This window comes from Oceanobacillus sp. FSL K6-2867 (assembly GCF_037963145.1).
Classification (GTDB): domain Bacteria; phylum Bacillota; class Bacilli; order Bacillales; family Amphibacillaceae; genus Oceanobacillus.
Genome location: NZ_CP150144.1, coordinates 1,672,473 through 1,903,158, shown reverse-complemented (window position 1 = coordinate 1,903,158; position 230,686 = coordinate 1,672,473). Strand labels below are relative to the sequence as shown.

Genomic DNA, 230,686 nt, shown 5'->3' with positions numbered 1-230,686 from the left:
CTTTGATGAAAAACTCGCGCAATATTCTTATCTTGTCGGATGCCAACGAACGGGAGAAGCCATTGTTATAGACCCTGCAAGATATGTGGAACCATATTTTCTTGTTGCAGAGAAAGAAGGGCTCCATATTGTTGCTGCAGCGGAAACGCATATTCACGCTGACTTTGTCTCTGGAGCAAGAGAACTTGCTCTACGCCACGATGTGAAGCTGTATCTATCTGATGAAGGAGATAATGATTGGAAATACGAATATGTAGACGATGTCCAACATGAAAAGGTAAAAGACGGCACATCCTTCTCAATTGGGAATATTGGCTTTGAGGTATTACATACACCTGGCCATACACCGGAAAGCATATCGTTCCTTTTAACCGATAGAGGTGGAGGATCGGAAAAACCGATGGGAATCTTCACTGGAGACTTTGTTTTCGTCGGGGATGTTGGCCGACCTGATCTATTAGAAAAGGCCGCAAATGTTGCCGGAAGTTCCAAAGTAGGAGCGGAGCAAATGTTTGAATCCTTGAAGCGGTTTAAGAATCTGCCCGATTTCCTGCAGGTTTGGCCGGGACATGGAGCAGGAAGTGCTTGCGGTAAATCATTAGGCGCTGTTCCGATGACAACCGTAGGATATGAGAAAATGACTAATTGGGCTTTACAACACACGGATAAAGAGGAATTTGTGAAAGAATTAACGGATGAACAGCCAGAGCCACCGAAATACTTCGCGATGATGAAAAAAGTGAATAAGGAAGGTCCAGAACTCACGAATGACGAACCTGTTCCGGAAATTGACACTATCGAAACGCTAGAACAAACGATTAATAACAGCCAATCTGTTCTTGTCGATACGAGACCTGCACAGGAGTTCGGGGAACGCCATCTCCCTGGTTCAATTAACATTCCGTTTAATAAATCGTTTCCGAACTGGGCTGGTTGGTTAGTAGAATATGACCAGGATATCTATGTATTGTGCGATCAGAATCAGGTGCAAGATGTCAAAATCGCCCTGCAATCGATTGGACTTGACCAATTGAAAGGATTCGCAAAAGTAGACATTCTTGATGAAGCACGAAATACGGAAAGCTATGAACTAATAGATGTCCCAGAATTAAATCAGCGACTGGATGAGGGATCCGTTTATTTAATTGATGTTCGAAATCAAAGTGAATGGAATCAGGGCCACATTCGCGGAGCAAACCATATGATGCTGGGTAAATTAAAAGATCGATTAGACGAAATTCCTTCTGACAAAGATATTGTTTTACAATGCCAGTCAGGCCAACGTTCGGCAATTGCTACAAGTTTGCTTCAAGGAAATGGCTTTAAGAATGTCATCAATTTAAAAGGTGGATTTGGAGCATGGCTGAACGAGGGAATGCCAGTTGAAAAATAATTATGGGCTAACTGCGAACGATTGTTTCTTTTAGAATTTAATTCTATATATTTATAAGTCCAAAGGGTGTGACCTAGAGAATTCGAACAAAGTTGTACCATTTTATACCTTTTTGCTTCATTTTAAGAACATAAGGTGAAAGAAATAATGAAGCTCTGGTTATCCATACCAGGGCTTCATTTAGCCTCGCCTTTTGTTTTTAGCAGAGTATATGAATATACCTTTGCAGGATTCACTATCCAGGTTATTTTGCTACAGTCCATTTAATAAGTTTGCACAAAAATTCCGTCGTCTTCTAACCACTCAGCTATAAAAACACTTTTATAATCTGCCACATTTTTGGATAAGAGCTGTGACTTTAACCAGTCTTCATCAAACCCGAGATCATTAACTTCATCCCATAATACTTTACCATCGCGAATGAGCGTAACAGGAACATAAACAGATTTAACGGGTAGATTGAAATCCTCCACTGTTGTTTTCTGGTATGGCGTTTTCTTTAAAATGCTAATTGATCCGTTTGCCTCTAAGTAACAAAAGGCAACTTCCCGAATAGAAAATGTTTCGCTTTGCCGAAGTAAACTTTGCAGCTGGTTGATATTCATTCGGTTCTTTTTCAGTGCCTCTTTGTCGACGATACCGTTTTTTATCAGAGCGGCAGGCTTTCCCTCAAAAAGGCCACGGAAAAACAAAAGCTTCTGACCCAAAAATTCAACAATAAATAGTAAAAAGCCCCATAAGCACATGGAATATAAAATATAAAAAGCTCCAATTTTATCTTCGTATAGAGCGTTTCCAAGTAATTCTCCCAAAATGATAGAGGCAATAAAAGTAAATGGTGATATTTGATTAATGATTTTTCTCCCAACAACTTTAACAATGATAAACAGCAAGAAAAATCCGAGAATAAGTTCGAATGTTAGCTTCGTAATCATTAAAATTCTCCATTCTAATCCTATGCTAGTAAATCAGTTTATTTTTGCCACTTAGCATAAAATTATTACATATGCTTTTAAGAGCCGTCTGTGGTAACAAGTTGGAACACCATTTGATACCATTTAACAAATAAAGTATAGGAAATGAAGCTAGAATTAAAAAAATTCTTGACAATCTATTAAAGTTAGCATAAATTTGATAATGATAATCATTATCAATAATATAAGGGGGTATAACAAATGAATACATATCGAAAAACTTTACTTACTGCATTACTATTTTTAATAGTCTTTATGATCGCTTTAGTTGGCTGTTCACAAAAATCAGATACAGCACCTGCACCGTCTGATGATAACGAAGCATCAGATTCCGCAGCTGCAGAATCTGAATATCCAATTGTAATCGAGCATGCTTTTGGCGAAACGGAAATACCAAGCAAGCCTGAACGTGTAGTTACCGTTCAATGGGGCAATCATGATGTTGCACTTGCTTTAGGTGTTGTACCTGTAGGCTTCTCAGCAGCAAATTTCGGTGTTCAGGATGATAGTGGTCTTTTGCCATGGACAGCTGAAAAGCTTGATGAGCTTGGTGCAGAAGATCCAAATGTCTTTCAGGATACAGACGGTCTTGACTTTGAGGCTATTTCAGATGCAGAACCAGACGTTATTTTGGCAGCATACTCTGGTATAACACAGGAGGATTATGACCTTCTAAGTCAAATTGCTCCAGTCGTAGCATTTCCAACCGCAGCATGGGCAACTACATGGCGCGAGCAAGTTAGTTTAAATGCAGCTGGTATGGGCATGAAGGAAGAAGGGGAACAGCTTATTAAGGATATTGAAGACATGGTAAACGAGAAATTGACGGAATACCCTCAGATTGAAGGCAAGAAGGTTGTGTGGGTCAACTTCTCGGCTGACGATATGTCTAAATTGCATATTTACACACCGATAGATTCCCGCGTCTCTTTCCTGCATGAGCTTGGGATGGTTTATCCTGATAGTATCACGGAGCAAATTTCGGACCCAAACAGCTACTCGCTGAATTTAAGTGCTGAGAATGCTGCGGATCTATACGATGCTGACCTAATTATTGGGTATGGTAACGATGAATTACTAGAAGCCCTTCAAGCAGATCCATTGCTTGGAAAAATCCCTGCGATCGAGAGAGGTTCTGTTGCATTTATTGAAAGTGATACACCTTTAGTGGCTGCTGGAACTCCGAATCCACTTTCGATTACGTATACGATTGATGAATACCTGGAATTAATAGGAGGAGCTATTGACAAGATAGATGAAAAATAGTTCGGCAGTTTCAAAGATGCATGAAGTCAATCCACATATACCGAAAAATTTTATGGTAGTTTTAGTAATTGGTTTTGTCTTGCTCGGCATGAGTGTATTCCTCTCCTTATCATTAGGCTCTCGAATGGTAGGATTACAGGAGGTGATGGATGGTTTATTCCATCAAGATATAGAATCTTACGAAGCAAATGTTGTTCGTAAAAGGATATCACGTACGGCTTTCAGTTTGTTTTGTGGAGCGGCACTGGGAGTTTCAGGAGCACTTATGCAAGCGGTCACTCGTAACCCGATTGCCGATCCAAGTATATTGGGAGTGAACACGGGAGCATCCTTATTTGTAGTTTGTGGTATGGCGTTTTTGAACATCAGCAGTGCACATCAATATATTTGGCTAGCATTAGCTGGAGCTGCAATTACTTCGGTTTTCGTATTCGGAATAGGTTCTCTTGGGCGTAGTGGTGCCACGCCCATCAAACTTGTTCTTGCGGGGGCTGCCACAACTGCAGCCCTTTCTTCATTGGTTGTCGCAATCATGATTCCACGTTCTCATGTCATGGACCAGTTTAGATTTTGGCAGGTTGGAAGTGTTGGTTCTGCAACTTGGGATGGTATTGCTACCTTCATTCCTTTTTTGCTAATCGGAATAGTGATAGCTGTTCTATCTGCACCAGCACTAAACGCATTGGCATTAGGGGACGCTATTGCAATAGGACTAGGTGTCCGAATTGGAATATTAAGGCTTATTGCAGCTCTTGGGGCTGTTCTTTTATGTGGTGCAGCGACAGCGTTGGCGGGTCCAATAGGCTTTGTCGGTCTTTTATCGACTCATGTTATGCGTCTTGTACTTGGTCCTGATCTGCGTTTTGTTATTCCGATGTCAGCAATTTCAGGTGCAGTCATATTGACGATTTCTGATGTCAGCGGCAGGATAATTGGAAGTCCTGGCGAGCTTGAAGTCGGCGTAGTTACAGCATTTATTGGTGCTCCACTACTAATTATATTAGCGATGAGATTGAAAGTGAGTTCGTTATGAGAAATGAATCTATTGCGTTTATTATGGCGGGGAGGCGTCAAAGACACCGCCGTTGGATATTGGTTACCAGCTTTCTTTTTGTCCTTGCATGCATTCTTTGCGGTGCGATGCTGCTATTAGGAAATACGATTCATCCAGTGAAAGATATAATCCGCGCCCTTTTGGGGGAACAGATTCAAGGTGTCTCATTTGCAGTTAATACGATACGTCTGCCGAGAATGCTGGCAGGAGTTTTTGCCGGGTTTGCCTTTGGTATTGCGGGAGACATTTTCCAGACGATGCTGCGTAATCCACTTGCAAATCCGAATGTAATCGGTATTACCACAGGATCCAGTGCAGCGGCTGTTTTTTGTATTGTCATTTTGCATGCAAGTGGTGCTGTCGTTTCAATTGCTTCCGTGATTGCTGGTCTTGCTACCGTAACATTCATCTATATTTTATCCAGAGGAAGGTCCTTTTCAATCGGACGATTAATTCTTATAGGGATAGGTGTACAGGCAATGCTTAATGCGCTGATATCCTATCTTTTGCTAGTTGGTGCAGAGCAAGATATACCAGCGGCGCTCAGATGGCTCAGTGGTAGTCTCAATGGCTCTCAAATGCATGAACTGCCACCACTTATCCTATCGGTTTTTATCTTTGCGCCTATCGTTATCATGTTAGCGAAGCAGCTTCGTATATTAGAACTCGGAGAACAGTCGGCAACTTCTCTTGGGGTAAATACCGACAGGACAAGAATGTTGCTTATTTTGAGTTCCGTCTGTATGATTTCCCTTGCGACTTCTACTACTGGACCAATAGCCTTTGTATCTTTCCTTTCAGGTCCAATCGCAAAGAGGCTGGTCGGGGGTGGGTTCTCAAATGTAATTCCAGCAGGCCTTGTTGGTATTAATTTGGTTTTGGCAGCAGATCTAATCGGGCAATTTGCTTTTGTAGTCAGATATCCTGTAGGCATCATAACGGGAATAATCGGAGCACCGTATTTGATTTACTTGCTAATCCGAATGAATCGAAAGGGGGAATTATAATGAAACAGACACATCTTTTCGAAGCTGAGCAACTAGTAGCAGGCTATGATAATAAAACGGTTATCCAAGAGATAAGCCTTACGATTCCCAGTAATAAAATAAGCGTTATTATTGGAGCGAATGCTTCTGGAAAATCGACACTTCTTAAAACATTAGCACAACTTATAAAACCGACATCTGGCAAAATTAATCTGGACGGAAAATCGCTTGCTAAAATTCCGTCAAAGCAATTGGCACGGGTTTTAGGGCTGCTGCCACAATCCCCCATTGTCCCAGAGGGAATCTCTGTCGCGGATTTAGTAGGAAGAGGAAGATTCCCGCATCAATCCATGCTTAGCGGATGGACAAAGAAAGATTATGAGGCAGTTGCTGAAGCAATGAGAATTATGGATATTACAAAGCTTGCAAATCATAATATTGACGAGCTATCAGGTGGACAAAGACAGCGTGTCTGGATTGCAATGGCTTTAGCACAACAGACAGATATTCTATTTCTCGATGAACCGACAACCTTTTTAGATATTACATATCAAATTGAAATTCTTGATATGCTTACAGATCTTAATCAAAAAATGGGAACAACGATAGTAATGGTTTTACATGATATAAACTTGTCTGCCCGTTATGCGGACAATATATTTGCTATTCATAATGGAAAACTTGTTGCTGAAGGGGAGCCATCAAAGGTTATTACAAGCCCTTTAGTGAAGGATGTTTTTGGTCTTGATTGTATTGTGGTAGAGGATCCGATTTCAGGATCTCCTTCTGTGGTGCCGATAGGACGACATCATGTTAACAATACCTATACGCCCTAAAAGACATTAAAAGCAGTGGATATAGTATCCACTGCTTTATCCACTTACCTTGGTTCTGATTCAACAACTTGCCCGTCATCGTATACATCATAGAAACCTACAGTTCCAGTGCCGCCATCATCTATTAGTGATTTACTAGCGACCTTCAGTGAGTAAAAAGTACTGCCATCTTCTGCTTGGTGAAGAACGCCATCACTGCTAAAGATCAGATCATCGTTATTCAACTCTTCTTCAGCCCGGTCAATTGCACCTTCTACCGTAAACATATCATTACTATCCTCAGCTAACAGTGCTGCCCAAGTTTCTTTACCAACAATACCATCTATCATCAAACTATGTTTTTTTTGAAACTGTATAACTTGCTCTTTCATCTGTGGTCCAAATATTCCATCTATGCTGGTCTCCAGTCCAAAGTGATTTAGCTTCTCTTGAACGAACTGGACTTCTAATCCTGCGCTATTTTTCATGAGGGTGGGCTGATGTTCGGGAGCTACTTCCAACAAAGGCTGAAGTTCCTCTGAAACTTCAGATCCGGACTTCTCTGTGATTTCAACAGATTCTCCACTAGAGGCCTCTGCTGCTTGAAACTGAAATGGTGCTAAAACTATACCGAGAGCAATTGCCGGAACTATCGTCAACCATCTCTTCTTCATAAATAAAATCCCTCCTCAGTTTTTTTGGTACAGTTGACTAGTTCCACAATGATAGATTTTTTAAACGTTTTTCCGCAGGGATTTGGAAACTCACTAGATCTGCTTTTCTATGAAAGTAAAGGAACTCGCGTTATCCCTTAAAAAAGGTATGGCATATAGGTTATACTTAAAAGCAATCAGATAAATATAAGCTAAACATAAAGGACGGTTACTAATGGCGAAGATTTTAATTATAGAAGATGATCCGAAAATCGCATCCCTTCTGCAAAATCACCTTAAAAAGTATGGATATGACGCGGTTATAACGGAGCAGTTTGATGCGGTCACCGAAGTGTTTAAACAGGTGCAGCCAAATCTTGTTTTATTAGATATTAATTTACCGAGCTTTGATGGGTTCTATTGGTGTCGCCAAATTAGACAGCTTTCAACTTGTCCAATTTTATTTATTTCAGCACGCTCTGGGGAAATGGATCAGGTAATGGCATTAGAAAATGGCGGCGATGATTTTATTACGAAGCCATTTGCATATGAAGTGGTCACAGCAAAAATTCGCAGCAGTCTGCGCCGGGCTTATGGAGCGTATGCTCCCAAGGTAAAGGAACGAGTAGTTGAATTGAATGGTTTGACGCTTTATGTGGAACGAATGGAACTAAGCAAGGATAAGGGACTTGCTTCGCTTACAAAGAAAGAGGCAGTGCTGCTTGAGGAGTTAATGAAGCGTTCGCCGCGTGTGGTGGCTAGAGAAGTGCTATTGGAAAAGTTGTGGGATGATCAATCTTTTGTCGATGAAAATACGCTTAATGTTAATGTAACGAGAGTCCGTAAAAAGCTGCAGGATTTGAACATAGAAGATGCTATTGAAACAATTCGAGGTGCAGGCTATCGACTCGTGCCAAATTGGGAGACTTCATAATGGTAAGGTTATTTTTCCGTGACCAGTTCCCTCTAATTCTAATCAACATTATTCAGCTTCTGCTCGTTTTGTTTGTTGTTTGGATGGGTGGTTTCCAGCACTTGTCTTTATTGATCTATGCCTTATTTCTTGGAATTTTTCTTTTGACCATTTATTTAGTTTTCCGTTATATAACCCATCGCAGATTTTACTATCGGTTAACAAGGCAAATTAGCAGTCTGGATGAGGTTTTTGAATCATTGGATGCTGCTCCTGTTTCAGCAGCCCTTAGTGATTTGCTTAAAGCGCAGCATCGGCTCTATGTAAATGCTATACAGCAACAAGAGAAAAAGCGAAAAGAACATTTAACCTTTATTAATCAGTGGGTCCACCAAATGAAGACTCCATTGTCTGTCATGGAATTAATTATTCAAGATCGTGATGACGAGCAAATGATGAGTATTCGAGAGGAAATGGATAAATTAGAAAAGGGACTTGAGATGGTTTTATATGCAGCAAGATTGGACGCTTTTGAACAAGATTTCCATGTACAGCCTGTTTCATTGAAAGCCGCAGTAGACGGAGCAATCCGAGATAATAAACGTCTTTTTATTAAGAATCAGGTTTATCCAGACATACAAGTTACTTCGTCAATGATTGAATCCGACGAAAAATGGCTGGAGTTTGTCTTTAATCAGGTTATCACCAATGGTATTAAGTACTCCAGTGGAATAGGGAAGAGGATATCGATATACGATCAAGAAACGGAAAGCGGAAGAGATTTAGTGATTCAAGACACGGGCGTTGGAATTCCGAAAACTGATTTAAAGCGCGTATTCGACCCATTTTTCACAGGTGAAAATGGCCGTGTTTACCGGGAGTCTACAGGTATGGGGCTGTATCTAGTAAAGGAAGTTTGTGAAAAGCTAGGGCATGAGGTTCACATAGAATCTGTGCAGGGAGAAGGCACACTGGTCAGGATAAGATTCTTTCCTTAAATCTGCAAACAAAACCTTACATGATTGTAAGGAAAATGAAAGTTAGAGCGATGTTTAAATTCCCCATTTTCTTTTACACTGTATATAAGAGGAAAGGGGTTTTTGGATTGGATATATTAAAGATTAAAAACTTAAGCAAGGTATATGACGGAAAAGTAGCCCATAAGGCATTAGCAGATATAGATTTAACAATTGAAGAAGGAGAATTCGTAGGAATCATGGGTCCTTCTGGAAGCGGGAAATCAACCTTGCTCAATCTGGTAGCGACCATTGATCAGCCAACCTCCGGGAGCATTATGGTGAACGGCAAAGACCCGTTACGAATGAAGCATAATGAGCTGGCGATATTTCGGCGCCGGGAGTTAGGCTTCATCTTTCAGGATTTCAACTTGCTGCCTACATTAACGGTAGAAGAGAATATTGTTCTCCCGCTTACGCTTGAGGGTGTTCGCGTGAAAGAAATGGAGGAAAAAGTAGCAACTGTAGCAGAAAAGCTTGGGATTACGCCAATCTTGAAAAATCGGATTTACGAAATATCAGGTGGACAGGCGCAGCGAACTGCCATTGCCAGAGCAATTATTCACCGTCCTAAGATGGTTTTAGCGGATGAACCGACAGGTAATTTGGATTCAAAATCTTCGCGGGCGGCAATGGATATAATGGAGAAAATCAACAAGCAGGATAAGACAACGATGATGATGGTAACACATGACCCAGTAGCAGCAAGCTATACAGAGCGAGTTGTTTTTATTAAAGACGGAAAGCTGTTTAACGAAATTCATCGCGGGGATAATCGCCAAGCTTTCTTCCAAAAAATTATTGACGTGTTATCACTGTTGGGAGGGGATGCAAGTGACCTTTCGTCAATTCGCGTTTAATAATGTTTTACGAAATAAGCGTATCTATGCAGCATACTTCCTAAGTAGTCTTTTTTCGGTACTCGTCTTTTTTGTGTATGCAATCTTTGCTTTCCATCCAGGATTATCAGCGGTACACCCAGCTGTATCCAAGGGTCTGCACTTTGCCGAAGGGATTATTTACGTTTTTTCCTTTATCTTTGTCCTTGTATCGATGAGTGCCTTTTTACACTCACGAAAAAAAGAGTTCGGTCTCATGGTGATGCTTGGCATGACAAATCAGCAATTACGCCGAATGGTCTTTTTAGAGAATATACTAATTGGTTTTTTAGCAACGGCTTCTGGAGTAGTTGTAGGGCTCGTATTTGCTAAACTGTTTTTAATGACAGCAGAAACAGTCTTGGATTTAAAGGAAATGCTGGATTTTTATATCCCGTGGCAAGCTGTTGTTTTAACATGCGGTGCTTTCTTGTTCTTATTTATTATCATTTCCTTCTTTACAGTCGTGATTTTGAAAGGAAATAAATTAATCGACTTGATTAAAGGAAGCTCAGCACCTAAGAAAGAGCCTAAAGCTTCTGCTGCCCTTTCGATAGTGGCATTCCTTTTATTAGCAGCTGGCTATGCAGTTGCATTGGCAGTAAGCGGAGCGATGGTTGTTGCTGCAATGGTACCTGTTACGATTATTGTTATTATCGGTACGTATTTTCTTTTTACACAGTTAAGTGTATTTGTGATTCATCAGTTAAAGAAACGCAAATTCCTGTTTTGGAAAAAGACAAATCTTGTCCTGTTTTCTGATCTGGCTTACCGAATGAAGGATAATGCTCGTGCCTTTTTCTTTGTAGCGATTGTTTCGACCGTTGCTTTTACTGCAATTGGCAGCCTTGTAGGTTTTCGCTATATGTCCACGACTTCACTGGTGGAGAACACTCCATTTGCAATGGATTATGTATCTAATTATGGAAATGACGATGAAGAAGAGCATATTCAGCTGATTGAATCAAGCTTAGCCGATTTTCCTTACACAGAAGCGGCTGTTCATATCAAAAAGGTTTCTATACCTAGCTTGGCTAGTAAGTATGCGCCGCTTACAGGTATTATTTCGGAGTCTGAATATAATGAGCTGGCTAAAGCAGCTGGGCAACAGGACCAACAGCTTGAACTTACAGATAATCAGACAGTCTACCTTTACTATCAAAATTCTACCACTGAAGCAACAGAACATGTGGAGAATATGGATTTGGAAATTGACGGTAAAGAGCTGAAACAGATCTCAAACCAGGGTTCAAATCTGATTCGAACGTATGATGATTACCTTGTAGTAGATGATCAATTCTATAATGATATAGAAGCAACCGAGTCAGAGAGTTACTATGGATTTCAGGTGAAAGATTGGAAGGCGACCGGAGAGGTTGGTGAGCAGCTTCTTAAGGACATGGATGTAGCTGAAACAAGAGGATATGGGGAGGATTTTCGCATTGCTAGTCTTGGCAACGATTGGATGGTGCTAAATCAGTCATTAGGTGCCACGTTATTCATTGGATTATTTATCGGTGCAGTATTTTTTGTTGCTGCGGGAAGCTTTTTATATTTCCGTTTGTATGCTGATTTAGAAAACGAGAAACAGAAATTTACTGCGATTAGTAAAATAGGGCTTACAGATAAAGAACTATCCAAGATATTAACGACTCAATTAGCATTGTTATTCTTTGTTCCAATTACCGTTGCAGTCATACATGGAGCAGTAGCTTTAACCGCACTGCAAAATATGTTTGACTTCAGTTTGTTTAAGAGTTCGGCTCTCGTTTTAGGAAGCTTTGGAGTAATTCAAATTGTTTATTTCCTGGTTATCAGATATAACTATATCCGAAAAATAAAAAGTTATTTATAAAGTGAAATTTCATTCAGTGGGGGTTTCCCTTCCCCCACTGAATGTTAGTTGACCAGAATCAGGTATTTACGGGCTGTTTACCCCGCCTTTACATGTTTTTGGTTCCCTTATGCATAGAGGTTGGGGGATTACAGCCCGTTAATGCGTGATAAAAAGGAACATGAGGGAAGTACCTATCTTCTCTGCGTGTTCCTTTTTTTAGTAGTTAAATAGATGAAAGATAACACGGCAAAGGTTTGTTTTTAACAGGACAAACGAGATGAAATGGACTTTTTACATACAATGGATAAAATAACACAAAAAAACTTTGCAAAACTCCATGTACAAATAACGGAAATTTGCTATTATTTTAATTGAGGATGATTCTCATTATCATTTCTTGTTTGAAAAAGTATACAGAGGGATTGCTTAATCAAAATGTAAATCTTCGGATCGGCTGCATTCCGTACTCTAATCGAATTCACGTTGTGTTTCCCTGTATCTGAAGAAAGGAGTTGGTCATATGGCAAATATGGAGCAAATAAAAGAATTGTATACAGCAGCTCCATTATCCTTTGTTGATATTATTACGCAAAAGGTTACATATACAAATTCAGTCCGAACAATTTTTACGAATGAAAAACTAAGTGGGTTGGTATTTCCTTTAAGGGGAACGGCACAATTTTCGATTGATGGGTTAACTTATGAGCTTGAACAAGGCTCCATTTTACATGTAGGTCCCAATATGGAGATGAAGCGTACGGTAGCAAATGATGAGATTTTTGAATATGCAGTGATTCACTTTGAACTCTCTAATGAATCAGCGAATCGATTTCCAATTTTTATGGAGCATTTTATGATCCGGATTGGCGATAGTATAAAGTTAAACAATCGGGTTCATCAGCTTATGCAAAATTTCCTGATACCCGGTGGGTTGGCATTTTTACAATCGAAGCGATTATTTTTAACGATTTTGGCAGAGATGATTGTGGCAAGTGAGAAGAGAGATTTAGATAAAGCGGAAAATATGGATGTCATCATTCAGTATATGCATCAATTTTTTCCGAAAGGGATTACCATATTACATGTTGCAAAGCATTTTCAGATAGACCGCAGGAGACTATCGTCTTTATTTGAGAGACAAATGGGAGTTAGCCCAAATATGTATTTAACCGACTTGCGGATTCAGAAGGCGAAGTTATTGCTTCGTACATCTAATCTATCAATTGCGCATATTGCCGAAAGTATTGGTTACAGAGACCATTTTTATTTTAGCAGGGTTTTTAAAAAGGAAACTGGATTATCCCCGACTTTCTACCGGAGGCATTTGGGATAACGATTCACTACAAAATGAATAAAAAGGGAGCGTTACGATATGAAGCTAAAAACACGGTTATGTATTCTACTATTTATTAGTCTGCTTGCATTAGGCGGATGCAATACAGGGGACGCGTCGAAGGAATCGGAAGCATCCGTGAATGGGGGAGAAACGAGTGAATCGGACGTAAGGGAGATTACCTATTTAGGAGAAACGTATACGGTTCCGAACGAAGTGGAGCGCATTGTAATTACTGGAGCAATGGAAGCGATGGAGGATGCTACGGCATTGGATGTTGAGCCTGTAGGGGCTATTACGCTTGGCGGAGAGTTCCCAGAGGTATTTAAGGAATCGATGGGGCAAGCAGAATCAATTGGGGAGAAGCAAGAGCCTAATTTTGAGAAAATATTACAGTTGAAACCTGATGTTATTTTAGGAACAACTAAATTTCCGGAAGAGGTTGTAAGTAAGCTGGAACAAATTGCTCCAACCATTTTAGTTTCCCATATTTCAACTGATTGGGAGGATAATCTGCTGTTAATGGGAGCGTTAAGCGGAAAAGAGAAGGAAGCTGAAACATTACTGAGTGATTACGATCAACTTGTTGATACAGCAAAGGCAGATCTATCAGGGGATTTTGAGGATAAAACTGTTGTTGCAATTCGCGTTCGGGCGGGCAAAATGTTTATTTATCCAGAAAACGTCTTCTTCAATCCGATTTTGTATAGTGAGCTAGAATTAAATGCTCCAGAAGCAGTAAAGAACGCTAAAGCACAAGAGGAAATATCGATCGAACAGCTTGCGGAAATGAATCCTGACCATATTTTCATGCAAGTGCAGCAGACAGGGACACAGGAGAATGAACAAGTCTTTGAGCAATTAAAACAAAATTCGATTATCCAAAATATCGACGCATTTAAAGAGGATCAAGTCTATGTAAACATCGTTGATTCCTTGTTAGAAGGGGGATCTGCATACAGTAAAAGTGAATTTGTGAAAGCATTGCAGAGTAATTGAGATTACAGGAGGAAATAGGGGTAACGTGCATGACTAGTATCCAAAAAAAAACGACTCTATTACTGATTAGCATACCAATTGGTCTCGTGGTTACAATATTGTGTTCGGTTATGTATGGTGCGAACACCTATAACATATCGACTGTTTTTGAGGCTGTCTTCCATGCTGATCTTTCTAATATGGATCATCTGATTATTCGCACGTCCCGTATTCCGCGTGTTATTGGGGCTCTGTTAGTCGGACTATTTATAGCCATTTCAGGTGCATTAATGCAGGGGATGACGAGGAATTATCTCGCATCCCCTGGTATTATGGGAGTTTCAGATGGATCCGTTTTTGTTATTACGCTGAGCATGATATTTTTGCCGAACACATCACCATTGACATTAATTATTTTTTCGTTTATTGGGTCTGTTCTAGGTCTATTATTTGTGTTTGGAGTTGCTCGTTTAATACCCAATGGATTGTCTCCCATTTCTTTGGCCATCATTGGGACGATTCTTGGTATGTTCCTAAATGGCGTTTCCCAGGCGCTTGCTACATATTTTCAGGTATCACAGAATATTAGTTTTTGGTATAACACAAGGCTGCATCAAATTGACCCGCTTGTTATTAAATGGTCAATTCCTATTGCAATCATCGGGATCCTTCTAGCATTGGTGGTTAGTAAAGCAATTACAGCAATCTCTTTAGGGGATGAAGTCGCCCAAGGACTGGGAATTAAACTGATGAAGATGAAATTACTAACGATATTAAGCGTAGCAATTCTTACTGGTATTTCGGTAGCGATGGTTGGGAAAATTACATTTATTGGGCTGGTTATCCCGCATATCGCCCGCTTTATTGTAGGAGAAGATTACAAACGGATTATTTTTTTTGCTGGCATACTAGGGGCGTTTTTCTTAGCTTGGGCAGATATTATCAGCAGGGCAATCAATCCGCCATTCGAAACTCCAATTGGCGTCGTAACAGCCTTAGTAGGTGTTCCGTTCTTCCTTTATTTAATTCGAGTAAAGGGAGGAAAACAACATGCATAAACGTAGGGAAAATCGCCGTTTTATTCGGATATTTTTGCTGGGAATCGTGTTCACCATTTTCATCATGTATATGAGTTTAGCAACTGGCATATTTGATCTAACGCATTTGGAGATCATTCAGACTCTCCTGGGACTTGATGCTCTCTGGGAAAACCATCTTGTTATTTATCAATTTAGACTGCCCCGTATTGTGATTGGTGCATTTGTCGGATGTGCTTTAGGAATGGTAGGTTCTGTTTTACAAGGTGTAACAAAAAATTACTTAGCAGATCCAGGCATTTTAGGAATACAAGCTGCAGTTGGGTTTTCTGTTGTTTGTTATATGCTTATCGTCCAAAGTAATGTAACTGGGATGAGCGAGCTGTCTATCATTAGTATGTCCCTGTTTGGTTGGATTGGAGGTATACTGGCGGCCATCTTTCTCTTTTTGTTTTCAAGGAAGCAAGGAGAAATTGACCCGAGACGGTTGATTTTAGTCGGGATCGCACTGAATGCTGGATTTGGAGCACTTACTCTTTTTGTATCCTTAAAAATGAACCCACAAGATTTTGAAATGGCTGCGGTTTGGCTATCCGGAAGTATTTACAGTGCTTCTTGGGAACAAATTTATTCGATGATTCCGTGGTTTATCCTGGTAGTTCCGCTCTTTTTGTGGAAGGCTCGTACGTTGAATCTTTTACAGCTTAATGAAGTGACTATCATTGGATTAGGAATACGGGCAAACCGAATCCGGTTCTTGCTTCTTTTGGGAGCGGTAGGATTAATCAGCTCCTCTGTTATTGTCTCTGGGAGTATTGGTTTTGTTGGGCTGATTGCTCCGCATATAGCAAGACGCTTGGTAGGAATCCAATATCCATACATATTGCCAATTAGTGGTCTGACTGGCATGCTGTTGGTTGTGGTGGGAGACTGGATTGGACGAACTATCTTTGCACCCGCTGAATTGGCTGTAGGGATAGTCATTTCTATAATTGGTGTTCCATATTTCATTTACTTATTAATGCGTTCCGCACGTACCGCGTAACATTTTGATAAAAGGGGGGATACACTATGAATCATGATCTGATAGAGACATTTCGACATCCGATATCTGATATACCTTATCAAGTAAGCATATCGATTCCAACTGATTGTGCTCCTAAAGAAGGTTTCCCGGTTTTATATGTTTTGGATGGAAATGCATATGGAACGTTATGTAGAGAGATTGTAAAGATACAGTCCAGGCGCGCTGAGAAGACGAGAGTATCTCCGATGATTATCGTTAGTATAGGATACGCTGTAAATGATATTTTCCCTTCTTTAAGAGTGTATGATTTTACACCTGCATCAGCTGCTGCGTCCCTCCCGCCCAAGCCAGATGGCGCATCATGGCCAAAGCATGGTGGGGCAAAAGTATTTCTCAATTTTTTAGAGACGATTGTTCAGCCATTTGTATATCAGTCAGCTCCTGTTAATCCAAATAATCAAATACTGTTTGGCCATTCATTAGGTGGGTTATTTGTTTTAAATACGTTGTTTGAACATCCCAATTTATTTCGGAACTATATTTGCTTTAGTCCATCCATTTGGTGGAATGGCAAGGAGATTTTAAATAGGGAACAAGAGGATTTTCTCATGCATGATCGAAATCTGTTTATGGCTGCAGAAAGAACGGAGAAAATGGATATGCACGAGAATGCCTTCCACCTTTTTCGAAGGCTGCAAGTAAATAATCCGAAATCTGTCGCCTTCCGATCTCCAATGGGGGAAAACCATATGTCAATTGTTCCTAGTGTTTTAAGTGATGCGCTTCGTTACTTATTTAGCCGTTAGCAAAAGTGATAAACGTTGCTGGCTGTCTATAGGAAACCATAATATTTGATCACGCAGGATAATGCTGGGGAGTATTTTTAATTATACATACTATCTTCCCAGACGAGGAACCATAGAAATATGGAGGTGTTTATCTGTGAGCAAAAAGGAAAAGAATAAACAACGTGAAGTCGTAAGTGATAAACATGCAGTAAGAGAAAAGCTATCGACTGAATTTGACCATGAATTTGCTAATGAACCATTAACAGCGGAAGAGAGACATAATAATAAAAAGACGAAGAAAAGACAATAGTAAAATCGACACTTCTCCGGAATTCTCCTGGGAAGTGTCGTTTCTTAAATGAATTATTTACAGAAAATAGGACAGCTTTTTCTTGAATAATAAACCGGTTACATATATTATTAATATGTGAGCTGTTAATAGTTTGTCTATCAAACAAACTATTAGTGTTCTGAGTGTTATTATTATGATTGCAATTTTCCAATCTGCAATCGTCTCCGTGTATGGTTACATCAAACTTGTAAGCTTTGGTGGATTGCTATTATATAACGAATCCATGAATGCCTAAGTAGTTTAGTTTCGACGGCACAGATGGTATAATATATAAATGATAAGAATATATTCGTGTTTCGGACATCCAGTGTGTATAGAGGACCTCGGTTTAATATCTAGTTTCAATAATATAAAGGGTATAACAGCTGACTGAGACTGGGTGTTAAGAAAAGTTTGGAGCATATTGTGTAATGTTTTTAAAATAAGGTATAAAGGATGGTATTAAGATGTCACAACAACAAATTGGTGTTATCGGTTTAGCGGTAATGGGGAAAAATTTAGCATTAAATATTGAAAGCAGAGGAAACTCTGTAGCAGTATTCAACCGTTCTTATGAAAAGACAGAGGACTTCCTGGCTAATGAAGCGCAAGGAAAGAATTTTGTTGGTGCGAAAACCATTGAAGAGTTTGTGAATTCTTTAGAAAAGCCTCGTAAAATTCTATTGATGGTTAAAGCAGGAGCTGCAACAGATGCAACCATTGAATCTTTACAACCTTACTTAGAAAAAGGCGATATCCTGATCGATGGCGGAAACACCTTGTTTGAGGATACGATGCGCCGCAATAAAATGCTTGATGAAACAGGCATTCACTTTATCGGAACAGGAGTTTCCGGCGGAGAAGAAGGAGCACTTAACGGACCTTCCATGATGCCTGGTGGACAGAAGGAAGCTTATGAGCTTGTTGCACCTATCTTTGAAGCGATTTCTGCAAAAGTGGATGGCGATCCATGTGTCACATACATTGGACCAAATGGTGCTGGGCACTTCGTGAAAATGGTACATAATGGAATTGAATACGGTGATATGCAATTAATCGCAGAGGCGTATGATATTTTAAAAAATGTACTCGGCATGGATGCTGGGGAGCTGCATGAGGTATTTACAGAGTGGAACAAGGGTGAGCTTGACAGTTACCTAATTGAGATTACTGCAGATATCTTTACGAAAACAGATGACGAAACAGGAAAGCCTCTAGTAGATGTCATCATGGATAAAGCGGGACAAAAAGGAACTGGAAAATGGACAAGTAAAAATGCGTTGGATCTAGGTGTTCCACTACCACTTATTACGGAATCTGTATTTGCACGATTCATTTCTTCCTTGAAGGATGAGCGTGTAAAAGCTAGTGGTGAACTATCTGGTCCAAGCGTACAAAAACACGAAGGTAATCGCAAAGAGCTAATCGAAGCGGTTCGTAAAGCACTATATATGAGTAAGATTGTTTCCTATGCACAAGGATTTGCACAAATGCGTGCAGCATCTGAAGAGAATGGCTGGGATCTTCAATATGGTGATATTGCGATGATCTGGCGTGGAGGCTGTATTATCCGTGCAAACTTCCTGCAAAAGATTAAAGATGCATACGATCGTGAACCGCAACTAGCTAACTTGATGCTAGACCCATATTTTAAAGAAGTTGTGGAGAACTATCAATCTGCCTTACGTGAAGTTGTTGCTTTAGCAGTACAAAACGGAATTGCTGTACCAACATTCTCTAGTGCGGTTGCTTACTATGATAGCTATCGCACAGCAGACCTGCCAGCAAACTTAATTCAAGCACAGCGTGACTACTTTGGTGCCCATACGTATGAGCGCAAAGATAAAGAAGGTACATTCCATACAAACTGGTTTTAATAAAGCTGTGCATCTTCCGAACACCTTGAAATGAATAAGAAATTATTTAGTCCTTCATACTTAATATGAAGGACTTTTAGTGTGTATAAGAACTTTATCCTATCCTAAAATAACGATATTCTGATTGGAATCGACCAAGAGAGAGGCTATCCGGCGTAAAAAGGAAGTATACTGATGGAAATCGACCGAGAGAGGGGCTATCACGGTGTAAAAGGTAGTATTCTGATTGAAATTAATCGCACATCAAATGCTGAGGATAAAATAGCGTGTGAAAACCCTGAAAGATTTCCACACGCTACTTATATACGTATCCATCTGCTGACAATGAACTTCAACTAGATTAATCGCCGCTCTTAAAGGTTACTTCTTGTACTTCAAGGAAATTTTGAATGCCAAGTGCACATGCACCTAGGACAATTGCATTTCTGCCTAAGTCAGACAGTACAATTTGGCGATAAACACTTACAGAAGATTGGAGATTTTTTTCAATTTCATCAATGGCATTCGGGAATAAATACAATAGCTCACTGTTAAGCACTATAGTTTCTGGGTTATAGGAATTAATCATGTTATTAAGTCCGATGGAAACATAGCTGATAAATGTTTTCATCTCCTCACATGTAGTAGGATCCTTTTCTGCGATTAACTGTTTTAGATCCTTGTGGGTTAAGTTTGGACGGTCAAGCTTTTCAGCGAGACTTGAAAACACGGCCGGTTCTGCTGCATAAAGCTCCCAACAGCCATGATTGCCACATTTGCAGGCCTTTCCAAAAGGAGAAATAATCATATGTCCAATTTCTCCTGCATAACCATCATTTCCTTTAACAAGGTTGCCATTGTTCATGATTCCAGCACCGATACCAGAACTAAGGACAATGGCTAATAAATTATTGCTGTGATGATGCTTGTACACTCTTTCAGCATAAACGGAGAGATTCGCAGTATTTTCAATTGAAATATTGACATCTAATTCACTTTCTATATCTGATTTTAAATTTTTATTTCGCCATTGATATCTCGGAACAAAAAGAATAGATTGATCATTGTTTACGGTGCCATGAACTCCTATTATAGTCTGGACCAATCCATAATGACAGTTGGCATATTTTTGCTTGTATTTTTTAATCTGTTTGATTAAAATGTTTACTATTTCTTCGTAGTTTTCTGTGCCAAGTTTTACTGTATTTGTTTCGATTTCCTTCCCTTGAAGGTCGGATATTCGGTATTGGATTTCCATATAGTCAAGGTCAATTCCAAGTACATAACCAGCGTCCCCGTTAATGGAAAGCATAATTGGCCTTCTCCCAACAGCATTATGTTCCTGCTGTGTTTCACACACAAGCTTTTCATCCAGTAAATCAACAACCTGAACAGAAATTGTTGCTTTATTCAGCCCAGTAATCTTGGAAAGCTCTGCCCTGGATACGAAACCGTGTTCAATTATTTTTTGCAAAATGATGCTTCTGTTTATTTTTTTGATGTAAGCTCCATCGCCTGTAACCATGGTGTTTTCCCCCTTTGTCATAACGAAATGAGAATTATGTATAAAAACATGTTATTATTTGTTTAGTAAACAAATAATAACATTCTGCAAAGAAATAGATATCTGCCCTACTATTATCTTTGTGTGAAAAGGCTTTCAAAAATCTTGTGAGCCGTTAATAAATCAATTATAACAAAAAAAGGAGATTTTGGAATGAAAATTCTATATTTTGATTGTTTTTCTGGCGTAAGTGGAGATATGACGATTTCATCATTAGTTGATGCAGGTGGTGATCCGATTCATTTAGAGAGAGAATTGAAAAAGCTAGGCATGGAAGATGAATATCAGTTAAAATGGAATAAGATCGTTAAAAACGGTATCAAAAGCATGAAGTTTGATGTCGTACTTTTAAATGAAGCTGAACAGCATCACCACCATGAACATGCACATGCACATAATGAAGCTGAACAGCATCACCACCATGAACATGCACATAATGAAGCTGAACAGCATCACCACCATGAACATGCACATAATGAAGCTGAACAGCATCACCACCATGAACACACACATAACGAAGATGGACACCACCATCATCATAATCACGCACATGATCATGATCACCATCATGCGCATCACCATCGTTCCTATAAAGATATTGTAAAACTGATTAAAGGAGCGGAGTTTCCAGAACCAGTAGAGGAAACGGCATTAAAGATTTTCAAAAAAATAGGTGAAGCAGAAGGACGGATTCATGGGATGCCACTAGAAGATGTCCATTTCCATGAAGTGGGTGCAGTAGATTCCATCATAGATATTGTTGGCACAGCTATTCTACTCCAGCAGATGGAAATTGATTCGGTGATAGCAGCTCCAGTTCCGGTTGGAAGTGGGAAAATACGTATTGATCATGGCGTATATCCAGTACCAGCACCAGCTACGTTAGAGATTTTACGTGGTATACCAATCGCTGCCAGCGAGCTGAAAGCAGAACTGACAACACCAACGGGAGCGGCGATAATTGCGGTTTTAGCAGAGGAATTTGGCAATATGCCGACAATCAAAGTGGATGCAATTGGATATGGAGCGGGAACCAAGACCTTCCCAGATCATCCGAATGTATTGCGAACCATTATTGGTGAGAGGTATTAATATAAGAAATGGGGGATAATGATGAAAATTGCATTGATTGCTCATGACAAAAAGAAAACAGATATGGTTCAGTTTACACAAGCCTATAAACATAGTCTTGAAAAACATGAGCTTTATGCAACTGGTACGACAGGATTAAGAATCGCCGAGAGCACAGGACTAGAGGTTCACCGATTTCAGTCAGGACCACTTGGTGGAGACCAGCAAATCGGTGCAATGATTGCGGAGAATAAAATGGATATGGTTATTTTCTTTCGCGATCCACTTACTGCTCAACCACATGAGCCAGATGTTTCAGCACTAATGCGTCTCTGTGATGTATACGCTGTTCCGCTAGCAACCAATATGGGAAGTGCTGAAGTATTCATTCATGGTCTAGAGCGGGGAGATTTACAATGGCGTGAGATTATTGCTGCCAAACGGAGTGATTAATAGCTAAATGAAGGTTTCTATCAGTTAATCAGTTGACTGTCAAAAACCTTCATGTTATGCTTTTTATATAATTTGTTTGGTAAACAAATTAATTGAAGTGCATTTTGAAAGGGATTACAAAATTGGTTTTTGCAGTAAGTAATGCAAAAAATGCAGAGGAGAGACCCAGTCAAATGGTCTGCCAATGCTAAGCTTTCAAACAGCATCCCGAAAAAGGGTTATCCTTTACTTGCTAGGGAAATATAATATGTAATTATTTGTTATAGATAATTTTATAATGAAATGGAGTGAATCGTTTTATGGGCATTTTACAGGAGCTGCTACAGGATATTCCTGTACCGAAATTGGCAAAAGTAAAGCAAACGTTTGACCGTACAAAAGAAGAAGATGTTGTTGGAACATTACAGGCACAGTTAGAAAAGGTTAAGGACACAGTTAAACCGGGCATGGAGATCGCTATTGCAGTTGGTAGCCGCGGGGTGGATCGACTTGTTGATTTAACTGCAGTAACAGTTAAGTTTCTGCAAGATTTGGGAGCAAAACCTTTTATTGTTCCATCCATGGGTAGTCATGGAGGTGCGACAGCGGAAGGGCAAAAGGCAGTACTAGAGCATTTAGGCGTTACAGAAGAAGCGGTAAATGCAGAAATTCGTTCTTCCATGGAAGTAGTAAAAATTGGTGAGCTTCCGAACGGCTTACCGGTGTACATTGATAAACTTGCATCACAAGCCGATGGCATCGTAGTCGTTAATCGCGTTAAGCCACATACAGCATTTCGTGGGCCAGTAGAAAGCGGCATCATGAAAATGATCAGTATTGGTCTTGGGAAACAAAAAGGTGCTGAAGCATGTCACCAGTTGGGCTTTAAGCATATGGCTGAGCATGTTCCTGCAATGGCTAGAATGACGATGGAAAAAATGCCAATCGTATTCGCTGTAGCAACCGTTGAAAATCCCTTCGATAAAGTTGCAAAAGTAGAGGTGCTTCGTCCAGAGAACATTGAAGCAAGAGAAACAGAGCTGCAAAAGCTTTCCAAACAGCTGCTGCCGAAGCTTTTCTTTGATGAAATCGATGTGCTCATTATTGATGAGATTGGTAAAAACATAAGTGGGGACGGAATGGACCCAAATATTACTGGCAGATATCCGACGCCATATGCTCATGGTGGCCCAGATGTATCCAAAATGGTCGTTCTAGATGTAACACCACAATCAGAAGGAAACGCTAATGGGGTAGGTACAGCAGATTTTACAACCGAGCGACTAGTAAACAAGATGGATAAGCATGGAACATATGCAAATGGATTAACTTCTACAGTTGTTGGACCAACACATATTTCAACAACATTGCCAAATGATAAAATGGCAATTCAGTCTGCTATTAAAACATGTAATATTCTTGATTTTACAAAGGTGAAATTAGTTAGAATCAAAAATACGTTAGAAATAAGTGAAATCGAAGTATCTGAAGCATTCCTTGAACATGTGAAGGAGCATAAGAATTTGGAACAGATTTCAGATTTGTACAAATTTGGTTTTGATAAAGAAGGCAACTTATTTTAATACATTATTTATTAGGGGGAATTATAGAGTGAGTAATTTATTTGACTTAACAGGGAAAATCGCAGTTGCAATCGGTGGAAACAGTACGTTAGGTGCTTCCATGGCAAAAGGACTTGCTGCGCACGGGGCAACGGTAGCAATTGTTGGTCGTAATTTAGAAAAAGCTGAAGCAGTTGTAAAAGATATTGAGGCAGATGGTGGATCGGCAAAAGCCTTTCAAGCAGATGTCAGTGATTTGGAATCCGTAGAGAAAGCTGCAAAAGATATTGAAACATGGTCTGGTGGCTGGGATATCGTTTTAAACGCACCTGGTAAAAACAGCTCTACCCCATTCCTTGAACTTGAAACAGATGAGTGGGATGATATTATGGATGTTAACTTACGAGGACTTGTGTTTTCCACACAAATTTTTGCAAAGCGTATGATTGAGCAGCAACGTAAAGGTAGCATTATTAATATTTCATCTGTATCATCGACAACACCGTTGTCTCGTGTATTTACGTATTCAGCATCAAAGGCTGGGGTAAACAGTGTCACACAATATTTAGCGAAGGAATTTGCACCACATGGGATTCGTGTAAATGCAATTATTCCAGGTTTCTTCCCTGCAGAACAAAATCGTAAAATTTTGGATGAGGCTCGAATTGAATCAATTATGAATCATACACCAATGGAGCGATTCGGTGAACCAGAAGAACTGCAAGGTGCAGCAATTTACCTTGCATCCGATAAAGCATCAGGCTTTGTAACTGGATCTCTACTCCGTGTTGACGGTGGTTACGGAAGCATGACAATCTAAAGAGATAGGGGCTCCTTAATATTAGGAGTCTTTCTTCACTACGTCTGTAAAGGATGAGATAGCTTTGAAAAGAAAATTAGTAATTGGACTGGATATTGGGACGACAAGCGCAAAAGCTGTCGTCTTTGATATGAAGGGGAAATTAATTGCAGAAGCAGAAGAAATGATTGAAACGTATTACCCGCAAGCAGATTGGGCAGAACAGAATCCGAAAGAAGTAGAAGCTGCTTGTTTAGCGGCGATGAAGCAGGTTGTAAAAAGAGCGAATGCTGATCAGGATGAGTTGCTCGCAACGGGAATTTCTTGTGCAATGCATTCGCTTATTTGCATAAACGAGCATCTTGAACCATTATCCAACATGCTTATTTGGTCGGATGGTAGAAGCAGCAAACAAGCAGAAACGCTTATGCAGTCCGAACAAGGAAAAGAAATCTACGCTCGGACTGGAACACCGATTCATCCAATGACACCATTGATGAAACTGTTATGGATGCGTGAAAATAACTACGAGCCTTATGAAAAGGCAGCATACTTCATGACAATGAAGGAATATTTATTGCAAAAATGGTTTGGTACAAGCGCCATCGATTATGCAATGGCATCTTCTACTGGTTTAATGAATGTAAAGGATTTAGATTGGGATAGCACTGCTTTAGCTGCAGCTGGCATTAAACGTGAACAGCTTTCAGCAATTGTAGCCCCAACAGAAACCTTCACAACAATTGATGCACAAATTGCAGCTGAAATCGGAATCGCGCCAGACCATCCATTTGTGATTGGAGCGGCTGATGGACAATTGGCTAATCTTGGAAGTGGCGCAACTGCACCAGGTGAAGTAAATATTTCAGTTGGTACGAGTGGTGCGATTCGACAGTTTGTACAAGGTGCGCCAGTAAATGAAGTAATGGAAACATTTACGTATGCTTTTTCAGAGGAGCGTTCGATTATTGGCGGGCCAACGAATAATGGTGGAATTGCGCTGCAATGGTTTAAGGATATCATTGAATTTAAGGGAACACATGATCAGTTGCTTGAAGGTGCAAAAGATATAGAACCAGGAGCAGAGGGGATTATTTTCCTCCCTTATGTAAATGGAGAGCGTGCCCCACTTTGGAACCAAAAGGCAAAAGGAAACTTCTTCGGGCTGTGCATGGGGCATAAAAAGGAACATATGACACGTGCTGTATTAGAAGGAATTGCTTTCAATATTTATCAAATCAGTCAATCATTAGAGAAGATGGCAGGCGAATCGAAAAAAATCAGTGTGAATGGTGGACTATCCAAATCCGAGCTTTGGGTACAAATTCTTGCTGATATTTTCGGCAGTGACATCCATATTTCCGATACACATCATAACGCTGCATGGGGAGCTGCATGGACAGCTTTAGTAGCTATTGGTGAAGCAGCAAGCTTTGATGATATTAAAGAGAATATGCCTGCAGAGAAAGTAATCCATACAAACAAAGATAATCATGAGATTTACTTAAAAATCTTTGAAAAATATGAGAAAATGGTTAGTGACTTAATGGTGTATTTTACTTAAATGTTTTTCGTTAACTACGATGCTTTAATGTCGTATTGGAAAGAAGCTCCGAACTAATGATTATTTGCTTAATCGGAGCAATAGTTGCCGTCCGGGATCGCTTCGGGCGGATGCTTTCCGTGGGCACGGCTTCAGCCTCTCCGGAAGAAGATCGCTTCCGGTGAGTCTTCAGACACGTGCTGTTCCCACAGGACAAGGAATGCTTCGTCAGCATTTACATCGTATTTTCGAGGAGGCACCGCCCTTCACTCACCCGGACTGTTTAGAGCACCGATCTTGTTAGGTATATTCTACTAATAGTAGACAGTGAGCCAGTTCTAGCGGAGGAAACACACGAAGACTTCTGCGGGATACGTGGCCAGAGTGAGACTCTGAAGAACGGAGTTCGAAGAGCGTCGGGTCACCCGCGAAAAGCGAAGTGTGTTTCCGAAGCGGGGATACGCACAATCTCTCAATGCACATTAATTAGAAGTTTATATAAAGTGTGTTAAATATATAAATTTACCTAGTTAAGGGGCAGTCTCCAGCTTCTATAAGAAAATGTTTAAATAAGTCCTAGCAATAAGCAGGATTAGTAAGGCGAGGAAACGTGATGGATGAAATTTTAAAACAACTACAAGATGGAACAATCAGTATCGAACAAGCTAAGGAACAACTTTCTCCATACGAAAACCTGGGTTTTGCTAAGGTTGATCATCATCGTCCGAAGAGGCAGGGTTTTCCGGAAGTAATTTATGGAGAAGGAAAGACTGTAGAACAGATTACAGCAATTATTCACGCCATCAAAGCAAAGGGTAATAATGTACTTGTTACGAGAGTGGCAAAGGAAAAAGCGGGTGCAATTTTAGAGGTGCATCCAGAACTTCATTATGATGAAACTGCAGCGTTAATTTATTGGAAACGTGAAGTATCACCTGCCAACCGAGACCAAGGATACATTGCTGTTGTCTGTGCAGGGACATCCGACTTAAGGGTGGCAGAAGAGGCTGCAATAACAGCTGAAGTGATGGGAAGCAATGTCAGACGTATTTATGATGTAGGAGTTGCGGGAATCCATCGCCTGCTAGATAATTTAGAAGCGATTCAGCAAGCAACTGTAACCATTGTAGTAGCTGGGATGGAGGGCGCGCTTCCAAGTGTTGTCGGAGGTCTTGTTTCTAATCCATTAATTGCTGTTCCAACGAGCATTGGTTATGGAGCTAATTTCCATGGGCTCTCTGCATTGCTTTCCATGTTAAATAGCTGTTCATCCGGCGTAAGTGTTGTCAATATTGATAATGGTTTTGGTGGTGCATATAATGCAGTGCTGATTGATCGTTTAGCGAATAAAGCTTAAGGCAAAGAAGGTGTATTGATATGAATTCCTATCGGCCTCCAAATAAAGAGCATATTGATAATCATATGATGAAAATGGAAGTTAATTTAGATGATATTTCAGGTGAATGGCTAGGATATGTGATGGATATGCTCTTTAATGCTGGTGCAAATGATGTGTTTTACACACCCATTTACATGAAAAAAAATCGACCAGGCGTATTATTGCAACTGCTTTGCCGCGAAGAGGCAATTGAAGAGATGAAGGAAATATTACTGCGGGAAACAACAACACTTGGTATTCGTTATTACCCATTAACCGTCCATCGAATGGAACGTGTCTTTACGAAAGTAGATACACAGTGGGGAACTGTTACGGTAAAACAAGGAATTCGGAATGGCGAAGTATTTCAAAGCTCCCCAGAATACGAAGAGTGCAGACAGATTGCAGAAGACCATTCTATTCCACTAAAGCGAGTTTATGAGGAAGTTTGGAGTCAACTGCAAACAAGGGATTGATAAATTATTATAATACATATCCCGTTTTTAAGCTTGAGACCTTAAAGAGGCTGTAATAAAGCACTTTAGGGTCTTTTTTAATAAGAGTTTTTTGTTAAATAATATTGCTGATTTTCTAAAAAACAGGCAAGGTAAATTACAGTTTTTTTCGAAAATAGACGCTAAAAAAACACTTGTCTTTATAAACGCTTACAATTACAATGGGTATTGTTATTAATTTGTTTAGTATGCAAATTAAATATTCACACTAACGCAACTATAGATAATTTTTTGACTGTATAATATCTTTTAGAGGTGAAACAATGAAAGCGATTAGAATTCCAGAAGCACATACTATTGAGATTTTGAATATTCCAGTACCAGAGCTTGAAAAGGAAAACGAAGTGAAAGTAAAAATAAAGCGAGTAGGAATTTGTGGCTCGGATATGCACATTTACCATGGCACTAACCCACTTGCAACATACCCAAGAATTGTTGGACATGAAGTGACAGGGGAAATTGTTGAGGTTGGTTCTGTAGTTTCCAAAGTATTGGTTGGGGATCATGTTGTTATCGAGCCAATTACCTATTGTGGCGAATGCTATGCATGTAAAAGCGGAAGACCAAATGTATGTAAAGAAGTCTCTGTATTCGGTGTCCATGAAGATGGGGGCATGAGGGAATTTGTTGTTCTGGAAGATAGACAGGTTCATAAAGTAGATTCTAAGATTGACTGGGATGAGGCAGTAATGGCAGAGCCTTATACAATCGGTGCGCAAGCTACTTGGAGAGGAAATGTCGAGGAAGGACAAACTGTATTTATTCAAGGAGCTGGTCCTATCGGCATTACGGTTTTAAAATTAGCTAAGCTCCGTGGTGCGACTGTTATCATTTCTGATTTTACCAATGAACGTCTAGCATTTGCGAAAGAAAATGGAGCAGATTATACGATTAACCCATCTGAGGTAGATGTAAGCGATCAAATAAATGAAATTACAAACGGCGAAGGTGCAAATGTGGTGATTGATGCAGTTGGTGTCCCGCAAACATTCGAATTAGCTGTTGAAGTAGCATCCCCTGCAGGCAATGTCGTTACATTAGGGTTCAATGCAACTCCATCCTCAATTGCAATGATGCACATTACGAAAAAGGAACTGACAATCTCTGGTTCAAGGCTGCAGACAAATCAGTTTGCGAAAGTTGTTGAGCTGATTAATTCGAAAAAATTAACGCATAATGGCCTTGTGACCCATCGTTTCCATGTCGATCAAGTAAAAGAGGCATTTGCATTTGTGGAGAAAAACCCGGATAAAGTAAGAAAAGCAGTTATTGAATTTGAATGATAAAAAATAAAGGCTTTAGCGATTAGCAGCTAAAGCCCTTTAAAGCCCATAATGAAAACGGGTTCATTACACATCTATGTGAGACATAAGGGGAGAGAAAGTTATGCCATTATTAATTGTTGGACTGGGTATTGTTGTATTGCTCATCTTAATTATGAAGTTTAATTTGAATACGTTTATTTCATTAGTTGTTGTGTCATTCTTAATCGCATTGGCACTAGGTATGCCAGTCGACCAAATCGTTAAAACGATTGAAGCCGGAATGGGAGGTACACTGGGTGGTATTGCATTAGTATTTGGCCTTGGAGCAATTCTTGGAAAATTGATTGCAGATGCAGGCGGTGCCCAGCGTATCGCAATGACGTTAATTGATAAATTTGGAGAGAAGCGAATTCAATGGGCTGTTGTAGCAGCTGGATTCATTCTTGGTATTGCATTATTTTTCGAAGTTGGTCTAGTATTATTAATTCCAATTGTTTATCAGATTTCTAAACAAATTAATAAATCATTCCTTTGGTTAGGCTTGCCAATGACGACAGCTCTATCTGTTACACATGCGTTCTTGCCGCCACATCCGGGCCCAACGGTTATTGCCCAAGAATATGGTGCAAACGTAGGGATGGTATTGGTTTATGGATTTATCATTGCTATTCCGACTGTTATTATCGCAGGTCCGCTATTTACAAAAATCGCAAGGAAATACGCGCCATCAGCATTTGAGAAAACGCCTACAGGCAGTATGGCTTCAATTGGTGATGCCAAACAATTTAAATTAGAAGATACACCAAGCTTTGCGATTAGTGCGTTTACAGCATTATTCCCAGTTATTCTGATGGCGATCTCAACAATCGTATCGTTATTAAGAGACTCAGAAACAGATAATGCTTTCTTTGATTTTGTTGCAATGATAGGTTCGCCTAGTACAGTTATGCTTATTTCCGTTTTGCTTGCTGTATACACAATGGGTGTAGCAAGAAAGATTCCAATGAAAGACTTGATGAAGTCTGCCGAGAACTCAGTTGCGGCTATTGGTATGATGTTATTAATCCTTGGTGCCGGAGGCTCTCTAAAGCAAGTATTAATTGATGGCGGTGTAGGTGATTATGTTGCACAAATCTTTGAAGGAAGTACAATCTCACCATTAATTCTAGCTTGGCTGATTGCTGCCTTAATCAGGCTTGCACAAGGTTCTGCTACTGTTGCTGCATTGACAACGGCAGGTCTTGTTCTGCCGATGATGGTGGGTACAGATGTAAACGTAGAGCTAATGGTGCTCGCAACTGGTGCTGGCAGTATTATTGCCTCTCACGTAAACGATACTGGATTCTGGATTGTGAAGGAATCCTTTGGTTTAACGATGAAAGAAACATTTGCAACATGGACAGTGCTTGAGACATTAATCTCTGTCTGTGGTTTGGTATTCGTGTTAGCGTTGAGTATGTTTGTTTAAGGGATTTTGGAAAAGGCTTTGGGATTATTGAATCCCGGAGTCTTTTTCTGGATTAGCACAGTAAGTTAGAAACATAAAGATTATAAGTTTACAATTAAAAAGCAAAATGGTTTAATAAGTTCCTAATCGATTCGGTATATTAAATAACTTTAGAAATTTTATACTTTATACTTTATACTTGAAAGATAAAGCGTTTACATATACTATTATAATATAGGTGTATTTGTTTGTTTATTAAACAAATATAAAGCGGGGATAGATAGAAAACCATAGTATATTATTGAACGAATACGTAAATGATGAGAGGTTGATTTGAAATGAAAACGTTTATAACAGACGATTTTTTGCTTTATAATGAGACAGCGCGTGAGCTTTTCCATAATACCGCAAAGCATTTACCGATTATTGACTACCATAATCACCTAAACCAACATGAAATCCTGCAGAATAAAAATTATTCCAATTTAGCTCAAGTGTGGTTAGGCGGTGACCATTATAAGTGGCGTGGTATGCGTGCAAATGGGATTGCTGAAGATTATATTACTGGGAATAAAAGTGACTATGAGAAATTCCTTGCCTGGTCAAAAACTGTGCCAAATACATTGGGGAACCCTTTATACCATTGGACACATTTAGAGTTGCTTCGCTATTTTGACATTGATGAGCTGCTTAATGAAGAGTCTGCACCAGCAATTTGGGAAGAAGCGAATGCAAAGCTCCAGACGCCAGAGTTAGCAACCAGAGCTTTACTAACAAACAAAAACGTTGAGTTTGTTGGAACAACAGATGATCCAACAGATGATTTAGAGGCACATAAGGCGCTGGCTAAAGAGGATATCTCTGTTACAGTATCACCTTCTTTCCGTCCGGATAAAGGATTGGGTATTGAAAATGATGACTTTTTATCTTGGGTGGAAAAGCTAGAAAAAGCAACAAATATGTCGATCGATAACTATGTTGCTTTCTTAGATGCTTTATCAAATCGTGTCGATTACTTCGACGAGCAAGGCTGCCGTAGTTCGGATCATGGAATCAATGTTATCTTTTATGAAAAGGCTACAAAAGATGAAGTGGCAGCAATTTTTGCAAAACGTTTAAATGGAGAAGCACTATCTACCAAAGAAGTAGAACAGTTTAAGACTTATACATTAGTCGTGCTTGGCGAGCTGTATGCTGATAAAAGCTGGGTCATGCAGCTGCATATTAACCCATTGCGTAATAACAGTACGAGAATGTTTAAACTAATAGGTCCAGATAGCGGGTTTGATTCAATCGGTGACAACCTTCTTGCTGATAAACTATCTAATTTGCTGGATGCGATGGATGTTCAGAATAAGCTTCCAAAGACAGTATTATATAGCTTAAATTCGCGTGATAATAATATTCTTGCGGCAATGGCGGGAAACTTCCAGACCGATGAAATTCCTGGGAAGGTTCAATTTGGAACTGCATGGTGGTTTAATGACACAATCGATGGCATGGAAGATCAAATGAAGACACTAGCGAATATAGGACTTATCAGTAACTTTGTAGGAATGTTAACAGATTCTAGAAGCTTTTTATCTTTCCCTAGACATGAATATTTCCGCAGAATCTTATGTAATTTATTAGGATCTTGGGTCGAAAAAGGTAAAGCTCCGAAAGATATGGCTTTGCTTGAAACGTATGTTAGAAATATTTGCTATGAAAATGCAAAACGATTTTTTAATATAGGATGAAATCTTGATCTGAAAACCTATAAAATTAAATCCTTTGCGATGGAAGTATTTATCTACACTTCTATCGGAAAGGATTTTTGGTAGATAAGAAAGCATAAAAATTTTCTATCTAAATAAGTGTAACTAAGGCATTCGCCCTAAAGGCTTGGTGAATGTCAAGATTTCTAATTGTCTGAGGGAATAAACAAAAGCTCGAATGGCATAAAGCACACTCGAGCTTAAATAGAACGTTAAATAACTCCTATTTCCAGATTTCTAGTAATTCAGCGGCAAAGGCAGAAAGCTTTTCATAACCTTCTTCAGTGATAAAGACTTTATCAAATTGTTGATTCAATTTTTTATTGAACTTTTCTAGATGCTGAACAACCTTTGCAGCATTACCTTGATTCTCGAATTTTACTATCGGATTTAATTGAGCTTGCAGTGAACGAGCGGCACCATGATTAGCGAAAGCTCCTGATTCTTCCAAACGATTAATTTCTTCGATCAAAAGCGAAGCACTTACGTAGGATAAGCCAAATCCTAGGGCATAATCGTCACCGTCGGCATTGGTGTAGGCATAGTCAAATGCTTCCGCATAGCCAGGTACATCGGATGCATTGTTTTCAACTGCTTCCATATCTGCAGGTACTGTAAATGGTAATTTACCTGTCGGATTAAAATTCCCTCGTATGACGTCTACAATAGCATCTGGTGTTGTATTGAAAGTTGCAAGTACTGCATCAGCCCCCGGTTCGATTTCGTTAATTAGCCAAGGGTTTGTCATATTTATACCTAATATAGTTGTCTCGATTTCCTCTTGAAGCTCGAGAATACGTTCAGAGTCAATTCCTGTATCAGAATCTTTAATGAGTTCAATAGATGGCGGATCGTTTTCCGTGTCATCTTCTCTCCAGCTTAAGGCGGGCATTACAGCAATATACGCGTGTGTTGCCTCTTCAACAGATTCAACAATTTCAATGGATGGATCTGCTAGCGCAATCGAGTCTGCTAATCCCTTGCTCGATTCAATTGCAGCTTCTTCGTCCTCTTCAAAAACTTCTACATAAAGCTTGATGTCTTTTGCTTCCTTGTCCGTAATTGGCAGTACGGTTCCTGTTTCTTCATTTCCATTACGCAAAAGCACAATCGATTTACGGTGTGCTTCATCTGCTAATGCTTGTGATTCAGGGTCATCAGCGATTTGCTGAGCTAGTTCTGGATTGACATATGGATTCTCAAATAACCCAAGCTGATACATCTCCGAAAGCAAGAAAGAAATGGAATGGTCAATACTTGCTTCTTCTACTAGGCCAGTATCAATTGCTTCGAGTAATGGTTCGACATCTGTACCACCAGAGAAGATATTTGTTCCAGCATCAATCGCTTTTGCATAACGCTCTGGCTCTGTAAGATGTTCGACACCCCAAGGGCGATCACCATCTTTGATAATTCCTGTATCAGAGTTTACATATCCTGTAAATCCAAGTTCATTACGGAGCAATCCTTGAAGTAATCCTTTATTGTAAGCAAAAGCAACCTCTTCAAATTGCTCTTCCTCTGAATGCCAGAGATGCTCTGGTAATTGAACAGCACTTCCATCATTTACTGGTTTCGCATAATACGGCATGATTGAAGTTGTACCTGCTTCTATCGCAGCAACGAATGAAGGTAAATGATACGTATACAAGCTGCCTTCTGTTGGGTATACGTTGGTATTTCCCCATTCATGATGAGGGTCTGTCCCATTTAAGCGCGGGCCGCCACCAGCGAAGTGCTTAATTGTTAGGGAAACACTATTTTCATCTAATTCCTTACCTTGAAAACCTTCCACAATGGAAGTAATCATGTCAGATACAAACTCAGGGTCTTCGCCAAATGTACCATCTGTTCTTGTCCAGCGTGGTTCTGTCAGAACATCTGCCATATAGCCATAGATTTTATGCATTCCAGCCGCACGCCATTCCTTTGCAGCAATTTCAGCGAACTGTCGAGCGATTTCAGGATCCTGTGTTGCAGCAAGACCAAGCTCTCCAGGCCAAGTGGATAATTGCCCACCTGCTTCTGCATGACCATACGTCTGATTCGGATTCACATGGTTACGAGGATTGGAAGTCATCACTACTGGGATTCCCAAACGGGAAGCCTCACCAAGTTCTTGAAATTCATTGTTTCGAGCAGCCAAATCTCTTGGCTCTGGGTCATCACGTACGATAAAATAACGCAAATGATTATCTTGCAGATCGATGCGACTCGAATTGTCATTAAATGTCGAAATTAACATTAATCCAGCCTTTTCTTCAACCGTCATTTTCGACAATAAATCATCTACACGTTCCTCAACGGGTAATCTCCAGTCTTCATAAGAATCCAATTCTCCGTTTGCATTCAAATCCCTAAATTCTTTGCCATCCACTTCAATAGTTTCTTTAACTCTTGTCTCAACTACGGGGGTTTCTTGTTCAGCGTGCCCAATAGTAGGATATTGGCTCATAGGAAAAGAAATAAATACAATAATTAACATGAAAACAATACTTCTTGAATAAGCTGATTTGAACTTCAATTGATCTTCCTCCCTTAAACTTATTAGTAAGTAACTTGCTAGAATATACTCTTTGTCCTGCTAGTGGACTGGAAAATCCTCTCTCAGTAATCTTTACACCTTCCTTTAAAGTAAATTAAACAACGCTTCAATCTACGTGAACACCTCCCGAAATAGTAATAAAAACATGTTACGTTACTCTTTTTGATTAGGCACTTTCATTATAATGCTGCCAACCAGAATATATATTTGGTTGGTAAACAAATTAAGTAACGTACATACATATTAATTGTAAGCGCTTTAATAAGCAATGTATTTTCTTTATATTCTAAAAAATAAATAAAATTATTCACTACTTAAGAACTAAATATGATCTATTTGATTTTATATCACTTGATAAATACCTAGAAAAATAGAAAGAGTAAAGACTTTTTAATTTTATTGATGAGTCTTATTTATGAATAATCTTGAAATTGCTTGCGCTTACATATATGATATATTTGTTTGATGTATAAACAAATATAATGTTGCTCAATTGAATTTGGAGAGTAACAGTGGGGAGGGCAAAATGAAGCATTATTCAGTATTTAGCCATTTATATATCTTTTATTCCAGTGTCTTTATCATACATATCGTTAATGTGTTTATTGAAAGTGATACCCTTAATTACATCATCGGAATATTAGCTTTATTCATGTTAGTAATATCATTTATAGGTGCATCTAATCTGTTTAGAATACTTGGGATAGCATTTATTTTAATTGGAGGTACGGTATTTACAGCATCAGAGCAATCACTAATCGAGATCCCTGGCTTGCTTACATCGAATATGTCACTTTTAACTCTTTTAGCAATGCTGCCATGGATGAATAGTGTTGTAAGAAGTGGCCGGTTTGATCGCAGCTTGAATAATCTGCTAAATGTAAATGTTGCTGATTTGGGTAAGCTTTACCCGCGTGGATCGATTACAACCCTTACATTAGCAGCTTTCTTAAATCTATCAGCCGCCAGTATTTCTCAAGATGTGCTGCAAGATAACTTACGCACCTTATCTAAAAAGGTAAGAAATTCATTTATTAGTACAGCAACTCTTAGAGGCTATACGTTAGCACTATTATGGAGTCCATTAGAGATTTTATTGGCTGTATCAATCTTCACCACGGGTGCTGACTATGTTTCATTATTGCCTTGGCTTCTGTTGATTGCAGGTATTACATTTCTGCTTGATTCACTGTGGGGGCGTTATCATTATAAAAAATATACTTATGAAAGTCCTGAATCTTCAGCTGTTAGCATGAAGGAGATTGCGAAAAAAATTATTCATTTAATGTTTGCGCTTGTTGTGTTTTTAACGCTTGTGATTACGTTAGGAAATCTATTTGATATTGATTTCATTTTTACAGTAACAATTCTTATTTTCCCTTTTGCGTTTGTTTGGGCTCAGCTAATGAGGCGAGGGCGAAGTTTTTGGGTAATTGGCTGGAAAACATGGAAGCAGAAAACAAATACGATGCAAAATTTTGTTGTTTTATTCATTACATTGGCCTTCTTCGCAAATAGTATTAGCGGTACATTATTTTTAGAATTTATCCAGCAGCCGGTATTGGCTATCATCGAATATCCATTTTTTATTTTTGTTGTAATTCAGCTCATATTTATTTTTATGAGTATGTTCGGTGTCCATCCAATAGCGACGATTGGAATATTAAGTGGTGTAATCGCTACTTTGCTTGAAACAATGAATCCAATTAGTCTTGCAATTGTTTTAACAACAAGTGCAGTTTCTACATTAACAGTTGGCTCTTATGGATTAGTAGTTCAGTTAACATCGATGAACGTTGGGCAGAATCCATACCGAATTACTTTGAATAATATGCCCTATGCACTTATGTTTGGTGGCATAGGGTCCATAGTTGCTTACCTGCTTTTGTAGGAAATGATGCAGATAGTATAGGAATAACTTACTATCTGCTTTTTGATTCTTAATAATTACAAAAACAGAATTGCGCCCTGAAATATCTCACTATTTTGTGTATAAAAAACCTTGAAAATAAAAACGCTTTCATTTATAATGAGGATATGAATTAGTTTGTTTGACTAACAAATAATATTTTAGGGGGATATTAAATGGGAAGGAAAGCGGTAACATTTATCTCGATGTTGATTTTTGTAGCTATGTTGTTAGCGGCATGTGGGGGATCGTCTGAAGAAGATGGTACTGGAGATGCTAATGGAAGTACGGAAACAAAAACATTACGTTTAGCCGAAAATCATCCAGATGATTATCCGACTGCTATCGGAGATAAGGAGTTTGCTAGACTGGTTAAGGAAAAGACAGAGGGACGTTATGAAATTGAAGTATACTCAGGTGGGCAACTAGGTGAGGAGTCAGAAGTACTAGAGCAAGCACAATTAGGTACAATCGACTTAGCGAGAGTTAATGCAATCCCATTAACACAGTTCTCACAAGATATTGGGGTATTATCGATGCCTTACTTATTTGAGGATGAGGAAGCAAAGTGGGAAAAATTGAATGGTGAAGTGGGACAAGATCTTTTAGCGACATTAGATGGATCAAACTTAGTTGGACTAGCGTTCTATGATTCCGGGGAAAGAAGCTTTTATAATTCCGAACGTCCGATAGAAAAACCAGAGGATATGGCAGGGTTGAAAATTCGAGTGCAGAATTCTGAACTGGCAATTGACATCGTAGAAACATTAGGTGCTTCCGCAACACCAATGGAATATGGAGAAGTTTATTCAGCGTTGCAGACAGGTGTAATTGATGGAGCAGAGAATAACTTCCCAAGCTATTACACTTCCAATCATTATAATGTATCAAAATACTTTACCGTGAATGGTTATCAAGGAAATCCAGAAGTATTACTAGCTTCAGAAAGTTTATGGAATGAGTTAAGCGATGAGGATAAAGAAGCGTTTAGGGAAGCTGCTTTGGAATCGGTTGCAGTACAGCGTGAGGCATGGGCGGAACTGACGGAGGAAGCTAGAGAAGCTGTAGTTGAGGCTGGAAGTGAACTGATTGAGGTAGAGGATGTATCCGAGTGGAGAGATGCAGTTCAGCCTGTATACGATAAATATGGTGACCAATTCGGCGAATGGATTGATAGACTAACAGAATAAAGCATAAATCTATAGGGGAAGCGGGGGTTATCCTCATTCCCCTATTTTCATAAGGAGGATTATGATGAAGGTATTAAGACTAATTAAGCTTATTCTGGATCGGCTGCTATTGGTAGTTTCACTTGTGCTTCTTGCAGTCATGATTGTCATCATTATATACCAGGTTTTTTCACGTCAGATACTTAGTTCAACACCTTCCTGGTCAGAAGAATTATCACGAGTTTTATTTGTATGGGTAAGCTTTTTAGGCATAGCTTATGGGTTTAAAGAAAAGCTTCATATTGCGTTAGGTCTTGTTGTCAATATGATGCCCAGCAAAGTTCAGGATGTTTTTGATTACTTTGCTAAAGTGCTCGTTATATTTTTGGGTGTTATTATGATGTACTATGGGTGGAATTTTACAACATTGATGGGAAATAATATCATGCCCGGAACGGGGCTGCCTAGTAGTATGTTGTATCTGTCTATCCCAATAGCTGGATTTTATGTCACACTGTACGGCATATTGTTATTATTCAAGAAAGGAATGCATCAAGAGTTTGATGATGCAAATGAGGGGTGAGACGATGGAGATACTTATTTTATTTGGCAGTTTTTTCTTGATGTTAATTTGTAGGGTCCCTATCGCTCTCACATTGATTATTTCATCCTTGTTCACCGGTATTTATATGGGTATTGACCCAGCAGCTCTTGTACAGCGAATGGTTGGTGGATTGGATTCATTTGCACTACTGGCAATACCTTTTTTCATTTTAGCTGGGGAAATTATGAATGAAGGTGGAATTTCGAGAAGGTTAATTAATCTTGCTAATGTTATTATCGGGAGGATTAGAGGCGGACTAGCTATGGTAAACGTATTGGCAAGTACCTTCTTTGGCGGAATTTCAGGTTCAGCACTTGCTGATACTTCCTCACTCGGTTCAGTATTAATTCCGATGATGAAAAAACAAAAGTATGATACCGATTATTCCGTTGCAGTAACGATTTCAAGCTCCACACAGGGAGTAATGATCCCTCCAAGTCATAACATGATCATCTACTCAACTGCTGCGGGTGGTGTATCTGTCGGTGCGCTTTTTGTTGGAGGTCTTGGACCAGGGTTAATTCTTGGTCTTGCTATTATGATTTTAACTTACATGCTTGCTGTGAAACGAAATTATCCTAAAGGGGAGCCTATAAAGCGCGAAGAAATTCCGAAAATCGTTCGTGATGGATTATTAGGTTTATTTACAGTTGTAATTATTATGGGCGGGATTTTAAGTGGTTTCTTTACAGCTACTGAATCAGCAGCAATTGGTGCGCTTTATGCATTTATCATTACATTCTTTGTATATAGGGAGATACCTATTTCTAGAATGGGATTAATTTTGGAAAGAACGTTTCGAACATTAGCGATGGTTCTGTTTTTGATAGGCGCTTCGTCTGCTTTTGGCTGGTTGCTAGCTTTATTGAAAGTACCTGCATTAGTTTCAGATGCGCTATTAACTTTCTCACCTAATGATGCCATAACAATACTGGTTATCCTGATTATTTTACTTTTGTTAGGAATGGTTATGGATATGGCACCACTTATTTTAATTGCAACGCCAATCCTTCTTCCTGTTGCAACAAGCGTAGGAATGGATCCGGTCCATTTTGGAGTTGTATTAATTCTTGCATTAGGGATTGGACTTGTTACACCTCCGGTAGGTTCAGTGCTTTTCGTGGGGTCTGCGATTGGCCGAATATCGATAGAGAAGTCAGCAAAGGCGATGTTACCTTTCTATAGTGTAATGATTATCGTACTCTTATTAGTAGCATATATACCGGAAATCGCATTATTTTTACCAAATCTGTTTGGACAGTAAAATCAAATAAAAACACTGCAAACCATGCAGCATAAAGGTTTGCAGTGTTTTTATTTTTATAAATTCTATATAATAAACATTAAATTACTTGTTTTTTCTGCAATGAAAGTTAAAGATTACTAGATTTTGACACAATCTCCAGTGCAACATCATATAAAGGGGGACGCATAAATGAATCCAATAAAAAAATTATCTGCAGCTGATTATAACGAGATTTTTGAGTTATCCCAGTTTGCTTTTCAATATAAATTATCAGAGGCAGATTTATTAAAAAAGAAGGAAGAAGCAGAGCGACACATTATTTGGGGATGGATGGAGGAAGGCCGGATCGCTGCAAAGCTCCATTTGATACCGTTGTCTGTATATATTAACGGTAAGCATTTTGAAATGGGTGGTGTCAGCGCTGTGGCAACATGGCCAGAATACCGAAGGAATGGAATGGTAAAGCAGCTGCTTGCCCACGCTATAAAACATATGAAGAAAAATGGTCAAATGCTGTCGTATTTACATCCATTTTCAGTTCCGTTTTATCGGAAATTTGGCTGGGAAGTTGTGTTTAATGAAAAACACTACACAATTCCAATGGAAGCATTAAAACGTAAATGGGACGCAGCTGGCTATGTCCGGAGAACGACGGTGGATATCGAGCTTTTTCACTCTATTTATACTGATTTTGCCAAGCAATTGAATGGATCGCTAGTTCGTGACGAGAAGTGGTGGAAGCAGCGCGTTTTAGCGAAAGATATGATGATGTCGGTTTGCTATGATGATAATAATCGACCAGAAGGCTATATATTCTACAATGTAAAGGATCGGATTTTCGAAGTGAAAGAGCTTGTGTATCGTTCGTTAAATGGTTGGAAACTGCTTTTAAATTTTATTGCTAATCATGATTCCATGGCAAAAGAGGTCAAGATGACGGTACCCGAAAATGATATGCTTCCATTATTAATTGGTGAGCCACGCTTTAAGCAAGCAGTTGAACCATACTTTATGGGTCGTATTGTTGATGTACCGAACTTTTTGAAAAGCTACCCTTTTAATGAGGATTTACCCGATGCTACCTTGCTTCTGCATGTAAAGGATCATTTCTTGCCGGAAAACAGCGGGAGCTATGATATAAATGTGGAAAAAGGCAGTATCCGGATTTTTCGGTCAGATTCAGATACATATAAAACCGAAGGAATTCACTGTGATGTCCAGCAATTAACCTCGATTCTTCTAGGCTATAGACGGTCGCATGAGCTAGCGAAGATCGGACTAATTCAAGCAGATACGAATACGCTGGACATATTGGAAAAGCTTATCCCAGTAAATCAAACATTTCTTGCAGATTATTTTTAAGACAGTTTTTATTATGCATTAAGGAATCTAAAAATGGAATTCACCGGCCAAATCCGGTTTCACTTTATCGTAATGATGTTCTTTCCGGAAATGCCATGCCTCAGATTGCGGCTGTTCCGGAAAATGATTCGAACCTATCTGAGAGCTGTTATAACAACTTAATCCAAAAAATTTACCCTCTCGCCACGTTTCGACAAATTGCCACAATCCCTTCCAGGGACTAATTTCCTGTTGTGAGTCAGAAAAGACAAAATTCATAGAATTTCTTCAAATTGTACGTTAAAATAAAGTCACTACGGCAAGAGGAAAAGGAATGGGGTTTATGACATATCGTGTTCATTTATTTAGGCTCCTTTTTTCGATGGAGGATGATTTATTTCGCATTAAAAAAGCAGAACGCATACAGCAACTGTGGAAGGTGAGTGTTGTCCTCGTTCTTGCAGCGATTGCTGTCTATCTTTGGATGGCATATCTTGGATTAGGAACAGAACGTATTTCAGGTGTCGCAGTAACACTAAGTGATTTGACGTATGAAACTAGTAAGCTGTGGTTTCTGCTAGGGAGAGGGCTCTATGCCATTTTATTTGCAGCATTTATCTTATTTTTTCCAGGCTTCTTGTTTTATCTGCTTACAGGAATCCCATATCAAAAGCTAGTTATTATGCAGCAGATTGTCCTAGTTGTTATGCTGATGGAACGACTGCTCTGGATCCCACTTGTTATTGTTGCTGGGTTGAACTGGCAGGTTTCACCATTATCCTTAGGTATCATCGCCTCATACATAACGGAAGTGCCTTGGGTGATTTACTTTTTTGGGGCAATTACATTATTTCAGCTATGGATTATTTGGTTTCAAGTAAAATATCTCTCTGTATTTTCAGAAATGAAGAAATTCGTTATTGCGATTAATGTTATTTTATTGCATTTTCTGGGCTGGTGTCTTACAGCGCTTACTGCTTTTGGTGATGTTTACATATTAAGTAGGTGGTTTGGATGATGCGAAAAAGAATAGCCCCCATACTAATGGCTGTGTTTATTGTGGTGAATTTTTTGCTGGTGTTCTTAGATGATGAGGGAAAGGTGGAACGTATATCTTATATTAATGAATGGACGAAAAGCTTTGAAAAAGATATGAGGGAGAAGCTTTATAAACCTGGTGTGCTTCGTGCTGCAGGGAAAGAGCATGTATATTTCGACAATCAGCTTGGAAGCTTTCAGCAATTTCTTGTTGAAGAAGGAGAACAGGTAAATGAGGGAGATGCATTATATACATATCTTGTTCATGATTATTACGAAATGGAAGCTGATTTGATGAATCAAGCAGATCAGATTCAAGAAGAGATTTCGGCAATTGAACAGGCGATTTCGCAAATGGAAATGTATCAGATTCCGTCGGATGAAGTCGGTTCACCAAAAGCTGTCACCATTACAGAGGAGTTAATTGAATTAGAGTACCCTCAAACGTCAATGGAAGCCGATTTGTTGAGGGAGCAGTTTTTAGTCGAAAAAGAACTGGAATTGTCACAAAAAAGTGCACAGCTTCAGACGATTAATAATCAATTAGTCGAGCTGCGGACAACTGGAGATACTATTACTGTACAAAGCCCTTATGAAGGAGCAATTAGTCAGCTGGACGTAAATCTGGATGATCCAGTAATTACGATTCAAAATAAAGATGTGCTTGCAATTGGCGAATTGACAGAGCAAGAGCGTGCCAATATGGAGGAAGGGCGTATTGCTGAAGTAGCTGTTCATGAAATGGGAGTTCGCTTAGGTGGAGTCGTCGAGGAAGTTAGTAACACACCAAAGGAAATTGACATTGAAAAGGAGAGCATTTACCCTTTCCAAATTGTCCTTGAAAGAGAAGATGGTGCAGAGGGATTGCTTCCAGGCTATCATGTTGATATAGCCATAACGATGGAAGAATCGCTTGGTGCAACAGTGCTCTTTGAGAAGGCGATATTCACGGATGCTGTTTGGAAAATGACACAGGAAGGAAAAATTGCTAAAGAAAACATTGAAAAAGGCTTGCATGTGGATGAGGTTGTAGAGGTTTCTGCTGGAGTGGAGCAAGGAGAATTCGTTGCTGTTGGGCCATCGCCCTTTTTCCAGCATGGCGCTCACTTTATTACTCCATTAAGGACAAAGCAATTAACGGGTGAATCATTTTCGGATGCAAATTGGCTGGAGTATTTTGTAACAGGTTTATTGTCGAGGTAATTCTATAGGAAGCTTAATTAGGAATGAGGATAATTTATGAAGCTTCAACATCCTTTAATGAAGATAGGTGAACAATTAAATAAGAGTAACATTGAATGGGCGGTTGGTGGGTCACTATTGTTGCAACACTACCAGCTAATTGATTCGCCAAATGATATTGATATATTGGTTGCTGAAAAAGATACCGATCTGATCAGGCATACAATGAGTCAGGTTGGGAGAGAGCAAGCAGCTACTAGAAAAGACCCGTTTCGCACAACTTATTTTTATCAGTATGAGGTAGATGAAGCTGGAGTCGATGTAATGGGTAACTTCGCTATTGAACATAATCAAGGGACCTACAAGTTATTCTTTGATGCGAATCATATTGTTGATAGGAAGAATATTCAAGGCGTTTTTATCCCCTTATCAGCACTGGAGGATTGGTTTGTTTTATATCAGTTAATCCCGAATAAGCAAGAAAAAGCAGCGCGAATCGAACAATATTTTTATACGAATGGGATTACACAGCCCAATCTACTGTATAGAGCATTGGAACAGCCATTGCCTTTTATGGTGCGGGCAAGTATTAAACATATTCTAAGTCAGTAAAAGAAGGCTTGGAGATGATGCTCCAAGCCAGGTTCATTTTAAATATTTGCCGCTTTATGAATTTCTGTATTCTCTCTCGTGGCCTTTTGGTGATACATTACACTAAGGATAGCACCAACCATGAGAATAATAGCTGTTAAAAAGAACCAGATCATTAATACGATAATCCCCCCGAGGCTTCCATATGTGGCAGAGTAGTTCCCGAAATTACCTACATAGATGGAAAAGCCAAACGAGATAATCTGCCATAAAATACTTGCTGCTAACGCGCCAGGGAGTATATGCTTAAATGGAATTTTTTTATTGGGTGCAAATCGATAGAGGCACATGAGCAACACGGTAATAATAATAAGACTAATTGCATAACGTAACACTTGCAAGAGCCATGTCATTTCAGCGTTTATGCCAAGCAATGATATACCGAAGTCTAATAGAACATCACCAAAGACAGGTAGCAGAATAGCAGTAACAACCGCAAGAATCATGCTAAGTGTTAATCCAAATGCAATAAGACGGACAATAATAAATGATCTAGTTTCTTCGACATCGTATGCTTCGTTCGACGCTTTGATAAATGCGTTAATCCCATTTGATGCAGACCAAAGCGCACCAATGATACCGACGGTTAAAAGGCCGCCGCGCGGTGTTTCTACGAGACTGACGATATTTTCTTCCAAGACAGAAACCAGTTCGCCAGGCACAATTGAGCTAAAAAAGTCCATCGCATCATCAGGACTGATTTGAAAATAGGGAATAATAGCGAATCCTACGATTAATAGCGGAAAAATAGCTAAAAGAAAATAGTATGCTAAGGATGCGGCAAGTAACGTAACATTGTGTTGGTTGAATTTTTTCATAAATGCTTGTGAAAATTGTTTAACAGCAGCCATTCTGAGTCCTCCAATTCGTTAGTTACTGTTTCTATACCCATGATTTGCTCTTATCAATCTTTTGGATGCGCGCGTAAACGTTTTATTTATTAAAGCGCGTGGTATAATATAGTAGTGTTAAATAAGGAGGGACCATTACATATGGAAATCTTTTACGTCAGTATTTTGTTCGTTTCGATTGCCTTTGCAATTGTTGCCATTTATCTATCCTTTGTATTAAAACGTGTTGCAAATATGGTAAAAACACTTGGGACATCGCTTGAAGAGCTTGAACGGGAATTAGAATACATGACCCCGCATCTTAATCAAACATTAAATGAGTCAAGTAAACTGGTTGATGACATTCGAGAAAAAGTTAATGCTACAGATAGTGTCTTTGACTCGGCTGAAAATGTTGGGAAGTCAGTCATATCATTAAATGAAGTCTATGATGAAACAAGCAAGCAGCTTTCAGAGCAAAAATTAGAACAAAAAATGAAGCCATTTGTCGCGGGAATGACATGGAGCGAGGTCGCTATACAGTTATTTTCAAAATGGCAATCAGGAACAAAAGAAAAAAATGAATTGATCGTACAGCAGACGGACATTGTTCCGGTAAATACAGGAAAAGAGGGATCAAGATGACGTTAGTGGGAATTGGTGTACTGCTTATTGGAGTGGCGTTTCTTGTCTTAGCGTTCTTCATTGGACATGCTTTGAATAACCTTGCAGGTGTCCTGGGTGGAATAGATAAGACTGTAAAAGAGCTGCCAAAGCAATTAGATGATGTTTTTAAAGAAACAGGCAATATGATTAATGAAAGTAATCAAACGTTAGTTGATGTGAATGATAAGCTCAAGCATTTGAGCCCGCTGTTTTACGTAATCGGAGATGTCGGTAATGTGACACGTAAATTCTCTTCCTCACTAGTAGATGTAACTGACTCAATTAAAACGAAAACAGAAGGCGGTAAGGAAGTTGCAGAAGGCAATAAGCTTGGGGGCGTCTATGGCACCTTTGCCTTAGGATATTACTGGCTTAAAAAGCGTCAGGAACTGAAAAAAGCAAAAGGGTGAATAATTATGAGAGAAGGCAAAAGGAACTTCGTCATGCTTGCAAGCACTGTTGCAGGAGTTTCTCTTGGCTGGCTGGCGGTCGATTACTTATCGAAAAGGCAGCAGCAAGGAGTAAATAAATCGGTTTTCGAGCGCGTGAAAAATTTGGAAAAGAAACTCTATGCGGATGGGGCAATGCGAGCAAATGATATCAAGCGCATTAAGCAGGATGTAAAAGATGCGGTTGTTGAAAAATCCCTCTAGAAGAAGTAGAAAGAGACGAGTCGTTAAAAAATGACTCGTCTCTTATTTATTTTCAAGTTCTGACAAGCAGGACTTTCACATGGCAGATAAGAAAGTATAAAGTTTCTTATGCTGCATAAGAGCAACTAAGGCATTCGCCAAGTTTTCTAATGTTACTTCCTTGTTTTTCGAAAAAGAAAAAACCCAAGCGTTAATGCTCCGTATAATCCTTCAAGGTTTTTTCGTGTTGAAAAATCATTGGCATGCTGTGTATTTTGCTTCATATCTTCAACTGCATCCACCATTTTTGATGACAGCTGGTTAGCTGCATGTCCAGCATCTCCAACGATTTGGAAAATCGGGCTTAAATGTTTAACCTGGCTATTTACCTGATGTAATGTATCGATACCCGTTCCAATTGCTTCCGTTGTTTGGGAAGTTACGTCATCCACTGTTTTTGGGAGCTTATCTGTTGTTTTCTGTATGCTATTTAAAACACTTGCCAGCTTGTTCAGTGGTTTAATAAGGAAAACAACCAATCCAATAAATGCAACTCCAATAATGATTAAACCAATACCAATCCAAATCATACCATTTATTCCCTCCTATTCATTTGTCTATTTGTAATTAATAGCCTTTTTCAGTTTTCAGTAAACATTTCCTCATCTTTAGGATACCACAAATCGGTAGTCATAAACCCGTAACTTGTCCCATAAATTTAAGAATAGAATAGTTAAAATACGTGTTCATAAGGGTCGGGGAAATTTTGATCGGACTTTTGAACAATCTTTAGAGGAGCGGGTAAGATGGGGCGTAGGACGAAGATAATGTATTGGGTGCTTGGTGTATTTGTTTTAGTGTTTTTAATTCAATTTCCAATTACCCAAAATGATTTTGAAGCGAGTGGTCCATGGTCGCCGCCACTTTCCGGAAAAACAATTGTGATTGATCCGGGACATGGTGGACCGGATGGTGGAGCAGTTGGGTCAGACAAAACAGAGGAAAAGGATGTTGCGCTAGCTGTATCAAAAATGCTGCAAAGCTACCTGCAGCAAAATGGTGCAATCGTTTATTTGACGAGAGAAGAGGATACAGACCTTGCTGATGAGAGTACAAAAGGGTTGGCGAGAAGAAAAGCAGAGGATATCCGCAACCGTCTGGATTTTATCCATGAAAAAAAACCGGATTTCTTTTTAACGGTACATTTAAATGCAGTACCTTCCAGCCGTTGGAGAGGAGCGCAAACCTTCTATTACCCAGAATTCGATGAAAATGGGCACTTAGCAAAAATGATTCAAGAGGAGATTATTCGCAACCTGGATAATACAAATCGTTCACCATTAGTAATTAATGGGATCTATTTACTAAAGCATGCAAAGGTGCCGGGTGCACTTGTCGAAATTGGCTTTTTGTCGAACCCTGAGGAACAGGCATTACTGACACAGGAGGATTATCAGCGGAAAATGGCGGTGAGCATCTATGAAGGTGTTCTCAGATATTTGACAGAGGAAATAGAGGAGGAATAGTGAAACCGCCACCATAGTGCAAATCACTTAGATTTGACATGAAATATGTTATACTAAAACTACGTGTTCAAAAGTAGGTTAAAAAGGACCGGGAGTCGGCTAATTTTGCAGCGTTCTTTTGCGGGTATCGACACTAACACGTCCATTGCATTAAAGTTCAAGTCGGCGAAATTTTGGGCGGTGGAACGTATGCATTTAATACATGAGCAGACGTTCTTGCACGTAGGAAAAGGCGAACTGGCGAACTTCAACTTCCAAGGGATATGGTGACTTCGTCGTTCGACACAAGACACGGCGTTTAGTCAAAGGTCTTGCTCCCGGTGTGTCATTTTTACCGGACTTTTTGAACAAGCTATAGCAGATGCAGTACTTCATTTGTTAGTACATAAGATAAAGGGTGGTGGCTTACGATGTTAACGCAAGAAGAAGTGAAAGAACTGTTAAGTCCTGTTCAGGATCCTTTTTTACATAGAACACTGGAAGAAACCGGTGGGATTATCAGTGTAACGATTAAGGAGGACAAGAAGCATGTCAGCGTTAAAATTGGTATTTCAAAAACAAATACCGCTGAACAAATGCAATTGCAGCAGGAAATCGTTGGCATATTAAAAAGAAATGGTGCAAACACCGTCGGACTGCGATTTGAACAGTTGCCTGATGAAGTCATTCAAAAATATCAGCCTGCAGCAGAACAAGCGAAAGAGGCTTCACTTATGGGTGGAAACACCAATACGAAGTTTATCGCAATTGCCAGTGGTAAAGGTGGCGTAGGGAAGTCTACCGTAACCGTTAACCTTGCAGTTGCCCTCAGAAGACTTGGCAAAAAGGTCGGTATTATTGATGCTGATATTTATGGCTTTAGTGTGCCTGACATGATGGGTGTGGAAGAACGGCCTGTTGTTCGCGGCAAAAAGATTCTTCCAGTAGAACGTTTTGGGGTTAAAGTAATCTCAATGGGCTTTTTTGTAGAGGACAACTCTCCGATCATTTGGCGCGGTCCAATGCTTGGTAAAATGATTAATAGCTTCTTTTCAGAAGTGGAATGGGGCGATTTGGACTATCTGCTCCTTGATTTACCACCAGGAACAGGAGATATTGCAATGGACGTCCATGAGCTTCTGCCAACCTGTAAAGAGATTATCGTAACCACGCCGCATCCGACAGCGGCATTTGTAGCAGCAAGAGCAGGGCAAATGGCTCTGAAGACGGATCATGAAATTCTAGGCGTTGTCGAAAACATGGCCTATTTTGAAAGCAAGAAAACGGGTGAAATTGAATATGTATTTGGTGAAGGCGGCGGTAAAAAGCTCGCTGAAGTACTAAAAACAAAGGTATTGGGACAGTTGCCAATTCAACAGCCATATGAGGAAGAGGATATATTTGCTCCTTCCGTGTATCAAGAAGATCATCCGAATGGAAAACAGTTCCATAAAATTGCAGCTAAGGTGATTGCCAAGCTTGAAGATGAATAAAAGAGGGGGGCCCCCCTCTTTGTTGTTTTCCAGAATATAAAAGGTGGTAAGCGTAGGGTGTTTCTAGCTTCCCCCGCCACCGCCTCCACTTCCTCCACTGCCACCTTCCTCTTCTCCACCGGTGCTTTGGCCGCCACCTTGCTGTTGAGAACCTTGGCCACCCTGTTTTTTAGCCTGTTCTTCAGCAGCTTTTAACAAAATTTCCTGCATTTTTGCTTGGAATAATGGAGTTTCGAGCGTTTGTGTGATTGATTCCTCTAAGTGCTCTTTAAACTGCTGACTTTTTAAGAGACTGAGTATCTGATTGGTAACTTCAGGATTTTGTAATAAGTCCAGCATTTGTTTCTGGTAAGCTGCATCATTCATTAAGTCTTTCATTAATTTCTGCTGTTCTTCTGACATGGACTTAGCATAGCCTTCGACAAAACTTGGGTCCTCAAATAGTGTCGACCACATCTCTTTCCCCTTATCGGATACAAGGGTCTCATTAATTGATTTCTTCACCACATCAGATTGAATGACAAGCTCTTGCTTTAGCTTCTCATCGGACATTATTTCTGCTAACGCCTTTTTTCCATCTTCTGTTTGTAATATATCAACAACCATTTTCTTTGTTGCCTCATAGTCACCCTCTTTATGGGATCCACCTTCACCATTGCATGCAACAAGTAGCATGAAGGATATTGCAAGGAGTGTTAAACATACTTTGCGTAACATGTGATATTGTACCTCCTTCCTATATCCTTAATATGAGTGACAAATTTATAAAATATTCACTTGGAGTGGGAAAAATAAAGCGCTTCATGTTAGAATATGTCATAAAGGATGTACTATCAAAGTCGCGATTAGAAGCTGTGCTTCTTTATGAGAAAAGTTGTTCATTGCCGCAGATTGTAGGGGGATTTTATATTGAATAGTCGTAACTTGGTAAATTTTTTATGGAAAACGTTTATCATCGGGGGAATTGCAGGTCTTGTTGTTAGCTTCTTTGTAAAGCCTCAAGATTATGCAACATATTTAAAACCATTTGATTTTTTCGAAGTGGTTGGACTTATTTTGTTTTTTGGCGGACTGGGCCTGACTTTCAGTGTTGTTAGTATGACTGGTTTTTTCGCCTATTTATTTATCCATCGAATGGGATTGAATATGTTTCGTTCCTTTTGGCCAACTGTCCAAGTGCTCGTCATTGCATTTGTTCTATTTGATTTAGTATATTTTCCGTATCAAGCAGCTGATGGGGAGGTAGCTGTTTATTGGTATATGTTAGGTGCTGCAGCCTTGCTGGCATTTGGCTGGATTGTTTCCAAACGTAAAGCGAAAGAAACAAATCCAAAAGCGTTTGTACCAGCGCTATTTTTCATGGTTGTTATTACAACAGTTGAATGGGTTCCCGGATTACAAGTACAAGGCAGTGATTATGCTTGGTTAATGATCGGCCCTTTGCTGGCATGTAATACATATCAATTGCTTACCTTACATCGCATAACAAGAAAAGCAGGTGATAAGCAAACAAAAGGAAAAAAGACGAACAAGCTAACAGGAGAAGCAAAAGCTAGTAAAGCATAGGTATGAAGGAAACCTCTGATGGAAATTTAGTCAGAGGTTTTTTTAGAACTTATTTTATTCAACGGGATTTGTTTCAGCGTGTGCTTGGTTGATTAACTCTGAAATTGTTACGGGCTGGAACCCTTTGTTTTTTAATCCAGGTAAAATCGTCTTTAGAGCCTCTGCTGTCTGCTTAGCTGCATCGGAAGCGTGGAATAAGATAATATCACCATTGCTAGTGTCTTTCATTACCTGATCAACAATTACAGAAGTTCCAGGATTTTCCCAATCATTCGGATTAATATTCCAATGAATCACATCGAAATCCAGACTTTCCGCAAGCTCGATAACTTCTTCATTGAAATGTCCACTTGGTGTTCGCAAAAGGTTAACATCCTCATATCCAAGCTTTTTGAAAATATCACGAGCATACAGTAGATCCTTCCTTACTTGTTCAATATCTTGATCCAGATAGCTTTTATATCGATATCCCATCATTCCTAACTCATGGTCACCTTCTGAAATCTGCTCCAGTATTTTCGGATGACGTTCAGCCCATTCCCCGCTGACAAAAAATGTTGCTTGTACATTTTCATCTTTGAGCTGTTCCAAGATATCCAACGCTCTTTCTTCACCCCAGCTAATATTAAAGGTTAATGCAATAGCTGGTTCATCCGTGTTTCCCTTTGAAAGTGCAGTTGGTTTCTCATTCGAAAAAACAGAAATAACAGCATCCCTTTGTGTCCATATAAGTAAAGATGTAAAGAGGGCAAGTGCAATAATAATAACCCAGCCTTTTCGTCGTCTTAAGCCAATAACGTAAAAATGATTCATAACTTCTCCTCCCGTTTCTCCATTACTATTACTATTTATGTTTATGAGCATGAAGGAGAAATATGAACAAGCCTATCCGATTTATAATGAAGTCGATATAATGAAGAATTTAGCAAAAACAGGGATGAAAATAGTGGAAATCGGGGAATAGTAAGATTAGGCTAATACTGTGTGCACTTGGTGTGAGTTCGGGAAATACTATCCTGCTATATGGGAAGATAACCGAACAACCGACAAAATTCACTCCATGAAACGAATGATTGTGATGTACCTTTTCTGAATTTTTTCTGACCGGGTATATAGAGGACTGAAATAAATAGTGCATTTAAAGATGATACAGCTTTTAGAAACTGTTAAAAGTAACGGATAGGGCTGTCTAGATAGTAGATAAGGTTATGAGGTGAATGAAATGTTAGGCTTATTGATTAATGAAATGGAACAAAAAGAAATTGAATATCTATTAAAAAGAGAGCTTGAAGAGTTACTTTTAGATCTGGGTGACAGTAGAATTGATCATATGGTTAAGCGAGCAATGAGGGAAAGATACCGCAGCCTTTTTCAATTACTTCGTCGTGTAGCCAGTGACCAGGAATGTATGAAATATATGCCGAAGCGACAAGAGAATCAGTAAGTAGGAGAACTCCTCATCATGAAGTATAAGGAACATGTGAGGAGTTTTTATTATTGTGATGAAATGAATTTAGCTTAAGGGTCTAGATATAGATAGAAGATATAGATTAATCATAATTATTATTTTTTAAATTTTCCTATTGCCCAATTGTTTTTATTATGCTATATTAAATTCTGTTGTCGCTTGATAAAACATTTTCTGCGAAACGAAAAAAGTTTTTGTAAAAACGTGTTGACAACAAATTGATACCATGTTATATTATATTTCGTCGCAAAAAACGACATTATAATAAATTGATCTTTGAAAACTGAACAAAACAACCAGTATGTCAAGAAAAAGGAAACTCGTTTTTCTTTTTAAAACAAGTAGAAGTCAGCTTCTACAACAGCTAAGTATTACAAACTTTTTTGGAGAGTTTGATCTTGGCTCAGGACGAACGCTGGCGGCGTGCCTAATACATGCAAGTCGAGCGCAGGAAGCAAACTGACCCTCATCTGAGGTGATGTTTGTGGAATGAGCGGCGGACGGGTGAGTAACACGTGGGCAACCTGCCTGTAAGATCGGGATAACTCGCGGAAACGTGAGCTAATACCGGATAATACTTTTCATCTCATGGTGAGAAGATAAAAGACGGTTTCGGCTGTCACTTACAGATGGGCCCGCGGCGCATTAGCTAGTTGGTGGGGTAACGGCTCACCAAGGCGACGATGCGTAGCCGACCTGAGAGGGTGATCGGCCACACTGGGACTGAGACACGGCCCAGACTCCTACGGGAGGCAGCAGTAGGGAATCTTCCGCAATGGACGAAAGTCTGACGGAGCAACGCCGCGTGAGTGATGAAGGTTTTCGGATCGTAAAACTCTGTTGTTAGGGAAGAACAAGTTGGGTAGTAACTGACCCAGCCTTGACGGTACCTAACCAGAAAGCCACGGCTAACTACGTGCCAGCAGCCGCGGTAATACGTAGGTGGCAAGCGTTGTCCGGAATTATTGGGCGTAAAGCGCTCGCAGGCGGTCTTTTAAGTCTGATGTGAAAGCCCACGGCTTAACCGTGGAGGGTCATTGGAAACTGGAGGACTTGAGTACAGAAGAGGAGAGTGGAATTCCACGTGTAGCGGTGAAATGCGTAGAGATGTGGAGGAACACCAGTGGCGAAGGCGACTCTCTGGTCTGTAACTGACGCTGAGGAGCGAAAGCGTGGGTAGCGAACAGGATTAGATACCCTGGTAGTCCACGCCGTAAACGATGAGTGCTAGGTGTTAGGGGGTTTCCGCCCCTTAGTGCTGAAGTTAACGCATTAAGCACTCCGCCTGGGGAGTACGGCCGCAAGGCTGAAACTCAAAAGAATTGACGGGGGCCCGCACAAGCGGTGGAGCATGTGGTTTAATTCGAAGCAACGCGAAGAACCTTACCAGGTCTTGACATCCTCTGACAACTCTAGAGATAGAGCTTTCCCTTCGGGGACAGAGTGACAGGTGGTGCATGGTTGTCGTCAGCTCGTGTCGTGAGATGTTGGGTTAAGTCCCGCAACGAGCGCAACCCTTGATCTTAGTTGCCAGCATTTAGTTGGGCACTCTAAGGTGACTGCCGGTGACAAACCGGAGGAAGGTGGGGATGACGTCAAATCATCATGCCCCTTATGACCTGGGCTACACACGTGCTACAATGGATGGAACAAAGGGAAGCGAACCCGCGAGGTCAAGCCAATCCCATAAAACCATTCTCAGTTCGGATTGTAGGCTGCAACTCGCCTACATGAAGCCGGAATCGCTAGTAATCGCGGATCAGCATGCCGCGGTGAATACGTTCCCGGGCCTTGTACACACCGCCCGTCACACCACGAGAGTTGGTAACACCCGAAGTCGGTGAGGTAACCTTTTGGAGCCAGCCGCCGAAGGTGGGACTAATGATTGGGGTGAAGTCGTAACAAGGTAGCCGTATCGGAAGGTGCGGCTGGATCACCTCCTTTCTAAGGATTATTACGGAACCCTACGGGTTAAGGAAGGCCGATTAAGATCGCCACGTCCTGTGGCAATATCGGCATGACCTACATCCTGTAGGCCCGACATACTGTGTTGTTTGGTTCAGTTTTGAGAGATCAATTTCTTTCACTTATACTTAAAATAGATGGGCCTGTAGCTCAGCTGGTTAGAGCGCACGCCTGATAAGCGTGAGGTCGGTGGTTCGAGTCCACTCAGGCCCACCATCTATTAAAATATTTTATATTACGGGGCCTTAGCTCAGCTGGGAGAGCGCCTGCCTTGCACGCAGGAGGTCAGCGGTTCGATCCCGCTAGGCTCCATTTTTGTACCTTGAAAACTAAATAAGAGTAACAACGACATCAATATTTTTAATGTAAAGCAAGGCTAATAATTAGTACGCTTATTTACTGTAACTTAGTTAAGTGAATAAGGGCGCACGGTGGATGCCTTGGCACTAGGAGCCGATGAAGGACGGGACTAACACCGATATGCCTCGGGGAGTTGTAAGTAAACTTTGATCCGGGGATTTCCGAATGGGGGAACCCACTGTTCGTAATGGAACAGTACATGCATCTGAATACATAGGGTGCATGAGGTAGACCCGGGGAACTGAAACATCTCAGTACCCGGAGGAAGAGAAAGAAAAATCGATTTCCTGAGTAGCGGCGAGCGAAACGGAAAGAGCCCAAACCAGAAAGCTTGCTTTCTGGGGTTGTAGGACATTCCATTGGAGTTACCAAGGAATTCTTTAAACGAATCGACCTGGAACGGTCAGCCAAAGAAGGTAAGAGCCCTGTAATTGAAAAGGAATTCTCTCCGGAGTGTATCCTGAGTACGGCGGAACACGTGAAATTCCGTCGGAATCCGGGAGGACCATCTCCCAAGGCTAAATACTCCCTAGTGACCGATAGTGAACCAGTACCGTGAGGGAAAGGTGAAAAGCACCCCGGGAGGGGAGTGAAATAGAACCTGAAACCGTGTGCCTACAAGTAGTCGAAGCCCGTTAATGGGTAACGGCGTACCTTTTGTAGAATGGACCGGCGAGTTACGATCGTATGCAAGGTTAAGTGGAAGACACGGAGCCGCAGCGAAAGCGAGTCTGAATAGGGCGAATGAGTATGCGGTCGTAGACCCGAAACCGTGTGATCTACCCATGTCCAGGGTGAAGGTCAGGTAACACTGACTGGAGGCCCGAACCCACGTATGTTGAAAAATGCGGGGATGAGGTGTGGGTAGGGGTGAAATGCCAATCGAACACGGAGATAGCTGGTTCTCTCCGAAATAGCTTTAGGGCTAGCCTCAAGAAATAGAGTACTGGAGGTAGAGCACTGATTGGACTAGGGGCCCTCACCGGGTTACCGAATTCAGTCAAACTCCGAATGCCAGTTACTTTTACTTGGGAGTCAGACTATGGGTGATAAGGTTCATAGTCGAAAGGGAAACAGCCCAGACCGCCAGCTAAGGTCCCAAAGTATACGTTAAGTGGAAAAGGATGTGGAGTTGCCCAGACAACCAGGATGTTGGCTTAGAAGCAGCCATCATTTAAAGAGTGCGTAATAGCTCACTGGTCGAGTGACTCTGCGCCGAAAATGTACCGGGGCTAAACGTATCACCGAAGCTGCGGATTGTTCTTACGAACAATGGTAGGAGAGCGTTCTAAGTGCTGTGAAGTCAGACCGTGAGGACTGGTGGAGCGCTTAGAAGTGAGAATGCCGGTATGAGTAGCGAAAAAAGAGTGAGAATCTCTTTCACCGAATGCCTAAGGTTTCCTGAGGAAGGCTCGTCCTCTCAGGGTTAGTCGGGACCTAAGCCGAGGCCGAAAGGCGTAGGCGATGGACAACAGGTAGATATTCCTGTACCACCTCATGATTGTTTGAGCGATGGGGGGACGCAGAAGGATAAGGAATGCGCACTGATGGATAGGTGCGCCCAAGCAGTGAGAAAGTCAGATAGGCAAATCCGTCTGGCAATTTCAAGCTGTGATGGGGAGGGAAACTCTAGTACCGAAGTTCCTGATTTCACACTGCCAAGAAAAGCCTCTAGTTAGATCATAGGTGCCCGTACCGCAAACCGACACAGGTAGGCGAGGAGAGAATCCTAAGGTGAGCGGGAGAACTCTCGTTAAGGAACTCGGCAAAATGACCCCGTAACTTCGGGAGAAGGGGTGCTCCTTTATGGAGGAGCCGCAGTGAATAGGCCCAAGCGACTGTTTAGCAAAAACACAGGTCTCTGCGAAGCCGAAAGGCGAAGTATAGGGGCTGACACCTGCCCGGTGCTGGAAGGTTAAGGGGAAGGGTTAGGGCTTTTAGCCCGAAGCTTTGAACCGAAGCCCCAGTAAACGGCGGCCGTAACTATAACGGTCCTAAGGTAGCGAAATTCCTTGTCGGGTAAGTTCCGACCCGCACGAAAGGTGCAACGACTTGGGCACTGTCTCAACGAGAGACCCGGTGAAATTATACTATGCGTGAAGATGCGCATTACCCGCGACAGGACGGAAAGACCCCGTGGAGCTTTACTGTAGCCTGATATTGAATGTCTGTGCAGCTTGTACAGGATAGGTGGGAGCCTTGGACTCGTGAGCGCTAGCTTACGGTGAGGCATCCGTGGGATACCACCCTGGCTGTATGGACATTCTAACCCAGGACCGTGATCCGGTTCGGAGACAGTGTCAGGCGGGCAGTTTGACTGGGGCGGTCGCCTCCCAAAAGGTAACGGAGGCGCCCAAAGGTTCCCTCAGAATGGTTGGAAATCATTCGAAGAGTGTAAAGGCAGAAGGGAGCTTGACTGCGAGACCTACAAGTCGAGCAGGGACGAAAGTCGGGCTTAGTGATCCGGTGGTTCCGCATGGAAGGGCCATCGCTCAACGGATAAAAGCTACCCCGGGGATAACAGGCTTATCTCCCCCAAGAGTTCACATCGACGGGGAGGTTTGGCACCTCGATGTCGGCTCATCGCATCCTGGGGCTGTAGTCGGTCCCAAGGGTTGGGCTGTTCGCCCATTAAAGCGGTACGCGAGCTGGGTTCAGAACGTCGTGAGACAGTTCGGTCCCTATCCGTCGTGGGCGTTGGAAGTTTGAGAGGAGCTGTCCTTAGTACGAGAGGACCGGGATGGACACACCGCTGGTGTACCAGTTGTTCCGCCAGGAGCATTGCTGGGTAGCTACGTGTGGAAAGGATAAGTGCTGAAAGCATCTAAGCATGAAGCCCCCCTCAAGATGAGACTTCCCATCACTTCGAGTGAGTAAGATCCCTCAGAGACGATGAGGTTGATAGGTTCGGTGTGGAAGCGTGGCGACACGTGGAGCTTACGGATACTAATCGATCGAGGACTTAACTAACTTCTTTATTTGATGTCTGGTTTACTCTTATTTAGTTTTTAAGGTATAAATAATGTTATACCTTATTATGAAGTTGTCTGGTAGCAATAGCGAGGAGGCCACACCTGTTCCCATACCGAACACAGAAGTTAAGCTCTTCAGCGCCGATGGTAGTTGGGACTTTGTCCCTGCAAGAGTAGGACGCCGCCAGGCTGCTTTTTTCATATCCTGAATTTTTTACATAAGACTATTCCACAGTAGCTCAGTGGTAGAGCAATCGGCTGTTAACCGATCGGTCGTAGGTTCGAATCCTACCTGTGGAGCCAATTGCTTCCATAGCTCAGCAGGTAGAGCACTTCCATGGTAAGGAAGGGGTCGCAGGTTCAAATCCTGTTGGAAGCTTATTGATCAAAATAAGATAGCACTATTCCTAAATGATTAGGAATAGTGCTTTTTTTCTTGGAAAAATTTAAATAGTATCCGTTTATTTTAAAACACAAGGGGAAGAGAACGAGTAAAGGAGGAGAATTATGAGCAAAGAAAAGGGTAATGAAAAGCATCAACAGCTTGATCAGTTCCGGGTAAAAGATGAAGGTGAAGCACTGACAACCAATCAAGGGTTGAAAATGTCGGAAGATGAGTTTTCATTGAAAGCAGGAGAGCGAGGACCTACATTATTAGAGGATTTTCATTTTCGTGAAAAAATGACTCACTTTGACCACGAACGGATTCCTGAACGTGTCGTTCACGCAAGAGGGTTTGCAGCACATGGTGAATTTGAAGTCTATGAATCACTAGCTCCTTATACAAAGGCTAAATTCTTAAATGATCCCGGAAAGAAAACTCCAGTATTTGTTCGTTTTTCTACAGTCGCAGGTTCTCGCGGATCTGGAGATTTAGCACGTGATGTACGCGGGTTTGCGACAAAATTCTATACGGAAGAAGGAAATTATGATTTGGTAGGAAATAATATGCCTGTTTTCTTTATTCAGGATGGTATTAAATTTCCAGACTTTATCCATGCAGTTAAACCAGAACCTCATAACGAAATCCCACAGGCCCAGTCAGCCCACGATACATTTTGGGACTTTGTGGCGAATAATCAGGAAACTGCACATATGGTTATGTGGCATATGTCGGATCGTGCTATTCCAAGAAGCTTCCGGATGATGGAAGGGTTTGGCGTACATACTTATCGCTTAGTCAATGAAAAAGGACAAGCCTTCTTTGTTAAATTCCACTGGAAACCAGTGCTTGGTGTACATTCTGTTGTGTGGGATGAAGCTCAAAAGCTAAGCGGCAAGGATCCAGATTTTCATCGCCGTGATTTATATGAAGCAATTGAAAATGGCGATTATCCTGTCTTTGAGCTTGGCGTGCAAATAATTAATGAAGAAGATGAATTTAAATTCGATTTTGATATACTGGATGCTACGAAGCTTTGGCCAGAAGAGGAGGTACCCGTCCAAATTGTCGGCAAAATGACGCTGAATCAAAATGTGGATAATTACTTTGCTGAAACGGAGCAAGTCGCTTTTCATCCTGGCCATGTAGTTCCTGGAATCGACTTTAGTAATGATCCGCTTTTACAGACGCGCCTTTTCTCTTATACGGATACACAGCTGATTCGTCTTGGAGGGCCGAATTTCCATGAACTTCCGATTAATAGGTCGGTTCCCGAGGTCCACAACAACCAGCGTGATGGCTATGGGCGCCAAACAATCAATACAAGTTATGTGAGCTACCATAAAAATTCTCTTGCCCAAAATACACCACAACCGGTTAGTGAGGGTGAGGGAGGATACAGCCATTACCAGGAAAAGGTCGAAGGCCGTAAAGTCCGTGCACGCAGTGAAAACTTTAAAGATCATTTTTCTCAAGCCATTTTATTTTGGAATAGCATGAGCGATGTCGAAAAACAGCATATTATTAATGCATTCAGTTTTGAACTTGGAAAATGTAAGGAAGTATCTGTACGTAAGCAAGTTATAGAAATGTTCTCGAATGTCAGTCATGAGCTGGTAACCGCAATTGCAGAAAATCTTGGCTTGCCAGTTCCGGCGAAGAAGGAAATAACGTATACAAAGTCTTCACCAGCCCTAAGCCAAGAGAACACTGTGAAGAAGACAGATACACGGAAGGTAGCTGTCATTGCAGCGGACGATTATCCTGAGGATTTATCTGCAATGTTGGATAAATTAAAGGAAGCTGGCATAAACGCCGAGGTTGTAAGTGATCATCAGGGTACTATCCAAGGTAGTGACAATACAGAACTTCCAGTTGACCATACATTGATGACCGCTGACTCTGTTTTATTCGATGCTGTCCTGATTACAAACCAAAATGGCAAAACACCATTATTCAGTTTTGAAGCACCTTACTTTATCAAGGAAGCTCTTCTGCATTATAAACCAATCGGTGCCATAAAAGATGGAGCAGCTATCCTGGAGGATTTGGAAATTTCCGGTCAGAGTGGTATTGTCATTGATAACAGTCAGCAATTTATAGAAGCAATACGTATGGCTAGATTCTGGGATCGAGACGGCAAAAATTAAAAATAAAATATGAATTGATAGTAATGCCCCATATACGATTCTACATATCATGTATGGGGCATTTTATCTTTTTCTTCGAGAATTTCTGCCATCTCTATAAATACTCCTCTGGAAAATCCGACTACAATATGATCTAATTAGCGAAATAAAATTGATAATATAAAAATGTAGTTCTTAAGTACCAATAAAGTTAACTAATGGTATAATTGGATTAGATATTATCAAATGGAGAATTAATGTGGAAATACATAGATTATCCAATTGGGTATCAGATATGATTACGGAACAAATAAATTAGCAATCTAAAAAGAGCTTTACTTTAAATTAGTAAATATCTAAGAAGTAGAGTTCCTTTCATGATGAAATTCAATAAGGGTATGGATATTAAATTTGAACTATGCGAAGCACCGAAACTATTACCGGGTCATATCTCAACGAGCAGCATCAGCAAAATACAAGAAAGAAGGAATTTATAGTGGGGGCAAAGGAAAAGAAAAAAAGATCGATAGGATTTAATTGGGTGCGCCAAAACATATCAACAAAAGTAGCTGCAGCACTTTTTATAGCGATATTTATCGTATTTTCTGCAACGGGGTTTTTAATACACATGTATACAAAGACATTATTAGTTGAAAATGTTGAAACTGATTTATCGACTAAAAGTGATGCAATCGCTTCGCAGGTGGATAGCATGTTCAAGGAAAAAACAACGATTGTGCGACAAATGGTTACAAATCAGGAGATTGGCAGATACTTGAATACAACTGATTCCAGAGACGAAGCTTTAGAAAATGATTATTATGAAGGAGTATTGCAGTCGCTTAATGAAGTTGTTGAGATAGATGATTCGATTGCAATGGCATGGGTTGCCAGCAATAAATCTAATTTTTTAATCGGCAGTAATGATGTTTTATCTGATTCTAGCTTTGATATAGCAAGCAGACCTTGGTATGAAGCTGCTATAGCAGAGGATGATGTTTATTTCACGGAACCGTACATGGATGAGGTCTTTGGAAAAATGATCTTAAGTGCAATGAAGCCAATTAAGGAAAATGGCGATACAGTCGGTATTGTTGCAATTGATATATTTATGGATCAGTTACCAGAGTTTATGCAATCTTATAAAATGGGTGAGAGCGGATATTCCTTCTTAATATCCAGCGACGGAACGGTATTATATCATCCGGATGAAACATTAATCCTTGAAGAACAGCTGCAATCTATGTCTGGTGAATTAGGGAATATAGGCAATAAAATGATCGCAGGCGAGACAGGTCTTCAATTAGCCCAAATAGATGATAGTTTAGAATATATTGGGTATTCACCAGTACATACAACAGGCTGGTCTATTGGTACAGCCTTACCAGAAGAAGAAGCTTTAAGCGAACTTGAGACGTTTACATTGATGATGATCTTGTTTTTTAGCATTGCCTGTTTAATTCTTGTTGTAGTAGTAATTGTTCTCTTAAAACATATGTTAAAAGATATACCTCAAATTACTAAGGTTATGAAGAATTTAGAATTAGGTGATTTAAGGAAAACAGAACTGCAAGCTAAGTCAGATGATGAAATAGGTCAATTGGTAAGCTCTACAAATAAGACGAATGAAACACTGCGAGAACTTGTAATGAAAATAAAAAATGTATCTGAAACGGTCAGCAGTAAAAGTGAGGAATTAACGCAGTCTGCAAATGATGTGAAGACTGGATCTGAACAAGTGGCAACTACAATGCAAGAGCTAGCGTCTGGTTCAGAGTCACAAGCAAATACAACAAGTGACCTTTCTTTCTTGATGGCAACTTTCAGAACAGATACGGATCAAGCATATACAAACAGCAATCAGGTGTATGAATCTTCTAATCAGATATTAAATCATACCAATGAAGGCAGAAACTTAATGGAAAAATCAACGGAACAAATGGAAACGATTGATAGCATTATTTATGATTCTGTTCAGAAAGTAGAAAACTTAGATTCACAATCTCAGAAAATCTCAGATCTAGTTTCTGTTATTAAAGATATCGCTGATCAGACGAATTTATTAGCTCTGAATGCCGCAATTGAGGCTGCCCGTGCTGGAGAAAGCGGAAAAGGCTTTGCAGTTGTTGCGGATGAGGTCAGAAAGCTTGCCGAACAAGTTGGATCATCCGTAACGGGGATTACAGATATCGTCGAAAATATTCAGAGGGAAACAAGTCAGGTTACGAACTCTTTACGTGATGGATATAAAGAAGTTCAACAAGGAACAAGCCAAATAAAGGTAACGAGACATACATTCCAAACGATAAGTACATCCGTTAAGCAAATGGTCAATGATATTAAAACGATTTCTGATAAGTTATCTGCTATCTCTGATACGAGTGAAAACATGAATACTTCTATCCAGGAAATTGCAGCAATATCTGAAGAATCTGCGGCAGGTGTTGAGCAAACCTCGGCATCTTCGCAACAGATTAGCAGTTCAATGGAAGAAGTTGCACTAAGTTCAGACGAACTCGCTAAATTAGCCGAGGAATTGAATGAATTGATACAGCATTTTAGGAGCTAAAGAGATTATAAGATGAGCCCAAATAAATGGCTTTACATGAAAAAACAACACTATTTTCCTTTAAGAATAGCGTTGTTTTTTCATGCTCCGTGGTATGGCGTAGTCATACTATTCCCATCCCAGCAGTAGTTGGAAGTGGTTTATCGGATTAGATAAAGAAGAGGCTGTGCAAGTAATGTGTAACGATAACTTCTGCAGGGATTGGATATATTTCATGGACTGCTGGTGCTGTCATTGCGGCTCTTGCATTGAATAGTACAATTGATACTTTAATAACAGGTAATAGTGGAGCCCAATTCCCATTAGAAATACGACAGTTTGTTTATTTAGCTGAAGAGCCTACTATGACCTATGGTGGCTATGCAATCATTGAAGTTTACAACGCAGATACAGGCGATTATGTACGGTCAGAAAGAGTAGATATTGCTAAGAATGATATATAATAAAAAAGGTAGACAAGATACAGTTCTTGGAGGATGGGTTCATTTGTTTCTTTGATTAAGAAGATACAATTGTAATGTTGTAAGTTTTTGTTCTTCCTCTCTCCTGTATGTTTGTTTACCAGTTTCGCATAGTTATAGCGGTGCATAAATGTTGAGATTACCATAATCCACTGGAAGTCGTTTGTCATTAAAAAATTGCTATCAACTTGTTGAAGAAGTTAATAGCAATTTTTTATATACGATCCTATCGATGACGTTGCTAGCTTTGATTAGCCAATCCATCCCAATAAAAGTCTACAATCTGATTTACTAAATCATCCAGCGATGTGAATGAATTTTTAAATGCACTATTCATATTGTTTCCGGTTGTCACCATGGATACAAATAGAAGAGCACCTAAGCGTGGATTGCTCCCGGGAATTTCTCCCTTGTCCATTGCTTTTTTTAATGCATGTTCCAACTCGTCATACATTTTTTGCTCCGCTTCCTGCATCAATTGCAGCTGCTCCTCTGATAAAGAAGTCTTTGCTTCCTTCATAAATGAATTAATATCAATATCCACTGTCGCTTGTAAATGGCCTTTGGCAAACTGAAATAACTGCTTTTTCAATGGCTCATCGGTTGAAAGAATTGCTACAATTCGCTCTTGAATGCGAGTCATTAATTGAACCATCGCATCCGTGAAAAGGTCTGCCTTTGTTTTGTAATAGTAATAAACTGTTGCTTTTGTGACATCACATTGTTGGGCAACATCGTCCATGGATACTAATGGATAACCTTTTTCTAAAAACATAGCGGTTGCGATATGTAAGATCGTATCCTTCGTTGATGTTCCATCCTGTTCTTTACGAGGTCTACCTAATGTTCGATGTTTGCGTTGCATCATGAATCCCACTCCAAATTCTTTAAACTACTGTCCTTATTATACCATAATTTAAATAAGACTTGATTAATTAACCGACTAGTATATATAATTACAAGGTACATGATTTTAAATGCACCAGAAAGGATGAGATTCGTGAAAGGTCTTTTGAAAAATTGGGGCGGTATTGTTGCAAATACCAAAACTCGTTGGGCGACCTTGTTTATTTGGGTCTTATTGATTGGGATATTTTCATATATTTGGCCGCAAGTCAACGATCGGGAAACCTCAGATACACAATTATTGCCAGAAGATACGATGTCTGTTGAGGCTGGTAAAATTACAAATGAAGAATTTTCTAATGATGCTGGAACGCCATTGCTTTTAGTTTGGCATCGTAATGGAGGACTAAGTGATTCCGATTATGAGATGATTCAATCTCTTTATCAGGATCTAAATGATGAACCGGTTAACCATCAAACATTTATCCCGCCGTTTCAGGATGCTCCTGTTGAAGCAATAAAAGGAAGTGCCTCTGAAGACGGGGAAGCATTGACAACCCCGGTCTTTTTTGATGAAGCTGCAGCAACAAAGGAATTACAAACAGCTCTCGATCAACTGGGAGTTAAAATAAAGGATATATTCGGCAGTGAAGTGCTGGAAAATGAATTAGGAGATTCTGGACTGCACGCGCGTTTCTCCGGACCTGTCGGAATTCAGACTGATACAGTCTCCTTATTCAGCAATGCAGACTTTACTTTGTTAATTGCAACAGTATTGATTGTATTTATCTTACTTATTTTATTGTATCGTTCACCAATTTTGGCACTTGTTCCGCTCGTTGCAGTCGGGATTGCCTATGGAATCATAAGTCCACTGCTTGGCTTTTTTGCGGATAAAGGCTGGATAGTTGTTGACGGGCAAGCAATATCGATTATGACGGTTCTCTTATTCGGGGCTGGAACAGATTATTGTTTATTTATCATTTCACGTTATCGAGACGAATTGCGACACGAACGGGATAAACATATTGCATTAAAACGTGCAATCAGCGGTACAGGCGGTGCCATTATGATGAGCTCCCTGACAACTGTTTTAGGCCTGCTGTCACTTGGATTGGCATATTACGAATCCTATGATCGTTTTGCGGTACCTTTTAGCTTATCAATATTTATTATGGGAATCGCAGCATTGACTGTACTTCCTGCAATTTTGGCCTTGCTCGGACGTTTTGCTTTTATTCCATTTATCCCACGTCCTGAAGAAATGATTCAGGAGATAGAAGAGAAAAAGGGCAAAAAACTGCGTCGGCCAAAGCCAAGTCATCGGTTTGGGAAAAAGATTGGAAAAGTAGTTACAGAAAAGCCATGGACGATTATTCTTGTCAGTGTCATTATTCTCGGCGGACTGGCTGTTTTTGTACCAAAAATGCAATATACGTATGCTTTATTAGATTCTTTCCCGGAGGATATGCCATCACGGGAAGGATTTACATTAATTGCAGACCATTACCCTCCAGGCGAAATTGCCCCTGTTAGTGTGATCGTCGATACAAATGGAGCGGATGTTTCATTGCATGAGGAATTGGCAGACCATCCTTATGTTGAAATAGTTGATGAACCTGTGGAAGGATCGGAAAATAAGGATATGCAAGAATGGCAAGTGACACTTGCGATTGACCCATACTCCACGGATGCAGTAGAAAGCATTCCAGAGCTTCAGACTATCGCAGTGAATGCACTAAGCGATGCTGGTGTATCCAATGCAGATGACTTGGTATGGCTGGGAGGGGAAACTGCGACATTATACGATACAGACCAGATAACCAATCGGGATCAAGGGTTAATTATACCTGCTCTTCTGCTTATTATTGCAGTATTGCTTGTGATTTTTCTAAGGTCTATTGTGGCAATGGTCTACCTATTATCAACTGTTATTATTTCGTATTTGTCTGCGCTCGGTTTAGGCTGGATTGTCCTCCATCATATTTTTGGAGTCACAGAAATTCAAGGATTAATTCCGCTCTATGTGTTCGTCTTTTCGGTTGCTTTGGGTATAGACTACAACATATTCCTTGTTTCTAGTCTATGGAGCAATCGAAAAGAAATGCCGTTGAAGCAAGCTATTTCCAAAAGTGTTGCAGAAACAGGCAGTGTAATCAGTTCAGCTGGACTAATTTTAGCTGGTACGTTTTCCGTATTAGCTGTAATGCCTTTGCAGGTTCTTGTACATTTCGGTACGATTACTGCAATCGGAATATTGCTTGATACGTTTATCGTCAGACCACTGCTTGTTCCTGCTATTACCACCGTCCTTGGGCGTTTTGCTTTCTGGCCTGGTAAGCTATGGAAGCTTCGGGATGATGAGAGTTTAAAAGATCGTGTGAATGACTGATAACGACAGAGCTTGGCTGCTGGCAGAGATGTCAGCAGCTTTTTATAAGTATCAAATCATACAAGCTAATTAATTTGTGGTAAATAACCTGGAGTGGTATGATATTATATGCTTAAATTCGCAGTTAACAAATAGGAATTATAATATTAAGCAGGGGGTTATCTTAAGAGAAAAATTGAAATGTGTTTTATATTGGGGAGTAACGGAATAAATTATGATTGGGGACAACTAGAAGTGTAGATTATAATCAATCTAATAAAATATAATCACTAGGAGTGGTTCAATTGAAAAAAGCATTACTATTTATTTTACTTATTTCAGGTTTATTGGTTATAACTGCTTGTGCTGGTGACGGAGCAGATGAAACAGAGAATACAGAGGAACAAAAGGATCTGACAGTTGGATTAGCTTCTGAACCAGTATCGCTGGATCCGCATGCTGCAAATGATGATAACTCCTTATATGTGATGAATGCCATCTATGATACGCTGGTTGAACAAAATACAAACTTGGAGATTCAACCAGCCTTAGCTGAAAGTCTTGAACAAATTGAAGGTACTGTCTGGGAAGCAAAGCTTAGAAAAGATGTTAATTTCCATGATGAAAGCGCATTTAACGCGGAAGTGGTAAAAGCGAACCTGGATCGCGTTCTCGATCCCGACATGGGCTCACCTCTCGCCTTTTTATTCGATATGATAGATTCGGTCGACGTAATTGACGAATATACGGTTCATATCCATACAAAATATCCTTTTTCAGCATTGCCATCTCATTTGGCACATCCAGGCGGTCATATGATCAGTCTTGAAGCGATTGAAAAAGATAATGAAGCAATCGCCAATGGGGCAGAACCGTTTGCAGCAGTTAATGAGAACCCAATTGGTACTGGATATTTCAAATATGATGAGCGAACAAGCGGTGAACAAATTAAAGTTGTAAAGAATGAAGACTATTGGGGAGAGCAAGCCGGTGTAGATTCAGTAACCTTTAAATTTGTGCCAGAAGATTTAACACGGATTGCAGAGCTGCAAACGGGTGATTCGGATATCATTTATCCTGTAAATACAAGCAATATTGATGAAGTGGATACGAATGAAGGTACACACGTTAAACAATCAGACAGTGCAAGTATGTCCTATCTTGGGTTTAATATAGAAAAAGAGCCATTTTCAGATCCTAGAGTAAGACAGGCAATTGCAAAAGCAATTAATAAAGAAGAAATTACCGAAGGGGTGCTAAATGGCGTTGCCTTACCAGCAAAAGGGCCACTTGCCCCGACCGTGTTTGGGTATGATGAAGAGGTAGATCCGATTGATTATAATGTTGCTGAAGCAAAGGAACTATTAAAGGAAGCGGGCTATGAGGATGGTTTCAATGCTACAATGATGACCTATGATACAAATACATCAGATATTGCGCAGGTTATTCAAGCAGAGCTAAAGAAAATAGGTGTCGATATTGATATTGAAATGACTGAAGTAGGAACTTATTTAGAAGTGACAGGTAATGGTGGTGTCGATATGTTTATCGGAAGCTGGGGAACTGTAACCTTGGATGCGGATTACGGGTTATACCCAATGTTCCATTCAGCTAATGCCGGGAATCCAGGAAACAGGTCTTTCTATGCAAATGATGAGGTAGATGCATTACTGGAAGAAGCAAGACAAGAAGGAGAGGAAGGGGCAAGACTGCAACTATATAGCGAGGCACAGCAAATTATTGTGGATGAAGCTCCGATCGTGCCGCTTTACCATTCTGTATTGCTAGCTGGTTTGAGGGATGAAGTGAATGGGTTTTATCAGTTTCCAAGCAGTTTCCCATTTTTGCGTGATGTATCGGTAGAGTGACCGGATTTATACAAGGATAAAGAAGTCTTCATCCCTAAAGGTGAATAATTAAATCCTAATGAAGCTTATAAAAAATCATCCGAACCAGTTCGAATTCTAACTGGAGAATTAGTTCGGATGATTTTTTATTTTACTGCGTAACCAGCATACTTTTAAATGCTAGTTGGTGAAAATCTGATCTAATTAAGTACCATGACATCAGTAGCTGAAGGCAATTGGTGGGAAAAACCTAAGGTTTGAGGTCCTATAACAAAGTAACTCGAAGAAGAGTGCGAGCAATTTAACAGGTAACGTTTCTCCTTTCATGATTTACGTTATGCTACGTAAATTGTCAGAAAGGAGAGTAGTTTAATAGTATAAAAACTTAAAAAAGTGGATAACTATATTATTCTTGTATATCTTGAAGTATTTCTTCTAATTTTTGGAGTGTAAATTGAATCATTCTCCCATATATATTTAAAATATTTTGCCCGTAATTATCTCCGGGGACTGCCCATTTTCCGTTTAATGCAATCCAGCTTTGAGCAGATCCTCTAGTCATCATGTTAAAGCGAGGGTCAACTAGTGGATATTTATCTGGTAATGGATCAGTGGATGCATATGCAAATAAATGCTGGATATGAGCGAGCACACCTTCTCTTGGTGTATCGAAACTTGCACCAGGATTATCTGGCCCAGTAGCTCCTAATCCACAAAAGTTGTTTTGTTCAGACTGTACAACACCAGTAAATCGCAAAAAGTCTGTTTCATGCATTGCCTGGGCAAAGGCGATATCTCCTCTAATTCCATAGTAGTTTCCAAAGGTTAAATAATAGATTCCTAGCTCAATAGCATGTGGATGGATATCTTTAACACACTGATCCATTAGTTCTGATGTTAGAAAAATCTGTCCTAATATAGAATAACCAGAAGTATCTTCTTCGTTTTCAGTAATAATGAAGGCATCTTCAATTCCTGCATTTTTGACCTCGTTCAATCGACTCTCCGCATTTTTTTGGTTCGAAAAAGCACCAGCTTGAACACGGTACCATTGCTCACCAGAAACTGTAATGGTTGTAACAAATGACTCGATACAATGTGAATCCAAGTAAGCTACTCTTTTATCTGCGTTTTCTCTTGATTGGAAGGAACCAGCTATTACTTTATAAATGGCTTCAGAATCATTTTCCTTTCTCTGAAGATCAAACGCTTTCGCTAAGCCGTTCACATGACCTAGTGCAACATTTTCGCGCCATGAAGATTGTTTCATTAAATTTGCGTCATGTGTGTTATCAATAAATCCATTTTCTGTTAAGAGTGCTGGCATTGATGTTTCACGTAAAACATGGAAATTTGCTTTTTTCTTTCCGCGATTTGTTAGACTGTTTATTTTAGTTATCTCTGTATGCAAACTAGCTCGGTATGCAGCAGTCTGTGAAGAATCGGATAAACTACTGTGAATATAGTCTTCATATCCATTAGCAGAGCCGTTAGAGGCATTGCAATGAATAGACAAGTAATAATCAGCTCCCCAAGAATTTGCTTCATTTGTTCGCTGTTCTAGACTCTTACTGCTATCATTTGTACGGCTCATTTGTACTTCAACATCTTCATAATCAGCTAGTAAAATGTTACGAATTCGAAGAGCAATATCTAAAACAATATCTTTTTCATTTATTCCATTGCCCCTTGCTCCTGTATCTGATCCACCATGGCCTGGGTCTACATATAATTTCATACAACTACCCTCTCTTTCATAAAGTTTAATTCATTACTATAGTATGAAAAGTAACAAATTGGAATTGGATAAATTGTTCATTATGCATGAAATTGTGCAGAATGCTGACGCTTAAAGTAATATACTGATAGCAAACGGTGCTAATGTTTATTAATTTATTGGTGGTTATTGCTTCCTTTGTAAATGAAGTGACATTAATCCCCACTGCTGTGTTTAACTGCATTTTCAGGGAGACATTTGTCGAAAGGATAGTTACAACTTTCTGCTGAATACGAGTCATTATCTTAACCAACGCACCTGTAAAAAGGTCTGCTTTTTTAACATTAGCGAAATAAATGGATTTTATCTAGCAGCTTCCTTTACTTAGTAATGTGACAATCGAATGATAGAGAGTTGAGTAAATGTTATTTTAAAATAATATTGACTTTTCCGTTATTAAGGTGTAATTTTAATACAATTGAATAGTTGAACTTCTTATCAAGAGAGGTGGAGGGACATGGCCCTTTGATACCTCGGCAGCGGGCTCAATTTATGAGTACTGTGCCAATTCCATCAGACACTGGTCTGAAAGATAAGAAGAGGTGCCCTGAATTTATCTACCCTCTTCTTATGGAAGGGGGTTTTTGTTTTGGCTTTGTAATTGAATATTGGTGGTTTGTAATAAGGTGATTTAAATATTAAGGGAGTGACTGATTGTGACAGAATATGGTGTATGGACAATTATACTGGCATTAGGATATACATTTGCACTAATTACTGCAGGACAAATTGCTAAAAGGCGTGTGACAAAGAAAGATAGTTATTTTGTTGGAAATCGGAATTTTAATAAATGGATTGTTGCGTTTTGTATAACTGGGTTATTTTCAGGATCCACATTCATTTCTATTCTGGAATTATCCTATTTAACAGGTATTTCCGCAATCTGGTATGGAGTAGCGGAAATGGTTCAAATATTTATTATTGCTTTGTTGATTATACGTTCTTTCCGGAAAAAGATGCTTGTAACAGTTTCTGGCCTGATAGGAGATACATATGGAAGAACGGCAAAAGGCTTATCGGGAGCCATAACAGCATTCGCATTTCCAATGTGGTCTGTTGCCACTGCAATCGCATTTGCTTCAGCATTTCATGTGTTTACAGGTATTTCATTAAGCTTATCCGTTGCGTTTACTGCTATTTTACTTTTTATCTATCTGCAAGCTGGGGGCATGTGGTCCATTGCTTTTACACAAACGATGAACATGTTTGCATTCGGATTAATGATCGTGATTGGACTTATTGCTTTTTTCATCAATCCAGGATTTTCAGGTTTAGCTGCATTGAACATGGACCGTCCAGAAATGTTTAACTTTGGAAGTGTCGGTCTGCAAGTGATTGTCGTTTGGTTTGGTACTTTTCTAGTAAACGTCATTCTGGCTCAGGCTGCTTTCCAAATGGCATTGTCCTCCCGCTCGCCAGAAGAGGGTCAAAAAGGACTTGTCATGGCAGGATTCATGGCGATTCCATTTATAGTCGGTGGAGTTATCTTCGGAATATCTGCTGCTACCGTTGTGCCGAATGCATCCACTGGACTTATTGCGATTCCGCAGTATCTGATGGAAGTATTGCCTGCTCCATTGGTAGGTTTGTTTTTCCTTGGTGTATGGGGCTGTGCACTTGGGTGGGGTGGTCCATGTCAGTTCTCAGGTGCGACAAGTCTTGGGCGTGATGTAGGAAGTGCGATTAAACCAAATGCAACAGGAGATCAGCTTATTAAATATACGAAAATCTCGCTGCTGCTTTTAACTGGTCTGATGATTGCTTTTGGCTTATTGCGAACAGAGCAATCCGCATGGTGGAATGTATTTGCTTGGACGATACGAAACAGTGCAACGTTTGCACCAGTAGTAGCTGCGCTATTCTGGCCTGTAGTAACAAAGCGAGCTGTTGTCGCTTCATTGTTCACAGGGTTTTCTAGTGGTCTGTTATGGTATTACCTGGGCGGCTGGCATCCACAGGAATTTTATTTAAACATACACCCAGTTTGGATTGGAAGCTCGATTAATATCCTGACAATTACGTTGGTAACACTGGCTAATAGAAGAACGAATCTAACATTGCGAAAAACAGATCGCTTTGGTTACGTGGGGTTAACTGGAGGAGTTATTTTTACACTGGTGAATATTTTATATTTTGAACAGGCGTATAATAATGGATTGTTTGGGCTGTTTATGTTTGTAGCTGTATTGAGTTATTTCATAGCGGCTATACGGTTTGTGAGATTAGAGGAGCGAGGAGCAGTAGTTTTAGAGGAGCAGGAATACGTTGCTTCCAACAGTTAAGAAACTAACATGATAAAATTTCTAAATAGATAGAAAGTTTATCGTTCAGTAAATAGGGGTATAGACGATTTATCGCAATGAAAAGTAATAAGTAAAAGTGTTAGTTGGGAATGGAGGTAGAATAAGTATGGATTTAATTATCACTGCTTTCGTTGCCTTGATTGGTGTCTTTGTATTAACCATTAGGGCGTTTACAGCAGTATATAAAAATAGATTAAAGGATTCTAATTAGGAACTTTGGATTCGTTATGATAGGCAGCATTATGTTTTGCTGTCATCTATTTGACAAAGTTATTTGTTCTTGAATGAAAGCTTCTTGCAAAACTATGACATACTTACACAAGGTTGTAAGAAACCTATAAAATAGCAGAAAAGGAAACGTGGTAGTGGAACAGACGTTTTCCCTTAATCATAACAAAAATGCATAAGGGCTTCCTTCCTTGGAGGGAGAGCCTTTTTGTGTTTGAAGGGATATCCTTTTGAAAAGAAAAGCTCCAAAAACCACCGAATCTTATATCACAGACGTCAAAGGATTCCAAGCCTATTTGTTGGAACGGTCGAGCGATCAAACACTTCTCAAACAATCCTATCTCGTTTTTCGTTTGTACGTATAGAATCATCTTTTCAAGGAGAACTATACTGTATTAATGATTAACCAAAAAGTTAAAAGTCTGAACGGATTGTTATGTTTTAAATACAATTTATGTAAAACGAAATAATAAAGTCATCTAATATTCCGTGTACTCATTTTTCAATGGAAGCAATTTTTGAAGGGTTTCCACATCTTCCAAATATAAAATAGGGAGGGGGAAAAGCGTGATTTGAACGGAACACACCGTATCCGCAATATAGAGGACTCCTGATTCATGTTAATCTTCATTCACAGAATTAGATATAGAAGAATTAGGAACGACCTGAGTATATCAACCTTTAATAGGGAGAGTGAGTATCAATTTACCGCGTTCAATCTCTATACCAGTGATTACCCTCCCGTCCCCCTTGACGCACCACCCGCCAACTTGTTATCATTTCTCTATTGTTCAAAAACAAATAGCTACATCTTGTATAAGTCCAGGAATATGGCTTGGACGTTTCTACCAGCTACCATAAATAGCTTGTCTACAAGGGATGGGAATGTATATTTCTATACCTTTTACTGTTACTTTGGCATGCTGGAAAGAAGCCAAGGTTTTTTTATACAAAGGTAGCAAATGGGAGATACTACACATCATGAAAAACTTTTTTGGTTTTACAGAAAGAAATACATCATATAAACAGGAAGTTTTCGCCGGTCTGACAACGTTTCTTTCCGTATCTTATATTTTAGTCGTAAATCCGCTTATTCTGAGTCAGGCAGGGATGGATCGGGGAGCTGTATTTACAGCTACTGCGCTTACTGCAATTATTGGTACATTACTTATTGGGTTACTTGCGAATTATCCGATTGCGATCGCGCCTAGTATGGGGCTGAATTCATTCTTTACTTTTTCAGTTGTTATCGGAATGGGGATTGAATGGCAAGTAGCTTTGACTGGCGTTTTTATTGCAGGAATTATTTTTATGATTTTAAGCTTGATGAAAATCAGAGAAAAGATCATTAATGCGATACCGGTTGATTTAAAACATGCGATTGCTGCTGGGATTGGATTTTTTATTGCGTTTATCGGCTTTAAAAATGCAGGAATTATTGTTGCTAATCCAGATACGTTTGTTGCGATTGGTGACTTAACATTACCTGGAACAGCATTAGCTATCGTTGGTCTTCTTATTACCATTATAATGCTCGTTCGTGGTGTGAATGGGGCAATTTTTTATGGAATGGCGATTACCACGATGATCGGAATGCTTGTTGGGTTAATTAAAATTCCCTCCTCGATTATTGGTACGATTCCGAGTCTTGAACCAACATTTGGTGCTGTGTTTATGAATTTAGATGCTATTTTTACACCGGATGTATTGGCAGTTATTTTTACCTTTTTATTTGTTGCCTTTTTTGATACAGCTGGAGCTTTGATTGCACTTACGAGTCAAGCTGGCATCATGAAGAATAATGAGATTCCGAAAATAGGAAGGGCGCTGCTTGCTGATTCTTCAGCCGGGGCAATCGGGGCGGTGCTAGGAACCTCTACTCCTGCAACAAGTGTAGAATCCTCTTCAGGTATTGCGGTTGGTGGGAGAACTGGCTTTACATCGGTTATCATTGCACTATGCTTTGCGATTGCATTATTCTTTTCGCCAATTCTAGCTGTCATAACGACAGAGGTTACTGCTCCTGCCTTAATTATTGTTGGGGCATTAATGGCGATGGATATTCGAAATATTAACTGGAGTAAAATTGAAATTGTTATTCCAGCATTTTTGACGATTATTATGATGCCACTAACTTCCAGTGTGGCGATGGGACTTGCCTTTGGATTTATTCTTTATCCATTATCGCTCCTTGCGCAAAAGCGTAATAAAGAAATACATCCGATTATGTACGTGCTTTGCTTGCTATTTATTTTATATTTTATTTTTATTGCATAGCGAATTAAAAAATAACCCTTAGGGTTCAGTCACCCTGAGGGTTTAATGTATTTAGTGTACATACCGTTTCTGTTTCAAGAGCACCTGCCAAATTCCTCTCATCTCACCAATCGCGATTGCTGCCATAATCAGCAAAACACCAAACCATCTGGAAGGTGCAACATATTCTGCTAATCCAAGGTATGCAACAACTACTGATACAGGAAGCTCGATTGCACCAAGGATGGTGGCTAAGCTTGCTGGCAGATGTGGAGTTGACATGGCAAACAGGAGTGGTGTTAAAATCAGTCCACATAGAGCAAGCGCTCCTGCATAGATCCAGATGCTTCCACTGCTTAAAACATTGGCATTTAATGTCAGGTGTGGTGGAAATAGTATAAAGATTAATAGTGCCGCACCTGTCACCATAATTGGTGACCGAATTGTTGCTGGAACATCAATTGCTACACGTCCACTAACGATAATAAAAGCGGAATACGTGAATGCAGAGCCGATTCCGAGCAGGAAGCCTATAAGTGTTATCTCGTTTAACCCACCGTTAAATACATCTGCTGCAAATAATACACCAACTAATGTTAGTGCAACAGTGAGCAATGTTTTGCCACTTGGTTTCCGGCGGTAAATAATCCATTCAAATAATACTCCAACCCATACGAATTGGAATAATAGAACAACGGCTAGTGATGCTGGCAGATATTGCATAGAGCCATAGTAAAGGACACTTGTTAAGCCGGTGAAGCTTCCAGCGACCATAAGGGAGAGTATCGTTTTGAAGGAAAGCTTTTTAAGTGCATGTGGATGGTGTCTGATGGCAAACAATCCAATAATCCAAAAAACGACCAATGCAATGGTTGCTTGTATGACATTAATTTCACTGAGGCTCCAGCCTGCGGCAAACCCTAATTTGATAAATAGCGGGTTCAGCCCAAAGAAAAAAGCCCCTAAAGAGAAAATAATAATCGCATGATGTCTCTTCATATAATTTTCCCTCCGTACTATTAAAAATATTAAAATATGAATTCTATTTAAAGAAGACCATCTTATCTATTATAGCATATTTGCTGAGTTTATTGGACACTGACTAGTTGTTAAGGATGAAGTAAAACTTTACTTAAAATTAATCGGATTTTTTCTGGATTTGAGGTTATTTTCATTACCAAAAGTAAAAAACGAGGATAAGGCATCATAGCCTTATCCTCGTTTAGGGAATCATTACAAATTTATGGTGTACCTTAATTAAACCTCTCGAACCACTGTACCAGCAACCTCGTCATGGGGCAGTACAGAACCATTTTCACCTTCAAAGACTTTGCGGTCCTTCATGTATTTAAATGTGCTTAATGTATCTCGGTAAGCCATTCGTTTAATGATTTGGCCGCATGTTAGCTCAGATCCATCCTTATTTTCAAGGGCGAGTCCCATTGTTTTATATCCAAGTGTTTGACCGCATGTTTTTAACTGTGCATATTCCAAAGACCACATGACAAGGGACGGTGTAACGAGTGCATGGAAAGCTTCATTTTTAATTTTCTTTTTTAAAAGATATTCGACACCGACTGACGCGACGCCTGAAATAACACTGTCGATAAAAACTGCTTTTGTACGCTTTTTCGTAATTGCTTCCACAGAAATTCCCCCTGAAAATTTAGTTGTTTCTATTATGTACGAGTACTGCAGCAAAAGGTTTCGCTTCATCTAAAGAAATTTGTTGCTTAATAGGTTTTTTTATCATGTGATCAATGTGGATCTGAGTCTTTAAAATAACCATCATTCCTCACAATAAGCCTCATACAATTGAATCGCTCTATTTCAGCAAGTGTTTTTAAAATGAGATCTATGCTGAATCTCTAAAATTAAAAAGACGCTTTGAATCATGGACTGATAGCAAAGCGCCTTATTACATTTAATTAAGAAGGTATAAAAGTTATACAATTTTATTTTTAGAAAGAAGAGTAATTTTACCCCCCAATAATATGGAATCCAGAATCCACATGGAGAACTTCTCCAGTTACACCACGTGAAAGATCACTAATAAAGAACAAGGTTGCGTCACCGACTTGGTCTTGGTCTACATTGCGGCGAAGAGGTGCTTTTTCTACAATTACATTTGCTTTTTCGTTAAAGCCGGATACACCTTTAGCTGATAATGTACGAATTGGACCAGCAGAGATAGCATTAACGCGGATATCATATTTACCTACATCCTCTGCCAGGTAACGTACACTTGCCTCTAAGGAAGCTTTCGCAACACCCATTACATTGTAGTTTGGAATAACGCGTTCAGAACCTAGGTATGATTGGGTTACAATGCTTCCGCCCTCGGTCATTAATTCTTTTGCTGCTTTTGTGACTGCAACAAGTGAGTAAGCACTAATTTCTTGTGCTAACAAGAATCCATCACGGGAAGTATCAGCATATTCACCTTTTAACTCTTCACGTTTTGCGAATGCAACGGAGTGAATAAGTCCGTGAATAACGCCCACTTTTTCTTTGATTTCTTGAAATGCTTCCTGAATACTTTCGTCACTTGAAACATCACAGGAAACGATAAGTTTTGCTTCGATATTATTCTCTTCTAATAGTTTAACTAATTTTTGGTGTGAGCGTTCCTGTCTATTCGTAAAAATCAGGTTTGCTCCAGCGTTATGAAGTGATTTCGTAATTCCCCAAGCAATACTTCTTTCGTTGGCAACGCCCATTATAACAACGTTTTTTCCTTGTAGTAGACTTGACATAATAAACCTCCATCAAAATATCTTTTTTCTATTATAACCTATTAGGACCTGGTAATGAAACAAAAATAAAAATCCATACAATATGTTCCAAATGTACGATAATCAGTTTGCAATATTTAAACTCTTGGTCGTTGACCCTTGATAAATCAGGTTTTAGGCTGTTTATATTAAAAAATGTAAAAAAAAAATCAAATTTACCCTTTACAAACATTCTAATCCTGGTTATAATAAAATTCGTCAGTTTGCGACAGGGTAAGTTACGAGATGTCGTAAAAACTGCATGGATATGAAAGAATGGCCCGTTGGTCAAGCGGTTAAGACACCGCCCTTTCACGGCGGTAACACGGGTTCGAATCCCGTACGGGTCACCAATATGGAGGATTAGCTCAGCTGGGAGAGCACCTGCCTTACAAGCAGGGGGTCGCAGGTTCGAGCCCTGCATCCTCCACCATTTGCCGGCCTAGCTCAATTGGTAGAGCAACTGACTTGTAATCAGTAGGTTGGGGGTTCAAGTCCTCTGGCCGGCACCATTTCTTGTATAAGTTTTAAAAAATGGTTCATAATATGGAGGGGTAGCGAAGTGGCTAAACGCGGCGGACTGTAAATCCGCTCCCTCAGGGTTCGGCAGTTCGAATCTGCCCCCCTCCACCATTTGTATTGTTGGGCTGTAGCCAAGCGGTAAGGCATCGGGTTTTGATCCCGTGTACCCTAGGTTCGAATCCTAGTAGCCCAGCCATTTTTTTCTTTTGGGATTGTTCAAATAGTCTGGTAAAAATGACATGTTGAATTTCTTGGTCCTTTTCATTATTCTTTTGAACTTACATCTTAGGGTTATTTATAGATTAGCTCTAACGAACAAATTTTAGTTTTCCACATGAGCCATTAGCTCAGTCGGTAGAGCATTTGACTTTTAATCAAAGGGTCGAAGGTTCGAATCCTTCATGGCTCATCAATTTAACATTGTCCGTTATTGGATTATATACAGCAGAGATAAAATAAACAAGGTCGTTGTGATAAATGCATACTACCTTGTTTATTTGCATTTTATGTGAATTTTTAACATAATAGATACAGTGATTTTATTTTTGGGGCGTAGCATTTTTTGGCAGCAGAAGCAGGTAGCTTCTAATGAAAAAAACTACGATATCGTGTTATAATTTATTCAATGAAAAATGTAACGAATGAAGTATTGTTTTTTTATATAATCAATATTAAAGGATGATCCAGGATGAAATCTTCCAGAATCCCCGGTTTCTATAATATGTCTGTTGAACAACGACGAGAGCTTTTAAAAGATAATTACCATTTTTCTCCTGAGGAATGGAATGATCTATATATGAAAGAACCTCTATCTACAGAAACTGCAGATAAGATGATAGAGAACGTGATTGGAACATTTCAACTTCCGTTAGGGTTGGGGTTGAATTTTCTTATAAATGGGAAAGAATATATAGTACCAATGGCTGTTGAAGAAGCTTCTATTATTGCATCTGCCAGCCATATCGCTAAAATTGTCAGAAGTGCCGGTGGATTCCAAACGGAAGCAACGGAACGCGTAATGATTGGTCAAATACAAGTGGTCGGATGCTCCGATTTTCAAGCTGCAAAGCAAGCATTGCTTCAGGCAAAGGAAACGCTAATCCAGGCAGCGAATGCAGCATATCCGAGCATTGTTGCGCGTGGTGGCGGAGCTGAGGATATAGATGTGCGCATTCTGAATGAAACAGCAGATTCTGTCTATAGTCAGATGCTTATTATGCATATGTATATCAATACGTGTGATGCAATGGGAGCGAATATCATCAATACGATGGTCGAATCAATTGCACCAATTGTCGAAGAACTAACGAATGGAAAAGTCTATTTACGAATTTTGTCAAATTATGCCGATGAGTGCTTAGCAAGAGCGCGATGTGTTATCCCTCCTTCATTACTTGCTACTGGCGAATTTTCTGGGGAGGAAGTACGCGATGGGGTAATCCACGCGTTTGAATTTGCAGCATCTGATCCATATCGTGCTGTTACGCATAATAAAGGTATTATGAATGGAATTGACCCAGTTGTTATTGCGACTGGGAATGATTGGAGAGCCGTAGAAGCTGGCGCTCATGCATACGCTGCAAGGGATGGCAGCTACGGCTCCATGACAACCTGGTCAAAGGATGAAGCGGGTAATTTGGTTGGAGAAATTGAATTACCAATGGCTATTGGAACGGTCGGTGGAGCAACGCGAGTGCATCCATTAGCAAAGCTTTCATTATCTATGATGCATATTGAATCAGCCAAAGAGCTCGCTCAAGTAATTGTAGCAGTTGGTTTGGCGCAAAATCTCGGAGCTTTGAAGGCATTAGCTACAGATGGTATCCAAAAGGGCCATATGGCTTTACACTCTCGCTCTGTTGCAATTGCAGCAGGAGCTACTGGGGAGATGATTGATATCATTGCAGAACAACTAGTTGAACAAAAACAAATCCGTGTCGGAAAAGCTAAAGAATTGGTGGAACAGTATACAAAATGAGTGCAGAAAAAGTAACAACTTCAGAAAAAACAGCTATTGGTATAGCTCATAGTAAGCTAATTTTGATTGGAGAGCATGCGGTTGTGCACGGACAGCCCGCAATTGCGATTCCATTTCCTTTAATTGGTGTTGAAACAGTAATTGAACGTGTACCAGGGGCGGTTAAAATGGATAGTTCTTTTTATCACGGTCCATTACATTTAGCTCCGGAATCCTTACAAGGAATCGTACAGTGTGTGGATGCGACGTTAGAGTACTTAGAGATTCCTTGCAAAGACCTGCTGATTCGCATTAACTCCTCTATTCCACCCGGAAAAGGATTAGGGTCAAGTGCATCTGTTGCAATATCTGTGATTCGGTCTCTATTTGACTTTGCTGATAGAGAATGTACAGACGGCGAGCTATTAGAGCTTGCAAATGTAGCAGAAACCTATGCACATGGAGCTCCAAGTGGTCTGGATACGCTTACGATTACATCTCGTTCTCCAGTATGGTATAAGAAGGAAAATCCAATTGATTACATTGACCTTGGAGAGGATTTCCATTTTATTGTCGCGGACTCAGGAAGAGTTGGTGATACACGTACATCTGTAGAGTCTGTTGCGAGGCTGCTCAAGTCAGCACCGAAGCGAATTCAGCGAAAAATGGATCGAATTGGTGAATTAACCCATCAAGCAAAGCATGCACTGGAACGGGCTGGTAAACATTTCCTTGGGCAATTATTAAATGAAGCGCAAAAGGAATTGGAAGCACTTGGTGTGAGTGATGCTGGGTTGAACAGATTAATTTATTTTGCTCGAAAAGAAGGAGCTTTAGGTGCGAAATTAACAGGTGGAGGCAATGGTGGCTGTATTATCGCACTTGCCCAAAATGAAGTACATTCGAAATTGCTTGCAGAGAAGCTGAGAAAGTACGGCGCATCAGCAGTATGGCCGTTCGTATTGAAAAAGCAAAAGTAAAAAGAATAGAGAGACAAGGGAGATAAAACGATGAAAGCTACAGCAAAAGCACATACAAATATTGCTTTAATCAAATACTGGGGAAAGCGTGATGAAAGGCTGATTTTACCTACAAACAGCAGTCTTTCCCTCACATTGGATGGCTTTTCAACAACTACTACTGTAGCTTTTCAGGAGGATTTATCCGAAGATCAATTCATGCTCGATAATCAGCCGGTAGAGGGTGAGGCATTCCTTCGTGTGACGAAATTTCTTGATTTGATTCGTCAGCTTGCAGGAAAAGAACAGTTATATGCTGTGGTGAATTCTATTAATGATGTTCCAACTGCTGCTGGATTTGCCTCATCTGCCTCTGGCTTTGCAGCACTGGCGGCAGCGGGTGCTAAAGCTATTGGTTTAGACTTGGATGATCAAGTATTGTCCCGTCTCACGCGTCAAGGATCTGGATCTGCTTGTCGCTCCATTTATGGCGGCTTTGCAGAATGGGAAATGGGTGAACGAGCAGATGGTTCAGATTCGTTTGCTGTTCCAATTGCACCGGACAAGCATTGGGATGTTCGTGTTGCTGCCGTTGTCCTTTCATCGACCATGAAAAAGGTGTCGAGTCGTGCTGGAATGAAACGAACAGTAGAAACATCTCCGTTTTATGCAGGATGGCTGGACAGTATTCCAAATGATTTAAAACAGATAAAGGAAGCAATTTCAGAGAAGGATTTTGAGAAAGTAGGAAGCATTGCAGAAGCAAATTGTCTAAAGATGCATGCAACTACGCTAGCTGCAAATCCTCCTTTCACCTACTGGCATGATACAACAATGCGTGTAATGCAAATGGTAGGAGATATGCGGGCAGATGGGATTCCAGCATATTTTACAATTGATGCCGGTCCAAATGTTAAAGTCCTTTACTTGCCAGAGGATGAAGCACGTGTTAAACAAAGACTTTCTGAAATATCCGGTGTATCGGATGTAATTTTAAGTAAACCAGGGCAGGGAATAAGCTATCTATAGGGGTTGAACGTCTTGGATAATACATCAATGACTTTAAAAGTACCAGGGAAACTAATGATTGCTGGGGAATTTGCTGTTCTTGAGCCATATCAAAAACTAGCGGTTACAGCTGTGGACCGTTTTGTTTATGCTGCGATTGAACAAAGTGAAAGAAATATGCTGACATTGCAAGATTTCAAGCTCGAGAATCTGGACTGGTCCTATGAAGCTGGGGAAGTCAGGATCCATTCAAATGACGAAAGAACGCAGTTTGTATGTGATGCGATGACGGTTGTTTATACATATTTAATGGAAAAAAACGTACAGCCTGAGAATTTCCACCTAGCGATTCGCAGTGAATTGGATGACAGTTCTGGCATTAAATATGGTTTAGGATCAAGCGCGGCAGTTGTAACATCTGTAATCGCGGCTATTCTTAATAAATTCCTAGAAAAACCGCCTGCATCAGAGCTGGTTTTTAGACTTGCGGCTATTTCCCACGTAAAAACGCAGGGTAATGGTTCAGGCGCAGATGTGGCTGCTTCATCCTATGGCGGTATGCTTCAGTATGCGTCGTTTCAAGCTGAATGGCTGTTAGATGCATACCATAATTGCAAATCAATAACAGATTTAGTTGAAAGAAATTGGACATATTATGAGTTAAAGTCGATACAAATGCCGAAGAATGTCTATTTTTGTGTAGGCTGGACTGGTAAGCCTGCATCGACCTCGAAGCTTGTCGACCAAATTTTACAATTAAAGTCTGATAACCCAGAAGCATTCCATCGATTCTTAGATGCAAGTAAATTGGCAGTTGACCAATTTTTCCAAGGAATGGAAAATGCCGATGTGGAGCTTCTGCTAAAAGGTGTAAAACAGAATAGAAAAGCGTTAGCTGCTGTTGGCAAAGCAGCTGATACACCGATTGAAACACCTTTGCTCGGGACACTATGTGATTTAGCAGAATCATTAGGAGGAGCGGGTAAGCCTTCAGGAGCTGGCGGCGGTGATTGTGGCATTGCTTTTATGCCATCGAAACAACAAGCCGATGAACTGATGAAAGCTTGGAAGGATGCTGGTATTAAGGCCTTAAACCTTCAACCATATCCATATGGTGCTGCTGTTACGAAAGAATAATAGAATAGATAGGGCAACTCTATTTTATGCCCAAAATAAAAAAGACATTCATTTCCTGCTCTGGTGAGCATTTTGATGTCTTTTTTTACCCTATATGATGTTTTTTATCTAGTATTGCTTTTGGTACGTATTAATTAATTGGTCTAGCTTAACACTTGATGCGATAACAGCCTCAGAAGTCAGGTCATGTGTTGTAGAAAGTGAAATCATTTCTTCACGGCATTCTTCAATTTTTTCAATTAAATGATCTTTATTCACAATTCTGCCCTCCTATCTAGTATACTATAATAGAAAATTACCCAAATTAATGCAATAGTAAACGTCTGTGAACATTTTGTGTCTTTTTTCAAATCTGGTTTTCAAGGGACAAATTATAGATATGCTTGATGTTTTCTAAGTCTTGAGCAGCATGAATTAATAGGCATATATAGGCCGAAACATTTTGTCACTTTTTTGTTAAAGAAAGTTTGAAACCTTTTTGCTACATACTCGTATAACAAGTACCGCATAGTAAGCGGAGGTAACCTGATGGATCAATTTATAATAGAAAAAATAAAACAAGTTAAAAAAGGGGATCAATCGGCATTTGCTGATGTCGTATCCTTTTACCAAGATAAAATATACCAGCATTGTTTTCGGATGCTTGGTAATGCACATGAAGCAGAGGATATGGCGCAGGAAGCTTTTATTCGTGCATATGTTAACATCCATTCGTTTGATGATCGCAGAAAGTTTTCTACGTGGTTGTATCGGATTGCTACGAATTTGACGATCGACCGGATCCGTAAGCGAAAGCCAGATTATTATCTGGATGCTGAGATCAAAGGGACGGAAGGGTTGGATATGTATTCCCAGCTGGCCAGTAAGGAGCGGCTGCCTGGTGAAGAAGTTGAAAGCTTGGAACTGCAACGCTATATTCATCACGAAATTTCCCAGCTTCCACCGAAATACCGCAGTATTATTATGCTGCGTTATTTGGAAGAGTTTTCCCTTCAAGAAATAAGCGACATCTTAGATATACCTTTAGGAACGGTGAAAACCCGAATTCATCGTGGGAGAGAAGCTCTAAGAAAAAGGCTTCGTCATGTGTAAAGGAGTGTGAAACACTTGGAATGTAATAAAGAATCGGTTGAATTGATGCATAAATATTTGGATGGTGACCTTTACAAGGAGGAAGAAGCTCAGCTGAGAACACATCTGGAAACTTGTGAAGCTTGCCAACATCATTTCCATGAACTAAAGCGTACGATTACATTGATTAAGAGTGCGGAGCATTTCACAGCACCAAACGATTTTACGCAGAAAGTTATGGATAGACTTCCGACTGAGAAAAAACGTGTTACCTATATGCGATGGTTTAAAATGCATCCAGTGCTCACTGCAGCAGCAATATTTTTTGTGCTAATGATGACTGGAATGTTTGCATCTTGGAATGAGGATGGTCAATTAGTCGTTTCCAAACAGGAAGAGCTAGTCATTCAAGGAGATACAGTTATTGTGCCTGAGGGTGTAACTGTTCCAGGAGATGTACTCGTTAAAAATGGGAAATTACTCATAAAGGGTACGATTGATGGGGATGTAACCTTAGTAAACGGAAAACTTATTGCCGATGAGAATGATTCGCTGTATGGGGAAGGACTTATGGCTTCAGCCGGAGGGGTCAATGGTGAATTAGAAACAGTTGATCAAATGTTTGAATGGATGTGGTATAAAATGAGAAGCTTTTTTAAAGGTATTTTTGCTTTTTAACCATATTGAAATGCATCCAGATAAGATGTGAAATCTTATCTGGCTTTTTGCATTGCTAAAGTAATATGATTTAGAGATATTGTGTTATAATAGATACCGTTCCTATCTTTTGAAAACCAAGCTACATATAAGCGTGCTTGTTTAAAAGTAATAAAGTGAGACTTCATTTAGTGGCGGCTTTTCTGTCCCGCGAATGCTGCTTGAACATAATAAGGAATTTACGGACTGTTTTATCCCACACCTTCACTTGTTTTTGGTTCCCTCATGCTTGAATGTGGGGACATTACAGACCGTTAATGCGTGATAAATTATTATTGCAAAGAGGATGTGTGCACATGCTTGATGGGGGATTCGATTTAATAGACCTGCTAAGAATAGGCGTAGATATAACTCTCGTCTGGTATGTATTATATAAATTAATGATGCTGATTAGAGGTACCAAAGCAATTCAGCTTTTAAAGGGAATTGCTGTAGTACTTGTGGTCTGGCTATTAAGTATATTACTGAATTTACAAACCATGCAATGGCTGACAAATCAGGCCATTTCCTGGGGGTTAATTGTAATCATCATACTATTCCAGCCTGAGCTGCGGAGAGCGCTTGAGCAGCTTGGAAGGGGTAATCTATTTGCTCGGAGTGTAAAGTCGGAAGAAGAAAAGATGCAACAGGAAATTGATGCAATTGTACAGTCGTGCAGCTATATGGCAAAACGACGAATCGGCGCATTAATTTCGATTGAACGCGAAACAGGTATTGGTGAATACGCTGAAACAGGGATTGCAATTAACGGGAAATTATCGCATCAGCTGCTGACAAATATTTTCACTCCGAATACACCACTGCATGATGGTGCAGTTATCGTAAAAGAGGGGGAGATCACCGCAGCAGCTTGTTACCTGCCATTATCGGAAAGTCCATTTATCTCAAAGGAGCTAGGGACGAGGCATCGTGCTGCAATGGGTATCAGCGAGGTTACCGATGCGCTGACAATTGTTGTTTCAGAGGAAACAGGTGCGGTTTCCTGTACAAAAAATGGGGAGCTTCATCGGGATCTTAATCAGGACAATCTCCGTGATATGCTTCAAGCCCATTTATCCCTAAATCAAAAGACCTCTGAGAAAAAGTCGTGGAAACGAAGGGGGAACAAGAATGGATAATTGGTTTAAGAGTAAATGGTTTGTCCGACTTGCTTCTTTAGCTTTCGCGGTATTCCTGTATATATTTGTGAATGTTACAGTTAATTCATCGCATTCCGACCCAACCTTCTCAGGCAGATCTGAACAAACGCAAAAACTTGATGATGTGCCGGTCGAAATAAAAATTGACGAAGAAAACTATGTGGTTAGTGGTGTGCCGGAATTTGTTACGGTTAGCTTACAGGGGAATCCTGGAAACTTGACCCCTCTTGTTTTTCAACGTAATTTTGATGTGTTTGTTGACCTGCAAGGATTAGAAGAAGGCGAACATGTAGTGGAACTGGAGCATAATATCTCCAGGGATCTTACTGTATTTATTGAACCGAAAACGATTACGGTTACAATTGAAGAAAGGGCAAGCGAGCAGTTTTCTGTTGTTGCTGATTTTATTAATGAAGATAAAATGGCCCCAGGATATGAATTGACTGACTATACACTTGAGCCTGCTGAGGTTACGATCACAAGTTCAAGGTCCATTATCGATCAAATTGGTATTGTGAAGGCATATGTCAATTTAGAAGGTCTGGATGGTTCAATTAATAATCGTGAGCTGCCTGTAAATGTTTATGATACGCAGGGTAATGAGCTAACAGTCCGGGTAGAACCGGAAAATATTCAAATATCAGCCGAGGTAGATAATCCAAGTAAATCGGTACCTGTATCCGTTGAAACGACAGGAAAAATGCCTGAGGGCTATGCATTAAATTCGATTTCTGCTAATGTAGATGAGGTGGAGATATTTTCCACTAGTGAAGTTCTAGAAGGAATTTCTGAGCTTTCAACAGAAGCAATTGATTTATCCGAAATCACCGAATCTGGTACAATAGATGCGCAACTTTCATTGCCAGACGGTGTAAATGTTCCGGATATGGAAACAATTGAGGTAACCGTCGATGTAGAGCAGTCCCGTGTTTTTGAAGGTTTAGCAATCGAAGAAGAAGGATTACAAGATGGACAAACAGTTACCTATATTGAGCCTGAAGCCGCTGAAATGGATGTTACGGTTACAGGTGATGAGGCGGATATAAAAGAATTAACAGCTGAAGATATCCGTATATTCATTGATTTAAGTGATCTGGAGCCAGGAGAGCATCAAGTTCCAATTGAAATCGAAGGACCAGACCTTGATAATATAACAATTACTGGAGAATCAGAAGAAATTACAGTAGAGATTAGCGAAGAGCAACCTGAGTGATTAATTCATTTAAAAGCAGACAGCTGAATTGGATGTAAGTTAAAGGAGAGGTAACGAATGGGAAAATATTTTGGAACGGATGGTGTGAGAGGCGTAGCCAATAAGGACCTGACACCAGAACTAGCATACAAGCTAGGACGCTATGGTGGTTACGTGTTGACAAATGGAATGGAAAGACCTCGTGTCGTGATAGGCCGCGACACAAGAATTTCAGGCCATATGCTGGAAGGGGCCTTATTAGCTGGACTTTTATCTATCGGTGCAGAAGTAATGCGACTTGGAGTAATCTCGACACCAGGTGTTGCTTATTTAACAAAAGCTACAAGTGCACAGGCTGGTGTTATGATTTCAGCATCGCATAACCCAGTTGAGGATAACGGGATTAAGTTCTTTGGACCAGATGGCTTTAAATTGACAGATGAACAGGAAGCAGAAATTGAAAAGCTAATGGATACAGAAGATACCCTGCCTCGTCCAACAGGTGCCAGTGTAGGAATTGTTACCGATTATTTTGAGGGCGGACAAAAGTATCTATCCTATTTGAAGGATACGATTGATAATGATTTTGAAGGACTTCAAATTGCAATTGACTGTGCACACGGTGCGACATCTAGTTTGGCTACACACCTGTTCGCTGATTTGGAAGCAGATATCTTTTCAATGGGGTCAAGCCCCGATGGACTTAATATAAATGACGGCGTAGGATCTACACATCCAGAAAAGCTGCAAGCATTTGTAACGGAAAAAGGCGCAGATATTGGTCTTGCATTTGATGGAGATGGTGATCGCCTCATCGCAGTTGATGAAAAAGGAAACATCGTTGACGGCGACCAAATTATGTTCATTTGTGCGAGATATATGAATGAAAAGGGACTGCTCAAGAAAAATACAGTTGTATCAACTGTAATGAGTAACCTTGGGTTCTACAAGGCAATTGAGGAGAACGGCATACGCAGTGATAAGACTGCAGTTGGCGATCGTTACGTTATGGAAGAAATGCGCAATGGCGGTTATAATCTTGGTGGAGAACAATCCGGTCATATTATCTTCCTTGATTTCATCACAACAGGAGATGGCATGCTATCCGCATTGCAGCTTGTAAATGTGATGAAGGAAACGGGTAAAACGCTATCTGAACTAGCAAGTGATATGAAAGTTTTCCCGCAAGTGTTAAAAAATGTAAAAGTAACTGATAAAAACGAAGCATTAAGCAATCCAGTTATTTTAGATGAAATTAAAGCGGTGGAAACGAAGCTTGCAGGACAAGGACGTGTCCTTGTAAGACCATCTGGAACAGAACCACTTGTCCGTGTCATGGTCGAAGCTCCAACTGCTGACGAATGTGAAAAGTATGCTGACCAGGTTGTAAAGGTAATTGATGACTTGCTCGGGTTAAAAGAATAATTATTAAGAACTGCTTTCTTGTGAGGGCAGTTTTTTTGTGCGTATATGTGTAAATGCTGAAGTTTGCTCCAAATTTGCTGAAGTTCAAAAGTAACGAGCAAACCTGCATAAGAAGGAGCCCTCCACTAAGTAAAGCTTAAATGTATCACCAAACTGATTATGTTATGGTAAAGTTAGTACAAATTAGGAGGTCCGGGAAAGATGATTACGATTTTGATTGTTGATGATGATCCGCATATTCGTGAGTTGCTTCGTTTTTATTTGCAAAAGGATGGTTATAAGACGATAGAGGCTGTCGATGGACAAGATGCATTACAGCAATTAGAAGAAAGCAATGTGCATTTAGCTATTGTTGATATTATGATGCCGAATCTGGATGGCTATCAGCTGTGTGAAGAGGTACGTCATGATTATGATATTCCTGTGCTCATGCTTACGGCAAAGGATGGGATTTCAGATAAAGAAAAGGCTTATATGGCTGGGACGGATGATTATATTGTAAAGCCATTTGAGCCAAAAGAAGTACTGTTCCGGGTTAAAGCGTTACTAAGACGGTTCCAAATTACCAATGAAGAGGTAATTCGAATTGGGAAGACAACCGTAATTAATCGGAAAAGCTATGAAGTGCAGTTAAATGATAAAACAATGATTTTACCTTTAAAGGAATTCGAACTGTTTGCACAATTAGCGAGTTATCCAAATCGAATATTTTCCCGGGAGCAATTAATTCAGCTGATTTGGGGAAATGATTATGAAGGAAATGACCGAACGGTTGATGTACATATTAAGCGGCTTCGTGAGCGTTTCTCAACTGTGGAAGCTGATTTTTCAATTCAAACAGTTCGGGGATTAGGATATAAACTAGAAGTTAATTAGAGAGTTGGAGGAGCAACGATGCGAACGCTCTACGTAAGGATTATTGTAATGACAATGGTAATTATGATTGCAAGTGCCCTGATCGCATTTGCTGTAACAAATATTTACTATCAGCATTTTTTAAAGCCGGATAATGATGAAAAAGTTACTCATATTGCCAAAAATATTGTAGAACTATTTGAGGAAAATCCAAATCAGTCGATTTCGGACTATTTAACAGCAATGACAGATTTAGGCTACACGTTTTACCTCGTTAGGGACACAGGTATTGCAGAAACCTTTGGTAATCCTTTTTCATCAGAAGAGATGGACCAAAGAGATATCGAGAAAGTATTACGGGGAGAAATCTATCATGGAATTGCAAATTATCCATGGAAGCCCTTTGTAACAGGATTCTTTGACAATGAGGTGAAAAATACAATAGGTGTTCCGGTACAGATAAGTGGGAAAACCCATGCATTATTTGTCAGACCTAATTCCATTCAGCAATTTGGGGAAATGCGGATATTTTTAGCTGTCTTACTTGTTTTAGCATTGCTGTTCAGCTTTCTATTAGTATTAGCAAGCACTCGTTTTATTGTAAAACCAATTAAAACATTGACTGAAGCAACGAGAAAGATTGCTGCTGGAAATTATCATCTAAAGCTTGACGTTAATCGCAAGGATGAGATAGGAAGACTGGCGAGTGATTTTTCAACGATGAGCAGTAGCTTAGCCAAAACAGAAGAAAAGCGTCAAGAGTTTGTATCGAATGTTTCACATGAAATTCAATCGCCGCTCACATCAATTCAAGGATTTTCACAGGCCTTGCAAGAAGAGGATATGTCTGAGGCAGAGCAGCAGCGTTATTTGGCTATTATTGAAAATGAAAGCAAGCGATTATCTGCATTGAGTAAACAGCTTCTTACCTTATCTAATTTAGATAGTGAAGTGAACATCAATGATTTTATTCAGTTTGATATTTCTGAGCAGCTGAGGGAAGTAGTTTTTATGATGGAGTGGCAATGGCGGGAAAAACAAATTGCGATCGAAATAGATACCCATCCAACTACAGTTATAGGTGATCCAAAGCTCTTGCAGCAGGTTTGGGTAAATTTAATTGCCAATGCGATTCGTTATACGGAGCCAAGTGGAAAACTATCGATTCACACAGCAACGGTCAAATCATATGCGCAAATAACGGTAAAGGATACAGGCATTGGTATTAGCGAGACCGATTTACCACAGCTTTTCGAACGCTTTTATAAAGCTGACAAAGCGAGAACAAGAACGGAGGACAGTACTGGATTAGGTCTTTCGATTGTAAAGAAAATTATTGAATTGCATGGTGGAACAATTATGGCAGAAAGTGAGCTTGGAAAAGGTTCTGCATTTATCGTATCGCTTCCTCAGAAGTAATCATTTGTTCATCCTCTGTTCATATTCCTTATGTATGCTTGAAATATGAAATAAATAGAGGAGTGAACAGGATGTTTCTAACTATACGGGAATTAGCTCATGGAAAAATTCGATATGCCTTAATCGGTTTAATTATTATATTAATTGCTAGTCTGATTTTTATTATTTCCGGATTAGCAAAAGGGCTATCTGCAGATAATGCATCGGCTATTCAAAACCTGGAGGTAGATTATATTGTAATGGATGCCGGTGCTGAGCTTGAGATGACAAAGTCGTTTATTTCTAGTAAAAATTTAGATGAAATCGCACAAATTGAAGGTGTTGAACAAGCGAATTCGCTTTCGATTCGGATGATGAATGCTTCTGTTAATGGGACTGATCAGAATGAGGATGTAGCTTTATTTGTGACAGAATCAGATGGCATGCTCTTGCCGCCTGTCCGTGAAGGAAACTCCATTCAGCAACAAGATGAAGTAATTGTGGATGCATCCTTACAGCGGGAAGGTATTAAAATCGGTGATAGGCTAGTATTTGGGGAAGAAAGTGAGTTGGCGGTTGCAGGGTTTACAAATAGCCAGCGCTATAGTCATACACCGGTTGTCTTTGCAGATGGTGGAGAAAATGAAACGATCAATGCCATTACGATTCGTATTGATGAAGCCCGTGCCGGGGAAATCAGAAATGCCATAGGTAACTCATTTGATATGGTGACGAGCGAGGAAGCTCTAAAAGGAATACCGAGCTACTCACAGGAACAAGCCTCCTTAAATATGATGATTGTCTTTCTGTTTGTGATTACGGCATTTGTTCTAGCTGCGTTTTTCTATGTCATTACATTGCAGAAGCGGGATCAATTCGGGGTTCTGAAAGCATTAGGTGCCAAAACGTTGTATCTTTTACAAAATTTAGTAGGGCAAGTTGTACTCATTTCTGTCTTATGTATCGGTATTGCTAGTGGACTAACGCTCGGGATAGCTGCGATTTTACCAGAGGGAATGCCATTTTTATTAACAGCGGAAGGAATGATGCAGACTTCTATTCTTATATTGTTCGTTTCGATTATTGGCGCATTTCTCTCGCTCATCCAAATCGTTAAAATTGATCCAATTGAGGCAATAGAGGGGGCAGGGAAATGACAATCGTAATGGATAATGTATCAAAGGTATATCAGGATGGTCCGAAACCGTTTAAAGCATTGGATTCAATCTCTTTGGAGGTAAAGGAAGGAGAATTTCTTGCAATCATTGGCCCATCTGGCTCTGGTAAAAGTACGATGTTATCCATAGCGGGTGCGCTTTTATCTCCAAGCAGTGGAACTGTTCTGCTTGATGGAGAAAATTTAGCAGACTTATCATCGAAACAAATCACTGCTCGAAGATTAGAGAAAATAGGGTTTGTCTTTCAAGCAGCAAATTTAATACCTTATTTAAAGGTGAAAGATCAATTAAATGTTATTAATAAGCTAGCCAAACAGAAAAACAAAGCAAATGAAGCTGCGCTGTTGAGACATTTTGGTTTAGCCCATCGAGCCGCCAATTACCCAAATGAGCTTTCAGGAGGAGAAAGACAACGGGTAGCCATAGCAAGGGCGCTCACCAATAATCCTAAGCTTATTCTTGCAGATGAGCCAACCGCAAGCCTAGATTCAAAGCGGGGGAGGGACGTTGTGGAAACTCTGGCAAATGAAATCAAATCACGAAGAAAGTCGGGAATTATGGTGACCCATGATGAAAGAGTACTCGATTTATGTGACCGGGTCGTTACGATTCGAGATGGTCGGTTAGAAGAATAGGTTGGAAAAGGAAATGAGCTTGGTGGTTGACCCAGGCTCATTTTTTTCATCTTGTACCAATTCATCCTCAAATCTGAATCGATATTCAACTATTGTTTCTTAGCGATTATTGAATTTGGTACAATAAAACTTAACTACAAACGTTTACGGTAAAGCAATAAATCGTTTATAATAAAAATATCCATTATTTTATGTGTTTTCAGAATAAAATGAGCCAAAATTGAGGAGGAGAAGGATGATTCAATTTCCTAAACCGAAAGTGGAGCAGTTTTTTCGTACGTCCAATATTTATGATTTTACTGTAAGCAGTGATGAGAAGCGGCTTATTTTTAGTTCTAATTTAAATGGAAAAGTTAATTTATGGGCGATTGATTTGCCAAATACATCTCCTTATTTATTTGCACATCATGAGGAATCGACCAATTTTATCAAATTTGATCCAGAAAATCGTTACGTGTTAGCTGGCTATGATAGGGATGGGGATGAGAATTATCAGATCTATGCTATTCCAAGTGAGGGTGGACTTCCACAACCTTTAATAACTGGCGACATAAACGAGAAGTATTTCTACTGTCATTTGAGTGAGGATGGCGAACGAGTCTATTATATGACTTCTGAAGGGAATCCATCATTTTTAAATGCACGTGTACGTAATCTGAAGGATAATTCTGATACATTGCTGAATGCAGGAGAGGTTTCGCCAACATATTTAGCTGCAGTTTCGAACGATGAGGATGCTTTCGTTTATACGCGTATGTTTGCTAATACATATGTAACTGCATTTTTGAAGAAAGGCAATGAAACGCATTATTTAACGCCTGATCAAGAGAAAGTACATGTTGTTTTCAGTCCTGTTTTTACGGATGACCAGACTGTTTATTTCGTGACCAATTATGATAGTGAGTATAATTACCTTGCTAAATTTGATTTAAAAACCAAAACATTTTCCCCTGTCTTTTCCATCGAAAAGGAAAGCATCGCTATAAAATGGGATAAAGAAAATAAAGTGTTTTATTTCCTGACAGAAAAGGGAGTAGAGGATCTGTTTTACCGATTTAACCCTGATACGGAACAGCTTGAGAAATTAGCTTTGCCAGTCGATATAATTGAAAAAGTGCATGTGGCTAAATCGGGCAATCTTTATGTTTTAGGGAGAAGCGCAACACTTCCATTCAATATTTTTACCTCAAAGGACGGAAAGGATTGGAAGCAGCTGACAGATAATCGAGTGCTCGGAATTAACAGAGATGACATGATAGAGCCAGAGGTAATATCGTATAAATCCTTTGATGGGATGGAAATTGAATCACTGCTTTTTAAAGCAAAACCAGAAAACGATAATGGTTACACGATTTTTTGGCCGCATGGCGGCCCACAAGCATCCGAACGCAAGATGTTCCGTGCGATGTTTCAAAGCTTTTTAAACCGCGGCTATACAATCTTTGCGCCGAACTTCCGTGGAAGCACAGGTTATGGTTCTTCTTTTGTTAAATTGGTGGAGCAGGATTGGGGAGAAGGACCACGGTTGGATAATGTTGCAGGGATTGAGTGGCTGTTTGAAAATGGTATTGCAGACCGGGAAAAACTGTTTCTTGTAGGTGGAAGTTATGGTGGATATATGGCGCTGCTACTGCATGGACGCCATCCGGAATATTTCAAAGCAGTCATCGATATTTTTGGACCATCGGATTTGTTTACGTTTGTAAAATCTGTTCCACCACACTGGAAACCAATTATGGATCGCTGGCTTGGTGACCCAGAACGTGATAAAGAGCGTTTTATTAAAGATTCACCTGTTACCTATCTCGATGCGATGACAAAGCCAATGCTTGTTATCCAAGGGGCAAAGGATCCGCGTGTTGTGAAAGAAGAATCGGATCAAATCGTTGCCAAACTAGAAGCAAAAGGACGTGAAGTCGAATACCTCGTGCTTGAGGATGAAGGTCATGGCTTCTCGAAAAAAGAAAATGAAATTAAAGTATATAGCCTTATGCTGGAATTTATGGAGAAGCATCAAGGGTAAAACGACATGCTATTTACTTCTCTTGTTAACCTATGTGCTTTGGTTAGCAAGAGAAGTTTTTATTTGTCCATTTATAATAAACAAACGTTAGCTTCTGGCTATTTATTTCAAACATTGCTTCGTCGGACCCTATATAAGCAAATCCACTTTTCTCTAAAATCACTCTAGATGCCACATTATTGGTTGTTGTTTTGGCGTGAATCTGTTGGATATTCTGATTGTCCGCGACGTTTTCTAATAATAATTGCAATGCTTTTTTAGCAACACCTTTGCCAGTATAGTTTTTGCCCACACGGTAACCTAGATGAGTTTCTTTTTGAGCCGCGTCAATATCGACTAGATTAATCCTGCCAAGAATCACATGATACTGATCTTTTATTAGGTAAAAATGCGAATTGCCCCGTGTTTGTTCTTCCAGTAATGCTTTATGATTACTTTTAAAAACCTCTGGCTTATAATAGTCGTCACCTCTAGAGGGTACTGTTTTCTCAAAGTAATCTCTGTTATCCAGTTCAAATCTGAATAAAGCGTCAGCGTCCGTAGCTTTTAATTTTTCAATTAATATTTCCATCCACAAATCTCCTGTTTTTCATTATGTTTTTATTATAACGAATAATGAGGTTAATTCTCTAATTTAAAAATTGCATGGATTATGTATTGCTTTTCGAACAAAATAAAGCAGTAAGGAACTTTATTACACCCACCAACATAAGCTAATCAATAACTCCTTCTTAAAATTTGGAGGGGAAGTATTGACCAAAGTTAATAGTTTCAGTTAAAATGAAGAGTGTTCTTTTGGATTTTATCCAAGCAGAACAAATCACTCAACTATAGAAAGGAGCATAGAGGTTACAGAAGGAATAAAAAGCGCCAGGACTATTTTTCGGGACGATGAAGAAAAATAGTTGACGAGGTTGGAGGTTATCGAAGTTTCGGCGGGTGCCTCCCGGTTGCACATCTCAATCGTATCGCTTTATCTCTAAAACAATGAGGCGACTTATTGGACAAAAGGGTAAAGCAAGGTGTCCACTATAAAATACACGAGAGAGGGGTAGAAAGACGCCCCTTGTACAGCAAATAAACAGGTTCGTTTTGTCTGCCCCTTATTTTAGGAGGACAACATTATGTGCGGAATTGTAGGATATATCGGACAAAATGATACGAAAGAAGTTTTATTAAACGGACTGGAAAAGCTGGAATACAGAGGATATGACTCTGCTGGTATTGCTATCCTGAATGAAGAAGGAATTAACCTGACCAAGGTAAAAGGCCGTATTGCGGCACTGCGTGAACGTGTGGATAGCTCTATTGAAGCAACAATGGGAATTGGCCACACAAGATGGGCAACACATGGTGTGCCAAGCATCACGAACGCACACCCACATCAAAGTGGGTCAGGCAGATTTACCCTTGTTCATAATGGAGTTATTGAAAACTACAATGATCTGAAAAAAGAATACCTTCAAGATGTTAGTTTTGTAAGTGATACGGATACAGAAGTAGTTGTACAATTGATTGATAAGCTTTATCAAAAACATCAGGATACGGTTGAGGCATTTCGTGAAGCGATGCGTTTATTAAAAGGTTCTTATGCGATTGGTCTAATCGACGTAGAGGATCACGAGACACTGTATGTTTCCAAAAACAAAAGTCCGCTTTTAGTTGGTTTAGGAGATGGATTTAATCTTGTTGCAAGCGACGCTATGGCAACATTAAAGGAAACAGACCAATACCTTGAAATTTTTGATAAAGAAATTGTACTTGTAAATCGCAACTTTGTTGAAGTGCAAACACTGGAAGGTTCTGTTGTGGAACGCAAAGCCTACACTGCTGAAATTGATGCAAGTGATACAGAGAAGGGCACGTATGCCCATTACATGTTGAAGGAAATCGATGAGCAGCCAATTGTGATGCGTAACATCATCAAGAACTATCAAAATGAAAACAATGAACTGAAGCTTGATGCAGATATCCGCAGTGCAATGAAAGCGGCCGACCGCATTTATATTATTGCGGCGGGCACAAGCTACCATGCAGGCTTAGTTGGAAAAGAACTCATTGAGAAGCTAGCAAACATTCCAGTGGAAGTTCATGTTGCAAGTGAATTTTCATATAATACACCATTGTTATCCGAGAAACCACTATTTGTATTTATCTCACAAAGTGGTGAAACAGCTGATAGCCGTGCCGTTTTAGTTAAAATAAAAGAAATGGGCCACCCGGCATTAACCATTACAAATGTGCCAGGATCCACCCTTTCTCGTGAAGCGGACCATACATTGCATTTATATGCAGGTCCCGAAATTGCTGTAGCGTCAACAAAAGCCTACACTGCTCAAATTGCAGTACTTGCTATTTTGGCAGTTGATACAGCAAATGTAAAAGGAATCAAGTTGGACTTCGACCCATTACAAGAGCTTGCTATTGTTGCAACAGCAATGGAAACTCTAACAGGTCAGAAGGAAGAAATTGAACAATTAGCAAGAGATTACTTTGAAACAACTCGTAATGCCTTCTTTATTGGCAGAAGTGGTGACTACAATGTTTCATTAGAAGCTGCGTTGAAGCTGAAAGAAATCTCCTATATCCAAGCAGAAGGATTTGCTGGTGGAGAGTTGAAACATGGAACGATCGCCCTTATCGAAGAGGGAACTCCGGTAATCGCACTTGCTACACAAGAAAATGTGAATTACTCGATTCGCAGTAATGTGCAGGAAGTAGTTGCCCGTGGTGCAAACGCAATGATCATCAGCATGAAAGGCTTAGAAGAAGACGAAGATAGCTTTGTGCTGCCACATGTGAATGAGCTCTTAACACCGCTTGTCAGTGTAATTCCAATGCAATTATTAGCTTATTACGCTGCTCTTCATCGCGGCTGTGATGTTGATAAGCCGAGGAATTTAGCTAAGAGTGTGACGGTGGAGTAAGATGGCACTTGTCTTTCTATAACTCTTGTAGTTATCAAAATACCCTTAATAAACGCACGAAGAAATACCTCTTTGGATATAATTATCCAAAGAGGTATTTCTTATCCGAGAAAATAGGAACATCTATAAATCAACGAGATAATTTTTATGCAAGCATTCCCTGGAAAAATTCAGTTTTGCTAGCCACGGCGGGGTTATCAAGTTGAGGTGCTGAAGCATTTGGACGGGTATCTTCATCTCGTTGCATCTACTGGATCGGGAAAAACAGTGCTTGGACTGGAAATTATGCTCTATCCAAATAAACCGACATTAATTGTTGCACCGACCTTAGCAATCCGGAACCAATGGGTAAGTGGTGGCTTTGAAATAAAGATCGATTTATAATAATGTTTGATAAAAAATCCCGCTCAACATAAAAAGTGCTCCAACGTTAGTAACGGATGGAGCACTATAAATTAGTTAATTATGTCTGCATTTGCTTCTTCATTTGAGCGCATATTTCCTTTATAGATAAAATAAAGCGCAATAATCATAAATAGTAATGCAAACCAACGCTTCATATCGAGAGGGATGACCAAGCTATTAAACCAACCAAAGTGATCGATTACTATTCCAATAACTAGTTGCCCGATGATAACCGTAATACTAGTTGCAATAATACCAATTTTGGGGACTGCAAAAACGTTAAAAAGTAAGAATAGCACTCCTAAAAATACCGCACTTAATTGCCAAATAGGTACTTCAAAAATAGCGAATAAATTTCCTTGTCCAAAGAAAAGAATAACTATAGCTAAAAACATAGTACCAGTTATAAAAGTTAAAAATGTAGTTTCAATTGTTCCTGCCTTTCGGCTAAATGTACCATTGACAGCTGATTGTGCGCTCAATGCGATACCACCAAGTAAAGTGAATAGAATCATTATTATACCCATTATTTAAACCTCCTAATTAACTAATATAAGCGCTACGATCATTGATATAACAGCAAATATCTTTTCTTTATTAATTCTCGTTTTTTTACTTCCGAGCCAACCATAATGCTCAATAACCATACTCATTATTAATTGACCAATAATGACAGCAACCATAGTTATACCAACACCAACAAATGGAACACTAATTACTATTGCTGTTAAATACACAACTCCTAAAGCACCTCCAAGTAGTGTCCACTTCGGTGCTTTAGCCACATGTGAAATTTTGCCTTTACCAAAAAATAGCCATAGTAAACCCAGGATAATTGCACCCACAAAAAAATTATAAAAACTGGTTTCGAGCTGGCCAATTGTTTTACCTAGTTCGCCATAAATAGCACCTTCAAAACTAAGGGCTACTCCTGCTAATAAAGCAAATAAATATGCAATATAACGTATCATTTAATTACTCCTAACATCTTATATTTATATATCTAGAATTATCGATATAAAAAAAGAAAAAATAACGAAAATCATGCTAATTAGATTTCCGTCATAAAATATTCACCGATCTGACGAATGGCTTCTTCATCTCTTCTATAATAAGTCCACTTACCATAACGAACAGATTCGAGCAATCCGGCTTTCTGCATCAAATTTAAGTAGTGAGACACCGTAGATTGAGAAGTTTTAGCTTTTTCTTGTATGTCTCCAACGCATACTCCACCTTTATAACTAACTTCCTTTGGCAGGTGAGCGCCTTGTTTAGGAAAGTGCTTCTCCGGTTCTTTTAACCACTGTAAGATGTTAAGCCGAGTTTCATTAGATAATGCTTTAAATACATCGATAGGTTCCATAAGTTTCATTATATCTATTTATCTCGATATGTCAAACCTTGAAAGCGGCGAAAAATTGTTAAGTATTAAAAAGCTCCAAAAAGTTTTTTGCTGGGGTAGACAAGTAACGGTGTTTCATCCAAATTATCACTATTCTTGTTACAAGTGACTCTTCTTTGATTTCTCTAAAATTAAGTTTCACATCTGATATTAATGAACACGCATCTCTTGGTAGGATAGCTATTCCCATTCCCATATTTGCCCAGTTTAACATGGATCTTGTATCATCTATTCCGCATATAACCCTAGGTTCAAAACCAGCCTTCCAACAAGCTTCTTCAATATTATTTGCAAATCTGTTGTAGACAAGCAAAGGTTTACCTTCAAATTCCTTTAAATTATCTATGCAGCCTTCGTCACCTTTCCAGAATAAGTCTGATGCACCAGCCATCATGGGTTCATACGGTAGGTCAATACATTCGAAGGTATCCAGATTAAATGGTGTGCGAACAATCCCAATTTCAATAATTCCATCTTTGACCCATTCAATAATTTCAAATGCACTGCTTTCTTTAATTCGAAAATCAACACCAGGATAATTCTCATGAAATCTTTGTATTTTTATTGGTAGCATTGTTTCTCCTACTGAAGATATTGTACCTATGGAGAGCGTGCCTAGTTGTCCCGCTTTTATATCTTTTAATTCCTTTTCAGTCCTCTCAAAAAGTTCTATGATCTGTCTAGCCCTATTTTGAAGAAGTTTTCCAGCATCCGTAATCTGTATTTTACGTGTATTCCTTTCAATCAGCACGAGTCCTAATTCTTCCTCTAACAGTTTAAGCTGATGGCTAAGGGGTGGTTGAGCAATATGGAGTCTTTTTGCTGCTTTTGTAATATTGCCCTCTTCAGCAATTGCCAAAAAATATGTCAGTTGTCTTATATCCATAACGAACTCCCTAATTGATTTATATTTTTACAATATAAATATAATACGAAATATGTATTTTTTGTATATATTTTATCCTGTTACAATTATATTTGAAATATGAAATATGAAATATGAAATATATCAATAACGCTCTATTCGTTAATAGTTAATGAGGTCTGAATATTAACCACATTGCGAATGATAATATTGATGAAAGGTTGGTTATAGTTTTGAAAACTATTCGTATAAATCAGGCATTTCAAATGCCTTGCACATAATCAACGCACTAAAACACTTTTTGAACCTCTCATGACTGAGTCACGAGATTCTTGAGAATAGAGCATACTTGATTCATAGTGGCATGCACCATCATCAGCGGTTTCTCTTATTTACCAAGCTAACCCCGGAGTACCTACGGTTTTTTTCAGCTATAGCGATGTTAAAGCATGCAATCTTAACCCTTCAGCGAGAATGTTCTTACTAGCATTGATATCACGGTCATGATGAGCATGACAAACAGGGCATGTCCATTCTCGAATATGGAGGGCTTTCTTACCATCTTTGTGCTCGCACTCGGAACAAATCTGACTGGAGGGAAACCATCGGTCGACTTTGATGATGTCGCGACCATACCAGTCAGCTTTGTATTGTAACTTTGCTACAAAGCTAGACCATGATACATCCGATATGCTTTTGGATAATTTATGATTACGCAACATCCCTTTTGTGTTTAAGTCTTCGATACAGATGATATCGTGGTTTTTGGCAATCGTTGTACTCAACTTATTCAGGAAGTCATTACGTTGGTTCGCCACTTTTTCGTGCAATCGAGCAACTCTCTTTTTTTGCTTTTGATAGTTTTTCGCCTCTGACAGATGGATCCCATTTTTTTTGGCAACTAACGCACGCCTTGATAACTTTCGTTGTTCACGCTTCAGCTTCTTTTCCATTTTGGAAGTAAATCGATTATTATCCATTTTTTGTCCATCCGAAAGAATCGCAAAATCCGTAATGCCTAAATCAATACCAATTGCTGCATCTGTTTTATCAAGCTTGTCGATTTCTTCTTCACAAAGAATCGATACGAAAAATTTACCACTTGGACTTTTGCGAATCGTAGCGTTAAGGAAACGACCTTTCAGCTCTTTACTTTTAGCAAACTTAACGAGACCTAATTTGGGTAATTTTAAGTAGTTTTCTTTTATTTAATGTTATGGTTTGTTTCTTTGGTGGTGTAGCTTTGAACAGGGTGCGTTTTACTTTTGAACTGGGGATGATTGTTTTGCTTTTTAAAAAACCGTGAAAAAGAGTCCGCAAGATTTTCCAAAGAGGATTGAAGGGCAATACTATCGACTTCTTTCAGCCAACACGTTGCTTCTTCTTTTTTCATTTGAGGAAGTAAAGCGGAACAGGAGTGATAGGACAGTCCTTTACCTGTTTCAGCATAAGCAGTATTCCAAAGGTGAAGAAAGTGATTGTAGACAAACCTGGAACAGCCGATGGTTTTGACAATTAAAATGGCTTGTTCTTTCGTTGGATAGATACGAAACTTGTAAGCTTTGTGTCGTAGCACGATATTCACCTCACTTTATAGAAGACACTTGTACACTATCTTAACACACATGTATTGGTGAAAATACAGATACAAAAGTAATTAACAATTATTTAATTTTATTCCGTGCCGGTTGATTACCATAGCTGAAGCCATGCCTCAACCGATGCCGATTCATCTGCATGACTAAAGTCGCGAGTATTCCCGGCTGATTTATAAAAAGAATACCTAAAGAAATGTTGGTGATCATCCTTGCAAGTTGTCATTGATCTTATTTTACCTGTATTTGCCGTTATTGCTATTGGTTTTATAGCTGGCAAAACAAAGATTGTTTCTGCCAATGGAGCGAAAACATTAAACGATTATGTCTTATACATCACCTTGCCAGCCCTTTTATTTCATGCGGTAGCAACAGCACCTCTTTCACACCTCACAAACTGGGATTTTTTGTTCGCCAATTTGTTTGGCATCATTGGAGCCTTTTTAATCACCGTTTTTGTCGTTCGCTTCGTGTTTAAGAAACGGTCTGCCGCATTATCTCTTTATGGTATGAATGCTTCCTATGGAACATCGGGGTTTATGGGCATACCATTATTAATCGTGGCCTTTGGTCAAGAAGCAGCCTTGCCCTCCGCCATAGCAACAGTTATTCATAACATTCCTGTTATAGCAGTCGTGATTCTTACTTTTGAATGGAGTCGGGCAAAGAGACAAACTGATGATCAAGGGACATGGGATTTTTTAAAAAGCGTGTTCAAGCCTGTTCTTCTTCATCCTATTATGATATCAGTCATTTTAGGTCTCGTATTTGCGTTAGCAAGGATCCCGCTACCCAATTCATTAAATATTTTTACGGGATTTTTGGCAGATGCAACAGGACCAACAGCTCTATTTGCGATTGGATTAGCATTAGTCAATCAAAAAGAGGCTTTACAGTGGTCCAGTATCATGAATAAAGAAATTCATTTTCTCATTGTCATCAAGACTGTACTTCAACCGTTGTTAACTATTATTTTGGTTTTATTTGTTTTCGATTTGGATCCGTTATGGGCGATTACAGCCATTCTTATGTCAGCTTTACCGATTGGTCCTGTTACGTTTGTTTTAGCCCAAAAATACGAATCTATAACGAAGGAAACGATGATAGGAATTGTTTTGTCTTTACTTATTTCAGTGATTACAATCTCCCTTCTATTTGTCTTTTTAATTGATTATTATTCCATACCAACTCCTTGATCATGGAATGAGATTAATGGGTCCCATTCGTTAAGCACTTCTATGGGACTCTAATTGTTGTTTATGTTGACATTGATAATTGATGATAAAAAATAACAGGTTGAAACTCTTATTAAAGCTCTGCGACTGAATTGATGAAACCATATGCAATTCCTGTAGGTTATGATAACGCTAGAAAAAAGAAAGAGGGGTAGATGGTAATGAACGTATTTGAAAATGTAATTGATAGAAGAAATACGCGTTCCGTTAAGTGGGACACGATGGAGTCCATTTTTGGAGTTGATGACGCATCTGATATTTTGCCGATGTGGATTGCTGATATGGATTTTGCTGCTCCAAAAGTCGTTATTGATGCCATGCAAAAATGTCTCAATCACGGAGTTTTCGGATACTCTTATTTTAACGAAACTTGTAAAGATGCTATCCGTCTCTGGCTTGAAAATCGTCATGCATGGCAAACGCAAAACGATTGGATGTTAGTTCACCATGGGGTTGTTCCAGCGATTGCTTCAGTAATTGAAGCGTTTACAGCAAAAGGAGATGGCATTCTAGTCACAGCACCCGTCTATCCGCCTTTTTCCCAAGTTCCTATTAGAATGCAACGAACACTAGTTGAATGCGTCATGAAAGAAAAAGATGGTAATTATTCAATCGATTTTGTAGAATTTGAGAAAGCTTTGCAACAAAATGTGAAATTGTTTGTTTTATGTAACCCACATAATCCAGGAGGAATTGTTTGGACAGAAAAAGAATTAAAAAAAATAATTGAACTTTGTACAAAATATGACGTTCTTATCTTATCAGATGAAATCCATGCAGACCTTGTCTTTCCTGGAAATAAACATATTGCGCTCGCCACAATCGCGGAGGAAGAAGCGAAGCGTATCATTACCTGTATTGCCCCGACAAAAACATTCAATCTTGCGGGCCTCCAAGTGGCTATCATCATTTCCCCTGATGCAAAAGTTAGGGAAAAACTCGAACAAAATTTATTGGCGCATGGACAGATGGGGGTTAACCGACTTAGCCCATTTGCTGCTTCAGCGTTAAAAGCTGCATACGAAGAGGGAGGACCTTGGCTTCAAGAACTGCTTGGAATCATAACCTCGAATATGGATTATGTTATCGAAGAGTTAACAGAAAAAGTCCCCGGAATAAAAATAAACAAACCGCAAGCCACTTATTTGCTTTGGATTGACTATCGAAATACTGGACTTTCTGAAGAGGAAATAATGAGTAAATTATTGGGTAAAGGAAAACTTGCGTTGGAACCGGGCACCAAATATGGTGAGGCTGGTAATGGATTTCTTCGCATGAATATAGCATGTGCGCCTTCACGCTTGAAAGATGGAGTCCGGCGTTTTATCACGGCACTATCATAAGTAAATTGTGATGTAGGCATCTTATTTTAAGGGCTGTGGCAGGAACAGTAGTATTGAGCAGTGCTTTAAATAAACAAAGTAAACCGTAAAATTATCTTCCGCAAAAGAGCACCATTGTAAAACAACTGCCAATTCAAGCAATACACAGCTTATATAATCCAATTCGATCTAATGCCGGCTAGATCCATTATCAGGGTCTAGCTCTCTTTTATTAAATATCCCTTCCATCATCCTTTCACCAAACCATTTTTTAATACACCAGCAATATTTTAACTGCAGAATACGAAATAGGTTTCGAAGTAAATTATAGATAATGGTTTCCTCTATTATCTATCAGACATACATATTAAGGTCTTTCACAATAATGACAGTTAAATAATAATGCAATCGGGCGATTAAATAATACCATAACAATCTAAAGTGTGATTAAATAAGGAAATAGAAAAATTGTTTGGAAAGAGGAAAGTAAATGAATACAAATACAAACACAAAGCAGAAAAGAACCATAATATTTAAAAAGGTATTACGTGCATTAGCAGTTGCTATAGGAGCTTTTATAACAGCATATGGTCTAGAATCGGTTCTGATCCCAAACAACGTTTCAGATGGTGGTGTGACGGGTTTGAGTATAGTTGGTTCACAATTATTCGGATTACCCCTTGGAGTTCTAATTGCGATATTGAATATCCCGTTCGTATTTTTGGGCTATAAGCAAATCGGTAAAAGCTTTGCAATTTACTCTGTTATTGGTATTGCTACACTTGCATTTGGGACAAGCATTATGCACCATATACCAATTATAGTTCAAGGAGATACATTGTTAGTGACCGTTGTCGGTGGTATTATCATTGGCTTTGGTATGGGATTAGCATTACGAAATGGCGGCGCATTAGATGGTATTGATATGTTAGCGGTATTGCTATCCCGAAAATTGCCATTTGGAACAAGTGACCTTATTCTATTTTTAAATATGTTTGTTTTTATAGTGGTATCAACTGTTTTTGGGTTACAAGGGGCTTTCTTGTCAGGAATAGCTTATTTTATTGCTTCTAAAGTGATTCATATAGTTGAGGAAGGTTTAAGTGGTTCTAAAACCTATAAAATTATCACTAGTCAGCCGGATTTAATGGTGGAAACCATACGTGACCGTTTAGGTCGCAGTGCAACCTATAATCTGGTTGAAGGCGGTTATACAAATGAAAAATTTAAAGAAATTACGTGTATTATTAACCGTTTAGAGGATAGTAAAATGAAAGAGATTATTAACGAGATCGACAAACATGCTTTTATAGCTGTGTATGATGTAGCAGAAGTTAAAGGCGGCAGTTTCAAGAAAAAAGACATTCATTAATAAAGGTTTTTGTTTTCAAAAACAATACAAATACAGGCTGGATCCTTTACTGGATTCAGTTTTTTTATGTATTCAATAAGCGTTCATCTCTTGATTGAAAAGGTTGCTATTTATTGTGGAATCAAAGGTGTATGATCTGACTTTTGAGATGGTACATCGGGGCAATAGCTAACTTTACAGGAAAGCCTAACTCTTCCCAATTAAATTATAGCATATAAAAAAAGGTAATTATAGACTGTTTCTTCTTATATACTACTGCTAAAATCAATAGAACAATACTGGTTAGGAGTGATGTGGAATGAGCTCTTTGGTTATCAGTTTTCAAGACATGGGGAAAACAGAGCATTTGCTTGTAGGCGGTAAAGGATTAAATTTAGGTGAATTATCAAAAATCCAAGGAATACAAGTTCCAGAAGGTTTTTGTATTACAACGGCAGGATACCAAATGGCCATTGAACAAAATGAAATGTTTCAAGCATTGTTGGATCAACTAACGGTGTTAAACGTAGAGGAACGTCATCAAATTAGTAAAATCAGCAGCAAGATTCGACAAGTTATTATGGACGTAGATATTCCTGCCGATGTAGTAAGCGCAGTTGCTGATTCTCTTTCCGAGTTTGGTGAGAACCACGCTTATGCAGTGCGTTCTAGCGCAACAGCTGAAGACTTGCCTCATGCCTCCTTTGCTGGACAACAAGATACCTATCTAAATATTAAAGGGATAGATGCGATTTTACAGCATATTAGTAAGTGCTGGGCTTCGCTGTTTACGGATCGGGCAGTGATATACCGAATGAAAAATGGATTTGACCATAGTAAAGTTTCTTTATCCGTTATTATCCAAAGGATGATTTTCCCTCGGGCTTCTGGGATTTTGTTTACTGCTGATCCGATTACCTCGAATCGAAAGCTATTATCAATCGATGCTAGTTTTGGGCTTGGAGAAGCGTTAGTCTCTGGGCTAGTATCTCCTGATAATTATAAGGTACAGGAAGAAAAAATCGTCGAAAAGATGATAGGGACTAAGAACATGGCTATCTATGGCCGGGAGGATGGAGGAACTGAGACACAGCAGATTGACCTGGATCAGCAGAAGTCACAAACACTAACAGACCAGCAAATTTTACAATTAGCACATATAGGAAGAAAGATTGAAGCTCATTTTGGAAGCCCGCAAGACATCGAGTGGTGTTTAGCAGAGGATACATTTTATATTGTCCAGAGTCGGCCAATCACAACTTTGTATCCCATCCCTGAAGCAGGTGAGACCCAAGGAAACCGCGTTTATGTATCTGTTGGTCATCAACAAATGATGACAGACCCTATGAAACCATTGGGATTGTCTCTTTTCCTGTTAACAACACCTGCACCCATGCGTAAAGCTGGTGGAAGGCTGTTTGTTGATGTAACACCTATGTTGGCTTCACCTGCAAGCAGAAAAATGATAATAGATAACTTAGGAAAATCTGACCCGCTCATAAAAGACGCGCTCATGAAAATAGTAGATCGAGAAGATTTTATAAAAACGTCCCCAGATACTGAAAAAAGTCTGAGTCCTGACAAACCTCAAGATCTCTCTGATGCCCAGGCACAAATTGGAAACGATCCAACAATCGTTACGGAATTGATTAAAAAAAACCAGTTATCGCTAGAAGAGCTGAAGCAAAACATCCAAACAAAATCAGGTGCGGATTTATTTGATTTTATTCTGGAAGATATCCAGGAGCTGAGAAGGGTTTTATTTGAAGGTATGAGTGTGATTATAGCTGCGCTGGATGCCACAACATGGATTAATGAGAAAATGAACGAGTGGTTAGGAGAAACAAACGCAGGGGACACACTTTCTCAATCCGTACCAAACAATATTACTTCAGAAATGGGTCTCGCATTATTGGATGTCGCAGATGCGATTCGTCCTTATCCAGAAGTGATTAATTATTTAAGACATGCAAAAACAGAAAACTTTTTAGATGAACTGATTAACCTTGAAGGCGGACAAATTGCCCAAGATGCAATAACAGCTTATCTTAACAAATATGGCATGAGATGTGCCGGAGAAATTGATATAACGAGAAGTCGATGGAGCGAAAAACCAACTACACTTATTCCTATGATTTTAGGGAATATCAAAAACTTTAAGCCGAATGCTAGTCAGCAGAAATTTGAGCAGGGGCGAAAAGAGGCTTTAGAAAAAGAACAAGCTTTATTAGAACAATTGGAGCAACTGCCGAACGGAGAACAAAAAGCTAAAGAGACGAAACGAAATATCGACCTAATTCGGAATTTCAGCGGGTTTAGGGAATACCCTAAATACGGTATGGTGAATCGCTATTTCATTTACAAGCAGGCATTATGGAAAGAAGCGGAACAACTCGTACAAGCGGGGGTTATTTAAGGAAAAGAAGATATATCCTATCTTACTTTTGAAGAACTTGAAGAAGTAGTCCGCACAAATAAACTGGATTACCAAATCATTGACAAACGAAAAGAAGCGCACAAATTATTTGAAAAATTAACCCCGCCACGTGTTATTACTTCTGATGGTGAAATCATTACTGGTGAATACAAACGAGAAAATCTCCCAGCTGGAGCTATTGTCGGCCTGCCAGTTTCCTCAGGAGTTATCGAGGGGCGAGCACGTGTCATTTTAAACATGGAAGATGCTGATTTAGAAGAAGGAGATATATTGGTTACATCCTTTACGGACCCTAGCTGGACACCGTTATTTGTATCCATTAAAGGCCTGGTCACTGAAGTAGGTGGGCTGATGACCCACGGTGCGGTTGTCGCACGTGAATATGGCTTGCCAGCAGTCGTGGGAGTAGAAAATGCTACAAAAATAATAAAAGATGGGCAGCGAATTCTTGTTAATGGAACGGAAGGGTATATTCAAGTATTGTAATTTCTGTATGTGCCTTAATTATCCACAAAGTGGGTACCTATGACTTGTTAGCAGAGCAGATGTGCAAAGGGTATTTCATGTGATTTATCCTAAATCAATACAAATTCAGGCTGGATCCTTTAGCGGGTTCAGTCTTTTTTATCAACCCTAGCACTGATATCAGGAAAACAGGATTTTGTTTGTTCTTCTTTGGTATGGCAAATTTAAAAGGGCAAAGTATAGCGTTGTTAAGTTATGTTGATCCTTTTGTAGCTATTTTAATCTCCGGAATCATCTTACACGAGCAATTTACACTGTTACAAATTATAGATGGAGTACTTTTATTAGGTTCCACCTTTGTTAGTGAAATGCGGTTCTGCAGAATCTAAGGGACATAAATAAAAGTCATAATGCTTGTGAAATACAGTTCTGTATAGAAAGACTCCGTTTTGATTAGTCTTTTTCAAAACGGAGTCTTTTCATTTAAACATTGTAAGGAAAAGGGGGGAGATGCTTTGATCAAACATTACGAAATAATTGTTAGCCATTATATAATGAATGCTTTATTCCTCTATAGGATTTTCAGGTCCATTCAGCTCTAATTGATAAAAGGCCAAGTCAATCCATTTATTGAATTTAAAACCTGCTTTTTCAATTGTACCTGAATAAACAAAGCCAAAATTTTTGTGCATAGCAATGCTTTTTTCATTTGCTGCATCAATACCAGCAACCAATGTCATATATTCTCTTTCTTTAGCAATAGCAATTAACTCTATCATCAAGGAAGTCCCAATCCCTTTTTTTCGGTATTCCCTATTTACATAAACGGAATGTTCAATTGTATATTTATAAGCCGCCCATGCTCTAAAAGGACCAAATGTTGCAAAACCAGCGACTTTATTATCTTGTTCGCACACTAAGATTGGGTAACCATCCTCCATCTTTTGTTCGTACCATTGTTTTCTGCTTTCAAGCGTTTGGGGTTTATAGGCATATACAGCAGTAGAATGAAGAATGGCATCATTATAGATATGTAAAATGTCCATTAAATCTTTTTCAGTTGCTTCCCTAATCATGTTGTTCTTCCTCTCGTAATAAATGTTTACTTATCTTTTTATTTTAGAACGCTTTGCCCTAAACGTAAAATCCTTACAATTATAAACCTTTATTTCGTAAACTGGAAAATGCATGTGGAAGATTTCTCTAAAATATTTAAATTCAATAGTGCATAGAGAGCTTGCCATTAAGTCTACTAAGTATTCCTAAACCGAGGAATTCTCCTGAATTTCCCCGACGTTTCTTTATTAACAAATAATCATAAGTATTGTTCCAGGTAATAGATAATAATGTAAAAAGCCTGTAAACAAACTGAAGAACGCTAAATATTATCTGATATGACAGAAGGTTCGATTTTCTGTTAAAATAAAGATAGCTATTAAACTATTAAGATAATTGTTTGAATATAAGAGATAGCGAAAATAAAAGAAGGACTGTTTATAAATGGGAAATAAATTTGCTAAGAGAGCTCATTTTGTTAAATCTTCGGAGACACGGGAAATTTTGAAAATAACAGAAAGACCGGAAGTAATCTCCTTTGCTGGAGGGCTTCCGGCCCCAGAATTGTTTCCATTAGATGCTCTAAAGGATGCGTGTAATGCTGTTTTGAACGAAGAAGGAGCGGCTTCACTTCAATATAGTACGACGGAGGGGTATGTTCCATTAAGAGAAGCTATTAATCGAAGAATGAAAGCTGTTGGAATTAACGCTCCTGTTGACAATATCCTTATCACCTCGGGATCCCAGCAAGCAATCGACCTTACTGGAAGGCTATTTATCGATGAGGGAGACACGATTATTTGTGAAAGTCCAACCTATCTTGCGGCAATTAATACATTTAAGTCATACAATGCCAGCTTTGTTGAAGTAGCGATGGATGAGAATGGAATGATTATGGAAGAGCTAGAGAAGCAGCTGCAAGAGCATCCTGACACAAAATTCATCTATACAATTCCAGACTTTCAAAACCCTACAGGGCGCACATTAACACTCGAAAGACGAAAAAAAATGATTGAGCTTGCTAATCAATATGATGTACTGATTGTAGAAGATAATCCTTATGGAGCTATAAGATTTGCTGGAGAGGAACTTCCCCCAGTGAAACATTTTGATACGGAGGGCAGAGTAATTTATTTGAGTACTTTCTCCAAAATTTTTACTCCCGGCCTTCGACTTGGATGGATTTGTGCTGACCAAGCTTTTATTGAGAAGTATGTTGCTTTTAAGCAAACAGCTGACTTACATACGGACAGCTTTGCACAAAGAATTACAGCCAAATATATGGAACTTTATGATATGGAAGAGCACATTAATAGAATTAAAGCTGTTTATAAAGAAAGATGCGCAGCAATGTTAGCTTGCATTGAGGAATTTTTTCCGAAGAATTTGTCTTACAGTAAGCCAGAAGGTGGATTATTCATTTGGGTTGAACTTCCAGAGGGCGTTGATTCTACGCATATATTTGCAGAGTGCTTGAAAAACAATGTTGCCTGTGTTCCTGGAACGCCATTTTTCCCGAATGGTACACAAACAAATACATTTCGTTTGAATTTCTCCAATATGTCGATAGAGAAGATTATGGAAGGTATGAAGCGTATTGGTGAAGTGTTATACCGTGAGTTAGAAAAAGAAACAGCTCTTTTATAATTTATATACGTGCAACTAAGGTTGTCACCAAAAGGCTTGGTAAACCTTAGCTGCACGTATAAACATCTAGCACTATTTGTATAATTTACGTAGTTCATGACGGGCTTCTTCCGAAAGGGATCCGCCGATATCCATTAATTCAACAATGTCTTTAAAGGCTCTTTCGGGAATCGCTAAATCGGCCAGCTCTTCTTTAGAAAAACCTAAGTTAATCTCATCCTCCCGGCCATCTTTTAACTTCATAACAAAATCAGGTTCGGTAACAAAAGGTGTAGACATACCAACCATATCAGAAAATTGGAAGGCTTCTAGTGCCTTTTCTGGTGAGTTGATGCCACCAGTGGCCATAACTGGAACACGACCATTGATATGTTCGTACACAACTTGATTCATAAATTCATCTTTAAATTTACCTTGGCGAATCGTTTGTTTATAAATGTTCCTGCCCCAGCTTGCAGTAGCTAAATATTGGATGTTTGCTACTTCCATGATTCGATCCATGAAATAAAGAAAGTCTTCTACACTGTAGCCAATTTCATTACCGCGCGTTTCTTCTGGTGTGCCCCTAAACCCGAGAATAAAGTCAGCTGGTGCTTCTTCAGCAATCACTTTCTGAACAGCCTTCATCACTTCGATACCAAAACGTGAACGATTTTCAATGTTTTGGACACCGTATTCATCATCACGCTGGTTAGAATAAGTGGAAAAGAACGTTTGAATTAGTAAACGCTGAGCACTTGAAATTTCAACTCCATCAAAACCGGCTTTAATCGCACGACGTGTTGCATCAGCATATTGGGTAATAACATGCTCGATTTTGCGTTTGGACATTGGTAAGACGGTATGTTCAACGGGACTCTTCAACTTCATTTTACTTGGACCATAAACAACACCGAAATCTTTAAGTGATATTTTGGAAAAACGACCGGCATGCGTTAATTGAATAATTGCTTTAGAGCCGTCCTTTTTCATCGTTTGAGCAAGTTGTTTGAGTCCTTCGATGCTACGATCATCATCGATACTGAAGCCATATTCAAACAATTGTCCATATTCTTCAATATAAGCAGCACCTGTAATTTGTAGGGGGGCGGAACAAGCACGTCGTTCTGCATATGCCAAATCTTCCTTGGTAACATAACCCTCAATAGTTGAAGAATTCGTGATCATCGGGGATAGGACAAAGCGATTATCTAATTCCATACCATTTGGTAGAATGATTGTCTTAAATAAAGGACTGTATTGTTTTGTTGTCTTCATTTGTATACTATCCAATTCCCTTCATTTGGCTATGTTTGCTAATAATTTAAAGCTATCACCAACGCCAGGTAGTGTCAAATTAATACAGTTTTTCTATCTGTATCAATAGTTTTGTTCATAAAATAATTTGCCGTCCACTCATTTTTTACAGCATAAAGCCACTCTGTTTGAGGTCTCGTTAATACATGATATACTTAAGTATATTATGAAAAAAAATATATAAGAAAGAAGGAATACGAATGAAAAAACGAGGGAATTTTTTATTTATAGAAAGAAATGATGACGTGTACACGTTAAGTATGACACCAGAATTGCAAGATGATATTGGTACAGTTGGATTTGTAGAATATATGAATGGAGATACACTTAATGTGGATGATACCATTTTAAACATAGAAGCTTCAAAAACTGTTATTGATGTGGCTTCTCCATTAGCAGGCAAAATCGTCGTGCGCAATGAAGCTGCAATAAGTGAACCAACCCTTCTGAACTCAGCCAAAACGGAAGAAAATTGGGTAGTAAAATTAACAGATGTGGATGAAGAAGCATTTAACCAACTAGAAGAAGCTTAATGAATAATAGTTTGGGAGTTATTCATATATTTTGTTCAGAATAATAGGTCTATTAGTTGTAAGTATATTTCGCAAGGAGTAGGTTATGGATCAAGAAGCTAGATTGGATTATTTAATTGATTATTTATGGAGTGAGAACCCGCAAGCTAATGAACAAATGGTGCAATATAAAAGGGATACTGTAGAAGAAAAAATAGCGTTGTTTCGAGGGCTCTGTAATATTCGACAGCCTGAACCAATCTCGGAACAATTCGTTAAAGTTCAAGATGCTTTCTTAACACAATGGAATAACGAACGACACATAACCTCATTGCACGATTTAGATGCTGTTCAGCAGCAGCTTTATTTATGGCAAGGTGATATTGCGAGTCTAAAAGTTGACGCAATCGTTAATGCGGCTAATAGTGAGTTTTTGGGCTGCATGCAAGCAAACCATGGTTGTATTGACAATATTATTCATACCCGTGCAGGGGTGCAATTGCGCTTGGATTGTGATGAACTCATAAAAGCACAAGGTCGCAAAGAGCCAATCGGGAAGGCGAAAATTACGAAGGCTTACAATTTACCATCAGATTATATTATTCATACTGTTGGACCATTTATCGACCAGCGTGGAGTCTCGCCGTTAAGAGAGCAATTACTGGCCATGTCTTATAATTCTTGTTTAGCATTAGCGGATGAGCATCAATTAGACAGCCTTGCTTTCTGCTGTATCTCTACAGGTGAATTTAATTTTCCTAATCAACATGCAGCTGAAATTGCGATTCAAACAGTGAAAGAATATATAAGAAATACCGGATCAAAGCTTCATATCATCTTTAATGTATTTAAAGATGAGGACTTACAAATCTATCAGTCATTATTAGTGAGGAAAGAATAGGGGATGGCTATGCAACAACTTTCATATTGGCAAACATTAACAGAGGGGGCATCATTGTCACAAGCTGATTTATTAAACCAACTAATAGATGAGGCTGAGGCAATTGTCATTGGAATTGGTGCAGGAATGTCTGCAGCGGCTGGCTTTACATATGTAGGTAAACGGTTTACGGACGCTTTTCCCGATTTTATTGCGAAGTATCGTTTTTTGGACATGTTACAAGCAAGTTTATTTGATTTCGAAGATGAACAAGAATACTGGGCTTTTCAAAGCCGTTTCAGCTTGTTGAATTTCTTTGATCAACCAGTAGGACAAGCATATGTCGACTTGCGACTTAAAATGGCAGGGAAAAATTATCATGTTATTACGACGAATGCCGATAATGCGTTTTATGCGGCTGAGTTCGATATGGATAAAGTGTTTCGCATTCAAGGGGAATACGGATTGTGGCAATGTTCGGAGCACTGTCATCAACAGACGTATCATGATGAAGCGCTAATTCGCAAAATGGTCCGGGAACAATCGGATATGAAGATACCTGCAAATTTAGTTCCGCTTTGTCCGAAATGTGGAGCCGGTTTGGAGGTTAATAAACGTAATGAAGAAAAGGGAATGGTTGAAGATGGTCATTTTCATGAACAGAAAGAACGTTATGAACAATTTCTGAAAGAAAATCAAGATAAGAAAATTTTATTTTTGGAAATTGGTGTGGGACATACAACCCCACAATTTATTAAACATCCTTTCCAACAAATGACGGAAGGGAATGAGAAGGCGTTGTTTGTGACGATGAATCAAAAAGATTATTTCATACCACATGCAATTCGTCCACAAACAGTACGAATTGATGAGGATATTGCTGAAGTATTACATACAATTAGCAAGTGAACAAAGGAGGCGAGCAAATGTATTTAATTGAATCGAAGCGCCATGGAGAATGGATATATGATCCAGGAATGGCAATGGCTTTACAAGAATATGTGAAAGACCATATTTTCTTAGATGATGATGTATTGTTTCCATACATGATGCAGCCGGCTGTTCAGATTGGAAAATTCCAGAATGCATACGAGGAAGTCAATCAGCCTTATATGGATGAGCATGATATTAAAATTGTTCGCCGGGAAACTGGTGGCGGTGCGATTTACCTCGATGATCGAAATATGAGTTTTTGCTTCTTATTTGATGGCAGTACGGACATTCATGGAAACTATGCACGTCTGTATGAACCGGTCATCAAAGCACTTGAGAAATTAGGCGTTGATCAGTTAGAACAAAAAGGTCGTAATGATTTGGTTTTAGATGGCAAGAAAGTCTCTGGTGCGGCGATGACCTTACAGAATGGTCGGATATACGCTGGGTATTCGTTGCTATTAGATCCCAATTATGAAGCAATGGTGTCCGTATTGAATCCAAACCAGAAGAAAATTAAATCACATGGGATTCAGTCCGTCCGCAGTCGAGTAGGGTCAATCCGTCCTCATCTAGCACCAGAATACCAAGAAATGACGGTCTGGGAGTTTACCGATTATATGATTTGCCAATTACTTGAAATTAATGATGTTAGTGAAGCGAAGCGCTATGAATTAACACGTGAAGATTGGGCAGGTGTCGATAAAATTGCCGCTGAGAAATACAATAATTGGGACTGGAACTATGGTCGCTTCCAGCAGTTCGAATATCGTTTAACAGAACGTTTTCCAATTGGAACGATTAGTGTTGGCTTAACGATTGAGCATGCTAAAATTACTGCCATTCAGATTTCGGGTGACTTTTTTGGAACAAAAAATATAAAAGATGTGGAAGAAGTATTAGTAGGGGTACGGTTAAGGAAAGAGGACTTATTAAACGCGTTAAAATCGGTCGAATTGGCTAATTATTTTGGGAATCTGACGAAAGAAGAACTTGTTAGCTTTATCTTAAGTGAAAAAGCATAAGTACCTTGAGACATAGAAAGAAGGGTAAGATTGATTAAATTAGGGATTTTAGATTACGCTCAAATTGATGAAGGAAGCAATGCCCAAAAAGCTTTGCAGAATACAATTGAGCTAGCTCAATTAGCAGAATTATTAGGCTATGAACGGTTTTGGATGGCAGAACATCACAACGTTCCTGCTTTTGCTAGTAGCTCACCAGAACTAATCATGATGCGTTTAGCAGATGCGACTGAACGGATTCGTATCGGTTCGGGCGGTGTGATGATACCACATTATAGTCCTTATAAAGTAGCTGAAAATTTTCGAGTTCTCGAAGCGTTTCATCCTGGTCGAATTGATTTGGGAATAGGCAATACGATAGGAACGCCCATTGTGAACCGGACGTTAAACGAGAATAAAAAGAGTAAAATCAATTACGAGCAGAGTATTGTTGATTTAACCAAGTATTTGAGCGATCAAGTGGATGAAAACCATCGTTTCTCTGGTATAATTGCTAACCCTGTTATTTCAACCGTTCCCGAGATGTGGGTGCTGTCAACTAGTATCAGAAATGCTAAAATGGCCGCTAAATTAGGGATTGGTTATACGTTTGGATTATTTCCGCTTGCAGGCATTGATAAATTAGCTATTGGTATCCAGGCAGCGGAGTTGTATCGTAATGAATTTAAGCCTTCATCTATCATGCGAGAGCCTAGAGTGTCGATCGCCCCGTTTATAGTCGTTGCTGAAACGAATGAGCAAGCGGAAGAATACGCAAAAGCCCTAGATTTGTGGTTGCTCGGCACAGATAATTTTGCCCATTTGTCAGAATTTCCATCGGTTGAAACAGCTCATAAATATGCATACACGGAAGATGAAAAGAAAATCATTCAAGCGAATCGAATCCGGATGGTAGTAGGAGATATTGGAAGTGTGACAGATCAATTAAATGCGTTGATTAGTCAATTTAAGGCTGATGAAGTCCTGTTAGTGCCACTTATGCCAGGGTTGGAAGTACGTAAAAAGGCAATTGAGCTATTGGCAGGAGCGTTTAATTAGTTTGGTATGCTAGGTAAGATAGTATCTTTTGTAGCTGTTGAGTAATATAAGTTTTTTGCATTTTTCGATTACATAATCGTATATTCCAGAACAAAATCGGTAGAGGACATGAAAATGAAGAGAATTTATCTGATATTCAGTATGAATGGATATTCGAATACCGAATATCATTGGATGGACTTGGATAATATTATCCAACTCGAACGATTTTTGACTGCTATTCAATCCGTTATACTAAATAAAAAATATAACATCTGACTGGATCCAGAAGTGATTCAGTCTTTTTCTATTTAGTTAACTTAAGCCGGAATCAGCATGTTAAAAGGAAGTTTATGGTTGATTCAAAGTAATCTTGGCTAAACTCTTTTTTAAAGGTGAACTTGACATGAAACTAAAAGGTGTCGTATTATAAAAGTAAATAGGACACCCTTTAGTGTCATAATAAGGTGTAAGATCAGGGGATGGTGATATTGAGCGAAAAGGGAACGGAAAGAGATGTTTATGGTGCTATTTCCGACCAAACCCGAAGGAAGCTTCTTCGTTTATTAGCGAATGCGGCAGAATTACCGCTTTATGAGTTAACTTTCCATTTCGAAATGGGTCGCACAGCAATTTCAAAGCATTTGGCAATTCTAAAAGAGGCTGGACTTGTGACCAGCAGAAAAGTTGGCAGAGAAACGAGGTATCGGCTGAATGCAGCTCCTCTGAAGGAAATTCACGACTGGGTATCTTTCTATGAAGATTTCTGGAAAGAAAGAATGTTCAAATTAAATCTTTTATTGGAGGAACAAAAAATGAAAGCAGATGTATCATTAGATTTTCAATATACAAGTTCAATTGAAGAAGTGTGGAAGGCATTAACGGATTCGGAAATGCTTGCTAAATGGATATGGGAAAATGACTTTAAGCCAATAGTTGGCCATAAGTTTCAATTTCGGGCAGAGCCAAATAAATGGTGGAACGGAATTGTAGATTGTGAAGTGCTTGAAGTGAAAGAGCCCCATAAATTATCTTATACGTGGGCAAGCCAAGGCGAGAATACTACTGTTACATGGACATTGAAAGAAGGTTCAGATGGGACCACAAACTTGCATTTCGAGCAAGTTGGATTCAGTGAAGAAACAAAAGCTACCAAAGGAGCTATCGAGGGGGCAATATACAGCTGGACGAAAATGGGTGAGCAGCTTGGTAATGTGCTGGAACAATAAGCGATATTGCCTTTCCTCCCGTAATTAATAGGCACAATAGCTCCAGACCATTAATGATTATTAATTGTACAACTGCTAATTCGTTTTAGCTGTATTGGATAGCTATTCTAAATAGGGAGATAAGAAAATGAGTTTTTTCAAAGATATGCTAGCGGTGTTTAAGAAAAGAGAAATATTACTTTTAGAGAGCTATAAAGAAATGGAAGGTGTGTATACCTTCCTATTTGAGAAGCCAGGTGATTTAATCTGGGAAGCAGGGCAGCATGGTCTGTTTACCATCACGCATAAAAAAATAAAAAATGCTACAAGGCCATTCAGTGTGGCGTCTGCACCCGCAGAAAATGTTATTCGACTAACAATGAAAATTAATGATAATCCGAGTGATTTCAAGCAGGCGATGTTAGAACTTAAACAAGGAATGAAAATTAGCATGAGTGGACCTGTAGGGCCATTTAATTTGAATGATAACAGCCCTTCACTCTTTATTGCAGGCGGTATCGGCATTACCCCGTTTCGATCGATCCTGAAACAAATTGAAGCGAACGGAAATGCAAGTGATAACCCAGTACAACTGCTTTATTTAGATAGCGATAAAGCATACATTTTTAAAAATGAACTTGATAAAATTGCTGACCATTATTCCATACAGATAACTTACCTAGATTCAAAGAATGACTTATATCAGGGGATAGATATGTTTGCTCAGCAATATAAAAATGATGGAAAATACTATATTGCGGGTCCAAAATCCATGGTGGAGTATATTTCAAGTCATTTAAGAAATAAGGATGTTCCCAAAAGCAATATTAAAAAGGATGCGTTTTTTGGGTATTAGTTACAAAGAGTACGAGCATGTACTTAATAGCATCCATGCAAAAATCGAATCAGAAAAGGTTTAACAAAAATCCTGTTTGTGCAGGGTTTTTGTTTTTTTATCAATCATTTTTTAGCTGTTTCACTACATTGTTAACATGGGCTGATTATTATACAAGAATTCTTTTATAAATTTTGCTTCTATTTGCGGGAATATTAAGTATAATGTATGTAGAAAAGCTGACTGAACTGAATCGGATGCTTTTAATTAGCGATAAGAATGGGGGAAAGTCTAATGTCTAGTGAGCAGAGGAGTTTATTGGATGAGGAAAGAGAAGAAGATACAAAGGTAAAGTTTGAAAGAAAAGAAGGGGAACCGACCGGAGCCTTTAAAGGAGCTTCCTGGGCAGCTTTAATGATTGGCGTTGCAGCATATCTGATTGGCTTGTTTAACGCAGCGATGGAATTGAATGAAAAAGGCTATTATTTTGCAGTATTAATATTCGGGCTTTATTCTGCCGTGTCTTTACAAAAGGCGGTACGTGATAAAGAAGAAGGAATACCAGTTACACCTATTTATTTTGGTATTAGTTGGGTTGCACTTATTATATCGATTTTATTAATTGGTGTTGGTTTATACAATGCAGGAAGTATTGTTTTAAGCGAAAAAGGATTTTATGGCATGGCGTTTGTGCTTAGTATATTTGCTGCAGTAACCGTTCAAAAAAATATTCGAGATACACAGAGAGCTAGGGAAAGAGAATAAGTTTTCTTATTTTTGCAATATGCTATGAAGATGCCAGATACGGAATATCCTGGTTAGAAACTTAACTAAAATTTAACGTCGCTTTGAAAGAATCCATTTTTGTTATGGGTTCTTTTTGTTCATTAAATATGTTAAATTTAGCTGTTAATGGTAAGGGGAATACAGGGCTTGGATTTTAACGATACTAAAAAGTAATATGAGCGCAAGGCGATGATATAACGCAGAGCCCGCTTTCCCTGTAAAAGTAAGAAACAGGCCCTTGATTTATTATAGATGAAAGTAGGTTATTTTAAATGACAACGGAAAAGGAAAAGATGATAGCTGCAGAAATGTATAATCCTGCTGATTCAGAATTAGTACAGGATCGCATGGAAGCAAGACGTAAAGTTAGAATGTATAATCAAACGTTAGAAACCGAAGAAGAAAAACGGACAAACATATTAAAGGAATTACTCGGTTCCACTGGAGAAAAAATATATATGGAGCCAAATATTCGATTTGACTATGGTTATAATACACACGTAGGTAACAATTTTTACGCAAACTTTGACTGTACGTTTTTAGATATCTGTGAAGTGCGCTTTGGTGATAATTGCTTGCTCGGACCTAGAGTACAGATCTATACAGCGACACATCCGCTTCACCCAACGGCACGAAACTCTGGAATAGAAAGCGGAAAGCCGATTACGATTGGCAATAATGTATGGATTGGAGGAAGTGCAATCGTAAATCCAGGCGTAACGGTAGGAGATAATGTGGTGATTGCTTCAGGTGCAGTGGTGACGAAAGACATACCTGCTAATGTAGTAGTTGGTGGAAATCCTGCTAGAATCATTAAACAAATCGAAGTATAAGGTCTCTTTTGCTTAACTAATCATGACCTTTTAAACGATCGGTGCAATTCCATTTACAAGGAATTGTGCCCTTATTAATTTACTTTACTTTACCACAGTATAGAGGATTTTTTAATAATGAATTAGTACTAAGTAATAGGAACAAGTGTTAATATATTGGTGGGCACTATTACAAGGAGGGTAAGCCGTGAAAACTCAAGTAACAGATCTATTCGGAATTCAATACCCAATTATTCAAGGTGGACTGGCTTATTTAGGTTATGCGGAACTAGCTGCTGCTGTTTCAAATGCCGGAGGACTAGGGCAAATTACTGCAGCAACTTTACGTACACCTGGAAATCTTCGAAATGAAATTCATAAAATACGCAAGCTTACGAACAAGCCTTTTGGTGTAAACTTTGCTATTGCAAAGTACAACGGAGAATACGAGGAATTATTAGAAGTGGCAATAGAGGAAAAGGTACCGGTGATCTCCATAACTGGTGGTAATCCAAAACCCGTGTTAGAACGGCTCAAAGGTGAAGGTATTAAAACACTCGTTCTTGTTTCGGGAGTTAGACATGCGCGAAAAGCAGAACAGCTTGGAGCAGATGCCCTTATCGCAGTTGGTCAGGAAGGTGGAGGTCATGTAGGACGTGATGATATTGGTACAATGGTGCTGATTCCTCGTATTGTAGATCATGTGTCCATTCCTGTCTTAGCAGCAGGGGGGATAGGTGATGGCAGAGGTTTATTAGCAGCCTTTACTCTAGGTGCAGAAGGTATTGTAATGGGAACTCGTTTTATTGCTACCAAAGAATGCGTACACGCACATAACGAATATAAAAATGCGCTTGTGCAAGCGCAGGAATCTGATACGATCATTATTAAAAAATCGCTAGGTGCCCCGGGACGAGTTCTTCGATCAGATTTTGCTTTAGAAATTATCGAGCACGAACATCAAGGAGCAGCGTACGAGGACTTAAAGGACATGATTAGCGGTAAAACAAATTGCAGATACATTTATGAAGGGTACGAAAAAGAAGGATTCGGCTGGGCTGGACAGGTAGTTGGTCTTATCAACAATGTGCCGACAGTACAGGAGCTGTTTGATGAGATGGTTTTAACAGCGGAAAATAAATTGAGTCGTATTGGTAATATGATTGGGGAGCGAACTCGGAGTTACTAAAAGGTTTTTTGTTAGCTGTTTTAATAAATGATAGATTTCTCCTATTCCTCCAAATATTAGTTTAATATATACTGGGGCCAGTAAATGTAGAAAATGGGAGGAGGAAGAGATGATATGAAAAAGATCTTTAGTATTTTTATATCCAGTCTAATGCTACTAATGGCAATACCTTCAAATTCTGTGTTTGCATGTTCTTCTTATATTGATTGTGGAGATGACAAGGATCATGAACAAGAAAGAGTTGTACTCGGTTCGTACACTTTGACGGAGAAACAAACAAGAGAACTTGCAAATAATATGAAAGCATTATCCGGAGCTAGTGCGACAATAACAAATGCTGCTGCATCATATGCAGCTGAGACAATATTAAAAAAGTATGGCTATAGTTTTGGTCCTTACGGTACAGTTGCAGCATTAGCAGCATCTTTGTCAGGAATCGCTGTGGCAGATAGCACAGTTATATATGCTGGTGAGAACGGTCATAAAGTTAAAGTAACTATGACAGATAATAAAAATTATCATACTTCGTATTCAACTAAAACAAAATATGAACTTGTAAAATAACTTAAAAAGCTCCCTAATCTATGATAGTTAGGGAGCTTTTAAAACTCTTAATTATTTCTGACCATTTTATAAATGCTTCTAATTATTGGTATAGCCATTATTAAGGGAAAAAGAATGTTAAACCATAGAGGCGGCTCAAATAATATAACATTGTAAATAATTATAAGAGCTGCAATCCAAATAATAATATTAGTTATTAAATTGTATTTTTCAGATTTAAACATTGAGATCACTCCCTTTTTCTCCATTTTCTCACTCATTAAGAGGCATTGTTTTTTTCTAGGGATTGTTGAACAGCTGGTTTTGAGTCAAATTATACCAGATGTACTAAGAAATTAGAAAAAGAAACACATAATGTTATTTTTCACAAGTAACTGGAGACCAAAAACTCCTTTTTTCTATCGTTACTGTGCCTTCATTATCAAAGTTGTTAAAGCATTTCTCTATAATAAGTTTATTTGTTTTCGTGATTCCTCTTAACCTGATTCATCATGACACCGCCAGCAGTTAGAATAATGATGCTTATCATTAAGGCGATAAGTATATCACGTTTGCTTTTGTTCATTTATGGCATCTCCTTTGATAGTATTAATCAATTCGCTTTTAAATGTGGATCTCTCCAAAACATTGTCATCAAAAGGCCAAGTATAATTACAACTGCACTAAAGTAAAATGGATAATTTATATCGATATCAAACATCATCCCGCCTAGTACCGGTCCAAATACATTGGCCAGCGAAGTGAAGAAGGAGTTCATTCCGCCAACAAACCCTTGATCATTACCAGCAATCCGTGAGAGGTACGTCGTTACAGCCGGACGAATGAGATCAAATCCGATGAATACCGTAAATGTCACTGCCATGATTGCCCAATAGGTGTTTACGAGTGTCATTGCAAATACAATAATCGTTGAAAACAGTAAAGACCAGCGAACAATATTAATTTCTCCCATAAATCTTGTTAATGGATCAAATAATAGAACCTGGAAGATTGCACCGATAATCGCTCCACCTGTAATGGCAATTGCAATATCTGACGGGCTGAATGCAAATTTATGATCGACATATAAGCTGAATAAAGAATCAAATGCAGCCAAACCAAAGGATGCTATGAAAATGACGATAAAGGCAATAAAGAACATTGGTTTCAGCATCTTCTTCAAGCTGTTTTTCCCCGCTGCTGGTGATTCATCCAGCGTGTCTTCTGTTTTAGAACTCGGTTCATGCAATGTGAAGATCGATAAAATCGCGACCACAAAAGCAAATGCAGCAGCTGAAAAAAATGGAATCCGTGTACCAATTTCTGCTAAAAAACCGCCGATGCCAGGTCCGATAATAAACCCGGTATTAATCGCAGCAGACATATATCCAAGCGCTTTTGGACGCTTTTCTATTGTGGTAACGTCTGCTATAAATGCCGTTACAGCAGGCATAATAAAAGCACCACTGACCCCGCCTAAAATACGTGATATAAACAAAACTTCTATCGTTTTTCCCAGCCCGAATAACAATTCGGAAAAGCTAAAAATAAATAAACCAATCACAATCATAATTTTCCGGCCGAATTTATCAGCGGCCTTTCCGGCGAATGGGGAAAAAATTAATTGTGTAAAGGCAAATGCTGCTGTTAAATAGCCAACAACTGTACCACTAATATTTAGTTCATTCATGATTGTTGGCAGTACAGGTATAACTAAACTGATTCCTAAGAATACAAAAAATATGTTCATAAGTAGTATAGCTAATGTCATTTCTTTTCTTTTCTTCATTTTATGTCTCCTACATTCTTTTCCTAAGTAATATTAGAATTCTACTCTTTTTCCACCTTACATGCAATCCTTATTTTTTGGTCATTTGATTTGTGTGAAACCCCCTGCATTTAATAAAAAAGTGTCTGCAATTTGAGTCCATTTTCATCTGATTTTATTTGTTGAATATGTATCCAATAAAATTTAATCAAATTAGTAAGAGGATAATTTAAAAAGGAAGTTTAATTAATTTGGCTGTATTGAAAATTGCCTCCGGTGAATAAAAGTAAATAATTTAGCTGAAACGCCTGACAGAAGCTCACGTGTTTTTAAGTTATACCATCATTCAAAGTAAATAAATCGGCAGTTATCATATTTTTAGTAAATGGTAACAACAAAAAACATCGATAATCATAATTTATTTATTGTAAAACGATAAATAAAATGCTAAAATCAAATAGAAAAATAAAGTGAGGTGTATTTTATGAAACATGGTTCAACACTCTTTTTAAAGGCAGCGGTATTTCTTATTGGAACCCCGGTACTGGCCTTATCTATATTCGGAGTGTATTGGTTAGTTAACAATCCAGCAAATCCAGAATATGACCATATACTGTATCCCATTATAATCGGTATGTACGTATCAGTAATCCCGTTTTTCGTAGCGTTATTTCAGGCTTTTAAACTTTTAAGCTATATCGACAAGAACCAAGCCTTCTCTGAATTGTCTGTTATGGCTTTAAAAAAAATCAAATGGTGTGCGGTTACAATTACTGGTTTGTATGTGATCATTATCCCATTTGTTTATAACGTAGCAGAATTAGATGACGCACCGGGTCTTATTATTATCGGAATGGTCCCTATTTTTGCATCCATGGTGATCGCAGTCTTTGCTGCAGTTCTCCAAAGACTTTTAGAAGAAGCAATTCATATAAAATCAGAAAATGATTTAACAGTCTGAGGTGATAATATGGCGATTATAATTAATATTGATGTGATGTTAGCAAAGCGAAAAATGAGTGTTACAGAGTTATCAAAACGAGTTGGCATTACAATGGCAAATCTTTCTATATTGAAGAATGAAAAGGCAAAAGCAATTCGGATTTCAACATTAGATGCCATTTGTAAGGCATTAGAATGTCAGCCAGGGGATATATTAGAGTATCGAGCAGATGAGGATAGCCTTCATTAAGCAACCTTTTTACAAATCTACTAGCCAATAAAAAAGCAAGACTGCCCTCGTTTATAAGGGCAGTCTGGTTTTCAATTATACCGTAGCAGGAACAGTTATTTCATCCACGGAGATACCAAGTGCTGTGGCTACTCCTTCCCCATATGCTGGGTCTGCTTGATAGCAATTATGGATATGTTTTAATTGAATTTCCTTGGTTGTTCCTTGCATAGCTCTTGCTGTATTTTCAAATAGTCTTTGTTGCTCGTCTTTCGTCATTAATCGGAATAGGTTACCAGGTTGTTCGTAGTAATTATCATCATCTTCGCGGAAGTTATGATAATCAGTGTTACCGAATATATCTAATGCTGGTTCTTGGTGTTCTTTGCTATCTTCCCATTCGCCATAGCTGTTCGGACTATATGTGACTGGATTTCCGTGAGGGATGACTCTCATAGCCCCATCACGGTGATATGGGTTGAAATTCTTCGCGTTTTTCGGATAGTTAACTGGAATCTGCCAGTGGTTTACACCTAATCGATAGCGTTGTGCATCTCCATATGAGAATAAGCGGCCTTGTAACATTCTATCTGGAGAGAAACCAATACCAGGAACAATATTAGTTGGAGCGAATGCAGCCTGCTCAACTTCTTCAAAATAATTCTCCGGGTTACGATTTAATTCAACCTCTCCAACTTCAATTAGTGGGAAGTCCTCTTTATACCAAACTTTAGTTATATCAAATGGATTATCCTTCATATTTCTTGCATATTCTTCTGTCATAACTTGGATATATAAAGTCCATTTTGGATGATCGCCACGTTCAATAGCTTCATATAAATCTCGTTGATGGCTTTCGCGGTCACGGCCAACTAATGCTTCAGATTCTTGATCTGTCAGGTTTTTAATTCCTTGTTGTGTTTTAAAGTGGAATTTCACCCAGAATCGTTCATTCTCGGCATTGAAAAAGCTATACGTATGACTTCCAAACATATGCATATTACGGTAGCTTGCTGGAATACCACGATCACTCATTGTAATTGTTACTTGATGCAGTGCTTCTGGTAAGCTTGTCCAAAAGTCCCAATTGGCTTGTGGGTTATGCATATTTGTTTTTGGATCACGTTTTACGACATGGTTTAAATCTGGGAATCGTTTCGGGTCTCTCATAAAGAACACTGGAGTGTTGTTTCCAACAAGATCCCAGTTACCTTCCTCTGTATAGAACTTCATAGATGTTCCCCGAATATCACGTTCTGCATCAGCAGCTCCGCGTTCACCAGCGACGGTTGAGAAGCGGACGAACATATCGGTCTTTTTACCAACCTCTGAGAAAATGTTTGCTTTCGTATATTTTGTAATATCATTTGTAACGGTAAATTTACCGTAAGCACCAGAACCTTTCGCATGCATACGGCGCTCTGGGATAACTTCACGGTCAAAGTGAGCTAGTTTCTCCAGGAACCAGTAATCTTCCATTAATAATGGACCACGTGGGCCAGCTGTTTTAGAATCTGAATCATTTGGCACGGGATTACCAAATGCAGTTGTCATTCTTTTCTTGTTCTCATTTATATTCTCCAATATAGCAACCTCCAAAATGTAATAGTTTTTAGTTTGTATTAATTATAAATTGCTTCTATAGATGCTATTTTATATAAATAATTTTAATAAGTCAAGAACGAATGATCTTATTTTAAAACATTATATTATCAATTAAATTTTATAATTGATAATTATAAAATTTAATGAATTTAGGGAATTTTGTGTGGTATCGTTTTTATTAACGAATGAAGAAACACTTAGTTTAGATGGTACAAATTTATAATTTAAATCTGTTGATAGAATTTCGGTAATTCATATTGACTCTGTGGTGCACCCTAAGGTTTATAATTTAAGGAGAGCGGGTGGGGCAGGATGTATAAGATTAGTGATTTTTCGGAGATGACCGTATTAAGTAAAGAAACATTACGCTACTATGCAGAAATCAGACTGCTTGAACCAGCTTATATTGATCCAAATAACAACTATCGTTATTACGATGATGGAAGTTATTTCCTGGCAATCCTCCTTGTTAAGTTGCGGAGACTTGGCTTTACCATACAGGAAATGAACACTGTCATGGAGGATGAGTCTTTTGCAGATTTAGAAGGATTGTTAATACAAAAAAGAAATAAAATACAGATGGAAATAGAGGATCTTCTACTACGAATGGAAGGGATTGATGCTTTTCTTGAATCTGGGAAGGAGCACAAAGCATGATCCAATGGAAGGAAGAAATCGTTATTGATACAAACATTGAAAATGTATGGAGTCTATTTTTAGATAAAAATATCAAACAAATTATGCCAAAAGTTGAGGGACATACGTTGATTGAAAAAAGGAAGGAGAAGTTGGGGCAACGCATGAGCAATCATATCGTGAAGGAAAAAGGTTAGAAACTTATATTGTAGAAACATTAGCTTATGAAGACTTAGAAGATAAAAAGTACAAGCAAATACGTTTTGTTTTAGGAAAAGCTTTTGAGATTAATCTATCTTTTAAATTACTTAAAATTAGTGATACACAAACGAAATTTATTTATGAGGGCAGTAATAAAGGAGTTAATTTTGTAGGAAGAGCAATGCTGAAGCTGGGAAGTGAGAAAAGCAACAATAAAGTTGTAGAGGAATTTATGCAAAGGGTAAGAGAAGAAGCAATGACAATGAACAATGAATGAATAACTTTAGTGTTATGAAATATAGATTGTGAGATACTTATATGGAGTAGCATTCCATATAAAAGGAGCGTGCACATTTTGATTGGGGTAGAAATCGATATGGTTGTTACAGACAGCTTGAAAGCATTGGAATTATACGAAAAAGTATTCGAAATTGAACGTGTGGAGGTTTCAGACTTTCAACAAGGTGAAAATGAAGTGATTTTTACGTTGTATGGTGTTCGTTTTCACATGTTAGATGAAAATCCACAGTTTGAGTTGAAGGCCCCCAGCCTCGACGATCCAAAAACAATTTGGTTTAATATTCTTGTTCCCAATATCCAAGAAACATACTCAAAAGCAATTCATGCAGGCTGCACAGAGATACAAGCCGTCACTGAGATACCTGATTATGGCGTTACTAATGCTATATTCGTCGATCCTTATGGGTACCAATGGATGCTGCATCAACTACATAAAGTAGTGAGTCATGAAAAGCGTTTACGTATTTGGGAGGAGAAAAGGGATAATCAAGAAATGGAGTAGTCATGTATCCATAAACCATCTGAATGAAACTCTAGATAATCTCGCAAAAATGTATTCTGTTATTATTGAGTTTTACGGGAAATAACGAAATGGGTTGTAAATAAAAGTGTATTTTTTATAGCAAAATATAACCTGGTTGTTAATATAACCAACTTGAAAGTTATTAGCATACAAAGAGGTTGGTGAAGAATGTGGATTTGGAATTGATTGTGCAAAATAAACAGGAAGCTATTCAGGCAGAGGAGCTGGGTGCTCATCGTGTAGAGCTTGTATCAGGAATGAAAGAAGGCGGTCTGACGCCAAGCTATGGAACGATCAAACAAGTACTGGAAAGTGTTGAGATTCCAGTGCAGATTATGGTTCGCCCCCATAGCTATCATTTCTGCTATACAGAAGGAGATTTTCAGGTAATTTGTGAGGATATCGAAATGATTACAAAACTTGGAGGCAATCGAATTGTCTTTGGAGCACTTCATAAAAATGGAACGGTACATGAAGAAAAGCTTCTGGAGATTATCCGGCAATTCCCGGATATCGATATAACCTTTCACCGAGCGTTTGATGAGGTGCGATCTCAGGAAACCGCCTACCGAACATTACTCAAATTCAAAAAGAATGTAAAACGGATTTTGACATCCGGTAGAGAAGCAAATTGTGATAAAGGCAAAGACCAGTTAGCGAAGTTGGTAAAGCTATCTTACGAGCAACAGGGGCCGAGTATTATGCCTGGTTCAGGACTATCACCAGAAAATATTGCGACTATTAATCGGTCGGTAGGTGCAGAACAATATCATTTTGGAAGTGCGGTAAGGGTGGATGGATCATTTGCAAAAGAACTTTCACAATCCGCAATTCAACGAATCCAGAAGGAATTGATGTGAAGTTTTTTTCTCACATACCATTAATTGAAGTCTTCAGAGCGTTATATAAGACAGAAGTCGCAATAACTCTACATTTGAAGCAGAAATCAAACAGGTCCATCATTAGTGTTCAGTAATGCTCACATATGATGGCCTGTTTATAGTTGCCGGTTTTATAATTGTACAAGTTATATTTTTCTTAATTGACGGTACGGCATTGGAAGCGAATATATATGATTCGAGAAATATAGCCGGCAGAAATCTAAATTTTATGCTTTTTATAAAATGGTGGCTTCTGCCAAGTGTTATTGTGACTTATTAGGGGTAGATGTTGATTTAGACCAAGTTATGTCCCCTGTTTTTAATGTGCCGCTAACAGGAACGACTTCACTAACATTAGATGATCACACTTTTGATCCGCACTTCAAACATAATGTCAGCCCTAGTCCGATTTTCAATTTTTATGCTCCAAATATTGATGATGCTTACAAATATGTAAAAGCAAAAAAGATTGTTATTGTTAGGGAAATAGAGTGGGTAGAAGATACAGCCTGGTTTAATATAAAAGACCCAGATGGAAATGTGGTCATGATTTGTAATTGTTAACTATCTGCTTCATCAGTGAAAGAGAACAGCACAATGTTGAAGTAATCAGAAAGAAGAAGTTGATCAAATGTTTGATTAACAGCTGTCTGCTGCCTGGAAGAGGAGTATCGTTTTCCTGAACGTAAAAAGAGATGGAAAAAGCTTTACCGTCTTGATGCTCTTCCCCTCTCTCATGAATACTATCTTCTGTCCCAAAACCGCTGCTGAGCAATGGCAGAAACAAACTCCTCCCCAAATCCTGGATTATTCGCAGCAAAAACAACACCAGCTAAATTATTGTTTTCTGAAGTCTGGATAAATGGCTGTCCAGTAGAGGCTACACCAATTGGCTTATAGTGTTTATAGGCCACATGGACGTATTCTGTAATATCAGCATTGAATTTTGCCTGATTTCTCGAACTTCCACCAACAACGTAAAGGGAGTCAACCAGATAAGGACTTGAAGTAATAAATGTTTTATCAACTTTCAGTGTTGTGCCATCCGTACCGGTAACTGTACCAAGCCTTTCGCTTATGATGACAACAAAAATACCGTATTGCTGTAAGGTGTTAAGGACATTTGCTACTTCATTACCATTAAATCCATCGCCAATCAGTACACCCACTTTTTGTGTATATGCATATTTCGGTGTACTGGTCTGGCTAAGAGAAGAATAGCTTGTAGAAACAGGAACATTGGACCCGCTTGGACGGTTCACTCCAATATTATCAGCTACGATATTAGCCATTTCCTTATCCACTTTGACAAGTATATCCACAACTTGCTGACGAACCGATTCACTCTTTACACTGCCAACTTGATAGCTTAGTCCCTCGATCGTATGCTGCTTTTCAATTGGGCTCAAACTATTCCAGAATATCCGCGGCTGTGAAAAGTAATCTTTGAACGAGTCGCTCCTGGCCCTAATTTTGTAGCCGTCTACTTTGCCAGGATAATCTTTGTAGCCGCCTTCTTCTGGGGGAACCGTATATGGTGTGTTATCTGCCAGCGAGTTTTCATGATAGTTTACTTTGTCTACATCGATCCGCTGGCGCATATAACCTCGCCGCTGATTATTATGAAATGGGCATATCGGCTTATTGATTGGCAATTCAACATAATTGGCGCTGCCGAGCCGATGCTGTTGTGTATCTCTGTACGCCAATAGTCTACCTTGTAAAACAGGATCGTTGGAAAAATCAATTCCTGGAACGACATTTGCAGGGTTAAATGCGACCTGTTCGGACTCTGTATGGTAATTATCAATATTTCGATTTAATGTCAACTTACCAATCATTTGTACAGGAACGACCTCTTCTGGCCAAAATTTTGAAGGATCCAGAACATCGAAATCGAAGTTAAATTCATCTTCCATCGAAATCAATTGAACGCCAAGCTCATATTCAGGATATGCACCATTATCAATGGCTTCCCTGAGATCCCTTCTGTGAAAATCTGGATCAAGTCCGCCAATTTTCAGCGCTTCATCCTGAAGCAGGGAATGGACACCAAGCACCGGCTTCCAAACATACCTCACAAAAGTTGCTACATCTTGATCGTTAACGAATAGATACGTATTAATAGACCAGGATTCCATCATGCGATAGCTTCTTAAAATACCCCGATCTGACATAATCCACAGTACCATATGAAGAGATTCAACGTTATTGGCCACATAGTCCCAAAAGCGGTCATGTGCTCCACTTGCTGTCGGTATATCATCTGCTTGCTTTGATTGGTACGCATGCATTACATCCGGAAACTTCATTGCATCCTGATTAACTAAAACAGGCATTGCAATCGTTGTAAGATCGACGTTTCCTTCTTCTGTATAAAGTTTAACGCCTTTACAGCGTAAATCCCTTGCTGTATCGTAGGACCCTTTGCCACCTTGTACAGTAGAAAAACGGACAGTTAATGGCGTCTTTTTCCCAGCTTCCTGTAAGAAGTCTGCCTTAGTAACATGTCTCATGGACTGATAACATTCAAACTCGCCATAAGCACTGTACCCTCTTGCGTGAACAACTCTTTCCGGAATTTCCTCATGAGCAAAGTGTGACATCTTCTCTAAAAACTCATAATCCTGACGTAAGGATGGTCCACGAATACCTGCTTTTAATTGATCCTGATCCTGCGATCTTTTTTTACCTTCCTGTGTTGTCATTGGTTGGCCATAGTCGCTTATACGGGACTGGTCTAGTTGCTCTTGCTTGATGTCTTGATTAATACGTTTGTGGTTTTCTGATGACTTATCCTTCATGTAATCACCCTTTCAAAACCTTGAGATATAAGTACCATTTATATACTTACGTTTCTCAAAGAAATTTAGAACTCACCATACCTATCACAACCCATGTGTACAGTGAAAATTGGGTAGAACAAAATTTAGAAGTAATCAGGCGCTATTTGTCATTTCTGTTCCTGTGAATTTAACCGGTATTCCAAGTTTATCTGTGCCGATGAGATTAGATAATAAAGGTCTCCCTGTTGGTATGCAGTTCATTGGGGACATTTTGCTGAAAAATAGCTGCTGCAGCTCGGGAAAGCATGGGAGGGTATAGCCCCACTAAGAATTTTTAAAACGGTATGATGCTTATTCAGATCCTGTCGTTTTGTGGTGCAAATGCCTTATTATATATTCGTTGTCAAGATCTTCAGTAGTTTTTTCAAAAGTACATACATTGGATGGTTATCCCTAATAATAAAGATGTTTAAAATGGTGCTTTATAGGATATTTATAGACCAAATGGCACTAAAAACTACGACAAATGAAAGTGGTGAAATCTCGTGGAAAAGGACATACAAAATAGCATGAATGATTCAATGGATGGTCATTTTTTGCCAATGTATTCGATGACGAGTGGAATTGGCCAAGAGGTTCTTCCTGATCTTTACTGCTATACGAACCAAATTGTAAACGTGTGCTGTGTAGGGAATCCCGAGCAATCGGAAGAGTGGGTTTTGGTTGACACAGGTATGCCCGAATCAGCAGGTCGGATTGTGGAAATAGTGGAAGAACGCTTTGGGGAAGATAGTAAACCTAAAGCAATCATATTAACACATGGCCACTTTGACCATGTGGGAGCAGTTGTGGATTTAGTGGAAAAATGGGGAACGAAGGTATATGTACATGAAGCAGAATTGCCTTTTTTAACTGGAAAACAAGACTATCCAGAACCTGATGGATCTGTTGAAGGCGGACTTGTGGCAAAAATGTCACCAATGTTTCCAAATGAAGCGGTTGATTTAGGAAGCAATGTGGAAGCATTGCCTGCGGATGGAAGTGTTCCACACATGTCTGGCTGGAAATGGGTTCACACACCAGGACATGCTCCCGGTCATATTTCTTTATTCAGGGAGAAAGACCGTGCCCTTATTGCTGGTGATGCCTTTGTTACAGTGAAACAAGAATCACTTTACAAGGTAATGACTCAAGAAGTGGAAATTAACGGTCCACCGAGGTATTTAACGACTGATTGGTCTGCTGCTTGGGAATCAGTTAAAAAGCTGGAACAATTAAACCCTGCTATTGCGGTAACTGGTCATGGACAACCAGTATCCGGGGAAGAGCTTTCCAAAGGGTTAGCAAGGCTGGTTAAGGAATTTGACCGGATTGCCATACCAGATTATGGGCGATTTGTAGATCCCAAACATTGATCCAGACCTTTATAAAACGAAGAGAGTTACCCAAAAGCTCAATAAGATTCTTTCTGAGTCACTCTCTTCGTTTTGCTATCATTTATCAGGTTTTATATAGGGAACCATCTCTGCAGTGGCTCCTATAGAGGAACCACGAATAAAATCTTGATCCTCTAATGTTTTAAAGTTTTGGGTTTGGCCGGTCAGCATGACTCCAAGTATTTTCACTTTATCAACATGCTTCTGTTTATTATTATCAAGAAACTCCCCAAGGGTTTTGTCATCCACTCGTAAATTATATTTTTCCAGCTCATCCATGAAATACTCGTATGATTCTTGGGGCGAATCAGAAGGGTCAAATCCATAAATCGGCACACCAGAAGGTCCACTGCTTTCATCGGCAATTGGTGAGGTCATATATAACCAGACAATGTTTAAGTTATCTGGAATTTTTTCTTGTATTTCTTTTAATGTTAATGGCTCATCAAAAGATACGGCAACTTCTGCAACGTGGTTTTCTAATTGTGAGACTTCCTCAAGTTCACTTTGTACATAAAAGTATTCATTAATAGATGGGTGGTAAAATGTCGCTACTTTATTTTTGGTTTGTTTATCATATTCATAGAACTCCGTATCCGACCAATAAAATCCAGGAATTCTTTCATTGTGATCTATGCTTGTGCGAATCCAATCATATGAGCTTGTGAGTGTGCTCCATGGGACAACATATCCATTAATATTTTTAGAGCGATTGGTCACAATGTTACCACCAAACATCGTACTATTACTGGTGACTTGGGAGTCGATTTGGATATTCGGTTCGGAAATGGCATTATGCAAAAACAGCTGCTCGTGAAGTCTGGACGAACTTTGGGCTGCAAAATAATTGCCTGTTTTATATAAAATCGGTAATAGAACAAGTAAGACGATAATTGATATGAGGATTATTTTCAATACTTGCTTTCGTTTAGCTTTTTTTAAAGCTGCTTTTAAGGAATCATTCATTAATGTTTTCCTCCTAATCTTAATTGAATCGATTGGCGTGCGCGGTATAATTTTTGTTTAACGCTGTTGGTTTTGATGTTCAATATGGACGCAATTTCTTCATATGAAAAGTGATAATAATATTTCAAAAGGAAAATTTCTTTGTATTCTTTTTTGACGTCTTTTAATAAATGGAAAATTTCATCCTGATTTAAAATGGCATCGAATTCATGATCTGAGTGTGCAAGCTTTGTATAAATCTTCTCTGTTAAGTACAGATTCTGATGCTCCTTTTTTCGTTTCAGATCAATATATTGATTCAGTGCCACTCTAAAAAACCAGGGACGAAGACTTTTCTCTGTGATATCGTCCAACAGTGTATAAACCTTATAAAATGTATCTTGGATGATATCTTCCGCATCTTCTTTCATAGCTCCCTTCGTACGTAATAGATGAAATACTTCCTCTCCTAATTGAATAAGATAAGAGGTTAGCATATTTTCATTTTTCATCTCTTATCCTCCCTATACTTATACAACGAATGACGAATATTAAATGTATACACGAAAATGAATAATCAAAGATTCAGCATAAAGTGTATATCATATTGCCCTTAATAATAGAACAGCCAAAAATGACTTCTCCATGCATTATTGCTAAAATAATAGAATAGATAATAATACATAGGCATCGGTCACATTTTCTTGGGAAAATAAGAACTGGATGCAACCGATAAAGGAGGCTATATGGACTTTAATGTTAATATAAACCGTAAACAAATGAAAAAAATCCAAAAATTCGGTGGTTGGACTGGAGCGATTATTGGAATTCTGTTTCTTCTTTTCATTTTTGGTACAGTCGCTTTCCAATGGATTACAGAATATATTTGGATGGATTCCATTGATTTTGGTACCGTGTTCACGACAATACTAGGCAGTAAACTCACGCTTGCAGCCGCTGGTTTTGTCATCTTTGGGTTTGTAACTTGGTTAACTGTCTTTTGGATACGCAGAACCTATTTAAGCCATTTTGACCACCATCAGCTTCCCGCATTCTTCTCTCAAAAGAAAGTAATCATGAATGGAGTAATTATCGCAATTGCTGTATTCGCAGGACTTATTGGAAGTATTATTGTACAGGGAGTGGGCTGGGAGCCGCTTTTAAAACTCTTAAACTATGAAACTTTTGGAGAAACTGATCCAATCTTCAACCGAGATATTTCTTTCTACATGTTTGTACTGCCATTTTTAGAAATTATAATCAATATTTTACTGGGATTAAGCTTTTTCATGCTTGTCGTTGTGATTGCAGCATATTCTGTTTTTCATATGTATCGCATGAATCGTTCTGCGCAAATTCATCTTGGACTAACCATTGCTGTTATTGGGGTATTGTTAGCGGGCACACACTTACTGTCACCTTTTAAAACATTACTGACGAATCAAGTGAATGTATTTCAAACTAGTGTGGTACATGGCCTAAGCTATACCGACCGCATCATTAATATTCCTGTATCCTATATTCTAGCTGCGGTTGCAGTTATCGGAGCGATTTGGGTTATTCTTACACTGCGAAAAGGCAATATCAATTCAATGTTAATTCCAATTGTTATGTATATTGCAGTCATCATTCTTGGACAAGGAGTTTCAGCAATTGTTCAAAACTATATGGTAGAGCCAAATGAATTTCAGCGCGAACAGCCTTATTTAGAACATAATCTAAGTTATACAAGGCAGGCTTATGATCTTGAAGAGATTAATATCACAGAACACCCGGGTAATCAGGATTCATTGGATGAAGAGATGATTGAAAATAATGAGCTGACCATTAACAACGTGCGAATTAATGATTCTCGTCCATTACTGGATATTTATAATCAATTGCAGACATTCCGGACGTATTATCAATTTAATGATATCGATGTTGACCGTTATGAAATCGATGGTGATTATCAGCAAGTATTTATTGGTGCAAGAGAATTGAATACCGAGGATCTGCCAGAGCAGGCCCAGACCTGGGTAAATAAGACATTGCGCTATACACATGGATATGGGGTTGCAATGAGCCAAGTAAATGATATTACTTCACAAGGACAACCGCAATATATTGTAAGGAATCTCCCTCCTGAAGGGGAAGTTAATGTTGAACGACCGCAAATCTATTTTGGAGAGTTGGATTATCCAAACGTTATCGTTAATTCAGCGGTTGATGAATTCGACTATCCATCAGGTGAGGAAAATATGACCAATCGTTATGAAGCAGATAAGGGAATCCAGTTAAGCGGCTGGAATCGAATGTTATTTGCTCTAAATGAAGGATCATTCCGTATGCTTGTCTCGGATCAGTTATCCAAGGAAAGCCAGCTGCTCGATACACGGAATATCATGGATCGAGTGAATCGGATTGCACCATTTTTCGAATACGATGAAGATCCGTACGTCATTGTGCGTGATGATGGTTCGCTTGCATGGATAATTGATGCATATCTTGTAGAACAAGGCTATCCATATGCAGAAAATTACCAAGACAACAAAAATTATATTAAAAATGCAGCGAAAGTTATGGTCGATGCTTATACCGGAGAGGTTCATTTCTTTGTGACTGAACCAGATGATCCATTGCTTCGAACATATCAAAATATCTTTCCTGATTTGTTTACAGCAGAAATTCCAGAAGACATCAGCAGTCATTTCCGTTATCCAGAAAGATTGTTTTCGATACAAGCAAACAAATATGGTACGTACCATATGACTAATCTGGAAATTTTTTATAACCGAGAAGACCGCTGGGAGTTCCCGACGGAGCATTACTTTAATGAAGATATTGAAATGGAGCCGTATTATGTAACAATGAAGCTTCCAGAATATGAAGAAGAAGAGTTCATTTTAATGATGCCATATACACCGAGGAACCGGCAAAATATGGTTGGGTGGATTGGCGTGCGCAACGACGGTGACCATTATGGAGAAAAATTTGTCTACCGTTTTCCAAAACAGGAAAATGTCTATGGTCCGCAGCAAATAGAAAACCGGATCAATCAGGACAGCGTTATTTCACAGGAGTTAAACCTATGGTCGCAAGGTGGTTCTCAAGTTATCCGCGGAAACTTGTTGTCCATTCCGCTTGGAGATACGATGCTTTATGTGGAGCCAATCTATATTGAATCTTCCAATGAAACATCATTGCCAGAAGTAAAACAGGTTGTGGTTGCTTATCAGGATCATATCGTTATGGAAGAAACCTTTGATGGAGCATTGGAGCGTATACTTGAACTTGCCAGAGGTGATATCGACGCAAGTGACTTGCAGCCTGAAGGACCGTCAGCAGAAGATGCCCAAGAGGACGATGGACAATCAACTGAAACGGAAACGGAAGAGCCATCTGCTCCCGAAACCTCAGTTGATTCAGACCAATTACTGCAGGAATTCTCCGAGCTGTTTAGCAATTATCAAGATGCCCTTTCTAATGGGAATTGGGAAGAAGCAGGAGAAATTATGACAGAGATTGAAGCACGATTGGAACAAGCAAATCAATAATGAATTTATAAGGGATGAGCGCCACTATTGTTGGTGCTCATCCCTTTTTAGGAAGGGACATCTCTAAACAATAGAACGAATAACCGCCGATACACCACCGAAAAATGAAACATTCCTTTAGGGGCAACCGTATGTTATCATCCCTGTTCCTGAACCTATGCCTTCTGTTCTTCTAAACAAACAACAGCCTCTTCCAAAAAAACGATGACTTCTTTATCAATTGGATACAAATTCAAATCCGAGGACAATTCCTCAGAACGACGCGCTTCCCAAAATTTATCGGCTAGTTCTTTATTTCCTTTAAATGTTTCCTCTGACAATAGCAGAGCATCTTCTGCGATTAATTGACCATCCCCAGATTGGGGGGTCTTTCCCTCTTTTAAACATAGCTCTATCCGCTTGATGATATTAATCCACTTTGTTATTTGGTCAGGTACATGTTCCATTTTTGGCAGCTTTTTGGCTAATAAAGCTTGTTCCTCTTCATTGAATAGCGTCTCCATGATTTTCATTTTCTTTTGTTGTTTTGCAATTTGGTTTTCCTCAGACAGGAGCGGCAATAATTGATTCCATTGAATATCTCCTTCTAATTTAATTGTATTGATTAATGTATTTGTATGATGAATGGATTGTTGCAGCTGTTTCATTTCCTGCTCAAGTTGCTCTTTGTGGACCAGAAGCGTTTTGTGGATCGTGATGTGGTTTATTATTTTCTGAATGTCCTCTAATGACATGGAGGTTGCTTTCAGCAATAAAATTTTCTGCAGCAGCAAGATATCTTCATTTGAGTAGTAGCGTCTCCCATTATCTTTTTTTAACGTAGGTTCAACAAGGCCGATTTGATCATAATAACGCAAGGTTCGTAACGAAAGGTTTAGTTTTTTCGCGACTTCCCCCGTAGAAAAGTAATCCATTATAATCCCTCCTAAAATACTTGCAGGTTACGTAACGTCACCATTTATATTGAATGTACCATAACAATTGTACAGGGGGAATCATAGGTTGGAAAAAGATACATTTCGAGCAGCAGAGTGGACATATAAGGAGCTGTTTCTGCTATTATTTCTTATTCTTGTTATCGTTCCAATAGGAATTGAGTATTTATTACAGGGCTATCTTTATGACGTGTTTCAGAACAAGCTCTACGCTGGAACATTAACAGGGTTCATAATGGCGATTGTATTTATGTTGGGGCTTTATTTGGTTGCGCTAAAACCTCATCATATCGGCTGGGACGCTGTTGGAATCCGCAGATTTTCACGCAAATATTGGAAACTTATTATTGTATCTACTATTGTTCTTATCGCAGCAAGTATTTTGATAGTAATTCTCATGGAACTGGTTCATATCGGCGCAGAGAACAGTAAGACAGAAGCACTGCAACAAGATATAACTTGGTTTACATTTAGTATTGGTTTTATCTCAGCTGCAATCATTTCTCCAATATATGAAGAAATATTCTATCGTGGCTTTCTTTATAAATGGTTTCGGGTAAAATGGGGCGTTGGAGCGGGTATGTTATGCAGTTCATTTATTTTTACAATTGTTCACCTACCAACGTATAATACATTACCTGTTAACTTTGCTTCTGGAATTATATTTGCATGGACTTATGAAAAGTCTGGTTCTGTTTTGCCGGCGATGATTGTACACGGAGTTTTTAATGGACTTGCGATAATTCTTACAGCGCTCGGTTAAACATTAGAGAATGAGTACCTGGATAATATAGGTGCTCATTTTTTAGTTAAGTAAACAAGTTGCGCCTTTATAGAAATAAAAGTATCATTAGTATGTAAAGTATGAAAAGCAATACTTGAAGAGGTGATTACCTAAATGGCATTTACGATTGGAATCGTTGTGTTTGTGATTCTGTTCTTTGGCAGTTATTTTTACACAAATATAAAGTACGATACAAAGCTTATTAAGATATTGTACAAAGCTGGTTTCATTGAAAAACAAGTAACATTGGCTGATGGAACAGTGTTAAATTATGGAGAAGGCCCTAATAATGGAAAGCAAGCCCTTTTATTGATTCACGGTCAAGCAGTGACATGGGAGGATTATGCCAAAGTCTTACCGAATCTTGCTGAGCATTTCCATGTGTTTGCAGTTGATTGTCATGGCCATGGGGAATCATCGATGAACCCAGAAAAATATAAAGCTAAATTGATGGGGGAAGATATTAAGTGGTTTATTGAAAATGTTATAGGTGGGCCTGTTGTCGTATCAGGTCACTCTTCTGGTGGCTTGCTGACAGCCTGGCTAGCAGCAAATGCACGAGAACATATTAAAGGCATTGTCATTGAGGATGCGCCTTTTTTCTCTACCAAGCCAGGAAGGCGTGAATCGACTTATGTTTGGGTCGATGGATTTAACAGATATCATGAATTCACACAGCAAAATGAGGAAAAAGATTATTTCGCATACTATTTAAAACGGAGTTATTGGAAAAATGTATTCGGAGAAAAGCTCTGGAACCGATTTGCGAAGGACGCACTTTCATCCAAAAGGAAGCATCCACATAAACCGGCAAAAGTATGGTATCTCCCACCAGCGGTTAATCGAATTTGGGAGACATTGACCTATCCGTACGACCGTCGTTTTGGTGAAACATTTTATACCTATTCTTGGTTTGACGGCTTTGATGAAGCAGAAACACTTTCAGGGATTCAATGCCCAGCCGTTTTTATTAAGGCATCGACAAGGTATGATAAAAATGGGGTTATGCTTGCGGCGCTTAGTGAAGAAGATACCGAGCGTGTTATGGAGCTGATTGATGGAGGTAAGCGAATAAATATAAAATCAGGTCATGATGTGCATTATGATCAACCTAAAGCGTTTATTAAAATTGTACTTGATTTTGCGGAAGAGCTTTAAAGAGAGAGGCAGGAATGAAGATGGCAAATCCAGAAGGTAAGCATATATTTGGTGTTGTTAAAGTAGGAACGAAAGGGCAGATTGTTATTCCAAAAGATGCTAGAGACATATTTGATATTAAACCGGGTGATTCTTTGTTAATGCTTGGAGATGAAAAACAAGGAATTGCATTAGTTAAACAAGATGCATTTTTTGAATTTGCGGATTCAATCTTGAATGCGAAAGAGATTGATGATTCTGGTGAAAAAGAGTAAGAAAAAAAGTGTCCATAATAAGGTTGACGGTATTACTTTATATAGCCATGAAATTATATCTATCATGAAAGGTTTTGGTGTCAAAATAACTAACTCTTTGTGATTTACCTTTCTATGTTAAAATGAAGTATCGAATATTTCTTAATTCTTTGGTCAGAAAGGGTGAAATCATATCGAATTACGACATTTAGAATATTTCTTAATGGTTAGCAAAGAAATGCATTTTACAAGAGCTGCCGAAAAACTGGGTATCTCACAGGCGACATTGAGTCACCAGATTAAGATGCTAGAACAAGAGATTGGACATGCGCTTTTTAATCGTATTAGTAAAAGGATTGAGCTTACGAAAGTTGGAGAAATTGTTCGACAAGAAGCATTAACGATACAACATTCTTTACAAAGCATATCAACTCAAATTAATGCATTTGCGAATATGGAATATGGAGAGCTGAAAATTGCTGTATTGCCGGGGGAGATTACGGATTTAGTATCAACATTGTGTGTCAAATTCACTCAATTGTATCCCAACATTAAAGTCGTTGTTCAAACGACAGATCAAGTGGAAACAGCCGTTTTAGAAAACCAAGCTGATTTTGGTATTGGTTTTACTTTAGAGCACAATAATATGCTGCAGGCAACGAAATTATACGATGATGAATTTTACTTGATTAGTAATCAAGGGAATGAAGGCGAGGAAGCTCTGCCATTCTCTAATGTTTTAGATAAACCACTTATATTATTTCCGCCAATCCATCAATGTAGAAAAATACTAGAAAAAACAAGTCGGTCGTTTGGGAGACAATTAGAACCTATAGTCGAAACTTCTAGTGTTGAATCTATTTTGAAGCTCGTCCGAAATGGAGTAGGAAACAGTGTTGTTTCGCGTACATTATATGAATTTTATGATACCGAGGATTTGTATCTTCAACCGATTGAAAATCCTACGTTGGAAAGAACGGTATATCTAGTGATGAAAAAGAATTGCTTTGTTGATTATGCAACACGTAAATTTATACAATTATTAGTTGAGGAAATTGAAAAGCTGCGTTTCCATACAGAAAAGGCTGCTATAGCTTCTTTACAAAAATCCTTATAATAGATTTCATCTATCATTATCATAGAAATGATAGTATAGGAAAGTGGAGAAATCTTACATACAATAGAGATAGTTCATATAGGAGTGAGCTTTCAAATTGTAAAGGGGGTTTTTAATGATGATACAGGAAGTAGCAGGTATTAAAATTCCAGATTCTAAATTGGCAAAGGATGCAGCAGATATTCTACGAGAGTATGGCAATGACTTATTGTGGAATCATTCCAATCGTGTGTTTTTATTTGGTGCAGTCAATGGTGTAAACGCCAAGCAGAAGTATGACTTGGAGCTATTGTATGTTAGTGCATTGTTTCATGATTTAGGATTAACGAAACAGTATAGTAGTCCAGATTTGCGATTTGAGGTAGATGGTGCAAATGCAGCAAGAAGCTTTCTGCAGCAGTATCAAATTCCCGATGGGGCGACCCAACTTGTATGGGATGCAATTGCGTTGCATACAACACCAGGGGTTGCAGAACATAAAGAGTCTGAAGTTGCATTACTCTTTCATGGCGTTGGTTTAGATGTAATGGGAGATGGTTTTGAGACATTCCCTAAAGATTTGCGAGAGGAAATTATCCAAGCTTTTCCGCGAAATAATTTCAAACAAGAGATTATCCCAGCGTTTTATGAAGGCTTTAAGCATAAGCCAGAGACAACGTTTGGTAATATGAAAGAAGATGTTGTTCAATATTTTAGACCGGAATATAAAAATAAAAACTTCTGTCAATGTATTTTGCATTCGCCTTGGTCTGAATAGGTTGCGATATAAAAAGGAAAACAGGTACTTCCAAATGTGGAAATGCCTGTTTTTTATGAGAAGGTATTGATTATGCCTGTTCGGATGCTTCCCAATTCGATATTTCATCACGTACAAGAGGTGCAACCTCAGTTCCCAATAATTCAATTGCCTTCATGACGTCTGCATGTGGCATGGAGCCAACTGGAACATGAAGCATAAACCTTGTAATGCCTACATTTTTACGCAGGAAGATAATTTTTTCGGCAACGGTTTTCGCATCGCCTACATATAAAGCTCCTTCTAGGCTTCGGGCTTGATCGAATGTATTCCGTGTGTATGGTCCCCATCCTCGCTCTTTCCCAAGTATATTCATTGATTGAGCAGTTGATGGGAAGAATTTGTCCGCTGCGATATCTGTTGTTTCAGCAACAAACCCATGTGAATGAGAAGCGACCGTCAGCTTAGATGGATCATGGCCGCTTTCTTTGGCAGCTCTTTGATAGAGCTTAACAAGTGGTGCGAACTGTAATGGACTGCCGCCAATAATCGCAAGAACTAATGGAAGACCAAGCAAGCCGGCACGTACGACGGATTCTGGTGTACCTCCACTCGCTATCCAAACTGGTAATGGGTCCTGAACTGGGCGTGGATAAATACCACGATTTTCGATAGAAGGACGATGTTTTCCATTCCAATTTACAAACTCTGAAGATTGAATTTGTAAAAGTAAATCTAATTTTTCGTCGAATAATTCATTGTAATCATTTAAATCATAGCCGAACAACGGGAAAGACTCAATAAAAGAACCGCGGCCAGCCATAATTTCTGCACGTCCATTAGAAATAGCATCAACCGTAGAAAATTCCTCAAATACCCGAACTGGATCGTCTGATGAAAGAACAGTTACTGCGCTTGTAAGTCGAATGCGATTTGTCTGAGATGCAGCTGCTGCCAGTATTACTGCTGGTGCAGAGCCAGCATAATCTTTACGGTGATGCTCTCCGACGCCGAACACATCTAAACCAACCTGATCCGCTAAAACAATCTCCTCAACCACCTCACGAATTCGCTCCGCATGGCTAATTACGTTACCTGTATTTGTATCTGGAGTTGTTTCAACAAATGTTGTCACACCAATTTCCATGTTATAACCTCCGTTTAGTATCTAAAGTTATCATTTATAATGTAACTTTAGATGATTTTCAGCGGTTTTGAAAGAAATAATACTTTTTAAAAGTCTGGTAAGAGCCATTAGAGAGGAGGAATAAAAATGAGAGTTTGTAGACAAGCTAATTGCAAAAACAAAGGAGAATAGAAAATATGTCAAATGTTAAATTAGCAGTTGTTTTTTATAGTATGGGTGGTACAAACTATCAATTAGCAAAATGGGCAGAAGAAGGAGCACAAGCAGCAGGTGCTGAAGTAAGGATATTAAAAGTACAAGAATTAGCCCCTGAATCAGTAATTGAAGGAAATGAAGGATGGAAAGCAACTGTAGAAGCAACAAAAGACGTTCCGGTTGCAGCGTCCGAGGATATTGAATGGGCAGATGCTATCATCTTCAGTGTTCCGACGCGATTTGGGAATATGCCATCTCAAATGAAGCAATTCCTGGATATTCAAGGTGGTTTATGGGCTCATGGAAAAACGATGAATAAAGTAGTGAGTGCAATGACTTCCGCGCAAAATCCGCATGGTGGGCAAGAAGCCACTATTTTATCATTGTATACTTCTATGATGCACTGGGGCGCCATTATTGCAACTCCTGGTTACACAGATCCTGTTATTTATGGTGCAGGTGGAAATCCATACGGAACAAGCGTAACAGTCGATCAAGAAGGCAAAATGATTGAAGATGTGAAGGGTGCTGTGAAACATCAGGCAAAACGTACGGTGACAGTTGCGGAGTGGGTTAAAAGGGGAAATCAATAAAGCTATTTCATAGAGGCATGAGCTCGATATATACATTCGACTCGTGCCTTTTAATTTTCCCTTCATTGTAAGTTTAAGCAGACCCGTGTTTAAGAATATTTTTACTTAGATGGGGAAAGAAGTATATTAGAAGTCATTCTAGAGAGGTGTGTACGAGTGGAAAACATTATAGAGAATTATAATAGAAATTATATTGATGGAAAGTGGGTAGAAGGAGCTGCAGGGACTAAAGAAAATATTGTTAATCCTTATGATAATTCCGTAATAACCTCTGTTAAATTGGCATCGTTAGAACAATTAAAGCATTCATTTGAGGTCGCAGAGGCTAAACAAAATGAATGGGCACATTCTTCTGTGAGCGATAAAAAGGCAGTATTCCGAAAAGCTGCGGAGTTTTTGCAGAATAATTCAGAGCAGATTATAACAATTATTAGTAGAGAAACTGGTGGTACACTGCTCAAAGCAGAATTAGAGTTAAATCTTACTATTGAGGTATTGAAAGAAACATTTAATTACATGGAATCCATTGATAAAGTAATAGAACTTCCTTCGACAATTGAGGGGAAAGTAAATAAAGTTTATCGTCAGCCACTCGGTGTGATTTCATCTATCTCGCCGTTTAACTTTCCAATGAATTTATCGATGAGATCGATTGCACCAGCAATTGCACTGGGAAATACAGTTGTTCATAAAGCGGATTTACAGGTTGGATTGACAGGTGGCTCTATTATTGCAAGAGCATTTGATTATGCAGGATTGCCTAATGGAGTATTCCAATCAATCCTTACAACTCCAGATGAAATCGGCGATGAAATGCTGGAAAACCCGGTTATACAATTAATAGCTTTTACTGGTTCGACTGGATTTGGCAAGCATATAGGTAGAGTTGCTGGGGAAAATCTCAAGCGTGTCGCATTAGAGCTGGGTGGAAATAACCCATTTATTGTTCTGCAGGATGCGGACGTTGATAAGGCAGTGGAAGCAGCTATCTTCGGGAAGTTTATGCACCAGGGGCAAATTTGCATGTCCATAAACCGGATTATTGTTCACGAAGATTTATATGAAGCATTTACAAATAAATTCATAGAACAAGCTGCGAAATTACCGTACGGGGATCAAACAAATCCAGACACGGTTATTGGCCCGCTTATTAATGAAAATCAAATAAAAAAAGTGCTTGAAACGATTGAAAAGGCAAAAAAAGATGGTGTCAAGCTAGGTTTAGAAGGTAAACATGAAGGAAACGTGCTAACACCATATGTGTTTGTTGATGTCGATAACGCAGATGAAATTGCTCAAACGGAATTATTCTCACCAATAGTTTCCATCATTAAAGCTAAAACTGACAATCATGCGATTGATATAGCGAATGATACGATTTACGGTCTGACCTCTTCTATATTCACATCGGATATCAAAAAGGGTGAGGCATATGGATTGAAGATTGACAGTGGGATGACACATGTTAATGACCAAACTGTTAATGATGCATCCAATATTCCATTTGGCGGAAATAAACAAAGTGGTTTAGGGAGATTTGGAAATCCGTGGGTAGTTGATGAATTTACAAAACTAAAATGGATTTCTGTACAAAATGAATATCGAAAATTTCCATTTTAATTTAAGAAAGGCTCCTATGTATATAACATGGGAGCCGCAATTATGTTGCAGTAGCTTTTATAGCATTCATTGAGTAAACACTAATCAGAACCATCCATTTTGCCGATCGATTCTTCAAATAGAGTTGATTAGTATTTTGAGTGACTCTGTTAGACCAGAGCTGATGACCGTGGTCACTTTTGTATAATTCCACACTATATTTACTATTCCTATCACCACTTTGATTTTCGTGAAAAACAAATATAAAAAAACTTATTATACTTAATTAAAAATAAACCGTTGACATAGTGGGATCATCATGTGATAATATATTTAATTAAATATAAATTAATTAAAATTAAATTAATTAAAATAGAGTTAAAATGAAACTTAAATTTTAAACAATAATATGTAGTTTAAAGACCAAAGAAATATTAATGTGAAGGGGAGGATTTAATGAAGAAGACAGCAGGTATTCACCACATTACAGCGATTGTAGGACACCCGCAGGAAAACACCGACTTTTATGCAGGTGTATTAGGATTAAGACTAGTTAAAAAAACAATTAACTTCGATGATCCGGGCACATATCATCTTTATTTTGGTGATGATGGAGGGAAACCAGGTACGATCATTACCTTCTTTCCCTGGGCTAACGCTTATCAAGGAAAGATTGGCAGTGGACAAGTTGGCGTAACCACGTATATTATTCCAATCGGTTCCATGAACTTCTGGGAAAATAGATTAGCGAAATTCAATATCGAGCACCGAGTAGCACACCGATTCGGAGAAACATATTTGGAATTTGCCGATCCACATGGTTTGCAGCTGGAACTTGTAGAGAGAGAAAACGGAGAACCTAACAATTGGACACATGGTAGTGTTACATCAGAAGCAGCTATTAAAGGGTTTGGCGGAGCAATACTGTTATCAGCTGATCCAGAAAAGACTGGAGAAACATTGCAAAATGTAATGGGATTCGAAAAGATCGGTGAGGAAGATGACTTAATCCGTTTCAAATCTTATGGCGAAATCGGCAATATAATTGATGTGAAACAAACACCACTTGGAAGAGGACAAATAGGAGTTGGAACAGTTCACCATATAGCATGGCGGGCAAAAGACGATGAAGATCATTTGGACTGGCAGCAGCATGTAGCTAACAATGGTTATGGCGTTACAGCAGTAAGAGACAGAAACTATTTTAATGCCATTTACTTTAAAGAACATGGCGAAATTCTGTTTGAAATTGCAACAGACCCACCAGGCTTTGCTCATGATGAGTCTTACGAAACAATGGGAACAGAGCTGAAGCTGCCTGCCCAATACGAGCAGTATCGTGATCAATTAGATAAAGCTTTAATACCGATCGAGGTAAGAAACCTCGATAAATAGATATTCCATATTTTTACAGTGATACGAATGAGGAATCTCAGCCGTGTTAGAAAGAAATATATTGTTTACCTTTACAGATGGAATCTAATTAGATAGTTAAACAAACATTTGATCAAAGGTAATGCAGAGTCTGCTTCGATCCAATTAAAAGAAGGGTTAAGAATCTAACGGTTTCTTAGCCCTTTTTCATCTCTATATTTTTTAGGTGTGACGTGAAATGATTTTTTGAATTTATCAATAAAGTAACTAACACTAGAAAATCCACATTCTATTGCAATCTCAGTAATTGTGCTTCTAGTTCCAATTAGAAGGTCAATGCTGCGCTCTAATCGATAATCAAGTATATACGTAAAAGGGGTTCTGCCAATGTGTTTCTTAAATAGTCTGTTTGTTTCAGATTTGCTTAAATAGGCTATTTCAGCAAGTGTTTCTAATTTAATTTGTGTTCTATAGTGTGTATGAATATATTCCAGAATATTTTTTACCCGTTGGTCGTAAATCGGATAACGATTGGATGATTCAAGTACAATCTCATGCAGCAATTCTTTTATACAGATCAGATATTGAATGGTTATGATCAATTCAAATGATTTTTCTTTGTTAATATAACATTTATAGCTGGTTAAGATAGCCTGTATAATGCGGCTATGCCTTTCTTTTGAAGGGTTAAAAATGACATACGGTGTGTTGCCCTCCTGTATTAAAGGAAGGATGTATTTAGTTTGGATGTGTTTATCGAATAATGTAATCCCGATATTCCAGCAAATATATGTAGCATTTAATGTTTTTGCTTGGATTTCATGGATAACCCCAGAATTGATAAAAAATCCGGAACCTTCCTTAAGGTTTATTTTTTCCCCCAAAATATGAAGTTCTACTGTGCCTTTTATTACAGCGACAAATTGTAATTCCTCATGCCAATGTAAAGGGATATAACCTAAGAGCGTCTTTGAAATGTTTGTGCATTCTATGGAATGTAACCAATCTGGTTCTGTATATGGAATGATTTCTTCATTCATTGAATTTAGGATAATATCTCTTTTTTTCATCGTATCACCTCAATATTTATATATTTTTTGACTCTATTTGTATATAATTATTGGGTTTACTAAGGTATAGTAATCATATCTTAATATTATAGGTGATATTATGAAAAATACAAACAATCGTATAGTGGGAATTATTTATGTTCTATTAGGAGCGAGTTTTTGGGGGATTGGTGGAACAGCAGCACATTACTTATTTGAAACAGCTCATATCAATGTGAATTGGTATGTTTCAACCAGACTCGTACTTAGCGGGATATTACTATTGGGAATGCAATTGCTGCTATCAGGTAGAGAAACTGTATTTGCGGTATGGAAAGATCCCAAAAAAAGTCTATCGCTAATTATCTTTAGTTTGTTTGGAATGTTATTAGTTCAGTATTCTTATATGGCCTCCATTGCAGAAGGCAACGCTGCTGTAGCTACCTTATTACAGTATTTAGCACCTATTTATATTATTATCTGGGTGATTTTTAGAGGTCAACAAAGAATGCAAACATCAGATGTGATTGCAATTCTGTTAACGATAATTGGGACACTGCTTTTGTTAACAAATGGTTCGTTTAAGGGGTTATCAGTTTCAAGTATTGCTGTCATTTGGGGAGTTATCTCGGGTATTTCACTTGCATTCTATACACTTTATGCGCGCAATTTGCTCCGATTTTACTCATCTGTAACAGTTGTTGGATGGGCTATGATTATTGCTGGGATCTGTATGAATGTCATTCATCCTATTTGGAAAGTTGAAATGCAGGATTGGTCGGCTGCAACTATCGGGGTGTTAGGCTTTACGATTATATTTGGTACAACGCTTGCCTTTTGGATGTTTATTAAGAGTTTGGAGTATCTGGAAGCAAAAGAGACAACATTACTGGGTACTGTCGAGCCGTTAACTGCAGTAGTCAGCAGCGTCATATGGCTAAATATTCCATTTGGGTTTTGGCAAGTTATCGGAATGGGTTTGATTTTAATGTTAGTTCTTTATTTATCGTTAGCTAAAAAGTAATAGCAGAAATGTAAATGAGTCTTGAATACCCCTGTTCATTATCTTATTAATATTATGTGAAACCAAGAAAAGGGCTATTCCAACCTCCGCTTGGAATAGCCTTTACTATCGATTAAAGAAGTTTTAAAGATACGCTATGAACAATCCGCCTATCGCACCGGATAGTACAATTACCCATGGTGGAAGTCTCCAGTAAACAAGCATACTGAATAATATTGCTGCGAGAGCAAAGTCTGCTGGAGCATGGATAGAGCTTGTCCAAATCGGGTTGTAAAGTGCAGCGATTAAAATCCCTACAACAGAAGCATTTATCCCTATTAATGCAGCTTTAATTTTCGGGTTGCGTCGTAGCGCATCCCAAAAAGGCAATGTACCTAGTATAAGAAGGAATGCCGGTAAAAAGATTGCAAATGCAGCAAACAAACCGCCTTGCCAGCCATTTATTACTGCACCAATATATGCAGCAAACGTAAATAATGGTCCAGGAACTGCCTGTGCTGCTCCATAACCTGCAAGAAATTCCTGTTCACTTAACCATCCCGTAGGAACAAATTCTTGTTCTAATAAAGGTAATACAACATGTCCCCCGCCAAAAACGAGAGAGCCAGAGCGATAAAAACTATCGAACAAAGCAATCCATTGTATCGATGTAAGATTGCGTAATATAGGAAGCAGGATGAGTAAGCCAAAAAAGAGCGTTAAGCAAATATATCCGAATCGGGCTGAGATATGGAAATGGCGAATTGTTTGTTCTTCCTTGTTGGTTTGCTGTCTGAAAAGCAGAAAACCGACAAATCCTGCTAGAATAATTGCACCAATTTGAGTGAAGGCTGTCTGCCATAACAGTGTAATAACGAGTGTAAATAGAGCTATTGTTTTTCTTTTTAAATCAGGCGTTAAATTTTGGGACATACCTAGAACTGCGTGGGCAACAACGACAACAGCAACAATTTTAAGGCCATTGATCCATCCAGCATCTTCTATTCCAAACGTATGAAGAAGAGAAGCAAAAATAATAAGTGCTATTACGGATGGTAATGTGAAACCAAGGAATGAAATAATTCCGCCAATCACTCCACCGCGCATGACCCCAATTCCTATTCCCACCTGACTGCTGGCAGGACCAGGCAAAAACTGGCAGAGTGCAACTAAATCAGCGTAGCTTTTTTCATCCATCCATTTCCGCCTTCGAATATACTCTTCATGAAAGTAACCTAAATGTGCAATGGGTCCACCAAATGACGTTAATCCAAGTCTGGTAGAAACTATTAAAATCTCTAACCATGTTTTAAGTTTATGATTCATATTTGAACTAGCCTCCTAATCTTTTATCTCTTTAAATAATTCATAGGCCTTAGCCCGGGCTTGAACAAGAATTTCTTCCCCCTTGCCAGTAGCTGTATAATACTTTCTTATTTTTCCTTCTACATTTCGGTTTTCTCTCATTAAAAGTCCATCTGATTCCATACTGTGAAGAATTGGATATAAGGTACCCGCACTAATTTCGTAGCCATGTGATTGCAGCTCTTCGTGCATCCAAGCCCCATAAATTGGATGTTCCTTTGCGTGATGCAAAATATGTATTTGGATAAATCCTAAAAAGAGCTTTCGCAGTATTTTATCTTCCAACTTTTACTCACTCCTACCTAAAAGAATATCCAATATCGAAGTTCGATATTGGATTTCGATATCTATAAAGTAACATAGCTCCAGTTCCAGTACAATGTGTTTTATTAAACCTTAACAAACTTTACATTTTCTTAATAGAAAATAACGATACGAGAACGCTTAGTAATCATAGTAAGGACATATGGTCTACGATATTAATCAGCTTTAAACCATGAAAATGATTTTTGAAGCAACGAACATGCTATGTTTAATTTTTAATAATAAAAATTCCCATAATATGGCGGGTAATATGGTGGATAAAAACCATACCCATATGGATTATAAAATGTACTAGCTAACAATCCCCCAGCCAATCCCCCGAGGAACGGCACACCGAATCCGCCAACAAATGGATGGCCAAAACCACCGTGAAAGCCTCCGAACCCTCCGTGGAATGGCCGTCGATAAAGCTCTTCATTCCAATATTGACATTGTGCTTGCATGTGAGGATACTCCTGTGTTGTGAGAGAATCCTGCGTTTCAAAGGATTCTTGCATTTGATTCTTCATTCATAAACCCTCATTTCTTCTTTATTAATTCGCATAAGTCTTTGACATTGTTCTTTGAACTCCTCTATATTGGTATGCAAATGCCTATTCTGATTCTTGGGCATTTATCGATAGTGATGTGAAGTATCCTTATTTGATAATTGTAGTAATGAAGTTAATTTAAACATTACAGAAAGGGCGTCAGTATGGATAACATTAATCATATATTATGTGTACAGTATGGTATTAAAGTCACTAATAAATCGATTCAGCAAGGCGGCTGGGCATCGCTTGCCTATAAGATAGATGATGGAAAGAGCAGCTACTTTTTAAAAATATACGAAAGGAAAAGAGCATCTACCCCAAAATTAACAGCACTTATAGACCAATACACACCTATACTGGTGTGGTTAAAGGAGCATAGTAATTTAAAGCACCATCTCACTGTACCAATTCTAACCAGGCAAAAGGAGTATACATGTGAAGATGACAATAACATTTACATGCTTTACGACTATATTAATGGAAAGACAATTGGTAATCAGGATTTAACAGATAACCAGATCAAACAGTTTTCACAAATTATTTCAGAGCTTCATTTATATGGCGAGGATAACCCTATTAAAACAGAAGCAATCAAAGAGGATTTTAATGTAGCGTTTTTAGAGAAGTTACAGGATACGCTGCATGCAGCTAATAGTTTCTCGATTGACGTACGGCAACTAATTACGCCCTATGTAAAACCATTATTGGAAATGATCTTACATGTCGATCAGCTTGCAAAGCAATTAAAAGAAGCTGACCTGAAAATGAGTCTGTGCCATACCGATTTACACTATTGGAATTTGATGCAATCTGATTACTTAATGTTAATCGATTGGGAAGGATTGAAATTAGCACCAGTTGAAGCGGATTTGATGTTTGTTGTAAATAAAACCTATTTCAATGAATTTCTTGCGATTTATCGAAGAAAGCATCTGAACTTTTCAATTAACCCTGCTGCATTACGATTTTATCAAGAAAAAAGAAAGCTGGAGGATATTTGGGAGTTTATCGAACAAATATTGTATGATGAGCAGGAAGAACAAGAACGAGTAAATACAATGAAGTGTTTAGTAGACGAGTTGAAAAGTATCGATTAATGATTATAATATAAGTCAATATAGAGACAAATAAAACAAGGGATGATAAAAGTGAAAAGAATTCGGCTGAAGATGAAAAGAAAAGATCTATTGAATATTCCAGAGTTTTCGCTTCCAGATGGGTATCAAATTCGAAAGTTTAAAAAAGGTGATGAACATAACTGGGCTAGAATTGAAGCGAGTGTGGACGAATTTAAAACTGAAAAAGCTGCCCTTGCACATTTCGCGAAAGAATTTGGTCCGCACATAGATGAAATGGAAGAGCGCTGTCTATTTGTGGAGAATAGCAATGGAGAGGCAATCGCAACAACAACCGCATGGTATGGAGATTTAAAAGGAGATGGCGAGATACTAGGCAGAATCCATTGGGTCGGTGTTATTCCCGAATATCAAGGGAAGAAGCTCTCCAAGCCTTTATTGAGTGAGGCTATGAAAGTTTTAGCGCGACATCATGAAAGAGCTTATCTTACATCGCAAACAACGAGTTATCAGGCTGTAAATATGTATTTAAACTTTGGATTTGAGCCTTTTATTACAGAGCCTAGCTGTCACGAGGCTTGGAATTTGATGGAACGGAGGTTGAATCGCGAAATAGCGACGAAATAAGGGGAATTACACAGGGGGATTAATATAATGATTAAAGCAGTTATTTTTGACTTTGATGGGCTGATTTTGGATACAGAGACGGCATGGTTTAACGCGTATAAGGAAGTGTTAAAAGAACAGTACCAATTCGAATTACCACTTGACGTATTTGTGAAGTGTGTTGGCTCGAGTGATACAGCACTATATTCGTTTCTGGAAAAGAAGTTGGGAAATCATTTAGATGTGAATATGCTTCGTAAGCAAACTGGAGAACTACATACACGGCTAATTAAAGAGGCAAAGGCGAGGGAAGGTGTAGAAGAGTACCTTGAGGATGCTCGTAAAAAAGGATTGACAATTGCTTTAGCAACAAGCTCAACAAATAAGTGGGTAACAGCTCATTTAAATAACTTAAATTTGGCTTCCTATTTTGACTATTTTATAACCCAGGATATGGTGGAACATATTAAGCCGGCTCCGGATCTGTTTTTGAAAACATTAGAGATATTAAAACTGAAGCCTCATGAAGCAATTGTTTTTGAAGACTCACTAAATGGGTTGATTGCTGCGCTGGAAGCAAAAATTCCCACGGTTGTTATTCCGAATCCTGTTACAGCTTCCTTGCCATTTGAAAATTACCATTTAAAGTTAACTTCTATGGCGGATATGAGCTTGCAGGAGATTATCGAATCATTAAACAAAAGCTGACAATATGGATAGTCTCCAGGAAGCATGTGAACAAATCGTGAACATATGAAACCGGAGTCCAAATGTAATGGTTTTATGGTAGAATAATGTTCAGTTTTGAATTGGCGAATATGCAAGAGGGCTGAATCAAAAACATACGAGAGGTAGGTTTTTATTTAGTATGAAAATAAAAATCATTGTGGTCGCATTTATTGGGTTGGTATTTGCAGCAGGATATTTTTTCGCTGTGAAAGTTGGTGATGTGGAGCAAAAAGAAGAAGCTGAAACAGCAGACATTAAAGAATTGGTGCATGATTACAGTATCGGTAAAATAGAAAACCAGTCTGCTTCTATTACATCAAAGGAACTTATTGTGATTGATCAGGATGGAAGTCAGCAAAATTATGATTTACCGAAAGATGAGTTCTTTGTTTCTATCGCTCCATATATTAATGAAACACATCCTTGTGCTACCCATAGTTTGACAGGATGTCAGGGGGAAATGGTTCATGAAGCGTTTGATGTCTACATTGAAGATCAAGAAGGTAATGTGATGGTAGATGAAACCATGAAGTCCCAATCAAATGGCTTTATTGATTTGTGGCTCCCTCGGGATAAAACGTATCAAATTACGATTACTAATGATGGAAAAGAAGTGAAGTCAGAGATTTCTTCCTATGAAAACGATCATACATGCATTACGACATTGCAATTGGCAGAGAGTATGTGATCTTTCCTGTCAATGAAGGAAAAGCAAGTCTAAATCAATTGGAGTAATGTACACCGAAACAGATAGCGAAATCATTTATTCGGTTCCTTATGGCGGCAATTCTATTCCTCGATGATAAGGCAGAAAATTAACTATTACGGGTTTGGCATTTTTTTCATCGTTATTGTTTTGTTATTTGTTATAGAAATTACCTTGTTAAAAATACCAGCTTTCATTATTGAAAGCTGGTATTCCTTGGTTTTCTTATTTAAGCAATTCCAAAATACGTTTAAATTCACTGCTTCCAGCCGTTTCCATTAATTCATATAATGCCATTTCCACACTTGATGGCAGAATTCCTGATGCAAACATTTTGTGAAGACCAATTTCTTTATTCATCTTTGTTCGCGAGGATACAGCGTCTGCTATAACCTGCACCTCATAGCCTAGCGATTGTATTCCTAATGCTGTCTGATAGACGCAAATATGTGTTTCAATGCCAGCTATTAAAACCTTCTTTCGTTTCGCAGCAGCTAATGCATCCAAAAATCTCTGGTTTTTACATGCGTCAAAAGTGATTTTATGAATCGGTTTAATATCTGGCAAAAGTTTTGTTAATGCTTCGTTTGTTTCTCCTAACCCCCTAGGATACTGTTCCAGCCATACGATAGGAACATGAAGTATGTTGAGACCCTGTATGAGGATCTTTAAATTGTTAATTAAGCTCTTACTATCATAGACAATGTTAGAGAGCTTTCCCTGTACATCTACTAATACAAAAACGGTATTTTCTTTATTCAGCATTTTATCCCACCTCCTAAAAACTACTATTGATTTCTTGTCTACTAAATAAGTTCGTTATTCATTTATTAAAACCTGCGTGTTTTTTATGATGGGGCTTCAGTTGGTGAATGGAGTAGATTTAGTGCATGTCAAAAAATAGACATAAATAAATCTTAAAGAGGGTTGTTAAATGATATTGCATATTGTATTATTAAATTGTGAAATGATTCACAAATAAAACGGGCCCAAAGGAAGTATAGTATGATAATAGGAATTAGCGATCATTGGATAATAACCTAGCTATTATCGGTTTTTCTGAAATAAAGGATTAAGTAAAAGCATTTTATTTTTGTTATATCATGTGAAATTATTCACAATATAACATGTCTAAATTGAGATTAGGGAGGAAACGGCTATGAATTTTGCAGAGGTTTTTGCTAGTACAATTACAAACCCAAAGGTAATTAGTGCTGTAAGTTCTGCAGTTTTGATTATATTGCTCGGATTCTATTTACGTAAAAAGGATATTATCAGTAAACAAACATCTAAGATGCTGAGTGTGCTTCTATTGAGTGTATCAATCCCTGCGCTTGCATATACAGCTTTTATGCAGGATATCGATACAGAAAGCTTAACACAAGGAATTAACTTATTAATTTGGGGTTTTATCATCTATATTGTGTTAATTATTATGGGTAAATTCTTCTTTATGAATTTTACAGGAGATAAAAACAAAGTATTGCATGTCCTAACAATTTTCGGTTCTACAACGTTTTTCGGTATTCCGATTGTTGGTGTGATGTATGGTGCTGAAGGGATTATGTACGCATCTATTTTTAACATTTCATATCGCGTGTTCTTGTACTCATATGGATATATTAAAATGTCTGGTCTGAAGTTTACAAAGGATAATATTAAAACTATGTTAATGAATCCAATTATCATTGCAACCTTTCTAGGTCTTGCTGTATGGATGTTCCAAGGTTATCTTCCACAGATGCAAGCAACAAATGCTGAAGGAATAGCTGTCTCTGCCGCATTCTTGCGTATCGATGTTACAGCACCATGGTTGTTTGAAACATTGAACTATCTTGCTAAGCTTTGTTCTCCACTTGCATGGATTGCGATTGGAGCACAGCTTGCAGAAATTCCATTAAAAGATGCATTCCGTGATAAACCGTCTTTGCAGTATAGTGCTGTAAAAGTTATCTTAGTCCCGGCATTCATCTTAGCGTTAATTACAGCTGGAAGTATGTTGGGGATATTCCCAGTCAACCATGTTGCGATGGCAACTGCAGTAATTATGATGGCAACACCTACTGCAACAGTTGCTGCAGCATTTGCGATTAGCTTTGATAAAGAAGCGCTCTTAACATCAAATTGTTCCTTGCTGTCAACAATTTTGGGAGTTGTAGCAATGCCACTATGGGTAGTAGTTGTTGAATTGATGAAGGGATTTAGTATCTTTTCTTAATAGAGGCTGTTCAAAAAGAATTGGATGAACAAAAATATAACCAAAAGGCAGGTAATGAAAATGACAATTCAATTAGTATGTTTCGGTGTAAGGGACGTAGAGGTAGAATTTTTCAATTCCTTAAATAAATATAACTTTGATTTAACACTTATTTCAGAACTGATGAATGATGAGAATGTGGAGCAATGTATAGGTGCAGATGCAGTAATGATTCGCGGTAACTGTAAAGCAGATCGGACAAACCTTACGAAATTAGCGGGGTATGGTATTCGTTATATTTTAACAAGGACAGTTGGCTATAATCACATTGACCTTGAAGCAGCGGCTGAATTGGAATTAAAGGTAGCTCGTGTTCCCGCTTATTCACCAAATGCGATTTCAGAGCTTGCATTAAACCTTGGGATTAACCTTTTACGTAATATCCCATATACAACAGCAAAAACAAATCAAAAGGATTTTACGGTAGATGCCATGATGTTTAGTAAAGAAATTAGAAAGTCAACGATTGGAATTTTAGGAACAGGAAAAATCGGTTTGACAACTGCTAAGCTATTTAAAGGATTAGGAGCCCGTATTGTAGCTTATGACATCTATGAATCAGAAGCTGCAAGGGGGATTGTAGAGTATCTTCCGCTGGATGAAGTATTAGCAGTATCGGACGTGGTATCAGCTCATGTTCCACATTTTAAAGGTGTAAATGATCACTTTATTAACGAAGCTTTCATTAATAAAATGAAGGACGGTGCAGTTTTAATCAATACGTCTAGAGGAGAAATTCAAGACCATGCAGCGATTTTACATGCACTTAAGGAAAATAAGCTTAGTGGATATGGTACGGATGTATTTGAAGGGGAAAAAGACTTCTTCTTCCGTAAATTAACAGGAGAGAAACTAGCTGACCCTGTGATTGAGGAATTAATTAGTTTGTATCCAAGAGTACTCGTCACTCCGCACATTGGTTCTTATACAGATGAGGCGTTAACGAATATGGTTGAAATCTCTTATGATAATCTTCATGAGTATTTAATGTATGGCCGCTGTGAAAATGAGGTCCCCCTACCTGAAATAGCTCTTGTCTAAACAACCAAGCCGACCAGTTCGATTGGTCGGCTTCCCTATTGCATAAGTAAAACAAAGGCATCATCTAGCTCAAGCGTGAATGTCTGGCTTTCTGCTTTTCGCCTTACATCCCATCTATACAATTATTGCACTTTTTGATAAGGTGAAGTTGTAGAGAATGAAAAATGAGGTGTATGCTATGTTGTCTCTGATTGACAAACTACCGAATTACTTTCGCTGGATATTGTTTATACCCCTTTTCTTTGTAACATACCTGTTGTTTAATAAATTCCTTTCATTTAGCTTGGCTCCAGTATTTGGACTATATGATGAAAACGATCCGTTTATCTTTATTGCTTATAACCTTTACTTGAACACGATTAGCACGGCTTTAGCTATTATTTGCAGCGCGTTTTTTGCACCAAAGCTTCGAAGAGTTGTTGCTCTTTCTCTCGTTCTATTCATCGCTCTCTACTTTTTAGCACATATCCCTTTTATCGTGACTGGTTTACTGCAAATGGCTATATGGAAACTATTATTTAGCATGCTCACCATGCTCCTTGGCGGGATTTGGGGTGTGCGTGTTGTTTATCGAAAAACCGTTCAACCTCAATGTTAGTTGTTAACGTCTACAATAATTAGAGCTAACAATGTGTATTTATCTAATGACGCTAAAAAGAGTTCCTTTTAATGATTAAAAGGACTCTACTAGTTTATATTATTTTTGGTAGAAGAAAGTATAAAATTTTCTATCTGTATAAGTACAACCAGAGATTTATCTAAAGATTTGACGGAAATCAAGTTTTTTAAAGATCACATATTACTCTTTAAGCGTTTTAAAATACGGTGGTAGTCATCACGATCAATCCCTGGTGCAAATTGCTCTGGAAGCTCTGGTAAATCGGGAACTGCTGCACCCTCAGGCATTCCATCAATTACGTGCAGTGGATCACCAGTCTCAGGGTTTGCCCCTTTCCATATTTGGTTGATGTCCCGATATTCTGGTTCTCCCCATGTATACAACACATTAAACAATCCTCGATCCATGAACTTCCTTGCGTAGTCAAACTGATTATTATCCAAACTTGGAACAGGCAGCATCTTACCTACTTCTACACCTGTAGCTACTTCGATTGCTTTTGCATAAGCAATGACGTGCGTTCCTCCGCGAACGAGTAGGTAACCAATCATTTCTAAGGCGGTTGGATGAGTTGTCATTTCGTAAACACGCATTTTATGATTTCTTGCTCCGATTTCCAATAAATAATTGGCAAGAAGATCTTCAACGAGAGTACCACTGTTATTTACATAAGATCCATTCCACGGCCTGCCCATCCCATCACCTGGATAAGCTGTTTGAGCTGTGGTGGTAAAATGCGTTGAATAACGTGCATCCTTTCCATTTTGCAGTGGGGCGGTGTCAGGGTCGCCAGGTACAGTATTGCCAATAGAAAGTAGATTAATAGCATTAGCTACTAGTTCAACATGACCAAATTCCTCCGCTGTAATACTTGCGATTAAATCATAAAAGGGCTTTAGCTTTTTTTTACCACGGAAATTAAAGGATTGGAACATGTAATTGTTTAAGGTGGACATTTCGCCGAATTTGCCTCCCATTAATTCCTGAACAGCTGCTGCAGCATTCATATCGCCATGTTCTGGAATGGGTAGTTCAATGGCGATTTTATTCACACGTTTCATCATTAGTTTTTGCGCCTCCATCCATAGATAATAACCATTGTCATCATATGATGGAGGGTGCTTGGCTTATTCTCCCTTTAATTGCTGAAACCAAATTATTTGAGCTGTACGAACATAAAATGGTGATCCTCCCATATGGATTACAATATGATCTGGCATCACCTTCTTCAATATACCTCGTACAGAGCCGTGTGTCGTTTGAACGGCAAGTGATTTATTTTGAAACCCTGTTAAAGCTTGATAAACATACGGATCACTAAGATTCCATTTTTCATTCATTGTTCAACACTCCTTTTTTCTCGAAGCCCATAGCAGTATATGCAGGTCAGCGAAAATGTGTATCCGTCTAGTTGATATTTTGGTTTTCTAACGTATTATTCACTCACGCTCATCCGTTTTTAAACCGAATGGAGAGCAAGTTTAAAAAGCTCAGCTGGTAAATGCGAGAGGCCTTTAGTAGGCATGGTTAAAAATGTATAGGATTAAAGCGGCGTTTTTTATCTCTTTTCTTTAAAAAATGGATAGATAGACCGATATAAAAGATAGGCACTGTTATTCCTCTTGGTAAATGTATATCTATAAGTTCGAAGTATAACGATGAAGCAATAGCATTGGATATATAAATGGATTTTTAAAATGGGTATTCCTGTATAGTGAATAGCCATTTTTAATTGTTGTGTTATCAACGAACGTGAGCTCTTGCTGAAGAATAGAGTCATAAAGAAGATTGTTTGAAGGAGGGTACTATTCTAATAAAATTCAATCTTCAGCATGAGAAGTGTTGTAATTTTAGTCTGAAGGGCTTTTAGGCTGTGTGACTTTCTGAATCTAATTCAGTTAGAAGTCCCTTTGAATAGACAATATAGGTATTAATAGCTGTGGTACAGATTGAGGAAAGTAGCTATATTATTAATCTATTAAATGGTAAAGGAGAAAAAAATGAAAGAGATTTTAAACTTCAAGAGTATTAAACATAAAATCATATTTGCATTTTCGTTTGTTATTTTACTAGTCATTGTATTAGGTGTGTACAATTACATGGCAGTTAAAGAGATAAATAGGAATACAACAGATATTATCGAAAATGAGGTTCAGAAATTAATTGCAAATATGGGAATGGAAACAACAATGGCTAATCGGATTTCTACTGCTCGCGGCTTCGTACTGAGCGGAGAAAGTGATTTTAAAGATCGCTTTGCTGCATATACGGAGCAGGGCATCAAATTTGAGAATCTAGCCAGAAGTGTTGGGGTTACGGAAGAGTTTGATGATTTAATTGATAAAACTGTTGCATGGCGGACAGCGATTGATGAGGATGTATTTAATGTATATGACAGCGGGGATGCAGAGCTGGCTACAGAGAATCTGAATGCATTAACCCCTGTTGTACGTGAAATCATGGCTGGATATGAGGAGCTGGCACAAAGCTCTGAAGATGACATTAACCAGCTTGGCGAGGAAATTATTTTAAATGGCGAACAAACACAAACAATTGTCGTTATTACTTCTGTGTTAATCGTTGTGCTCAGTATTGGAGCGGCATTTGTTACAGCGGGTATAATTTCAAAACCAATCAAAACAGTTATGGAGCGAATGAAGCTTATTGCAAATGGAGATTTAAGCCAAGAAGTACTGCGAACAAATGCTAGAGATGAAGTTGGGCAGTTAGTTAAAGCTACCAATGAGATGGCTATCAATACACGCGATTTACTCACGCAAATAAATGTAGTGTCTGAGACTGTTACAAGTCAAAGTGAAGAATTAACACAGGCAGCGAACGAAGTAAAATCCGGTTCCGAGCAGATAGCTACTACGATGCAAGAGCTGGCGACAGGATCAGAGACACAGGCAAACAGCGCTAGTGATTTAGCATCGATTATGGGTACATTTGCGGTTAAGGTAGATGAAGCACATGATAATGGTGGACGTGTGCAGCGGTATTCAAATGAAGTGCTTGGAATGACATCTAAAGGGAGCGAATTAATGACCTCTTCCACCGAGCAAATGGCTAAAATTGATCAAATTGTACAAGGTGCGGTTACGAAGGTAGAGGGATTAGATGAACAATCTCAAGAAATATCACAGCTTGTTTCTGTAATCCGAGATATCGCTGACCAAACAAATCTACTTGCATTAAATGCAGCGATTGAAGCAGCAAGAGCGGGCGAACATGGTAAAGGATTTGCTGTTGTAGCCGATGAAGTAAGGAAGCTTGCAGAACAAGTTTCTGTTTCTGTTACGGATATTACTGGCATTGTTTCCAACATTCAAAATGAATCAAGTCTTGTCGTAGAATCATTAAAGGATGGATATACGGAAGTTGAACAGGGGACAAGTCAAATCAAAATTACCGGGGAAACCTTCCATGAGATTAGTGATTCCGTATCTAAGATGGTGGATAGTATTAACTTAGTGTCCGATAACCTAGCTGATATTGCAGTCAATAGCCAGAAGATGAACGGATCGGTTGAAGAAATAGCTTCAATTTCCGAAGAAGCAGCAGCTGGTGTTGAGCAAACTTCTGCTTCAACACAACAAACCAGCAGCTCTATGGAAGAGGTGGCAGGAAGCTCTGAGCAATTAGCGCAGCTTGCTGAAGAGTTAAATGGATTAGTAAGGAGATTTAAGCTTTAAGTCAGCAACTGTGACGCTTAAGATTGTAATTTTCATTGAGTTAAGTACTTATAAGGTTTGATAATAGGAATTGTGGCATTTTGATTGATGCCCACAATTCCTTTTTATCTAAGGAAAATTTTTAGTCTGTAAAGAAACACTGGTTAGATTATTAGATATGATCTTGTCATATCTGTAATAGATTAGCTTTGAATAATTTGGTGCGTTGGTCGGAAAAATTTGTGTTAAAATTTATTGTTAAGAGCGATAATAAGTCTGATTCGGGGGTGCCAAAAGTGAAAATCAATATTATAACTTTAGCTGTTCATCATCTTGAAAAAACAGCGGCCTTTTATAGGGGGGTCCTTCAGTTGCCAGAGGATCAAGTATCTAAAGGAGAGGACCATATAGCTTTCTTTTTTGATGAAAATTTTTCGCTAGTTCTCTATCCACGTGAGGAGGTTGCGTCTACAACTGGTCAACTTAATCTAAACCCCAGTTCCAATGAGTTAATACTAAGTTCTTTTGTAGAATGTCGTCAAGATGTAGACGATATTTTAAGGCGAGCAACGTTAGCTAATGGTAACGTTATAAAGCAAGGAATAGCAAATGAATGGGGTTATTCAGGATACTTTGCTGATCCCGACGGTCACGTTTGGGAAATTAGTACAACCTAGAATAAATCCATTGGATCTATAATTATATCTCTATAATAAATTTTGAATTTGAGGAGAAAGCTATGCATTCATATGGGACTCTACATAAAGTAGATGAACGATATAAATTAAGATTTGAACATGATTATGCTTATTCGGTTGAAAAAGTTTGGGATATGGTAACGCAGCCCCAATATTTTACACAGTGGTACCCATTTGCAACAGGGGAGATGGACTTGCGAATAGATGGGAAGATTTACTTCAATGATGGTGAAGGAACGACTTACGAAGCAATAATAATAAAATATAATCCACCTCATTTCTTTGCCTTCCGTGAGATCGATGACTTACTTTCTATTGAATTGAATACTGAAGGTGATGGTTGTCGCTTGCTGTTTGAACACATATTTGACGATGCTTCTATGAGTGCTTCTGTTGCTGCTGGATGGCATCGTTGTCTGGATGTTTTAGGAATGATTATAGAAGGAAAGCCGGTCGAATGGCTGGATAATGCCGCATCGTTACGTGAGAATTATATGGAAACATTCGATTTATAAGTATCGAAAGTCGGGTGGAGAATAGGTTATGAAACAAAATAAATATGATGATGCTCACTTTTTTGCAGCATATGAAAAGATGCCACGTTCCCTAAATGGACTGGAAGGCTCAGGGGAATGGCCATTATTAAAGAAATTGCTCCCAGAATTGAAGAATAAACGTGTACTTGATTTAGGGTGTGGCTTTGGCTGGCATTGTCGCTATGCAAGAATGGAACAGGCTCATTCCGCAGTTGGTATTGATATATCAGAAAAAATGCTACAAAGAGCTCGTGAATTAACGGATGACCCACATATCGCTTACCGACAGATTCCAATGGAAGATATTCACTTTGCTGCAGACTCATTTGATGTTGTGTTTAGTTCTCTTGCGTTTCATTATGTGAGAGCATTTAAAGCAATTTGTATAAAGGTTCATGATTGTTTAACATCGGGCGGAAAGTTTGTTTTTTCAGTAGAACATCCTGTTTTTACTGCTAGAGCGGAACAAGATTGGTGGTATGATGAGCAGGGAAATCGTCTGCATTGGCCGATTGATCATTATCAACACGAGGGAATTCGCCATACACCTTTTCTGACTGAAGATGTTATAAAGTATCATCGTACACTAGCAACCTATATAAATACACTAGTTGATGCGGGGTTTACGATTAAAACAGTGGAAGAGAATTTCGCAACAGAGGAAATGATACAAAAAAATCCAGCGATGTTTGATGAAAATCGCAGGCCAATGTTTTTGCTAATTAGTGCTGAAAAAATGATGTGAAGCTTTTAGTCGTATCTTCGGATTACTTGGGCATTACAAAATCGAGCTGGATTCTATGGTTATGGTATCATGTTGGTAGGAGGGATTTGTTCCTAATGATATACATAGGTTTAACAGGGTGGGGAGATCATCACGCACTGTACCCGCCTCAAATGAAGTCAAAGGATAAATTAGCTGAATATAGTAGTCATTTTCTGACAGTTGAAGTGGATGCGTCCTTTTATGCCGTGCAGCCTGTAAGTAATGCTTCCAAATGGGTAAGTGAAACACCGGAAAACTTTCGCTTTGTGGTGAAGGCATATCAAGGTATGACAGGTCATCAAAGAACGGATATTCCGTTTGAAACGAGAGCGGAAATGTTTCAAGCGTTTATCGATTCATTAAAACCTTATCGGAAAGCCAATAAGCTAGCAATGGTCTTATTTCAATTTCCGCCTTGGTTTGATTGCAGGAAAGAAAATGTGAACTACTTACGATATTGTAAGCAAATGATGGGAGATATTCCGATAGCGCTTGAATTTAGAAATCAGTCTTGGTTTCGTGAACCGTATCGCTCGAGTACACTTGAATTTATGGAGAATCACGGTTGGATTCACGCTATTGCTGATGAACCGCAAGCTGGAGATGGCTCCATTCCAATCGTTCCAGCAGCTACTGATCCCAATATGACATTGATTCGAATGCACGGCAGGAACATTCATGGATGGACAAAGCCGAAAAATGCCGACACAAACTGGCGTGATGTTCGTTATTTATATAAATACAACGAGAACGAGTTGTTGGAGTGGAAAGAACGTGTGCGAAAGCTTGCCAAAAGTTCAAAAGATATCATTATTTTATTTAACAATAATTCGGGTGGGGATGCAGCTGGCAATGCAAAAGAGTTTCAAGCCATGCTAGGTATTGAATACGAGGGGCTTGCTCCAAGGCAGCTCGGTTTGTTTTAATCAGGTATAGAAAAAGAAAGCCATCCTTTTAAAAGGATGGCTTTCTTTGGTTTCACTGTCCTAGTCGTTTTTTAATACTTGCTAATTTCACGCAGAGACAAAATACGTCCATAGCAGCTTCTAGTTCTGTCAGGCCTGGGAAGGTAGGTGCGATTCGAATATTTCGATCCCTTGGGTCTTTTCCATATGGATAGGTTGCCCCAGCACCTGTTAGTGTAACCCCAGCATCGGATGCAAGTTTCACTACCTCTGCAGCACAGCCATCAAGTGTATTTAAGCTAATAAAATAGCCGCCTTCAGGCTTGCTCCATGAAGCAATTCCTTCTTTACCCAGCTCTGATTCCAGTTTATTTAACACCAGGTCAAATTTAGGTTTAATAATTTCAGCATGTTTTTTCATATGAAGCTTCACGTTCTCTGCATCTTTTAAGAAACGTACATGGCGTAATTGATTTATTTTATCTGCCCCGATCGTCTGTACACCTAGCAGTTTTTTGGTAAAGCCGATATTTTCTTCACTTGCAGCCATTACAGCAACACCTGACCCAGGGAAAGTTACTTTAGATGTTGAAGCAAAGATAAAGACACGGTTTGGGTTTCCGGCGTCTTTACAAGCCTTCAGGATATTTTTTAGGACCGGTGGGTTATCTGTCAGATGATGGACGGTGTAGGCATCATCCCAGAAAATACGAAAGTCTTTTGCTTTTGTTTCCATGTTAGCAAGACGATCGACAACCTCATCACTGTATGTTGTTCCTTCAGGATTACTGTATTTTGGTACACACCAAATACCTTTTATCGTATCATCATTACGAACAAGTTTTTCCACCTGATCCATATCTGGACCATCACTCAGCATATCAATTGTTATCATTTCAATGTCATACATTTCACAGATGGCAAAATGTCTATCATACCCAGGACTTGGACATAAAAACTTAACCTTAGGTGCTTTGACCCAGGGAGCATCACTACCGACAACGCCTTTAAGCAATGCTCTGGAAATTGTATCATGCATTAAGCTAAGACTGGAGTTGCCACCCACAATCACTTCATTCGTGTCAACCTGAAGGAGCTGTGCGAATAACTCTTTCATTTCTGTTAATCCATCGAGCCCACCGTAATTTCGGATATCAATAGAATCTTTAACATCAAGTGAATCTATTTTGTTAAGGAGGTTCAAGGATAAATCCAGCTGCTCTGGACTAGGCTTGCCCCTTGCCATATTTAAGGATAAATTTTTTGCTTTAAAAGCATCATACTCTTCCATTAGGCTGGAATACATTATACGTAATGCTTCGTGATCTAATGCGTTTATAGTAGTCAATGAAATATGCCCCTTTATCTTCATGTTATTAGAAACATTATAACAGATGGGTTTTAAACTCGGGAGTGAAATTGTAAAGTTTATCAAAAAAAATGCAGAAAATAATAGCTTATAAATAGTAGGGGAACCGAGCTGATTCTTTATATAATAAAAGAAATATTTTAGATGAATATGGAGGGTATGTCACATGCGGTCTGAACAAGAAATGATGGAACTGATTTTAAACGTTGCAAAAGAAGATAGCAGAATTAGGGCAGCAGCTATGAATGGTTCAAGAGTAAATCGAAATGTTCCTAGCGATCTTTTTCAGGATTACGATATTGTTTATCTTGTTTCAGATATAGGTTCCTTTATAGACGATCCGAATTGGATAGATGTGTTTGGGGACCGTATTATGATGCAAACACCGGAAAATATGACCATGTTTCCACCAACGCTTGAAGGCAGGTTTTCTTATTTGATGCTATTTAAAGATGGTAATCGGATTGATTTGATACTTGCGCCGATAGAAGAGAAAGAAGCGTATTGTCGTGAAGACGGATTAACAGTTGTTTTATTAGATAAGGATGATAGCATGCCGATACTATCCCCGCCGAGTGATGAAGGGTATTGGGTGAAAAAGCCATCTGCTTTCTTATTTGCTGATTGCTGCAAGGAATTTTGGTGGGTATCCACATACGTCGCAAAAGGATTGTGGCGCGAGGAAATTTTGTATGCGTTTGATCATATGAATATCTGCCGGTCGATGCTAATGAAAATGCTTGAATGGAAGACGGGTATAGAAACTGATTTTTCACTTAGCATTGGAAAAAACGGGAAGTATTTAAAGCGTTATGTTGATGACGAGACATGGACGCGACTTTTAAAAACTTTTCCCAGCGGTTCGTATGAACATGCGTGGCGAGCTTTATTCACAATGACAGCGCTATTTGAGGAAGTTGCCATAGTGGTTGCAAAGCATTTTGGTTTTACGTACTCCTTTGAGGAAGCAGAAAACGTGAAAGCATACTTGAAGCATGTTCAACAGTTAGGACCAGATGCTTAGGATATTTATTGGTCGCAGTTTTAAAATAAATGATTTTTAACAAGGGGGATAATGTACAATGCATGATCGGATGTGGGGCTATACAAGTCTATTTTTACGTTAACCATTATTTGTGGAGGGCTACTGCTGCATATTTTGGAGCGCCTGATTCGCCTGTAATTGGACTTAACATTTGTTTTTTAATTAATCCTTGACCTTTACGTAGCGTAAAGGTTTAAGATGGTAACTGTCAGGAGGGTTACAGATGGAATATACCGTAAAAAAATTAGCTCTGATTTCTGGTGTGAGCGGCCGCACACTCAGATATTATGATCAAATCGGACTGCTAAAACCAGCACGAATTAATTCTTCCGGTTACCGAATTTACGGACAGAAAGAAGTTGATTTGCTTCAGCAAATCCTGTTTTACCGTGAACTGGAAGTTAGTCTGGAAGATATTAAGAAAATAATCAGCGACCCCACATTTGATCAAACAGAAGCATTAAAATCACATTATCAATTGCTAGCACAAAAGCGTGCCCGTCTTGACAAACTAATGGCAACCGTTAAAGGAACGATTGCAAGTATTGAAGGAGGTATTCCGATGCAGGATAAAGAGAAATTCGCAGCGTTCAAGGATAAATTAATTGAGGAAAATGAGAAAAAGTACGGGGAAGAAATTCGTAGTAAATATGGTGATAAAACGATTGATTCAAGTAATGCTAAGCTAAGAGGGATGTCTGAGGAAGACTTCAAAGCAATGAATGATTTAGGAGAAGAAATCATGGTATTGCTTGAGAAAGCTTATGAAAAAGGTAATCCTGCTTCCAAGTTAGCGCAGGAAGTAGCTGCCAAGCATAAGCAATGGTTAATGTACTCCTGGGGCAGTTATTCAAAAGAAGCGCATGCAGGTCTTGCAGAGATGTATGTTGCTGATGAGCGCTTTACAGCCTTTTATGATAAGGCTGCAGAAGGGGCAACTGAATTTTTAAGAGATGCTATTCTCATTTACCTTGGGATGAAAAAATAAGATAGATGTTAAGTTGAGCCCTGTTTTGATATATTTTCAGAATGGGGCCTATTATTTGCATATTTTTATTTCACTCTTGAAAAGGAATTAAAAATCCAATAAAATAAAAGAAATAAATGAACGGAGGTGGGTAGGGATGTTTAATCAAACTGTTTTTGTGTACGGTTACTGGACGGATTTTTTATATTTTAGCCGTGCAAAATTTGCTGTATTAGTTGATAACGGGATACGTATGCCCTTTTTTAGCAACTATATAGCAAGTTTAAAACGGTGAAAACATCTCTAAATCCACAATTAAGATATGGGCTTTTAAAAGGGAGAGCTTTTCATGCTCTCCCTTTTTGTGTGCTCTTATGAATAAAAGCTATGGGATTGTTATGTTTCCTATGGCTTTTTTTGTTGTATTTAGCGGGTGATGATATATGAAAAATCAATTTAGTGAGCGGGAGGAAGATATTATGATCGCATGCAGTGTAAATCAAGTATCAAAAATGTATGGAGGAAACTCAATCTTTGAAAATATATCATTTGAAATTATGGAAAATGAACGAGTGGGGCTCGTTGGTCGGAATGGAAGCGGGAAATCCACGTTATTTCGAATTTTATCCGGTGAGGAAGCACCTGACTTTGGGAAAATCCATTGGAGGAAAGAGACGAAAATAGGGTATCTGGCCCAAATCCCAGAAGCTTATTCAGAGCTGACAACAAAAGATGTATTGAATAATGCCTTTTCAGAGCTCAACCATGTGAAGGAAAAGATGATGCAGCTTGAGATTGCGATGACTAAGGAGACAAAAATGGAATGTCTAGAGAAATTAATGCGTGATTATGGCAATTTTCAAGATCACTTTGCACGAAAAGGTGGCTATGAGATTGAGGCAAATATAGATAAAATCGTGAATGGACTGAATATCCATGATTTGCTGGAGCATCCTTTTTCTAGCTTGAGCGGTGGTGAGAAGACAAAGGTAGGTCTAGGTCTCTCGCTTTTAAAAGAACCGGATTTGCTATTACTTGATGAACCGACAAATCATTTAGACTTAATGGCGGTGGAATGGCTAAGTGACTTTTTGCAGGGATATCAAGGGACCGTCGTGATTGTTTCGCATGATCGATACTTTCTTGATGAGGTTGTAGGTAAGGTATTGGATTTGGAGGATGGTGAGATTACAAGTTATGCCACAAATTTCTCTGGTTATATAAGGGAAAAGGAGAAACGTGTATTAAAAGAATTTCAGGCGTATGAGGAACAGCAAAAGAAAATCAAGAAAATGAAAGAAGCTATTAAGCGATTGCGAGAATGGGCAAACCGGGCAAATCCGCCAAATGAAGGTTTGCATAAACGAGCACGGAACATGGAGCGAGCTTTAGAACGGATGGAAAAGATAAACCGTCCTGTATTGAGTCATAAGAAAATGAATCTAGAAATGGAAACCTCTGACCGAAGTGGAAAGGATGTTATTATTCTAAAAGATGTTTCGAAACGCTTCGGTGACCGAGAGCTTTTCACTAAAGTAAATATGCATATTAGATACCAGCAACGTGTTGCTATTGTGGGAGAAAATGGAACGGGGAAATCTACATTAATAAAATTGATGTTAAAGCAATTATGTGCAGATGAAGGAGAAGTACGAATTGGGAGTAATGTAAAAGCAGGGTATCTATCTCAGCAAATTTTTACTCAGCTAGAGGGTGAGACTGTAATAGATGTGTTCCGAAATGATGTGCATGTTACAGAAGGAGAAGCAAGACACATTTTAGCTAGGTTCTTATTTTACGGTCATATGGTCTTTCAAAAGGTTTCCATGCTTAGCGGAGGAGAAAAGATGCGCCTTCGGTTAGCGCAATTGATGTACCAGGACATAAACGTTCTTGTTCTGGATGAACCAACAAACCATTTGGATATTGAGTCACGTGAAGTATTGGAAGAAGCGCTTGAGGATTATAGGGGGACAATTGTTGCTGTTTCTCACGATCGTTATTTTCTAAATAAGCTGTTTGAAGAAGTTTATTGGATTGATGCCAAAACAGTTTATCGTTTTGGGGGGAACTATACATGGGCAAGAGAAAAGTTGAATGCATTAAAACCGTATCAAGAACAATTTAAATTGGTAGATAGAAGGAAAAAACAAGAACCGGTAAATAGGGAAGATCAGCTTTTGAAGAATGAGAAGCTGGAAAAGGAGATAGAAAAGGTAGAGTATAACATTTCGATATTAGAAAAAAGACTAGAAGAAATTCAGGATTTAGATGTTTTGCAGAAAGTGTATATAGAAAAAGAGGAATTGGAGAAAGTTTGGGAGAAGTTGTATGTGCGTTTAAATTCTTAGAAAGTGTTTGCTTAGAGTAGATTAAAGATGGAGATAAATAAGGTGGAGCTCTTTTAGATGTTATGGAAATGACTGGAAAGAGCTCTATAATTCTATCAAAGTAAGAATTACCATAGGAAGAGATGCGGGGAATTCAGGTAAAAACAGTGGTTTTACAACTTTTTTTTAGTTTTTTTTACATATTTTTAATTTAGGCATTGACTTTATTAAAAATATGTAATAAGATAAATCTCGCTGTTACATTATTCCACAGTAGCTCAGTGGTAGAGCAATCGGCTGTTAACCGATCGGTCGTAGGTTCGAATCCTACCTGTGGAGCCATTTTGATTGTATGAAGTAATGTCGAGTTTGCTCATAATATGTTGGCCCGTTGGTCAAGCGGTTAAGACACCGCCCTTTCACGGCGGTAACACGGGTTCGAATCCCGTACGGGTCACCAACATGGAGGATTAGCTCAGCTGGGAGAGCACCTGCCTTACAAGCAGGGGGTCGCAGGTTCGAGCCCTGCATCCTCCACCATCTTTTCTTTATTATGAAATACATTAATTATATCGCGGGGTGGAGCAGTCTGGTAGCTCGTTGGGCTCATAACCCAAAGGTCGTAGGTTCAAATCCTGCCCCCGCAACCAAATGATTTATAACCTGAAATTAGATTTGTTTTATAAAATGGTCCGGTAGTTCAGTTGGTTAGAATGCCTGCCTGTCACGCAGGAGGTCGCGGGTTCGAGTCCCGTCCGGACCGCCATTTAAATTGTCGGAGGTATACCCAAGTCTGGCTGAAGGGATCGGTCTTGAAAACCGACAGGCGGGTCAAACCGCGCGGGGGTTCGAATCCCTCTACCTCCTCCATTTAACTTCAATAAAATACATATTATTTGGCTCGGTAGCTCAGTCGGTAGAGCAACGGACTGAAAATCCGTGTGTCGGCGGTTCGATTCCGTCCCGAGCCACCATTTTTCTTTCTATATAACCTATTGGTTTATAGCAAGACACATGCCGGCCTAGCTCAATTGGTAGAGCAACTGACTTGTAATCAGTAGGTTGGGGGTTCAAGTCCTCTGGCCGGCACCATTTTATACAAGTAAATAAGACTTTAATGTAGCGTTATTTATCTTGAGCCATTAGCTCAGTCGGTAGAGCATTTGACTTTTAATCAAAGGGTCGAAGGTTCGAATCCTTCATGGCTCACCATTTGCGGGTGTGGCGGAATTGGCAGACGCGCTAGACTTAGGATCTAGTGTCTTCGGACGTGGGGGTTCAAGTCCCTTCACCCGCATCGTATTTTGTCTTAGAGGAGTACCGGCTTAATGTTGGTATCCCGATTTCAAACCCTTGCCGGGGTGGCGGAACTGGCAGACGCACAGGACTTAAAATCCTGCGGTAGGTGACTACCGTACCGGTTCGATTCCGGTCCTCGGCACCATATGCGCCCGTAGCTCAATTGGATAGAGCGTTTGACTACGGATCAAGAGGTTAGGGGTTCGACTCCTCTCGGGCGCGCCATTACGGGAAGTAGCTCAGCTTGGTAGAGCACTTGGTTTGGGACCAAGGGGTCGCAGGTTCGAATCCTGTCTTCCCGACCATTTATTTGGGGCCTTAGCTCAGCTGGGAGAGCGCCTGCCTTGCACGCAGGAGGTCAGCGGTTCGATCCCGCTAGGCTCCACTTTTGCTAACTTAATATGCGGGTGTAGTTTAGTGGTAAAACCTCAGCCTTCCAAGCTGATGATGAGGGTTCGATTCCCTTCACCCGCTCCAAATTACCATATATGGGCCTGTAGCTCAGCTGGTTAGAGCGCACGCCTGATAAGCGTGAGGTCGGTGGTTCGAGTCCACTCAGGCCCATTCATCTTTTTTTGAAAAAAGATGTTGACTTCCTTTTTGGAAGATGATATAGTATAAAAGTTGTCGAAAACAAACGAAATGTTTCAAAAAATATTTCAAAAAAGTTATTGACAACAAATTAATAGATATGATATATTAATAAAGTCGCTTTTTAAGGAAAGCAACCAACAAATTTGCTCTTTGAAAACTGAACAAAACAACCAGTATGTCAAGAAAAAGGAAACTCGTTTTTCTTTTTAAAACAAGTAGAAGTCAGCTTCTACAACAGCTAAGTATTACAAACTTTTTTGGAGAGTTTGATCTTGGCTCAGGACGAACGCTGGCGGCGTGCCTAATACATGCAAGTCGAGCGCAGGAAGCAAACTGACCCTCATCTGAGGTGATGTTTGTGGAATGAGCGGCGGACGGGTGAGTAACACGTGGGCAACCTGCCTGTAAGATCGGGATAACTCGCGGAAACGTGAGCTAATACCGGATAATACTTTTCATCTCATGGTGAGAAGATAAAAGACGGTTTCGGCTGTCACTTACAGATGGGCCCGCGGCGCATTAGCTAGTTGGTGGGGTAACGGCTCACCAAGGCGACGATGCGTAGCCGACCTGAGAGGGTGATCGGCCACACTGGGACTGAGACACGGCCCAGACTCCTACGGGAGGCAGCAGTAGGGAATCTTCCGCAATGGACGAAAGTCTGACGGAGCAACGCCGCGTGAGTGATGAAGGTTTTCGGATCGTAAAACTCTGTTGTTAGGGAAGAACAAGTTGGGTAGTAACTGACCCAGCCTTGACGGTACCTAACCAGAAAGCCACGGCTAACTACGTGCCAGCAGCCGCGGTAATACGTAGGTGGCAAGCGTTGTCCGGAATTATTGGGCGTAAAGCGCTCGCAGGCGGTCTTTTAAGTCTGATGTGAAAGCCCACGGCTTAACCGTGGAGGGTCATTGGAAACTGGAGGACTTGAGTACAGAAGAGGAGAGTGGAATTCCACGTGTAGCGGTGAAATGCGTAGAGATGTGGAGGAACACCAGTGGCGAAGGCGACTCTCTGGTCTGTAACTGACGCTGAGGAGCGAAAGCGTGGGTAGCGAACAGGATTAGATACCCTGGTAGTCCACGCCGTAAACGATGAGTGCTAGGTGTTAGGGGGTTTCCGCCCCTTAGTGCTGAAGTTAACGCATTAAGCACTCCGCCTGGGGAGTACGGCCGCAAGGCTGAAACTCAAAAGAATTGACGGGGGCCCGCACAAGCGGTGGAGCATGTGGTTTAATTCGAAGCAACGCGAAGAACCTTACCAGGTCTTGACATCCTCTGACAACTCTAGAGATAGAGCTTTCCCTTCGGGGACAGAGTGACAGGTGGTGCATGGTTGTCGTCAGCTCGTGTCGTGAGATGTTGGGTTAAGTCCCGCAACGAGCGCAACCCTTGATCTTAGTTGCCAGCATTTAGTTGGGCACTCTAAGGTGACTGCCGGTGACAAACCGGAGGAAGGTGGGGATGACGTCAAATCATCATGCCCCTTATGACCTGGGCTACACACGTGCTACAATGGATGGAACAAAGGGAAGCGAACCCGCGAGGTCAAGCCAATCCCATAAAACCATTCTCAGTTCGGATTGTAGGCTGCAACTCGCCTACATGAAGCCGGAATCGCTAGTAATCGCGGATCAGCATGCCGCGGTGAATACGTTCCCGGGCCTTGTACACACCGCCCGTCACACCACGAGAGTTGGTAACACCCGAAGTCGGTGAGGTAACCTTTTGGAGCCAGCCGCCGAAGGTGGGACTAATGATTGGGGTGAAGTCGTAACAAGGTAGCCGTATCGGAAGGTGCGGCTGGATCACCTCCTTTCTAAGGATTATTACGGAACCCTACCTTCGGGTAGGAAGGACATACTGTGTTGTTTGGTTCAGTTTTGAGAGAGCAAATCTCTCTATTTGTACCTTGAAAACTAAATAAGAGTAACAACGACATCAATATTTTTAATATAAAGCAAGGCTAATAATTAGTACGCTTATTTACTGTAACTTAGTTAAGTGAATAAGGGCGCACGGTGGATGCCTTGGCACTAGGAGCCGATGAAGGACGGGACTAACACCGATATGCCTCGGGGAGTTGTAAGTAAACTTTGATCCGGGGATTTCCGAATGGGGGAACCCACTGTTCGTAATGGAACAGTACATGCATCTGAATACATAGGGTGCATGAGGTAGACCCGGGGAACTGAAACATCTCAGTACCCGGAGGAAGAGAAAGAAAAATCGATTTCCTGAGTAGCGGCGAGCGAAACGGAAAGAGCCCAAACCAGAAAGCTTGCTTTCTGGGGTTGTAGGACATTCCATTGGAGTTACCAAGGAATTCTTTAAACGAATCGACCTGGAACGGTCAGCCAAAGAAGGTAAGAGCCCTGTAATTGAAAAAGAATTCTCTCCGGAGTGTATCCTGAGTACGGCGGAACACGTGAAATTCCGTCGGAATCCGGGAGGACCATCTCCCAAGGCTAAATACTCCCTAGTGACCGATAGTGAACCAGTACCGTGAGGGAAAGGTGAAAAGCACCCCGGGAGGGGAGTGAAATAGAACCTGAAACCGTGTGCCTACAAGTAGTCGAAGCCCGTTAATGGGTAACGGCGTACCTTTTGTAGAATGGACCGGCGAGTTACGATCGTATGCAAGGTTAAGTGGAAGACACGGAGCCGCAGCGAAAGCGAGTCTGAATAGGGCGAATGAGTATGCGGTCGTAGACCCGAAACCGTGTGATCTACCCATGTCCAGGGTGAAGGTCAGGTAACACTGACTGGAGGCCCGAACCCACGTATGTTGAAAAATGCGGGGATGAGGTGTGGGTAGGGGTGAAATGCCAATCGAACACGGAGATAGCTGGTTCTCTCCGAAATAGCTTTAGGGCTAGCCTCAAGAAATAGAGTACTGGAGGTAGAGCACTGATTGGACTAGGGGCCCTCACCGGGTTACCGAATTCAGTCAAACTCCGAATGCCAGTTACTTTTACTTGGGAGTCAGACTATGGGTGATAAGGTTCATAGTCGAAAGGGAAACAGCCCAGACCGCCAGCTAAGGTCCCAAAGTATACGTTAAGTGGAAAAGGATGTGGAGTTGCCCAGACAACCAGGATGTTGGCTTAGAAGCAGCCATCATTTAAAGAGTGCGTAATAGCTCACTGGTCGAGTGACTCTGCGCCGAAAATGTACCGGGGCTAAACGTATCACCGAAGCTGCGGATTGTTCTTACGAACAATGGTAGGAGAGCGTTCTAAGTGCTGTGAAGTCAGACCGTGAGGACTGGTGGAGCGCTTAGAAGTGAGAATGCCGGTATGAGTAGCGAAAAAAGAGTGAGAATCTCTTTCACCGAATGCCTAAGGTTTCCTGAGGAAGGCTCGTCCTCTCAGGGTTAGTCGGGACCTAAGCCGAGGCCGAAAGGCGTAGGCGATGGACAACAGGTAGATATTCCTGTACCACCTCATGATTGTTTGAGCGATGGGGGGACGCAGAAGGATAAGGAATGCGCACTGATGGATAGGTGCGCCCAAGCAGTGAGAAAGTCAGATAGGCAAATCCGTCTGGCAATTTCAAGCTGTGATGGGGAGGGAAACTCTAGTACCGAAGTTCCTGATTTCACACTGCCAAGAAAAGCCTCTAGTTAGATCATAGGTGCCCGTACCGCAAACCGACACAGGTAGGCGAGGAGAGAATCCTAAGGTGAGCGGGAGAACTCTCGTTAAGGAACTCGGCAAAATGACCCCGTAACTTCGGGAGAAGGGGTGCTCCTTTATGGAGGAGCCGCAGTGAATAGGCCCAAGCGACTGTTTAGCAAAAACACAGGTCTCTGCGAAGCCGAAAGGCGAAGTATAGGGGCTGACACCTGCCCGGTGCTGGAAGGTTAAGGGGAAGGGTTAGGGCTTTTAGCCCGAAGCTTTGAACCGAAGCCCCAGTAAACGGCGGCCGTAACTATAACGGTCCTAAGGTAGCGAAATTCCTTGTCGGGTAAGTTCCGACCCGCACGAAAGGTGCAACGACTTGGGCACTGTCTCAACGAGAGACCCGGTGAAATTATACTATGCGTGAAGATGCGCATTACCCGCGACAGGACGGAAAGACCCCGTGGAGCTTTACTGTAGCCTGATATTGAATGTCTGTGCAGCTTGTACAGGATAGGTGGGAGCCTTGGACTCGTGAGCGCTAGCTTACGGTGAGGCATCCGTGGGATACCACCCTGGCTGTATGGACATTCTAACCCAGGACCGTGATCCGGTTCGGAGACAGTGTCAGGCGGGCAGTTTGACTGGGGCGGTCGCCTCCCAAAAGGTAACGGAGGCGCCCAAAGGTTCCCTCAGAATGGTTGGAAATCATTCGAAGAGTGTAAAGGCAGAAGGGAGCTTGACTGCGAGACCTACAAGTCGAGCAGGGACGAAAGTCGGGCTTAGTGATCCGGTGGTTCCGCATGGAAGGGCCATCGCTCAACGGATAAAAGCTACCCCGGGGATAACAGGCTTATCTCCCCCAAGAGTTCACATCGACGGGGAGGTTTGGCACCTCGATGTCGGCTCATCGCATCCTGGGGCTGTAGTCGGTCCCAAGGGTTGGGCTGTTCGCCCATTAAAGCGGTACGCGAGCTGGGTTCAGAACGTCGTGAGACAGTTCGGTCCCTATCCGTCGTGGGCGTTGGAAGTTTGAGAGGAGCTGTCCTTAGTACGAGAGGACCGGGATGGACACACCGCTGGTGTACCAGTTGTTCCGCCAGGAGCATTGCTGGGTAGCTACGTGTGGAAAGGATAAGTGCTGAAAGCATCTAAGCATGAAGCCCCCCTCAAGATGAGACTTCCCATCACTTCGAGTGAGTAAGATCCCTCAGAGACGATGAGGTTGATAGGTTCGGTGTGGAAGCGTGGCGACACGTGGAGCTTACGGATACTAATCGATCGAGGACTTAACTAACTTCTTTATTTGATGTCTGGTTTACTCTTATTTAGTTTTTAAGGTATAAATTAAAAAAGACCTTGCATTTCTATTTCGAAATGCATATAATAAAACTTGTCCTTATTTTTTAGGATTGTCTGGTAGCAATAGCGAGGAGGCCACACCTGTTCCCATACCGAACACAGAAGTTAAGCTCTTCAGCGCCGATGGTAGTTGGGACTTTGTCCCTGCAAGAGTAGGACGCCGCCAGGCAGACGAAATCCCAGTATATGTAATCATATACTGGGATTTTTACATTTTATGCTACTTTCTTCCGTCATTTAATCTTCTAGCTTCTTCGGGACTGGACATTTTTGTTGCTCCTTTATAACGAAGTCCCACATCTCGATCAGATTCTACACGTCCACTTTCTCTCAATTTCTTTTCTTGACGATCTCTTCCCATTATTAGCACCTCCCAACTTTAACATTAGCGATTCTAAAAACATTTATTCATAACTTCATTATCTACTTGATCCGCATCTTAAAAATCATTTTAATTGGATAAGTATGAAAATATATTTTTTGGTAGGAGATTTTGTACGAAGATAAATTGGATGATACAATAAACTGGGTAAATAAATTTTTATAATGTGTTTACATAACAATAATCATATGGAAATAAATATCAGTTAAAGAGAAATTTTGGAGGGAACTTATGGTGAAGAAAAAGTTAGGATTATTATTTGGGGGAAAGTCTGCAGAGCATGAGGTTTCTTTACAATCAGCTAAAAATGTGATGGAAGCAATCGATCCTTCGAAATACGATGTTGTGTTAATTGGAATTGATAAAACAGGGAAATGGCATTTAAATGATGCTTCTCATTTCCTATTGAATGCGGAGGACCCAAAATTAATAGCATTAAATAAAACGAATAAAGGAATAGCGGTTATACCGGGTGAAACGGAAAATCAACTTGTCAATACAGAGGGAATGGAAGCATTAGGTCAATTAGATGTGATATTTCCGATTCTTCATGGAACATTAGGGGAGGATGGAAGCGTCCAAGGAATGCTGCGGATGGCAAATATTCCTTTTGTTGGTTCAAATGTATTAGGTTCAGCAATAAGTATGGACAAAGATATTGCCAAACGGTTACTTAGAGATGCGGGCTTAAAGGTGGCCAATTCTTATACGTATACAAGGGCTTCGAAAAGTAATATTTCATTTGATGACATTAAGCAGCATTTAAAACTTCCATTGTTTATTAAACCAGCGAATCAAGGGTCGTCTGTAGGTGTAAGCAAAGTATATACACAGGAAGAATTTGAAAAAGGTGTCGAGGGTGCTTTTAAGTATGATCATAAAATCCTGATTGAAGAGGCAATTCAAGGCAGGGAAATCGAATGCTCTGTTTTAGGTAATGAAAATCCTATAGCATCCATACCTGGAGAGATTGCTGCAGCAGCCGATTTTTATTCTTATGAGGCCAAATATATTGATGAAAGCGGAGCGGTACTTGAAATTCCGGCTAACCTAAGTGAAGAAATAACAAAACATATACAGGAAGTAGCAATAAAGGCATTTAAAGCACTAAATTGTGAAGGTATGGCAAGGGTAGATGTTTTCTTAACAAAAGACAATGAAATTATTATCAATGAGATAAATACCATACCAGGTTTTACAAAAATAAGTATGTATCCTAAGTTATGGGAGTTAACTGGTATATCATATAGCAAGCTTATTGATGAGTTAATTAATTTGGCTTTGGATCGGCATGAGCGTGATTTATTACTAAATCGTTCATTGGAAAGTAAATAAGCTTAACAAATCCCCTTTCAGGAGTTTTTTATTCCTAAAAGGGGATTTCATGCTTATTTCTTCTGTATTGACTTCTTTTTGGTCATTAATTTTACTTCTGTATTAAGTGCTTTGTATAAAGCAATTCCCATTAAAATCATAACAAATGAAAATGGTAATGCTGCAATAATGATTGTGTTTTGTAATGCAGTTAGACCTCCAACATAGAGCAAAATCAATGCAACTGTTGATTGGGAGACGCCCCAAATAATTTTTACATTGTTTGGTGGTGTTAAAGAACCACGAGTTGATTGCATTCCTAAAACAAACGTTGCTGAATCAGCCGATGTAATAAAGAATGATGCAATTAATAATATTGCAAGAATAGATAAAAAGAACGAGAGAGGTAACTGATCAAACATATTAAACAATATTAGCTCTGTATCAAATTGTGCAATGTTTGTTCCATTATCCTGAACATTTCCAGCTGTCGTTCCGAATGCTGCAAACCAAACAGAAACAACTAACGTAGGAATCACCATAACACCCATAAGAAATTGACGAATAGTACGTCCACGGGATACTCGTGCGATAAACATACCTACAAACGGAGCCCATGAGATCCACCATGCCCAGTAGAAAATAGTCCACGAATCCAGCCATCCACGATTATCTTCTTTAAGTGGCATTGTGTTAAAGCTCATATGTACAATTTTTTGTATATAAAGGCCAAATGTTTCTGTAAACATATTGAGAATAAGAAGTGTTGGTCCAAGAATAACTACAACAATAAAAAGTAGTATAGCAAGAATCATATTTAAGTTTGACAAATATTTGATTCCTTTACTTAAACCAGACCAAGCTGATATCATGAATAATACCGTTACGATTAAAATAATTATGAGCTGTGGAATAAATCCAATTTCAACCCCAAATAAGTGAGATAATCCAGCGTTAATTTGAACTGCCCCAAAACCAAGTGAAGTTGCTACACCGAATACAGTAGCAAAAACAGCCAGCACATCAATTAATGTACCTAATGGACCATTCATACGGTCACCAAATAATGGCCTTAGAGTTGATGATATCAATCCAGGCATGCCTTTACGAAATTGGAAAAAGGCAAGAGCAAGTGCGACAATACCATACATCGCCCATACATGGAGACCCCAATGAAAGTATGAATAGGCTAAACCCTCTTTAAAAGCCTCTGCAGTGCCAGGCTCTGCTTCTGGAGCATTCGAAATATAGTGGAAAAGCGGTTCTGCAGATCCGTAAAAAACAAGACCAATCCCCATACCAGCTGAGAACAGCATGGCAATCCAGGATCCTGTAGAAAAGTCTGGCTTTTCATGGTCCTTTCCAAGACGAATTTTCCCATATGGACTCAAGGCAATAATGATTGCAAAGATAACCAGTGCTGACATGAGCAGCATATAATACCAACCAAAAGTTGTAGAGACAAAATTTTTAACATTATTTGTTATTTGTTCAAATTGGGTAGGAAAAGTTGCTCCCAAGATAACAGAAATAATGATTAATGCTACAGCTATGTAAAAAACCTTTGAAATACGCTTCATGATTCCCCCCTAAGAATAAATTTGACATATGTGTAATAAGCATACGGATTATTATACCCGTTTTGAAAAATAATGAAACCCTAAATAAGGAAAGTTCACAGTTTTGGTCTTGATTATCTAATGATAGGATTGGCAATAAATAATGGTTATATGTATGATAGAAGGTGAACTTGGGGATTTTTAAAATATAATTTTATAATAAGTTTATTTGATCCGGAGCAAGCTGTCTGCTGATTTCAATTTTATTGGGTAAGGGCCTAATTCATGGAAAAAGGAAGTGCCTATGATAGATTATAAATTTGATAAATTATTGCATATACGGACAGGAGCGGAGAAGAAATTGTCTTTTCCTGACTCGATTCAATATAACCCTTATGAACCTACACCATATCATGCACTTGAAATACTTTTTCAGCATTATGGGGTAAGTGAACAGGATCAATTTGTAGATTACGGATGTGGGAAAGGTAGATTGAACTTTTATATTCATCATTTTTATCATGCAACTGTGAAGGGTATCGAAATGGATGAAAATTTCTATCAGGAATCGATTGTAAACCTAAGGAATTATTTACAGCATACAAACAATAGAGAGGATACAATTGAGTTTATCTGTTGCCTGGCAGAGGAATATATTATTGACCCACATGATAACCGTTTTTACTTTTTCAATCCATTCTCTGTTCAAGTTTTTCAAAAAGTACTTAATCGTATTTTACGTTCGATTGAAGAATCAAATCGAGAGGTAGAACTAATTTTATATTATGCACATGAAGATTATATATATTACTTGGAAGACAAGACAATATTTGAATTGAGGCAAGAAATCCAGTTACCCGGACTTTATGAAACAAACCCATATGAACGTTTTCTCATTTATCGAGCAGGCAATTAAATTGGAAAAGAGCTAAGAAGTCATGTCTTAGCTCTTTTTCGATATGACTATTCTATAGTCAGTTCAGTATTTTCAGCTGCTGACTTTCTAAGATATAGACTGTATCAGCCACCCGCTCTGTAAACGTACGATCATGTGAGACGAGAATAACCGTCCCTTTATAAGCTTTTAAAAATTTCTCTAATGCTTCGATACAAAAAATATCGAGGAAATTAGTTGGCTCATCAAGGATGAGTATATTGTACCTGCCTAAGAATAGCTGGCATAGTAATAGTCGGATGGTTTCCCCGCCACTTAAAGTGGATGTTTTCTTTTTTAGATCATTGCCAGTAAAATTCATGGCATGCAGGGCTGCGCGAATCTTGCCTTCATCGTAGTCACTTCTTTGCTTCATATACGCCAGTATTGTTTCATCCTTTTCAAATTGGTAGCTCATTTGATAATACGCTCCAATTACAGCTTTTGGAGAAATGCTTATTCCTTCGCCATGCTGAAGAATGTGTTGGAGTAAAGTTGTTTTCCCAGATCCATTCTTTCCGGTAATTGCGATTGTACTGCCTAATGAAAACTGAAAGCTTGCATCTTTCAGAAGCGTGTTCTTTCCAAATTCCAATGTTAATTGATCTGCCATGATTGGAAACTTGTTATGAAGCTTGAGTGCAGCTGATTGATGGAAGTATAGTGCACGTTCTTTGTCTGGAGCTTCTACTGTTTTCAATTGTTCTACACGCCGTTCAATTCCTTTTGCAGCACGTTGGACAGCTTTTTGACTGGTACCTTTTGATTTGGTCTCGAACATTCGATTTGCCATAGCCTTTGTGCCCTTCTTCGATATCCGCTTATTCGCTTCTGTTATTTTTTCTGCCTTCTTCATCTTTTCTTCAGCAGCCTTTAAGAGGCGATCTTTCTCTTTCACATATTTTTCGTGCTGCTCGTACTGCTGTGTACGCTGGAGCTCTTTTTGCGCTACATAATCCGAATAATTACCTGTATACTCGGTTATCTTTCCGCCTTCGATTTCCCAAACCTTTGTGATTAGCTTATCTAGTACAAAACGGTCGTGGCTTACGAGAACGAGTGCTCCGTAATAATATGTCAGCTCTTCGATAAGAAAGGTTGTGCCAGCTGTATCAAGGTGTGTTGTCGGCTCATCAATTAATAGTCCTTCCTGATACGTGGAGAACAGCTGAGCAAGCTTCATCCTAGTCTGCTCCCCGCCGCTTAAATGACTAATATCGGTTGAAGGGACGGCCAGCTTGCCTAAAAGCTCATAGTCTGCCTCTTTTTCTGCTGGTTTTGCTAATTGGTCGAAATAGGCAAAATCCGCAAAGCGATGCACCTTTCCTTTATCAGGCTGAATTTGTCCATGAAGAAGCTTTAGTAAAGTGCTCTTTCCAGCCCCATTTTGCCCCACGATGCCAATTCGATCGAATTGATGGACTGCAAGTCGTGGAATGTCTAAGATGACTTGGTCGTAAAAGATGAGTTCTATATTTTCCAGTTCTAAACATATTTTTTCCATTATATGTTACCTCCTTTTAAATTTTTGGATGACGGATTTATTCCGATTAATATTTCTAAGTCAATTGTAATTGCAGCAGTACTTTGTTTACAAAACTGCTCGATTTGTGCTGGATTCGCAGCCCAAGTCAGCGGAGTCATACGCACTAAATCGTAGAGTGATTCTTGCTGCAGCACCGCTGTATCCTGGACACGGAGCACTTCACATAAATCAAAATGCTGTTTAAATAGGTGCACTGTTTCATGATTGCGATGCTCTGTTTTTTCAGTCATTATCTCCCTTAGTTCACGAAGATAATTAGGTCCGGGAACTACTTTGATTACAAGTCCATCAGGTGTGATAATTCGTTTGAATTCCCGATAATTAGCAGGTGATAAAATATTTAATATGACTGAAAAGGTTCGATAGGCAAGTGGTGATTTGGCCAAATCAGCAACAAGCCAAGTGGACGTATCATAGCTTTTTGCTGCCATGGCAATGCCTTCTTTTGAAAGGTCGATACCGACCCCAGCAATTTCAGAATGTATACTGTTATCTAAAATTGCTTGTAAATGTGATCCCTCCCCACAACCTAAATCTGCAATCATTAGTGGTACTGTTGGTGTTTGGGTTTGTTGATTTATCACCTGTGCGATAGTGTCGTGCAGTGCAGTAAATAAGCTGCTATTGGTAATAATCCTTTGTCTTGCTTCAAACAGTTCTTTGCTATACTGGCTAGTGACTGGGTGTGTCAGCATATTGATATAGCCTTGTTTGGCAAAATCAAAGGTGTGATTTTCGGAACACACGAAGCTCACCCAGCCGACAACCTCCATCGGCCCGTTGCAAATCGGGCACTGAAATGCAGTGCTGTATTGATGTACGCGTTTTGCACTTTTTAACTTCTTAGTCATGTTTTATCTCATCCTTTCCAATAAAAAAAATCACAGGCAGTCTGCCTGTGATTTAGAGTAAAGGGAAGAAGCTCCATCCTTATTCAGTTAGGAATTAAGCTAAAATAGCTGTCACGTTTTTTTATAAGACGAGAAAAGCTTAGAATGCACCAATACCACGAAGCTTTTTCGTAATAGATGGCGGCACACTATGTTTCCTACTCCTATAAGAAGGGGATAATGCAATAAGAAAGGCAGAATAAACCTACCTTTCCCTTTACATCATACCTATTATTATAAAAAATGAAGATGATTAAAAAAGGACAGACTAATCCCTTTACCCTGTCTATACAAACAGAGTCTTTGAACGTATTAAATTACTTAGTTCAAAGTTAGGGAACGTAATCTGATCGAATGCATTTTTTAACCATCCTCCTTAAGTTAGTTGTTAACGTATCATAGTTATTATAAAACTTCTATTAGGGAATGTCAAAAAGAGGTGATAGCGAATTTATTGCTTATAAAGAGTAATCTCCCATTTTTACCCTGCGTTTAGCTGATATTGGGAGGTGTTCTTCTCCATTTATACTTGTAAAATATTCTAAGATGTATGCAGTTTGAACAGCATTCTCTAAGTATGAATATAGCAAAGCTAAGCATTTTCTTTCAAATTCTTTCCGACTCCATTGCTTCCCCGATACCCATTCGTGTTTTAATGGTATCGAGTTGTTCATCGTAGTTACTTGGTGTTTGAAAGAAAAATGAGGGCTGTAGGAAAAACGTTCTTTGCTTTCACTGTCATAATTATTTTCAAAATGTAAATGTGTAAAATCCACCTCGCTTTGGAAAACGTTTGACTTTTTCGGGAAAGACTGGATTTAAACCGAACGTACCAGTAGGCAATCTCATGGATGAAGCGATATAAAGATACTGTGTCAAAGGTGAGTTCTCCTTTTCAAAATTCATCGGAATTAGCAATTAATCAAACGTTTGATTAGCTGCTAATTCTCTAATTAACAGGGATTATTTTAAACTTGCCATATCTTCAATGATTGGGATCAACTGATAAAGCTGGTCGTTAACTGGTGTTAGAATACCGTACTTCTTGCCAAGCTCGCACACTTTTCCCGCAAAATATTCTACTTCCGTTTTGCGTTCCTCTATAATATCTTGAAGCATAGAGGTTTGCCCTTCTGGGGATAGCTTATTTAAAATTGGTCTGTAGCTATGAACATCTGCTTCTGTAAGATTAACCCCAACTTCATGAGAGATTGCAACGACCTCGTACATCGCTTGTTCCATCCAATTGTGCAGGGAGGCTACTTCCTGGAAATATTTATAGGGAGCACGTAACACGGCAGAAACTTGATTAATACCAACATTAAACATAAATTTTGCCCAAATGGTATGCCAAATATCTTCTGGTATATCGTATGGAATACCAGCACGTTCAAACAAATCTTTGACTGCAAGCACATTCTCTGAAATGCTTTGATTCTTTTCACCGAAACAGATTTTTCCGATACTGGAAAAACGAATACGATTATCTTTTCTCACTGCATCGATACCAACACACATACTGTATAGAATATGCTTATTTTTTGTCCGATTATAGATTTCCTCTTCACTGGATATTCCATTTAGCAGGGATAGAATAATAGTATTTGGACCAATATGGTATTTCATATCAGTTAGTGCCTGCTCGAGATGATCATTTTTCACAGCGAAAATAACAAGGTCTGCAGGTTCAGTATCTGCAGCAGGAGATTTATAATTGAAATGAAACATGGTGCCGTCTACATCTAAGCCACTAGCAGTATAGCGATCAATTCTTTCCTTATCTGCAATAACAGTAAAGTCATCATCTAGTAAGGTATGTAATTTGCTTCCATAAGCTGCACCGATTGCACCTAAGCCAATTAAAGCAACAGACTGAATACTTTTCATAACGATCCCCACTTTTCAACTATCTATTTATAATCTAGTATATCGTATAAATTATCAGAATCACAGAAAGATAGGTTATGCAGTAGGTGAAAAACCAGTTTTATAAATACTATAACGAGAGACATTTCTCAAAACATAGCCTTCTCCAAGTGCAGTTAAGTATGCTAAAAGAATGATTCAAATTCAATTTTAGATTGGGAAAGTGACTTGCTGCTAAATCAGTCATACTCTACTTTTGAAGGAATGGAGAAGATCATTATTACAATCTTTTTATTTTCATTTATAATCTACATATACTACAAATTAGGATAATTACAAAATGTCTAGATTGTAGAGAAAAAACATAGGTAAGTATATGTTCCTTGATGAATATTTAAAACATTGTAATGTATTTTAAGGAGGAAATAAAATGTTATCACCAAAAGTCCAAGAAACCTATGAGAAATTAATGGCTGATGAAAGGGTAAACCGCACATACAAATTCATAGAATCGGATCATCAAAATACAATTTCTGAGCAAATCCAGCTTACAGAAATACCGGCGCCGCCATTTAAAGAAGAGGTGCGAGCCAAAATTTTTAAGCAATGCCTAAAGAAGCTTGGTCTAAAAGATGTCAAAATGGATAAAGAAGGGAATGTATTTGGGGTCCGGCCTGGAACTGGAAATGGACCGAAATTATTTGTTTCCGCTCATTTAGACACTGTCTTTCCAGAAGGTACAGATACAACGGTAACAGAAAAGGATGGGAAATTATACGCCCCAGGAATTGGAGACGATACGAGGGGGTTAGCTGAAGTTTTGGCAATCGTACGAGCGCTGAATGAATCGTCTATTCCTACTGTTGGAGATATTATTATAGGGGGAACGGTAGGAGAAGAGGGCGCAGGAGATTTGCGTGGCATGAAAGCATTTTTTCGTGACAACGATGTAGACGGCTATATATCCATCGATGGTCCGCATATGAATGTTATTACTTATTTAGGTACTGGAAGCTATCGCTATCAGATTACATACAAAGGTCCTGGTGGACATAGTTTCGCTGATTTCGGTTCACCTAGTGCAACACATGGGTTGGGCAGGGCGATTGCGGCGATAGCTCAACTGGAAACGAAGGCTGATCCCAAAACAACCTTTACAGTTGGCGAGATTCGTGGAGGTACATCAGTAAATGCAATTGCTCAGGAAGCTAGAATGCTCGTTGATTTGCGCTCGAATGACCAACAGGAACTTGATAAATTAGATAAAAGGTTTATAGAGATTGTAAGAAATGCGTGTGACGAAGAGAATAAGCGATGGAAAAGTGAAGATCTTACAGTAGAAATGGAACGGTTCGGTAACCGGCCGCCGGCAAGTCAACCATCTGATACTGTAATTGTGCAAGCGGCTTGGGCTGCAATCAAATCAGCAGGCGGTGATCCGCGACTCGGTCAGCCAAGCAGTACGGATGCGAATTATCCGATGAGCTTAGGAATTCCTGCTATAACTACTGGGACAGGTGGGAATGCTGGGGGAGCACATACTTTGGAGGAGTGGTATGACCCAACAAATGGTCACCAGGCAATTCAAAAAAGCTTTGCTTTGATTTTAGGTTTGGTAGGCGTAAAGGATGTTTGTGAGCCTTTACTTCCTGTTATAGCGAAAAACGATTAAGAGTCTTTGTTATAGCATAGGAAACTATAAAATTTGAATGCTGTGGATAACTTAGTTACCCTAAACGGCTACGTCCAGCTCCAGCGCCCAGCGACTAGCGAGACTTCCCTCACCTCCGTACGATAAAGAAGACTTGCCGACTGGCTGTGCCAGAGGCTTAGTCGCACTTATACCCTTGTGGTGAAAGTCAACATCGACTCCCTGCGGTCGCCGTGTTTCCTTTATCTCCTACGTAGGAATGTTCGACAAGTCGAACCACCCCAAAGTACGGGGCGCAGTCCGTACGTCGCTAACCGGGCGCTTGCGCTTTTGTTATAGAGTGAAAATAGCTTTTAGGGATATGAATCACTATGGATTTCATATCCCTATTTTATATCCATTCCCTCATTTGTTTTCTAATTCCCAATTTGATACGATAACCTCAGAAATAGGAAAGGAACACGTATATGAAAGTATATTGGATATGGCTATTATTTAATATTAGTCCATGGATATTTGCTTTAGCATTCTTCTCTGTAAGTATGGTTGAATTACTATGGCGCTTACTCGGTGTTGCAATCTATTTTGTCATTTTTTTTATGATGCCATTGGTAACAAACAAACCGGTACTTACAATGATTCTGCTCAGCCTGAATACATGTATTGCGGTATTTACTTTATTCCCGTCACAGGGGGACGGATTTAATCCTTTTCTTATCCTGATTCTTTCTCTGCTTATTGGTGAAGCCTGTTACTACTTGAATTTCCGACAAGTTAGCGTTGTTGTAATGGTCGGTATGGCAGGGATTATTGCTTTGCTTTTAACTGCAGAACTCTCTATCTTTACAACAGGTTTTATCGTGATATACGTTGTATTTTTATTAACTGCAAGCTTTAAGTATAAGCAAACAAAGTATCAAAATGATGACCTACGTGCTCGATATGACGCTTTGCTCAGTGAATATCGAAGTGTGAAGAGACGTCTTTCATCGGATGAAGAATTAGCAAGGCAGGAAGAGCGTGTTCTAATTGGTCATGAAATCCATGATTCTGTCGGTCACAAGCTTACAGCTCTTCTTATGCAGCTTGAAGTATTCCGATTACAGGCAGCAGAAGATGATAAATCGCAAATTGAATCGTTGAAGGAGCTTGCGAATCAAAGCCTCGAAGAAACACGAAATGCAGTAAAAATGTTAAAAAGTAATGATGTTGGTGGGCTTGCCGGAGTTTTACGTTTGATTCGTAAATTGGAAACAGAAAGCTTTATTCGCATTCATTTTTCAGTAAAGCATGGTGCATTTGCGGTACCCCTCACGGGAGAACAGTCATTTGTCATCTACCGTTCGGTACAGGAAGCATTGACGAATATCATGAAGCATAGTAATGCAAGAGAGGCAGAAGTTATGTTTGAAGCCCCTGGCGGGAGTATTTTCCGTTTTGAAATTAACAACCCTGTAAAAAATGATAATCGATTTCAGGAAGGATTTGGTCTAGCTTCCATGCGGGAGCGGATTGAAAAAATTGGTGGCGAGCTACATGTGCAGAAAACAGATGGACAATTTATTGTCCGTGGTTTATTAAAAATAGCTGACCTGGGGGAAGTGTATGATTCGAATACTACTGGCCGAAGACCAAGTGATGGTAAGGCAAGGATTAAAAATGATGATAGAGACGGATGAGGAAATAAAAGTAACAGGGGAAGCAAGCAATGGAAAGGAAGCGATTCAGCTTTGTGAGCAGCAGTCATTTGATGTGGTTATTTTAGACATTCGTATGCCTGTTATGGATGGTATCGAAGCTGCAAGGATAATCCAGAGCCGCTGGCCAAAGTCCAGAATTTTAATATTAACGACATTTGATAATAATCAGTATGTCATGGACGCACTAAAGATTGGGGTTAGTGGTTATATCCTAAAAAATGCCGATACAGATTCGTTGATTCGATCAATTCGCAGTGCCCTGCAAGGTGGATTAGCTGTAGAGGACCAGGTTGCAGCTAAAGTTATGCCGCTATTACTTAACAAGCAAGTGGAGAAAACGGTCGATCCCTCCTTAACGCCCCGAGAGCGTGCCATTTTAACGTGCATCGGTGAAGGACTTAATAATAGCGAAATTGCGGAACGACTGGGGTTATCGGTAGGAACGGTGAAAAATAACACAAGCCAAATCTTAAATAAATTAGAGCTGAGGGATCGTACGCAGTTAGCTATTTATGCCATACGACATAACCTTGTATGAATAACAACGTGTCATTAGCAAAATAAAATGACTAAAGTAATTCCTGATTAACTTGGTAATGACTAAAGACAGTAGTGATGCTGTCTTTATTTTTGTATGCTTTAAATACAACCAATTGAGGGAGTGTGACCATATGATCGAAACGATAAAGTTAAGTAAAACATATAAGGGCAAGAAAGCCGTAGATGAAATTAACATTTATTTAGATGAAGGAGAATCAGTCGGGTTGCTTGGTCCAAATGGAGCTGGAAAATCAACTACAATTTCTATGATATCCTCCTTGCTGAAACCAACATCTGGTGATGTGAAGTTAGATGGTAAAAGTACAATAAAAAATCCAGCTGAAATTAGAAAGGTTCTTGGTGTAGTTCCACAAGAAATTGCATTATATGAAGAGCTTTCCGCATATGAAAATTTGAAGTTTTTTGGAGAGATTTACAGGGTGAAAAAGAATGAACTTGAACAGCGGATTCAAGATGTGCTTGGTATGGTTGGGTTAAAAGAGAGGCAAAAGGAGCTTGTAAAAACCTTCTCTGGCGGAATGAAAAGAAGGGTAAATATTGCTGCTGCATTATTGCACAATCCGAAAATCTTAATCTTGGATGAGCCAACTGTTGGGATTGATCCACAATCGAGAAACCATATTCTTGAAACGGTTCGCAAATTGAATGAAGAAAATGGTACAACGGTACTTTATACGAGTCATTACATGGAAGAGGTAGAGCAGCTATGTAAACGGGTCTATATTATGGACCATGGCAAAGTCGTAGCGTCTGGAAGTAAAGCAGAATTATTAAGTATTTTATCGAGTGAAGACACAATCCGCGTCAATTTAAGTGAAACAAGTGATGAGCTAATTAAGAAGATCAAGTCTTTAGAGTATATCCGTCTTGTTGATGAAACAAGTGAGGGAATCCGAATTATTTGCAAAAAAGGTGCTAATATTCTTGGTGACTTGGTGCGTGCAGCGGAAAGTGAAGGGATTCAATTAACGAATTATCAAATGGAGACACCGAGTCTTGAAGACGTATTTTTGCATTTAACCGGTCGAACATTAAGAGATTAGGAGGAGGCTATCAAACATGTGTTCATTTTTAAAAAAAGACTTGCTTGTCTTTTGGAGAGACCGTAAAGAAGTTCTCATTTCTCTACTAGCACCAATTTTATTGATCATTGTGTTGAATATTGCCTTCTCCGATTTGTTTGGGGAGGATGCAGAAGCATTGGATATCGATTTAGGAATTGTTTTGGAGGATGATGAGTCTCTTGGACAAGAGAAGTTTGCGGAAGCAGTATTAGAAATGGAATTATCAGCGGAAGAAAAGGAAGCGATAATTAGGCAGGCATCATCTATTTCACCAGCCGGTTTCATGAATTCCTTTTTTAGTGATTCGGAATTAAGTGGATGGATTAGGACAGAGAAATTAAGTGAGGAAGAAGCGAAGGAACAGGTAACGAATGGAGAATTGGATGGTTTCGTTAAGGTCCCAGAGGGGTTTACGTATGACGTCCTTCGGCAGCTTATGCTTGATCAGCCTGCAGATAATGCTCTTGTTCTCCAGATCGAAGAACAATCTACCGAGTCGGATACAATTCAAACCATCATTTCGAATTACCTTGATACCCTTAACTTTCAATTTGCACTTCAGGGTGAAACAAATGGAGGATTAGAGGATCCAATATTACCCGAAGGAGGCAGGGAAGTTGTTGAAGGAGCCGATTCATTTAGTATTTCACAATACTTTACAATTGCAATGAGTTTTTTGTTTGCACTATTTATAGCTTCCACTGTTGCAATGAAAACTACCACGGAAAAAAGAGAGCGTGTATTTAACCGGATTATATTAACGAATACGAATCCACTTTCTTTTTTAATGGGAAAGACAATCTCTGCTTTTTGCTTTGTTTGGTTACAGCTGTTGTTTTTATTTAGCGTTAGTCATTTGCTTCTAGATGTGTTTGAAGGAAAATCAATGACATTTTGGATGGGAGTAATTGTAATTATTACATTCTTCTCCTTAGCGGTAGCTGGCCTATCTGCAGTGTTTACAACATTCACATTGAATGTAAACAATACTGATGCAGCTAATGGTGCATTTAATTTAGTTATCATGCTGCTTGCAGCAGTTGGAGGGAACTTTTTTCCAACTCAAGGGATGCCGGAATGGCTGCAAAAAGTAGGAGAATGGACACCGAATGGGTTAAGCTTGTCCGTCTTTATGCAGTGGACTCAGTTTGGCGACTTTCAGACTTTAATCTTTCCAATGGTTAAGTTATTTGTATTCTCCATCGGTTGTCTAATCATTGGAATATTTCTATTTCCTGGAAGGGGGAGAGTATAATGTTCCCGGTATTTAGGTCGCAATGGAGGAAAGATAAACGGAAGCCATTGATGGTCATTCTTTTTCTCGTAGGAAGCATTGCGTTAACTCTGATTTTTACGAGTAGCAATATGATACCCCAAACATCCATAGCGGTATTCAGCAGCGAATCTAACTCTAGTGAAGTGGTGGATAAATGGGAACCCATATTAAATCGTAATGAGTCGTTTAACTTTGTGATAACAGATGAGAAAACTGCACGTACAGATGTAGCGGAGGGCAAAAGAGACATAGCAATTAACCTGATGGAGCATGATTACCGATTAATTTCAGCCTATGATGTCCCTACGCTTCCATTGATTGACCAATACGTTCGCAAGGTGTTTACGGAGGAAGCGCAAATGGAAGCAGCAGCTGGTCCACAGGATATTGATGATATTCGGCATGATGTGGAGAACTATTTGGAAAATCCGCCATTGCAATTAAAAACGAAGTCAATGAGTGGAGAAGAGTTATCTGAACACAATATGGGGATTCAGCTACTGTTCGGCTTTACCCTTTTTATGGCTATGTTCACCATTGGGTTCAAGGTAAATGGTGTTTTATCAGATAAGGTAAGTGGGATATGGAATCGAATGATTTTATCTCCTGTAAGTAAGACGGGAATGTATACAGGACACCTGCTCTATAGTTTTTTAATCGGTTTTGTTCAAATTGCTGTAGTACTTTTTATTTTTCAATATGTGATGAGTTATAATTTAGGTAATAATTTTGCTATGCTCCTTGTTATAGCTGCAATTTATGCACTGAGTATCGTTAGTATGGCAATGCTGATAACAGGGTTTGTGAAAACGCCCGAGCAATTTTATATGATCTATCCTTCTGTGGTACCCATTATTCCAGTTATTAGCGGGGTTTATATGCCACCAGGAACAATAAGTAATGCGGTTCTTTTATTCATCGCTGATTTATTTCCGCTGAGGCATGCAATGGATGCGATGATGGATGTTGCCTTTTATAATGCAGGCTGGAATGAAATTGCTCTGCCATTGGTTCTAATGCTTTTAATTGGTGTCATTTGCATGGGCTTAGGAATTAACTTGGTAGAACGAAAAAAAGATTAAAAGGTTTGAAGCTATAATCTGTACGAAAAGTGCATCATGGTGAGCTTTTCGTACAGATTTTTTAAAAGATGAGTCATATACCCATGTATGAAATGTTAGAAAGAATTAATATACATATCTTCTTATTACGATATAATTGCCTTAGTGATTAAAATTCCCGACAAACAATGAGGCAGGGATTTAGCTGTTTCTACTAAAACATATATTAGCATGGGAGAATGAAGTAATGGAAAACTGGATTACAAGCATGATGGAGCAATTTGGCTACATCGGTATTTTTTTATTGATTATGGTGGAAAACCTATTTCCTCCAATTCCATCTGAGGTTATTTTAACATTTGGTGGTTTTATGACGACCCATTCAAATTTAAGCATTCTAGGAGTGGTAATTGCAGCTACTATTGGATCTGTAGCAGGCGCAATTGTTCTTTATGGAATAGGATTTGTGATTAATGTAGATCGAATCGAAAAAATAGTGGACAGGTGGGGACATGTTCTAAGACTTACTCGTGAGGATATTCATAAAGCAAATGACTGGTTTGCGAAGTATGGTGTGTGGACTGTATTCTTCTGCCGCTTTATCCCTTTAATCAGAAGCTTGATTTCTCTGCCTGCAGGAATGTCGCGTATGAATTTTTGGGTGTTTCTAGCATTAACGACAGTAGGAACATTTATCTGGAATATTGTTCTTGTTAACGTTGGTGCTGCAGTTGGCGATTCTTGGGAAACCATTGTGGGCTATATGGATATCTATTCCAATATTGTTTATGCAGTGCTCGCATTACTTTTCATTATTTTTGTTTGGCTCTTTATTAAGAAACGATTTAAAAAGTGATGAATTAAAATGAATTGGAGGTGGGCGATTAGGAGAAGAAATCGCTCACCTTCTTTAAATTCGTTTACGGTCTTCTAATTAAAGCCTGAATGCCTTTGCTAATAGTTGAATTGCCTTCTTTCGATTTGCGGCTCCTGGCAGGTTCGGAACAATTGTGACCTCATCTGCTTGATAAAACTCCGCTAATTTTAAAATTTCCCCTTTGACATGATGTACATTCCCAACAATCGCTCCTTTTCGTATCTGAGTAATTTTTTGCTTCTCAAATGAGCTGAAACGTCGTTTTTGTGCAGTTTGAACCGATGGGAAATAGGGTGGGTTCTTTGCCGTTTCAAGCGAAGCCATCCAGAGTTCAAAAGCTCCGGCAAATGCCTCTGCCTCTTCTTTGGTTTCACCAATAATTGTGAATACAGCAATTGAAACAGACGGCTTTTTATGGAAAGAAGAGGGCTGGAAGTTTTTGCGATAAGTAGAAATAATCTCTTTGCCAATCTCCGAAGGCTTGAAAAAATGGGCGTAAGTATAAGCTGTACCTTGTTCTGTGGCGATTTTTGTACTTTTGCCGCCGGAGCCGAGCATCCAGATTTCAGGCAAGGTTTCGATAACTGGAGTTGCAGTTAATTGGTGAAAACGATGTTCGGAATCTGGATCATCGGTTAAGTATTTTTGTATATCTATGACTTGCTGCTCATAGGTCAGACGTTCATCTTTCTCCTCGTTCAGAGCATGGTTTACAAGTCTGCCGCCAGAGCTATTACCAATCCCAAGATCGATGCGACCAGGATGAATAGCCTCGAGTGTTCGAAACGTCTCTGCAATTTTGTATGGGCTGTAATGTGGAAGCATGACTCCGGCAGCACCAATTCGAATGCTGGAGGTAGAAGTAGCTAAGTGCATCATAAGCAATTCTGGTGCACTGCTGGCTATGGAGAGAGCCTGATGCTGCTCAGGTACTAAGAAACGCTTATAGCCCAGCTTGTCAGCTAGTTGTGCAAGTTCGGTCGTATGTCTTAATGCTTCATTTGCAGTCGCATTTTCATCAATGAGTGCATAATCAAGTATGTTTAATGGAATCACGGATTGGTCTTCCCTTCTTGTTCGAAATTAGAAAGGGCATGACAGTATTTGTTCATGCCCAATGTCTTGCAAGCCTGGTAGCTATGTCGCTCAACAACATTATTCTCCATTATTAGGCAGTACAACTGCGATTTCTTTTGACGTTCTTGTTCGCGTCTTTTGAAAAACGATAATCTCATATGCATTGATACTGGTAAATTCGCCAATGATATCATCCTTTTCAGAAACGTCATTGGACACCATCTTTTTCCACTTGCCGGATGAGGGAAGATGGAGGTCGAATTTTTCCTTTGTCGGATTAATATAAATTGAGAAGTCTTCTTGATCCCCTAACAGGGTAAAGCCAAAAACAGGGTAGGGGGTTTCGAGTACATGGAATCGCTGCTGTATTTCTTTTTGAGAAGCCATCCGAAAAACTGCATACTTTTTTCTTAATGCTATTAAAGCTTTCACAAACGCAATATTTTCCTTTTCCTGCTCTCTTTTCTTCCAATCCAGCATATTAATTGAATCACCGGAGAGATAGCTGTTTTCGTCACCTTGTTTACTGCGGAACCATTCCTGACCGGCATGAATAAATGGAACACCTTGGCTTAATAATGTAATGCCTGTAGCTAATTGATGCATCTTTTTACGGTCATGATTATCAAGATCTGGGTTTGTTAAACATAAACGGTCCCATAGTGTGTGATTATCATGGCATTCTACGTAATTAATGGTTTGATTAACATTAATAGAACCATGATTGTTTGAATCTAATGCAGCACCGGAAAGCAAATAAGGCATTCTTTCTAGAAAACGACCGGTCCCATTGATATAGCCAGTATCTTGCGGTTCGAATAAGTTTCCTTTTAATGAATCTCGAAAGTAGTCATTGAAAAAGTGAATCCCGTTTAATTGGCTTGCGTTATAGCTGGCTGCTTTTAAGCTGTTATCAAGCGCTGTTGGCAAATCCCATCCTTCTCCGAGCAGCATAATTGGTGTTTCCTCTTCCTGACAGCGTTTTTCAATTTGCTGCATCGTCTTAATATCTATCGCTCCCATTAAGTCGAAGCGGAAGCCGTCCACCTGATATTCCGATAGCATGAAGTTAATTGTATCCAATATAAATTTTCGCACCATACTTCTTTCTGACGCGATATCATTACCCACCCCAGTACCATTACTTAAGCTCCCGTCGGGATGATAGCGGAAATAGTAGCCAGGAACGAGCTGTTCGAATGGCGATTCTTCCATAACGAAGACGTGGTTAAATACAACATCCAGAATAACGGCGACATTTTCCTTGTGAAACGCTTGAACCAATGCTTTCAGCTCGTTAATTCGGGCGATTGGTCTGTCTGCCAATACCGAATAACTTCCTTCAGGCGTCTGAAAGAATAAAGGATCATACCCCCAATTATATGCGTCATCTGGATGAAGCTCATCAACACGTGCAAAGTCGTTAACAGGTAAAAGCTGTACATGTGTACAACCTAATTCTTTTAGATAGGAAAGTCCAGTAGAGAATCCATTTTTGGTGGTGGTTTCTGTTTCAGCTAACCCTAAAAATTTGCCTCGATTAAGAACACCACTTTCCGGGTCAATGGTTGCGTCTCTTACATGCAGCTCATAAATAATCGCATCCTGTAACTGTTTGATAGACGGGCGTTTCTGGCTTATACCAAGTTGTTCTGTCCTGGCGAAGTCAACTGCAACTGCCTTTTTGCTATTAGCAACCAGAGCTTTTGCATATGGATCGTTGACTCGCCTAATACTTCCATTAACAAAAACCTCAAATTCGTATGGCTGCCCATGCCAGTCACCCTCTAGCTCCAGCCTCCAAACGCCTTGACCCAGCTTGTTTAATAGGTAAGAGACTTCATTTAAGATAATTTTGACAGAGATAGCCGTTGGCGCCCAAACAGAAAAAATAGTGGAGCCTGAACTGCAAACAGCTCCAAATTGCTGATCGAGAGCAGCATAACGTCTATCAAACCACTCCGTCCGTAAAATTCCCCGTGGATAAACAGGTATCACTGCTTCGCCATAATGAAGAAATAGCTCCTCGCCAAGGGGAATTTCTTCAGCTACCTCTAATTCTGCTGTAGCATCATTAATATTTCTAATTTGCTTTATTGTTAAAACTTTATTTTCCGCCTTCCAAAACAAGTAAGGGGATTCGTTGTCGGTATTAAATAATGTTTGTATATGATGATCGCTGTATGTCAGCGTATGAATGTTATCAATCCAAGCAACTCGTTTTTCCACAAAAAGCATCTCCTCTTCCAATGCATTTCACTTCTTTTAGTATATGTTATATCCATCTTTTCGGGAATTTCCTGCTTTTCAATAATGGAATATTAATAAGAAATTTATTTGCTCTGTAATTCTAAAGAATTCTTTACTAACTTTACCACAATTATACATAAACATACGTAGACAGACATATTCACGATACTTCGACAGGATGAGACAATTTCAATAGGAAAGTGTCGAAGGAATTTTCTGATAACTATCTTGAAATCTTATAGGATTGTATCTATAATGATGAGTATTGTTAAGAAAAAATATTTTATCATTGAGATATGTAAATGAAAAGTTTTATAAGAAGGAGGCCCTTTTTTGAGCGACAATATTTCCGAACAGGATACCTATTTATTCCACCAAGGAACAAATTATGAAAGTTACAAGATGATGGGCTGCCATTTTACCGAATTGGATGGAGTAAAGGGTTACCGGTTTGCAGTATGGGCACCAAATGCAAAACAAATTAGCATCATTGGTGACTTTAATCAATGGAATGGAAAAAGCCACGCATTAGAGCGGTTGACAGAGCAAGGGATTTGGTGGGGCTTTTTTACGGACATAGAAGGCGGCTTGCCTTATAAATATGAAATTATTACTCCAGACAACCGAACAATATTAAAATCAGATCCCTATGCTTTTCAATCAGAACTTCGACCAAATACAGCGTCATTAACTCCAAAAAAGAACTCTAATTACACATGGAATGATCATACATGGAAACAAAACAAGAAATCCTTTAATGCATATGCATCTCCTATTTCGATATATGAAATACATCTTGGTTCGTGGAAAAAGCATGATTCTGGTGAGTTTTATTCGTACATAGAGCTGGCAGAAGAGCTGATCCCCTACGTTAAGTCGATGGGATATACTCATATTGAATTATTGCCCCTTGCAGAGCATCCATTCGATTTATCTTGGGGTTATCAAATTACAGGTTATTACGCAGTTACCTCACGTTATGGTTCACCTGATGAATTTAAACACTTTGTGGATCAATGTCATCAAAATCAGATTGGTGTCATTATGGATTGGGTTCCAGGCCATTTCTGCAAGGATGATTTTGCTTTGCGGAAGTTCGATGGGGAGCCGTTATACGAATATGCGGATCCATTGAAAGCCGAGAAAAGAACTTGGGGGACATTGGCATTTGACTTTGGGAGGCCTGAGGTCCAGAGCTTTCTCGTTTCCAACGCAATATTTTGGCTGCAGGAATATCACGTCGATGGAATTCGTGTCGATGCTGTTGCCAGTATGCTTTATTTAAATTTTGACCGACGGGATGGAGAGGAAGGAATAAAAAACTCGTATGGCGGAGAAGAAAATCTAGAAGCTTATGCCTTTATTCGCAAACTGAATGAAGCTGTTTTTTCTTATGAGCCGCAAGCACTAATGATGGCTGAGGACAGTTCGGACTTGCCCTTGGTTACAGCACCGACCTATTCAGGAGGGCTTGGTTTTAACTTTAAATGGAATATGGGCTGGATGAATGACATGTTGCGTTATATGAAAAAAGATTCGATTCATCGAAAATGGCACCATAACTTGCTGACCTTTTCTTTTATGTATACACATTCCGAGAACTTTCTCTTACCACTCTCACACGATGAGGTTGTTCATGGAAAGAAATCATTGCTCGATAAAATGCCAGGAGATATGTGGCAGCAATTTGCTAACCTTAGACTGCTGTATGGTTATATGATGGCACACCCAGGAAAGAAGCTTCTTTTTATGGGAGGAGAACTTGCTCAATATGCAGAATGGAAGGATAAAGAGCAATTAGACTGGCATTTACTAGACTATCCACTTCATCATGGAATTTTTCAATATGTAAAAGCGTTAAATATGTTTTATACCAGTAACCCCGAGTTGTATGAACTGGATCATGAACCAGACGGATTTGAGTGGATTGATCCACATAATGTGGATCAAAGCATTGTAGCTTTTAGGCGCAAGGGTAAGAAGCAGGATCAAGAGCTGATAATCATTTGTAATTTTACGCCTGAAATTCGCTATGACTATAAAATAGGTGTTCCGATTCCGGGAACCTATCAGGAGGTATTTAATTCTGATCAAGAAGAATTTGGTGGATCGAATCAGCTGAATGAGGATAAACATTTTAGTTTTCCAGAAAAATGGCATGGATTACCTCAGCATATTAAGATAAAAGTTCCGCCATTATCTGTCGCGATATTCAAATATAACAAAAATGTCCAGGAGGCGTTGTAATGAAGGAATGTATTGGTATGTTATTAGCAGGAGGAGAAGGGAAACGTTTAGGGGAATTGACCCATCATCTTGCTAAACCTGCTGTCCCTTTCGGAGGGAAATACCGGATTATTGATTTCACCTTAAGTAATTGTACCAATTCAGGCATTTCAACTTTAGGAGTGCTGACACAGTATTCGCCACTCGAGCTGAATAAGCATATTGGTAATGGAAAACCGTGGGATATGGATAAGCAAAGCGGCGTAACCGTGCTTTCTCCTTATACTGCAAAAACTGGGGGTGACTGGTACTCAGGAACTGCTGATGCAATCTATCAAAATATGCATTTTATTAATCAATTTGACCCCGAATATGTACTTGTTATATCAGGAGATCATATTTATCAAATGGATTACCAAAAAATGCTTGAACAGCATAAGAAAACAAATGCAGATGCGACCATTTCTGTTATTGAAGTTCCTTGGGATGATGCATCCCGATTCGGAATTTTAAATGTATCGGATAATCTCCGGATCTATGAATTTGAAGAAAAACCGAAGAACCCACAGAGTAATCTAGCATCGATGGGGATTTATATATTTAAATGGAGTAAATTGAAAGCCTATTTACTTGAAGATGCACATAACAAAGCATCCAGACATGACTTCGGCAAGGATATAATCCCTGCTATGCTTGATGATACACAGCGCTTATTTGCATATCGGTTCGACGGCTACTGGAAGGATGTAGGAACCATTCGCAGCTATTGGGAAGCAAATATGGATCTGCTGGATGAGAATCTTAGCCTTAAATCCAATCATAAAGAGTGGCGAATTTACACACATGATTCGAATTTGCCACCACAATATGTTAGCCAAACGGCAACTGTAAGCAATTCACTAATTAATTCTGGATGCTTAATTCACGGCAATATTGAGAATTCCATTTTATTTAGAAATGTACATGTGGAGCAAGCAAGCACTGTTCGTCAATCGATTATCCATCCAGGAGTAAGGATTGGCGAAAACTGCAAGCTTAATCGTGTCATTGTTATGGAAAATACGGTTATTCCAAAAGGAACAGCAATTGAGGTAGATGAATTCCAAGAACCATTTGTAATTAACCAGGAAATTTTAGGTGGCATGCTGACACCAGCTGGGGGAGAAAGTAAATGAAGAAAATGGTTGGACTAATCAATTTAGATCATGAATATCATGTGTTTAATGAGCTGACATACTTTCGCAATAGTGCATCGCTGCCTTTCGGCGGTCGCTATAGAATGATTGATTTTACATTATCGAATATGGTGAATTCAAATATTAACGAGGTCGCAATTTTTGCCCGAAATAAATATCGTTCTTTATTAGATCATTTAGGAACAGGAGAGAACTGGGATCTGGATCGCAGAAATGGAGGATTGTTCATCCTCCCGCCAGATTGGAATGATCCTTCCGATAAATCCCAAGGGGATTTGCGCTTTTTTCATAATAACCGAGATTATTTCCATCGAAGCCAATCGGAATATGTATTAATCAGCGGTAGTCAGTTTATATCAAATTCCGATTATAAGGATGCATTTACCTACCATTTGGAACAAGAAGCAGATGTAACCTTAATTACGACCAACGTTAAAGAACTATACCCTGAGCATTACCCTTACTTTCGCGTTGAAGCAGACCAAAATGGGCGGGTAACCGAGATTACAAATGATCAACATAATTCCGAGCTATTTACCGGCGTCTATATTATTAATAAGAATCTATTAATGAGATTAGTAGATGAATGTATTGCTTACGATAAAGATAATTTCTTTATATGTGGTGTGAAAAATAAACTTGACGATCTTAAAATACAACGATATGAACATTCTGGATACAGTGCATTTATAAATTCAATTGAGAGTTTTTTCAGGCAAAATATGAATTTACTGGATGCAAAGCATTATCATGATTTATTTTTTGGGAACCATTTAATACGGACAAAAGTCTCCAGCAATCCGCCAGTAAAATATCGTAAAAATTCTGATGTCGAACATTCCTTGTTAGCCAATGGGTGTGTAGTTGATGGAAGGGTTGAAGGGAGCATTCTGTTTCGTGGTGTTGCTGTTCATACAGGTGCAACTGTAAAAAACTCTATTATTATGCAACGCTGTACGATTGAGGAAGGTGTCCATCTCGAGAATGTCATCCTCGATAAGGATGTCCATGTATCAAAAGGACAGAAAATAATCGGCTCAAAAGAAAAACCATACGTAGTTGCTAAAAGACAGGTTATTTAATAGGCAAAAGCGCCATTGCCCTTATAGTCTAAAACGAGACATACGGACTGTGCCCCGTAATTTTTTGGGGGGACTCATCGAACTTCGAACGCAAGAGGTTGACTCCACAGTATAAGATGAATGATGACTTTTGCTTTATAGGCGAAAAGTCAAGTTCATCTAAAAGGAAATACGGTAACATAAAATATTCCTGCAGGACATAATTTGTCCTGTAGTTGCCTTATTAATGGTTACAAAATTATGGTGAAATTATAAAAATAAAAGGAAGGTGAAAAAATGAGCAATATATTATTTGTTGCCTCTGAATGTTCGCCATTTATTAAAACCGGGGGATTAGCAGATGTGATAGGATCACTTCCGCAAGCATTGAAGAAAGAAGAGAAGCTGGAAGTCCGGGTTATATTACCATTGTACGATGAAATAGATGATATATGGAAAGAACAAATGGAATATCTTACTACCTTTGATGTGCAATTAGGCTGGCGGAAACAGGAAGCACAATTATTTATGCTCGTACACGATCACATTACGTATTATTTTATCGCCAATGAATATTATTTTACGAGAAAAGGGATTTACGGCTATTACGATGATGGTGAACGCTTTGTATTCTTTAGTCATGCAGTTCTGGAATCTCTAAGGCATCTCGATTATCGTCCGGAAGTGCTTCATGCACATGATTGGCAAGCCGGAATAGTGGTGGCACTTGCCAACATTTTAAAGCCAATTGATGGGATGAAGACCATTTTTACGATTCACAATCTCAAATATCAAGGTGTTATGCCATTACATATATTTGATGACTTTTTTAATCTTGAGAATGAACACATTGCTGGGATGGAATGGGATGGAATGTTTAATTGTATAAAGAGTGCTTTGTTCCATGCTGATAAAATTACAACCGTTAGCCCAAGCTATGCCGAGGAAATAAAGGACCCTTACTATGGAGAAGGTATTCACGCAATGTTGCAAGAGAGGTCGGCTGACCTGCTTGGTATACTTAATGGAATTGATACAAAGGAATACAATCCATCATCCGATCCAAATCTGTTTGTGAATTATCGATCAGCACGCTTAAAGAAAAGACAAAATAGAATCAAACTTCATGAAGAAATTAACCTTCCATATAAAGAAGGAACCCCTTTGTACATTATTATTACAAGACTGGTAGAACAAAAGGGACTTTATCTTGCCCAGCATATTTTAGATGAATTCCTCGAGGAGGACGTCCAATTTATCGTATTAGGAACTGGGGAACCTGAATTTGAAAGCTATTTTGCGGATTTAGCCAAACGTTATCCAGATAAGGCTCAAGCAATTCTATCCTTTGACGAAGGGCTGGCTCGAAGACTTTATGCAAGTGCAGACTTTTTTATAATGCCATCCAAATTTGAACCGTGTGGATTATCTCAGTTGATTGCTTTGCAGTATAAGACTGTCCCGGTTGTTCGAGAAACCGGAGGATTAAAAGACACAGTTCTGTCTTATAATAAGTGGACTGGTGAGGGAAACGGTTTTAGCTTTACAAATTATAATGCACACGATTTATTAAATGTTTTGCGCTACACTATAGAAATATATGGTAATTCAGCACAATGGCAAAACCTATTGAAAAACGTTAATAAAAGTCAATTCAGCTGGAAAGACTCAGCCCAGCAGTATGCTGAAATTTACACAAATCTTGTACCGGAATCAATCATGGGGTAGGGGGGAGTATTTCCTTGGCAGACGTAACGGTAAATACATTAAAACAGGAAATTTTAAGAAGGCTTATTTCTGATAAAGGAAGAGAAGTTAAGGAAGCAACATCCCAGGATATCTATTATGTGCTTGCATCGATTGCTAATGAAGAGATAAAACAGCAGTGGTTCGAGACACGTAAAAACTATCGGGAAGGCAAATATAAAGAAGTTTATTATTTATCGATGGAGTTTTTAATCGGCAGAATGCTTGAAAGTAATCTCTTGAATTGCGGCATGCTTAATACAGCAAAGGGAGCTTTGCAGGAGCTTGGCTTTGACCCAGAGGATATTTTCGCTGAAGAGCATGATGCTGCGTTAGGGAATGGAGGCTTAGGCCGGCTTGCAGCATGCTTTCTTGATTCATTAGCCTCATTAAACTTTCCAGGACACGGGTATGGGATTCGCTATCGTTACGGCTTATTTGAGCAGCGTATTATTCACGGAAACCAAGTTGAACTGCCGGACTATTGGTTGAAAAACCCTTATCCATGGGAAACGAGAAATGAGGAAGAAGCGGTGGTTATTCAATTCCATGGTGATGTACATATGTTTAAAAAAAATGATGGCACACTTGAATTTGAATACCAAAATACAGATAAGGTAATGGCAGTTCCGTACGATATCCCAATTGTTGGTTATGAGAATGATACAGTGAATACACTGCGTTTGTGGAGTGCAGAAGTAATTCACCAAAATAATGGAGATGGCTTGCTGGAGGAAAATAAGGAATATTATCATGGCCTTGATCACCAGCATTCCATTGAACAAATATCAGGATTTTTATATCCAGATGATTCTAGTTATGAGGGGAAAGAGCTTCGTTTAAAGCAGCAGTATTTTTTAGTGTCATCAAGTATTCAGAACATCCTAAAGCATTTTAAACGAAATCATCACCTGCCACTTAGTCGTTTGGCAGAAAAAGTAGTCATCCAAATCAATGATACACATCCCAGCTTAGCGATTCCAGAATTGATGCGGATTTTAATGGATGATGAGGGGTTCAGCTGGGACAATGCTTGGGAAGTTACGACGAAAGTAATTGCTTATACGAATCATACAACGTTGAGTGAGGCTTTAGAGACATGGACAGAAGAGATGATAAAAAATCTCTTGCCAAGGATCTATATGATTATTGATGAAATTAATGAACGGTTTTGTAAAGGGATCTGGTTTGAACATAAGGAATTAAGAGATTTTATACCCGAATTAGCTATAATCGCTTATGGACGCGTTCATATGGCAAGACTTGCGATTGTAGGCAGCTTCAGTGTCAACGGTGTGGCGCGCATTCACACCGAAATACTGAAGAAAAAAGAAATGAAAAATTTTTACAGCCTGTATCCAGATAAATTTAATAATAAGACGAACGGAATTACTCATCGTCGGTGGCTATTGCAGGCAAATCCGAAGCTTGCTGGCTTGATAACAGATATCATTGGACCGCAATGGGTGAAACGGCCAAAACAGCTGATTAGCTTATTAAAGTATTCTAATGACAATGCATTACTGGAGAAATTTGACCAAGTAAAGCATGAGAATAAAAAGATATTAGCTAATTATATTCATCAGCATTTAGGAATCACCGTAGATGAGCAATCGATTTTTGATGTGCAAATCAAACGGCTGCATGAATATAAGCGTCAGCTGTTAAATATTTTCCACGTAATTTATTTATATAATGAGCTGAAGGACAATCCGAACCAAAATATTACGCCACGTACATTTATTTTTGGGGCAAAAGCAGCTCCAAGCTATCATTTAGCGAAGGAAGTTATAAAATTAATTAACACGGTAGCATCCATTGTGAATTATGATCCAGATGTAAGAGATCGATTAAAGGTTATTTTCCTGGAGAACTATAATGTTAGTCTGGCAGAAAAAATTATTCCTGCAGCTGATATTAGTGAACAAATTTCAACTGCAAGTAAAGAAGCATCTGGAACAGGGAATATGAAAATGATGATGAATGGTGCGCTGACATTAGGTACAATGGATGGAGCGAATATTGAAATCCATGATTTAGTCGGTGACCAGAATATGTTTATTTTTGGACTGACAGCCGATGAAGTGCTTCATTATTACCAGCATGGGGGCTATCATGCAAGAGATTTATATAATACAGATGATCGGATCAAACGAGTTTTAGATCAGTTGAATCAGGGTGAGTTTGGTGTTCATAATATCGAATTTAAGGATATTTATTACAACATTCTATACCACAATGATCCGTATTTTGTGCTCAAGGATTTTGAACCTTACTTAGAGGCACACGAGCTTATTGAACGGGCTTACCGAAACCGGAATACGTGGTTAAATATGAGTGTAACGAATATTGCTTACTCAGGTAAATTTTCAAGTGACCAGACCGTTCAGGAGTATGCAACAGAAATCTGGAAAATTAAAAAGGTATAGAGAAAACCGGGCTTATTGGCCCGGCTTTTCAGATTCTAATTATTTCTTTTGCTAACTAGCATAGGATGTCTAACACTATGCTTCGACTTTTTCTGAACGGTTGCTTAGTACAGCATCATCAACCAATTGTTCGATTGTTTCAGCTTTGTATCCAAGCTCTGCTAAAATTTCCTGATTATGCTGACCAAGAAGTGGGGCAGGCTTAGAAAGATGCCCAGGTGTTTCGGAAAACTTAGCAGGGAATCCAAGTGTTTTCATGGAACCACCAACAGGATGCTCGTAATCCAAAATCATGTCCCGCGACTTAATTTGTTCATTATTTAATGTTTGATCATAGGATAAAATAGGTCCAGATGGAATTCCATGTGTATCTAATAGGCCTAGCCAGTAATCACTTGATTCAGTTGTCAGAACCTGTTCTATTTCTGTCTCAAGCTCAGCAGCATTTTCCGCGCGTATACTGTTCGTTAAAAAGCGTTGTTCTTCTATCCACTCCGGCTTTGTCAGAACATGGCGGCATAAATTTTCCCATAGCTTCTGGTTGCCTGCTCCTATTAGGATAAAGCCATCTTTTGTCTTAAAGCCTTGATAAGGTGCAGATACGCGATGTGCCGTTCCATTCCGGCGTGCAACCTCGCCTTTGCCAAAGTAAGCAGCAGCTTCCCAAACCGTCCAAGCAAGTCCAGAGTCAACGAGTGAAATGTCTATGTACTGGCCTTTTCCACCTTTAAGGCGGTGAATATAGGCGGTAAGTATTGATTGAATGGCCGTTTCTGCTGCGGCAATATCATGAATCGCGATACCGACTTTAGCAGGCTTTCCTGACTTTTCACCGGTCATATCGATTAATCCTGAAAGACCTTGCGCCATAATATCAAATCCGCCCTTATTGCGATATGGACCTGTTTGCCCGTATCCGGAGATGGAGCAATAGATAAGGCTTGGGTTCATTTCTTTTAATGTATCATAATCAATGCCAAGCTTTTTCGTCACACCCGGTCGATAGTTTTCTACAAACACATCTGCATCTTTAATAAGGTCATATAATACATATAATCCTGCTTCGGTTTTTAAATTGACACACATGCCTCTTTTGTTTCGGTTGACCATCATGTACATATAGCTTTCTTCATTGATATATGGTCCCATTGAGCGTGTATCATCACCGATTGGATACTTCTCGACTTTAATAACATCGGCACCCATGTCACCTAATACCATCGTACAATATGGCCCAGCTAAAACTTGTGATAGATCAACTACTTTCATGCCTTTTAATGCTTGTTCCATTGGATGCCCACTCCTTAAGTTTGTTATTCTATCATTGTTCGCTTTTTACAATTTGGATATTACGAGCCGCCTTTACATTATTCGCTCCTGAAAGTGCGAGTGAAACCTTCGTTTCCTGAATAAAATTCTCTAGGACTTTTTCCACACCAGTTTGTCCAGCGATGGCCAGCCCATATACATATGGCCTGCCATATAATACCGCATCGGCACCCAGGGCAAGAGCTTTGACAACATCTGCTCCGCGACGAATTCCGCTATCAAGCAAAACAGGAATAGCCCCGTCTGCTTCTTTTGCAATCGCTGGGAGTGCATCAATACTAGAAATAACTCCATCTAGCTGACGACCGCCATGATTGGAAACAATAATCCCGTCGACTCCGCTTTCGATTGCAAGTCGTACATCCGATGGGTGCAGAACGCCCTTTAATAAAATTGGCAAGGATGTAAGTTTTTTCAGTTCTGCTACATGCTTCCAATTGAGGGAAGGATGATAAATATTTTGCAATATCTCTTGAATTATGGAGTCGTGATCATCGTGTGCAAGTGTGGATAAGAAGACATTATCCGTTATGTAATTTGCCTTCCCATAACCTTCTCTAAGAGGGGAAAAGCGATTTCGCATATCTTCTTCCCGCCAGCCAAACATAAATGTATCAATCGTCAATACAATTGCTTCATAGCCTGCTTCTTCTGCTCGCTTTACCATACTGTACGAAATATTTTCATTATTGGACCAATAGAGCTGGAACCATTTTGGGCTATTGCCGGAAGCGGCAGCCACTTCCTCAATGGAGTAGCTGGACACCGTACTTTGAATATATGGAACATGGTATTTTGCTGCTGCCTTTGATACAGCAATTTCTGCATCTTCATGTGTTATTTTTAACATTCCGACAGGCGCAAGCAGAAATGGATGTGCATAGGTACGTCCAAATAATTCAATACTCGTATCGGCGACAGACACATCATTTAAGTATTTGGGAACAATTGAATATTTTTCAAAGCTAGTGATGTTTTTTCTTAATGTTTCTTCGCCGCCTGCTCCAGAGCGAGTGTAACCAAATGCAGCGGTATCAATTTTTTCTTTGGCCGCAGCTTCTAATTCCTCTGCACTAAAAGGAAATACTTCAGATGAAATGATGTTTTCAATAAATGAGTCATTTTTCTGTACGGTTGTCATTTGTGCTCACACCTTTATAAGAAATTAGGCTTCCTTTTATCCAAGAAAGCTTGTATGCCTTCCATATAATCTTCCGAGCTGTAGGATTCCAGAATAAGGTTCGAAATTGCATCGGTTTCCGCATTATCCCCATCGATAATAGCTTGAATGACTTGTTTAATGCCGGAGTTTGCTACCGGAGATTTCTTTAGGATCTGTCTGGCGAATGTGAATACGTCCTCCTCAATTTCTTCAGAGGCACATACATAGTCGATTAAGCCAATGTCTTTTCCTTCTTCCGCAGTAATCAGTTTTGCTGTATACAGCAATTCTTTTGTTTTAGAAGGTCCAATTAAATTTAAAAGTCGTTTCGTACTTGTCAGATTATAAACAATACCGATATTTGCGGAAGTGATTCCGAGTTTGCTTCCAGATGTAGCAAAACGAAAGTCGCATGCATTAGCAAGCTCGAGACCGCCGCCGATAGCAAGTGTTTGAATCATAGCAATTGTTGGTCTTGGAAACCGATATAGCTTTTCAATTGCGCCAAGGGCAAAATCATTATATGCCTTTGCCTTTTCTGCATGTAAACGGACTTCCAGAAATTCTGTAATATCAGCCCCAGCAGAGAAGGCAGTTTCATCAACGCCGCGGACAATAAGGAGCTTTATGGTGCTATCCAGTTTTAGTTCATCCAGCAATACTTCCAGCCTTTGAAACATAGCGAGTGAAAAACAGTTTTTCTTTTTAGGACGATTGATAATAATCGTGGCAATCGCACCTTGTTTTTCAATATAAAGCTCATTTGACATGTTAAGTCCTCCTACTAATCTTTTTTCAAACGTGCTGCGAGTCTATTACCAAGGGATTGGATTCCTTGAACAAGGATAATAAGAATAAAGACAGTGGTATACATAACATCCACTTCATATCGTAAATGTCCGAATCGATATGCAAGATCCCCGAGACCACCTGCACCAACAAGCCCAGCCATTGCTGTAGCCCCGATCAGGCTGACCGTTGCGATTGTCAGGCCTAAAATAATCGATGGCCGTGCCTCTCTAAGCATTACATTCCAAATAATTTGTCTCGTTTTAATTCCCATTGCTTTATAGGCTTCAATTACACCATTGTCCACCTCCAGCAAGGAAGTTTCTAGTAATCTGGCAATATACGGAGCCGTGTAGATAACGAGCGGGACGATTACACCTTGGACCCCAATCGTTGTTCCTACGAGTAATTTTGTGAATGGTAAAATAAAGAATAAGAGAATAATAAATGGAATGGAACGCACTACATTTATTAATAGATTGAGAAGTTGATAGACGACTTTGTTTGCTAATGCTTGACCAGGTCGTGTAAGGACAACGAGTATACCCAAAGGAACTCCGATTAATATTGCGAAAAACAGTGAAATAATAACCATTTGAAATGTTTCTACGACAGACTGTCCGATAATTGGCAGCCATTCTTGGATGAATGCTTCCATGTTATTCTCCCTCCACTTCTTCTGTTGCCACACCTTGATCGTTCAGGAATTGCAAGGATGCATTAATTTGTTCTTGTTCACCAATAAGATGAATGATTAAGTTTCCAACGATGCCATTCTTTAATTCCATAATGTTTGCAGTTAGAATGTTTGGTTCTACATTAAATTTCTGACTTACTTGGGAGAGCAGAGGCTGCCCCGTGTTCTCACCGATAAATGTAAGTCTTGTAACCGTACCATTCAGCTTCAATTGGGAAATAAGTGATGCTGATAGTTTTCGTTGAGAAATGGTATCTAAAAATTTCTTTGTCGTATGCTTACGCGGGTTTGTGAAAAGTTCTATACTTGAGCTCTGTTCGATGATTTCACCTTTTTCAAGCACGTACACATAATCACATATTTTTTGGATCACATTCATTTCATGCGTAATAAGTAAAATCGTTATCCCAAGCTCTTCATTTATTTTTAAAAGCAGGTCCAGAATGGAGTTTGTTGTCTCAGGGTCTAGTGCACTTGTTGCTTCATCACTGAGCAGTATTTCTGGTTCCTGTGACAATGCTCTGGCAATGGCCACACGCTGTTTTTGCCCGCCAGATAGCTGGGAAGGGTAGCTGTCTTGTTTTTCGAATAAGTCTACAATCTTTAAGTATTTTTCAACGCGTTTCTTCACCTCTTGTTTATCATAACCAAGAAGTTTTAACGGCGTTGCAATATTGTCATATACAGTAGCAGTTTTTAATAGATTGAAATGCTGAAAAATCATGCCGACCTTTTGTCGCGTTTGACGCAGTTTTTCTGGTGACAGAGAGGTCAATTCAGTTCCATTGATTGAGACATTTCCGCTTGTTGGCTTTTCCAGTAAATTGACAAGTCTAATTAATGTACTTTTACCAGCGCCACTATAGCCAATGACACCATGGATTTCTCCCTTTTTAACATGAAGGTTAACATTATTTACAGCTGTTACGTCCCCATTTTTAGATGGGAACACTTTCGTGATGTTTTCTAATTTAATCATCTAACCTACATTCCTTTCGAAAAAGAATGCTGCTATGGAGCCGCAACATTCTTTTGTTAAAATAATGAAGTATAAAATTTGGCTGAATTATTTCTATAATTAAAACAGCCACTTCCAGCTCAAGCGCCCAGCGGCTAGCGAGACTTCCTTTACCTCATGACGATCTAAAGAAGACTTGCCGACTGTCAAGACATGAGGCTTAGTTACACTTATACCCTTGTGGTGAAATCGGGCATCGACTCCAAGTAAAAAGGATGGCCGACTAAAATCAGGCTAAAGCCTAACGTTGGCATACCTCTTACAGGGGCATGTTTCCTTTATCTACTCCGTAAGAATGTTCGACAGGTCGAACCACTCTAAAGTTCGGGGCGCAGTCCGTACGTCGCTAACCGGGCACTTCCGCTTTTGTATACTTATTCATCCCAGCTTGGGATTACAGAGCCTTGAAACTCTTCTTCAATAAATGCTTTCACTTTATCGGATTGGTATGCTTCGACGAATTTTTGAACAACTGGGTCATCTTCATTCTCGGAGCGTACAACGATATAGTTTACATATGGAGAGTTGGTGGATTCTAATAGAATTGAATCTTCTTTTGGACTAATTCCTGCTCCTAAAGCGAAATTCGTATTAATTGCAGCTGCATCGACTTCGCTGAGCTGATTTGGAATTTGGGCAGCATCTAATTCAACAAATTCCAAATTCTTCGGGTTCTCCACTACATCGTGGATAGAAGCAGTTTCTTTCTTGCCTTCTTCGAGTGTAATAATCCCTGTCTCTTCCAAAATAAATAACGCTCGCCCACCGTTTGTCGGGTCATTTGGAAGGCCAAATATTGCGCCATCAGGCAGATCATCAATACTCTCATATGTATCAGAATAAACACCCATTGGGTTTAGAATGGTCTTTCCAACAGGCACTAAATCTGTCCCATGATCCTCATTAAATTGATCTAAGAAAGGTTTATGCTGATAGCTGTTTACATCTAAATCACCTTCAGATAATGCGGTATTCGGTAGAACATAGTCAGAAAATACTTTCAGCTCCACTTCTAGCCCATTTTCAGCAGCAACCTCAGCAGCTGCTTCTACAATTTGTTCATGTGGACCAGCGGTAACACCAACCACTATTTTATTCTCATTAAGTGCATTGCTGCTGCCGGAGGCATTATCACCACAAGCAGCTAGTACTCCAGCTAATAAAATAATTGATACAACATTTCTTAACTTTTTCATTCCATAACCCCCTGTAATATAGTAATGTAACGATAATTAAATAGCCTCTCTTTAAAAGAAAGAGAGGCTTGTATATACTACAGAGTCCTCTCTCATCTTTCAAAACGTAATGTTTTGCAGGATTTAGCACCTTTCTATGCTGTAACATAAAAGGTTGCCGAGCTTCATTGGGCCAGTCCCTCAGCTACTCTTGATAAGAGATGTTAGCTATTCGATTCTATTAATTAAAATTAACGTATAATTGTAATTCAGTCAATACTTATTTTATTTATTGTTGCATTTCTTTTGTGACTACCATTATTATTGTGATAATTAGAATTTTCAGTATTGCAGATGAGGAGAGGTTAATTGATGACATTGTGTCGTGCGCATTATGCCAAAGGAAAGACAGGAGCAATTCTTGCAGCAAGATTATTAACTGGAACAGATCTTTTAGCAGGGATTGAACAGCTATGTGGCGAAAATAATATTCAGTCAGCGGTAATCAGCAGCTGTTTTGGCAGCTTCCAGCAAGCAGGTTATTTATATTTAGTACCAAATAGTGAATCAAAAGTTGGTGCTGGATATGGGGAGTTACAGGTAAGGCAGGGACCAGTTGAGTTTTTGCAGGGAACTGGGGTTGTATGCAAGCGAGAGGGTGAGTATGAAATCCACTTTCATGGCACAATGTGTGATCAAGCAGGAAATGTTTTCGGTGGTCATCTAGTAAAAGGGGAAAATCCTGTTATTACAGTAGATCTTGTTCTTACAGCTGTTGAAGGAATGACCTTTAGCCGGGAGTATGATGAAGAAACAGGAGGAAACCAATTTTATCCTTTGGAACATGGAAGGGCTGTGACGAACAGCTTATGAAAAAGCTGTAAGATAGTTTTTTAAAGTGATTGATCGTTTGGAGCAATCCTGAATCATAAAAAGGTGATCTTAGTCGAGCTACTCTGTTAAGATCACCTTTCCTATGTTAAAAAATATTTAGCTTCTCAATGCGCTGGATTGCTTCTTTGATACGTTCTTCATCAACAAGCAAGCCAATACGGACATAACCTTCACCAAACGACCCGAAACCATTTCCAGCAGCTACTGCGACATCTGCTTTTTCTAATAGAAAATCAGCAAACGTTTCACTTGTAAAGTCCTTTGGAACGGGCAGCCACGCAAAGAAGGAGCCTTTTGGAGCCTCAACTTCCCAGCCAATTCGTTCACATTCAGCTATTAATACATTTCTACGTCCTTCGTAAAGAGCAACTAACGCTTCAACACAAGCTTGGTCATCTGATAAGGCAACAGCTGCGGCATGCTGTACAGCCGGGAAGATACTTACAAATAAATGATCCTGCAATAGATTAATTGCCTCTATCATGTCTTTATTACCTACTGCAAATCCGACACGCCAGCCGGCCATATTATATGACTTCGATAACGTATAAAGTTCAATTCCAATATCCTTTGCACCTTCAGCTTCTAAAAAGCTAATCGGCTTATTATCGTCAAATCCGATTGCTCCATAAGCAAAGTCATGTACGATTCCAATGGAGTGTTCTTTGCCCAGCTTAACCGTTTCTTCAAAAAAAACTTTCGAAGCAGTGGCACCTGTGGGGTTATTTGGATAATTTAAATATATTAGTTTCGCTTCATCTAATTGACTAGAACTAAGATTATTATAATTTGGTAAAAAATCATTTTCTCGAAGCAATGGCATTGTTTCATGACGCACATTTGCCAACCCCACACCTGATAAGTAATCTGGATAACCGGGATCAGGCAATAGCAGTAATTCTCCATCATTCATTAAAGCAAGCGGTAATTCTACTAATCCAATCTTCGTTCCAAATAAGATAGCGACTTCTGTTTCTGGGTCCACGTCAACATTGTATTCTCTTTTATAAAAATCGGCTGCTGCTTCTTTTAGTTCAGTTGTCCCACGGAAAGGGGAGTATTTATGTGTCATCGGCTCCTGGGCTGATTGTTGCAATGCTTTCACAATGTGCGGAGGGGTTGGCTGATCGGGATTCCCCTGTCCTAAATTAATAACATCTCGACCTTCAGCATACGCTGCTGTAACCTTTTGAACGAGCGTTGCAAAAAACTGCGCAGGCAATCCTTTTAAACGATTCGAAAATTCCATTGTCATAACCTTCTTTACAGTAAGATGAATTGTTGAATAAATTCTATAATCTTTTATTGGTTCTGTCTAGCAATGAAAAAATATGTCGCTTTTAAAAAAATCTGCAGCAGTTGATTTGTTTGGATTTTTGGAAAAATATCAAAAAAGATTCTGTAATATATTGCATTTTTGTTAGGAAAATAGTATGATTATCAACATCAGTCAATAGAACATAGCTCGATTAAATTGTCGAAAAATTTAATAAAATGGACAAACTTAATTAGCAACGAGGGGGAACATTCGATGAATAATAAAATAACCTTTTCATCATATCTAGCAATCGGCTTTATGCTGTTTGCACTATTTTTTGGAGCTGGTAATTTAATTTTCCCAGCACAGTTAGGACAATATGCAGGATCAAGCATTTGGCCAGCAATTATTGGATTTTTAGTAACAGGTGTAGGATTGCCGTTGCTTGGGATTCTTGCAATGGGCTTTTCAGGCAGCAGAAACCTTCAAGAATTATCCAGCAGGGTTCACCCGGTATACGGAATCTTTTTTACAGCACTACTTTATTTAACAATTGGGCCATTCTTTGCAGCACCAAGAACAGGAACAGTAGCATATGAAGTAGGAATTGCGCCATTTATTAGTGAAGGGTCTCAACAGACAGGTTTACTTATTTTCACAATTATCTTTTTCGCGGCAGCACTTTTGTTTTCATTATTCCCAGGGAAACTTGTTGGTAATGTCGGAAAGATATTGGCTCCAGCATTAGTTGTCTTGCTGGCTGTTCTCTTGTTATTTGCAATTTTCAATCCCATGGGAGCAATGCAGTCTCCGCAGGAAGCATATCAAAGTGGTGCATTTGTGACAGGTTTCCTGGAAGGCTATAATACAATGGATGCTTTAGCATCACTCGTGTTCGGAATTATCGTCATTAACGCAATTCGTGCATTGGGTATTACTTCAAAAAGTGGAATTCTTTCTGCGACAGCAAGAACAGGGGTTATTGCAATTACGCTGCTTGGGATTATTTATGTAGGAATTGCAGTCCTAGGAGCTACGAGTACAGAAACTCTAGGTTTATTTGATACTGGTGGACCAGTATTAAGTGGTGCTGCATCGCATTATTTTGGAACATTTGGATCTATTATGCTAGCAATCATGATTATCCTTGCTTGCTTAACAACAGCAATTGGATTAATAACAGCGAACGCAGAGTACTTCAATACATTATTTCCAAAGATCAGCTATAAAGTACTGGTTGTGTTCTTTAGTGTATTAACGTTTGTTATTGCTAACTTTGGACTGGCAAATATTATTACATTCTCGATCCCAGTTCTTATGTTCCTATATCCATTGGCAATCGTATTAATGCTTCTGACATTTGTATCTCCGCTGTTTAATCATGCACGTATGGTATATGTAGCAACAATTGCAGTTACATTTTTAATTAGTATATTTGATGGTTTAGTAGCGCTTTGTGATTCACTAGGAATAGAAAACTTCAGCTGGATGAATCCGGTATTAGATTTTTATGAATCGGTACTGCCATTCTATAATCAAGGGCTGGGTTGGTTAATCCCAGCAGCAATCGTTATTGCTATTACCGGGGTTATTGCGAAAGTACAAAGTATAGGTTCGACACAGGAAGTCTAAAACGAATGAAAACCCGAATCCAATAAAAATGGGATTCGGGTTTTATATATGTAGAGCTGGTTCTGTACCGATGGCCAGAGCAGGTTATTTGCAGCATTTCACAAAAATCACTTTTGGCCCAGTCTCTATGAATCCAGATCGAAATCAGTCTGTTATAACGAAAAAGCATCCAAAGTGCGAAGCCAATTCTCTTTCATGACAGCAGAGAGTGTTTCGGTGTCCCTAATTTCCATTAGTTCAATAATTTTCCGATGATCATCAATCGAATTGTTAGTCAGTACAATGGAATTATGGAAAAAAAGTCTTCGTACATGCGCTTGTAAGGAACCAAGTATTGCTTGTATATATGTATTGCCTGCTGTATCAACGATAATTTTATGAAATTGTTCATCTACTTTCAAGGCAGAATAGTAATTTTCTGACTGAATCGCGTCGGAAAATTGCTGATTAGTTTTCTTTAGTAACTCTAACGTATTATGAGTCAAATTTGTAACGGCTAACTCTGCGGATAATGCCTGTAATGCAGCAAGAGGCGGAAGGATGTCATTAATAGATTCCTTTTCTATCTCTGTAACCTGTGTTGCCTTACCAGGATACATTTTTACAAAGCCTTGAGATTCAAGCAGCTGCAAGGATTCACGAATTGGCGTCCTGCTGACACCTAATGCTTTAGCGAGCTCCGTGTCATTTAATTTTTCACCTGGAAGTAAGGTCCCATCAATAATCCACTGTTGAAGCTGGTTGAATGCGTTTTCCTTTGCAGATAAGCGAACAGGTTTTAAGTGATTCGTTGGTATTGGCAATGCAGTTCACACCTTCCAGAAGAAATATAAAAGCTTTAGACATTAGTATACATGAAATTGTCTCATTTTGGAATATGCAATATATTGCATTTGAAATGTAATCATAAATTTATTGCTATAATTATAAAATGAGTGAGCAGGCTACATTTAAAAAGCCTGCTCACTCATTTTTATTCAGTATGCTATTTACGAAAGCTGTCCAATCAACTACTCTAGGAATATGCTGCAAGTGACGGTTATAGCTTTGATCCCGTACATAGACCTTGGTAGAGCTGTTTGCTAATGTGTCGAGCACAGCAGGTTTATCATCTACATAATAATCGAGTTCCAGCTGCTTGATGATATCCAGCTTATCTTCATCTTGCATGCCATAGAAAAATTTTCTGTCCTCAACAGGGAAGCCTTGCTGTTTCATCCAGGTTTTCGTTCGTTCACCATGTTCCTTTGGTCTAGCGGTAATATAGTAAACCTCATGTCCTGCTAAGGTAAGTGCATGTAATGCTTCTGCAGCACCCGGGAAAATCGGGCATGCTGTATAGTATATTTCTTCCAATGAGCTGTTCCACATTTCTTTTCCCTCGTTGTCAGATAATCCAAATGCTTCATGGATTTCTACACGCGAAATGTTTTGAAAGACATCGAGTCCCACATCCTGATTTAATTTTTTATTATAGAGATGGAAGGCGTGCTCCCGTAAATTAATGAGTGTATCATCAATATCAAAACCAAATTTCACCTTATCATTCCTCAGTTATTCATTATCGTAGTTCGGGTAACCGATAAATTTGAAATCCTGTCCAATCCGTTGGATGTCTGTATCGATTAAGTCAATGGCATCGGTCATTTGATCGATTCCTGCACCTTCTAAAAAGGTAGGTGCATTTTTACCGCCAATTAACTTCGGTGCAAAATAGAGGATTACTTTGTCGACAAGCTTATTCTCCAGAAACGTGGCATTTATATTGCCTCCGCCTTCAATAAATAGAGAGGAGATTCCTTTTTCACCTAGCGCTGATACAACCTCAAGTGGATTTACATGTTCGGCGTCACTTGTTTCTGCAACAATTATATTTAAATCCTCCAACATCCTCCGTTTCACTTTGTCATAGCTCTGGCTAGTAAAAATAATAGTTTCTGCTTTTTTGTCCGTAATAACCTGAGCTTCCAGAGGAATTCTTAAGTTGGAATCCATTATGACACGAATGGGATTTCTGCCATTTTGAATCCGTGCCGTCAGTGCAGGGTCATCCTTAAGCACGGTATTAATACCAACAAGGATAGCCATATTTTCGCTTCGCAGCTGATGAACATCCTGTCTTGATTCCTCAGATGTTATCCATTTGCTGCTGAATGTATGGGAAGCTACTTTTCCATCCAAGGTAATTCCGGCTTTTAATGTGACAAATGGTTTTTTTGTCACAATGTATTTATTGAAAACCTCATTCATCTTACGTGCTTCGTCTTCCATTACACCGGTAACCACTTCGATTCCTGCATCTTCTAATATTTTTACACCATTGCCAGCAACAATCGGATTTGGATCGAGTGTCGCAATGACAACCTTTTTAATACCGGCTTCTGCGATTGCGACCGCACATGGACCTGTTCTACCATGGTGGGAACAAGGTTCAAGAGTTACATAAATAGTACCACCCTTTGCCTTATCACCGGCCATTCGCAAAGCGTTTATCTCAGCGTGGGCTTCGCCTGCTTTAAGATGTGCACCAACACCAACGATACGATTATCATTAACGATGACAGAACCGACAAGGGGATTTGGGTCGGTTTGTCCTTTCATGGCTTGGGCATTTTTTAAAGCGAGGTCCATATAAAATGCATCGCTAGTCATTCAAGCAAGTCCTTTCTTCTTTGAGATGACCGGATTTTGTAATCTTCGTTTGCAAGTATTTTTCATTGTACTCCGAAACATCTCCCCAAAGCGGTGTACGTCCAGACACATGCATTCCAGCGTTTTCCAATGCTTCTAGCTTTAATGGATTATTTGTAATTAACGTTACTGGTTTTGTGCGTAAAGTTTTTAGTACACGAATAGCGTCATCATAGTTTCTTGAATCATTCACGAATCCAAGCTGTTCATTTGCCTCTACCGTATCATAGCCATTTTCCTGAAGCACATAAGCCATTGCTTTGCTAAATAGACCAATACCTCTGCCTTCATGGTTCGCTAAATAGAATAACGCCCCAGTTCCGTGCTCTTTAATTTTTTTCATGGATTCTTTTAATTGGAAGCCGCAATCACAGCGCTTACTGCCAAAAATATCACCTGTGTGGCAAATGGAGTGCATGCGGATTAACGCGTCGTCTGCATGCTTAAAATCCCCATAAACAAGGACGCTGGATTGTTGGAATTCTGCTAGGTTTACGGTGGATAGTTTATCTATTATCTTTTGGTAATCCTCCGTAACATCCTCGCAATTCAGCCAGCAGTACCACTGAAACACAACTGTTTCTCCATATAAATTCACTGGAAGCTGGATGGGTCCTACTAAATATATAGCTCGATCTTCAGATCGTATTAATTCAATTTTATCCTTTAAGATAGAAAAAGCTTTTGATTCTAGGTTTATTTGTCCCATTGTAAAATCTCCTTTCACTCTCATTTAGTATAATTAAAAAAGACTCAGGCTTCAATTTTATTTCCTCGAAGTTGTATTTTTAAAAATGCTCTTGCTTCCGTGTGAAATAGAATTGTATCGATTAGTATATGCAATCTTCTTAATAGATGTCAGCTATTTTGCAGCTTTTGTACAAATGTATCATATGGTAGTTAAACGTTATTTTTAAATAATAAGACAAGCGTAAAGTTTTCGTTAGTAGTTGGTTATTATGTTTCATTTGTCGAAAAATGGGGATATTATATGAATAGTAAGACAAATAATTTAGGAGGGGATGAAATGGTCGAACTTCGAGATTCTAAGTATGGTAAAGAAGTATTTATTGAAGAAAATCCATTATCCAGGTGGATGTTTTCCAATACAAAGTCCGCTTGGATTTGGCTGATATTACGTGTTTATATTGGCTACACATGGGTTGCTTCAGGATTTGGCAAAGTCACGGACGATGCTTGGACAGGATCCAATGCAGGTGTTGCACTTGAAGGCTATATGACAGGTGTAATGTCACTTGCTGAAGAAGGTGGAGTAGCGGGGTGGTATGCTTGGTTCCTCGAGTCTGTTATCATTCCGAATGCGAACATTTTTTCTTACGTCGTAGCTTGGGGAGAATTTTTAGTGGGAATTGGATTAATTGTCGGTTTCTTAACAGGAATTGCTGCGTTCTTTGGTGCACTTATGAATATTTCATTTTTACTTGCAGGTACAGTTAGCTCAAATCCAGTAATGCTCCTAATTGCAATGTTATTGGTTTTAGCGTGGAAGGTTGCTGGTTGGTATGGTGTTGATCGCTGGGCATTACCAAAGCTAGGCACTCCATGGAGTATAAGGCGCAAATAGTGTAATACTTTTAAATAATCGATACGGTTAAGTCAAAGTGGCTTAGCCGTATTTTTGTTTAATAGAGTTATTTGGATTCAGAGCCCATGTGGTTATACCTTTATTAACCGTAGAGAACGATTATGATAAATGGAACTATTTCCTCCTGCATATCGTATAACTATATATAATAATGCCAGAGGATGATTTAATAATGAAAGATTATGAAATGAAAGCATATGAAGAGGTCCAGGCTTGGCGATTAAAAGTAATGAAACGGTCTGGGGTGTTTAATAAATTGTCTAAACAGGCGCAAAACAAAATAAATAGCTGGATTCCAGAAAAAGTGCATCAAATTGTTACAGACAGCATTAAACATATGGTAAAGGCAACATTGGTCGGCTCCAATTGGACAACGAAAAAACAGCTTGCAATAACTGGCGGTCTTGCAGAGCGGGACGAGCTGCTAAGAGAAAAGCATACCGCGTATCGCAAAACAGCAGTAATAGAGGGCGCAGGAACAGGAGCTGGAGGGATTTTGCTTGGAGCTGCGGATTTTCCATTGCTATTATCCATTAAAATGAAATTTCTGTTTGAAGCAGCAGCAGTTTATGGATTTGATACGAATAAGTATGAAGAACGTTTATTTCTGCTTCATATCTTTCAGCTAGCGTTCTCCAGTGAAGACAAGCGAAGAGAGACATTGTTTATTGTTGAGAACTGGGAGGAACAAAAGGATAAGCTTGTCGACATGGACTGGCGCGTTTTTCAGCAGGAATATCGGGATCATATTGATTTAATTAAAATGCTTCAATTAATTCCGGGATTCGGTGCGATTGTCGGTGCCTATGCCAACTATAATTTAATGGATCAGCTTGCAGAAACAGCAATGAATGTGTATCGAATGCGGGTTTTAGAATCGGATGGGCCGTTGGATTATTAGATTTGTGGGTTCACGCTTTAGAAAATTTAAAAAGGGAAGACGGGGAATTTTATTGAAAAAGACACAGCAGCCGATTTATACACCACCAAAACATATCGTTTCAGCAGCAACAATAGTAATAAACGATCAACGGGAAATTTTATTAATTAAAGGACCTAAAAGAGGCTGGGAAATGCCTGGCGGACAAGTTGAGGAAGGAGAGTCTTTAAAAGAGGCGGCAATCCGAGAAACAAAAGAGGAGTCAGGGATTGATATAGAAATCATAAAGTTCTGCGGAATTTTTCAAAATGTAACAAGGTCGATTTGCAATACTCTTTTTTTAGCTAAGCCAATTGGCGGCGAGTTAGCGACCTCTCCAGAGAGCCTGGAAGTAGGATTCTTCCCTATTGAACACGCTCTAGTCAAGGTGACTTGGCATAATTTCAGACAACGAATTGAATATTGCTTGGATAAAAATACTCAGCCATTTCTTATTGAATTTTAAAGAAGCTCAAGGGGAATGCCTTGAGCTTGTTTTTATATGTTTTCACGATTATTTTCCCTCTTGCCAACAACCCCATAAAAGAATAGCTTCGTAAGATCCTCTGATAATGGGAGTAACGTGTGAACAACATCATCACGCTGCATATATTCCTGAAACATTTGCAAATAAAATAATATGGCTTCATTTGATAACGATGAATCAATAAATCCTTGATTCTTTCCATCATTTACAAACTCAATGAGCAATGGCAAGCCTTCCTTAAGATAGACCTCTTCTACATAGCTTTGTCCTGTTGCATAATCCTTGAGGAGATCTTGAAAAAATTTATTATTCATTGAATGGTTGGCCATGTTTCTTTCAAAGGAAATCATCTGTTTTATTTTCTCTTCATATGGAAGATTACTTGCAAGCAATGCTTTCATTTCATCCCAGATCTGATCAACATAAAATTTGAAAACGAGATGGATTAAGTTATTTTTGCTGTCAAAATAATTATATATTGTTACCTGTGAGACGCTAGCCTCTTTCGCAATCTCTGCTATTGAAACCTTCTGAACACCATATTTCATAAATAAATCAAGTGCGGCTTCTAAAATGTCCTTTTTCTTTAATTCTCTGCGACGTTCAAATCCATCCATATTGTTCACCTCATATGTAGTTTAATAAAAAATATGTAATAAAACAATAAACATCTTTCATAAATTGGTTGCATAAAGGATTTGTTTTATATATTATGAACTATATAAGTCAAAATATTTCATAACTAAAAGAGGAGAATGAAATATGCCAATTTTAAAAGCGACAGGCTTAACGAAACGATTTGGGAATTTTACAGCTTTAGATGGGGTGGATATGGAATTAAATAAGGGAGAAGTATATGGATTTATAGGGCCAAATGGTGCAGGGAAATCAACGACCATCCGGATTTTACTTGGAATGTTAAAAGCAACAGCTGGGGAAGCACATATTTTTGGAAAAGACGTATGGAAGGATGCTGTTGAGCTGCATAAACAAATTGCCTATGTTCCTGGAGATGTGAATCTATGGCCAAATTTAACTGGCGGTGAAGTAATTGATCTGTTTATGAAAATGCGTGGTGCTAAAAATCGTGGGAAAAAAGAAGAATTGATGAAGCGTTTTAAATTCAATCCAACGAAAAAAAGCAGAACCTATTCAAAAGGGAACAGGCAGAAGGTTGCATTAATTGCTGCTTTCGCTTCAGATGCGGATTTGTATATTTTAGATGAGCCAACATCCGGGCTTGACCCATTAATGGAGCGGATTTTTCAAGAATGTGTACAGGAAGCGAAAGAAGCGGGAAAAAGTGTACTGCTTTCGAGTCATATTTTATCGGAGGTAGAGAGGCTGTGTGATCGAGTCGGGATTATTCGAGAAGGCCAAATTATAGAGCGAGGAACATTGGATGAATTACGCCATCTTACCCGAACAAATCTAACCATTCAAACGAAGGAATTGATTACAACCCTGGACGAATTCCCAGGTATTCATAACTTGGAAAAAGAGGGGCACAATCTATCCTTCCAAGTTGATACAGAAGAGATGGATGCCATAATCCGCCATATTAGTCAATTTGGAATCGTTAAATTGGAAAGCGCACCTCCAACCTTAGAAGACTTATTTATGCGTCATTATCAAGGTGAGGGACGTACCTTTTTCGAACCGGGAGGGTCCAGGTAATGTCTCAAAAACTTTTTACTGGAACAGGTTGTTTAACAAAATTAATGATCAGGCAAAATCGTTTCAGGCTGCTTTTATGGCTGGTCGGATTAATTGCAGTAACGCTAGCAACAGCTGTTGCATATCCTGACATCTACCCAGATGAACAGTCTCGTGCTGCTTTTGTTTTGACGATGGAAAATCCAGCAATGATTGCAATGCTTGGGGTTGGTTATGAAGATTATGCAACTATTGGATCTTTATTTGCACATGAAATGCTACTTTTTACGGCGGTTGCAGTTGCAATTATGAATATTTTACTAGTCGGACGGAGTACGCGAGCAGACGAAGAAGATGGTCGTGTAGAGCTGATTCGTTCCTTACCTGTTGGCCGTTTAGCATACTTGAACGGAGCAGCTATTGTTGCGATTATAACAAATGTATTCGTAGCAGTTCTAATTGGGACGGGTATCTTTTTGTTGAATATCGATGGAATGAGTGCACAGGGAGCCTATTTGTATGGAGCGATACTAGGAGCGACAGGACTTGTTTTTGCAGGCTTTACAGCATTATTCGCCCAGCTTGCGGAAACCTCAAGGGGTTCCGCAATGCTTTCATTTGGAGCTTTAATTGCGGCATATCTTGTCCGGGCAAGTGGGGATATCAGCAGTGAGGCACTTTCACTCGTTTCACCGCTCGGCTGGACGGTACGGACAGAAGTGTTTGTAGAAAATCATTGGTGGCCCGTTTATGTCATGCTGACTGTTGCGGTGGTGTTATTGCTTGTAGCCTTTTATTTGAATGCGATTCGTGACCTGGAATCTGGATTTATTCCAGAACAAGCAGGTAAGAGGAATGCATCCGTCTTTTTACAAACAACGTTGGGACTCGCGTTTAGACTGCAACGAACAAACCTGATTGCTTGGGCAATTGGAATTTTCCTGCTTAGTGCCTCATTTGGAGCAATTTTAGGGGATCTAGAAGTATATTTTACCGATAATGAGTTTGTTAAAGCCTTTTTAGCTGAAAGCGGAGATAATTCCATGATGGAACAGTTTATTGTCATGCTCATGGGGATTATGGCATTGATTAGTACGGTTCCGGCTATGATGACGGTGATGAAGCTGAAGAGTGAGGAAAATAAGTATTTGACCGAAAATTATTATAGTCGTGCCGTTTCACGTTCGCGTTTACTAGGAAGCTATTTATGCCTTAGCATGATTGCAAGCTTTGTCATGCAGGCGCTTGTAGCGACCGGGCTCTGGTCTGTTGGCGTGATGGTTGTTGATGATGCGTTAGCATTTGATACAATGTTTGCTTCAGCACTTGTCTATTTGCCAGCAATGTGGATTTTCATAGGTCTGGCAGTCTTCTTTATCGGTATTGCACCAAAGGCAGCGGGTTCCACATGGCTATATGTAGTTTTTGGTTTTGTGGTGATTTATCTTGGCGATATGCTCGAATTTCCAGAATGGATTAATAATTTATCTGCCTTTCATCATATACCACAGATCCCTATAGAGGATATGGATATCATGCAGGTTTCCATTTTAGTTGTTATTGCAATAGCATTAACCGGGATTGGTTTTGTTGGATATAACCGACGAGACATTCAGGGATAATATACGTCGTTGTGCTTATTCTGGATAATTGCTGGAATTTATAAAAAAGTTACCGGGTTCAACTTAAAAATGCTGAAGTCAGTGAATGGCCATGCTGTTTTTTTGAACAAAGAACGAGTGTTTAGTTAAAACTAAAATGCATTTATATGTAAAAGGAGACTTCTGGCTAAACCGCTAGAAGTCCTTTTTTAAGAAAAGATAATATTTAGTACCTTGCAATGAACAGTACCATGTGTTATATTTTGTTAGAGAGGTACTTGTTAAAAGTCAGTACTATACATTGAACAGTACCAGTGAGAGAAATGAGGTGTCGTATAATCAATGAATGTCCAATTTAAAAAAGGTGTACTAGAGCTATGCGTTTTAGTTTTACTTGATAAGAAAGACCGTTACGGATATGAACTCGTGCAAAAAATTTCTGACCAGATAGATATTTCAGAAGGAACGGTTTATCCACTTTTAAGGAGGCTAACAAAAGAGGGCTATTTTACAACGTACTTGAAGGAATCAACGGAGGGACCGCCGCGTAAGTATTATAAGCTGACTGATGTAGGAAGAAGCTATTATCAAGAGCTATTGCAGGAATGGAGAGAATTCACAAATGGGGTAAACCAATTAATTAAAGAAGGTGATATAGATGAATAAAGATCAATTCTTCAGCAAATTAAATGTGTCTTTAAAAAAGCTCCCATCTCAAGAAAGAGAGGACATTTTACAGGACTTTGATGAGCATTTTACGATTGGATTAGAAGAAGGAAAAACAGAGGAGCAAATTGCAGAATCATTAGGTTCTCCACAGCAAATTGCAAAAGATTTAACAGCGGCCTACCATGTGGAGAAGGTAGAAGAAACGATAACGACAGCTAATATTTTTCGTGCGGTTTGGGCTGTGATCGGGTTAGGATTTTTCAATTTGGTAATTGTATTGGGACCATTTATTGCACTAGCAGCTCTCATTGTTGCAGGCTGGATAGCAGCGGGTTCCTTTATTGTATCGCCATTACTTGTTCTTATAAACACATTTATGTATCCGGAAATATTCCAGTTCTTTGATTTGTTTTTCTCGATTGGTTTGATGGGGCTTGGCCTATTTATTGCTATCGGAATGTATTTTGCAACTCGTGCCGTAACAAGCGGCTTTATCCGTTATTTAAAATTTAATATGCGCGTTGTTAAAGGAGGTATGAAAGATGCATAATATTAAAAAGATAGCCGCCATTGCATTAACTTTATTATTAATAGGGATTATCGGAACAATTTTCACAGTAGGGTCGAAAAACGAAAACTATGTACCAGAAACAATTGAACTAAAAGATGAGGTTTATGAAGAGATTGCAGTTCAGTCAAATAATGCGGTGGTAGAAGTTGTTCCTTCAAATAACGAAACCACGACCGTTGAATTTAGTGGGAACACCGAAAAAAACCCGAAGTATGATGTAAAAGCAGATGTAGAAGGCAGTATGCTGTCAGTTACTGTTAAGGAAAAGTGGTTTAAATTTTTTAACTTCGATTTTTCATTTTCATCCCCAAAGCTGACGGTTTATGTGCCGGAAAAGGCATATGAGACAATTCAAATTGATACAGATAATGGGCGTATTGATGCCCATGAACTAGAAGCGAGTGAAATGCATATAAACTCGAATAATGGACGAACAAGTGCGAGCGACTTAGACGTAAATGAATTACATGTAACAACAAATAATGGCCGAATTGAGCTGAAAGATATACAGAGCTCGGAGGTTATTAGTGAAGCAGACAATGGAGAAATCAAATTGGAAAATGTTGAGGGAGAGCTGAAGGGAAGAACGAGCAACGGAAAAATTACACTCGTTACGGAACATTTAGATCGCCCAATTGACTTCAGTACAAATAATGGGCGAATAAATATTCAAACAGAAAACAAACCGACAAATGCAGTCTTTGATGTAAAGGTCGATAACGGAAAAGCAAGGATTTTTGGTAACTCGAATTGGAATACAGTTGTTGGAGATGGAGATAATCTTATTAAACTAACAGCGAATAATGGTGGTATTACAGTAGAAAAGTAAAACCGGAAATAGCCGCGTTTCAATTAAATTTTGTTTAATTGAGGGCGGCTTTTTTCATGTTTCTAAAAGTGTAATATTACCGTAATCATTCTGTAAAAATACATCCAATTTTTTTATAATGATTTTTTCTATGAAACTATATATCCTATTAACATAGAAATAAGGAGGATATAGAATATGTTCAAGAAGATTAGCAAATTGATTTTTGCATTAATTATTTCATTATCATTACTAATACCGACTGCTGCGTTTGCAGCTAGTTCATATACGGTTGCTCCAGGGGATACGATTTGGAAAATCGCTCTAAAAACACAAACAGGAGTTAGTGAGATTATCGGAGCAAATTCACAATTAAAAAATCCGAATCTTATTTATCCAGGACAAAGCTTGCAGATTCCACCAAATAATGAATATCAAGTGGAACAAGAGGTCATTCGTCTTGTTAATGCAGAGAGAGCAAATGCTGGTTTGCCTGCATTAAAATACGATTGGGAGCTTGCTAGAGTTGCGAAGCATAAGTCGCAGGATATGAAAGATAAAGGATACTTCAGTCATACAAGTCCTACATATGGTTCACCGTTCACAATGATGCAAAACTATGGCATTAAATACAAATCAGCTGGTGAAAATATCGCGAAAGGTCAAAGCACTGCACAGCAAGTGGTAAATGCTTGGATGAATAGTTCAGGACATCGGGCGAACATTTTAAGTAAAGACTATACGCATATCGGTGTCGGTTATGTGAAATCAGGTCACTATTGGACACAAATGTTTATGAAAAAATAAATGGATATTGATTTTCAGTTGGAATTCATATATACTAACGAGAATTATATTGAATTCGATGATGAAGAGAGTAGTTATGATGGTAACGCAAGCGAGTTGGGGGATGGTGTGAGCCCAATCGTTCTATCCTAATGAAGCGGACTTCTGAGAAACAACCCGAAATGTAACAGAGTAGGGTGCAGTCGGGTAATGGCCGTTATCCATTTAAGAGTTGGTTTGATAAACAATCAGAGTGGTACCGCGGGTAATCTCGTCTCTATTTAGAGGCGGGATTTTTTTGTTTTGAAAAGAAATGGAGGATGAAAATAGTGGATATCATAAAAGCGTATGCAGAGGAAATAACCCTACAATTAGATGGGGTTTTAGGGCTGGAAAAAGTTATCGATCTAATAGAAAAACCAAAGTTTGAGGAGCAAGGTGATGTAGCCTTTCCATGTTTTACACTTGCTAAGGAATTAAGAAAGGCTCCAAACATAATCGCGAAAGAGTTAGCGGGAAAAGTAAACCATCCCATTTTCGAGAGGGTTGTCGCAAATGGGCCGTATGTAAATGCCTTTTTAAATCAGAGAATGGTCAGTAAACATACTTTAGCATCGATTATAAAAAAAGGAGACCGCTACGGTTCAATGAATTTTGGTAAGGGGGAAAATATTACAATTGATTTTTCATCTCCAAATATTGCAAAACCCTTTTCAATGGGGCATCTGCGTTCAACTGTAATTGGTAATTCACTTGCAAATATTGTTGAGAAGTGTGGCTATCAATCGATTCGAATTAATCATCTTGGTGATTGGGGCACACAATTCGGAAAGCTTATGGTGGCATATAAATTATGGGGTGTTGAGGAGCGTGTGAAAAAGGAGCCAATTCAAGAACTGTTAAAGCTGTATGTGCAGTTTCATGCTGAAGCGGAAAACGACTCCACCTTAGAAGATGATGCAAGAGCCTGGTTCAAAAAGCTGGAAGATGGAAACGAGGAGGCATATTCCCTTTGGAAATGGTTCCGAGATGAATCTCTCCTAGAGTTCGGGGAAATTTATAATTTACTAGGAGTTCATTTCGACTCGTATCATGGGGAAGCATTTTATAATGACAAAATGGATCGAGTCATTAACCTTCTGGAGGAAAGCGAACTATTACAAGTTTCCGATGGTGCAGAAGTAGTAGATTTATCTGAACATGAATTAGCACCTTGCTTAATCAAGAAATCAGATGGTGCAACACTATATGCTACGAGAGATTTAACAGCCGCTATTTATCGTCAGGAAACCTATAAATTTGAAAAGTCATATTATATTGTCGGTCATGAGCAGAGTTTGCATTTTAATCAAATTTTCTTAGTGCTCCAAAAGCTTGGATACGATTGGGCTAAGCAATTAGTGCATATACCATTCGGTTTCATCTTGAAAGATGGGAAAAAGATGTCGACTCGAAAAGGGAAGGTCGTTCTATTGGAAGAGGTTATCCAAGAAGCGATTCAACTGGCAGAAAAAAGTATCGCAGAGAAAAATCCGAGCTTACAAAATAAAGCCGTTATAGCAGAAACGGTCGGAGTTGGGGCAATTATTTTTCATGATTTAAAGAATGACAGACAAAATAATA

General features: G+C 39.2%; 196 protein-coding genes, 26 tRNA genes, 6 rRNA genes, 6 pseudogenes, 3 riboswitches and 1 other annotated feature (2 of these 238 only partly in view). Of the genes and pseudogenes, 177 read left to right on the top strand and 57 right to left on the bottom strand.

The features are described from left to right. Positions 1–1,393 carry the 3' portion of a rhodanese-like domain-containing protein gene (locus tag NSQ77_RS09405; RefSeq protein ID WP_339230554.1) on the top strand. It extends 17 nt beyond the left edge of the window, so the window shows 1,393 of its 1,410 coding nt (coding positions 18–1,410); its start codon lies off the left edge, out of view; the stop codon is at positions 1,391–1,393. A 263-nt stretch (positions 1,394–1,656) separates the two neighbouring features. On the opposite strand, the gene NSQ77_RS09400 is transcribed toward NSQ77_RS09405, so the two are convergent. Then, positions 1,657–2,328: a DUF421 domain-containing protein gene (locus tag NSQ77_RS09400; protein ID WP_339230552.1), complete on the bottom strand. Its 672-nt coding sequence runs from the start codon at positions 2,326–2,328 to the stop codon at positions 1,657–1,659. Positions 2,329–2,568: 240 nt separating this feature from the next. On the opposite strand from NSQ77_RS09400, the gene NSQ77_RS09395 reads away from it, so the two are divergent. The 4 genes from NSQ77_RS09395 to NSQ77_RS09380 are packed head-to-tail and all read left to right on the top strand — an operon-like array spanning position 2,569 to position 6,509. Next, positions 2,569–3,633, top strand: coding sequence for an iron-siderophore ABC transporter substrate-binding protein (locus NSQ77_RS09395; protein WP_339230551.1), 1,065 nt, complete (start codon positions 2,569–2,571; stop codon positions 3,631–3,633). Then, a complete protein-coding gene (locus NSQ77_RS09390; protein WP_339230549.1) occupies positions 3,623–4,666 on the top strand; it encodes an iron ABC transporter permease in 1,044 nt (347 codons plus the stop codon). Before NSQ77_RS09395 ends, NSQ77_RS09390 begins: the two co-directional genes overlap by 11 nt. Beyond that, entirely contained in the window at positions 4,663–5,694 is a 1,032-nt protein-coding gene (locus NSQ77_RS09385) for an iron chelate uptake ABC transporter family permease subunit (RefSeq protein ID WP_339230547.1), read from the top strand. The genes NSQ77_RS09390 and NSQ77_RS09385 overlap by 4 nt, the downstream gene beginning before the upstream one ends. Next, positions 5,694–6,509, top strand: coding sequence for an ABC transporter ATP-binding protein (locus NSQ77_RS09380; RefSeq protein ID WP_339230545.1), 816 nt, complete (start codon positions 5,694–5,696; stop codon positions 6,507–6,509). Before NSQ77_RS09385 ends, NSQ77_RS09380 begins: the two co-directional genes overlap by 1 nt. A gap of 44 nt (positions 6,510–6,553) precedes the next feature. Here the strand turns inward: NSQ77_RS09380 and NSQ77_RS09375 are convergent, their stop codons facing one another. Further along, the gene (locus NSQ77_RS09375) at positions 6,554–7,162 is read right to left on the bottom strand and encodes a peptidoglycan-binding domain-containing protein (RefSeq protein ID WP_339230544.1); all 609 of its coding nucleotides are present in this window, start codon (positions 7,160–7,162) and stop codon (positions 6,554–6,556) included. A 214-nt stretch (positions 7,163–7,376) separates the two neighbouring features. On the opposite strand from NSQ77_RS09375, the gene NSQ77_RS09370 reads away from it, so the two are divergent. The 12 genes from NSQ77_RS09370 to NSQ77_RS09315 all read left to right on the top strand — a co-directional run bounded on the left by NSQ77_RS09370 (position 7,377) and on the right by NSQ77_RS09315 (position 19,495). After that, positions 7,377–8,075 (top strand): response regulator transcription factor, encoded by a 699-nt coding sequence (locus tag NSQ77_RS09370; protein ID WP_339230542.1) that lies wholly within the window; start codon positions 7,377–7,379, stop codon positions 8,073–8,075. Then, entirely contained in the window at positions 8,075–9,052 is a 978-nt protein-coding gene (locus NSQ77_RS09365; protein ID WP_339230540.1) for a sensor histidine kinase, read from the top strand. Before NSQ77_RS09370 ends, NSQ77_RS09365 begins: the two co-directional genes overlap by 1 nt. Positions 9,053–9,165: 113 nt before the next feature. Further along, the gene (locus NSQ77_RS09360; RefSeq protein WP_339230977.1) at positions 9,166–9,930 is read left to right on the top strand and encodes an ABC transporter ATP-binding protein; all 765 of its coding nucleotides are present in this window, start codon (positions 9,166–9,168) and stop codon (positions 9,928–9,930) included. After that, positions 9,899–11,803: an ABC transporter permease gene (locus NSQ77_RS09355; protein ID WP_339230539.1), complete on the top strand. Its 1,905-nt coding sequence runs from the start codon at positions 9,899–9,901 to the stop codon at positions 11,801–11,803. Before NSQ77_RS09360 ends, NSQ77_RS09355 begins: the two co-directional genes overlap by 32 nt. A 502-nt stretch (positions 11,804–12,305) precedes the next feature. Beyond that, on the top strand, positions 12,306–13,118 hold the full coding sequence (locus NSQ77_RS09350) for a helix-turn-helix domain-containing protein (RefSeq protein ID WP_339230537.1): 813 nt from the start codon (positions 12,306–12,308) through the stop codon (positions 13,116–13,118). Positions 13,119–13,157: 39 nt separating this feature from the next. After that, positions 13,158–14,117, top strand: a complete 960-nt coding sequence (locus tag NSQ77_RS09345) for an ABC transporter substrate-binding protein (RefSeq protein WP_339230535.1) — start codon at positions 13,158–13,160, stop codon at positions 14,115–14,117. Between the two features lie 29 nt (positions 14,118–14,146). Beyond that, on the top strand, positions 14,147–15,154 hold the full coding sequence (locus NSQ77_RS09340) for an iron ABC transporter permease (protein WP_339230533.1): 1,008 nt from the start codon (positions 14,147–14,149) through the stop codon (positions 15,152–15,154). Beyond that, positions 15,147–16,178 (top strand): iron ABC transporter permease, encoded by a 1,032-nt coding sequence (locus NSQ77_RS09335; RefSeq protein WP_339230531.1) that lies wholly within the window; start codon positions 15,147–15,149, stop codon positions 16,176–16,178. The genes NSQ77_RS09340 and NSQ77_RS09335 overlap by 8 nt, the downstream gene beginning before the upstream one ends. Before the next feature lie 26 nt (positions 16,179–16,204). After that, complete coding sequence (locus NSQ77_RS09330; RefSeq protein WP_339230529.1) at positions 16,205–16,966, top strand: alpha/beta hydrolase-fold protein; 762 nt, start codon at positions 16,205–16,207, stop codon at positions 16,964–16,966. Between the two features lie 136 nt (positions 16,967–17,102). Then, positions 17,103–17,258 (top strand): small acid-soluble spore protein O, encoded by a 156-nt coding sequence (sspO, locus tag NSQ77_RS09325; RefSeq protein ID WP_339230527.1) that lies wholly within the window; start codon positions 17,103–17,105, stop codon positions 17,256–17,258. A 488-nt stretch (positions 17,259–17,746) separates the two neighbouring features. After that, a complete protein-coding gene (gene gndA, locus NSQ77_RS09320; RefSeq protein ID WP_339230525.1) occupies positions 17,747–19,156 on the top strand; it encodes an NADP-dependent phosphogluconate dehydrogenase in 1,410 nt (469 codons plus the stop codon). A gap of 174 nt (positions 19,157–19,330) precedes the next feature. Then, positions 19,331–19,495, top strand: coding sequence for a hypothetical protein (locus tag NSQ77_RS09315; protein ID WP_339230523.1), 165 nt, complete (start codon positions 19,331–19,333; stop codon positions 19,493–19,495). Between the two features lies 1 nt (position 19,496). Here NSQ77_RS09315 and NSQ77_RS09310 read toward each other — a convergent pair whose 3' ends face one another. Next, a complete protein-coding gene (locus tag NSQ77_RS09310) occupies positions 19,497–20,660 on the bottom strand; it encodes an ROK family protein (protein WP_339230522.1) in 1,164 nt (387 codons plus the stop codon). A 192-nt stretch (positions 20,661–20,852) separates the two neighbouring features. Here NSQ77_RS09310 and NSQ77_RS09305 point away from each other — a divergent pair, with 192 nt between their 5' ends. The 10 genes from NSQ77_RS09305 to uxaC all read left to right on the top strand — a co-directional run bounded on the left by NSQ77_RS09305 (position 20,853) and on the right by uxaC (position 32,450). After that, on the top strand, positions 20,853–21,791 hold the full coding sequence (locus NSQ77_RS09305) for a LarC family nickel insertion protein (protein ID WP_339230520.1): 939 nt from the start codon (positions 20,853–20,855) through the stop codon (positions 21,789–21,791). A gap of 21 nt (positions 21,792–21,812) precedes the next feature. Next, the gene (mgsA, locus tag NSQ77_RS09300) at positions 21,813–22,223 is read left to right on the top strand and encodes a methylglyoxal synthase (protein ID WP_339230518.1); all 411 of its coding nucleotides are present in this window, start codon (positions 21,813–21,815) and stop codon (positions 22,221–22,223) included. Positions 22,224–22,522: 299 nt separating this feature from the next. Next, positions 22,523–23,785 carry a lactate racemase domain-containing protein gene (locus NSQ77_RS09295; protein WP_339230516.1) on the top strand — a complete coding sequence of 421 codons (1,263 nt, stop codon included), beginning with the start codon at positions 22,523–22,525 and terminating at the stop codon, positions 23,783–23,785. A 28-nt stretch (positions 23,786–23,813) separates the two neighbouring features. Then, positions 23,814–24,584: an SDR family oxidoreductase gene (locus NSQ77_RS09290; RefSeq protein ID WP_339230514.1), complete on the top strand. Its 771-nt coding sequence runs from the start codon at positions 23,814–23,816 to the stop codon at positions 24,582–24,584. A 64-nt stretch (positions 24,585–24,648) separates the two neighbouring features. Then, the gene (locus NSQ77_RS09285; RefSeq protein WP_339230513.1) at positions 24,649–26,127 is read left to right on the top strand and encodes a gluconokinase; all 1,479 of its coding nucleotides are present in this window, start codon (positions 24,649–24,651) and stop codon (positions 26,125–26,127) included. 589 nt (positions 26,128–26,716) lie between these two features. Next, on the top strand, positions 26,717–27,463 hold the full coding sequence (gene larB / locus NSQ77_RS09280) for a nickel pincer cofactor biosynthesis protein LarB (RefSeq protein WP_339230511.1): 747 nt from the start codon (positions 26,717–26,719) through the stop codon (positions 27,461–27,463). Between the two features lie 20 nt (positions 27,464–27,483). After that, complete coding sequence (larC, locus tag NSQ77_RS09275; protein ID WP_339230509.1) at positions 27,484–27,960, top strand: nickel insertion protein; 477 nt, start codon at positions 27,484–27,486, stop codon at positions 27,958–27,960. 302 nt (positions 27,961–28,262) lie between these two features. Continuing rightward, positions 28,263–29,282, top strand: coding sequence for a zinc-binding alcohol dehydrogenase family protein (locus NSQ77_RS09270; protein WP_339230508.1), 1,020 nt, complete (start codon positions 28,263–28,265; stop codon positions 29,280–29,282). A 103-nt stretch (positions 29,283–29,385) separates the two neighbouring features. Beyond that, positions 29,386–30,732 (top strand): gluconate:H+ symporter, encoded by a 1,347-nt coding sequence (locus NSQ77_RS09265; RefSeq protein ID WP_339230506.1) that lies wholly within the window; start codon positions 29,386–29,388, stop codon positions 30,730–30,732. Between the two features lie 317 nt (positions 30,733–31,049). After that, positions 31,050–32,450, top strand: a complete 1,401-nt coding sequence (uxaC, locus tag NSQ77_RS09260; RefSeq protein ID WP_339230505.1) for a glucuronate isomerase — start codon at positions 31,050–31,052, stop codon at positions 32,448–32,450. Between the two features lie 241 nt (positions 32,451–32,691). On the opposite strand, the gene NSQ77_RS09255 is transcribed toward uxaC, so the two are convergent. Beyond that, entirely contained in the window at positions 32,692–34,992 is a 2,301-nt protein-coding gene (locus NSQ77_RS09255) for a glycoside hydrolase family 3 N-terminal domain-containing protein (RefSeq protein WP_339230504.1), read from the bottom strand. A 547-nt stretch (positions 34,993–35,539) separates the two neighbouring features. Between NSQ77_RS09255 and NSQ77_RS09250 the strand changes: the two genes are divergently transcribed. From NSQ77_RS09250 to NSQ77_RS09215, 8 genes are all read left to right on the top strand, one after another. Next, positions 35,540–36,904, top strand: a complete 1,365-nt coding sequence (locus NSQ77_RS09250; protein WP_339230502.1) for a hypothetical protein — start codon at positions 35,540–35,542, stop codon at positions 36,902–36,904. A 194-nt stretch (positions 36,905–37,098) separates the two neighbouring features. Then, positions 37,099–38,112: a TRAP transporter substrate-binding protein gene (locus NSQ77_RS09245; RefSeq protein ID WP_339230500.1), complete on the top strand. Its 1,014-nt coding sequence runs from the start codon at positions 37,099–37,101 to the stop codon at positions 38,110–38,112. Between the two features lie 64 nt (positions 38,113–38,176). Then, positions 38,177–38,674 carry a TRAP transporter small permease gene (locus NSQ77_RS09240; protein WP_339230498.1) on the top strand — a complete coding sequence of 166 codons (498 nt, stop codon included), beginning with the start codon at positions 38,177–38,179 and terminating at the stop codon, positions 38,672–38,674. Positions 38,675–38,678: 4 nt separating this feature from the next. Continuing rightward, on the top strand, positions 38,679–39,959 hold the full coding sequence (locus NSQ77_RS09235) for a TRAP transporter large permease (RefSeq protein ID WP_339230496.1): 1,281 nt from the start codon (positions 38,679–38,681) through the stop codon (positions 39,957–39,959). 171 nt (positions 39,960–40,130) lie between these two features. Next, positions 40,131–41,303: a GNAT family N-acetyltransferase gene (locus NSQ77_RS09230; protein ID WP_339230495.1), complete on the top strand. Its 1,173-nt coding sequence runs from the start codon at positions 40,131–40,133 to the stop codon at positions 41,301–41,303. A 313-nt stretch (positions 41,304–41,616) separates the two neighbouring features. After that, entirely contained in the window at positions 41,617–42,300 is a 684-nt protein-coding gene (locus NSQ77_RS09225) for a hypothetical protein (protein WP_339230493.1), read from the top strand. After that, a complete protein-coding gene (locus NSQ77_RS09220; RefSeq protein ID WP_339230491.1) occupies positions 42,300–43,523 on the top strand; it encodes an efflux RND transporter periplasmic adaptor subunit in 1,224 nt (407 codons plus the stop codon). The genes NSQ77_RS09225 and NSQ77_RS09220 overlap by 1 nt, the downstream gene beginning before the upstream one ends. 36 nt (positions 43,524–43,559) lie before the next feature. Next, positions 43,560–44,114 (top strand): hypothetical protein, encoded by a 555-nt coding sequence (locus NSQ77_RS09215; protein ID WP_339230489.1) that lies wholly within the window; start codon positions 43,560–43,562, stop codon positions 44,112–44,114. 38 nt (positions 44,115–44,152) lie between these two features. Here the strand turns inward: NSQ77_RS09215 and NSQ77_RS09210 are convergent, their stop codons facing one another. Beyond that, complete coding sequence (locus NSQ77_RS09210) at positions 44,153–45,004, bottom strand: YihY/virulence factor BrkB family protein (RefSeq protein WP_339230487.1); 852 nt, start codon at positions 45,002–45,004, stop codon at positions 44,153–44,155. Positions 45,005–45,145: 141 nt separating this feature from the next. On the opposite strand from NSQ77_RS09210, the gene NSQ77_RS09205 reads away from it, so the two are divergent. From NSQ77_RS09205 to NSQ77_RS09195, 3 genes are read left to right on the top strand one after another with little or no spacing between them, the layout of a single operon-like run. After that, positions 45,146–45,628, top strand: coding sequence for a DUF948 domain-containing protein (locus NSQ77_RS09205; protein WP_339230485.1), 483 nt, complete (start codon positions 45,146–45,148; stop codon positions 45,626–45,628). Next, positions 45,625–46,059, top strand: coding sequence for a DUF948 domain-containing protein (locus tag NSQ77_RS09200; protein WP_339230483.1), 435 nt, complete (start codon positions 45,625–45,627; stop codon positions 46,057–46,059). Before NSQ77_RS09205 ends, NSQ77_RS09200 begins: the two co-directional genes overlap by 4 nt. 6 nt (positions 46,060–46,065) lie before the next feature. Then, positions 46,066–46,302, top strand: a complete 237-nt coding sequence (locus tag NSQ77_RS09195) for a hypothetical protein (RefSeq protein WP_339230481.1) — start codon at positions 46,066–46,068, stop codon at positions 46,300–46,302. A 152-nt stretch (positions 46,303–46,454) separates the two neighbouring features. Here the strand turns inward: NSQ77_RS09195 and NSQ77_RS09190 are convergent, their stop codons facing one another. Beyond that, on the bottom strand, positions 46,455–46,871 hold the full coding sequence (locus tag NSQ77_RS09190; RefSeq protein ID WP_339230479.1) for a DUF948 domain-containing protein: 417 nt from the start codon (positions 46,869–46,871) through the stop codon (positions 46,455–46,457). Positions 46,872–47,087: 216 nt separating this feature from the next. Here NSQ77_RS09190 and cwlD point away from each other — a divergent pair, with 216 nt between their 5' ends. After that, positions 47,088–47,807, top strand: coding sequence for an N-acetylmuramoyl-L-alanine amidase CwlD (cwlD, locus tag NSQ77_RS09185; RefSeq protein ID WP_339230477.1), 720 nt, complete (start codon positions 47,088–47,090; stop codon positions 47,805–47,807). Between the two features lie 410 nt (positions 47,808–48,217). Continuing rightward, positions 48,218–49,279: a P-loop NTPase gene (locus NSQ77_RS09180; protein WP_339230475.1), complete on the top strand. Its 1,062-nt coding sequence runs from the start codon at positions 48,218–48,220 to the stop codon at positions 49,277–49,279. 63 nt (positions 49,280–49,342) lie between these two features. Here the strand turns inward: NSQ77_RS09180 and gerD are convergent, their stop codons facing one another. Next, positions 49,343–49,996 carry a spore germination lipoprotein GerD gene (gene gerD / locus NSQ77_RS09175; protein ID WP_339230474.1) on the bottom strand — a complete coding sequence of 218 codons (654 nt, stop codon included), beginning with the start codon at positions 49,994–49,996 and terminating at the stop codon, positions 49,343–49,345. 192 nt (positions 49,997–50,188) lie between these two features. Between gerD and NSQ77_RS09170 the strand changes: the two genes are divergently transcribed. Next, on the top strand, positions 50,189–50,845 hold the full coding sequence (locus NSQ77_RS09170) for a KinB-signaling pathway activation protein (protein WP_339230472.1): 657 nt from the start codon (positions 50,189–50,191) through the stop codon (positions 50,843–50,845). A gap of 54 nt (positions 50,846–50,899) precedes the next feature. Here the strand turns inward: NSQ77_RS09170 and pdaB are convergent, their stop codons facing one another. Continuing rightward, positions 50,900–51,658 (bottom strand): polysaccharide deacetylase family sporulation protein PdaB, encoded by a 759-nt coding sequence (pdaB, locus tag NSQ77_RS09165; protein ID WP_339230470.1) that lies wholly within the window; start codon positions 51,656–51,658, stop codon positions 50,900–50,902. Positions 51,659–52,067: 409 nt separating this feature from the next. On the opposite strand from pdaB, the gene NSQ77_RS09160 reads away from it, so the two are divergent. From NSQ77_RS09160 to NSQ77_RS09110, 11 genes are all read left to right on the top strand, one after another. Next, entirely contained in the window at positions 52,068–52,289 is a 222-nt protein-coding gene (locus NSQ77_RS09160; protein WP_339230468.1) for a hypothetical protein, read from the top strand. Positions 52,290–52,693: 404 nt separating this feature from the next. Further along, a 16S ribosomal RNA gene (locus tag NSQ77_RS09155) occupies positions 52,694–54,257 on the top strand. Between the two features lie 160 nt (positions 54,258–54,417). After that, positions 54,418–54,494 (top strand) — tRNA-Ile (locus NSQ77_RS09150). Between the two features lie 23 nt (positions 54,495–54,517). Then, positions 54,518–54,590 (top strand) — tRNA-Ala (locus NSQ77_RS09145). A 96-nt stretch (positions 54,591–54,686) separates the two neighbouring features. Next, positions 54,687–57,608: ribosomal RNA gene (locus NSQ77_RS09140) — 23S ribosomal RNA — on the top strand. Between the two features lie 76 nt (positions 57,609–57,684). Further along, positions 57,685–57,800, top strand: a 5S ribosomal RNA gene (gene rrf / locus NSQ77_RS09135). The 16S, 23S and 5S rRNA genes sit together here with 4 tRNA genes alongside, the layout of an rRNA operon. Positions 57,801–57,838: 38 nt before the next feature. Continuing rightward, positions 57,839–57,913 (top strand) — tRNA-Asn (locus NSQ77_RS09130). Between the two features lie 3 nt (positions 57,914–57,916). Further along, a tRNA-Thr gene (locus NSQ77_RS09125) sits at positions 57,917–57,989 on the top strand. A gap of 128 nt (positions 57,990–58,117) precedes the next feature. After that, positions 58,118–60,142 carry a catalase gene (locus NSQ77_RS09120; protein ID WP_339230466.1) on the top strand — a complete coding sequence of 675 codons (2,025 nt, stop codon included), beginning with the start codon at positions 58,118–58,120 and terminating at the stop codon, positions 60,140–60,142. Between the two features lie 475 nt (positions 60,143–60,617). Next, complete coding sequence (locus NSQ77_RS09115; protein WP_339230464.1) at positions 60,618–62,690, top strand: methyl-accepting chemotaxis protein; 2,073 nt, start codon at positions 60,618–60,620, stop codon at positions 62,688–62,690. A gap of 248 nt (positions 62,691–62,938) precedes the next feature. Next, on the top strand, positions 62,939–63,133 hold the full coding sequence (locus NSQ77_RS09110) for a hypothetical protein (protein ID WP_339230462.1): 195 nt from the start codon (positions 62,939–62,941) through the stop codon (positions 63,131–63,133). A gap of 259 nt (positions 63,134–63,392) precedes the next feature. Here NSQ77_RS09110 and NSQ77_RS09105 read toward each other — a convergent pair whose 3' ends face one another. Further along, positions 63,393–64,016 (bottom strand): TetR/AcrR family transcriptional regulator, encoded by a 624-nt coding sequence (locus NSQ77_RS09105; RefSeq protein ID WP_339230976.1) that lies wholly within the window; start codon positions 64,014–64,016, stop codon positions 63,393–63,395. 135 nt (positions 64,017–64,151) lie between these two features. Here NSQ77_RS09105 and NSQ77_RS09100 point away from each other — a divergent pair, with 135 nt between their 5' ends. Further along, complete coding sequence (locus NSQ77_RS09100) at positions 64,152–66,389, top strand: MMPL family transporter (RefSeq protein ID WP_339230460.1); 2,238 nt, start codon at positions 64,152–64,154, stop codon at positions 66,387–66,389. Positions 66,390–66,673: 284 nt separating this feature from the next. Then, positions 66,674–68,236, top strand: coding sequence for a glutathione ABC transporter substrate-binding protein (locus NSQ77_RS09095; protein ID WP_339230459.1), 1,563 nt, complete (start codon positions 66,674–66,676; stop codon positions 68,234–68,236). A gap of 385 nt (positions 68,237–68,621) precedes the next feature. Here NSQ77_RS09095 and NSQ77_RS09090 read toward each other — a convergent pair whose 3' ends face one another. Next, positions 68,622–69,953, bottom strand: a complete 1,332-nt coding sequence (locus tag NSQ77_RS09090; protein WP_339230458.1) for an N-acetylmuramoyl-L-alanine amidase — start codon at positions 69,951–69,953, stop codon at positions 68,622–68,624. Positions 69,954–70,424: 471 nt separating this feature from the next. Then, positions 70,425–70,531, top strand: a riboswitch (SAM riboswitch). A gap of 117 nt (positions 70,532–70,648) precedes the next feature. Between NSQ77_RS09090 and NSQ77_RS09085 the strand changes: the two genes are divergently transcribed. Continuing rightward, a complete protein-coding gene (locus NSQ77_RS09085; protein ID WP_339230457.1) occupies positions 70,649–72,274 on the top strand; it encodes a sodium:solute symporter family protein in 1,626 nt (541 codons plus the stop codon). Positions 72,275–73,315: 1,041 nt separating this feature from the next. Continuing rightward, a riboswitch (purine riboswitch) is annotated at positions 73,316–73,416 on the top strand. Between the two features lie 88 nt (positions 73,417–73,504). Then, positions 73,505–74,800: an NCS2 family permease gene (locus NSQ77_RS09080; RefSeq protein ID WP_339230455.1), complete on the top strand. Its 1,296-nt coding sequence runs from the start codon at positions 73,505–73,507 to the stop codon at positions 74,798–74,800. 51 nt (positions 74,801–74,851) lie between these two features. Here the strand turns inward: NSQ77_RS09080 and NSQ77_RS09075 are convergent, their stop codons facing one another. The 3 genes from NSQ77_RS09075 to fabI form a co-directional block, all read right to left on the bottom strand. Further along, complete coding sequence (locus tag NSQ77_RS09075) at positions 74,852–75,778, bottom strand: DMT family transporter (RefSeq protein ID WP_339230453.1); 927 nt, start codon at positions 75,776–75,778, stop codon at positions 74,852–74,854. Between the two features lie 258 nt (positions 75,779–76,036). Further along, positions 76,037–76,426, bottom strand: a complete 390-nt coding sequence (locus tag NSQ77_RS09070) for an RDD family protein (protein ID WP_339230451.1) — start codon at positions 76,424–76,426, stop codon at positions 76,037–76,039. Positions 76,427–76,758: 332 nt separating this feature from the next. Beyond that, a complete protein-coding gene (gene fabI / locus NSQ77_RS09065; RefSeq protein WP_339230449.1) occupies positions 76,759–77,535 on the bottom strand; it encodes an enoyl-ACP reductase FabI in 777 nt (258 codons plus the stop codon). A 296-nt stretch (positions 77,536–77,831) separates the two neighbouring features. Here fabI and NSQ77_RS09060 point away from each other — a divergent pair. The 10 genes from NSQ77_RS09060 (at position 77,832) to NSQ77_RS09015 (ending at position 83,136) form a co-directional block, all read left to right on the top strand. After that, positions 77,832–77,906, top strand: a tRNA-Glu gene (locus NSQ77_RS09060). A 4-nt stretch (positions 77,907–77,910) separates the two neighbouring features. Then, a tRNA-Val gene (locus tag NSQ77_RS09055) sits at positions 77,911–77,986 on the top strand. 3 nt (positions 77,987–77,989) lie between these two features. Continuing rightward, a tRNA-Thr gene (locus tag NSQ77_RS09050) sits at positions 77,990–78,065 on the top strand. Between the two features lie 36 nt (positions 78,066–78,101). Next, positions 78,102–78,186, top strand: a tRNA-Tyr gene (locus NSQ77_RS09045). 10 nt (positions 78,187–78,196) lie between these two features. Further along, positions 78,197–78,271 (top strand) — tRNA-Gln (locus NSQ77_RS09040). Between the two features lie 140 nt (positions 78,272–78,411). Then, positions 78,412–78,484 (top strand) — tRNA-Lys (locus NSQ77_RS09035). Between the two features lie 279 nt (positions 78,485–78,763). Continuing rightward, positions 78,764–80,053, top strand: coding sequence for a hydroxymethylglutaryl-CoA reductase, degradative (locus NSQ77_RS09030; protein ID WP_339230447.1), 1,290 nt, complete (start codon positions 78,764–78,766; stop codon positions 80,051–80,053). Next, positions 80,050–81,012, top strand: a complete 963-nt coding sequence (mvk, locus tag NSQ77_RS09025; protein ID WP_339230445.1) for a mevalonate kinase — start codon at positions 80,050–80,052, stop codon at positions 81,010–81,012. The genes NSQ77_RS09030 and mvk overlap by 4 nt, the downstream gene beginning before the upstream one ends. 30 nt (positions 81,013–81,042) lie before the next feature. Next, complete coding sequence (gene mvaD, locus NSQ77_RS09020) at positions 81,043–82,020, top strand: diphosphomevalonate decarboxylase (protein WP_339230443.1); 978 nt, start codon at positions 81,043–81,045, stop codon at positions 82,018–82,020. Positions 82,021–82,032: 12 nt separating this feature from the next. Beyond that, a complete protein-coding gene (locus NSQ77_RS09015) occupies positions 82,033–83,136 on the top strand; it encodes a phosphomevalonate kinase (protein ID WP_339230442.1) in 1,104 nt (367 codons plus the stop codon). 108 nt (positions 83,137–83,244) lie between these two features. Here NSQ77_RS09015 and NSQ77_RS09010 read toward each other — a convergent pair whose 3' ends face one another. Then, a complete protein-coding gene (locus NSQ77_RS09010; RefSeq protein ID WP_339230441.1) occupies positions 83,245–83,394 on the bottom strand; it encodes an aspartyl-phosphate phosphatase Spo0E family protein in 150 nt (49 codons plus the stop codon). A 270-nt stretch (positions 83,395–83,664) separates the two neighbouring features. On the opposite strand from NSQ77_RS09010, the gene sigW reads away from it, so the two are divergent. From sigW to NSQ77_RS08960, 10 genes are all read left to right on the top strand, one after another. After that, positions 83,665–84,228 carry an RNA polymerase sigma factor SigW gene (gene sigW / locus NSQ77_RS09005; protein WP_339230440.1) on the top strand — a complete coding sequence of 188 codons (564 nt, stop codon included), beginning with the start codon at positions 83,665–83,667 and terminating at the stop codon, positions 84,226–84,228. Between the two features lie 6 nt (positions 84,229–84,234). Further along, on the top strand, positions 84,235–84,885 hold the full coding sequence (rsiW, locus tag NSQ77_RS09000) for an anti-sigma-W factor RsiW (protein WP_339230438.1): 651 nt from the start codon (positions 84,235–84,237) through the stop codon (positions 84,883–84,885). Between the two features lie 335 nt (positions 84,886–85,220). Continuing rightward, positions 85,221–86,042 carry a diadenylate cyclase CdaA gene (gene cdaA / locus NSQ77_RS08995; protein WP_339230437.1) on the top strand — a complete coding sequence of 274 codons (822 nt, stop codon included), beginning with the start codon at positions 85,221–85,223 and terminating at the stop codon, positions 86,040–86,042. Continuing rightward, entirely contained in the window at positions 86,035–87,276 is a 1,242-nt protein-coding gene (locus NSQ77_RS08990; RefSeq protein ID WP_339230436.1) for a CdaR family protein, read from the top strand. Before cdaA ends, NSQ77_RS08990 begins: the two co-directional genes overlap by 8 nt. Before the next feature lie 57 nt (positions 87,277–87,333). After that, complete coding sequence (gene glmM, locus NSQ77_RS08985; protein WP_339230433.1) at positions 87,334–88,680, top strand: phosphoglucosamine mutase; 1,347 nt, start codon at positions 87,334–87,336, stop codon at positions 88,678–88,680. Positions 88,681–88,881: 201 nt separating this feature from the next. Further along, positions 88,882–89,556: a response regulator transcription factor gene (locus NSQ77_RS08980; RefSeq protein WP_339230431.1), complete on the top strand. Its 675-nt coding sequence runs from the start codon at positions 88,882–88,884 to the stop codon at positions 89,554–89,556. Between the two features lie 18 nt (positions 89,557–89,574). Further along, positions 89,575–90,954 (top strand): HAMP domain-containing sensor histidine kinase, encoded by a 1,380-nt coding sequence (locus NSQ77_RS08975; protein WP_339230430.1) that lies wholly within the window; start codon positions 89,575–89,577, stop codon positions 90,952–90,954. Between the two features lie 71 nt (positions 90,955–91,025). Then, positions 91,026–92,090 carry an ABC transporter permease gene (locus NSQ77_RS08970; RefSeq protein WP_339230428.1) on the top strand — a complete coding sequence of 355 codons (1,065 nt, stop codon included), beginning with the start codon at positions 91,026–91,028 and terminating at the stop codon, positions 92,088–92,090. Continuing rightward, entirely contained in the window at positions 92,087–92,746 is a 660-nt protein-coding gene (locus NSQ77_RS08965; RefSeq protein WP_339230426.1) for an ABC transporter ATP-binding protein, read from the top strand. Before NSQ77_RS08970 ends, NSQ77_RS08965 begins: the two co-directional genes overlap by 4 nt. A 235-nt stretch (positions 92,747–92,981) precedes the next feature. Next, complete coding sequence (locus NSQ77_RS08960) at positions 92,982–94,769, top strand: S9 family peptidase (protein ID WP_339230425.1); 1,788 nt, start codon at positions 92,982–92,984, stop codon at positions 94,767–94,769. A gap of 43 nt (positions 94,770–94,812) precedes the next feature. On the opposite strand, the gene NSQ77_RS08955 is transcribed toward NSQ77_RS08960, so the two are convergent. Beyond that, positions 94,813–95,340 carry a GNAT family protein gene (locus NSQ77_RS08955; protein WP_339230423.1) on the bottom strand — a complete coding sequence of 176 codons (528 nt, stop codon included), beginning with the start codon at positions 95,338–95,340 and terminating at the stop codon, positions 94,813–94,815. A 553-nt stretch (positions 95,341–95,893) separates the two neighbouring features. Between NSQ77_RS08955 and glmS the strand changes: the two genes are divergently transcribed. Together glmS and NSQ77_RS08945 are read left to right on the top strand one after the other, a co-directional pair. Then, positions 95,894–97,696 carry a glutamine--fructose-6-phosphate transaminase (isomerizing) gene (glmS, locus tag NSQ77_RS08950; RefSeq protein WP_339230422.1) on the top strand — a complete coding sequence of 601 codons (1,803 nt, stop codon included), beginning with the start codon at positions 95,894–95,896 and terminating at the stop codon, positions 97,694–97,696. A 219-nt stretch (positions 97,697–97,915) separates the two neighbouring features. Next, positions 97,916–98,080, top strand: a complete 165-nt coding sequence (locus NSQ77_RS08945) for a DEAD/DEAH box helicase family protein (RefSeq protein WP_339230420.1) — start codon at positions 97,916–97,918, stop codon at positions 98,078–98,080. A gap of 71 nt (positions 98,081–98,151) precedes the next feature. On the opposite strand, the gene NSQ77_RS08940 is transcribed toward NSQ77_RS08945, so the two are convergent. The 5 genes and pseudogenes from NSQ77_RS08940 to tnpB all read right to left on the bottom strand — a co-directional run bounded on the left by NSQ77_RS08940 (position 98,152) and on the right by tnpB (position 101,947). Further along, complete coding sequence (locus NSQ77_RS08940; RefSeq protein ID WP_339230418.1) at positions 98,152–98,628, bottom strand: DMT family transporter; 477 nt, start codon at positions 98,626–98,628, stop codon at positions 98,152–98,154. A gap of 12 nt (positions 98,629–98,640) precedes the next feature. Continuing rightward, positions 98,641–99,069 (bottom strand): DMT family transporter, encoded by a 429-nt coding sequence (locus tag NSQ77_RS08935; protein WP_339230975.1) that lies wholly within the window; start codon positions 99,067–99,069, stop codon positions 98,641–98,643. An 83-nt stretch (positions 99,070–99,152) separates the two neighbouring features. After that, positions 99,153–99,467 carry a metalloregulator ArsR/SmtB family transcription factor gene (locus NSQ77_RS08930; protein ID WP_339230973.1) on the bottom strand — a complete coding sequence of 105 codons (315 nt, stop codon included), beginning with the start codon at positions 99,465–99,467 and terminating at the stop codon, positions 99,153–99,155. Between the two features lie 58 nt (positions 99,468–99,525). Continuing rightward, on the bottom strand, positions 99,526–100,392 hold the full coding sequence (locus tag NSQ77_RS08925) for a LysR substrate-binding domain-containing protein (RefSeq protein ID WP_339230417.1): 867 nt from the start codon (positions 100,390–100,392) through the stop codon (positions 99,526–99,528). A gap of 410 nt (positions 100,393–100,802) precedes the next feature. After that, positions 100,803–101,947 (bottom strand): annotated as a pseudogene (gene tnpB / locus NSQ77_RS08920) (IS200/IS605 family element RNA-guided endonuclease TnpB). A 231-nt stretch (positions 101,948–102,178) separates the two neighbouring features. On the opposite strand from tnpB, the gene NSQ77_RS08915 reads away from it, so the two are divergent. The 5 genes and pseudogenes from NSQ77_RS08915 to NSQ77_RS08895 form a co-directional block, all read left to right on the top strand. Next, positions 102,179–103,162, top strand: a complete 984-nt coding sequence (locus NSQ77_RS08915; protein ID WP_339230416.1) for an AEC family transporter — start codon at positions 102,179–102,181, stop codon at positions 103,160–103,162. 200 nt (positions 103,163–103,362) lie between these two features. Beyond that, positions 103,363–104,544, top strand: a complete 1,182-nt coding sequence (locus NSQ77_RS08910; protein WP_339230414.1) for a MalY/PatB family protein — start codon at positions 103,363–103,365, stop codon at positions 104,542–104,544. Positions 104,545–105,013: 469 nt separating this feature from the next. Next, complete coding sequence (locus NSQ77_RS08905) at positions 105,014–105,895, top strand: YitT family protein (RefSeq protein WP_339230412.1); 882 nt, start codon at positions 105,014–105,016, stop codon at positions 105,893–105,895. Positions 105,896–106,193: 298 nt separating this feature from the next. After that, positions 106,194–108,797: pseudogene (ppsA, locus tag NSQ77_RS08900) on the top strand (phosphoenolpyruvate synthase). 170 nt (positions 108,798–108,967) lie between these two features. Further along, positions 108,968–109,165, top strand: a pseudogene (locus tag NSQ77_RS08895) (EamA family transporter); the annotation flags it as partial. Positions 109,166–109,339: 174 nt separating this feature from the next. Here the strand turns inward: NSQ77_RS08895 and NSQ77_RS08890 are convergent. Further along, positions 109,340–109,852, bottom strand: coding sequence for an N-acetyltransferase family protein (locus NSQ77_RS08890; protein WP_339230410.1), 513 nt, complete (start codon positions 109,850–109,852; stop codon positions 109,340–109,342). A 424-nt stretch (positions 109,853–110,276) separates the two neighbouring features. Here NSQ77_RS08890 and NSQ77_RS08885 point away from each other — a divergent pair, with 424 nt between their 5' ends. Further along, a complete protein-coding gene (locus tag NSQ77_RS08885) occupies positions 110,277–111,479 on the top strand; it encodes a PLP-dependent aminotransferase family protein (RefSeq protein ID WP_339230408.1) in 1,203 nt (400 codons plus the stop codon). A 72-nt stretch (positions 111,480–111,551) separates the two neighbouring features. Here NSQ77_RS08885 and NSQ77_RS08880 read toward each other — a convergent pair whose 3' ends face one another. Continuing rightward, positions 111,552–112,736, bottom strand: a complete 1,185-nt coding sequence (locus NSQ77_RS08880; RefSeq protein WP_339230407.1) for an NADH-dependent flavin oxidoreductase — start codon at positions 112,734–112,736, stop codon at positions 111,552–111,554. Between the two features lie 239 nt (positions 112,737–112,975). Here NSQ77_RS08880 and NSQ77_RS08875 point away from each other — a divergent pair, with 239 nt between their 5' ends. From NSQ77_RS08875 to NSQ77_RS08815, 13 genes and pseudogenes are all read left to right on the top strand, one after another. Beyond that, on the top strand, positions 112,976–113,308 hold the full coding sequence (locus tag NSQ77_RS08875; RefSeq protein ID WP_339230405.1) for a glycine cleavage system protein H: 333 nt from the start codon (positions 112,976–112,978) through the stop codon (positions 113,306–113,308). 85 nt (positions 113,309–113,393) lie between these two features. Further along, the gene (locus tag NSQ77_RS08870) at positions 113,394–114,188 is read left to right on the top strand and encodes a protein-ADP-ribose hydrolase (RefSeq protein WP_339230403.1); all 795 of its coding nucleotides are present in this window, start codon (positions 113,394–113,396) and stop codon (positions 114,186–114,188) included. A 9-nt stretch (positions 114,189–114,197) separates the two neighbouring features. After that, entirely contained in the window at positions 114,198–115,076 is an 879-nt protein-coding gene (locus NSQ77_RS08865; RefSeq protein ID WP_339230401.1) for an NAD-dependent deacetylase, read from the top strand. 17 nt (positions 115,077–115,093) lie between these two features. Then, positions 115,094–116,125 carry a lipoate--protein ligase gene (locus NSQ77_RS08860; protein ID WP_339230399.1) on the top strand — a complete coding sequence of 344 codons (1,032 nt, stop codon included), beginning with the start codon at positions 115,094–115,096 and terminating at the stop codon, positions 116,123–116,125. Between the two features lie 30 nt (positions 116,126–116,155). Next, the gene (locus NSQ77_RS08855) at positions 116,156–117,163 is read left to right on the top strand and encodes an LLM class flavin-dependent oxidoreductase (protein WP_339230398.1); all 1,008 of its coding nucleotides are present in this window, start codon (positions 116,156–116,158) and stop codon (positions 117,161–117,163) included. A 114-nt stretch (positions 117,164–117,277) separates the two neighbouring features. After that, a complete protein-coding gene (locus NSQ77_RS08850; RefSeq protein WP_339230397.1) occupies positions 117,278–117,421 on the top strand; it encodes a hypothetical protein in 144 nt (47 codons plus the stop codon). A gap of 203 nt (positions 117,422–117,624) precedes the next feature. Continuing rightward, a pseudogene (locus NSQ77_RS08845) lies at positions 117,625–117,819 on the top strand (ArsR family transcriptional regulator); the annotation flags it as partial. A gap of 138 nt (positions 117,820–117,957) precedes the next feature. After that, the gene (locus NSQ77_RS08840) at positions 117,958–118,371 is read left to right on the top strand and encodes an SRPBCC family protein (protein WP_339230972.1); all 414 of its coding nucleotides are present in this window, start codon (positions 117,958–117,960) and stop codon (positions 118,369–118,371) included. A gap of 127 nt (positions 118,372–118,498) precedes the next feature. Next, the gene (locus NSQ77_RS08835) at positions 118,499–119,206 is read left to right on the top strand and encodes an FAD-dependent oxidoreductase (protein WP_339230396.1); all 708 of its coding nucleotides are present in this window, start codon (positions 118,499–118,501) and stop codon (positions 119,204–119,206) included. A gap of 273 nt (positions 119,207–119,479) precedes the next feature. Next, positions 119,480–119,950, top strand: a complete 471-nt coding sequence (gene yiaA / locus NSQ77_RS08830; RefSeq protein WP_339230395.1) for an inner membrane protein YiaA — start codon at positions 119,480–119,482, stop codon at positions 119,948–119,950. 293 nt (positions 119,951–120,243) lie between these two features. After that, positions 120,244–120,804, top strand: a complete 561-nt coding sequence (locus NSQ77_RS08825) for a sugar O-acetyltransferase (protein ID WP_339230393.1) — start codon at positions 120,244–120,246, stop codon at positions 120,802–120,804. 187 nt (positions 120,805–120,991) lie between these two features. Beyond that, the gene (locus NSQ77_RS08820; RefSeq protein ID WP_339230392.1) at positions 120,992–121,972 is read left to right on the top strand and encodes a nitronate monooxygenase; all 981 of its coding nucleotides are present in this window, start codon (positions 120,992–120,994) and stop codon (positions 121,970–121,972) included. A 114-nt stretch (positions 121,973–122,086) separates the two neighbouring features. Continuing rightward, a complete protein-coding gene (locus NSQ77_RS08815; protein ID WP_339230390.1) occupies positions 122,087–122,536 on the top strand; it encodes a hypothetical protein in 450 nt (149 codons plus the stop codon). Positions 122,537–123,128: 592 nt separating this feature from the next. On the opposite strand, the gene norA is transcribed toward NSQ77_RS08815, so the two are convergent. Next, positions 123,129–124,304, bottom strand: coding sequence for a multidrug efflux MFS transporter NorA (gene norA, locus NSQ77_RS08810; protein ID WP_339230389.1), 1,176 nt, complete (start codon positions 124,302–124,304; stop codon positions 123,129–123,131). Between the two features lie 463 nt (positions 124,305–124,767). On the opposite strand from norA, the gene NSQ77_RS08805 reads away from it, so the two are divergent. After that, complete coding sequence (locus NSQ77_RS08805; protein ID WP_339230387.1) at positions 124,768–125,244, top strand: DUF2975 domain-containing protein; 477 nt, start codon at positions 124,768–124,770, stop codon at positions 125,242–125,244. A gap of 9 nt (positions 125,245–125,253) precedes the next feature. Continuing rightward, positions 125,254–125,506: pseudogene (locus tag NSQ77_RS08800) on the top strand (helix-turn-helix transcriptional regulator). 44 nt (positions 125,507–125,550) lie between these two features. On the opposite strand, the gene NSQ77_RS08795 reads toward NSQ77_RS08800, so the two are convergent. Beyond that, on the bottom strand, positions 125,551–127,038 hold the full coding sequence (locus tag NSQ77_RS08795; RefSeq protein ID WP_339230386.1) for a catalase: 1,488 nt from the start codon (positions 127,036–127,038) through the stop codon (positions 125,551–125,553). Between the two features lie 333 nt (positions 127,039–127,371). Between NSQ77_RS08795 and NSQ77_RS08790 the strand changes: the two genes are divergently transcribed. From NSQ77_RS08790 to NSQ77_RS08770, 5 genes and pseudogenes are all read left to right on the top strand, one after another. Further along, positions 127,372–127,716, top strand: a complete 345-nt coding sequence (locus NSQ77_RS08790; RefSeq protein WP_339230385.1) for a MerR family transcriptional regulator — start codon at positions 127,372–127,374, stop codon at positions 127,714–127,716. Beyond that, positions 127,713–128,173, top strand: a pseudogene (locus tag NSQ77_RS08785) (SRPBCC family protein). Before NSQ77_RS08790 ends, NSQ77_RS08785 begins: the two are co-directional and overlap by 4 nt. A 78-nt stretch (positions 128,174–128,251) precedes the next feature. Further along, entirely contained in the window at positions 128,252–128,698 is a 447-nt protein-coding gene (locus tag NSQ77_RS08780; protein ID WP_339230383.1) for a VOC family protein, read from the top strand. A 191-nt stretch (positions 128,699–128,889) separates the two neighbouring features. Next, the gene (locus NSQ77_RS08775; protein WP_339230381.1) at positions 128,890–129,579 is read left to right on the top strand and encodes a copper homeostasis protein CutC; all 690 of its coding nucleotides are present in this window, start codon (positions 128,890–128,892) and stop codon (positions 129,577–129,579) included. Between the two features lie 264 nt (positions 129,580–129,843). Beyond that, on the top strand, positions 129,844–130,164 hold the full coding sequence (locus NSQ77_RS08770; protein ID WP_339230380.1) for a VOC family protein: 321 nt from the start codon (positions 129,844–129,846) through the stop codon (positions 130,162–130,164). A 179-nt stretch (positions 130,165–130,343) separates the two neighbouring features. On the opposite strand, the gene NSQ77_RS08765 is transcribed toward NSQ77_RS08770, so the two are convergent. Beyond that, a complete protein-coding gene (locus tag NSQ77_RS08765; RefSeq protein ID WP_339230378.1) occupies positions 130,344–132,404 on the bottom strand; it encodes a catalase in 2,061 nt (686 codons plus the stop codon). Between the two features lie 163 nt (positions 132,405–132,567). Between NSQ77_RS08765 and NSQ77_RS08760 the strand changes: the two genes are divergently transcribed. After that, the gene (locus NSQ77_RS08760) at positions 132,568–132,705 is read left to right on the top strand and encodes a hypothetical protein (protein ID WP_339230971.1); all 138 of its coding nucleotides are present in this window, start codon (positions 132,568–132,570) and stop codon (positions 132,703–132,705) included. 250 nt (positions 132,706–132,955) lie between these two features. Next, positions 132,956–133,801 (top strand): MBL fold metallo-hydrolase, encoded by an 846-nt coding sequence (locus tag NSQ77_RS08755; protein ID WP_339230970.1) that lies wholly within the window; start codon positions 132,956–132,958, stop codon positions 133,799–133,801. Between the two features lie 78 nt (positions 133,802–133,879). Here the strand turns inward: NSQ77_RS08755 and NSQ77_RS08750 are convergent, their stop codons facing one another. Continuing rightward, positions 133,880–134,788 (bottom strand): sigma factor regulator N-terminal domain-containing protein, encoded by a 909-nt coding sequence (locus NSQ77_RS08750; RefSeq protein ID WP_339230376.1) that lies wholly within the window; start codon positions 134,786–134,788, stop codon positions 133,880–133,882. After that, positions 134,788–135,279, bottom strand: a complete 492-nt coding sequence (locus tag NSQ77_RS08745) for an RNA polymerase sigma factor (protein WP_339230374.1) — start codon at positions 135,277–135,279, stop codon at positions 134,788–134,790. Before NSQ77_RS08745 ends, NSQ77_RS08750 begins: the two co-directional genes overlap by 1 nt. Before the next feature lie 234 nt (positions 135,280–135,513). Here NSQ77_RS08745 and NSQ77_RS08740 point away from each other — a divergent pair, with 234 nt between their 5' ends. Continuing rightward, positions 135,514–138,303: a UPF0182 family protein gene (locus NSQ77_RS08740; protein ID WP_339230373.1), complete on the top strand. Its 2,790-nt coding sequence runs from the start codon at positions 135,514–135,516 to the stop codon at positions 138,301–138,303. A gap of 155 nt (positions 138,304–138,458) precedes the next feature. Here NSQ77_RS08740 and NSQ77_RS08735 read toward each other — a convergent pair whose 3' ends face one another. After that, a complete protein-coding gene (locus NSQ77_RS08735; RefSeq protein ID WP_339230371.1) occupies positions 138,459–139,217 on the bottom strand; it encodes a MerR family transcriptional regulator in 759 nt (252 codons plus the stop codon). A gap of 88 nt (positions 139,218–139,305) precedes the next feature. Here NSQ77_RS08735 and NSQ77_RS08730 point away from each other — a divergent pair, with 88 nt between their 5' ends. The 5 genes from NSQ77_RS08730 to NSQ77_RS08710 all read left to right on the top strand — a co-directional run bounded on the left by NSQ77_RS08730 (position 139,306) and on the right by NSQ77_RS08710 (position 143,287). Next, positions 139,306–140,001, top strand: coding sequence for a type II CAAX endopeptidase family protein (locus NSQ77_RS08730; RefSeq protein WP_339230369.1), 696 nt, complete (start codon positions 139,306–139,308; stop codon positions 139,999–140,001). Between the two features lie 135 nt (positions 140,002–140,136). Beyond that, positions 140,137–141,180, top strand: coding sequence for an alpha/beta hydrolase (locus tag NSQ77_RS08725; RefSeq protein ID WP_339230367.1), 1,044 nt, complete (start codon positions 140,137–140,139; stop codon positions 141,178–141,180). A 20-nt stretch (positions 141,181–141,200) separates the two neighbouring features. After that, positions 141,201–141,434, top strand: a complete 234-nt coding sequence (locus NSQ77_RS08720; protein WP_339230968.1) for an AbrB/MazE/SpoVT family DNA-binding domain-containing protein — start codon at positions 141,201–141,203, stop codon at positions 141,432–141,434. Between the two features lie 172 nt (positions 141,435–141,606). Beyond that, positions 141,607–142,530 carry a LysR family transcriptional regulator gene (locus NSQ77_RS08715; protein WP_339230967.1) on the top strand — a complete coding sequence of 308 codons (924 nt, stop codon included), beginning with the start codon at positions 141,607–141,609 and terminating at the stop codon, positions 142,528–142,530. Positions 142,531–142,648: 118 nt separating this feature from the next. Further along, complete coding sequence (locus NSQ77_RS08710; RefSeq protein ID WP_339230365.1) at positions 142,649–143,287, top strand: HD domain-containing protein; 639 nt, start codon at positions 142,649–142,651, stop codon at positions 143,285–143,287. A gap of 70 nt (positions 143,288–143,357) precedes the next feature. On the opposite strand, the gene NSQ77_RS08705 is transcribed toward NSQ77_RS08710, so the two are convergent. After that, entirely contained in the window at positions 143,358–144,413 is a 1,056-nt protein-coding gene (locus tag NSQ77_RS08705; RefSeq protein ID WP_339230363.1) for an LLM class flavin-dependent oxidoreductase, read from the bottom strand. A gap of 176 nt (positions 144,414–144,589) precedes the next feature. Here NSQ77_RS08705 and wrbA point away from each other — a divergent pair, with 176 nt between their 5' ends. From wrbA to NSQ77_RS08690, 3 genes are all read left to right on the top strand, one after another. Beyond that, entirely contained in the window at positions 144,590–145,201 is a 612-nt protein-coding gene (gene wrbA, locus NSQ77_RS08700; protein WP_339230361.1) for an NAD(P)H:quinone oxidoreductase, read from the top strand. Between the two features lie 156 nt (positions 145,202–145,357). Continuing rightward, positions 145,358–146,821: an aldehyde dehydrogenase family protein gene (locus NSQ77_RS08695; protein WP_339230359.1), complete on the top strand. Its 1,464-nt coding sequence runs from the start codon at positions 145,358–145,360 to the stop codon at positions 146,819–146,821. Between the two features lie 435 nt (positions 146,822–147,256). After that, positions 147,257–148,195, top strand: a complete 939-nt coding sequence (locus tag NSQ77_RS08690; protein ID WP_339230358.1) for a ring-cleaving dioxygenase — start codon at positions 147,257–147,259, stop codon at positions 148,193–148,195. A gap of 164 nt (positions 148,196–148,359) precedes the next feature. On the opposite strand, the gene NSQ77_RS08685 is transcribed toward NSQ77_RS08690, so the two are convergent. Continuing rightward, positions 148,360–149,244, bottom strand: a complete 885-nt coding sequence (locus tag NSQ77_RS08685) for an AraC family transcriptional regulator (protein ID WP_339230357.1) — start codon at positions 149,242–149,244, stop codon at positions 148,360–148,362. A 100-nt stretch (positions 149,245–149,344) separates the two neighbouring features. On the opposite strand from NSQ77_RS08685, the gene NSQ77_RS08680 reads away from it, so the two are divergent. Continuing rightward, entirely contained in the window at positions 149,345–150,247 is a 903-nt protein-coding gene (locus NSQ77_RS08680; RefSeq protein WP_339230355.1) for a DMT family transporter, read from the top strand. A gap of 123 nt (positions 150,248–150,370) precedes the next feature. Here the strand turns inward: NSQ77_RS08680 and NSQ77_RS08675 are convergent, their stop codons facing one another. From NSQ77_RS08675 to NSQ77_RS08665, 3 genes are all read right to left on the bottom strand, one after another. Next, the gene (locus NSQ77_RS08675; RefSeq protein ID WP_339230354.1) at positions 150,371–151,552 is read right to left on the bottom strand and encodes a chromate transporter; all 1,182 of its coding nucleotides are present in this window, start codon (positions 151,550–151,552) and stop codon (positions 150,371–150,373) included. A gap of 15 nt (positions 151,553–151,567) precedes the next feature. Next, positions 151,568–151,876, bottom strand: a complete 309-nt coding sequence (locus tag NSQ77_RS08670; protein ID WP_339230352.1) for a PadR family transcriptional regulator — start codon at positions 151,874–151,876, stop codon at positions 151,568–151,570. A gap of 254 nt (positions 151,877–152,130) precedes the next feature. Next, positions 152,131–152,358, bottom strand: coding sequence for a hypothetical protein (locus tag NSQ77_RS08665; protein WP_339230965.1), 228 nt, complete (start codon positions 152,356–152,358; stop codon positions 152,131–152,133). 251 nt (positions 152,359–152,609) lie between these two features. On the opposite strand from NSQ77_RS08665, the gene NSQ77_RS08660 reads away from it, so the two are divergent. From NSQ77_RS08660 to NSQ77_RS08645, 4 genes are all read left to right on the top strand, one after another. Continuing rightward, complete coding sequence (locus tag NSQ77_RS08660) at positions 152,610–153,545, top strand: aminoglycoside phosphotransferase family protein (RefSeq protein ID WP_339230351.1); 936 nt, start codon at positions 152,610–152,612, stop codon at positions 153,543–153,545. A 51-nt stretch (positions 153,546–153,596) separates the two neighbouring features. Continuing rightward, positions 153,597–154,151, top strand: a complete 555-nt coding sequence (locus NSQ77_RS08655) for a GNAT family N-acetyltransferase (protein ID WP_339230349.1) — start codon at positions 153,597–153,599, stop codon at positions 154,149–154,151. Between the two features lie 27 nt (positions 154,152–154,178). Continuing rightward, the gene (locus NSQ77_RS08650; protein WP_339230347.1) at positions 154,179–154,838 is read left to right on the top strand and encodes an HAD family hydrolase; all 660 of its coding nucleotides are present in this window, start codon (positions 154,179–154,181) and stop codon (positions 154,836–154,838) included. Positions 154,839–154,998: 160 nt separating this feature from the next. Next, on the top strand, positions 154,999–155,547 hold the full coding sequence (locus tag NSQ77_RS08645) for a CueP family metal-binding protein (protein ID WP_339230346.1): 549 nt from the start codon (positions 154,999–155,001) through the stop codon (positions 155,545–155,547). Between the two features lie 243 nt (positions 155,548–155,790). Here the strand turns inward: NSQ77_RS08645 and NSQ77_RS08640 are convergent, their stop codons facing one another. Continuing rightward, on the bottom strand, positions 155,791–156,330 hold the full coding sequence (locus NSQ77_RS08640; protein WP_339230344.1) for a hydrolase: 540 nt from the start codon (positions 156,328–156,330) through the stop codon (positions 155,791–155,793). 394 nt (positions 156,331–156,724) lie between these two features. Between NSQ77_RS08640 and NSQ77_RS08635 the strand changes: the two genes are divergently transcribed. The 3 genes from NSQ77_RS08635 (at position 156,725) to NSQ77_RS08625 (ending at position 159,461) form a co-directional block, all read left to right on the top strand. Then, positions 156,725–157,783 (top strand): AEC family transporter, encoded by a 1,059-nt coding sequence (locus NSQ77_RS08635; protein ID WP_339230342.1) that lies wholly within the window; start codon positions 156,725–156,727, stop codon positions 157,781–157,783. A gap of 60 nt (positions 157,784–157,843) precedes the next feature. Beyond that, a complete protein-coding gene (locus NSQ77_RS08630; RefSeq protein WP_339230340.1) occupies positions 157,844–158,863 on the top strand; it encodes a 2-hydroxyacid dehydrogenase in 1,020 nt (339 codons plus the stop codon). 157 nt (positions 158,864–159,020) lie between these two features. After that, entirely contained in the window at positions 159,021–159,461 is a 441-nt protein-coding gene (locus tag NSQ77_RS08625; protein WP_339230339.1) for a hypothetical protein, read from the top strand. Between the two features lie 194 nt (positions 159,462–159,655). On the opposite strand, the gene NSQ77_RS08620 is transcribed toward NSQ77_RS08625, so the two are convergent. Next, positions 159,656–160,546 carry a manganese catalase family protein gene (locus tag NSQ77_RS08620; RefSeq protein ID WP_148617402.1) on the bottom strand — a complete coding sequence of 297 codons (891 nt, stop codon included), beginning with the start codon at positions 160,544–160,546 and terminating at the stop codon, positions 159,656–159,658. 63 nt (positions 160,547–160,609) lie between these two features. Continuing rightward, a complete protein-coding gene (locus tag NSQ77_RS08615; RefSeq protein WP_251661565.1) occupies positions 160,610–160,822 on the bottom strand; it encodes a YuzF family protein in 213 nt (70 codons plus the stop codon). Positions 160,823–161,482: 660 nt separating this feature from the next. Between NSQ77_RS08615 and NSQ77_RS08610 the strand changes: the two genes are divergently transcribed. The 5 genes from NSQ77_RS08610 to NSQ77_RS08590 all read left to right on the top strand — a co-directional run bounded on the left by NSQ77_RS08610 (position 161,483) and on the right by NSQ77_RS08590 (position 166,082). Then, a complete protein-coding gene (locus tag NSQ77_RS08610; RefSeq protein WP_339230335.1) occupies positions 161,483–163,177 on the top strand; it encodes a methyl-accepting chemotaxis protein in 1,695 nt (564 codons plus the stop codon). Positions 163,178–163,452: 275 nt separating this feature from the next. Beyond that, on the top strand, positions 163,453–163,833 hold the full coding sequence (locus tag NSQ77_RS08605; protein WP_339230334.1) for a VOC family protein: 381 nt from the start codon (positions 163,453–163,455) through the stop codon (positions 163,831–163,833). Between the two features lie 62 nt (positions 163,834–163,895). Continuing rightward, positions 163,896–164,369 carry an SRPBCC family protein gene (locus tag NSQ77_RS08600; protein WP_339230332.1) on the top strand — a complete coding sequence of 158 codons (474 nt, stop codon included), beginning with the start codon at positions 163,896–163,898 and terminating at the stop codon, positions 164,367–164,369. A gap of 28 nt (positions 164,370–164,397) precedes the next feature. Then, complete coding sequence (locus NSQ77_RS08595) at positions 164,398–165,135, top strand: class I SAM-dependent methyltransferase (protein ID WP_339230330.1); 738 nt, start codon at positions 164,398–164,400, stop codon at positions 165,133–165,135. A gap of 95 nt (positions 165,136–165,230) precedes the next feature. After that, the gene (locus NSQ77_RS08590) at positions 165,231–166,082 is read left to right on the top strand and encodes a DUF72 domain-containing protein (protein ID WP_339230328.1); all 852 of its coding nucleotides are present in this window, start codon (positions 165,231–165,233) and stop codon (positions 166,080–166,082) included. Positions 166,083–166,134: 52 nt separating this feature from the next. Here NSQ77_RS08590 and NSQ77_RS08585 read toward each other — a convergent pair whose 3' ends face one another. After that, on the bottom strand, positions 166,135–167,409 hold the full coding sequence (locus NSQ77_RS08585) for an aminotransferase class I/II-fold pyridoxal phosphate-dependent enzyme (protein ID WP_339230326.1): 1,275 nt from the start codon (positions 167,407–167,409) through the stop codon (positions 166,135–166,137). 187 nt (positions 167,410–167,596) lie between these two features. On the opposite strand from NSQ77_RS08585, the gene NSQ77_RS08580 reads away from it, so the two are divergent. The 23 genes from NSQ77_RS08580 (at position 167,597) to rrf (NSQ77_RS08470) (ending at position 178,818) form a co-directional block, all read left to right on the top strand. Next, positions 167,597–168,454: an aminoglycoside 6-adenylyltransferase gene (locus tag NSQ77_RS08580; protein ID WP_339230324.1), complete on the top strand. Its 858-nt coding sequence runs from the start codon at positions 167,597–167,599 to the stop codon at positions 168,452–168,454. Positions 168,455–168,698: 244 nt separating this feature from the next. Further along, positions 168,699–169,463 (top strand): MerR family transcriptional regulator, encoded by a 765-nt coding sequence (locus NSQ77_RS08575; protein ID WP_339230322.1) that lies wholly within the window; start codon positions 168,699–168,701, stop codon positions 169,461–169,463. A 136-nt stretch (positions 169,464–169,599) separates the two neighbouring features. Then, entirely contained in the window at positions 169,600–169,737 is a 138-nt protein-coding gene (locus tag NSQ77_RS08570; RefSeq protein ID WP_339230320.1) for an RAxF-45 family protein, read from the top strand. A gap of 184 nt (positions 169,738–169,921) precedes the next feature. Next, complete coding sequence (abc-f, locus tag NSQ77_RS08565) at positions 169,922–171,793, top strand: ABC-F type ribosomal protection protein (protein WP_339230964.1); 1,872 nt, start codon at positions 169,922–169,924, stop codon at positions 171,791–171,793. A 246-nt stretch (positions 171,794–172,039) separates the two neighbouring features. Continuing rightward, positions 172,040–172,114: transfer RNA gene (locus tag NSQ77_RS08560), tRNA-Asn, on the top strand. A gap of 43 nt (positions 172,115–172,157) precedes the next feature. Further along, positions 172,158–172,232: transfer RNA gene (locus NSQ77_RS08555), tRNA-Glu, on the top strand. Positions 172,233–172,236: 4 nt separating this feature from the next. Then, a tRNA-Val gene (locus NSQ77_RS08550) sits at positions 172,237–172,312 on the top strand. A gap of 33 nt (positions 172,313–172,345) precedes the next feature. Then, a tRNA-Met gene (locus NSQ77_RS08545) sits at positions 172,346–172,422 on the top strand. A 39-nt stretch (positions 172,423–172,461) separates the two neighbouring features. Further along, positions 172,462–172,538 (top strand) — tRNA-Asp (locus tag NSQ77_RS08540). Between the two features lie 11 nt (positions 172,539–172,549). Next, positions 172,550–172,642 (top strand) — tRNA-Ser (locus NSQ77_RS08535). 28 nt (positions 172,643–172,670) lie between these two features. Continuing rightward, positions 172,671–172,746 (top strand) — tRNA-Phe (locus NSQ77_RS08530). A gap of 42 nt (positions 172,747–172,788) precedes the next feature. Beyond that, positions 172,789–172,864: transfer RNA gene (locus tag NSQ77_RS08525), tRNA-Thr, on the top strand. Positions 172,865–172,908: 44 nt separating this feature from the next. Further along, positions 172,909–172,984, top strand: a tRNA-Lys gene (locus NSQ77_RS08520). Between the two features lie 3 nt (positions 172,985–172,987). After that, positions 172,988–173,069, top strand: a tRNA-Leu gene (locus tag NSQ77_RS08515). A gap of 58 nt (positions 173,070–173,127) precedes the next feature. Next, positions 173,128–173,216 (top strand) — tRNA-Leu (locus NSQ77_RS08510). Positions 173,217–173,219: 3 nt separating this feature from the next. Continuing rightward, positions 173,220–173,296, top strand: a tRNA-Arg gene (locus NSQ77_RS08505). Between the two features lie 3 nt (positions 173,297–173,299). After that, positions 173,300–173,376, top strand: a tRNA-Pro gene (locus NSQ77_RS08500). A gap of 7 nt (positions 173,377–173,383) precedes the next feature. Beyond that, a tRNA-Ala gene (locus NSQ77_RS08495) sits at positions 173,384–173,456 on the top strand. A gap of 18 nt (positions 173,457–173,474) precedes the next feature. Further along, a tRNA-Gly gene (locus NSQ77_RS08490) sits at positions 173,475–173,548 on the top strand. A 13-nt stretch (positions 173,549–173,561) separates the two neighbouring features. Then, a tRNA-Ile gene (locus NSQ77_RS08485) sits at positions 173,562–173,635 on the top strand. Between the two features lie 284 nt (positions 173,636–173,919). Continuing rightward, positions 173,920–175,483 (top strand): 16S ribosomal RNA (locus tag NSQ77_RS08480). Positions 175,484–175,662: 179 nt separating this feature from the next. Beyond that, positions 175,663–178,584, top strand: a 23S ribosomal RNA gene (locus tag NSQ77_RS08475). Positions 178,585–178,702: 118 nt separating this feature from the next. Beyond that, positions 178,703–178,818, top strand: a 5S ribosomal RNA gene (gene rrf / locus NSQ77_RS08470). A gap of 51 nt (positions 178,819–178,869) precedes the next feature. Here the strand turns inward: rrf (NSQ77_RS08470) and NSQ77_RS08465 are convergent. After that, positions 178,870–179,010: a YpzI family protein gene (locus NSQ77_RS08465; protein WP_095311915.1), complete on the bottom strand. Its 141-nt coding sequence runs from the start codon at positions 179,008–179,010 to the stop codon at positions 178,870–178,872. A gap of 252 nt (positions 179,011–179,262) precedes the next feature. Between NSQ77_RS08465 and ddlA the strand changes: the two genes are divergently transcribed. Continuing rightward, positions 179,263–180,366 carry a D-alanine--D-alanine ligase gene (gene ddlA, locus NSQ77_RS08460; protein ID WP_339230319.1) on the top strand — a complete coding sequence of 368 codons (1,104 nt, stop codon included), beginning with the start codon at positions 179,263–179,265 and terminating at the stop codon, positions 180,364–180,366. Between the two features lie 53 nt (positions 180,367–180,419). Here the strand turns inward: ddlA and NSQ77_RS08455 are convergent, their stop codons facing one another. After that, a complete protein-coding gene (locus NSQ77_RS08455) occupies positions 180,420–181,925 on the bottom strand; it encodes a BCCT family transporter (protein WP_339230317.1) in 1,506 nt (501 codons plus the stop codon). A gap of 283 nt (positions 181,926–182,208) precedes the next feature. On the opposite strand from NSQ77_RS08455, the gene NSQ77_RS08450 reads away from it, so the two are divergent. Beyond that, positions 182,209–182,820, top strand: a complete 612-nt coding sequence (locus tag NSQ77_RS08450; RefSeq protein WP_339230316.1) for a class I SAM-dependent methyltransferase — start codon at positions 182,209–182,211, stop codon at positions 182,818–182,820. A 58-nt stretch (positions 182,821–182,878) separates the two neighbouring features. Here NSQ77_RS08450 and abc-f (NSQ77_RS08445) read toward each other — a convergent pair whose 3' ends face one another. The 4 genes from abc-f (NSQ77_RS08445) to NSQ77_RS08430 all read right to left on the bottom strand — a co-directional run bounded on the left by abc-f (NSQ77_RS08445) (position 182,879) and on the right by NSQ77_RS08430 (position 187,161). Further along, positions 182,879–184,342 (bottom strand): ABC-F type ribosomal protection protein, encoded by a 1,464-nt coding sequence (gene abc-f, locus NSQ77_RS08445; protein ID WP_339230315.1) that lies wholly within the window; start codon positions 184,340–184,342, stop codon positions 182,879–182,881. Next, entirely contained in the window at positions 184,342–185,235 is an 894-nt protein-coding gene (locus tag NSQ77_RS08440) for a putative RNA methyltransferase (RefSeq protein ID WP_339230314.1), read from the bottom strand. The genes abc-f (NSQ77_RS08445) and NSQ77_RS08440 overlap by 1 nt, the downstream gene beginning before the upstream one ends. Before the next feature lie 789 nt (positions 185,236–186,024). Beyond that, entirely contained in the window at positions 186,025–186,153 is a 129-nt protein-coding gene (locus tag NSQ77_RS08435) for a hypothetical protein (protein ID WP_339230312.1), read from the bottom strand. Between the two features lie 84 nt (positions 186,154–186,237). Continuing rightward, entirely contained in the window at positions 186,238–187,161 is a 924-nt protein-coding gene (locus NSQ77_RS08430) for a ketopantoate reductase family protein (protein ID WP_339230310.1), read from the bottom strand. Between the two features lie 409 nt (positions 187,162–187,570). Between NSQ77_RS08430 and NSQ77_RS08425 the strand changes: the two genes are divergently transcribed. From NSQ77_RS08425 to NSQ77_RS08395, 7 genes are all read left to right on the top strand, one after another. Beyond that, complete coding sequence (locus tag NSQ77_RS08425) at positions 187,571–188,812, top strand: M20/M25/M40 family metallo-hydrolase (protein ID WP_339230308.1); 1,242 nt, start codon at positions 187,571–187,573, stop codon at positions 188,810–188,812. Between the two features lie 446 nt (positions 188,813–189,258). Beyond that, the gene (locus tag NSQ77_RS08420; RefSeq protein WP_339230306.1) at positions 189,259–190,470 is read left to right on the top strand and encodes a sensor histidine kinase; all 1,212 of its coding nucleotides are present in this window, start codon (positions 189,259–189,261) and stop codon (positions 190,468–190,470) included. After that, a complete protein-coding gene (locus tag NSQ77_RS08415) occupies positions 190,397–191,029 on the top strand; it encodes a response regulator transcription factor (protein ID WP_339230304.1) in 633 nt (210 codons plus the stop codon). Before NSQ77_RS08420 ends, NSQ77_RS08415 begins: the two co-directional genes overlap by 74 nt. Positions 191,030–191,162: 133 nt before the next feature. Further along, the gene (locus NSQ77_RS08410; protein ID WP_339230302.1) at positions 191,163–192,095 is read left to right on the top strand and encodes an ABC transporter ATP-binding protein; all 933 of its coding nucleotides are present in this window, start codon (positions 191,163–191,165) and stop codon (positions 192,093–192,095) included. A 16-nt stretch (positions 192,096–192,111) separates the two neighbouring features. Continuing rightward, positions 192,112–193,371, top strand: coding sequence for an ABC transporter permease (locus tag NSQ77_RS08405; RefSeq protein ID WP_339230301.1), 1,260 nt, complete (start codon positions 192,112–192,114; stop codon positions 193,369–193,371). After that, positions 193,371–194,474 (top strand): ABC transporter permease, encoded by a 1,104-nt coding sequence (locus NSQ77_RS08400; RefSeq protein ID WP_339230299.1) that lies wholly within the window; start codon positions 193,371–193,373, stop codon positions 194,472–194,474. Before NSQ77_RS08405 ends, NSQ77_RS08400 begins: the two co-directional genes overlap by 1 nt. A 226-nt stretch (positions 194,475–194,700) precedes the next feature. Continuing rightward, complete coding sequence (locus tag NSQ77_RS08395) at positions 194,701–195,309, top strand: DedA family protein (protein WP_339230298.1); 609 nt, start codon at positions 194,701–194,703, stop codon at positions 195,307–195,309. 78 nt (positions 195,310–195,387) lie between these two features. Here NSQ77_RS08395 and NSQ77_RS08390 read toward each other — a convergent pair whose 3' ends face one another. Together NSQ77_RS08390 and pulA are read right to left on the bottom strand one after the other, a co-directional pair. Further along, positions 195,388–196,386 (bottom strand): LLM class flavin-dependent oxidoreductase, encoded by a 999-nt coding sequence (locus tag NSQ77_RS08390; protein WP_339230297.1) that lies wholly within the window; start codon positions 196,384–196,386, stop codon positions 195,388–195,390. A gap of 99 nt (positions 196,387–196,485) precedes the next feature. Then, on the bottom strand, positions 196,486–198,636 hold the full coding sequence (pulA, locus tag NSQ77_RS08385; RefSeq protein ID WP_339230296.1) for a type I pullulanase: 2,151 nt from the start codon (positions 198,634–198,636) through the stop codon (positions 196,486–196,488). A gap of 354 nt (positions 198,637–198,990) precedes the next feature. Here pulA and glgB point away from each other — a divergent pair, with 354 nt between their 5' ends. From glgB to NSQ77_RS08360, 5 genes are all read left to right on the top strand, one after another. After that, entirely contained in the window at positions 198,991–200,904 is a 1,914-nt protein-coding gene (glgB, locus tag NSQ77_RS08380; RefSeq protein WP_339230294.1) for a 1,4-alpha-glucan branching protein GlgB, read from the top strand. Next, entirely contained in the window at positions 200,904–202,058 is a 1,155-nt protein-coding gene (locus NSQ77_RS08375; RefSeq protein ID WP_339230292.1) for a glucose-1-phosphate adenylyltransferase, read from the top strand. The genes glgB and NSQ77_RS08375 overlap by 1 nt, the downstream gene beginning before the upstream one ends. Then, the gene (gene glgD, locus NSQ77_RS08370; RefSeq protein ID WP_339230290.1) at positions 202,055–203,161 is read left to right on the top strand and encodes a glucose-1-phosphate adenylyltransferase subunit GlgD; all 1,107 of its coding nucleotides are present in this window, start codon (positions 202,055–202,057) and stop codon (positions 203,159–203,161) included. Before NSQ77_RS08375 ends, glgD begins: the two co-directional genes overlap by 4 nt. Before the next feature lie 276 nt (positions 203,162–203,437). Next, on the top strand, positions 203,438–204,868 hold the full coding sequence (locus NSQ77_RS08365) for a glycogen synthase (RefSeq protein ID WP_339230288.1): 1,431 nt from the start codon (positions 203,438–203,440) through the stop codon (positions 204,866–204,868). A 14-nt stretch (positions 204,869–204,882) separates the two neighbouring features. Then, positions 204,883–207,315 carry a glycogen/starch/alpha-glucan phosphorylase gene (locus NSQ77_RS08360; RefSeq protein ID WP_339230287.1) on the top strand — a complete coding sequence of 811 codons (2,433 nt, stop codon included), beginning with the start codon at positions 204,883–204,885 and terminating at the stop codon, positions 207,313–207,315. Positions 207,316–207,390: 75 nt separating this feature from the next. Here the strand turns inward: NSQ77_RS08360 and NSQ77_RS08355 are convergent, their stop codons facing one another. From NSQ77_RS08355 to NSQ77_RS08330, 6 genes are all read right to left on the bottom strand, one after another. After that, complete coding sequence (locus NSQ77_RS08355; protein WP_339230285.1) at positions 207,391–208,605, bottom strand: CoA transferase; 1,215 nt, start codon at positions 208,603–208,605, stop codon at positions 207,391–207,393. A gap of 31 nt (positions 208,606–208,636) precedes the next feature. Continuing rightward, entirely contained in the window at positions 208,637–209,785 is a 1,149-nt protein-coding gene (locus tag NSQ77_RS08350) for an alpha-hydroxy-acid oxidizing protein (protein ID WP_339230283.1), read from the bottom strand. Positions 209,786–209,799: 14 nt separating this feature from the next. Next, positions 209,800–210,576, bottom strand: coding sequence for an enoyl-CoA hydratase-related protein (locus tag NSQ77_RS08345; protein WP_339230282.1), 777 nt, complete (start codon positions 210,574–210,576; stop codon positions 209,800–209,802). Positions 210,577–210,590: 14 nt separating this feature from the next. Then, positions 210,591–211,253, bottom strand: a complete 663-nt coding sequence (locus NSQ77_RS08340) for a methionine ABC transporter permease (protein WP_339230280.1) — start codon at positions 211,251–211,253, stop codon at positions 210,591–210,593. Between the two features lies 1 nt (position 211,254). Next, on the bottom strand, positions 211,255–212,271 hold the full coding sequence (locus tag NSQ77_RS08335; RefSeq protein WP_339230278.1) for an ATP-binding cassette domain-containing protein: 1,017 nt from the start codon (positions 212,269–212,271) through the stop codon (positions 211,255–211,257). A gap of 413 nt (positions 212,272–212,684) precedes the next feature. Beyond that, positions 212,685–213,506 carry a MetQ/NlpA family ABC transporter substrate-binding protein gene (locus NSQ77_RS08330; protein ID WP_339230277.1) on the bottom strand — a complete coding sequence of 274 codons (822 nt, stop codon included), beginning with the start codon at positions 213,504–213,506 and terminating at the stop codon, positions 212,685–212,687. Between the two features lie 89 nt (positions 213,507–213,595). Beyond that, a riboswitch (SAM riboswitch) is annotated at positions 213,596–213,706 on the bottom strand. A 151-nt stretch (positions 213,707–213,857) separates the two neighbouring features. Here NSQ77_RS08330 and NSQ77_RS08325 point away from each other — a divergent pair. Next, positions 213,858–214,358: a PPC domain-containing DNA-binding protein gene (locus NSQ77_RS08325; RefSeq protein ID WP_339230275.1), complete on the top strand. Its 501-nt coding sequence runs from the start codon at positions 213,858–213,860 to the stop codon at positions 214,356–214,358. A 106-nt stretch (positions 214,359–214,464) separates the two neighbouring features. Here NSQ77_RS08325 and NSQ77_RS08320 read toward each other — a convergent pair whose 3' ends face one another. Beyond that, positions 214,465–215,628 carry a pyridoxal phosphate-dependent aminotransferase gene (locus tag NSQ77_RS08320; RefSeq protein WP_339230273.1) on the bottom strand — a complete coding sequence of 388 codons (1,164 nt, stop codon included), beginning with the start codon at positions 215,626–215,628 and terminating at the stop codon, positions 214,465–214,467. Between the two features lie 282 nt (positions 215,629–215,910). Here NSQ77_RS08320 and brnQ point away from each other — a divergent pair, with 282 nt between their 5' ends. Beyond that, positions 215,911–217,269, top strand: coding sequence for a branched-chain amino acid transport system II carrier protein (gene brnQ, locus NSQ77_RS08315; protein WP_339230271.1), 1,359 nt, complete (start codon positions 215,911–215,913; stop codon positions 217,267–217,269). A 152-nt stretch (positions 217,270–217,421) separates the two neighbouring features. Here brnQ and NSQ77_RS08310 read toward each other — a convergent pair whose 3' ends face one another. The 4 genes from NSQ77_RS08310 to NSQ77_RS08295 all read right to left on the bottom strand — a co-directional run bounded on the left by NSQ77_RS08310 (position 217,422) and on the right by NSQ77_RS08295 (position 220,669). After that, a complete protein-coding gene (locus NSQ77_RS08310) occupies positions 217,422–218,072 on the bottom strand; it encodes a GntR family transcriptional regulator (protein WP_339230270.1) in 651 nt (216 codons plus the stop codon). Between the two features lie 160 nt (positions 218,073–218,232). Further along, positions 218,233–218,808 carry a hypothetical protein gene (locus NSQ77_RS08305; RefSeq protein WP_339230269.1) on the bottom strand — a complete coding sequence of 192 codons (576 nt, stop codon included), beginning with the start codon at positions 218,806–218,808 and terminating at the stop codon, positions 218,233–218,235. A 15-nt stretch (positions 218,809–218,823) separates the two neighbouring features. Further along, on the bottom strand, positions 218,824–219,921 hold the full coding sequence (gene ribD, locus NSQ77_RS08300) for a bifunctional diaminohydroxyphosphoribosylaminopyrimidine deaminase/5-amino-6-(5-phosphoribosylamino)uracil reductase RibD (protein ID WP_339230267.1): 1,098 nt from the start codon (positions 219,919–219,921) through the stop codon (positions 218,824–218,826). After that, complete coding sequence (locus tag NSQ77_RS08295; RefSeq protein ID WP_339230265.1) at positions 219,914–220,669, bottom strand: GTP cyclohydrolase II; 756 nt, start codon at positions 220,667–220,669, stop codon at positions 219,914–219,916. The genes ribD and NSQ77_RS08295 overlap by 8 nt, the downstream gene beginning before the upstream one ends. A 318-nt stretch (positions 220,670–220,987) precedes the next feature. On the opposite strand from NSQ77_RS08295, the gene NSQ77_RS08290 reads away from it, so the two are divergent. The 3 genes from NSQ77_RS08290 to NSQ77_RS08280 all read left to right on the top strand — a co-directional run bounded on the left by NSQ77_RS08290 (position 220,988) and on the right by NSQ77_RS08280 (position 222,951). Then, positions 220,988–221,545: a DoxX family protein gene (locus tag NSQ77_RS08290; protein WP_339230263.1), complete on the top strand. Its 558-nt coding sequence runs from the start codon at positions 220,988–220,990 to the stop codon at positions 221,543–221,545. Between the two features lie 193 nt (positions 221,546–221,738). Then, the gene (locus NSQ77_RS08285) at positions 221,739–222,467 is read left to right on the top strand and encodes an EcsC family protein (RefSeq protein WP_339230261.1); all 729 of its coding nucleotides are present in this window, start codon (positions 221,739–221,741) and stop codon (positions 222,465–222,467) included. A 52-nt stretch (positions 222,468–222,519) separates the two neighbouring features. Then, positions 222,520–222,951: an NUDIX hydrolase gene (locus tag NSQ77_RS08280; protein ID WP_339230259.1), complete on the top strand. Its 432-nt coding sequence runs from the start codon at positions 222,520–222,522 to the stop codon at positions 222,949–222,951. 32 nt (positions 222,952–222,983) lie between these two features. On the opposite strand, the gene NSQ77_RS08275 is transcribed toward NSQ77_RS08280, so the two are convergent. Continuing rightward, on the bottom strand, positions 222,984–223,589 hold the full coding sequence (locus NSQ77_RS08275; protein WP_339230257.1) for a TetR/AcrR family transcriptional regulator: 606 nt from the start codon (positions 223,587–223,589) through the stop codon (positions 222,984–222,986). Positions 223,590–223,734: 145 nt separating this feature from the next. Here NSQ77_RS08275 and NSQ77_RS08270 point away from each other — a divergent pair, with 145 nt between their 5' ends. The 7 genes from NSQ77_RS08270 to argS all read left to right on the top strand — a co-directional run. Then, positions 223,735–224,649, top strand: a complete 915-nt coding sequence (locus NSQ77_RS08270) for an ABC transporter ATP-binding protein (protein WP_339230255.1) — start codon at positions 223,735–223,737, stop codon at positions 224,647–224,649. Beyond that, positions 224,649–226,250 (top strand): ABC transporter permease, encoded by a 1,602-nt coding sequence (locus tag NSQ77_RS08265; protein WP_339230253.1) that lies wholly within the window; start codon positions 224,649–224,651, stop codon positions 226,248–226,250. The genes NSQ77_RS08270 and NSQ77_RS08265 overlap by 1 nt, the downstream gene beginning before the upstream one ends. A 321-nt stretch (positions 226,251–226,571) precedes the next feature. Further along, positions 226,572–226,895: a PadR family transcriptional regulator gene (locus tag NSQ77_RS08260; protein ID WP_339230251.1), complete on the top strand. Its 324-nt coding sequence runs from the start codon at positions 226,572–226,574 to the stop codon at positions 226,893–226,895. Beyond that, positions 226,888–227,448, top strand: coding sequence for a DUF1700 domain-containing protein (locus NSQ77_RS08255; protein WP_339230250.1), 561 nt, complete (start codon positions 226,888–226,890; stop codon positions 227,446–227,448). Before NSQ77_RS08260 ends, NSQ77_RS08255 begins: the two co-directional genes overlap by 8 nt. Beyond that, the gene (locus NSQ77_RS08250) at positions 227,441–228,298 is read left to right on the top strand and encodes a DUF4097 family beta strand repeat-containing protein (protein WP_339230248.1); all 858 of its coding nucleotides are present in this window, start codon (positions 227,441–227,443) and stop codon (positions 228,296–228,298) included. The genes NSQ77_RS08255 and NSQ77_RS08250 overlap by 8 nt, the downstream gene beginning before the upstream one ends. A gap of 177 nt (positions 228,299–228,475) precedes the next feature. Beyond that, positions 228,476–229,084 carry a CAP domain-containing protein gene (locus NSQ77_RS08245; RefSeq protein ID WP_339230246.1) on the top strand — a complete coding sequence of 203 codons (609 nt, stop codon included), beginning with the start codon at positions 228,476–228,478 and terminating at the stop codon, positions 229,082–229,084. Positions 229,085–229,133: 49 nt separating this feature from the next. Continuing rightward, positions 229,134–229,345: a binding site (T-box leader), on the top strand. 53 nt (positions 229,346–229,398) lie between these two features. After that, a protein-coding gene (gene argS, locus NSQ77_RS08240; RefSeq protein WP_339230963.1) for an arginine--tRNA ligase crosses the window boundary here: on the top strand, positions 229,399–230,686 show its 5' portion. Its footprint extends 392 nt past the window's final position; the window shows 1,288 of its 1,680 coding nt (coding positions 1–1,288); it begins with the start codon at positions 229,399–229,401; its stop codon lies off the right edge, out of view.

What these genes read in the sequence shown, in the direction of transcription:
- NSQ77_RS09400 (WP_339230552.1), bottom strand. Translation starts at nt 2,328, where the DNA reads ATGATTACGAAGCTAACATTCGAACTTATTCTCGGATTTTTCTTGCTG.
- NSQ77_RS09395 (WP_339230551.1), top strand. Translation starts at nt 2,569, where the DNA reads ATGAATACATATCGAAAAACTTTACTTACTGCATTACTATTTTTAATA.
- NSQ77_RS09390 (WP_339230549.1), top strand. Translation starts at nt 3,623, where the DNA reads ATGAAAAATAGTTCGGCAGTTTCAAAGATGCATGAAGTCAATCCACAT.
- NSQ77_RS09385 (WP_339230547.1), top strand. Translation starts at nt 4,663, where the DNA reads ATGAGAAATGAATCTATTGCGTTTATTATGGCGGGGAGGCGTCAAAGA.
- NSQ77_RS09380 (WP_339230545.1), top strand. Translation starts at nt 5,694, where the DNA reads ATGAAACAGACACATCTTTTCGAAGCTGAGCAACTAGTAGCAGGCTAT.
- NSQ77_RS09375 (WP_339230544.1), bottom strand. Translation starts at nt 7,162, where the DNA reads ATGAAGAAGAGATGGTTGACGATAGTTCCGGCAATTGCTCTCGGTATA.
- NSQ77_RS09370 (WP_339230542.1), top strand. Translation starts at nt 7,377, where the DNA reads ATGGCGAAGATTTTAATTATAGAAGATGATCCGAAAATCGCATCCCTT.
- NSQ77_RS09365 (WP_339230540.1), top strand. Translation starts at nt 8,075, where the DNA reads ATGGTAAGGTTATTTTTCCGTGACCAGTTCCCTCTAATTCTAATCAAC.
- NSQ77_RS09355 (WP_339230539.1), top strand. Translation starts at nt 9,899, where the DNA reads ATGCAAGTGACCTTTCGTCAATTCGCGTTTAATAATGTTTTACGAAAT.
- NSQ77_RS09350 (WP_339230537.1), top strand. Translation starts at nt 12,306, where the DNA reads ATGGCAAATATGGAGCAAATAAAAGAATTGTATACAGCAGCTCCATTA.
- NSQ77_RS09345 (WP_339230535.1), top strand. Translation starts at nt 13,158, where the DNA reads ATGAAGCTAAAAACACGGTTATGTATTCTACTATTTATTAGTCTGCTT.
- NSQ77_RS09340 (WP_339230533.1), top strand. Translation starts at nt 14,147, where the DNA reads ATGACTAGTATCCAAAAAAAAACGACTCTATTACTGATTAGCATACCA.
- NSQ77_RS09335 (WP_339230531.1), top strand. Translation starts at nt 15,147, where the DNA reads ATGCATAAACGTAGGGAAAATCGCCGTTTTATTCGGATATTTTTGCTG.
- NSQ77_RS09330 (WP_339230529.1), top strand. Translation starts at nt 16,205, where the DNA reads ATGAATCATGATCTGATAGAGACATTTCGACATCCGATATCTGATATA.
- gndA (WP_339230525.1), top strand. Translation starts at nt 17,747, where the DNA reads ATGTCACAACAACAAATTGGTGTTATCGGTTTAGCGGTAATGGGGAAA.
- NSQ77_RS09315 (WP_339230523.1), top strand. Translation starts at nt 19,331, where the DNA reads ATGGAAATCGACCGAGAGAGGGGCTATCACGGTGTAAAAGGTAGTATT.
- NSQ77_RS09310 (WP_339230522.1), bottom strand. Translation starts at nt 20,660, where the DNA reads ATGGTTACAGGCGATGGAGCTTACATCAAAAAAATAAACAGAAGCATC.
- NSQ77_RS09305 (WP_339230520.1), top strand. Translation starts at nt 20,853, where the DNA reads ATGAAAATTCTATATTTTGATTGTTTTTCTGGCGTAAGTGGAGATATG.
- mgsA (WP_339230518.1), top strand. Translation starts at nt 21,813, where the DNA reads ATGAAAATTGCATTGATTGCTCATGACAAAAAGAAAACAGATATGGTT.
- NSQ77_RS09295 (WP_339230516.1), top strand. Translation starts at nt 22,523, where the DNA reads ATGGGCATTTTACAGGAGCTGCTACAGGATATTCCTGTACCGAAATTG.
- larC (WP_339230509.1), top strand. Translation starts at nt 27,484, where the DNA reads ATGAATTCCTATCGGCCTCCAAATAAAGAGCATATTGATAATCATATG.
- NSQ77_RS09270 (WP_339230508.1), top strand. Translation starts at nt 28,263, where the DNA reads ATGAAAGCGATTAGAATTCCAGAAGCACATACTATTGAGATTTTGAAT.
- NSQ77_RS09265 (WP_339230506.1), top strand. Translation starts at nt 29,386, where the DNA reads ATGCCATTATTAATTGTTGGACTGGGTATTGTTGTATTGCTCATCTTA.
- uxaC (WP_339230505.1), top strand. Translation starts at nt 31,050, where the DNA reads ATGAAAACGTTTATAACAGACGATTTTTTGCTTTATAATGAGACAGCG.
- NSQ77_RS09250 (WP_339230502.1), top strand. Translation starts at nt 35,540, where the DNA reads ATGAAGCATTATTCAGTATTTAGCCATTTATATATCTTTTATTCCAGT.
- NSQ77_RS09245 (WP_339230500.1), top strand. Translation starts at nt 37,099, where the DNA reads ATGGGAAGGAAAGCGGTAACATTTATCTCGATGTTGATTTTTGTAGCT.
- NSQ77_RS09240 (WP_339230498.1), top strand. Translation starts at nt 38,177, where the DNA reads ATGAAGGTATTAAGACTAATTAAGCTTATTCTGGATCGGCTGCTATTG.
- NSQ77_RS09235 (WP_339230496.1), top strand. Translation starts at nt 38,679, where the DNA reads ATGGAGATACTTATTTTATTTGGCAGTTTTTTCTTGATGTTAATTTGT.
- NSQ77_RS09230 (WP_339230495.1), top strand. Translation starts at nt 40,131, where the DNA reads ATGAATCCAATAAAAAAATTATCTGCAGCTGATTATAACGAGATTTTT.
- NSQ77_RS09225 (WP_339230493.1), top strand. Translation starts at nt 41,617, where the DNA reads ATGGGGTTTATGACATATCGTGTTCATTTATTTAGGCTCCTTTTTTCG.
- NSQ77_RS09220 (WP_339230491.1), top strand. Translation starts at nt 42,300, where the DNA reads ATGCGAAAAAGAATAGCCCCCATACTAATGGCTGTGTTTATTGTGGTG.
- NSQ77_RS09215 (WP_339230489.1), top strand. Translation starts at nt 43,560, where the DNA reads ATGAAGCTTCAACATCCTTTAATGAAGATAGGTGAACAATTAAATAAG.
- NSQ77_RS09210 (WP_339230487.1), bottom strand. Translation starts at nt 45,004, where the DNA reads ATGGCTGCTGTTAAACAATTTTCACAAGCATTTATGAAAAAATTCAAC.
- NSQ77_RS09205 (WP_339230485.1), top strand. Translation starts at nt 45,146, where the DNA reads ATGGAAATCTTTTACGTCAGTATTTTGTTCGTTTCGATTGCCTTTGCA.
- NSQ77_RS09200 (WP_339230483.1), top strand. Translation starts at nt 45,625, where the DNA reads ATGACGTTAGTGGGAATTGGTGTACTGCTTATTGGAGTGGCGTTTCTT.
- NSQ77_RS09195 (WP_339230481.1), top strand. Translation starts at nt 46,066, where the DNA reads ATGAGAGAAGGCAAAAGGAACTTCGTCATGCTTGCAAGCACTGTTGCA.
- NSQ77_RS09190 (WP_339230479.1), bottom strand. Translation starts at nt 46,871, where the DNA reads ATGATTTGGATTGGTATTGGTTTAATCATTATTGGAGTTGCATTTATT.
- cwlD (WP_339230477.1), top strand. Translation starts at nt 47,088, where the DNA reads ATGGGGCGTAGGACGAAGATAATGTATTGGGTGCTTGGTGTATTTGTT.
- NSQ77_RS09180 (WP_339230475.1), top strand. Translation starts at nt 48,218, where the DNA reads ATGTTAACGCAAGAAGAAGTGAAAGAACTGTTAAGTCCTGTTCAGGAT.
- gerD (WP_339230474.1), bottom strand. Translation starts at nt 49,996, where the DNA reads ATGTTACGCAAAGTATGTTTAACACTCCTTGCAATATCCTTCATGCTA.
- pdaB (WP_339230470.1), bottom strand. Translation starts at nt 51,658, where the DNA reads ATGAATCATTTTTACGTTATTGGCTTAAGACGACGAAAAGGCTGGGTT.
- NSQ77_RS09160 (WP_339230468.1), top strand. Translation starts at nt 52,068, where the DNA reads ATGTTAGGCTTATTGATTAATGAAATGGAACAAAAAGAAATTGAATAT.
- NSQ77_RS09120 (WP_339230466.1), top strand. Translation starts at nt 58,118, where the DNA reads ATGAGCAAAGAAAAGGGTAATGAAAAGCATCAACAGCTTGATCAGTTC.
- NSQ77_RS09105 (WP_339230976.1), bottom strand. Translation starts at nt 64,016, where the DNA reads ATGCAACGCAAACATCGAACATTAGGTAGACCTCGTAAAGAACAGGAT.
- NSQ77_RS09090 (WP_339230458.1), bottom strand. Translation starts at nt 69,953, where the DNA reads ATGAAATTATATGTAGACCCAGGCCATGGTGGATCAGATACAGGAGCA.
- NSQ77_RS09080 (WP_339230455.1), top strand. Translation starts at nt 73,505, where the DNA reads ATGAAAAACTTTTTTGGTTTTACAGAAAGAAATACATCATATAAACAG.
- NSQ77_RS09075 (WP_339230453.1), bottom strand. Translation starts at nt 75,778, where the DNA reads ATGAAGAGACATCATGCGATTATTATTTTCTCTTTAGGGGCTTTTTTC.
- fabI (WP_339230449.1), bottom strand. Translation starts at nt 77,535, where the DNA reads ATGTCAAGTCTACTACAAGGAAAAAACGTTGTTATAATGGGCGTTGCC.
- NSQ77_RS09030 (WP_339230447.1), top strand. Translation starts at nt 78,764, where the DNA reads ATGAAATCTTCCAGAATCCCCGGTTTCTATAATATGTCTGTTGAACAA.
- mvk (WP_339230445.1), top strand. Translation starts at nt 80,050, where the DNA reads ATGAGTGCAGAAAAAGTAACAACTTCAGAAAAAACAGCTATTGGTATA.
- mvaD (WP_339230443.1), top strand. Translation starts at nt 81,043, where the DNA reads ATGAAAGCTACAGCAAAAGCACATACAAATATTGCTTTAATCAAATAC.
- sigW (WP_339230440.1), top strand. Translation starts at nt 83,665, where the DNA reads ATGGATCAATTTATAATAGAAAAAATAAAACAAGTTAAAAAAGGGGAT.
- cdaA (WP_339230437.1), top strand. Translation starts at nt 85,221, where the DNA reads ATGCTTGATGGGGGATTCGATTTAATAGACCTGCTAAGAATAGGCGTA.
- NSQ77_RS08990 (WP_339230436.1), top strand. Translation starts at nt 86,035, where the DNA reads ATGGATAATTGGTTTAAGAGTAAATGGTTTGTCCGACTTGCTTCTTTA.
- glmM (WP_339230433.1), top strand. Translation starts at nt 87,334, where the DNA reads ATGGGAAAATATTTTGGAACGGATGGTGTGAGAGGCGTAGCCAATAAG.
- NSQ77_RS08980 (WP_339230431.1), top strand. Translation starts at nt 88,882, where the DNA reads ATGATTACGATTTTGATTGTTGATGATGATCCGCATATTCGTGAGTTG.
- NSQ77_RS08975 (WP_339230430.1), top strand. Translation starts at nt 89,575, where the DNA reads ATGCGAACGCTCTACGTAAGGATTATTGTAATGACAATGGTAATTATG.
- NSQ77_RS08970 (WP_339230428.1), top strand. Translation starts at nt 91,026, where the DNA reads ATGTTTCTAACTATACGGGAATTAGCTCATGGAAAAATTCGATATGCC.
- NSQ77_RS08965 (WP_339230426.1), top strand. Translation starts at nt 92,087, where the DNA reads ATGACAATCGTAATGGATAATGTATCAAAGGTATATCAGGATGGTCCG.
- NSQ77_RS08960 (WP_339230425.1), top strand. Translation starts at nt 92,982, where the DNA reads ATGATTCAATTTCCTAAACCGAAAGTGGAGCAGTTTTTTCGTACGTCC.
- NSQ77_RS08955 (WP_339230423.1), bottom strand. Translation starts at nt 95,340, where the DNA reads ATGGAAATATTAATTGAAAAATTAAAAGCTACGGACGCTGACGCTTTA.
- glmS (WP_339230422.1), top strand. Translation starts at nt 95,894, where the DNA reads ATGTGCGGAATTGTAGGATATATCGGACAAAATGATACGAAAGAAGTT.
- NSQ77_RS08940 (WP_339230418.1), bottom strand. Translation starts at nt 98,628, where the DNA reads ATGGGTATAATAATGATTCTATTCACTTTACTTGGTGGTATCGCATTG.
- NSQ77_RS08930 (WP_339230973.1), bottom strand. Translation starts at nt 99,467, where the DNA reads ATGGAACCTATCGATGTATTTAAAGCATTATCTAATGAAACTCGGCTT.
- NSQ77_RS08925 (WP_339230417.1), bottom strand. Translation starts at nt 100,392, where the DNA reads ATGGATATAAGACAACTGACATATTTTTTGGCAATTGCTGAAGAGGGC.
- NSQ77_RS08910 (WP_339230414.1), top strand. Translation starts at nt 103,363, where the DNA reads ATGAACGTATTTGAAAATGTAATTGATAGAAGAAATACGCGTTCCGTT.
- NSQ77_RS08905 (WP_339230412.1), top strand. Translation starts at nt 105,014, where the DNA reads ATGAATACAAATACAAACACAAAGCAGAAAAGAACCATAATATTTAAA.
- NSQ77_RS08890 (WP_339230410.1), bottom strand. Translation starts at nt 109,852, where the DNA reads ATGATTAGGGAAGCAACTGAAAAAGATTTAATGGACATTTTACATATC.
- NSQ77_RS08885 (WP_339230408.1), top strand. Translation starts at nt 110,277, where the DNA reads ATGGGAAATAAATTTGCTAAGAGAGCTCATTTTGTTAAATCTTCGGAG.
- NSQ77_RS08880 (WP_339230407.1), bottom strand. Translation starts at nt 112,736, where the DNA reads ATGAAGACAACAAAACAATACAGTCCTTTATTTAAGACAATCATTCTA.
- NSQ77_RS08875 (WP_339230405.1), top strand. Translation starts at nt 112,976, where the DNA reads ATGAAAAAACGAGGGAATTTTTTATTTATAGAAAGAAATGATGACGTG.
- NSQ77_RS08870 (WP_339230403.1), top strand. Translation starts at nt 113,394, where the DNA reads ATGGATCAAGAAGCTAGATTGGATTATTTAATTGATTATTTATGGAGT.
- NSQ77_RS08865 (WP_339230401.1), top strand. Translation starts at nt 114,198, where the DNA reads ATGCAACAACTTTCATATTGGCAAACATTAACAGAGGGGGCATCATTG.
- NSQ77_RS08860 (WP_339230399.1), top strand. Translation starts at nt 115,094, where the DNA reads ATGTATTTAATTGAATCGAAGCGCCATGGAGAATGGATATATGATCCA.
- NSQ77_RS08850 (WP_339230397.1), top strand. Translation starts at nt 117,278, where the DNA reads ATGAAGAGAATTTATCTGATATTCAGTATGAATGGATATTCGAATACC.
- NSQ77_RS08840 (WP_339230972.1), top strand. Translation starts at nt 117,958, where the DNA reads ATGAAAGCAGATGTATCATTAGATTTTCAATATACAAGTTCAATTGAA.
- NSQ77_RS08835 (WP_339230396.1), top strand. Translation starts at nt 118,499, where the DNA reads ATGAGTTTTTTCAAAGATATGCTAGCGGTGTTTAAGAAAAGAGAAATA.
- yiaA (WP_339230395.1), top strand. Translation starts at nt 119,480, where the DNA reads ATGTCTAGTGAGCAGAGGAGTTTATTGGATGAGGAAAGAGAAGAAGAT.
- NSQ77_RS08825 (WP_339230393.1), top strand. Translation starts at nt 120,244, where the DNA reads ATGACAACGGAAAAGGAAAAGATGATAGCTGCAGAAATGTATAATCCT.
- NSQ77_RS08815 (WP_339230390.1), top strand. Translation starts at nt 122,087, where the DNA reads ATGAAAAAGATCTTTAGTATTTTTATATCCAGTCTAATGCTACTAATG.
- norA (WP_339230389.1), bottom strand. Translation starts at nt 124,304, where the DNA reads ATGAAGAAAAGAAAAGAAATGACATTAGCTATACTACTTATGAACATA.
- NSQ77_RS08805 (WP_339230387.1), top strand. Translation starts at nt 124,768, where the DNA reads ATGAAACATGGTTCAACACTCTTTTTAAAGGCAGCGGTATTTCTTATT.
- NSQ77_RS08790 (WP_339230385.1), top strand. Translation starts at nt 127,372, where the DNA reads ATGTATAAGATTAGTGATTTTTCGGAGATGACCGTATTAAGTAAAGAA.
- NSQ77_RS08770 (WP_339230380.1), top strand. Translation starts at nt 129,844, where the DNA reads ATGGTGGCTTCTGCCAAGTGTTATTGTGACTTATTAGGGGTAGATGTT.
- NSQ77_RS08765 (WP_339230378.1), bottom strand. Translation starts at nt 132,404, where the DNA reads ATGAAGGATAAGTCATCAGAAAACCACAAACGTATTAATCAAGACATC.
- NSQ77_RS08755 (WP_339230970.1), top strand. Translation starts at nt 132,956, where the DNA reads ATGAATGATTCAATGGATGGTCATTTTTTGCCAATGTATTCGATGACG.
- NSQ77_RS08750 (WP_339230376.1), bottom strand. Translation starts at nt 134,788, where the DNA reads ATGAATGATTCCTTAAAAGCAGCTTTAAAAAAAGCTAAACGAAAGCAA.
- NSQ77_RS08745 (WP_339230374.1), bottom strand. Translation starts at nt 135,279, where the DNA reads ATGAAAAATGAAAATATGCTAACCTCTTATCTTATTCAATTAGGAGAG.
- NSQ77_RS08740 (WP_339230373.1), top strand. Translation starts at nt 135,514, where the DNA reads ATGGACTTTAATGTTAATATAAACCGTAAACAAATGAAAAAAATCCAA.
- NSQ77_RS08735 (WP_339230371.1), bottom strand. Translation starts at nt 139,217, where the DNA reads ATGGATTACTTTTCTACGGGGGAAGTCGCGAAAAAACTAAACCTTTCG.
- NSQ77_RS08725 (WP_339230367.1), top strand. Translation starts at nt 140,137, where the DNA reads ATGGCATTTACGATTGGAATCGTTGTGTTTGTGATTCTGTTCTTTGGC.
- NSQ77_RS08720 (WP_339230968.1), top strand. Translation starts at nt 141,201, where the DNA reads ATGGCAAATCCAGAAGGTAAGCATATATTTGGTGTTGTTAAAGTAGGA.
- NSQ77_RS08710 (WP_339230365.1), top strand. Translation starts at nt 142,649, where the DNA reads ATGATACAGGAAGTAGCAGGTATTAAAATTCCAGATTCTAAATTGGCA.
- NSQ77_RS08705 (WP_339230363.1), bottom strand. Translation starts at nt 144,413, where the DNA reads ATGGAAATTGGTGTGACAACATTTGTTGAAACAACTCCAGATACAAAT.
- wrbA (WP_339230361.1), top strand. Translation starts at nt 144,590, where the DNA reads ATGTCAAATGTTAAATTAGCAGTTGTTTTTTATAGTATGGGTGGTACA.
- NSQ77_RS08690 (WP_339230358.1), top strand. Translation starts at nt 147,257, where the DNA reads ATGAAGAAGACAGCAGGTATTCACCACATTACAGCGATTGTAGGACAC.
- NSQ77_RS08685 (WP_339230357.1), bottom strand. Translation starts at nt 149,244, where the DNA reads ATGAAAAAAAGAGATATTATCCTAAATTCAATGAATGAAGAAATCATT.
- NSQ77_RS08680 (WP_339230355.1), top strand. Translation starts at nt 149,345, where the DNA reads ATGAAAAATACAAACAATCGTATAGTGGGAATTATTTATGTTCTATTA.
- NSQ77_RS08675 (WP_339230354.1), bottom strand. Translation starts at nt 151,552, where the DNA reads ATGAATCATAAACTTAAAACATGGTTAGAGATTTTAATAGTTTCTACC.
- NSQ77_RS08665 (WP_339230965.1), bottom strand. Translation starts at nt 152,358, where the DNA reads ATGCAAGCACAATGTCAATATTGGAATGAAGAGCTTTATCGACGGCCA.
- NSQ77_RS08660 (WP_339230351.1), top strand. Translation starts at nt 152,610, where the DNA reads ATGGATAACATTAATCATATATTATGTGTACAGTATGGTATTAAAGTC.
- NSQ77_RS08650 (WP_339230347.1), top strand. Translation starts at nt 154,179, where the DNA reads ATGATTAAAGCAGTTATTTTTGACTTTGATGGGCTGATTTTGGATACA.
- NSQ77_RS08645 (WP_339230346.1), top strand. Translation starts at nt 154,999, where the DNA reads ATGAAAATAAAAATCATTGTGGTCGCATTTATTGGGTTGGTATTTGCA.
- NSQ77_RS08640 (WP_339230344.1), bottom strand. Translation starts at nt 156,330, where the DNA reads ATGCTGAATAAAGAAAATACCGTTTTTGTATTAGTAGATGTACAGGGA.
- NSQ77_RS08635 (WP_339230342.1), top strand. Translation starts at nt 156,725, where the DNA reads ATGAATTTTGCAGAGGTTTTTGCTAGTACAATTACAAACCCAAAGGTA.
- NSQ77_RS08630 (WP_339230340.1), top strand. Translation starts at nt 157,844, where the DNA reads ATGACAATTCAATTAGTATGTTTCGGTGTAAGGGACGTAGAGGTAGAA.
- NSQ77_RS08625 (WP_339230339.1), top strand. Translation starts at nt 159,021, where the DNA reads ATGAAAAATGAGGTGTATGCTATGTTGTCTCTGATTGACAAACTACCG.
- NSQ77_RS08620 (WP_148617402.1), bottom strand. Translation starts at nt 160,546, where the DNA reads ATGATGAAACGTGTGAATAAAATCGCCATTGAACTACCCATTCCAGAA.
- NSQ77_RS08615 (WP_251661565.1), bottom strand. Translation starts at nt 160,822, where the DNA reads ATGAATGAAAAATGGAATCTTAGTGATCCGTATGTTTATCAAGCTTTA.
- NSQ77_RS08610 (WP_339230335.1), top strand. Translation starts at nt 161,483, where the DNA reads ATGAAAGAGATTTTAAACTTCAAGAGTATTAAACATAAAATCATATTT.
- NSQ77_RS08600 (WP_339230332.1), top strand. Translation starts at nt 163,896, where the DNA reads ATGCATTCATATGGGACTCTACATAAAGTAGATGAACGATATAAATTA.
- NSQ77_RS08595 (WP_339230330.1), top strand. Translation starts at nt 164,398, where the DNA reads ATGAAACAAAATAAATATGATGATGCTCACTTTTTTGCAGCATATGAA.
- NSQ77_RS08590 (WP_339230328.1), top strand. Translation starts at nt 165,231, where the DNA reads ATGATATACATAGGTTTAACAGGGTGGGGAGATCATCACGCACTGTAC.
- NSQ77_RS08580 (WP_339230324.1), top strand. Translation starts at nt 167,597, where the DNA reads ATGCGGTCTGAACAAGAAATGATGGAACTGATTTTAAACGTTGCAAAA.
- NSQ77_RS08575 (WP_339230322.1), top strand. Translation starts at nt 168,699, where the DNA reads ATGGAATATACCGTAAAAAAATTAGCTCTGATTTCTGGTGTGAGCGGC.
- NSQ77_RS08570 (WP_339230320.1), top strand. Translation starts at nt 169,600, where the DNA reads ATGTTTAATCAAACTGTTTTTGTGTACGGTTACTGGACGGATTTTTTA.
- abc-f (WP_339230964.1), top strand. Translation starts at nt 169,922, where the DNA reads ATGATCGCATGCAGTGTAAATCAAGTATCAAAAATGTATGGAGGAAAC.
- NSQ77_RS08465 (WP_095311915.1), bottom strand. Translation starts at nt 179,010, where the DNA reads ATGGGAAGAGATCGTCAAGAAAAGAAATTGAGAGAAAGTGGACGTGTA.
- ddlA (WP_339230319.1), top strand. Translation starts at nt 179,263, where the DNA reads ATGGTGAAGAAAAAGTTAGGATTATTATTTGGGGGAAAGTCTGCAGAG.
- NSQ77_RS08455 (WP_339230317.1), bottom strand. Translation starts at nt 181,925, where the DNA reads ATGAAGCGTATTTCAAAGGTTTTTTACATAGCTGTAGCATTAATCATT.
- NSQ77_RS08450 (WP_339230316.1), top strand. Translation starts at nt 182,209, where the DNA reads ATGATAGATTATAAATTTGATAAATTATTGCATATACGGACAGGAGCG.
- abc-f (WP_339230315.1), bottom strand. Translation starts at nt 184,342, where the DNA reads ATGGAAAAAATATGTTTAGAACTGGAAAATATAGAACTCATCTTTTAC.
- NSQ77_RS08440 (WP_339230314.1), bottom strand. Translation starts at nt 185,235, where the DNA reads ATGACTAAGAAGTTAAAAAGTGCAAAACGCGTACATCAATACAGCACT.
- NSQ77_RS08430 (WP_339230310.1), bottom strand. Translation starts at nt 187,161, where the DNA reads ATGAAAAGTATTCAGTCTGTTGCTTTAATTGGCTTAGGTGCAATCGGT.
- NSQ77_RS08425 (WP_339230308.1), top strand. Translation starts at nt 187,571, where the DNA reads ATGTTATCACCAAAAGTCCAAGAAACCTATGAGAAATTAATGGCTGAT.
- NSQ77_RS08420 (WP_339230306.1), top strand. Translation starts at nt 189,259, where the DNA reads ATGAAAGTATATTGGATATGGCTATTATTTAATATTAGTCCATGGATA.
- NSQ77_RS08415 (WP_339230304.1), top strand. Translation starts at nt 190,397, where the DNA reads ATGATTCGAATACTACTGGCCGAAGACCAAGTGATGGTAAGGCAAGGA.
- NSQ77_RS08410 (WP_339230302.1), top strand. Translation starts at nt 191,163, where the DNA reads ATGATCGAAACGATAAAGTTAAGTAAAACATATAAGGGCAAGAAAGCC.
- NSQ77_RS08405 (WP_339230301.1), top strand. Translation starts at nt 192,112, where the DNA reads ATGTGTTCATTTTTAAAAAAAGACTTGCTTGTCTTTTGGAGAGACCGT.
- NSQ77_RS08400 (WP_339230299.1), top strand. Translation starts at nt 193,371, where the DNA reads ATGTTCCCGGTATTTAGGTCGCAATGGAGGAAAGATAAACGGAAGCCA.
- NSQ77_RS08395 (WP_339230298.1), top strand. Translation starts at nt 194,701, where the DNA reads ATGGAAAACTGGATTACAAGCATGATGGAGCAATTTGGCTACATCGGT.
- NSQ77_RS08375 (WP_339230292.1), top strand. Translation starts at nt 200,904, where the DNA reads ATGAAGGAATGTATTGGTATGTTATTAGCAGGAGGAGAAGGGAAACGT.
- glgD (WP_339230290.1), top strand. Translation starts at nt 202,055, where the DNA reads ATGAAGAAAATGGTTGGACTAATCAATTTAGATCATGAATATCATGTG.
- NSQ77_RS08365 (WP_339230288.1), top strand. Translation starts at nt 203,438, where the DNA reads ATGAGCAATATATTATTTGTTGCCTCTGAATGTTCGCCATTTATTAAA.
- NSQ77_RS08355 (WP_339230285.1), bottom strand. Translation starts at nt 208,605, where the DNA reads ATGGAACAAGCATTAAAAGGCATGAAAGTAGTTGATCTATCACAAGTT.
- NSQ77_RS08350 (WP_339230283.1), bottom strand. Translation starts at nt 209,785, where the DNA reads ATGACAACCGTACAGAAAAATGACTCATTTATTGAAAACATCATTTCA.
- NSQ77_RS08345 (WP_339230282.1), bottom strand. Translation starts at nt 210,576, where the DNA reads ATGTCAAATGAGCTTTATATTGAAAAACAAGGTGCGATTGCCACGATT.
- NSQ77_RS08340 (WP_339230280.1), bottom strand. Translation starts at nt 211,253, where the DNA reads ATGGAAGCATTCATCCAAGAATGGCTGCCAATTATCGGACAGTCTGTC.
- NSQ77_RS08335 (WP_339230278.1), bottom strand. Translation starts at nt 212,271, where the DNA reads ATGATTAAATTAGAAAACATCACGAAAGTGTTCCCATCTAAAAATGGG.
- NSQ77_RS08330 (WP_339230277.1), bottom strand. Translation starts at nt 213,506, where the DNA reads ATGAAAAAGTTAAGAAATGTTGTATCAATTATTTTATTAGCTGGAGTA.
- NSQ77_RS08325 (WP_339230275.1), top strand. Translation starts at nt 213,858, where the DNA reads ATGACATTGTGTCGTGCGCATTATGCCAAAGGAAAGACAGGAGCAATT.
- NSQ77_RS08320 (WP_339230273.1), bottom strand. Translation starts at nt 215,628, where the DNA reads ATGGAATTTTCGAATCGTTTAAAAGGATTGCCTGCGCAGTTTTTTGCA.
- brnQ (WP_339230271.1), top strand. Translation starts at nt 215,911, where the DNA reads ATGAATAATAAAATAACCTTTTCATCATATCTAGCAATCGGCTTTATG.
- ribD (WP_339230267.1), bottom strand. Translation starts at nt 219,921, where the DNA reads ATGACTAGCGATGCATTTTATATGGACCTCGCTTTAAAAAATGCCCAA.
- NSQ77_RS08295 (WP_339230265.1), bottom strand. Translation starts at nt 220,669, where the DNA reads ATGGGACAAATAAACCTAGAATCAAAAGCTTTTTCTATCTTAAAGGAT.
- NSQ77_RS08290 (WP_339230263.1), top strand. Translation starts at nt 220,988, where the DNA reads ATGGTCGAACTTCGAGATTCTAAGTATGGTAAAGAAGTATTTATTGAA.
- NSQ77_RS08285 (WP_339230261.1), top strand. Translation starts at nt 221,739, where the DNA reads ATGAAAGATTATGAAATGAAAGCATATGAAGAGGTCCAGGCTTGGCGA.
- NSQ77_RS08275 (WP_339230257.1), bottom strand. Translation starts at nt 223,589, where the DNA reads ATGGATGGATTTGAACGTCGCAGAGAATTAAAGAAAAAGGACATTTTA.
- NSQ77_RS08270 (WP_339230255.1), top strand. Translation starts at nt 223,735, where the DNA reads ATGCCAATTTTAAAAGCGACAGGCTTAACGAAACGATTTGGGAATTTT.
- NSQ77_RS08265 (WP_339230253.1), top strand. Translation starts at nt 224,649, where the DNA reads ATGTCTCAAAAACTTTTTACTGGAACAGGTTGTTTAACAAAATTAATG.
- NSQ77_RS08260 (WP_339230251.1), top strand. Translation starts at nt 226,572, where the DNA reads ATGAATGTCCAATTTAAAAAAGGTGTACTAGAGCTATGCGTTTTAGTT.
- NSQ77_RS08255 (WP_339230250.1), top strand. Translation starts at nt 226,888, where the DNA reads ATGAATAAAGATCAATTCTTCAGCAAATTAAATGTGTCTTTAAAAAAG.
- NSQ77_RS08250 (WP_339230248.1), top strand. Translation starts at nt 227,441, where the DNA reads ATGCATAATATTAAAAAGATAGCCGCCATTGCATTAACTTTATTATTA.
- NSQ77_RS08245 (WP_339230246.1), top strand. Translation starts at nt 228,476, where the DNA reads ATGTTCAAGAAGATTAGCAAATTGATTTTTGCATTAATTATTTCATTA.